This is a genomic window from Phytopseudomonas punonensis (assembly GCF_900142655.1).
Lineage (GTDB): Bacteria > Pseudomonadota > Gammaproteobacteria > Pseudomonadales > Pseudomonadaceae > Aquipseudomonas > Aquipseudomonas punonensis.
This window is the reverse complement of the sequence record NZ_FRBQ01000003.1, coordinates 1-223,955: the sequence shown is the minus strand read 5'-3', so window position 1 is coordinate 223,955 and position 223,955 is coordinate 1. Positions and strand designations below refer to the sequence as shown.

The following is a 223,955-nucleotide window of genomic DNA, read 5'->3' as shown; positions in this document are numbered from 1 at the left end:
CAGCGGCTCGGTGGTCAGCACCTGGGTGCCGCAGGGCATCGACTTGGCCGCCAGTTCCGGCATCAAACCGCCCAGATAGGCGTTACCCGCCACCACCACGAACTTGGCCTTCACCTGCCCATTCGGCGTGTGCACCACAGGCTGCGGGCCACGGTCGATACGCGTCGCCGGGCTCTGCTCGTAAATCGAGCCACCCAGCGAGGTGACCGCTGCGGCTTCGCCGAGGGCCAGGTTGAGCGGATGGATATGCCCACCGCTCATGTCCAGCATGCCGCCGACATAGCGCTCGGTGCCGACCACTTCACGGATGCGGCGCTCGTCCATCAGCTCTAGCTGGGTATGGCCGTAGCGCTCCCACAGCTTCTTCTGAGCCTCGAGATGGCCCATCTGCTTGCCCGTGATGGCAGCGAATACACCGCCATCTTTCAGGTCGCACTGAATGTTGTACTTGGCAATGCGCTCACGAATGATGCGCCCGCCTTCGAAGGCCATCTCGCCGAGCAACTGTGCCTGACGCGCGCCGACCTGCTTTTCGATGACATCGATATCGCGGCTGTAGCTGTTGACGATCTGCCCGCCGTTACGGCCCGAGGCGCCGAAACCGACTTTGGCGGCTTCCAGCACGGTGACGCGAAAACCGTTTTCCAGCAGGAACAGCGCGGTGGAAAGGCCGGTGTAACCGGCGCCGATGACGCACACATCCGTCTCGACGACTTCGTTGAGCGCTGGGTAATCGACCCGCGGGTTACGCGAGGCGGCGTAGTAACTGTCGACGTGTTGAGTCATGTGAAACTCCTTAACTCCAATGCTCCGCCTTGGGGCAAATCCATCCGAGACCAAGCGAGGTCGTTTTTTAACCTCAAAGTTTGATCCAGGTCGCCTTGAGTTCGGTGTACTTGTCAAAGGCATGCAGCGACTTGTCGCGGCCATTGCCCGATTGCTTGAAGCCACCAAACGGCGCGGTCATGTCGCCGCCGTCGTACTGGTTGACCCACACGCTGCCAGCACGCAGCGCACGAGCGGTGCGGTGGGCTCGGGAGATGTCGCGTGTCCATACGGCAGCTGCCAGGCCATAGGGCGTGTCGTTGGCGATGCGGATGGCTTCTTCGTCGCTGTCGAAGGTGATCACCGACAGCACCGGCCCGAAGATCTCTTCGCGAGCGATGCGCATGGCGTTGTTCACACCCGCGAAGATGGTCGGCTGCACGTAGCTGCCACCGGTCTCCTGCAGGGCGCGCTCACCACCGGTGAGAATCTCTGCGCCCTCCTCGCGCCCGGACTCGATGAAACCGAGCACGGTAGCCAGGTGGCCGTCATCGACCAGTGCCCCGACACGGGTGTCCGGCTCCAGGGCATGACCGGGCTTCCACTTCTGCAGCGCCTCGACCACCATCGGCAGGAAGCGCTCCTTGATCGAGCTTTCCACCAGCAGGCGCGAGCCGGCGACGCAGACTTCGCCCTGGTTGAAGGCGATGGCGGTAGCGGCTGCATCGGCTGCGGCCTGCAGATCCGGTGCATCGGCGAAGACGATGTTCGGACTCTTGCCGCCGGCCTCCAGCCACACGCGCTTCATGTTCGACTCACCGGAATAGATCATCAGTTGCTTGGCGATCTTGGTGGAGCCGGTGAACACGATGGTGTCGACGTCCATGTGCAGGGCCAGGGCCTTGCCCACGGTGTGGCCGTAACCCGGCAGCACGTTGAACACGCCGGCTGGAATACCGGCTTCCAACGCCAGCTGGGCGACGCGGATGGCGGTCAGCGGCGACTTCTCGGAAGGCTTTAGGATCACCGAGTTGCCGCAAGCCAGGGCCGGGCCGAGCTTCCAGCTGGACATAAGCAGCGGGAAGTTCCACGGCACGATAGCTGCCACCACACCGACCGCTTCACGGGTCACCAGGCCAAGCTGGTCGTGAGGCGTAGGCGCGACTTCGTCATACAGCTTGTCGATGGCCTCGGCGCTCCAGCGGATAGCATTGGCTGCGCCGGGTACGTCGATGCTCAGCGAATCACCGATCGGCTTGCCCATGTCGAGGGTTTCCAGCAGCGCCAGCTCCTCGGCATTGGCCAGCAGCTTATCGGCAAAGGCGATCAGCACACGCTTGCGTTGCGCCGGGGCAAGTTTTGCCCAGTCACCACGCTCGAAAACCTCGCGAGCGGCCTTGACGGCAAGCTCGGCGTCTTCGGCCATGCAGCTGGCCACAGTGGCCAGCTGACGACCGTCCACCGGGCTGATGCTGTCGAAAGTCGCACCGCCTAAGGCATCGCGATACGTGCCATCGATGAAGGCACGACCTTCGATACGCAGGCTCTGGTAACGCTGCTCCCAATCCTGGCGAGTCATGGTTGTCATGTTCTTCACTCCATCAGACGGTATGCAGGTACCAGTTGTATTCGAGGTCGGAAATGGTGGTCTCGAACTCATGCATTTCCGCTTCCTTACAGGCGACGAAGATGTCGATGTATTCGGGGCGGATGTACTTGTTCATCACTTCGCTTTCGTCCAGCTGACGTAGGGCGTCACGCAGGTTGTTCGGCAGGCTCTGCTCGAGCTGCTCGTACGAGTTGCCCTCGATGGGCGCGCACGGTTCCAGCTTGTTGGTCAGACCGTGGTGAATACCGGCGAGGATCGAAGCCATCATCAGGTACGGGTTGGCGTCGGCACCGGCTACGCGGTGTTCGATGCGGATCGCGTCGCTGCTGCCAGTCGGTACACGTACCGCCACAGTGCGGTTGTCCATCCCCCAGCTTGGCGCGTTCGGCACGTAGAACTGTGCGCCGAAGCGGCGGTAGGAGTTGACGTTCGGGCACAGGAAGGCCATCGACGCTGGCATGGTGTCGAGAATCCCGGCAATGGCATTGCGCAGCGGCGCATGGTGCTCAGGATCGTCGGTGGCGAAGATGTTCTGGCCGGTTTTCTTGTCGAGCAGCGAGATGTGCACGTGCAGACCGTTACCCGCCTGGCCAGGATAAGGCTTGGCCATAAAGGTCGAGTCCATCTCGTGGTCGTAGGCGATATTCTTGATCAGGCGCTTGAGCAGCACGGCATAGTCGCAGGCCTTGATGGCGTCCTCGACGTGGTGCAGGTTGACCTCGAACTGAGCCGGGGCACTTTCCTTGACGATGGCGTCGGCCGGCAGGTCTTGTTCCTTGGCGGCTTCGAGCATGTCCTGCAGGCAGTCGACATACTCGTCGAGATCGTCGATCAGGTAGACCTGAGTGGAGATCGGGCGCTTACCGGAAATCGGCGAACGCGGCGGCTGCGGACGGCCGTTCACGTTCTCCTGGTCGATCAGGTAGAACTCCAGCTCGAAAGCGGCGCAGATGGTCAGGCCCAGCTCGTCGAACTTCTCAACTATCTGGCGCAGCACTTCACGGGGGTCGGCGAAGAACGGCGCGCCGTCCAGCTCGTGCATGGTCATCAGCAGTTGCGCTGTTGGGCGCTTCTGCCACGGCTCTTTGCACAGGGTGTCGGGGATCGGATAGCAGATCCGGTCAGAGTCGCCGATATCCAGGCCCAGGCCGGTGCTTTCCACCGTGGAACCGTTGATGTCCAGAGCGAACAGCGAAGCCGGCAGGTTGATGCCTTTTTCATAGACCTTGTGCAGGCTAGCGCGCTCGACGCGCTTGCCACGCACGATGCCGTTCATGTCGGTGATCAGCAGGTCGACGTACTGAATCTCCGGGTGATCCTTGAGGAAAGTGTTCGCTTCGTTGAGCTGAACGACACGTGGGGAAACCGAAGTCATGGGAAATACATCCTTTCGCATCGGCGCGCCCGCGGAAGACATCTCACGAGCCTTTGCGCCTCATTATTCTGGGTATCCGCTAGCGGATTTGATTCTAGGCAACGCCTTGAGTATAAGTGGGCGCACACGCAACCGATACTAGCAGCAGAGCAATTTATGATTGCATCCACGCAATATCAGGTCAGCCACGTCGATCTTGCTCTGGTGCTCGCCCTGGTGCGCGGACGCTCTCTAGCGCGGGCCGCAGAGCAATTGCAGGTGGATGTATCGACAGTCTTTCGTGCTATCCGCAAGCTGGAAGCCAGCCTCGGCATCGCGCTGTTCGAGAAAAGCCGCCGCGGCTACATGCCAACCCAGAGTGCCCAGGCACTGGCCGAGCAGGCCGAGCGCGCCGAACAGGCACTGGAAGCGGCGCGTATCGCCCTGCAGCACGGCGAAAAGGTCATCAGCGGCACTGTACGCCTGACCTGCACCGACGCCGTGCTGCAGAACCTACTGCTGCCCAGCCTGGCGGAGCTAATGCCGCGCTACCCGGCGCTATCCCTGGAGCTGGCGACCACCAACACCTTCGCCAACCTCAGCCGCCGCGATGCCGATATCGCCCTGCGCCTGTCCAACGCGCCGCCCGAACACCTGGTAGGCCGGCAGCTCGGCCATACCGCCTATTACATCTTCGGCCGCCCGGAGCATCGTGAGGCATTCCAGCAGTCGCCTACATCGGTACCCTGGATCGCGCCCGACGACTCGATGCCCGACCACATCACCGTGGCCTGGCGCCAGCAGGTACACCCCAGCCTGGTGCCGCGCCACCGCTGCAACAGCATGTCTGCCGTCGCCACGCTGGTGCAGGCCGGCATGGGTGTCGCCGCCCTGCCCGACTTCATGGCCCGTAGCCTCGATGACGTGGAGCGCCTGAGCGACGCCCTGCTCGCCTGCGACACCGATCTTTGGTTGCTGACCCGACCGGACTGCCTGGCACTGCGCTCGGTACAGACGCTGTTCGACGAGCTGACCCCGCGGCTGCGCGCACGCATCAACAGCCGGTAGCCTCTGCAGAACCAGATCGCTCATACAGCGCGTGATTCACCTGCACATATGCATGCGCGGGAACCATCTAGCGGGCGGTACTTTCTTAACAGGCCACGGAGGATCAGGACAGACAGCGACAGGATTGTGCAATCCACCCGACCCGGGCCTGCACTACGCTTATCCACTGCCGCGGCCACAAGCCGCTGATTCACAACAGACAGGAATTGCCCATGACCACCATTCTCGGCTATGCCGCTCAGGACTCCAGCAAACCTCTCGCGCCCCATCGCTTTCAGCGCCGCGCCGTCGGTACCCACGACGTGCAGATCGATATCCTCTACTGCGGCGTTTGCCACTCCGACCTGCACACCGCGCGCAACGAGTGGAAGAACACCCTCTACCCGTCGGTACCGGGCCACGAGATCGTCGGCAAGGTCACCGCAGTGGGCAGCGCGGTAACGACCTTCAAGGTCGGTGATCTGGCCGGCGTCGGCTGCATGGTCGACAGCTGCCAGAGCTGTTCGTCCTGCTCCGAAGGGCTGGAGCAGTATTGCGAGAACGGCTTCACCGGCACCTACAACGGCCCGGTATTCGGTGGCGAGAACACCTTTGGCGGTTACTCCGACGCTATCGTCGTCGACCAGAAATTCGTCCTGCGCATCAGCCACACCGACAACCTGGCCGCCGTTGCCCCGCTGCTGTGCGCCGGTATTACCACCTACTCACCGCTGCGCCAGTGGAACGTCAAGCCGGGCGACAAGGTGGGTATCGTCGGCCTCGGTGGCCTCGGCCACATGGGCGTGAAGATCGCTGCCGCCATGGGCGCTCATGTGGTGCTGTTCACCACCTCGCCGAACAAGCGTGAAGACGCCCTGCGCCTCGGCGCGGCCGAAGTCGTGGTATCGAAGAACGCCGACGAGATGGCCGCCCACGCCAACAGCTTCGATTTCATCCTCAACACCGTCGCCGCGCCGCACAACCTGGATGCCTTCCTCGGGCTGCTCAAGCGCGATGCCACCATGACCCTGGTCGGCGCACCGGACTCGCCGCACCCGTCGCCGGAAGTCTTCGGGCTGATCTTCAAGCGCCGCCGCCTGGCCGGCTCGTTGATCGGCGGCATCGCCGAGACCCAGGAGATGCTGGATTTCTGCGCCGAACACGGCATCGTTTCGGAAATCGAGATGATCGATATCCAGAACATCAACGAAGCCTACGAGCGCATGCTCAAGAGTGATGTGAAGTACCGCTTCGTGATCGACATGGCCTCCCTGGCCAAGGATCAGAACGCCGCGTAACGTCGGCGCCTGATGGCACACCGGCCCGGTCTCGCTCGCGCGAACCGGGCCGGTGGCGTTTCTGGCTCAGCGAAACTCGAACGGATCGGCATCTTGATGCGCCGGGAAACGCTCGCGGTAGGCGGCCAGGGCGGCGGCGTCGAGGCGCTGGCGGAATACGCCTGCCCTATCGCCGGCATCGAGCAGGCTGTCGCCCTGGAAATCCAGTACCTGGGAATCGCCGCTGTAGGGATGGCCCTTGCCGTCCACGCCGATGCGATTGACCGCTGCCACGTAGCAAAGGTTTTCGATGGCACGCGCCGGTAGCAGGCGGTTCCAGTGCAGGCGGCGCGCTGCCGGCCAGTTGGCGGTGTAGAGCAGCAGGTCGGTGCCTTCGGCATCGCGGCTCCATACCGGGAAGCGCAGGTCGTAGCAGATCAGCGGGCGCACCCGCCAACCCTTGACCTCGAACACAGCCTGGCGCTCGCCGGCGGCATAGTGCTGGTGTTCACCGGCCATGCGAAACAGGTGGCGCTTGTCGTAGTGGGCCAGCGAACCATCCGGCCGCGCCCACAGCAGGCGATTGCGGTAGCTGCCATCGGCGGCCTGGATGATCAGGCTACCGGTGATCACCGCATTGAAACGCTGCGCCTGCTCGCTGAGCCACTGGCTGGTGGGCCCGCCTTCCGGCTCGGCCAGCTCGGCGGACTGCATGGAAAAGCCGGTGCTGAACATCTCCGGCAGGATCACCAGGTCGGCGCCCGCAGCCTGCTGCAGCTGCGTCTCGAAGTGGCTGCGGTTGGCCGCCGGGTCGTGCCAGGCCAGGTCACTCTGGATCAGCGCCAGTTCGAGGTGGTCTTGCTTGCTCATCGATAGCCCTCCCATGAGGCTAGGTGGTGGACAACGCTTCGCGGTTGCCCACCCTACACGGCTATATCGCGCTGAGTTTTTCAGCTGCCTGGCGCAGGGTGTCTTCACGCTTGGCGAAGCAGAAGCGCACCAGACGCTGTGCGGGGTCCGGCCGCTCACTGAACACCGACACCGGGATCGCCGCCACGCCATGCTCACGGGTCAGCCATTGGGCCATGGCCACGTCGTCCAGATCCGGGCGAATCGCCGAGTAGTCGGCCAACTGAAAATAGGTGCCCGGCGTACGCGTGAAGGTAAAGCGCGAACCGGCCAGCAGGTCGCAGAACAGGTCGCGCTTGGCCTGGTAGAACGCCGGCAGCTCGGCCAAATGTTCCGGGCATGCGGCCATGAAGTCGGCCAATGCGTACTGCAGCGGCGTCACCCCGCAGAAGCTGACGTACTGGTGCACCTTGCGCAACTCGGCGCTCAACGCCGGCGGCGCCACCACGTAGCCGGTCTTCCAGCCAGTCACGTGGTAGGTCTTGCCGAACGAGCTGACCACGAAGGCCCGGGCATACAGCTCGTCATGGGCCAGTACGCTGGCGTGCTGACGGCCGTCGAACACCAGGTGTTCGTAGACTTCGTCGCTGACGATATGGATGTCGCGGTCGCGGATCAGCGCGGCCAGGCGGTCCAGCTCGTCGCGGCCTATCAGCGCGCCGCTGGGGTTGTGCGGCGTGTTGAGGATGATCAACCGGGTACGCGGGCTCAGCGCTGCTTCCAGGCGCTGCCAGTCGATGGCGAAATTACCCGCGGCAAGCGGCACATGAACGCAGTGCCCGCCGGCCAGCGTCACGCTGGGGTCGTAGCTGTCGTAACAGGGGTCGAAGACGATCGCCTCGTCACCCGGATGAATCAGCGCCTGAATCGCGCAGAAGATCGCCTGGGTGGCGCCCGGCGTGACGGTCACCTCGCTGTCCGCACTGACCTTGCGACCGTACAGCCGCTCGATCTTCAGGGCGATCTGCTCGCGCAACGCCGGCAGGCCGGTCATCGGTGCGTACTGGTTGTGCCCGGCCGCCACGTGCCGGGCCAGTGCCTCGCGTAGCGCTTCGGGGCCATCGAAATCCGGGAAGCCCTGGGACAGGTTGATGGCGCCGGTCTGGGCCGCCAGCTGGGACATGGTAGTGAAGATGGTGGTGCCGACAGCGGGCAACTTGCTGGTGAACATCGGGGGCGACCTAGGCAGTTGAGGCAGACGCCGAGGATAGCCGATGGCGCGAAGCCCACGCACCCGGTAATAATCGCAGGCCAACCGATGAGAAGCCCATGAACGTCGAAGATCTGCGCCTGTTCGTCACCACTCTGGACGCCGGCAGCTTCACCGCTGCCGCCGACACCCTCGGGGTGACCAAGCAGTACGTCAGCCGCCGTGTCGCCGCCCTCGAAGCGCTGCTCGGCGTGCGCCTGCTCAACCGCACCACGCGCCGCCTGCAGGCCACCGAACTGGGCCTGCTGCTGTACGACAAGGCCACGACAATTCTCGCCGACCTGCGCGATGCCCAGGAGCTGGTCTCGGCACAGGGCGCTTCCCTGCGCGGCACCTTGCGGGTCAGCGCGCCGATGACCTTCGCCACCCTGCACCTGAGCCAGGTGCTGCCGCTGTTCATGCAGCAGCACCCGCACATCAACCTGGAGATCGACCTCAACGACCGCGCCGTCGACCTGCTCGCCGATGGCTACGACATGTCGATCCGTATCGGCACCCTGGAAGACTCCAGCCTGATCGCCAAGCGCCTGACCGACATGCAGACCATCCTCTGCGCCAGCCCCGATTACCTCAAGAAACACGGCACGCCGGCCAACCTCGATGAACTGCAGCAGCATGCCTGCCTGCTCTACGGCCACAGCCGCCACGTGGAATGGCGCCTGCGCGAGGCCGGCAAACCCCGGAACCTGAGCATGCGCGGCCAGTTGCGCGCCAACAACGGCGAGCTGATCCGCGATGCGGCCGTGGAGGGCATGGGCATCGCCTACCTGCCCACTTTTATTGTCGGCCAGGCCCTGGAGAGCGGCGCGTTACTGCCAATACTCGAAGCGCACTGGCCAGCGCCCGCCGCGGTGTATGCGGTGTACCCGCAGCACCGACAATCCGCCCGCGCCGTGCAGGTGTTCTCGGATTTCATCAAGCAGCAGATCGAGCATCTGAGCGCCTGACTCCGTCAACCTGAATAGGACAATAAGTCCAATTTCAGCCAGTTAATCAATCCAACGATAGTCAGTACTATCTCCTCCATGCCGCCGATAAAGGTAGCGACCCTCAACAGGAGAATCATCATGCTGGCTATCCGTAAATCGACCGATCGTGGCCACGCCAACCATGGCTGGCTCAACTCCTTCCACACCTTCTCGTTCGCCAGTTACAACAACCCGAAAGAGCGTGGCTTCTCGGACCTGCTGGTGATCAACGACGACACCGTCAGCGCCGGCCAGGGCTTCGGCGAGCATCCGCACCGCAACATGGAGATCTTCTCCTACGTGCTGCAAGGCGCTCTGGAACACAAGGACAGCCTGGGCACCGGCTCGGTGATCCGCCCTGGCGACGTACAGTTGATGAGCGCCGGTACCGGCGTGTCGCACAGCGAATTCAACCACTCGCGCAGCGAGCCGGTGCACTTTCTGCAGATCTGGATCGTGCCGAGCGAGCGTCAGGCCGAACCGCGCTACCAGCAGGAGCACTTCAGCGAGGCGCAAAAACGCGGCCGCCTGCAGCTGATCATCTCGCCGGACGGCGCCGATGGCTCGCTGAGCGTGCGCCAGAACGCGCGGGTGTATGCCGGGCTGTTCGACGGTGAGGAGCAGGCTCACCTGCAACTGGATGAAAACCGCTACGCCTACGTTCACGTGGCCCGCGGCAGCGTTCAGCTCAACGGCGAGCAGCTACAGGCCGGTGATGGCGTAAGGCTGCGCGACGTGCGCGACCTGCGCCTGAGCAATGGCCAGCAGGCCGAGGTACTGGTGTTCGACCTGCGCCCCAACGAGCTGCCGTCGTTGTACTGACAGCCACGCCGTAACCTGGCGCGCAACGCAGCGATACCTGGGATTGACCTCAGGTGTCGCTGCTGCTTTTCGTAGCCTGTCGCTGAACGAAGCGATGCGCGGGGAACGATGTTCAGCCTTGCTGGCTCGGCACAGCGGAAACGTTTTCCTGGGTTTCGCTACGCTCTACGTCAGGATACCCAGGCAATTCGATGAGCCCCTAGGCGCTTATATTCGCCTGCCTTAGAATGAGCCTCCGCCGCCCGCCGGCCATCTGCTCAGTCGAAAATCCCATGCGCTGGTTGCTCGCCTTTACCCTATTCTCGCTGGCCCTGGCCGGCCAAGCCGCCACCGCACCCGTCTCCCCTGTAACGACCGTCGACAAGATTCTGGTGGAGAAATCCCAGCGTCGGCTGCAGCTGATCAGCCAGGGCAAAACGCTGAAGTCGTACCGGATTTCTTTGGGCAAACAGCCGGTCGGCGCCAAGCTGCGCGAGGGCGATCTGCGCACGCCGGAAGGTTTTTACTGGATCGACTGGCGGCGCAAGAGTGAGAAGTACAATCTGTCCATGCACATCTCCTACCCTAACGCGCGCGACCAGGCGCAGGCGAAAGCCGCGGGCGTAAAACCGGGCAGCATGATCATGATCCACGGCACGCCGCTAGACGATGAATACCCGGAATGGTTCTTCCACACCCTGGACTGGACCGAAGGCTGCATCGCTATGAAAAACGCCGACATGCGCGAAGTATGGACGCTGGTGAAAGACGGCACGCTGATCGAGATTCGCCCCTGACGATTTACCCAGGAGCGATGTGCCGGCGAGAAGCAGTCGTCAGAACTGCATGTCGGACAAGCGCCATACTTCAAAAGCTGGCACTTCGTAGGGATGGGCTTTGCGCATCGCCTTGACGGCGTTGTGAATCAGCTCGTCAGCGACGACCAGCTCGACTTTCCACTCGGCAACCGTTGCCAGCTCGCCACTTTTGCCAATAAACGGCTTGCTGCCTTCCAGTGGACGAAATTGACCACGCCCCTGGGTTTGCCAGCAGCAGTGTTCGTAGCCGGCAGCGCGCCCTGCACCCTCTGCGAATACGGCCATTTTCACACTTTCCAGATGGCTCTCTGGAACGTAGAAACAAAATTTGTACATCAACTACTCCACTGCAAGTCGCTGAAAACAATGCGCTAATCATGCCATAGGATGATGGCACATTGCCTAGCAAGATTCGTGATACAGCCAACATTGCTGAAATATTCAGACTTATCTGAGAGGTCGCCGTTTCGGAGCGTCTCCTGCTGTGCGAGTCGCCGGCTAATACCTGCAGACTAGCCGGTGTGATTCAAAAACCCAGGCGCCGCGTCTCAAAACCGACGATCTGAAGCAACACTGACTCAACGGCCTCCCAAATAAAAACGCCAGGCAATGCCTGGCGTTTTTGGTGCTGCGAGTAGATCGATCAGTCGACCCAAACACGTGCGTTGCGGAACATGCGCATCCAGCCGCCGTCTTCCTGCCACTCATCCGGGCGCCAGGAGTTCTGCACGGCGCGGAACACGCGCTCCGGGTGCGGCATCATGATGGTCACGCGGCCGTCGCGGCTGGTCAGACCGGTGATCCCGCGCGGCGAGCCGTTGGGGTTGGCCGGGTAGGCTTCGGTGACCTTGCCGTGGTTGTCGATGAAACGCAGCGCCACAGTGCCGGACAGGTCGGCTTCGAGCAGAGCTTCTTCACTTTCGAACTCGGCATGGCCTTCACCGTGAGCGATGGCGATCGGCATGCGCGAACCAGCCATGCCACGCAGGAAGATCGAAGCCGATTCCTGCACCTGGACCATGGCCACGCGCGCTTCGAACTGCTCGGAGCGGTTGCGCACGAAGTGCGGCCAGAACTCGGTGCCCGGGATCAGCTCACTTAGGTTGGAGAGCATCTGGCAACCGTTGCACACGCCAAGGGTGAAGCTGTCCTTGCGCTCGAAGAAACCCTGGAAGGCATCGCGGGCACGGGCGTTGAACAAGGCCGACTTGGCCCAGCCTTCACCGGCGCCAAGCACGTCACCGTAGGAGAAGCCGCCGCAGGCAACCAGGCCCTTGAAGTCGTTGAGGTCAACACGACCGGCGAGGATATCGCTCATGTGCACGTCCAGCGCGGCGAAGCCGGCGCGGTCGAAGGCCGCGGCCATTTCCACCTGACCGTTGACGCCCTGCTCACGCAGCACGGCGATCTGCGGGCGCACACCTTTCTTGATGTACGGCGCTGCGATGTTGTCGTTGACGTCGAAGCCCAGCTTGATCGACAGGCCAGGGTTGTCTTCCTCCAGCAGCGCGTCGAACTCCTGATCCGCGCAGTCGGCGTTGTCACGCAGACGCTGAATGCGGTGGCTGGTTTCCGACCACTGACGCTGCAGCAGACGACGCTGGCCAGTGAACACCGGCTGGTCGTTGAAGCTGATCGCCACGTCGCCGTTGTTGACCGGCTTGCCGATCACCGCGACGCAGTCGTCCAGGCCAGCGGCGCTGAACTGGGCGAGTACGTCCGGGGTGGCGTCCTGGCGAACCTGAATCACCGCACCCAGCTCTTCGTTGAACAGGAAGGCCGCGAGTTCTTCACGGCTCTCGACCAGGCCGTCAAGTTGCAGGCTGAGGCCACAATGACCGGCGAAGGCCATTTCCAGCACGCTGACCAGCAGGCCACCGTCGGAGCGGTCGTGGTAAGCCAGCAGGTGACCGTCGGCGTTGAGGCCCTGGATCACCGCGAAGAAGGCTTTGAGGTCTTCGGCATCATCGACGTCCGGCGCCTGGCGGCCGAGCTTGCTGTACACCTGGGCGAGGATCGAGGCGCCCATGCGGTTCTGGCCACGGCCCAGATCGATCAGGATCAGATCGGTCTCGCCCTTGTCCATGCGCAGCTCGGGGGTCAGGGTCTTGCGCACGTCGGCGACTGGCGCGAAACCGGTGACGATCAGCGACAGCGGCGAGGTGACGCTCTTCTCGGTACCCTCCTCGCTCCACTTGGTCTTCATCGACATGGAATCCTTGCCGACCGGAATGGTCAGGCCCAGCTCGGGGCACAGCTCCATGCCGACGGCTTTGACGGTGTCGTACAGGCGGGCGTCTTCACCTGGGTGACCGGCAGCGGACATCCAGTTGGCCGACAGTTTGATGTCGGAGAGTTTCTCGATGTGCGACGCGGCGATGTTGGTGATGGTTTCACCAATCGCCATACGCCCGGAAGCCGGCGCGTCGAGCAGCGCCAGCGGGGTGCGCTCGCCCATCGCCATGGCTTCACCGGTGTACACGTCGAAGCTGGTGGCGGTGACGGCAACGTCGGCCACCGGCACCTGCCACGGGCCGACCATCTGATCACGGGCAACCAGGCCGGTGATGGTGCGGTCGCCGATGGTGATAAGGAAGCTCTTGCTGGCCACGGCCGGGTGGCGCAGAACGCGCTCGGCGGCTTCGCGGATGTCCAGGGTGCTGGGGTCGAAATCATCGCCCAGTTCGGCTTCACGGGTGACCGAACGGTGCATGCGCGGCGGCTTGCCGAGCAGCACTTCGAGCGGCATGTCCACCGGGGTGTTGCCGAAATGGCTGTCGGTCACGGTCAGGTGCGGCTCTTCGGTGGCTTCACCCACCACCGCGAACGGGCAACGCTCGCGCTCGCAGATGGCCTGGAAGCGCTCGAAGTCCTCCGCGCTGACGGCCAGCACGTAACGCTCCTGGGACTCGTTGCTCCAGATCTCGTGCGGGGCCATGCCCGGCTCGTCGTTCGGCACGTTGCGCAGCTCGAAGCGGCCACCGCGGCCACCGTCGTTGACCAGTTCCGGGAAGGCGTTGGAGATACCACCGGCGCCGACGTCATGGATAAAGGCGATCGGGTTGGCGTCGCCCAGCTGCCAGCAACGGTCGATGACCTCCTGGCAGCGGCGTTCCATTTCCGGGTTCTCGCGCTGCACCGAAGCGAAATCCAGGTCCGCCGAGCTGGCACCGGTCGCCACCGACGAAGCGGCGCCGCCGCCCAGGCCGATCAGCATCGCCGGGCCGCCGAGCACGATCAGCTTGGCGCCGACGGTGATCTCGGCCTTCTGCACGTGGTCTTCACGGATGTTGCCCATACCGCCGGCGAGCATGATCGGCTTGTGGTAGCCGCGCACTTCGTCGCCATGGGGGGTGCTGATCGATTGCTCGAAGGTACGGAAGTAGCCGGTCAGCGCCGGCCGGCCGAATTCGTTGTTGAACGCGGCGCCGCCCAGCGGGCCTTCGATCATGATGTCCAGCGGCGTGACGATCCGCTCGGGCTTGCCGTAGGCCTGCTCCCAGGGCTGTTCGAAGCCGGGGATGTTCAGGTTGGAAACGGTGAACCCAGTCAGGCCAGCTTTAGGCTTGGCACCGCGACCGGTGGCGCCTTCGTCGCGAATCTCGCCGCCGGAGCCGGTGGAAGCACCGGAGAACGGCGAGATGGCAGTCGGGTGGTTGTGGGTCTCCACCTTCATCAGGATGTGCACCGGCTCCTGCACCGCGCCGTACTGGCGGGTTTCGGGATTGGGGAAGAAGCGCCCGGCGGTATGGCCGACGATCACCGAGGCGTTGTCCTTATAAGCGGACAGCACGTTCTCGCTGTGCATCTGGTAGGTGTTCTTGATCATGCCGAACAGCGATTTTTCCTGGCTCTCGCCGTCGATGTCCCAGCTGGCATTGAAGATCTTGTGGCGGCAGTGCTCGGAGTTGGCCTGGGCGAACATCATCAGTTCGATGTCGTGCGGGTTGCGCTTCAAGCCCTGGAAGGCATTGACCAGGTAATCGATCTCGTCTTCGGCCAGGGCCAGGCCCAGCTCGACGTTGGCCTTCTCCAGCGCGGCGCGACCGCCGCCGAGGATGTCCACGGCGGTCAGCGGCTTGGGCTCGGCATGGCTGAACAGCTTGGCAGCGTCCTGCAGGTTGCTCAGCACTAGCTGGGTCATGCGGTCATGCAGTAATGCGGCGACTTGCTGCACCTCGGCGTCGCTCAGCTCACCGGATACGTAGTAGGCAATGCCCCGCTCCAGGCGGCGAATCTTTTCCAGACCGCAGTTGCGGGCGATGTCGCTGGCCTTGCTCGACCACGGCGAGATGGTGCCGAAGCGCGGGATGGTCAGTAGCAGGCGACCGCTGGGCTCCTGCACTGGCACACTCGGGCCGTACTTGAGCAGACGGGCCAGTACCTGCTCTTCGTCGGCACTCAGGGCACCGTCGACGTCGGCAAAGTGGGCGAACTCGGCATACAGGCCGGTCACAGCAGGCACTTTACTGGTCAGTTGCTCGAGCAATTTACCGTGGCGAAAAGCGGAAAGGGCGGGAGCGCCGCGCAGGATCAGCATCAGGGGACAGCCTCTGGGAAGGGGGTGTGCTTTGAGGGCGCATATTCTAGCCTAAAGCGGCGAGCGCGGCACGCCCGCTCATGCCCTGTTCGCCCATGGCCGCTGTCTTACGGTCGCAGCCAACCACTGCTGGCAAAAGCTTTTTTGCCTAGCAGAGCGCAGTTGCGCTGTCCAGATATGGAACGGCACGGCGTTGGCGTATACTGCGCCGATGCCCTCTCCTTACCTGATTGGCAAGCGTTACGCCGGCTGGCTGTCGGCGATCGGATTACTCCTTATGCTCAGCGGCTGCGCGGAACCTCCGAGCAGCCTGGAGCGGATCAAGGAGGAAGGCGTGCTGCGCGTGATAACGCGAAACAGCCCGGCCACCTACTTTCAGGACCGCAACGGCGAGACCGGCTTCGAATACGAGCTGGTCAAACGTTTCGCCGATGACCTCGACGTAAAACTGGAAATCCAGACTGCCGACAACCTCGACGACCTGTTCGCCCGCCTCGGCCAGCCTAACGGCCCGGTATTGGCAGCCGCCGGCCTGGTAGAAAGTGCAGGCCGTCAGCAGAGCGCACGCTTCTCCATTCCTTATCTGGAAGTGACGCCGCAGATCGTTTACCGCAACGGTCAGCGCCGCCCTAGCCGCCTAGCGGATCTGATCGGCAAGCGGATTCTGGTGCTCAAGGGCAGCAGCCATGCCGAACAACTCGCCGCGCTGAAAGCCGAAGAGCCTGACCTGCAATATGAAGAGTCGGCCGATGTCGAGGTAGTCGACCTGCTGCGTATGGTCGACGAAGGCGAAATCGACCTGACCCTGGTCGACTCCAACGAGCTGGCGATGAACCAGGTGTATTTCCCCAACGTGCGCGTTGGCTTCGACCTTGGCGATTCGCGTAATCTGGGCTGGGCCGTAGCTCCGGGCGAAGACAACAGCCTGCTCGAACAGGTCGACGGTTTCCTGCGACGCTCCCAGGACAACGGCAGCCTGCAGCGCCTCAAGGAACGTTATTACGGCCACGTCGACGTACTCGGTTACGTCGGCGCCTACACCTTTGCCCAGCACCTGCAGCAACGTTTGCCGCGCTACGAAAAACACTTCCGCAAGGCCGCCAAGGAAAACGATCTGGACTGGCGCCTGCTCGCCGCCGTCGGCTATCAGGAGTCGCTCTGGCAACCGGGCGCCACCTCCAAGACCGGCGTGCGTGGCCTGATGATGCTGACCCTGCGTACCGCCCAGGCGATGGGCGTAGCCGACCGCCTCAATCCGCAGCAAAGCATTCAGGGTGGCGCCAAGTACCTGGTTCATGTGAAGGAACAGCTGCCGGACAGCATTCAGGAGCCGGATCGCACCTGGTTTGCCCTCGCCTCCTACAACATCGGCGGCGGTCACCTGGAAGATGCCCGCAAGTTGGCAGAAGCCGACGGCCTCGACCCCAACAAGTGGCTCGATGTGCAGAAAACCCTGCCACGCCTGTCGCAAAAGCAGTGGTACAGCAAAACCCGTTACGGTTACGCCCGCGGCGGTGAGCCTGTGCACTTCGTGCGCAACATCCGTCGTTACTACGACATCCTCACCTGGGTAACCCAACCACAGCTCGAAGGTAGCCAGGTTGCCGAGAGCGGCCTGCACGTTCCCGGCGTTGGCAAGGACCATCCAGAGCAGCAGGAAAAAGCGCCGCTCTAAGCCCTTGCCAACGCCGGGAACGCGTGGCTACCAAACGTCTTTCATCACCTCGATAAAAGCGCGCAACGAGGCCGATCAGGCCCCCATAAACTGGGCCAAAGCTACTCAGCGAGTAACGGTCTGATTACCCATGGCGCAGAAACTTTGCGCCTGCTTCTTGGCCGGCAACGCCCGCAGTTGGCTTGAGCACTGCGCCTGGCTTGAAGAACGGCTGACACTCAGCACCGAGTCATCATCAATGCTGACCAGATAAGGCTGGTTGTAGCGCGGGCCGTCGTACCAGCCACTAATCTGCAGGTCACTGTAGGTGCAGCGATAACGCATATGCCCGGTGAAGCCCTTGAATTTATCGCTCCGGAAAATATGGTGATACTGCTGCCAATCGCGCTCACGTTGCCCCTTGCGCACGGCATCGAGGCAGCCCTGCAACTCGGTGATTTCCGGCTCGTTCAGGAAAATGCTCTGGGCCAGATTTGAGCCATCCAGATGCACGGTGGCCACCAGATAAACCTGCCGCTCCTCCGCCTGGGCAGACGCGCCCAACAGCACTGCTGCCAGCGCAAACATCCCTGCTTTGATCAATATTAATGCTCCTGAAGTATTGTCATAGGCGTGTAGGACGCTCTGGCCCCATAGCACCATGTCGTTAAACAGACTATCCGCGCCGCGCCTTGAAAAACGCCTTCAACACCGCCCCGCACTCCTCCGCTAGCACCCCGCCCTCGACCAGCACACGGTGGTTGAGGAAAGCCTGATCGAAGAACTGGCCGCGGCTCACTGCCATGCCTGCACGCGGCTCGCTGGCGCCGAAGACTATACGCTGTACCCGCGAGTGAACGATAAGCCCCGCGCACATGGCACAGGGCTCCAAGGTCACGTAGAGGGTGCTGCCCGGCAGGCGGTAGTTGGCGACGGCCTGGGCGGCGGCGCGTATGGCGACCATTTCGGCATGGGCACTGGGATCTGAGGTTGAAATCGGGCAGTTGAAGCCGCGGCCGATCACTTCGCCGTCCTGCACCAGCACGGCGCCGACCGGCACTTCGCCGCGTAGAGCCCCTTCGGCAGCCAGCTCCAGCGCTTCGCGCATAAAGCGCTCGTCGCGACTGCGGTCGATGATCAGCGGGGCTCTCAATTTAACGCTCTCAAAACAGGGCACTCAAATCAGGCGATCTCGATGGCGGCCATCAGGCCGGTTTCCATATGGTCGATGACGTGGCAGTGGAACATCCACACGCCGGGGTTATCGGCCACGAAGGCGATGCGCGCAGTCTCGTTCTTGCCGAGCAGGAAGGTGTCGGTGTAGTACGGCTCGATCTTGCGGCGGTTGGAGTCCAGCACCTTGAAGATCAACCCGTGCAGGTGGATCGGGTGCTGGTACTGGGCCATGTTGCGCAGTACGAAGATGTAGTGGCCGTCCTTTTTCAGCTTGGCGATAGGCCGGTCGGCGCAGGTCTTGTCGTTAATGTCCCAGGCCTGGCCGTTGATCTGCCAATACTTGTAGCGGCCGGCCGCCTCATCGGCAGGCGACGCAAGGGACGCCGCCCATTCGAAGTTGAAGCGCAGGGTTTCGGCTCGTTCCACATCCGGCTCGGCTACCGGGTTTGGTGGCAGCGCGGGCGGCCACTCGGCGGAGGGTTCGCTACTGGCGACGGGCTTGATGGTGGCCAGGCGCAGCGGCCCGTTACGCAGCGACAGCTCTTCGCTGCCAGCCGCCGGCACCTTGAGCGCCAGGTCAATACGCATGCCCGGGCCCAGCCAGTACTCCTTGCCCAGCGGGCGCGGCTGGATCGGGTTACCGTCCAGGGCGTAGATCCGCGCCTCGCCGCCGGAGAGGTTGAGGCGATAGGTGATGGTGCTGTCGACGTTGATCAGGCGCAGGCGTACCACCTGACCGGTGGGCAGCTCCAGGGTTGGTAGCGATACACCGTTGATGGTCGACAAGCGTCCACGGGTGCCTTCACGGGCAGCCTCACGGGGTACGCTGAACGCAGTGAAGGCGCCCTCTTCGTCCACGTGCCAGCTCTTCAGGCACAGCGTGCGATCGTGCTGGAAACCGGTCGGGTCACGCTCTTCGATGATCAGCGGGCCAACCAGACCGCGGCCCAGTTGTTTCGCGCTGGATTCATGGGGGTGATACCAGTAGCTGCCGGCGTCCGGGGTAACGAAGCGGTAATCGAAGAACTCACCCGGCAATACCGGCGCCTGGGACACATAGGGCACACCGTCCATCTCCAGTGGCAGGCGGATGCCATGCCAATGGATGGTGGTGGGCTCGGGCAGGTGATTGATGAAGCGCACGCGCAGCTCGTCGCCTTGCCGGCAACGCAGCTCCACACCCGGTGCCTGGCCGCCAAAGGTCCAGGCGGGCGTGACATGGCCAGGCACCAGTTCGATATCGTGGGGCGCGGCGATCAGCTCGTAGTCGTGGGTCTTGCGGTCGAACGGCCGCCCCAGCCAATAACGCGCGCCGCCAGCGCCAAGGCCAACGACACCAAGGCCGACCAGACCGCCCAAAACCTGTCTACGGGTGAAACTCATGGAGCCTGCTCCTGAAGCGGGACTGCGGTAACGCTAATCAGGTAATTTCGGGGCGCCTCTGCGGGCGCTGGAGAGCTGCGAACGATACACCTTGAGCGCCGGGGCGTTAAGCCGCGACACCGTGACATCGCGCCTCGCCCATGCTCAGGAACGCCGGTAAGCGCGGGTGGTCAGTAAATAAACCGGCAGGCCCGAGACCAGCACGATCAGCGCGGCATAAGGCGCAGCGCCGGCGTATTCGAGGTTGCCGGTGTGCGACCAGACCTTGGTAGCCAGTGTTTCCAGGCCGGTCGGGCCGAGAATCAACGTGGCAGTCAGCTCTTTCATGCAGTCGAGAAATACCAGCACGAAGCCGGCACCAATGGCCGGCGAGATGATCGGCAAGGTCACCCGCAGAAAGGTGGCAATCGGCGTGTGCCCCAGCGTGCGTGCAGCCTCTTCCAGCTGCGGCGAGGCCTTTTCAAGCGCCACGCGAATCGGCCCCTGGGCCATCGGCATGAACAGCAGCGCATAGGCCAGCAGCAGCAGGATGCTCGTCTGGTACAGCGCCGGTACGTAGCCGAGGGCGAAGAACACCAGCGACAAGGCGATCACCAAACCCGGCAAGGCGTGCAGCAGATACGGCAGGCGATCGGCGAGCGTTGCCATACGCCCGTAATAGCGCACTACCACCAGACACACCGGCAACGCCAGCAGGCAACTGAACAAGGCGCCGCCAAAGGAATAGGTCAGCGACGACCACAGCGTCTCGGCGATTTCCACCACCGGGAAGCTGGCCGAGCTGCCTTCGACGATCCAGAACCCCAGCATCACCAGCGGCACGCCGCAGCCGATGGCCACCAGCGCCAGCAGCATCAACTGAGCGGGTACGCTCCAGCGGCCCAGGCGAACCCTCGCTGCGCTGCGCGCTACACCCTGGCCGGTACGCGCAAAGCCACGCCCGCGCAGGCGGAACTCGCCCCACAAGAGCAACATGCACAGCCCCAGCAGCAGCGCCGACAGCATTGCCGCGTTGCTGCCGCTGAACTCAAGCTCGAACTGCTGGTAAATGGCGGTGGTGAAGGTCTGATAGCGCATGATGGATGGCGCGCCGAACTCGACCAGCATATGCACCGCCACCAGCAAACTGGTGGCCATCAGCACCGGGCGCAGCAGTGGCAGCGTGACCCGCCAAAACACCTGGCGGCGACTGCAGCCAAGCATCCGCGCCGACTCTTCCATGGCCGGGTCAAGGTTGCGCAGCACTGCCACCACCGGCAGGTAGATCAGCGGGTACTTGGACAGGATCATCACCAGCACGGTGCCGCCCAGGCCCTCGAACAGCGGGCTGATCGACACCCAGGTAAAGCCGCTGACGAACGAGGGAATGGCGAACGGCAGGCACAGCAGCACGTTCCAGTGCCGGCGCCAGCGCAGGTCACTGCGTTCCACCAGCCAGGCCAGGGCGAGGCCAAGCAGCGCACAGCCCAGAGTCACCAGCACCATCAGTTTCAGGGTGTTAGCCAACAGGCCGAACACGAATGGTCGCCACAGCAGCGCGAAGGCTTCATGGGGCCCGACCTGGGCCGCCCGCACCACCACGAAGAACAGCGGCAGCGCGGCGAGCAGCAGCAGCGCCAGCACGGGAAGCTGCAGCCAGATCGGTGGTGCCTTGCGACGACGCGTGCTGACGGTAACCGCAGGCAGCGGCAATTCTGGCGTAACCGCCTGAGGCTGCATGATCAGTTCATACCCACTTCGCGTTGCAACTCCAGAGCATCCTCGGCCAGGCCGATCTGCGCAGCGGTGATGGCCGGCGGCTTGAGCTGGTCATAGGGTTTGAGCAGCGGATCGGCCGCCACCTTGGGGTTGACCGGGTATTCGGCGGACTGGGTGAGCACGGCCTTCTGGCCCTCCTCGCTGATCATGAAGGCAAGAAGCTGCTGCGCCTCTTTCGGGTGCTTGCTGGCCTTGACCACTGCGGCACCAGACACACTCGACAGACCGCCGGCATCACCATCGGCGAAGTAATGCAGCTTGGACTTCAGCTCGCCCTTCTCTTTCTTCAGCGCCGTCCAGTAATAACTGTTGACCAGCGCAGCGCCGACCTCGCCGTTCTCCACCGCCTTCATGGCGATCACGTTATTGGTGTAGGTGCTACCGAAGGCCTTGAGGCCGGTCAGCCATTCTTCGGCGGCTTCGCGGCCGTTGAGGCGGATGACCGCGGCGGTCTGGCCGAGGAACTCACCGCTGCTCGGCACGAAGGCGATCTTGCCAGCCCACTCGGGGTCAGCCACTTCCAGCACGCTCTTCGGCAACTCGGCCTCGGTGACCAGATCCGGGTTGTAGGCCAGCACGCGCACGCGCGAAGTGATGCCGATCCAGTTGCCGTTGTCGTCGGAGAACTTGGCATCGATCTGCTTGAGGGTGCTGTCATCGACTTTGGCCAACAGGCCCTGGCTGCCGAGCTTGATCAGCGGCGGTGCTTCTTCGGTGTAGATGATGTCGGCCGGCGAGCGCTCGCCTTCCTCGGCGATCTGGTTGGCCAGTTGGCCGCCACCACCCTTGCGAATAAGCACCTTGATGCCGGTCTTCTTCTCGAACGCTGCTGCCACGGCCTTGCCGGTGGCTTCGTGCTGGCCGTTGTACAGCGTCAGGGTTACCGCGTCATCAGCCTGCACACCGGTGGCGAACAGCAGGGAAGACAACACACCCGCGGCGATCGCCCGCGCCAGACCCATTACTCGATGAGCAGACATTGACCCTTTCCTCAAACGAAAAATTGCCGGGAGCGACTCTGACATCGCCCGTGATAGCCCGCAGGCTTTCCACCATTAGAAGGCCGACACAAAAAGTTACCCGCGATTATACGGGCCAACTGCGGCTGATTCTCAAGAAAATCCACCGCGACGAGCACCTGCAATCAGGGTGCGTTTTTTCAAGCGACTTGACGATGCTGCTGGGCGAGCCCACCGGTAAGGGCTCACTGCGCGAGCAATCCATGGGCCTGGAAGAGAACGCAAGCGCCAGGCGCTCGAGGGGCGGCCGACAGGGTATACGCCTGGCTAGAGGTTTGCGGCTAGACTCGGGCCCAAATCGCCTGCACCCAGAGCCCTTTCATGCCCCGTATCAGCAAGACCCCATCCGCTCCCCTCTCCTCGACTTCGCTGGAGGGAAGAATCAAGGCGCGCTACGAAGCGATGTCCGCGGTGGAGCAGAAGCTCTCCGACGTCATCCTGGCCTCTCCGGGCCAGTTGGCCATGCAGACGGCTACCGAACTGGCCGGCCATGCGGGTGTATCGAAGGCCACCACCACGCGTTTTTTCCGCACGCTGGGCTACACCTCCTATGACGAAGCACGTCGCGAGGCACGTGAGTCGCGCGGTAGTGGTTCGCCGCTCTATCTGCAGGACCGAGGGCGCAGCGAGAGCAGCTCTGACGATCTCATCCAGCATCATCTGGATCAGGAGATTGCCAATATCTATGAGACCTACCAGTCGCTGAATCGCAAAGAACTCCTCGATGCGGCCCAAGCCATCGCCGGCGCCAGACGTGTCGTCATCATCGGTTTCCGGCATAGCCAAACCATCGCCCACATGTTTCGCAGCAACCTGATCCAGGTACGCGGCGACATCATGCTGCTGCCTTCCCCTGGAGACAGCCTCGCCGAATACCTCGCATCGCTTGGCAAGGATGACCTGGCCATCTGCATCGGCCTGCGCCGACGCATGCCGGCGCTGGAAGCGAGCATGGTGGCGATGTCCGAGCTTGGCGTTCGCATGCTCTACCTGGCAGATGTGCTGGCCGGCAGCCCTGCCCGCCTGGCCACCTGGATCGTTCGCTGCCATACCGAAAGTACGCTGATGTTCGACAGTAACGCCGGTGTCGCCGCCATTACCAACCTGCTTTGCTCCCTGGTGGGCAAGGAGCTGAGTGGCAGCAAGGCATCGCACCTGGAAAGAACGGAGCTACTTCACCAACGACTCGATGAACTGGAAAGCGGCCGATAGCGCACCAACAAAGAGCGCGCCATCCCAAATCAGGGCGATTGACGCCATGCCGCACCCAAAAAAGAAACATGAATTTCATAAATTAATAAACTGAAACCACTGTTCCATAAGGTTAAATCCAAGCCTCCTCCTGCCTTTTGAAATCCTGGCACACTTCCTGCGATAGCCCCTTGGCCCCCACGACCCAAGGCGCTCATCATGAAGACGTTCACTTCCCGTTTTGCCCTGACATTCGCCGCCCTGACCCTGGGCTTCGGCATCGCCTGCTCCGCCAGCGCTGACACCCTCGATGAGGTGAAGGCCAAGGGCAAATTGGTGGTCGCCATCGACCCCACCTTCGCGCCTTACGAATACACCGACGACGCTGGCAACATCGTTGGCTACGCCCCCGAGATCATGAAGCACGTGGCGGCCAGGCTGGGCGTCCAGCTCGAGTATCAGAAGATGGCCTTCAGCGGCATCATCCCGGCACTCATCGCCGGCTCGGTGGATGCAGAAGGCTCTTCGCTCAACGTCACCGCCGAGCGCGCCGACAAGGTGCTGTTCACTGTGCCGTTCGGCAAGAGCGTGAATGCCGTACTGGTCCGTGCCGACGAGCAGCGCATCGCGGCCAAGCCGCTGACGGTCGAGTCACTCGCCGGCCTGACGGCCGCCGTCAAGACCACGACCGCTCCAGAGCAGCTACTCAAGCAATTCAACACCGAACTGAAGGCCAAGGGGCTGGAAACGATCAAGATCGTCAGCGTGGACAGTGTCGACCAGACGCTGGCGACACTGATGACACGCCGCGCCGATTTCGTGTTCGACGACATCACCGTGCTCGGCGGCCTTGCGCAAAAGCTGCCGGGCAAGTTGAAACAGGTTGGCGAGCTCGGAGACAGCCAATGGATCAGCTGGGCGACCCGAAAGGATGACGAACGCCTGAACCAACTCATCAGCGACGAAATTCTTGCCCTCAAGGCGTCTGGAGAACTGCAGAAGCTGCAACAGCAATACCTCGGCGTGACGTTTGAACTGCCGTCCACCGACTTCATCCCAACCAAGTGAGCCCTCCCATGCCTTGCCAACATAACCACGTGCACGTCCCCGCCGGCCATGGCCGTACTTTTGAGGTACGAGCAGGCCAGTACATCCAGGTGGTTGATTCCGAGGGGCAGCAGGCCGCTGACTTCGTCGCAGTCGTCCATGAAAACACGGCCGAGTACCTGTCTCCCGTTCACACCCGGCGGCGGCTTGGCTCACTGTTCTTCAAGGTGGGCCACTGCCTCTACTCCAATAACGACGAGCCATTGCTTGAAGTGCTGGCAGATACCGTCGGCGTACATGACGCCAACGTGCCGGCCTGTGACGCCACTCGCTTCAGCGTCGATTTCGGCGTGGAGGGCCACCGCAACTGCCTCGACAACATGCACGAGGGCCTGGTCGATTATGGCGTGCTGGCGGTGAACGTTCCGGAGCCCTTCAACCTGTTTCAAAACGGCCCGGTGACCGCCGACGGCCGCATGCAGGTCACCGATCCGATCAGCCGCCCGAACGATTATGTCGTCTTCAAGGCGTTGAAGAACCTGGTCTGCGCGGTCTCCTCCTGCCCTCAGGACATCATCCCGGGCAATGGCCTGCAAGTGACCCCCATCGACATTCGCATCACTGACGACGTGCCCGCTCACGCCGCCCGAGGATAAGAACATGCTCATCATGAAAGAACACATCCTGGATCGGGCGCCGTTACCCATGTGCCGGGTCGACGTGGCTGCGGGATGCGCTGGCGCCATCGCGGTGAAACGCGGCCAGCTGCTGCGCATCGAAGCGCTGGACGACGGTGCCGTGGCCAGCCTGTTCGGCTTCAGCGAAGCCGATCCCATGGTGCACCTTTCGGTTCACCACACCCGCGTATTCAGCAACTCCTACGTGCTCGGCTCGGGCATGCGTCTGGTCAACAATCGCCGCCGTCCCGTCATGGTGCTGGGCAAGGACAGCATCGGTAAACATGACCTGCTGCTGCCCGCCTCGACGACCGCGTTCCTTCGCAGCCGGGGCTACGCCGGGACCGGCTGCGTCGAGTCGCTGCAGGCTGAACTCGCTCGCCTGGGCCGCGCACAACCGAAACTGCCGGACCCGATCAACCTGTTCATGCACGTGGCGCTGGAACGAGACGGCAGCATTCATCCGAAACCCAGCACCGTCAAAGCAGGCGACAAGATCACCTGCCGCGTCGTTCAGGACATGCTGTTCGTGGTATCGACCTGCTGCACCGGTATTGCGGGTAACGACCAGCCCGGCGCGGTCGCGATGTCGGTGGCCGAAAACCTGAGCGACTTCCCGGAGTAACCCGTGTTTGCACAGATGTCGAAGGCCGTTCCAGAGTTGGCCACCGGGCTGATGGCCACGCTGGAGCTGACGATCACCGCGGCGATCATCAGCTTTCTGTTCGGCCATGTGATCTGGTGGCTGCGCGAGCAGCGTTTTCTGCTGCTGCGCAGTGCGGCCAGACTGTACGTCAGCCTGATGCGCGGTACGCCCTCCATCGTGCAACTGTTTCTGGTGTTCTTCTCACTGCCGCTGATCGGCCTGGGCGGCAAGCCATTGCTCGCCGCCATCCTGGCGATCGGGCTCAATAGCGCGGCCTACACTGCCGAGATACTGCGCGCCAATTACGCAGCCGTGCCGCGCGGCCAGCGCGAGGCCGCCAGAGTGTCGGGGCTGACACGTTTTCAGTGCTGGCGCTATGTGCTGGCACCGCAGGCACTGCGCGGTAGCCTGCCGGCGCTGGTCAACGAGTTCACCCTGATCGTCAAGACCACACCGTTGGCCTCGGTTATTGCCGTGACCGAATTGACCTACGCCGGGCAATTGATCATTGCCAGAACTTACGAAGCGACGCCCGTGATGTTGCCCATCGTGCTTGGCTACCTGCTGATCTGCTGGCCGATTCTTTTGCTGGCCCGTCGCCTGCAAACACGGCTCGACAGGGCGAGGGCCAACTGATGGATTTCACCGTTATCGGGCAATACGCCGCACCGCTGCTGAATGGCCTGCTCTACAGCCTGGTGCTGTCGCTGATCGCCGCGCTGATGGCGCTCGGCTTTGCCGCATTGCTGACCTGGACCGAGCTGCGCAGCTCCAGCCGTGCCTTGAAGACAGCGGGCCGCCTTTACTGCGACTTCATCCTCGGCCTGCCGCTGCTGGTGCTGATCTACGTGCTGTTCTTCATCCTGCCTGAATACGGCATCACGCTGTCATCGCCTGCAGTTGGAGTAACCGCCCTGAGCCTTTACTACGGGCCTTACCTGGCACAGGTGCTGGGGGCCGCTTTCGCGTCCATCCCGCGCGGGCAGTTCGAGGCCTGCCGCGTGCTGGGGCTGTCACGCTGGAGCACCTTACGAGACGTGGCCCTGCAGCAAGCGTTGCCCGTCGCCATCCCTCCGGCTACCGGACTGCTCATCGGCCTGGTTAAAGACTCGGCGCTGCTGTCCATCGTCTCCGTGGAGGAGTTCATGTACGCCGCCAAGCAGGCCATTTCGCAAAGTTACGCCCCCCTGGAAATCTACCTGGCCGTAGCGCTGTGCTACTGGCTGGTCACACTGGCGATCGACGCAGCGGCGGGCTCGGTTGAGCGCCGCCTGACACGTCACCGCCCCGCCTAACTATTTAGCGAGCCATCAGCATGACTACTTCATCCACCATCATTCCCGCCGGTCACGGCAAGGCTGTACGCCTGCGCGCCGGCCAGTCGGTACAGGTCATCAACACTTACGGTACGCAGGTTGTCGACTGCTGGGCATGGAATGCCTACGACCTCGACGAATGCATGTGCATGGAAGCGACGCGCGTCTACAACCAGCACCTCAATCCGGTGGTCGGCGACAGCTTCGTCACCAGCGAGCGCCACCCGATTCTCACCCTGGTCGAGGACACCTCGCCGGGCGTTCACGACACCTTCATGGCAGCCTGCGACCGGCGCCGCTATGAGCTGCTGGGCTGCACGCACTATCACCGCAACTGTGCGGACAACCTGTTCGAAGGCATGCTGGAACTGGGCGTCACCCCGCCGCGCCGCAATCTCGCCTCGTTCAACATCTTCATGAACATCCGCGTACAGCCGGACAACATCCATCTGCAGACCCTGCCAACCGTTACCCGCCCTGGCGACTCCATCACCCTGCGCGCGGAGATGGACTGCTTCGTCGCCTTCTCAGCCTGCCCGCAAGACATCGTCAGCATTCAAGGTGCGGGCGACAACACGCCGAAGGATGCCGAACTGCGTGTTCTGGACACCCCGTTTCCCGATATCCCCGTACGCGGCCCCTGGGTTCCAGCACACCTCTGAGTCGGGCGCTTATTTGCGTACCTTCGCGCAGGCAACGCGCCATTATCCGGCATGCAGAACGAGCAGTTAACAAGTCAGGCTCGAAAACCTACCAAAAGTAAGTTACCAGTAGTAGGTAATCCCTACTGGAGGTAATGCCCATGCACGCCCTGATCGTTTTCACCCATCCGACCCCATACTCGCTCACCCACGCCGTTGCTGCGCAGCTTGCCGATGGCGTGCGCAGCTCGGCGCCTACACACTCGGTGGCGCTCGCCGACCTGACGGCCGAGGGCTTCGACCCGACTTATGGCGAGGCAGACATCGCCCTGTTCCAGAAACGCGGCCCGGTGCCGGCCGATGTCGCCGCCGAGCACGCCCGTCTCGAACGGGCTGACGCGCTGGTGCTGGTCTACCCGATCTACTGGTGGTCCTTCCCGGGCCAGCTCAAGGGCTGGATCGACCGCGTGTTCACCAGCGGCTGGGCCTATGAGGAGGCCGAGAACGGCAAGCTGGTAAAGAAGCTGCAGCGCCTCCCCGTCCACCTGGTGGCCATTGGTGGTGCGGACGCCGGCACCTTCACACGCCACGCTTACGGGCAGGCGATGAAGACGCAGATCGAGCACGGAATCTTCGATTACTGCGGCGCCCCGGTGGCTTCATCGCACCTTCTGCTGGCATCGGACCCGGGCTATCCCGAGGCGCATCTGGAGACGGCACGGGCGATAGGCCGTAAGCTGTTCGCCGAGCCATCCTGAACCACCCGGAGTATCGATGAGTCCGCAGCACAACCAATCGCCACGTCGCCGCCTGCCACGAGAGGAGCGCACGCGCCAGCTCCTCGAAGTGGCGTGGCAGTTGATCGGCAACGAGGGTACGGACGCCCTGACGCTGGGCAGGCTGGCCGAGGCCGCGGGCGTGACCAAGCCGGTGGTGTATGACCATTTCGGTACCCGCAATGGGCTGTTGGCGGCGCTGTACCAGGATTACGACGAGCGCCAGACGCAACTCTTCGACGCAGCCATCGAAGCTGCTGCCGCAAACCTGCAGGACAAGAGCCGCGTCATCGCCGCCAGCTACGTCAATTGCGTGCTGACCCAGGGGCGGGAAATATCCGATGTCGTGGCAGCCCTCAACGGCTCCCCCGAACTGGCAGCCGTGAAAAAGCAGTACCAGCATGCCTTCATCGAAAAATGCGCCACGATTCTGGCCCCCTTCTGCACGCCCAGCGGTATATCAGCCGCCAGCCTGTGGGCCATGCTCGGCGCCGCCGACTCGCTCAGCGACGCCGCGGTGGCCGGCGATATCAGTGAAGCGCAGGCACGGGATGAACTGCAGGCGATCATTCTCGGGATGGTTGAGCGCAGCCAGTGACACCCGCAAGGCTCGGCTAGAGGACATTGATCGACGCTGAACCCTGCCGATTTGCAGCTTGCCAAAACAGCACTGCAGCAGTTTCCTACGAGGACGACTAAACCTTGGCCAATTGAGAGACCGTGGATGATCGATTTCAATAACAAAAGCTTTTTCAAACTCAAGCAGAACGACGAATATGCCCAACGCGTCAGCGCCCTGCTGCTTGAAAACGAACAGGTCATCGACTCCTACAAATCCCTGCGCGACGGCGTGGTATTCACCAACAAGCGCATCATCGCCGTGAACGTGCAGGGCCTTACCGGCAGCAAGAAGGACTTCACCTCCCTGCCCTACAAGAACATCGTCGCCTACTCGATCGAAACCTCCGGCACCTTCGATCTGGACGCTGAACTGGAGATCCATTTCTCCTCGCTCGGCAAAGTGAAATTCGAGTTCACCGGCAAGACGGCAATCGTGGAAATTTCCAAGCTCATCTCGGCGCATGTCTTCGGCTGACGCTGACGCCTAACGACGAGCCGGATAGCAACGAATAAATGAAAAAGGCGCGAATCGACTAACGATTCGCGCCTTTTTCATGGGTGATGCATTTAGAAACGGCCCCGCCTCGCAGGACGATAGCAGCCCTGAACACCACCCGAACGCTAAAAAACGCTCAGGCGACGCTGCACCCACTTACCAGTTGTAACTCACCTTGGCGGTGATTTCGCGGCCAGAGTTGTAGTAGTTCGCACTACCGCGACCGACCACGTGCTGCTCGTCGAAGAGGTTGTTGAGGTTGATGGCCAGGTCTGTGCCCTTGGCGATCTGGTAGTTGAACGCGGCATCAAATACCGTGGTGCCTTTGCTCTCGCCGTTGTCGTTGAGATCGTTGAAGTAATAGGACCCTACATAACGGGCGCCCAGACCGACACTGACGTCCGTTCCCGGCACGCTGTAGTAACTCCAGAGCGAGGCCGAATGTTTCGGAGCGGTAACCAACCTGTTGCCCTTGATCGATACGACATCATAGGCCGCGCCGTTCCATACCTGCAGCGCACCGCGCAGCACCTCGGTGTCCATGTAGGTGTAGCCACCCACCAGGCTCAGGTTATCGGTCAACTCGGCCTTGGCCTCCAGCTCGAGGCCACGCACACGCTGCTCACCCACGGTCTGCTGGTCGATAACACCGTTCTGTTGCACGTCCGCTGTGGCGACATCTTCCTGAGTCAGCTCATAGACTGCGGCAGAGAACAGCGCATTGATCGCTGTCGGCGAATACTTCACTCCGACCTCATATTGCGTGCCGCGCTCTGGAGTAGTGCCCACCTCAGGAGGAGCGACGGACTCGACCATGCTGATGTAGGTGGAGACTTCGTCAGTGACGATATAGGTCAATGCACCACGGAGGGAGTTTTCCGAGTAGTGATCAGACGCCTTGCTTGCAGCTAGGTGGTCGGTTTCCGAAACGTCCATGGAGTCGTTGCGCATACCGAACGTGACAATGAAACGCTCGTAGAACGACAGATTCTGCTGCAGGAATACGGACTTGACCTTGTTGTCTCGGTCCTTGTTCTCATAAATGATCGGTGCAGAAACGCCGGTATACCGCGGATTGGCTACATCAATTGGATCTGCCGAACCATATACGGAAACTCCCTTGCTCGAGGCGTCGAGATACTCGACACCCACGATGCTGCTGCTATCGATGTTCTCGAAGCGCGCATCATATTGCAGGATGACGTTGCCATTGAACTGTTTGGCTTCACTGTCATAACCCAGGTAGCCGCGGTCAACTACCGTTCCGGTATGCCCGGCCGCATCACTGATATAGGCGTAGCCGTACTCATCGGACAAATCGCTATAGCGCAGGTTACTGCTCAACGTGAAGCCATTGTCAAAGTTGTGGCTGAAGCTGCCACTGATGTTCGTGCGCTCGACATCATGGAAGTTGTAGGTCGGCTCGCCAAAGAACTCGTCGCGATCATACTCCCTGTCCATCGGGTAACCGCCGCTGTTCGGCGTGCTGTCCTGGCGCAGGTGATCCACCACCAGGGTGGCCGAGGTAAAAGCCGTCGGCGCCCAGGTCAGTCCCCCCATGACGAAGTTGTTATCGTCTTGTGAGTGGTCATATTCCCGATCGCTGTCCTGAAACTTACCGGTGAATCGATACGCGAGCGTCTGATCCGCATTCAGCGAATCACCGACGTCGATACCGGTCTCCTTGTGATTGAAGGAACCGTAGCTCGCATAGACTTGCCCGAACTTGTCGAAACGCGGCTTCTTGGTCACGAAGTTCACCGAGCCACCTGGATCGGCCGGGCCAAACAACGTCGAGTTGGCCCCACGCAATACTTCGACACGCTCGTAGGCGAACGAATCCTCACGCACGCCGCGCATCGAGCCCAGGGTCAGACCGTCGCGGTAAGTCGTGGCATTGAAACCCCTAATCTGGAAGTAGTCGTTGCGATCGTCGGTGCTGTAGTAGTCGGCAATAACGCCCGGCGTGTACTTCAACACTTCTTCAGTCGTACTGGCACCGCGCTGCTCGATTTCCTTCTGCGTGATAACGGAAACCGACGCTGGCGTATTGAAGGACGTTGGTCGCCACCTTGCCACCCACCCAAAGCTCCTGAGCGACTACCGAAGTGCTGTCGTCGCTGGCTGCCGCCTGCGAGTTGACGATGATCGGCGCGAGGCGATAGGCCTCCTCTTCACTGATGGTGGTGGCCTCCTGAGCACTCACACTCAGGGGCACGCCAACCAGAGGAGCGCAGAACAGAGCGGCCGTAGCAGTCCGCTGCCAGGACACGGTTGCGGGAATGGCCCTGGGTTTGCAATGAGTCATGCTCAAGATCCTTGATTGTTGGAAGGCCCCTGCCGTTAGCATCATTCCGCGCCGCCGCAAAAAGCCAGTAGAGGTCATACAACAATCATATTCGAAAATCTTTATCACAACGATAGTCATTACTAACAAAGTTCCCGACTGTTACATAAAAGATTTGAACGGCTGATCCAGAGCGGAGGGGGCCATCTGGAGAGGCCATATCGTCGCGACACTGCCGACAACGTCGCCTGCCCATTTCGGGCTTGGGATGCAAAAAGCCCGCGACCAAGCAGGCTTCATGTTCGCGCCCCTAAGCCTTAGGGTCAGTACAGAGCCTAGGCGCAGGCCCGCCGAGCGCCCCGAATCAACCGCCTGATTCGCGTTGAGTCTGCCTCGCGCGCCCTGTCGCGACCGGATGATGGAACGAAATCAAAATGCCACCAGTCGTAGAGATTGCAGAAACCTGAAGATCGGCCGACACGATCCCATGAGAGCAGCGTTTAGCCCTGCTCTGTCCAGGCTGGAAAGGATGATCCGCTCGGTTATTTATCTGGTCTATTTTCAGAGCGTCGCCTGATGAACAAAACACTGCTCGCCGTGCGGGCGTTAATGTCCGTGCCCAAGGACAACCCTGGCCTGGTCAAGGCGCAATACATTGCGCTGGCTCGCCAATTGCCGATGATGTATTTCATCCTGCTGGTCAACACCCTGATGCTGGCGGGCACCCACTTTGCGGTCGCACCGCGCTGGCTGGTGGTCTATTGCCCGTTGATCATGACGTTGTTCGGCGTGATCCGTGCTGTGGAATGGGTACGCACACGCGGGCAGGCGCGCAGCCCGGCGCAGATGCTGAAAGAGCTGAAACGCACCAATATGCTCGCGCCCTTCGTAGCCGTGGCGTTCACCGCCTGGTCGCTGGCGCTGTTCCCCTATGGCGACGGCTACACCCAGGCGCATGTCGCCTTTTATATGGCGATCACCGTCATCGGCTGCATTTTCTGCATGATGCACCTGCTGCCAGCCGCCCTGGCCACCACGGCGGTGGTCAACACGGCCTTCGTGGTGTTCTTCGCGTCCACCAACATCATGACCTTCGTGGCCACAGCGATCGACGTGCTGCTGGTGTCCATCGCCATGCTGATCATCCTCAAGGCGCAATACGCCGACTTCACCCGGCTGGTGAACATGCAGGCGCAAACGGCAAAACTCAGCGAGGAAAACCTGCACCTGGCCAACCAGGACAGCCTGACCGGACTGGCTAACCGACGGCAGTTTTTTTCGCGCCTCGACACGCAGCTGTCCCGCGCCAGCAAGCAGCAGACTCGCCTGGCCGTGGGGCTGATCGACCTGGATGGCTTCAAGCCGGTCAACGATCTCTATGGCCATAGCGTGGGCGACAGGCTGCTCTATCAGGTCGGCCAGCGCCTGACGGGGCTGCTCGACGAAGGTGTTCACCTGGCCCGGCTGGGCGGCGACGAGTTTGCCCTGATCATCACGCAGGCCATGAGCGACGATCAGTTACGGGCGTTTGGCGAGAAAATCTGCGCCAGCCTGCGCGAGCCGTTCCTGCTGGTGGACATCCCGATTCAGATCAGTGGGTCACTGGGCATCGCAACCTTCCCGGATCAGGCATCCAGCGCCATGCAGGTTTATGAATACGCCGACTATGCCCTGTATCAGAGCAAGCGCCAGCGCCCTGGAACGGTCTGCCTGTTCAGCGCCGACCATCGCCAGCAGCTCAATCGCGAAGGCTTGACCGAACAGGCACTGCGCAGGGCCGATCTGGATCGTGAGTTTCACGTGGTGTTCCAGCCCATCGTGGATATTCAGACTGAGCAAACCGTCGCCTTCGAGGCACTGGCACGTTGGGAAAGCCCCGAACTGGGTAACGTGTCGCCCTGTGAATTCATCCCGATTGCCGAGCGCGCTGGCCTGGTCAATCGCCTCACGCTGCCGTTGCTGAGCAAGGCGCTGGAGGCCGCTACGAGCTGGCCTGCGGGCATGCGCCTGTCCTTCAACCTGTCCGCCCATGACTGTGGCTCGGAAGACGCCGCCCAGCAGATCGTCGAGCTGATCAGAAGCAGCCGCTTCCCCCCGGCCTGCCTCGATCTGGAAATCACCGAAACCGCGGCCATCCAGGACCTGCCGCAGACTCAGCGGACCATCAGCCGGTTGCGCGAACTGGACTGCGGTATTTCCCTCGACGACTTCGGCACCGGCTATTCCAGCCTGAGCCACATCCACGCGCTGTCGCTAACCAAACTCAAGGTTGACCGAACCTTCGTCACCGACATCCACCTCGACCCGGCCAGCTTCAAGATCGTCAAGTCGCTGGTTGCCTTGTGCCAAGACATGCAGTTGGAATGCATCGTCGAAGGCGTGGAGACCGCAGCAGAACTCGCCGCCCTGAAAAACCTCGGCTGCACCTGGGCCCAGGGCTATCTGTTCGCCAAACCCATGCCTGCCAGCGAAATCGGCGCCTGGCTGGAAGGCGAGCAGTTGGCCAAGGCGCAGGCGGTTTGATGCGCTGGTAGGGCGAGGCGCAACGCATGCCCACGTTCTGAGAACCGTGTGTACGCGAACTGAATGTGCAAAACCCAAAAACCCCAAAAGCCCGCATTACGCGGGCTTTTGGTTTTCTGACCACTTACTACCGGCCTAGGCCGGACGTGGGATCACTCCCACTCAATGGTCGCTGGCGGCTTGCTCGACACGTCGTAGGTGACGCGGGAGATACCGTCGATTTCGTTGATGATCCGGCCGCTTACGGTCTCCAGCAGCTCATAGGGCAGGTGCGCCCAGCGTGCGGTCATGAAGTCCACGGTTTCCACGGCGCGCAGGGCGACGACCCAGGCGTAGCGACGGCCGTCACCGACCACGCCAACCGATTTGACCGGCTGGAAAACTACGAAAGCCTGGCTGGTCTTGTGGTACCAGTCGGCCTTGCGCAGCTCTTCGATGAAGATGTGGTCGGCGCGACGCAGGATGTCCGCGTATTCCTTCTTCACTTCACCGAGGATGCGCACGCCCAGGCCCGGGCCCGGGAAGGGGTGGCGGTAGACCATGTCGTACGGCAGGCCCAGTTCGAGGCCGATCTTGCGCACTTCGTCCTTGAACAGTTCGCGCAGCGGCTCGACCAGCTTGAGGTTCATTTCCTCAGGCAAGCCACCGACGTTGTGGTGCGACTTGATCACGTGGGCCTTACCGCTCTTGGCGCCAGCCGACTCGATCACGTCCGGGTAGATGGTGCCCTGGGCGAGGAACTGGATGTTGTCCAGTTTGCTGGCTTCGGCATCGAACACATCGATGAAGGTGCGGCCGATGATCTTGCGCTTCTTCTCCGGGTCGGCTTCGCCGGCCAGGTTGTCGAGGAATTGCTTCTCGGCGTCGGCGCGGATCACTTTGACGCCCATGTTCTCCTTGAACATGGCCATCACCTGGTCGCCTTCGTGCAGGCGCAGCAGGCCGTTGTCGACGAACACACAGGTCAGCTGGTCACCGATTGCACGATGCAGTAGCGCAGCAACCACGGAGCTGTCGACGCCGCCGGACAGGCCCAGCAGCACGTTGGCCGAACCGACTTGCTCACGCACCTGGGCGATGGCGTCTTCAACGATGTTGGAGGGCGTCCACAGGGCTTCGCAGCCGCAGATATCCTGCACGAAGCGAGTGAGGATGCGACCGCCCTGCTTTGTGTGAGTCACTTCCGGGTGGAACTGCACGCCGTAGTAACCACGCGCGTCATCGAACATGCCGGCAATCGGGCAGCTCGGGGTGCTGGCCAGGACGTTGAACTGGGCAGGCATCTGGATGACTTTGTCACCGTGGCTCATCCACACGTCCAGGCCCAGCACGCCGTCGGCGTCGACATGGTCTTCGATGCCGTCAAGCAGGCGGCTCTTGCCGACTACATCGACGCGGGCGTAACCGAACTCGCGCAGGTCCGAGCCGGCAACCTTGCCGCCCAGTTGCTCGGCCATGGTCTGCATGCCGTAGCAGATGCCCAGCAATGGTACGCCGAGTTCGAAAACCGCCTGTGGCGCGCGTGGGCTGTTGGCTTCGTGAACCGACTCGGGGCCACCGGCGAGAATGATGCCACGTGGGGCGAAGGCACGGATGTCCTCTTCGGACATGTCCCAGGGGTGCAGTTCGCAGAACACGCCGATCTCGCGCACACGGCGGGCAATCAGCTGGGTGTACTGGGAACCGAAGTCGAGGATCAGGATACGGTGAGCGTGAATGTCGAGGGCCATGACTCTGTTCTCGTCAGGTGGAAGCAGAAACAACGCGGGGCTGTCGATACAGCCCCGTTGAAGATGATGCTGGGAATCAACCTACCCGGTAGTTCGGGGCCTCTTTAGTGATCTGCACGTCGTGGACGTGAGATTCGGCCATGCCGGCACCGGTGATACGCACGAACTCAGGCTTGGTGCGCATCTCTTCGATGGTCGCGCAACCGGTGTAACCCATGGAGGCACGCAGGCCGCCCATCAGCTGATGGACGATGGAGCCCATGGCGCCCTTGTAGGCCACACGGCCTTCGATGCCTTCCGGTACCAGTTTCTCGGCACCGGCCGAGGAGTCCTGGAAGTAGCGATCCGAAGAACCCTGAGCCTGGGACATGGCGCCCAGCGAACCCATGCCGCGGTAGGCCTTGTAGGATCGGCCTTGGAACAGCTCGATCTCGCCCGGCGCTTCTTCGGTACCGGCCAGCATGGAGCCGATCATCACGGCAGAGGCGCCAGCGACGATGGCCTTGGACAGATCACCAGAGAAGCGGATACCACCGTCGGCGATCAGCGGGATACCAGTGCCTTCCAACGCAGCAGCGACATTGGCCACAGCGGAGATTTGCGGTACGCCGACACCAGCGACAATACGGGTGGTGCAGATCGAGCCTGGGCCGATACCGACTTTCACAGCGTCAGCACCTGCTTCGGCCAGGGCCAGAGCAGCAGCGCCGGTGGCGATGTTGCCGCCGATCACCTGGATATCCGGGAAGTTCTGTTTGACCCAACGTACGCGCTCGATCACGCCTTTGGAGTGACCGTGGGCGGTATCTACGATGATCACGTCGACGCCAGCATGGGCCAGCGCGGCAACGCGGTCGCCGGTATCGGCACCGGTGCCAACAGCCGCACCAACGCGCAGACGACCTTGGTCGTCCTTGCTGGCCAGCGGGTAGGCTTTGGCTTTCTCGATGTCCTTGACGGTCATCATGCCTTTAAGCGTGAAGGCGTCGTCGACGATCAGCACTTTCTCGATGCGGTGCTTGTGCAGCACTTCGCGAACGGCTTCCTTGGCGGCGCCTTCCTTGACAGTGACGAGGCGCTCTTTAGGCGTCATCACTTCGCGGACGGTAGCGTCCAGGCGGGTCTCGAAACGTACGTCACGGGAGGTGACGATACCGACGAGGTCGCCGTTGCTGAGCACAGGGACGCCGGAGATGTTGTTCTGGCGAGTCAGCTCGAACAAATCACGCACAGTGGCATCAGCCTCGATGGTGATCGGGTCCTTGACCACACCCGACTCGAACTTCTTGACCTTGCGCACTTCAGCAGCCTGCTGATCGATGGTCATGTTCTTGTGGATGATGCCGATGCCACCTTCCTGCGCCATGGCGATGGCCAGGCGGGCTTCGGTGACAGTATCCATGGCTGCGGAAAGCAGCGGGATATTCAGCTCGATGCCGCGGGTTAGGCGAGTCTTGAGGCTTACGTCCTTCGGCAGAACGTCGGAAAAACCGGGAATAAGAAGAACGTCGTCGAAGGTAAGGGCTTCTTGACTGATACGCAGCATGGCGGGGGCTCCCAGGCGGGAAAATTGGAAGCGCGCCATTATACCGAGTCAGCCCCTGTCACTCAATGTAAAGAATAGGGATAGACCATTCGGCATTTAACATCAGTGATTCTCAACGCCAGGGGAACCGATGCGCGTTTGTGCAGCCTGAACTATCTCAGGCTCAAGGAAGAGCTCCCCCTTCTCCACCGATCTCACTACTTCAGGTGAGGCTCGGCGCTTCGCTCAAGCCTCTACCACGGCCACCGGGTAGCCTAGGCGCTCGGCGAACTCTTCAAGAAAACTCGAGGTGAAGCGCGCCTGCGCCCAGCCATTGAAGATGAAGCCCAGATTGGAAAACCCGCAGGGTTGCAGGAATAGAAAACCGTTGATGTCATCTTCATGCCCACACAGCGGGCAGGTGAAGTTATCGGTTTCGCCGGGCATCCATTCGTCCAGGCTCTCAAACAACGCTTCGCCAACTTCCTGCCGACACTCCGAGCAACCGGCTTCCTCGAGAAAACCTTCAGTTGGCGTGTAGATGCAACGCCGGTAGATCACTTCCAGGCCGTTGATCGGCTGACCGAACGGAAGCCACTCGGCAGCTTCCACCACCCTGCTCGCCCCACGCGCGATGGCGTACGCCATACCACTGCGCCCGCAGGTGGTGGGAAGTGCTTCGACAATATCGCGCTTGGCCAGCCAGCGCAGGATCTGCTGCGCCTTACGCTCGTGGCCAGGAAAACTGGAAATGCGCGGAACGATGATGCTTTGCGTGGGCATAGCGACTCTTCGAGTGCCTGAAAACCGCGCAGCTTAGAGGCAGCCGCCAGCCGGCCACAAGTCGGCCGGGACTGACGATTCTATGCCTTCGCGGCTCAGGAGCACGCCAGGGTGCGAGCCTCGCGGCGATCGACATAGCGCTCACGCAGCTTGTCGTAGGCCAGGTTGTAGCCCAGGGTGTACGGCAGGAAGAACAGGATCAGGCCGATGTCCAGGAAGAACGCTGCGACCAGGCTGATCGACAGCCACCACGCCGCCAGCGGTACCAGCACCAGGATCAGGCCGGCCTCGAACAACAGCGCATGGCTGATCCGTGCCCACAGGCCACGCTCGAACCCCATGCGCCGTTGCGCGGCATCGAACAGGATGTTGAAGACCATGTTCCAGAGCATGGCGATGGCCGAGAACATCAGGGTCAGCGCGCCCATATGCGCCAGCGACTTGCCCATCGCCCAGGCCAGCAGCGGCGCGCACACCACCACGGCGATCAGTTCGAACAAGGTGGCGTGCAACACGCGTTCCTTCATGGAACGCCGGGCAACTGTGTTTGACTGCTTCATATCAGGCTCGCTAGATGATCTCGAATGGCGCTATTCTCATCGGCAAAACTGCCAGATAGAAATTAACAGCCATCGGCTAAACCGATATGAACCTCTCACCCGAATCCCTCCAGGCCTTTGCCCAGGCCGCCGCCACCGGCTCATTCAGCGCCGCAGCCAGGCGCCTGGGCAAAAGCCAGTCGACGATTAGCGAGGCGATTTCGCGTCTGGAAGTCGACCTTGACGTCATCCTGTTCGTGCGCGGCGCTCGGCAACTGACCCTGACCGAAGCCGGCAGCAGCCTGCTTAGCCGCGTGCAGGACGTACTGGCCGCCTCGGATCGCCTCCTGCGCCAGGCCAGCCAGTTGGCGGCGGGCCTGGAGCCCAAGCTGACCCTGGTGCTTTCCGATGCCTACCAGGCCAGCCAGTACCAGGCGCGCCTGAGCGAGCTGGACGAGCGCTACCCGGATCTGGAGTTCGAGTGTTTCTTCGCCGAACACGCCGATGTGCTGGATCTGGTCGGCCAGGGCCGCGCCCACCTGGGCCTGCTTGCCGCCCAGGCCAGCTACCCGCCCGAGCTGGCCCATGCGAGCCTGGCCGACGCGGCAGACTTCGCCCTGTTCGTCGCCAAGGGCCACCCGCTCGGCCAACTGCCTCGCGTCACCCTGGAAGACCTGGTGCACTGGCGCGTGCTGCGCCTGAGCAGCGTGGCAGACCATCCTGGCGAACTGGACGATCTGCCTGGCAGCGGCGGGCGCTGCTGGTCGGCACCGGACTACCTGTTGCTACTGGAAATGGCGGGACTGGGTTTCGGCTGGGCGGCCCTGCCCCGCCAGCTGGTGCAGAGCCACGGCGGTGATAGCCTGTATGAGCTGAAGGTCAATGGCTGGCCTAAACAGGTGCCTGTGGACGTCGTCTGGTCTCGCGCACGGCCCCTGGGCCCGGCAGCGGCCTGGTTACTGGACCGGCTGTTGAATACCTGAGCTGCGGCCACAGGGCACTGAAACCCTGGGTCATTTCAGGACGGCATTGACTGCCGGCAACAGCCCGAGCAGCCAAATGATGGCGTGATCTTCATCATCCAGCGGCAAGGTTTCTCCGTTGACGCGCAGCCTATGATCGGCACCAAAACTCAGTTCGCTTTCCAGGGTCTCCTGCTCCTGCCAAACGACCCCGGCAGCCAAAGGAGACTCGATCCAGTGCCGAATCAACTCATTTCTCATGAGCGTTTTATCAGCAGGAGCAGCGAGAGCGCCTCTTGGGCTCGCCTGTACGACCGCTTCAGCCGCTTCGAGCAAGGCTGCCTTGGAGAATGACAGCTGCGCCGAAAACACCGGCACCAGAGTGAAATTCACGGATTTTTCTCGGACTGTGGCCGGCGAATCGCTCTGGCGGCTGGGCATGAGGCCTAGCGAGGCACCACCACCACTATTGCCTGCCAGCGTTCGCCAAGAAAAGCGCTGCAACGCCAGCGACGGCTGCTCTTCGACTACTCGCACCAGAGAATCTGCAAATTGCTGACGCGTGGCAGGATCACGCTCTTGCCCGGCGGGCTCACCAGGCTGCAGATAGATCTCCAGCACTTGCCGTATTTCGTTGACGCGCAGGCGCTCAGCAGAAAGCTGTGCGGAGATCAGGCCGATCGAGTTCTGGCCGATTTTCAGCGACTCGCCAGAGTCGACTTCAAGCGACACGTCCAGAGACGGTGCCTGTTCACTGGTGCGCAGGGTGAATTGCGCCTGTCGTGCCGTCAGGGGAACCGGGCCGAACGGGGAATCCAGTAGCTGGCGCAGCTCGCCAACTTTGATGCGCACCTCGCCCAGCGGCCAGCCCAGCTCACCTTTGCGCAACGCTGCATCGAGGGTGACATTCTTGGTGGCCAGTGCGACCTCACCCTGTGGATTGACGATACGCAGCGACTCGAGTTGTGCCTGCAAGGGAAAATCGCTCGCGCCCGGCTGCTGGGTGCCACTGATGGAAATGGTTGAGGCTTCCAGGCGCTGGCCAGACGGCAGCGAACCATTTAGCGCAGGCAACTCAACTCGATAATCAAGCGAGCCATCGAAGTTCAACACTGCTGCCCCACCAATAGCGGCAGCTGGGTCACTCAAAGGTAACTGCGCGAGCAAGCCGGTGCTATGAGGCAGATCGACCTCACCGGCAGCCAGCACAGGTTCTAACTGGCCGGCAGCCAGGCGCTGCCAGGGAAACGGGCCGTGCCCGAAATGCCCCTCGACTTCCACGGGAGGCTGACCCGCTGCACCAGGCAATCCGGAAACCTGCAGGCTAAAGCGGCTGCTGAACAATGAGCGGTTGTAGTCCTTGAGCACGACCGTGGTACCAGTACCGGTATTGGCACGTGCCATCGCTTGCTGCATCGCGCTCTGCAGGCGTTCGCCAGCATTCCACGCGGCGAACGTCCAGGCGCCAACCAAAAACACACTGGTGGCCGCGAGAAAAACTATTTTTTTCTTCATGCGTATGAGTCCTGATGCATGAGGCAACTGCCTACAAAGCAGCAACCGAGGCTGGATCCGACCTGCCGTCATTGAGGCCAACAGCGCACGGTGATTTCCACCCTGTCTGCACACGCACCTGAGCCGCGGCTTTGCTAGAGTGGGCGCCCCGTCAAGGAGAAGAGCATGATCACCTGTTATTTGCGCTACATCATCGACCCGTACCAACTGACCGAGTTCGAGCACTACGCAAAATTGTGGATACCGCTGGTGGAGAAGTTCGGCGGCCAGCATCACGGTTACTTCCTGCCATCCGAGGGCGCCAACAACGTTGCGTTGGCGCTGTTCAGCTTTCCCAGCCTGACGGCCTACGAGGAGTACCGCGAGCGCTCGATGCAGGATGAGGAATGCCAGGCCGCCTTCGCCTACGCCCAGCAGAACCGCTGCATCCTCAGCTACGAGCGCAGCTTTATGCGCCCCGTTGGCGTAGAGCCCCGTTAACGATCATTGGGTTTCTGGAAACTTGTATCCGCTGAACCGACTGCAGTAAGGCCAAAAGCAGACATTCAGCGATACTGTGAGAACGGCTTTAGCCGCGAGATTTTTCGCGGGCATGGCCCGCTCCCACAGGTGGGGGACCTTACGACCGCTTTCGCCAGTTACAGGCATTACATGCGGAATTACGGTGAATGCCCGTAAATAGATTCTAAGCCCTACAGCTCACCGGCGTAACACACCGGCGAGCTGCTGGCGCCCTGCCGCTCCAGTTCATCCTCGAGAAAATCCTGCAGCACTTTGGCATTGTTGTGCTGCCTGTCGCGAGCGGCATACAGCAGCGTCAGCGTGCCGGCTGCGGCGCGGGAAAGCAGGCTTTGCCAGTGTTCGGGATGGGCAGCCAGCTCACGGCGATAGCCCTCGCGAAAGGTGTCAAAGGCCTCGGCGCGGTGTGCGAACTGGCGGCGCAGCTCGGCAGATGGCGCCGCCTCGCGCAGCCATTGGTCATGGTGCAATTGATCCTTGGGCAGGCCCCGTGGCCATAGCCGGTCGACCAGCACCCGGTAGCCATCACTCTCCTCATGCGGCTCGTACACCCGCTTGCAGCAAATCATCGCTGGCCTCCTTGAGATTGCCCTACGGCATCGGTAACGTGGCCGCTCGCCAGACGGAGAGCCCCATGCCCATCAGCCGCAAATTCTTAGTGTTCACCCTGTTGCCGCTGTTCGCCAGTTGCGCGGTGTATACGGGAAAAACCGTGCCCCCCGAGAAAGCCGAGACTCGCCTACAAGGCGAGTTGACCCGCGAGAACGGCCAGCTGTGGCTCAAGCCCTGTCAGGATCCGCGTCGCTTTGCAGTCATGGAGGGCAATACGACCATCACTCAGGACGCCAGCGAGCTGCTCGGAACCGGCCACTCCGCACTGTTCGCCGATCTGCGTGGCGCCATGGGTTCGACCCAAGTCAGCGGCGCCGACGGCGCGATGCAGGTTAGCCGCGTGTACCGCCTGCAGCCCGAAGGCCATGGTTGCGACGACCCCAATTTCAAACGCACGGTGCTGCGCGCCAGCGGCCAGGAGCCGCTCTGGAGTGTGAACGTAAGCAATAAGGGAATGGTGCTCAGCGGCCCGGATCGTGAGCCACTGGCGCTGCCCTATATGGAAGAGCAGTTGCCTGAGGGAAGGATCAACCTGACCAGCGAAGCCAATGGCGAGCGCGTTGAGCTATGGCTCGCACCGCAACGCTGCGTGGACAGCATGAGTGGCGCGGTGCAGCACATGAGCGCCCAGCTGCGCCTCAATGGCAAACTGATGCGCGGCTGCGCTTCGTTCGGCGGTGCGCGCAACGACTAGCGAATAAGGCGTGCCGGCAGGTGCATCCGTTACAGCAGGATGCCCTTGTCGCGGGCCCGCTCATGGCAAAACTGCAGCACCTGGCGGCGCTCGTCATTTTCCATGCGGCCCCAGCGGGTGATCTCGTCGACATTGCGCTGGCAACCGATGCAGATGTCTTCTTCGTCCAGCGCACATACATGCACGCAGGGCGAGGCGACTGGGCGTTCTAGGGTTTGCATCAGTCGTCCTGCTCGGCCAGTTCGGCGGCGTAGCGCTTGGCGTTGTGCACGTAATGGGCGGCGCCGGCTTCGAGCATCTTCTTCTGCGGCTCGGTGAGCTCGCGTACCACCTTGCCGGGCGAGCCGACCACCAACGAGCCGTCTGGAATTTCCTTGCCCTCGGCGATCAGCGCATTGGCGCCGATGATGCAATGCTTGCCGATACGCGCGCCATTGAGCACCACGGCATTGATGCCGACCAGGCTGTAATCGCCCACCGTACAGCCGTGCAGCATGGCGTTATGGCCAACGGTCACGCCGGTGCCCAGGGTCAGCGGCGAGCCCGGATCGGTGTGCATTACCGCACCGTCCTGCACGTTGCTGTTCTCGCCGATATGGATCAGCTCGTTGTCACCGCGCAACACCGCGCCGAACCAGACGCTGGCGCCTTCATCCAGGCGCACGTTACCAATCACCGTGGCGCTGGGGGCGATCCAGCTTTGCGGGTGCTGTTCGACGCGGGCGTTGCCCAGGCGATATTTCATGGCAGAAGTCTCGGAGCGCGGCTCACTTGAGGTGAATGTAGTGCTCGGGCGGACGGCGCATGTCGATACCGGCGTCGTAAACCAGGTTGACCAGCTCAACCAGCATGATCGCCGTCAGCCCCCAGATCTTGTACTCGCCATAGCGATAGCTAGGCACGTACCAGCTGTGCCCGAGGTAATCGATACGGTGGGTGACCTCGCGAGGATCATCGCGAAAGAACGCCAGCGGCACATTGAACACGGCGGCGATCTCGGCATCGTTGGCCTGGTAATCGACGAAATCCGGCACCACACCGACATAGGGCGTGACCTGAATGCCATGCCGGGACACCAGCGTGCCGAGCGGGCCGACGATCTCGACCAGGCCAGGCGGCAGGCCGATTTCTTCCTCGGCCTCACGCAGGGCGGTTTCGATCAGGTCGTTATCTTCAGGGTCGCGGCGGCCGCCGGGAAAGGCGACTTCGCCGCCATGGGTGGACAAGCCGCTAGCGCGCAGCGTGAGCACCACTTCGGGCTCATCGCTACGGGTGATGGGCACCAGCACCGCGGCTTCGGGAAAACCCTCCTGGGTTTCCATGATGCGTGGGCTGTAACCACGAACGCGTTGGAGTAACTCGTCCAGCATGACCATTCTCGGAATTCTTCTGCGCCGGATAATGGCATGAAAGCGCGGCGCTGCCCAACCCCACGCTGCCTGAGTCAGCGCAGGGCCATTGCATCAGCTCTTGAGGCGATAACCCGTTTTGAAAATCCACCCAACGGTGAGAATACAAGCGAGCAGAAACCCCAGAATCATGCCCAAACTGACCATCACATTGACGTCTGACACGCCGTAGAAGCTCCAGCGAAACGCGCTGATCAGGTACACCACCGGGTTGAACAGGGTCACCGTCTGCCACACCGGCGGCAGCATGCTGATCGAGTAGAAGCTGCCGCCGAGAAAGGTCAGCGGCGTGACGATCAGCGCCGGGACGATCTGCAGCTTTTCCCAGCCATCGGCCCACACCCCGATGATGAAGCCGAACAGGCTGAAGGTCAGCGCCGTGAGTACCAGAAAGGCCAGCATCCAGACAGGATGAAGAATCTCGAAATCGACGAACAGCCGTGCCGTGGCGAGGATGATCAGACCGAGCACGATGGACTTGGTGGCCGCCGCCCCGACGTAACCGACGAGAATCTCCAGGTAGGAAATCGGCGCCGACAGCACCTCGTAGATGGTGCCCGAATACTTGGGCATATAGATGCCGAACGAGGCGTTGGAAATGCTCTCGGTGAGCAGCGCCAGCATGATCAGGCCGGGGATGATGAAGGCGCCGTAGCTGACGCCATGTACCTGGGTCATGCTCGAACCGATGGCCGAGCCGAACACCACGAAGTACAGCGAGGTGGTGATCACCGGGGTGGCGATGCTCTGCAGCAGGGTGCGCCAGGTGCGCGCCAGCTCGAACAGGTAGATGGCGCGGATCGCGTAGAAATTCATGGCTGCTCCTTCACCAGGCTGACGAAAATATCTTCCAGCGAGCTCTCGCTGGACTGCAGATCCTTGAAGGCGATGCCATGCTGGGCCAGGGCCTGCAGCAGCTCGGCAATACCGGTGTCCTCCTGCTGGCCGTCGAAGCTGTAGACCAGCTCATAGCCGTCGTCGCGCAGTTGCAGATCGTCGCGTTGCAACGCAGACGGCAGTTCGCTCAGCGGCTGCTGCAGGTGCAGGGTCAGCTGCTTCTTGCCGAGCTGACGCATAAGGGTGTCCTTGTCCTGCACCAGGATGATCTCGCCCTTGCGGATCACGCCGATGCGGTCGGCCATCTCCTCCGCCTCTTCGATGTAATGGGTGGTGAGAATGATGGTCACGCCACGCTCGCGCAGCTTGCGAACCATTTCCCACATGTTGCGGCGCAACTCGACGTCGACGCCTGCGGTCGGCTCGTCGAGAAACAGAATCTCCGGCTCATGGGACAACGCCTTGGCGATCATCACCCGACGCTTCATGCCGCCGGACAATTCAAAAATCCGCGCGTCCTTCTTTTCCCACAGCGACAAATCGCGCAGCAGTTGTTCGATGTATGCGTTATCCGGCGCCTTGCCAAACAGGCCACGGCTGAAACGCACCGCGGCCCACACGCTCTCGAAGCCTTCGTTGAACAGCTCCTGGGGCACCAGGCCGATCTTCGAGCGTGCCGCGCGGTAGTCACGCAGAATGTCATGACCGGCGACTGTCACCGAGCCGCTGCCGGGATTGACGATGCCGCAGATGATGCTGATCAGCGTGGTCTTGCCGGCGCCATTGGGGCCCAGTAGTGCGAAAATCTCGCCCTTGCGGATATCCAGATCGATGGATTTGAGCGCCGGGTGGCCGGACGCGTAGGTCTTGTTCAACTGCTGAATGGAAATGACCGGTTGCACGATACGCCTCGATCCTGAAAACAGCGGGCCATTGTAAAGAATTGTTGCCTTGCCCGCTCAACCGCCTGACTTCGGTGAGCATGCCGATACGAGATCGGGCGCCGCCTGCACGCGCCACAAGCACCGACCGCGCGCGTGGAGGGTCAGGCTACTATTCGCCAAATTCGGAACACGGGCACGACAACCGAGTCCGATACACGGCACACTCATGCACCTCACCGCGAACCCTTCACACACAAGGATCATGCAATGGCTTTCAAACACCTGATTGGCGGCGCCGCTCTGCTCGCCCTGCTCGCCGGCTGCAGTTCGACCGACACGGCACCCACCCAGGCCTCGAAACCCGCCAACAGCAACGGCAAATGCAGTGCCGAAGCCGCACAGAACTTCCTTGGCCAGGTCGCCAGCGCCGAAATCGTCGAACAGGCCCGCGCGCAATCCGGCGCACGCACCGCCCGCGTGCTGTCGCCTGGCGATATGGTCACCCTGGACTACGACTCCCAGCGCCTGAACATCGACATCACCGAAGCCGAAGTCATCGAGCGCATCGCCTGCGGCTGATTCGCCACAGCACCTTTCATCTGCGGCACAATCGGGCCACTTCCATCTCACCAAGGATTGGATCTGGCCCATGCAGATCGATGAGGAACTGACGCTCAAGAAGCTGGAAATATTCCTGGCGTTCATGCGCAGCGGCAACTTGGCCCGTGCAGCCAGCGAACTCGACACCAGTAACGTCAGCGTGCACCGCGCCATCCACTCGCTGGAAAACGCGCTGCGTTGCCCGCTGTTCAAGCACCAGGGGCGCAACCTGATTCCGCTGGAAAGCGCCTACGTGCTGGAAGAAAAAGCCCAGAAGCTGATTCAGGACGCCCAGGAAATGGTGCGCCTGGCCCGCGAAGCTGCAGGTTTCGGGGCCGAACGCTTCAAGCTCGGCGCGCTTTACTCGCTGACGGTGAAAACCGTGCCGCAACTGATCATGGGCCTCAAGCTACGACGCAGCGAGCTCAATATCGACCTGATCCTCGGCTCCAATGTCGACCTGATGTACAAGCTCAAGAACATGGAGCTGGACGCCATTCTGGTCGCCCTCGATGACATCAACCCGCACTCCGACTGCGAGCAATTGCAGCTGTTTTCCGATGACATTTTCCTGGCCGTACCGGTGGACTCTCCGTTCGCCGAGCAAGCGGAAGTGGATCTGGCCGACCTGCGCGAATCGACATTCATCACGCTGACCCAGGGCTTCGCCACCCATCAGGATGGTGTGCGCGTGTTCGAGCAGGCGGGCTTCGAACCCAACGTGGCGATGCAAGTGAACGACATCTTCACGCTGCTCAGCATGGTCAGCTCGGGGGTTGGCTACGCCTTGCTGCCGGGGCGCATCGCGGCGGTGTACGAGAACCGCGTGAAGCTGATTCCCTTGCAGGCCAAGTATCATCTGCAGCAGCACATTGGGGTGGTGTTTCTCAAGGCCAGGGAGCGTGACCCGAACCTGTTGGCACTGCTCGCCGAATGCCGGATGTACAGCCGCCAGGGTTGAAATCGCCGGTTCGGCGCCCTGGCCACAGCATCGACCTGAATGAAAAAAGCCCGCCATAACGGCGGGCAAACAGCATTAACCCATCAAACCACGCATCAGGAAGTACAACAGAGACGGCCCAAGCAGGCAGCCCAGCGCAGTGTAGAAGGCCGCGGTCAGGCAACCGTAAGGCACAAGTTTCGGATCGGTGGCAGCCAAGCCGCCGGCTACGCCGCTGGAGGTGCCCATCAGGCCGCCGAAGATCACCGCGCTACGCGGGTTGTTCAGGCCGATATAGGGAGCGATGAAGGGCGTGGCCACCATCACCAGAATCGCCTTGATCAGGCCAGCGGCAATGGACAGCGCCATCACGTCGGAGCTGGCGCCAATCGCTGCCCCGGTCACCGGGCCGACGATATAGGTGACCGCCCCAGTACCGATGGTGGTCAGGCTGACCACGTCGGTATAACCGAAGGCCATGGCCACTGCCACGCCAGCAATGAAGGACGTGAACACCCCGACGAACAGCGCCAGCACCCCGGCGACACCGGCACGCTTGAGCTCCTCGACACTGACACCGAAGCCGGTGGCGACGATGGCGAAGTCGCGCAGCATGGCGCCGCCTAGCAGGCCGATACCGGCGAACAGCGGAATGTCTACCAGGCCTTTCTGGCCGCCGGTGTAGGCGCCACCGATATAGGACAGCAGCAGCCCGAGCAGAATGGCGATGGCCGAGCCGTGCAGGCGACCCTTGGTGAATTTGTTGGAAATCCAGTACGACACCCACATGGTGATGCCGATGATGGCGAAGCCGCTGAGCAGGCTGTACCCGGTAATGACCTTCATCAAAGATTCGTACATGGCAGTCACCGGGGCGCTTTGGTCAGGGAAGAAGCTGCGTCTGCCTCAGGCTTCTTTTGCCCGATGCGACTCAATGCAGGAACCAGTGCGAAGCCGATAGCGACGGCGGCGGTACCGGCAAGAATCGCCATTGGCCCACCTTTGAGGGCACCGTAGACGTTCTGCTGGGCGGCCATGGCGACCACAATGGGAATGTAGATTGCGCTCCAGAACTCGACGCCCTGCTCCGATTTGCCGGTGAACAGGCCGCGCTTGTTCAGGTAACTGCCCAGGAAGATCAGCAGCATCATGGCGATGCCGACACCGCCGACGTTGGCGGGTACGCCGATGAGTTTGCCCAGCAGCTCTCCGATGAAGATGCCTGCCAGGGTGCAGAACGCCAGAAAGGCGACACCGTAGATGATCATTGTTGTTGTCCTCGTTTTACGTTCGAAGTTGTTGTTTTTGTGCTTCGGTAAACGCTACGGCTCAGCGGTCGCGGCTCACCTCCTGACGCAACATGGCGTCGAGTGTATCCAGGCGCGCGCCGGTAAAGGCGACTGCCTGCCCAGATTCGAATACGCGGCGGGCAAGGCCGGTCAGCACGCTGCCTGGAGGCAGTTCCAGGTGCAGCCGTATGCCGCGCTCATAGGCGGTGACGAGCGTGGCCTGCCAGTCGACGACGCGGCTCATGTTCAGCGCCAGGTCATCGCGCAGGGTTTCGGCATCACGGATCAGGCGCGCCGTGCTGCCGCTCAGATAGCGCACCTGAGGCGCGCTCAGCTCGACCTTGGCGAATGCGCCAGCCAACTCCCGAGCCGGAGCATCGAGCAGTTCACAGTGCGACGGCACGCTCATGGCTAGGCGTTTCGCAGCGCCGGCACCGAGGGCGCTAGCACGTTCGGCGACCTTTGCCATGGCGGTATCGCTACCGGCGATCACCAGTTGGGTTTCGGCATTGATATTGGCCAGGTACACCGGGACTTCGGCGTCGGCCAGCAGGCGTTCGATACTGCTCTGGTCGAGGCCGAGGATAGCGGTCATACCGTAGCCATCGGGGTAAGCGCGCTGCATCAGTTCGCCACGCAGGGCGACCAGACGCACCGCGTCGGCAAAGTCCAGCGCGCCAGCCACCACGGCGGCGGCATAGGCGCCGATGGAAAGTCCGGCGACCATATCGGGCTGATGGCCTCGCTCGTTCAGCAAGCGCGCGGCCGCTACGCCGGCAATCAGCAGGCACAACTGCACGGCGCGAGTGTTTTGCAAGGCTTCGGCCGAATCCAGCAGGCGCACGTCTTCGCCCAGCGCAGCGCTCGCCTGCTCGATGCAGGCCTGCACCACAGGCACATCAGGCAAGGCATGCAGCATGCCGGGCTGCTGCGCACCTTGGCCCGGAAAGGCCCACAGCGTACTCATGCCGCCACCTGTTGCAACTGCCACGGATCGCTGACCAGCAGCGGACCGCCCTGGGTTTTCAGCAGGACGCACGGCGTCTCGCCGGCCCACTCGCGCAGCGCCACGGCGCCATAGGGTGTTTCCAGCTGCAGGTCGATACGACCCGGTGCTTCGTCCAACAGGCGGCACATGGACCGCGCCCAGGCGCGCGGCAGGTGCTGGGGTGCACGCAGCGACAGATCGAGATCACTCTCTGGATGCGCGGCGGCGATGCCGCTGGCCAGTTCGAACCCCAGGCTGCCGGTCACCCCCCAGGCCAGGCCCAGGGCATCGAGGCGCGGCGCCAGTTGGCTCAGTGCCCGCAGCGCCGGCCAATGAGGCTGTGCATGACTGCGCCAGCGCCCTGCCCTGGCGATCGCCTGGGGGCTGACCAGACGGCTGATGTCGCTCAGGCGCATCCAGGCGGCATAGCGTTGTTCACGCGCAGCACCACGGATACCCATCGCGACCCAGCCGGGCTCGGCCGGCGCACGGCGCACCACCACCGGCACATGCCCGCCCAGGGCGGCGCGAGCCCAGGCCGGCGCCTCCTGCGGCAGGTGCTCAGGAAGCAAGCCCCAGAGCAGGTCATGTGGACGGGGTGTGGAGTGCATCGGTATTTCCTCTGTAGGGCGGGTGCAACCCACCATTTCACGTCATTGAGAGTTGCCGGGTTTCACCCGCCCTACGTTTCACCACTGCGCGCGCAAAGCCTCGCGCACCTGGCTAGAAGCCGCGCGATTGGCGGCACCCAGGCGGTTGCGTAGATCACGCGGGCTGGCAGCGATATCGGCCAGGGCGCGACCCAGCGCGTCCTTCACATGCGCGAGATCGGCCTCTGTCGGCTGCGCGGCCTGCTCTACATCGAGCACATCGGCGAGCAGCCCAAGCGAGGCATAGTTGTCCAGATCGTAGGCCATCGGAGGTACCGTGGCGGCCAGAGCCTCCAGCTCATCGACGCTGCGCAGGGTGATGCGCGCGGCGGCGGCCTTGCCCATGGCATGCACCATCACCCCGGCGTCACGCAGGGCGATCAGGCGGTTGGCCTGGTAGCCGTGGGCGAGAAAGGCGCCGGACATGGCCTTGCCCACCAGCAAGGCGATCAGCACATGGCCGGCCAGGCGGGCACGGGCATAGGCGTCCACCGCGCCGGCCAGCGCCTGATGGATGCCGTAGGCTTCCTCGCGACGGCCATAGGCCTGGCTCGGTACGTCGACGATGGCGATCAGCGCGCGCTTGTGCGCCTTGTCGCGATCCGCCTCGATGGCTTCATCCACGGCCTTGGCCAGGCCCCAGCCTTCGAGCAGGCCAACCTCGCCGTTGCGGGCGCGGGGGAATGGGTTGTTGGCATCGGCGATCACCGCCAGATAGCGCACCGCCTGGCCGGCCAGTTCGCCATCGGCAATACGCAGAGAGGCAGGCAAACCCTGTTGCGGCTGAGCATCGCCAGCCAGGGCCTGGAACCAGTGCAGGCCGCGTTGTTCCTGTGCAGTTGTCATGTTCATGCTCCCTGGTAGGCGTTGCGCACGGCAGCGGCATCGGCCTGGACAGTGGTGTCGACGGCGCGCAGACGCTCAAGGAACCACGCGTGACGACGGCTACGCTCCTGGGTCGGCTTGCCCTTGGCGAACAGCCCATGCAGCTGCCTGCGAATGGCCTCGACGTCATCGGCTACATAGCCATCCACCAGACCGCTGGCGTGGCGCTGCTCGCCGCCGGTGAGGCTCCAGATAAAGGGACGGTCGCGCGAGTCGTATTCGTCCAGCCCGGCTTCCTGCTCGATCACCTGCGGGCCGTTGAGACCCAGCCGCGCCTCGCGGGTCACCAGCAGGTAGCTGCACAGCCCAGCGGCAATGGACATGCCGCCAAAGCAGCCGACCGGGCCGGCGACCAGACCGATCACCGGCTGGTATTGGCGCAGCTCGACGATGGCGGCCTGGATCTCGGCGATGGCCGCCAGGCCCAGGTTGGCTTCCTGCAGGCGTACGCCGCCGGTTTCCAACAGCAGCACGGCGCGGGTCGGCGTGCCATTGCGGTTGTCTTCAGCGGCCAACTCCAGAGCGCCGGCGATCTTCGCCCCGCCCACCTCCCCCAGGCTGCCGCCCTGGAATGCGCCTTCGATGGCGATCACCACCGCAGGTTGGCCATCGATCAGCCCCTTGGCCACCACCACGCCGTCATCGGCCTGGGGGACGATGCCCTGCTTGGGCAGCCAGGGCGACATAAGCCGGGCGAAAGGATCGAGCAACTCGCGGAAGCTGCCGGCATCGAGCAGGGCGCGAGCGCGCTCACGGGCACCGAGTTCGGTAAAGCTGCGTTGCGCCAGCAGGCGCGCAATGTTCTGCTCAACCATGGTTGAGTTCCTCCAGGCCTTGTTCCAGGCGCAGCCGTACTACGCCGGGCGTGGCGCCGAAATCGTGGATGGCGATGTTCAGCGCCGGTACTGGTTGCTCAGCGAACATGCGCTCGAACAAGAGCTGCCAGCGCGATGCGCTGCCGTTGACCGAGGTCACCACCTGGATCGCCAGGGTGCCGACCTGGCCGGGTTCGAGCAGCACTTCCAGGTCGCCGGAGCCAACGCAGCCCACCAGCGCGCGGCCCTTGGCCGGTTGCCCCGCAGGAAATTGAAAAGACAGGGTTTCCATTTCACAGACTCCCAAGCTGCGCCGGCAGGCCATGCTGCAGGCGGTCGAGGAACAAGGTGGCAGCGAGCAGATCGGCAGCGCCGCCAGGCGAGGCGCGCAGGCGCAGCATGTCGCGTTCAAGATCACGCAGCAGACGGCGACCGTCGAGGCTGGCGCAACCGCCAGCGGCGAGCACCGCACGGGCGCCGCTCTGCATGCAGGTCAGCCCGGCCATGCCGGCGCGGTAGAGTACGCAGGTGTCGGCCAGTTGGGTCATGATCGCGAGCAGCGCATCCAGACGAGCGTTCTGCTCCCCTGCCCCGGCGGCGCGGCTGCGCGCCAGTTGCGGCAGCGCCTGCTGGATCACTGCGGGGAAACCTAGCTGCGCTTCCTCGCGTGCGCCGTGCACGCCGTACAGGCGGCAGACCTGGGCGCCATGGCTATCGCCAGTGACAGGCGCGGCGCGGTCGTTGAGCAAAGCCAAGCGCGCGGCGCGCAGCGCAACTTGGGGTGGCGCCAGAGTGCTGGTATCAAGCGCAGCAGCGGCGCTGAGCAGCCCCAGTGCCCAGATTGCTCCGCGATGGGTGTTGACGCCGCTGGTGACGCGCAGCATCTCCTGCTCACCTTCGCGACCGATGCGGCCGACGTCCTCACGCAGTGCCTGGTCGATGGCGCCGCGTTGCTGCGCGGCCTCGGCCATGGCCTTGAAGCTTGGCCACAGGGCCAGCGCCGAAGCGTGCATCAGGCCCAGGTGCAGATCGGTGTGCGCGCCTTTACCACGACGGTCGACCAGGCCCGGCTTGGGCGACAGATCGGCCTCGTCGATCAGTGCGTCGACTGCCAGGTCGGCCAGCCAATCCCCTAATGAAAGCTGGGGCTGAATTGCAGTGAGTGCATTCATCACCAGCTCCTGAACTTGGCGGGCGGGTTGTACAGGCCGCCCGACCACTCGACCAGCTCGGCGATGCTCTTGGCCGCCAGCAGTTCGCGGCTGGCGTCGGCGCGACGGATGCCGAGGTCTTCGGGCAGGGCGATGAGGCCTTCGCGGCGCATGCGTGCGGTGTCTTTCGGGTCGTGGCGCAGGCCGATGGCGGTGACGCCAGCGACCGCAGCGATCATCGCCTGGCGCTCTTTCAGCGAGCGCGCCTTGTACAGGTAGGCGATGCCCTCCTCGGTGAGCAGGTGGGTGACGTCGTCGCCGTAGATCATGATCGGCGCCAGCGGCATGCCGGCCTTCTTCGCCACGTCGACGGCATCGAGCTGCTCGACGAAGGTGGGTTTGCCGCCTTCCTGGAAGGTTTCGACCATCTGCACCACCAGCTTCTTACCGCGCTCGAGCATGGTCACCGGGGCTTCACCACCGGGCATGGCCATGTCCAGCCAGGCCGGGGTCGGATGCCGCCGCCCGCGCGGGTCGTGGCCCATGTTCGGTGCGCCGCCAAACCCGGCCAGGCGGCCACGGGTAACAGTCGAGGAATGACCATCGCCGTCCACCTGCAAGGTGGCGCCGATAAACAGGTCGACCGCGTACTGCCCAGCCAACTGGCACATCATGCGGTTGGAGCGCATCGAGCCGTCGCGGCCGGTGAAGAAAACGTCCGGGCGCTGAGCGATATAGCCTTCCATGCCCAGCTCGGTGCCGAAGCAGTGCACGCTTTCCACCCAGCCGGTCTCGATGGCCGGGATCAGCGTCGGGTGCGGGTTGAGCGTCCAGTTGCGGCAGATCTTGCCCTTCAGGCCCAGCGATTCGCCGTAAGTTGGCAGGATCAGCTCGATGGCGGCGGTGTTGAAACCGATGCCGTGGTTAAGGGACTGGACGTTGTGTTTCTCGTAGATGCCGCGGATCGCCATCATTGCCATCAGCACGTGCACCGACGTGATGTGGCGTGGGTCGCGGGTGAACAGCGGCTCGATGTAGAACGGCTTGTCCGCCACCACCACGAAATCGACCCAGGAAGCGGGGATGTCCACGCGCGGCAGCTCGTCGACGATCTCGTTGACCTGGAAGATCACGATGCCGTCAGAGAAGGCCGTGGGCTCGACCAGCGCCGGGGTGTCCTCGGTGCTCGGGCCGGTGTAGATGTTGCCATGGCGGTCGGCCTGGAAGCCGGCGACCAGCGCGACATTGGGGATCAGATCCACCAGCAGGCGCGAGTACAGCTCGATGTAGGTATGGATGGCGCCGACTTCCATCTGCCCGTCTTCGAGCAGTTGGCCGATACGCAGGCTCTGCGGCCCGGCGAAGGAGAAGTCGAGCTTACGCGCGATGCCGCGTTCGAACAGATCGAGATGCTCGGCGCGGCTGACGCTGGGCATGATCATGTGCAGGTCGTGCAGACGGCCAGGGTCGGCCTTGGCCAGCGAGCGGGAGAGGAAGTCCGCCTGCTTCTGGTTGTTGCCTTCGAGCACCACGCGATCGCCGGGGGCGATTAGCGCTTCGAGCGCGGCGACTATCTGGTCGCTGGGCAACACCACGCCATCGGCGAGATTGCGCACCTGATCGAGTCGCCGGGCTTTTTCAGCGCGACGACGCGACCACTGCGGCGGTGGGGATATTGTTGTTGTCATTAAAGACTCCACGAGTTCCGCTGTCGTGGAGCTACAGTAGGAGTGCAGGTCAAGCCCATCAATCAAGCGCGGCGTCACATCATTACGCTCAGGTTAACGATGCTCGCCGGTTAACGCCGACTGGCAGACCGGGCATACTGCGCCACTGTTCTTATGCAGCCCGGCTCACCATGCGTATTCACGTCTCTTTCATCGATCGCGTTGGCATCACCCAGGAGGTGCTCGCGCTGCTCGGTGGCCGCAATCTCAACCTCGATGCTGTCGAGATGGTGCCGCCCAACGTCTATATCGATGCGCCGACGCTCAGCGCGGCGGTGCTGGATGAGCTGCGCGAGGCGCTGTTCAAGGTCCGCGGCGTGCAGGCGGTGACTGTGGTGGACATCCTGCCGGGGCAACGCCGACGCCTACAGCTCGATGCTCTGCTGGCGGCGATGAGTGACCCGGTTTTGGCCGTCGACGGGCACGGCCGTGTTTTGCTGGCCAACCCGGCGCTGATCGCTTTGTGCGGCCGCGAGCCGGAGGGTGAGACGCTTGGCGAGCTATTCGCCGAACCGGGCTTGCATCAAGCGCTGCTCGATCAGCATTTCCGTCTGCCATTGCGCGAAGTGAAACTGAACGGCCAGGCGTTATTGCTCGACGCGGCGCCCATCAGTGAAACAGCCGATAGCGGGCAACTAGCTGGCGCACTGCTGACGCTGTACGAGCCCAGCCGTATCGGTGCCCGCCTGGCGGCGCTGCATCATGATCATGCTGAAGGCTTCGATTCGCTGCTTGGCGACTCGACACCGATCCGCACGCTGAAAGCACGCGCGCAGAGAGTGGCGACGCTGGATGCGCCGCTACTGATTCATGGCGAAACCGGCACCGGTAAAGAACTGGTAGCGCGCGCCTGTCATGCCTTGAGCCCGCGCCATAGCGCGCCCTTTCTTGCCTTGAACTGCGCCGCGCTGCCGGAAAGCCTGGCCGAGAGCGAGCTGTTCGGTTACGCGCCCGGCGCCTTCACCGGTGCGCAGCGTGGTGGCAAGCCTGGTTTGTTGGAGCTGGCCAATCAAGGCACGGTGTTTCTCGATGAAATTGGCGAGATGTCGCCCTATCTGCAGGCCAAGTTGTTGCGTTTTCTTAGCGATGGCACTTTCCGCCGCGTCGGCGGTGACCGCGAGGAGCGCGTCAATGTGCGCATCATCAGCGCCACGCACCGTGACCTGGAGCGGATGGTGGCCGAAGGTGAGTTTCGCGAGGACCTGTTCTACCGGCTGAACGTGCTGAACCTAGAGGTGCCGCCGCTTCGCGAGCGCGGTCAGGACATCGTGCTGCTGGCTCGGCATTTTATGCAGCAAGCCTGTGCACAGATTCAACGAACTCAATGTCGACTGACGCCCGAGACCTACCCTGCTCTGCTCGGCAATCGCTGGCCGGGCAACGTGCGCCAGCTGCAGAACGTGATCTTTCGTGCGGCAGCGATCTGCGAAAGCAACTTGGTGCAGATCGATGATCTGGACATCGCTAGCACTGCAGTCGCGCAGCAGACGGGAGGGGAAGTTGGCAGCCTGGAGGCGGCTGTGTCGACATTCGAAAAGGGCTTGCTGGAAAAACTCTACGCCAGTCATCCCTCGACTCGGCAACTGGCGGCACGCTTGCAAACCTCGCATAGCGCCATTGCCACGCGCCTGCGTAAATACGGAATCAAGGGTAATCGTTAGTTGAGTGGGCGGGTGCTCCCGGCCTAAGCCAGAAACACCCACACCAGCGTCATTGATGCTTATTGCGCAGCGCCACCGCCGGCACCACCCGCGCCGCCAGCACCGCTACCTGCACCGCCGCCATCACCAGCCCCGGTGCCCGCACCGCCAGTGCCGCCGCCATTGGTGCCAGTGCCTGTACCGCCTGGCATTGGGTCGGAGCCTGCGCCGGTTCCATTGCCTGTACCAGTTCCGGTACCTGGCGTAGTTGTGCCGTTATTGGTTCCTGGATTTGTGGTTCCACCCGGAAGCGTGTTGCCGTCATCAGTGCCCAGACCTGGATCATCTGTCGGCACTGCGGGAGCGGATGGGGTGGCAGGGCCAGTAGGCGCTGGGGCAGTCGAATCCGCGACCGCATGCAGAACGGCACCGGCCAGCAGGCCACTGAATACGAGGGCAGAAATTTTCATCTTGTTCATTGTCGTCACCTTTCTCCAGTTGGTGTGGAAGCTCTCTCGTTTTCATCGATGAAAACGAACGCTCCCTACACCCGACTGGCCACGGCTCAACAATGTTCGTCCATCAGGATGGACGGTCGCTTTCCTGCAACATTCCGACAAATTCGGCGATCCAGGGCTCTGCATCGCTCTCGGGAGTGACACTTTCGCTGGCGTCGATACGCAGCATCGGCAGCACCTCACGAACACCCAATTCGCCATACAGCTCACGGGCCTGTTCACCACCGGCGCAATACGTATCGCCATAACTCGAATCGCCCAACGCAATCACACCACCAGGCAAGTCACTCCAGGCTGGCAACTGGTCGCGGATGCTGTGATAAAGCGGCTGCAGGTTGTCCGGCAGCTCGCCCATGCCGGTGGTCGAAGTCACGACCAGAAAAGCATCGGGCGCGAATGCCTTCACCTCATCGAGGGTTGCACGCGGGTTGTGCCACGCGTCGAGCCCAGCCTGTCTGAACAGCAACTCGGCGTGCCGGGCTACCTCTTCAGCTGTGCCATAAACCGAACCTGAAAGAATCGCGACTTTCATGGAAACTCCGTCAATTACTAATGCGCGCCATTATGCCGCATCGCAGCAGGAGCTGCCCCACACAGCCTTGAGGCACGGCTAACGAAGCGCCTCTGATAGACTGAGGAAAATCGACGGGGACGCATGTGATGATCAATGCCAACTTGCTGCAGCTGGTGGTTGAAGCCTCGAACGACGGCATCGTGGTCGCGGAACAGGAAGGCGAGGACCATATTCTCATTTACGCCAACCCGGCGTTCGAAGCCCTCACCGGTTACAGCAGTGAAGAAATCCTCTATCAGGACTGCCGTTTCCTGCAAGGCGAAGAACGCAGCCAGCTCGCGGCAGCGCTGCTGCGCAAGGCCATCCACAGCCGACAGCCATGCCGCGAAGTGATCCGCAACTATCGCAAGGACGGCACCACGTTCTGGAACGAGTTGTCGATCACCCCCGTATTCAATGAAACCGATCAACTGACCTACTTCATCGGCATTCAGAAAAACGTCAGCGAGCACGTGGCCAATCAGGAGCGTGTCAAAGCCCTGGAAAGCGAGGTGCAAACCTTGCGCGCCGAGCTGGCAGAGTTGAAAAAGCGCGGGTAGCGGTAACTAAATACCTGTCGAGTTGTCACAAGGGTGCCCCACCACCTTGCGCAGAAGGCGCTATGCAAGACTCCTCGCTGTTAACGCCCCTCGAAATGGAGTTCATCCAGCAGCTCATGGACAGCAACCCCGCCCCGGCAGACCCCGATAAAGGTTTGCAGGTCGATGTCGCACGCCAAACTGCCGAGCTGCTTGCCAGCTGCGCCGCTAAAGACCAACTGACTATCGAGGCGCACATCGCCAATCAGCGTTTGTCGTTCACACCTCATCTGGTGACCGATGCGCAGAACACGCCGCATCTGGAACTGGGCATCCCGCAGATATTCGAGGAAGGCTCCTTCCACCGCGCCTGGCGTTTGCCGTTGGACCCGCCGCAGCCATTGCTGCGACGAGATGGTCAGCCGAGCAGCTTGGTTGTCCATGAACTATCGCTGACCGGCCTGCGTGTCGAGCAAACCGTCCAGGCCTCGCCACCGGAACGCTTCAGTCTCGGCCTGGATATCGACGACATCGAGCCAGTCACTCTGCAGGGCAGCCTGGTGCGAGTCACTGATGACGGCCTGCTCGCCTACGAGTTGACGCTGGACGAAGACACCAGCGAGCGCCTGCAAAACCACCTGTATCAACAACACCGCAAGCTATTTCCCCAGGCTCACAGCCTCTGACAGAAGCGGCTTCAGGTATCCAGTCGCCCCGCCAGAAATTGCCGCAAACGACGGCGTATCAGGCGCCCCTCACTGCCCAGGCACGCGATAGGCGAACCCCGGAAACTGTCTTCGAGCAGATCAGCGCCCTCACCCACCACTGCCACCGGGCATTCAAGGCTTAGGGACAGGCGTTCAAGTATCTGCGGGGTATCGGCGCCTGGCGCCTGATTGGAGAACACCACCACGGCAACGGGCTGCATCTTGGCGCACACCTGTGGCAGCTCTTCCAGCGTCTGGCCGATGCCAAGCACATGCACGGCAGCATCAACCGGATTGACCAGCAAGCCGGTGACCAACAACTCCAGTTCACGGCAGCGCCCTGGCAAGGCAACTAGCAGCAGACGGCTGCCTGGCTGGTCGCGCAGGTTGTGCAGGCGCTGCATGACGCGCCCACGCAGAAAGGTATCGAAGAACAGCCACTCGCTGCCGTAACCAGGCCGCCCGTAGCGCAGCAGCAAACGCTGCCAGAGCGGCATGATGATGTCCTGGAAGGTCACCGAAAGCGGGTAGCTGGAAAACACCTGGCCGTAAACCCGATCCACCTCGGCCTCATCGAATGCCTGCACGGCGGCCAGCAATCGACTTTGCCATTGCGCCCATTCACCCGAGGTCGCCGACTCATAGGTCGGCGTCACGCTTACCTGGCTGCTTTCGTTGCGCGCAAGAATCCGCCCAACCTTACTGACTGGCACGCCGCGCTCGATCCACGCCAGAACGCTGCGCACCGTATCGACATCTGCCGGTGAATAGAGCCGGTGGCCACTTTCAGTGCGCACTGGCTGAATGAGGCCATAACGCCGCTCCCAGGCACGCAGCGTCACAGGGTTCACACCCGTCAACCGCGCAACCTCACGGATCGGGAACAGGTCCTCTTCCTTGAAGGCGTTGACGTTGAAAGGTGCGGAACCAACCAGATCGGACATAGAAAAAACCGTTGCAGAGGTCAGGATTTCACAAGTCTACTCCAGCTCGGGCTACCATTGACTTTACTTGTACAAGCCCTGTACAGACGTTAAGAGCCCGGCTTTCTTGCTCCTTAACGCATCCTGACTGTCAGGTGAGGTGCAAAGTTGAGGTGAAAATCCTTTCATCAGGCCATGCACAGGCTTCTTGCCGACGAACGGCAGCTAGCGCCCTGCCGGCGTAGATGGCGGCACCTAGCCACTTTCATCGGTATTGCGCTGAACATATCTAGCTAATTTGCAAGAAATAGGAATAATCCTTGCTGCAACCACGACGCGGCTCACCACCCCGAGCTGCGTCTTTCGCCTGGCCTTACCCTGGCCATGTGTTCAGCAGGAGATACACGATGTCTACCGAACCGGTCACCCTGATGGTGGCGCGCCGCGTTGCCAGCGAGCGCTATAACGATTTCATGATCTGGCTGCGTGAAGGCGAGCTACTGGCTACCGACTTTCCCGGCTACCTCGGCTCCGGCGTGCTGGCTCCTCCGCCAGGCGACGATGAGTTTCAGATGATCTTCCGCTTTACCGACGAGCACACTATGGCCGCGTGGGAGCACTCTGCTTCGCGCCGCGCCTGGCTGGAGCGCGGTAAAGGTCTGTTCGCACAACCCCATGAACACCGCGCCCTGGGTATCGACGCCTGGTTTGGCAGTGGCCTGCGCCAGCCGCCGCGATGGAAGCAGACAGTCGCCATCTGGCTGGCGTTCTTTCCGGTTTCGCTGTGCTTCAACCTAGTATTTGGCACCTTGCTGGCGGACATCCCGCTGGTGACCCGCGTACTGCTCAGCACCCTGGCGCTGACGCCGCTGATGACGTATCTGTTCATTCCGCTGGTTACCCGCCTGCTCGCCCCGTGGCTGCAAGGCACCCGCAGCGCTGCACTGCCGCGCAGAGCGAGCCCGTCCACCAGCAGCTGAACATCGGCGCTGTCACCAACGAAGGTGATGGCGCGGCTATTTCCCGCAAAGTTCGAAGGGTTGTACAGGTTGTACAGCTGCTATAAGGTTGTACAACTTGGCTGACCGGCGTTTAAAGCGGCGCCTCCTCCGTTAACTTGCGGTCGACTTCCATGAGCGTCAGCAACGCCCCGATCCTGATCACCGGCGCCAGCCAGCGCGTCGGCCTGCATTGCGCCGAGCGCCTGCTCGACGACGGCCATTCTGTGATCGTGACCTTTCGCGGCGAGAAGCCTGCCCTGCAGCGCCTGCGTGATCGTGGCGTGCTGACCCTGCAAGCCGACTTTAGCGATGAAGCCAGCATCATGGCGTTTATCGACGTATTGAAAAGCCATACCGACAGCCTGCGCGCGATCGTGCACAACGCCTCGGCCTGGTTCGCCGAAGCGCCTGGCGAAGAAGCTGCTGCCTTTCAACAGCTGTTCACCGTGCACATGCTTGCTCCCTATCTGATCAACCTGCACTGCGCCGAGCTGCTGCAGCGCAGCGAGAGGGCTGACATCATCCATATCAGCGATGACGTGGTACGCAAGGGCAGCGGCAACCGGCCCGCCTACTGTGCCAGTAAAGCCGGCCTGGATAGCCTGACCCTGTCGTTCGCCGCACGCTTCGCGCCTGGCATCAAGGTCAACGGCATCGCCCCGGCGCTGCTGATGTTCAATGACGATGACGACGCCGAATACCGAACCAAGGCCCTGAACAAATCCGCGCTGGGCTTCGAGCCCGGCCCAGGCGTGATCTACCAGAGCCTGCGCTACCTGCTGGACACGCCCTATATCACTGGCACCACCCTGACCGTGAACGGCGGCCGCCACCTCAAGTGAAGCGCCGCGAGGATAATGACGATGAACCCATTACTGCCCAACCATTACCGTGAAATCCTCCTCGGCCTCGGTGAAGACCCCGAGCGCGAAGGCCTGCTGGATACCCCGAAGCGCGCTGCCAAAGCCATGCAGTACCTGTGCAATGGCTACGAGAAGAGCCTGGAAGAAGTCGTCAACGGCGCGCTGTTCAGCTCCGACAACGACGAGATGGTGATCGTCAAGGACGTCGAGCTTTACTCGCTCTGCGAACACCACCTACTGCCGTTCATTGGCAAGGCGCACGTCGCCTACATCCCCACCGGCAAGGTGCTGGGGCTGTCGAAGATCGCCCGCATTGTCGACATGTACGCACGTCGCCTGCAGATTCAGGAAAACCTCACCCGGCAGATCGCCAACGCCATCGAGCAAGTGACCAAGGCCGCCGGCGTGGCCGTGGTGATCGAGGCCCAGCACATGTGCATGATGATGCGCGGCGTTGAGAAGCAGAATTCGGTGATGAGTACCTCGGTGATGCTCGGCGCCTTCCGCGAGTCCTACAATACTCGCCATGAATTCCTGCAACTGATCGGACGGAGCAAGTAAGCATGCCCAGACTGGAACCCGGCATGGCGCGCATCCGCGTCAAGGATCTGCGCCTGCGCACCTTCATCGGTATCAAAGAAGAGGAAATCAACAACAAGCAGGACGTGTTGATCAACCTGACCATCCTCTACCCGGCCGTCGACGCGGTGCGTGACAACGACATCGACCACGCGCTCAACTACCGCACCATCACCAAGGCCATCATCGGCCACGTGGAGGGCAATCGCTTTGCCCTCCTCGAGCGCCTGACCCAGGAAATCCTTGACTTAGTGATGGTCAACGAGGCCGTGCGCTACGCCGAAGTAGAAGTCGATAAACCCCACGCCCTGCGCTTCGCCGAATCAGTGTCGATCACCCTCGCAGGCCACCGCTGATCCGCACTCTTAGACAGGCAGCCCGTTGCCGAGCTGCCTGCCGGCTTCTATCATCGCGCCATCCCTCCCGGAGAGAAACGCCATGAACGATCAACAACGTCTCGAACTGGAAGCTGCCGCCTACCGCCGCTTGGTGCAGCATCTGCGCGAACGCCCGGATGTGCAGAACATCGACCTGATGAACCTGGCCGGCTTCTGCCGCAACTGCCTGTCCAAGTGGTACAAGGCCGCTGCCGACGACCTGGATATCGCCATCACCCCGGATCAAGCCCGTGAAGACGTCTACGGCATGCCTTACGCCGAGTGGAAGGCCAAGTACCAGACCGAAGCCAGCGCCGAACAGAAGGCTGCCTTCAACGCCAAGAACCCGAAAGGATCCGCATGAGCCACCTGAACGACTTCCGCGCCCGCCTGAGCGGTGAACACTTCGCCTTCGCCGAAACCCTGGCGTACATCGCCGAGCACTACGACTATCAGCCCTGTACCTTTCGCAACGGCGACGTGGAAAACGCAGCTGGCCAAAACGAAGGATCGTGCAAGACCCTCGGCCTTGCCCTGCTCGAAAGCCTGAGCGATGAGGAAGCCTTGCAGTGCTTCGGCGAACACTACCGCAGCGTACTGGCCACTCCCGAAGGCAGTGACCACGGCAATATCCGCGCGCTGATAAAAACCGGCCTGGCTGGCGTCACGTTCGAACAGCAACCGCTGACCCGCAAGGCCTAAGCTTTCGCGAATCCTGGCTGGGCATTCGCCCGGCCAGCTCCGCCGCTCTGCCTGGCAGATCGGCGGCAGCCTCGACAATCATCACGCCCACACAAAAACCGCCCTGAAGCGAGATTGCCAAAGGCAGTCGGTTGATAGGTCGTGGGTGATGTTTGCAGAGAAATCACACGCCGCAGCCCTGGCGAATGCAGGGCTGCGGCGTGGATTGGAACCGCTAGCCGTTACAGCAGCTTGCGATCCTTGCCAGCAGCGATGCGCAAGCGCAGGGCATTGAGTTTGATGAAGCCCGCCGCGTCGGCCTGGTTGTAGGCGCCGCCGTCTTCTTCGAAGGTGGCGATGTTGGCATCGAACAGTGAGTCATCGGACTTGCGGCCGGTGACGATGACATTGCCTTTGTACAGCTTCAGGCGAACCACGCCATTCACGCTGGCCTGGGAGGCGTCGATCATCTGTTGCAGCATCAGACGCTCAGGGCTCCACCAGAAACCGTTGTAGATCAGGCTGGCGTACTTGGGCATCAGCTCGTCTTTCAGGTGAGCGACTTCGCGGTCAAGGGTGATCGACTCGATGGCGCGGTGCGCCTTGAGCATGATGGTGCCGCCCGGTGTTTCGTAGCAACCGCGGGACTTCATGCCCACGTAACGGTTCTCGACGATGTCCAGACGACCGATGCCGTTCTCGCCACCAATGCGGTTCAGTTCGGCCAGCACGGTAGCCGGGCTCATTTCCTTGCCGTCGATGGCAACGATGTCACCAGCCTTGTAGGTCAGCTCGATGTAGGTCGGGGTATCCGGCGCCGCTTCCGGCGACTTGGTCCAACGCCACATGTCTTCTTCGTGCTCGGTCCAGGTGTCTTCCAGCACGCCGCCTTCATAGGAGATGTGCAGCAGGTTGGCATCCATGGAGTATGGCGACTTCTTCTTGCCGTGACGCTCAATCGGGATCGCGTGCTTCTCGGCGTAATCCATCAGCTTCTCGCGCGACAGCAAGTCCCACTCGCGCCATGGAGCGATGACTTTCACGCCTGGCTTGAGTGCATAGGCGCCCAGCTCGAAACGAACTTGGTCGTTGCCCTTGCCGGTAGCGCCGTGGGAGATGGCGTCAGCGCCAGTCTCGTTGGCGATTTCGATCAGGCGCTTGGCGATCAGCGGACGAGCGATGGAAGTACCCAGCAGGTACTCGCCTTCGTAAACGGTGTTGGCGCGGAACATCGGGTACACGAAATCGCGAACGAACTCTTCGCGCAGGTCATCGATGTAGATTTCCTTGACGCCCATGGCCTTGGCCTTGGCGCGGGCCGGCTCGACCTCTTCGCCCTGACCGAGATCGGCGGTGAAGGTCACCACTTCACAGTTATAGGTATCTTGCAGCCATTTGAGGATCACCGAGGTGTCCAGGCCACCGGAATAGGCCAGAACTACCTTTTTGACGTCCGCCATGCCATCCACTCCACGGGTTGTTCGAAAAGCCCGTGATTCTACTGCCCATGGGCGGCAATTTACAGGGGTGCGACAGGCCGTGGCGTCAAGGCGACAGGATCAGGACGTGGCGGCCGGCGTGGAAGGCACTGGCGGCGGCGCTTGTTCGGCAGGCTGCGCTGAAGCTTCGGGCACTTTGTCCAAGCGCACGGATACCCGGCGATTCTTGTCGCGATTGGCTGCCGTGTTGTTGGGTGCAAGCGGATAACGCTCGCCGTGGAAGCGCATGATGATGCGCTCATCGGGCACGCCGTTGGCCTTGAGATAGTCCATCACCGCGAGCGCACGGCGGCGCGACAGGTCGCGATTGGTCAGGCGATTACCGCTGTTGTCAGAGTGCCCATCGAGTTCGATGCGGTTGACCGTGGGATCGGCCCTCATGAAATCGAGAATGATCTCCAGCTTGGCCTTGGCCATCGCATCGAGCTCGGTGCCGCCGCCGGGAAAGCCGATATTGGATTGGCGCACCTGATCAAAATTGACCGGCAGCAACTTGGCGGTGCAATTGAGGTAATCATCGTACGCCTTGCGAAAGCGCACGGGCAGCAACCGCACTTCCAGGCTCTCGCCACCCACCGAAGTACGGTGGCGCACCAGCGGGCTGCGCCCTTCGAGCAAACCGGTAAGCAAGCGCCCGGCCTGTTCCTGGCTACTGTTGAACGGCACTTCACCGTTGGCGACATTGACGACGCCAAGGTTGATGTCGCCGCGCCCCGGCTGCCAGGGCGCCGCAGCAGCCAACAAAATGGCCGAGCCATTGCCCAACCAGCGCTCGCGCGCCTGCAAGCGGAAAGTGGCCTGCTCACCCGCGCGGCGCACGAACTCGCCGGAACCAAAGTCGGTCACGGGCTGACTCAGGCGACACTCGAACTTATCGCCGGCCACCTGCCATTCGACCTTCTCCAGGCGAGTCTGGAAGCTGATCGCGGCCGCAGACAGGCTCACGCCCGCGCTGACGATCAATCCGATGAGAAGGAAAAGAGGCTGTCGCACAGCAAGCTCCGGGTAAATACAACGTACCCTTCTGGTATCGGTGGCCGCCGGGAAAACTTGAGCGAACCGTCGGCCTATCTGCGACGTGCCCCCGTCAGCCTTTTCCGGTAGCATTCCGGGCATGTTTCGCCCCGCCTGGAAGCCTCAATGACCGACCGCATCACCCTGCTGCGTCCTGACGACTGGCACATCCACTTGCGCGACGGTGCAGTATTGCCGCACACCGTCGCCGATGTTGCCCGCACCTTCGCCCGCGCGATCATCATGCCCAACCTGGTCCCCCCGGTGCGCAATGCCGCCGAGGCGCAAGGCTATCGCCAGCGCATCCTCGACGCGCGGCCAGCCGGCAGCAGGTTCGAACCGCTGATGGTGCTGTACCTCACCGATCGCACCACCGCTGAAGATATCCGTGCGGCCAAGGCCAGTGGCGTCGTCTATGCAGCGAAGATGTACCCGGCAGGTGCGACCACCAACTCCGATTCGGGCGTCACCAGCCTGGACAACATCACCGGCGCGCTGGAAGCCCTCGCTGAAACGGGCCTGCCGCTGCTGGTGCACGGTGAAGTGACCCGTTCGGAAATCGACGTATTCGATCGCGAAAAGGCCTTCATCGACGAGCACATGCGTCGTGTTGTCGAGCGTTTCCCGACTTTGAAAGTGGTGTTCGAACACATCACCACCGCCGATGCCGCGCAGTTCGTCAAGGAAGCACCGGCCAACGTCGGGGCGACCATCACCGCCCAGCATCTGCTGTATAACCGCAACCACATGTTGGTTGGCGGCATTCGCCCGCACTTCTATTGCCTGCCGATTCTCAAGCGCAATACCCATCAGCAAGCACTTCTCGATGCCGCCACCAGCGGCAACCCGAAATTCTTCCTCGGTACCGACTCGGCGCCACACGCCAAGCACGCCAAGGAAAATGCCTGCGGCTGCGCCGGTTGCTATACCGCTTACGCCGCCATCGAGCTGTACGCCGAAGCCTTCGAAGACCGTGGCGCGCTGGACAAGCTGGAAGGCTTTGCCAGCAAATTCGGCGCTGACTTCTATGGCCTGCCACGCAATACCGACACCATTACCCTGGTGCGCGAAGCCTGGGTCGCTCCGGCGAGTCTACCGTTTGGCGAGCAGACGGTAATTCCCCTGCGCGCAGGTGAAAGCCTGCGCTGGCGCTTGCTGGAGGCGGGTCAATGAGCGAAGAACTGTACGAAGACGATCAGGAACAACAGAGCAGCGGCGGCCCGCGCCATCCCATGGCAGCACGTTTTCGCGGCTACCTGCCGGTGGTTGTGGATGTCGAGACCGGCGGTTTCAACAGCGCCACTGACGCCCTGCTGGAAATCGCCGCGACCACCATCGGCATGGACGAAGGCGGCTTCCTGTATCCCGATCACACGCATTTCTTCCGGGTCGAGCCGTTCGAGGGCGCCAATATCGAACAGGCGGCGCTGGATTTTACCGGCATCAAGCTCGACCATCCGCTGCGCATGGCGGTAAGCGAGGAGCATGCGCTGACCGAAATATTCCGTGGCCTGCGCAAATCCCTGAAGGCCAACGGCTGCAAGCGCGCCATTCTGGTCGGCCACAACAGCAGCTTCGACCTGGGCTTTCTCAACGCCGCGGTCGCCCGCTGTGACCTCAAGCGCAATCCTTTCCACCCCTTCTCCAGCTTCGACACCGCCAGCCTCGCCGGCCTCGCCTATGGGCAGACCGTGTTGGCCAAGGCGTGCCAGGCCGCCGGCATCGAGTTCGACGGCCGTGAAGCCCACTCCGCCCGCTACGACACCGAGAAGACTGCCGAGCTGTTCTGCGGCATCGTCAATCGCTGGAAGGAAATGGGCGGCTGGGAAGACTTCGACGAGTGAATGCCATGAAAAAATATCAGATCTTCATCGATGGGCAGGCTGGCACCACCGGCCTGCAGATTCGTCAGCGCCTGGCAGACCACCCGCAGATCGAAGTGGTCACCATCGACCACGACAAACGTCGCGATGTTGAGGCCAAGCTCGAACTGATGCGCTCGGTCGACGTGACCGTGTTGTGCCTGCCCGACGACGCCGCCAAGGAAACCGCTGCCCAGGCCCGTGAAGTTGGCTCCCGCGTGCTGGACGCCAGCTCCGCGCACCGTACCGCCAGCGACTGGGTATTCGGCATGGCTGAACTGGCCAAGGGCCAACGCGAGGCCATCGCCAAGGCCGCTGCGGTGAGTAACCCGGGCTGCTACGCCACAGGCGCCATCCTGCTGCTGCGTCCGCTGATCGATGCCGGCCTGTTGGCCGCGGATCGCGAGCTGTGCATCAATGCCGTGTCCGGCTACACCGGTGGCGGCACCAAGATGGTCGAACGCTACGAGGGCGAAGGCGCGCCGGTCTACGCCGCCTACGGTCTGGGCTTCGATCACAAGCACATCCCGGAAATCCAGCATTGGACCGGCTTGAACGCTCGCCCGATCTTCCAGCCGGCGGTTGGTAGCTACGACCAAGGCATGCTGGTGATGATCCCGCTGCAAGGCAGCAACGGCGCCGAGCTGCACAAAGCCCTGAGCGCCTATTACCAGGGTGAGCAGTTCGTCCAGGTGCTACCGTACAACGAAATCCCCGCCGACTCGGCGCCGTTCATTACCCCGCACGGGTTGAACGGCAGCAACCGCGCCGAGCTGCAGGTATTCGGCGCAGGCAGCGGCAACCAGGCGCTGCTGGTGGCCAAGCTCGATAACCTCGGCAAGGGCGCATCAGGCGCTGCAGTGCAGAACCTGAACATCATGCTCGGCCTGGAAGAAGGGCTCTGCACGCAAATTGTGTGAGCACTGCCCCACCCATAAAAAACCGGCTCATAAGCCGGTTTTTTATGGGCCATCGTTTGGCACACATAAACGCTAGACGAACCGATGGATGCACCCGAAACGCCGCTCATCGAAAGTTGAGAAATTGTGCCAATCAAGAGCCGGTTTATCTTTGACACGCATTCTCATTAACATTAGTATCCTTCGCTATCAGTCTCAGCCAAACGACGGGCCAAGCCTATGTACGTCTGCCTCTGCGAAGGTGTCACCGACGGTCAGATCCGCGAAGCAATCTACGAAGGTTGCTGCAGCTACCGTGAAGTCCGTGAAACGTTGGGCGTTGCCAGTCAGTGCGGCAAATGTGCCTGCCTCGCCAAGCAGGTGGTGCGCGAAACACTGGGTGAAGTGCAGCAAAGTCAGGTTGCGATGGCGTACCCAGCAAATTTTATCGCTGCCTGAATTAACCGATTTCAGAGAACCGGATCTAGCATCCGGTTTTTTTATGCCCAAAATTCAATGAGTTAGCGCCAAGACGCACAACTTAAACACTCTCATTTATATTTATTTTCACTTATATTTCAATAACTTACGTTTGACAGCTGTATCTTGCAAGCCCAGAATTCGCCATCGGTTACTTAATTCCAGGCAGGACGGGCATCATCATGAAAGGCGATAAGACAGTAATTCAGCACTTGAACAAGATCCTCGGCAACGAGCTGGTCGCGATCAACCAGTACTTTCTGCACGCCCGCATGTATGAAGACTGGGGCCTGACCAAGCTGGGCAAGCATGAGTACCACGAGTCCATCGACGAGATGAAACACGCGGACAAGCTCATCAAGCGCATCCTGTTCCTCGAAGGCCTGCCGAACCTGCAGGATCTGGGCAAGATCCTGATCGGCGAGAACACCCAGGAAATGCTCGAGTGCGACCTGAAGATCGAGCACAAGGCGCACATCGATCTGAAAGCAGCCATCGCCTACTGCGAAAGCGTCGGAGACTACGCCAGCCGCGAACTGCTCGAAGACATCCTCGAATCCGAGGAAGAACACATCGACTGGCTGGAAACCCAACTGAGCCTGATCAAGGCAGTTGGTCTGCAGAACTACCTGCAGTCGCAGATGGACGAATAATCGTCGGCTGCAACGAAAAACGGGAGCCAAGGCTCCCGTTTTTTTATGCTTGTACTTGTGCTCAGGGCATTAAAAAAAACCGGATCGCCTAAAGGCGCTCCGGATTTTTGAGCGCGGATTCAAGGAGCTTGCGAGCTAGAGCCATGCAAGGCGAAAGTAAGCGAAAAAGCGGAATGTACTCTTGTACATGAGCATTTTGAGCTTTCTTTCAACGCAGCAGGGCCGACGCGCAGCTGCTCACCCGATCACTTCTCGACGAAGGCGCGCTCGATCAGATAGTCACCCGGCTCGCGCATACGCGGCGAAATCTTCAGGCCGAAGCTGTCGAGCACTTCGCTGGTTTCGTCGAGCATGCTTGGGCTGCCGCAGATCATCGCGCGGTCGTCCTGCGGGTTGATCGGCGGCAGGCCGATGTCAGCGAACAGTTTGCCGCTGCGCATCAGGTCGGTCAGGCGGCCCTGATTCTCGAACGGCTCGCGAGTCACGGTCGGGTAATAGATCAGTTTTTCTTTCAGCGCGTCGCCGAAGAACTCGTTCTGCGGCAGGTGCTCGGTGATGAACTCGCGGTAAGCCACTTCGTTGACGTAGCGAACACCGTGAACCAGGATCACCTTCTCGAAACGCTCGTAGGTTTCCGGGTCCTGAATCACGCTCATGAACGGCGCCAGGCCAGTGCCAGTGCTGAGCAGGTACAGGTGTTTGCCGGGGTTGAGGTCATCAAGCACCAGCGTGCCGGTGGGCTTCTTGCTGATGATGACTTCGTCACCTTCTTTCAGGTGCTGCAGCTGCGAGGTCAGCGGACCATCGGGCACCTTGATGCTGAAGAACTCCAGGTGCTCTTCCCAGTTCGGGCTGGCAATGGAATAGGCACGCATGAGCGGACGGCCATTTTCCTGCTGCAAGCCGATCATCACGAACTGGCCATTCTCGAAGCGCAGGCCCGGATCGCGGGTGCACTTGAAGCTGAACAGCGTGTCATTCCAGTGGTGAACACTGAGAACGCGTTCGTGGTTCATGTTGCTCATGTATGGGCTCCTGAAAACTTCCGGCACGCTGGTTCGTAAGCGCAATTGCGCGGCATTCTAATCGCGGCCAGAATATCTGTTAAATGAATTATCAAGATATAGGTTATCGGTTATATAGATATGCGATTTACTCTACGTCAACTTCAAGTATTCGTCGCCGTCGCCCAGCAGGAGAGCGTGTCAAAGGCCGCTACCCTCCTCTCCCTGTCGCAATCTGCCGCCAGCACATCGATCAGCGAACTGGAGCGACAATCGAGCTGCCAGTTGTTTGATCGCGCTGGCAAACGCCTGAGCCTCAACGCCTTGGGCCGCCAGTTACTGCCACAAGCGGTCGCGCTACTCGACCAAGCCAAGGAAATCGAAGACCTTCTGAACGGTAAATCTGGATTCGGTTCGCTCGCCGTCGGCGCGACGCTGACCATCGGCAACTACCTAGCGACGCTGCTGATCGGCGGCTTCATGAAAGTGCACCCGGAAAGCCAGGTGAAACTGCACGTGCAAAACACCGCGCATATCGTGCAGCAGGTGGCTCACTATGAAATTGACCTGGGTCTAATCGAGGGCGACTGCAACCACCCGGATATCGAAGTGCAGAGCTGGGTCGAGGACGAGCTGGTGGTGTTCTGCGCGCCGCAACATCCCTTGGCGCAGCGTGGCCATGCCGGTATCCGAGAGTTGAGCGGCGAAGACTGGATTCTTCGCGAACAAGGCTCGGGCACGCGCCTGACTTTCGACCAGGCCATGCGGCATCACTCCGACGCCCTTAATGTGCGCCTCGAACTGGAACATACGGAAGCGATCAAACGCGCCGTGGAGTCCGGCCTGGGTATCAGCTGCATCTCACGACTGGCACTACGCGATGCATTTCGCCGTGGCAGCCTGGTGCCGGTGGAAACGCCGGATCTGGACCTGCGCCGCCAGTTCTACTTCATCTGGCACAGGCAGAAGTACCAGACAGCGGCGATGCGCGAGTTCCTCGACATGTGCCGGGCGCTGACCGCCGGCATCCGCCGTAGCGATGAGATAGTGCTACCCGAAGTGCGCTAGGGTCTGCTGACCCTAGCCAAGCAGGATAATCGCCCAGACGCTGGCGATCAGCGTCAGCGACACCAGTTGCGCGGCACTGCCCATGTCCTTGGCGGTTTTGGACAGCGGATGCAGGTCGAGGGAGATACGGTCGATAGCGGCTTCGACTGCCGAGTTGAGCAGCTCGACGATCAGAGCCAGCAGGCACGCAGCGATCATCAGCGCCCGCTCGCCACGGCTCACATCGAGCAACAGCGCAACAGGAATCAGCACCACATTGAGCAGCACCAACTGGCGGAATGCCGCTTCACCGGTAAAGGCGGCGCGCAGGCCGTCGAGCGAATAGCTCGCAGCATTGAAGATACGTTTTAAACCGGTTTGTCCTTTGAAAGGCGACATGGGCAGTGAACCGCGATTGGAAAGGCCAGCAGGGTACGCGAGAGCATCGTGAAAATCTCGTGAAACCCGCGGCCAAAAGCAGCGATTGCCTCAGGCAGCCGGTACGGACTCGAGCTGCTGCAGCAGCAATGCTGCCTGGGTGCGGGTGCGCACGCCCAGCTTGCGGAAGATAGCCGTCACGTGGGCCTTCACCGTCGCCTCGGAAACGCTCAGCTCATAGGCGATCTGCTTGTTCAGCAGGCCTTCGCAGACCATGGTCAGTACGCGGAACTGCTGGGGCGTCAGGCTGGCCAGACCGGCGCTGGCGGCTTTGGCCTCGCTGGACAGACTAGCTGCTTCCTCGCTCTGCGGCGGCCACCAGACCTCGCCTTCCAGCACTTGGCGAACGGCCTGCTGAATCACTTCCAGCGAGCTCGACTTTGGAATGAAACCGCTGGCGCCAAATTCGCGAGAGCGCAGCACTACGGCAGCCTCTTCCTGAGCAGAGATCATCACCACCGGAATTTGCGGGTACTGACCACGCAGCAGTACCAGGCCCGAAAAGCCGTAGGCACCTGGCATGTTGAGGTCGAGCAGCACCAGATCCCAGTCGGTTTTCTCGGCCAGCCGGGCTTCGAGCTCGGCGATGCTGGCCACCTCGACCAGCCGCACGCCCGCACCAAGGCCCATCGTCAGGGCTTGCTGTAGCGCACTGCGAAACAGGGGGTGATCATCAGCTATCAGGATTTCGTAAGCGGCCATGGCAGATCCTGTTCTTTTTATAGGCATACCGCGCTGCAAGCCCCATCTGCCTGACAGCGTAACGTACGGCGCCGACAAGCATGCCCAGCGCAGGCGGGGTGGTCAAGCGCAGCGCTTTGCGGCAAAGTCTGCGCCCTTTTGCAGGGAGCTCATAACCATGCCCAATCACGCACTGCGCGCCGATCTGCTAATGCTGCTGACAGCGATGATCTGGGGCTCGTCCTTCGTCGCCCAGCGGCTGGGCATGGACGCAATCGGCCCGTTCCTTTACAGCGGCCTGCGTTTCGCCCTAGCGGTGATCGTCCTGCTGCCCGTGGTCATGCTGCTGCGCCGCAGCGCGCGCCCGGCATCGCCCATCAGTAAACCCGTATTGTTTGGCGGCTGCGTGATGGGCGCGGTATTGGCCCTTGGCATCAATCTGCAGCAGGTCGGCCTGTTGTTCACCAGCGTAACCAACTCAGGCTTCATCACCGGCCTGTACGTGATCGTGGTGCCGCTACTTGGGCTGTTACTGGGCCACAAGACCGGCCTCGGTATCTGGCTGGGTGCCTCCCTGGCAGTAGTCGGCATGTTCCTACTCAGCGTGGGCGACGGTTTCCGTATCGCCTCCGGTGACTTGCTGCAGTTGGCCGGCGCATTCGTATGGGGCATCCACGTGCTGCTGGTGAGCTTTTTCGCTGGCCGTCATGACGCCCTGATACTGGCTCTGGTGCAGTTCGTCACCTGCGCGCTGATCAGCCTGGCCTTGGCACTGATATTCGAACCGCTTCCCGGCACAGAGATTACGCAGGCGCTGCCAGCGATTCTGTATGGCGGGATTCTTGGCGTTGGGGTGGGTTTCACCTTGCAGGTCATCGCCCAGAAACACGCCATCGCTTCCCACGCGGCGATCATTCTTTCCCTGGAGGCCGTGTTCGCGGCGATCGCCGGTGCGCTGCTGCTCAGTGAGTCACTCTCGGGACGTGGCTACGTTGGTTGCGCGCTGATGTTCGCCGGCATGCTGCTGGCGCAGCTGTGGCCAAAACCGGCAGCTGTTACAGAAAGGCCTTGAGGCGTTCATGCAACTCGTTCGACAGGTCCACCGCGCGGGGCGCCTTGGAAGTCAGGTAGTGCTCGCTGAACACATCGAGATAGGCATTCAGCGCATCGGCTGCACGCTCATCGCCAGCCAGCTCCAGGCACATTGCCGCAACCTCGGCAGTGCATAGGTGATCATCGCGCTTCGAGCGCCTTAGCCGGTATCGCGACAGCGTCTCCGGCTGCAAGCTGAGCACCGGCAGGCTATCGAGATAGGGGCTCTTGCGAAACATCTTGCGCGCCTGCGTCCAGGTGGCATCGAGCAGTACGAAAAGCGGGCGCTTGCCCTGCGGCACATCGACTTCAGTCACCACACGCTCTGGCTCGGCATACTCGCCAGGGAATACCAGGTACGGTTGCCATTGCTCCTCAGCAAGCAACGCAGGTAACGCGGCATCGACTTCGGTGCGCGACCAGCCAAAGGCCGAGGTATCGGCAACCACATCGGCGATCAACCAACCGGTGTTGCTCGGTTTCAGCGCCTCGACGTCATGCATCACCAGGCACACGCCTGAGTTGGCCGAAACCTTAGGTTTCCACGCGCACAGGCAATGGCTAGCAGCCAGACGACAGTCCGGGCAACGTGCGGCCCGCGAGCCGCGAGCCAGAAACGGTTTGACGCTACGGGCCAGGCGCGCAGCGCGCAACGCGTGAACGGCATGGCTCATGGGCGCACGCCCGTGCGGGTGAACATCACGCAATCGAAAACAGAGACAAACATATCTGGCCGCAGTTGCACCGGAATAAGGGCGCGTAGTCTAGCAAGTACCGCGCGCCCAGATGCCGTTCAATGCGCTCTGCGAGTGGGCGGCAAGCTTGATAAGATCCGTCATCGCCTGTCGACTTCATTCACCAGAACGAACATAAACGGACGAGCCCGGTCTATTACCGCTCACTGCCCTCAGGAGTCTGCCAATGCAGCGCATCGCCCTTTCCGTTCTCCTCGCCAGCCTGCTCCTGCCAGCCGCCCACGCCGCCTCGCTCAAAGGCTACGAGCTCACCCAAACCCTGGAAAAAGTGGCCAAGGAAAGCAGCGCCGGCACGCCGCGCGCCATCAATGAAGACATTCTTGACCGTGGCTACACCGTGGAAGGCAACGAGCTGATCAATCACCTCAGCGTTCGCCCTGCCCACGCCACGCAGATGCGCAGCAACCCCGATACCGTCCGCGCGCAACTGGCCAACAGCGTGTGCAGCAACCCAGGCTTTCGCAAGCTCTTGGTCAGCGGCGCAGTACTGCGCTACGAGTTCAGCGAAATCCAGAGCAACCGCCCGATTACCACCGAGCGCTTCGGCAAGGCCGATTGCCGCCTGTAAGCATGTTCGGTACGTAACGCCAGGCTGCATTGACGCATAGAAGGAGTAGCGCAATGGATGACCACGTAAACGGCAAACTCGCTACCACAGAGCATGACGGTGACACGACACTGGCTGCCGAGCTGGACGCCCTGGCTGCCCGGATAACGCCAGCAGGCAGCGCCAATGTTGCGTTGTACCGGGAAATGCTCGCCACCATCGCACGCATGGCCCAAGCGGATCGCAACCGCTGGGACGCCAAGATCATGTTGCAGACCGTTCGCGAACTCGAGCGGGCGTTCGCCATGCTCGATCGCTTCCGCCATCGTCGCAAGGTCACCGTGTTCGGCTCGGCGCGCACCCAGCCTGGCCATCCGGTCTACACACTGGCTCGCGAACTTGGCAGCACCCTGGCCCGCCACGAGCTGATGGTAATCACCGGAGCCGGCGGCGGCATCATGGCGGCCGCCCACGAAGGCGCGGGTCGCGACAACAGTCTGGGGTTCAATATCACCCTGCCCTTCGAGCAATCGGCCAACGCGGTCATGAAAGGCAGCGACAACTTGCTGTCCTTCCATTTCTTCTTTCTGCGCAAACTGTTCTTTGTCAAGGAAGCCGACGCGCTGGTGCTCTGCCCCGGCGGTTTTGGCACCCTGGATGAGGCCTTGGAAGTCATCACCCTGATCCAGACCGGCAAGAGTCCGCTGGTACCCGTGGTTCTGCTCGACGAGCCGGGCGGTACCTTCTGGCTGGGCCTGCTCGATTACATCCAGCAGAATCTGGACAGCAACGGCTACATCCTTTCCAGTGACATGAACCTGATGCGCCTGGTGCACGACGCCGAATCAGCAGCCCAGGAAATTGATCGTTTCTACGCCAATTACCATTCCAGCCGCTGGCTGAAAGAACTGTTCGTGGTGCGCATGCGTCATGCGCTTACTGACGACGCCGTCTCCCAGTTGAACCTGCAGTTCAGTGACCTGTGTAAAAACGGCGATATCGAACAGCTTCAAAGCGGCGACGAGTACACGGACGGCCCCGAACTGCACAAATTGCCACGCTTGGTTTTCGCATTCAGTGGTCGTAACGCTGGGCGGCTACGTGAGTTGCTCGATGTGATCAATCAGCCGGAACACTGGCTGAGTTGAAGATCGCGCTCACTGGCAAGCTGCGCTAGAAGGTTTCAGCGAGCTGTGTTTGAAATAGCGGCGTTTGAGAGAGCCGTAAAGAAAGGCAAGCCTTGCACATGAATGCACAGGGTTTACAGACTCAGTCATCGAAGCCGCCGCGTAACAGCTGCCCGACCAGATCCATCGGATAACCGCGATAAACCAGAAAACGCATCTGCTTGGCCCGTTCACGGGCATCGGCAGGTAGCTGCCCGGCAAACTTGCGTTGCCAGGTTTGCTGCAAACCATCACGCCAATCAATACCGCTGTCGCGCAGCGCCTGGTCAATATCCGCTCTGGCAAGGCCACGCTGAGACAGGTCATCACGAATACGCTGCGGGCCGAAGCCCGAGCGTGCGCGATAGCTGATGAAGCTTTCCAGATAACGCGCTTCGGATAACAACCCCTCCTCGCTCAAGCGATCAAGGGCTGCTTCGATATGCTCATCGCTGGCTCCGCGTTGACGCAGCTTGCGCGCCAGCTCGACACGACCATGCTCACGGCGCGCCAGCAAATCCATGGCGGCATGGCGAACCGCTTGCAGGTTATCCAGGATCAAGGCCACAAACTGGAATCAAAGGTCGATTTCAGCGTCAACTTCAGCGCCAGAATTAGCCTTGACCGTCGGGCTGACAACCAGCAGTTTCTCGCGGATCTGACCTTCGATCTCACGGGCCACTTCGACGTTGTCTTCCAAGAACTTGGCGGCATTGGCCTTGCCCTGACCGATCTTGTTGCCCTTGTAGCTGTACCAGGCACCGGACTTCTCCACCAGGCCCTGCTGCACGCCGAGGTCGATGATTTCGCCGTTGCGGTAGATACCCTTGCCGTAAAGAATCTGGAACTCGGCCTGACGGAAAGGCGGCGCAACCTTGTTCTTGACCACTTTCACGCGGGTTTCGCTGCCGACCACTTCGTCGCCTTCCTTCACCGCGCCGGTGCGGCGGATGTCGAGGCGAACCGAGGCGTAGAATTTCAGGGCGTTACCACCGGTGGTGGTTTCCGGGCTGCCGAACATCACGCCGATCTTCATACGAATCTGGTTGATGAAGATCACCAGGCAATTGGCGTTCTTGATGTTACCGGTGATCTTGCGCAACGCCTGGGACATCAGACGGGCTTGCAGGCCGACGTGCATGTCGCCCATCTCGCCTTCGATTTCGGCCTTCGGTACCAGAGCAGCCACGGAGTCGACGATGATCACGTCGATGGCGTTAGAGCGCACCAGCATGTCGGTGATTTCCAGCGCCTGTTCACCGGTATCCGGCTGCGAAACCAGCAGGTCGTCGACATTGACGCCCAGCTTACCGGCGTAATCCGGATCGAGTGCGTGCTCGGCGTCGACGAACGCACAAGTAGCACCTGCCTTTTGGGCTTCGGCGATGACCTGCAGGGTCAGCGTGGTTTTACCCGAGGATTCCGGGCCGTAGATTTCGACGATACGGCCTTTTGGCAGGCCGCCAATGCCCAGCGCGATGTCCAGGCCCAGGGAACCGGTGGAGATGGCCGGAATGGCCTGGCGATCATGATCGCCCATGCGCATGACCGCGCCCTTGCCGAACTGTTTCTCGATCTGGCCCAGGGCAGCCGCCAACGCGCGCTTCTTGTTCTCGTCCATTGTATTCCTCACGTGATCAGAAGGGCCTGACGGCCAATAACTGTATAAGTAGACAGTATTATTCCACAGGGTTCGGCACTCGCCTACCCCGCAGCAGGATTTTCTTCTACCAGTAGTCGCAATAGCCCCTGCAGTGCGGCTTCCACGGTTTGCCGACGCACCGCATCGCGGTCACCGGCGAACTGGAAGCGCCGGCTGTACAGCCTGTCGCCATCGCCCCAGGCGATCCATACGGTGCCCACCGGTTTGGCCTCACTACCACCGCCTGGCCCTGCCACACCGCTGACAGCCGTGGCATAGCGAGAACCGCTTTGTGCCTGCGCGCCACGCACCATCGCCTCGACCACCTCACGACTGACCGCGCCTACCGTGCCGAAGTGCGCTTCGGGCACGCCCAGCTGGCGGGTTTTCTGGGTATTGGAATAGGTCACGAAGCCAGCCTCGAACCAGGCCGAACTGCCTGCAACACGGGTAATGGCCTCGGCGATGCCCCCACCGGTGCAGGACTCGGCAGTGGTGACCTGGGCGCCCTTGGCCAGCAGCGCCTGGCCGAGACGGGCGGCGAGCCTGGTGATGGACCGTTCATCGATATTCATCTGCGCTCCGGGGTTAAAGCGGGAGGGGTCGATACCGTACACTACGCGCTTTTGCGATTCAGCCGGACACTCGACACGATGAGCCAAAGCGACCTCAGTTCTCACACCCCGATGATGCAGCAGTACTGGAGGCTGAAGAATCAGCACCCGGATCAGCTGATGTTCTATCGCATGGGTGACTTCTACGAGATTTTCTACGAGGACGCGAAGAAAGCCGCCAAGTTGCTGGACATCACCCTGACCGCCCGTGGCCAGTCTGCCGGCCAGGCAATTCCGATGTGCGGCATTCCTTACCACGCAGCCGAAGGTTACCTGGCCAAGCTGGTCAAGCTGGGTGAGTCGGTAGTCATCTGCGAGCAGATTGGCGACCCGGCCACCAGCAAAGGCCCGGTTGAACGCCAGGTGGTGCGCATCATCACGCCCGGAACCGTCAGCGATGAAGCGCTGCTCGACGAACACCGCGACAACCTGCTGGCGGCCGTGCTCGGCGATGAACGCCTGTTCGGCCTTGCCGTGCTGGATATCACCAGCGGCCGTTTCAGCGTGATGGAAATCAATGGTTGGGAAAACCTGCTGGCGGAGCTCGAGCGCCTCAACCCGGCCGAGCTGCTGATTCCCGATGACTGGCCGCAAGGCTTGCCGGCCGAGAAACGCCGTGGCTCGCGTCGCCGCGCGCCCTGGGACTTCGAGCGAGATACTGCGCAGAAGAGCCTGTGCCAGCAGTTCGGCACCCAAGACCTGAAAGGCTTCGGTTGCGAAAGCCTGACCCTGGCCATCGGTGCCGCCGGTTGTCTCTTGGCCTACGCCAAGGAAACCCAGCGCACTGCCCTGCCCCACCTGCGCAGCCTGCGTCACGAACGCATTGATGACACGGTGATCCTCGACGGTGCCAGCCGCCGTAATCTCGAGTTGGACGTCAACCTGGCCGGCGGTCGCGACAACACCCTGCAATCGGTGGTCGATCGCTGTCAGACCGCCATGGGCAGCCGCCTGCTCGGCCGCTGGCTAAATCGTCCACTGCGCGACCGCGCTGTGCTCGAAGCGCGCCAGGAATCGATCGCCTGCCTGCTGGATCGCTATCGCTTCGAGACCTTGCAGCCGCAGCTCAAGGAAATCGGCGACCTTGAGCGCATCCTCGCCCGTATCGGCCTGCGTAATGCCCGCCCACGCGACCTTGCCCGCTTGCGCGATGCGTTGGGCGCGCTGCCACAGCTGCAGCAAGCCATGGCGCAGCTCGAATGTGCGCATCTGGTGTCACTGGCAGCGACCATCAGCACCTACCCGGAGCTGGCAGAGCTGCTGTCGCGGGCGATCATCGATAACCCGCCAGCGGTAATCCGCGATGGCGGCGTGCTGAAAACCGGCTACGACGCCGAGCTGGACGAGCTGCAGTCGCTGAGCGAGAACGCCGGCCAGTACCTGATGGATCTGGAAACCCGCGAGAAAGCCCGCACTGGCCTGGCCAACCTCAAGGTCGGCTACAACCGCGTGCATGGCTATTTTATCGAACTGCCAAGCAAACAGGCCGAGTCGGCACCAGCGGATTACATTCGCCGGCAGACGCTTAAAGGTGCCGAACGCTTTATCACCCCTGAACTCAAGGAGTTCGAGGACAAGGCGCTGTCGGCCAAGAGCCGCTCCCTGGCGCGTGAAAAGCAGCTGTATGAAGAATTGCTCGAGCGGCTGATCGGCCACCTCGGCCCGTTGCAGGACAGCGCCGGCGCCCTGGCCGAGCTGGACGTGCTGAGCAACCTGGCCGAACGCGCCCTAAATCTGGACCTCAACCGCCCGCGCTTCGTCGACGAGCCGTGCATGCTCATCGAGCAAGGCCGCCACCCGGTGGTCGAGCAGGTGCTGACCACGCCGTTCGTGGCCAACGATCTGAAGCTCGACAACGCCACGCGAATGCTGATCATCACCGGCCCGAACATGGGCGGTAAGTCCACCTATATGCGCCAGACCGCCTTGATCGTGCTGCTCGCCCATATCGGCAGCTTCGTTCCGGCGGCGCGCTGCGAGCTGTCGATGGTAGACCGCATCTTCACGCGTATCGGCTCCAGCGATGACCTGGCCGGCGGCCGCTCGACCTTTATGGTCGAGATGAGCGAAACGGCCAACATCCTGCACAACGCCAGCGACCGCAGTCTGGTGCTGATGGATGAAGTGGGTCGCGGTACCAGTACCTTCGACGGCCTGTCCCTGGCCTGGGCCGCGGCCGAACAACTCGCTAACCTGCGCGCCTACACGCTGTTCGCCACGCATTATTTCGAGCTGACCGTGCTGCCGGAAAGCCAGCCGGAGGTCGCCAACGTGCACCTCAACGCCACCGAGCACAACGAACGCATCGTGTTCCTGCACCACGTGCTGCCAGGCCCGGCGAGCCAGAGTTATGGCCTGGCGGTAGCACAGCTGGCGGGCGTACCCAATGCGGTGATTCTGCGTGCGCGCGAGCATCTGGCACGCCTGGAAACCACCAGCCTGCCCCACGACCTGCCACCGCAAGGAGTGGGACAATCGGCCGCGCCCATGCAGAGCGATCTGTTCGCGAGCCTGCCGCACCCTGTGCTGGAAGAGCTGCAGAAGGTCAATCCGGACGACCTCAGCCCGCGCAAAGCACTCGAACTGTTATATGCATGGAAGGCGCGGGTCTAACGCCAGCGCCAACTAGCTGATAGAATCCCGCGCGCTCCGGGAGCGCTGCGGCTTTTAGCCTGGCCTGCCAGCCCAATTCCAGAGCCTGAGAGCGGCTGAATCAAGAACCGCTCGCTGCCGTAGCCCGAGGAGAAAACTAGAAATGACCTTCGTCGTCACCGACAACTGCATCAAGTGCAAGTACACCGACTGCGTGGAAGTCTGTCCGGTGGACTGCTTCTACGAGGGCCCGAACTTCCTGGTGATCCACCCGGACGAGTGCATCGACTGTGCACTGTGCGAGCCCGAGTGCCCGGCGCAAGCGATCTTCTCCGAAGACGAGATTCCCGATGGCATGCAGGAATACATCGAGCTCAACGCCGACCTGGCTGAAATCTGGCCAAACATCACCGAGCGCAAAGAAGCACTGCCCGATGCTGAAGAGTGGGATGGCGTGAAAGACAAGCTGCAGCACCTAGAGCGCTAAGCCTGGGCCAGACGGTGCAGACCGTCGCTAGAGATGCCGTCACCTGAAAGGGTCACGGCATTTTTTATGGCCGGCAGTCAGCGGCTAAAGAAGATGACCGCGAGCTGCGGCATCGGTATATCGGGAAAACTGGGGGACTGGCACTTTTCTCCAGACAAAAAAAAGGGGCGGTTTAACCCGCCCACTCTTTTGTCCCTATTCCCTTAAACTCCCAACTCATCATCCTGATGAATCGCATCCCGCGATGTCCTGGTCATTATCCTTAACGACCTGTGCTTGTCCCTGAGCACGGTTCAGATATTAGCGCTTTGAGGATTACCTACAACGGCACTACTGAGCCTGAAGAACATCGCAACAGCGTTATCTTTTTTAAATAAAAACTTAAAATTCATACACTTAAAATAAATAAAAGTAGATAAGTCAGTATCCAAGCGCCGAAGCGACACCATTGCTTACAGCAGTTGTAAGCAATGGCTTACAAAAGCGATGAAGAAAAGTAGCTGAACGACAGCAGCGCCTAGGAAATCGGAGTGCGCTGCACAGACAAGGCGGGGTTTATACGGCGGCGGCCAGCGGATGGAAGCTGAAGTAATAGCGCAGCGCCTCGACCATTTCGACGTAATCGGCGGGCGGCGTCTCCAAAGCGAAGCCGGAGTCAAAACTGCCTGGCGTGACATCTTCCTGGCACCACAGGCAAGTTGCGCTGAAATCGATATGCCGGATGCCGTCGCAGCCTGGAATTTTCAGGCGCATGTCGAAGCAGCCGCCGACCAGCACCGGCAACTGGCTGATCAGCATCAGGCCGTCCGCCGACACATTGCCCAAATAACCGATCGGCTTGTCGGTAAAGGCATTGAAGACGTTCAAGTAGTACGGCAACTGATGCCGCTCGATATGGCGATTAGCGTTCATAGTGGCAGATGGCTATGCATGTGTGTCGAGTATGCAGCCTGCCTGAGGAACTAACCAGCGCTCAATGACAGCGGCCTGACAACCGGCTATTGAGCTGAGCGCGTGCAGCGTCCAGCTCCTCGTCGCTGTAGTAATGCCGCTCGCCATTGCTACCTGGCTGATAATAACGCCGCCCCTCGGGCATTTCGGCAAGTGCGGTACGCAGCTGCGCACACTCTTTGTTCAACTGCGCCCGCTGCTGCCGACGCGCCTCGGCAGCCTGGGCCTGTTCGTCGCGGCGGGCCTGATAGTAACGTTCGGCATCCTGTGCCCGCTGCTGGGCAGCCGCGTCAGGTGCCGCGGCCGGAGGGCGTACCTCGACAGCCTGTGCATTTGGTGCCTGTGGCTGCTGGGCGTAATGCACCCGCCCCTGCTCATCGACCCAGCGGTAAACCTGGCCAAAGGCCAGGCACGGCAGTAATAGCAGCCCCAGCCATGCGCGCATCAACTTAATCTCTACCGGAGCGCGCGGTCAGAGCCGACCGGCAGGCGAGACCTTGGCAGGTTCGGCAACACTCTGGTGGCCAAGCAGGCGCAGGGTTTCCAGGCGCGCGCGCGCACGGAACGCATACTCGCTGGTCGGGTAGCGGCCGATGATGAACTGGTAGGTCTGCGCCGCATCGAGGTACAGATTCTGGCGCTCCAGACACTGGCCACGCAGCAGCGAGATTTCCGGCTGTATATAGCTACGCGAACGGCTCACCCGCTCGGCCTGCGACAGGTAGAGCAAGGCGTCTTCACAGTCGCCCCGATCATAGGCCTGATACGCCTTGTTCAAATGGTGATCGAGTGACATGCGAGTACACCCGCCCATCACCAGTACGCAGCACAACAGCAACAGAATACGCATGGGTTTCTCCTCCAATGAGCAGCGTATCGGCGCGGCCCGCAAAAACTGAACACTCGCAACATGCTGCATTGCGTTCGGTGGCGAACGAAGCGGCGGTGATCCTCTAGGCTGATACAGGTCAACGCAGATCATCTGGCGATGGGCTGCAATGCAGGCTACTTACCCAGCGAGGTCGACCCCATGAAACTCGAAAAACTACTGGTCGTGATCGACGCCAGCCAACCCAGCCACCCTGCCCTGGAACGCGCCGCCTGGCTGGTACGCAGAACCCAGGCACAGCTACACGTGGTGCTGGTCGAGTATAGCGCCGCCCTGGACGGCAGCATGCTGGAAAACAGCCTACAAAACAGAGCCAGAGATGCGCTGCTTGAGCAACGCGGCAATTGGCTACAAGAGTTGCTGGCACCGCTGCAAACCGAAGGCCTGCACGTGCAGCAGGATGTTCGCTGGGGTAAACGCCTGCATGAAACCGTGCTCGAGGTAGCTGAGCAGTTGAAGCCGGACCTGGTGCTCAAATCCGCCGCTCACAACAATCTGCTGCGTCGCCTGCTGCTGACCGACAGCTGCTGGCAGTTGATGCGCCATTGCCCGTTCCCACTGTGGCTGGTGCATCACGCCGAGTGGCGCGGCAACAACATCTGCACCGCGGTCGATCCGCTACACAAAGACGACAAACCTGCCGCCCTCGACCATCACCTGATAAGCACCAGCCAAGCTCTCTCCACGGCCCTAGGCATGCATGCCGATATAGTGCACTGCCATGCGCCGCTGCCGCGCACCCTGCTCAACAACACCGAGTTGCTGGCCACCTATCAGCAGTACGTCAATGACGATGCCCAGCAGCATCACCAGGCCTTCGACAAATTGGTTCGCGACCACCAAATCGCCCCGGACGCCGCCCATTTGCTTGAAGGCGCACCGGAAAACATGCTGCCGCGCTTCGTGCGCAAGCACGAGATCGATCTGCTGGTAATGGGCGCCATCGCGCGCGGCCGGCTGGATACCATTCTGATTGGTCATACGGCCGAGCGACTGCTCGAGTCGGTGGACTGCGACCTGCTAGTGGTCAAGCTGCCGGCTGAAAAGTAGTGCAGCGGAACAATGACTACAGCGCAGCGGCGTAGTAGCCTCGCGGTCTGCTTCAATCAAGGAGTCCGCGCATGACCGTTCGCCGCACCAAAATCGTTGCCACCCTTGGCCCTGCCAGCAATTCCCCGGAAATGCTGGAACAGTTGATCCTCGCTGGGCTGGATGTCGCCCGTCTGAACTTCTCCCACGGCTCGCCAGAAGATCACAAGGCTCGCGCCAAGCTGGTTCGCGATATCGCTGCCAAGCACGGCCGCCACGTGGCACTGCTGGGCGACCTGCAAGGCCCGAAGATCCGTATCGCCAAGTTCGCCAACAAGCGTATCGAGCTGAAAGTCGGTGACCGTTTCACCTTCTCCACCAGCCATCCGCTGACCGAAGGCAACCAGGACGTGGTTGGCATCGACTACCCGGATCTGGTCAAAGATTGTGGTGTTGGTGACGAACTGCTGCTCGACGATGGCCGTGTGGTCATGCGTGTCGAAAGCACCACTGCCGACACCCTCAATTGCGTCGTACTGATCGGCGGCCCGCTGTCCGATCACAAAGGCATCAACCGCCGCGGCGGTGGTCTGACGGCGCCAGCCCTGACCGAGAAAGACAAGGCTGACATCAAGCTCGCTGCTGAAATGGATCTGGACTACCTGGCCGTTTCCTTCCCGCGCGACGCTGCCGACATGGAATACGCCCGCCAACTGCGTGACGAGTCCGGCGGCAAAGCCTGGCTGGTCGCCAAGATCGAACGCGCCGAAGCGGTCGCTGACGATGAAACCCTCGACGGCCTGATCAAGGCCAGCGACGTGGTGATGGTGGCCCGTGGTGACCTGGGTGTGGAAATCGGCGACGCCGAACTGGTGGGCATTCAGAAGAAGATCATCCTGCACGCACGCCGCCACAACAAGGCGGTGATCGTTGCGACCCAGATGATGGAGTCGATGATCCAGAACCCGATGCCGACCCGCGCTGAAGTCTCCGACGTAGCCAACGCCGTGCTCGACTACACCGATGCCGTCATGCTCTCGGCTGAAAGCGCCGCCGGTGCTTATCCTCTGGAAGCCGTGCAAGCCATGGCGCGCATCTGCGTCGGCGCCGAGCGTCATCCTACCGGCAAGAGCTCCAGCCACCGCATCGGCAAGACCTTCGAGCGTTGCGACGAGAGCATCGCCCTAGCCGCCATGTACACGGCCAACCACTTCCCGGGCGTGAAGGCGATCATCGCCCTGACCGAGAGCGGTTACACGCCGCTTATCATGTCGCGCATCCGCTCCTCAGTGCCGATCTACTCGTTCTCCCCGCACCGCGATACTCAGGCGCGCTCGGCGATGTTCCGTGGCGTTTACACCATCCCGTTCGACCCAGCGGCACTGCCACCAGGCGAAGTCAGCCAGGCAGCGGTAGACGAGCTACTCAAGCGCGGGCTCGTCGAGCAAGGCGATTGGGTCATCCTGACGAAGGGCGACAGCTACCACACCATCGGTGGCACCAACGGCATGAAGATTCTGCACGTCGGTGATGCGTTGGTCTAACGACTGACCGCTGCAAACGAAAGGCCCGCGTATAACGCGGGCCTTTTTGTTTACGCGGCGATATTCATGCCCGTGGCAGAAACAGATCGGTAAGCACTTGGCGGCGAGGCAGGCCAGCGAGATAAAGCCGCCGCGAAATAGCCTCCACCGCATCGGGCCGTCCACAGAGCAAAGCCACTGTCTGCCGTGAGGTAGGCCGCAGGGTTGCCAGAAAATCGCTCAACGCAGCGCCTTCTATCAGCTCAATATGCAGCTGCGGGTGGCGCTCGGCCAGCTCACGCAGCGGGCCTGCCAGATAATGTTCCTGGCTGGAACTGGCCACATGCACCAGGCGGATCGGCCCCAGGTGCTCCTGGCGCAGCGCCTCACGCAAGACAGCGTACAACGGCGCTAAACCGGTTCCGGCGCCGAGCAGCCAGAGCGGCTTTTCCTGCCAGTCGGGATCGTAGTGGAGCGCGCCGCCACTGAGCGCGCCCAAGCGCAGACTATCGCCAACCTGCAGAAGCCGAGCCGCATCACAGAATGCGCCGGGCCGACTGCAATCGACGTGAAACTCCAGGCTGGCGTCTTCGCCCGGCAGGCTGGCGAATGAATAAGGTCGGGCGATGCCATCTGCCGTCCACAACAGCAGATGCTGGCCGGCACGGTAGCGCAGCGGCTGTTGCGGCAGCAGCCTCAGGCGCAGCACGCGCTCGCTCAACAGGTCGCAAGCCTGCACCTGCGCGGGTAGCGCATCTTTGCGCGGATCGAAAACTTCCAGCTGTAGCGGTCCGCTCACGCGGCATTGGCACGCCAGGCGCCAGCCTTGTTCGCGGCGCGTGGCGTCGAGCGCATCGGGCTTGGCATCCTCGGGCTCCCCCGCTACGCAGCGCACCAGGCAGGCCTGACAACTGCCGGCGCGACAACTGTGTGGCACGGCCACGCCAGCGGCGAGCAAGGCGTCGAGCAGATTGCTGGCAGCGGCGACGTCCCAGTGACGCTCACCGACCTGCAATTCAGGCATCAGCCAGTTCCCAGGTCGATGCGCTGCGGTTACGGCCGCTGCGTTTGGCCTGGTAGAGCGCCTGGTCGGCACGGTGTAGGGCTTCGTCGAGATCGTCGTACATGGACACCAGGGTCATTCCTACGGAAAGGCTGAGGTTGGGCACCTTAACATTAACCGGCTGACACTCACTGAACGCCACGCGCAGGCGCTCGCAGCAGGCCTGGAACGATACGGCATCGGTATCGGGGATCAGCAGCACGAACTCCTCGCCGCCATAGCGAGCGATCACGTCACCGTCACGCAGGCAGGCGCTGGCGACACCGGCGAATGCCTGCAGTACACGGTCGCCCGCAGCGTGGCCGTAACGGTCATTGATACTTTTGAAGTGGTCGAGATCAATCAGTGCAAGCCCATGCTGGCGCGCCGGCGTCAGCGCTTCCAGCGCCTGGGCAGCCATGCGCAGGAAGTGGCGGCGGTTGAACAAGCCGGTGAGTTCGTCGGTGGCCACCATGTCTTCGAGCTGGCGCATCATGCCGCGCAGTGTGTCTTGATGCGCCTGCAGTGCAAATCGGCGCTTGCGCATGCGCTGACGCATCTGCTGCATGTACCAAGCAAACAGGTTAAGCCAAGCGAGTACCAGACCGAGGACACAGGTCTGCAGCACGACAAGGCCGACATCACGCGTGGTGCCCGCCTGAAACTCATAGAAATTGATGGCCAGAAAACCGAGGAAGCCCAGGCAGGCGCACCGAAAGAACACCCTGGTTTGCAGCTGGAACAGCCCGAACAGCATCGACATCGGATAGACCACCAGCAGGCTGCCACGACCCTTGTCTAGCATGGCGACCAACACCGTGGTCAGGCCAAGGGCGACCAGCACTTGCGCCTCGGTCAGGCTTGGATCGCTTAGACGCTGATTACGGCCACTGAGGAACATGCCGAGAAACAGTAGCTGGCTGGCAACCATGGCGCCCAGCAGCATCGCTACCGAGCTACCGGCGACTTGAAATAGATCGCAAAAACTCGCGACCACAACGATTGAAGAGATCGCCAGATAAGTGCCCACGGCCATGCTGAAGCGCTTGAGCAACAGGCGCTGCAGAGTCTTTTGGTTCAGTGAGTTGTTGCTGGAAGTCATGGGCTCCCTCCCATACTGGCAACTGGCCTCCACTCTAACCGTGGCCAATAAAAAAGCCTAGTGATTATGTGGAGTTATCGCGACTGCCCAACGGGTGTCCCAGGTCCCGCCCCCGCGGTATACTGCCGCGCCTTTTAGAACCTGTAGATGATCGAACGGCACGGCAGAAAGCCGGCGCCAGATCAGCATGATGTGCTGCATGCATGGCGCCCGATGGCACCCTTGCAGCAGGATTATGCGGTAGATCATCGACAGGCTCTTTTGAACGAGCCGGCTATGATCCGGCATTTAAAGTTCCTGCCCTACAAGGGAGCGCCCCGCATGACCGTGATCAAGCAAGACGATCTGATCCAGAGCGTCGCCGACGCCCTGCAGTTCATTTCCTATTACCACCCCGTCGACTTCATCCAGGCGATGCACGAAGCCTATCTGAAGGAAGAGTCGCCGGCCGCGCGCGACTCCATGGCGCAGATCCTCATCAACTCGCGCATGTGCGCCACCGGCCACCGCCCGATCTGCCAGGATACCGGCATCGTTACCGTGTTCGTCAAAGTCGGTATGGACGTGCGCTGGGACGGCGCCACCATGAGCCTGGACGACATGATCAACGAAGGCGTACGCCGCGCCTACAACCTGCCGGAAAACGTCCTACGCGCCTCGATCCTGGCCGACCCGGCCGGTGCCCGCAAGAACACCAAGGACAACACCCCGGCCGTTATCCACTACTCCATCGTCCCTGGCGACAAGGTGGAAGTGGACGTTGCAGCCAAGGGCGGCGGCTCCGAGAACAAGTCGAAAATGGCCATGCTCAACCCGTCCGACTCGATCGTCGACTGGGTGCTCAAGACTGTACCGACCATGGGTGCTGGTTGGTGCCCGCCCGGCATGCTCGGCATCGGCATCGGCGGTACTGCCGAAAAGGCCGCGGTGATGGCCAAGGAAGTGCTCATGGAGCACATCGACATTCATGAGCTGCAGGCTCGCGGCCCGCAGAACAAGATCGAAGAAATGCGTCTGGAGCTGTTCGAGAAGGTCAACCAGCTGGGCATCGGCGCCCAGGGCCTGGGCGGCCTGACCACCGTGCTCGACGTGAAGATCATGGATTACCCGACCCACGCTGCCTCCCTGCCGGTGTGCATGATCCCCAACTGCGCCGCCACCCGTCACGCCCATTTCGTGCTCGATGGCAGCGGCCCGGCCGAGCTGGAAGCGCCGCCCCTGGACGCCTACCCGGAAATCGTCTGGGAAGCCGGCCCGTCGGCTCGCCGTGTCGACCTCGACAGCCTGACCCCGGAAGACGTGCAAAGCTGGAAGCCGGGCGAAACCATCCTGCTTAACGGCAAGATGCTCACCGGTCGCGACGCCGCGCACAAGCGCATGGTCGAGATGCTCAACAAAGGTGAACAGCTGCCTGTCGACCTGAAAGGCCGCTTCATCTATTACGTTGGCCCGGTCGACCCGATCGGCGACGAAGTGGTAGGCCCAGCCGGCCCGACCACCGCTACGCGGATGGACAAGTTCACCCGGCAGATCCTCGAGCAGACCGGCCTGTTGGGCATGATCGGCAAATCCGAGCGCGGCCCGACCGCCATCGAAGCGATCAAGGACAACAAGGCCGTCTACCTGATGGCCGTCGGCGGCGCCGCCTACCTGGTGGCCCAGGCGATCAAGAAGTCCAAAGTGCTGGCGTTCGCCGAACTGGGCATGGAAGCGATCTACGAGTTCGAGGTCAAGGACATGCCGGTTACCGTGGCGGTCGACAGTAACGGCGAGTCGGTACACATCACCGGCCCGGCGATCTGGAACAAGAAGATCGCCGAAAGCCTGGCGGTGGAAGTGCAATAAGCATCTCCCTGCAGTAAACAAAAGCCCGGCCTAGCGCCGGGCTTTTGCGTTCTGGGGAGGGCGAGGTTTCGGTCGTCCCCTGAGTGGGCTCAACCATCCCCGGGTATCGCTGCGCTCGACCCGGGCTACGACAGCCGTCAGAACTCCAGGGTGCTGGAGAGCTGCACCTGGCGCGGCTCGCCGACGGAGACGTTGAGGGTGTTCACCGACGAGCTGTAGTAGGTCTTGTCGAATAGGTTCTTCACGTTGAGCTGCAGCTTGAGCTTGTTGTCGCCCAGACGGGTGTCGTAGCTGGTGAACGCGTCGGCCACGGTGTAGGACGGCAGGGTGAAATTGTTGGCCGCATCGCCCTCCCGATCACTTACGTAACGAGCCCCCACACCGGCGCGCACGCGGTCGCCGCCAAATAGCTGGCCGAAGTCATACACGCCGTACAGGGATGCAGTGTGTCGGGCCACGTTATGCAGGCCGTTGCCCTTGAGCTCTGGGTCCTTGGTGACTTCGGCATCGGTAAAGGCATAGGTGCCAATCAGGCTGAGGTCGTCGGTCAATTGGCCGGTCACGTCCAGTTCGAGACCGCGGGAGCGCACTTCGCCAGCACCGGTGGCGAAGGTTTCGGAAACGCCATTGACCTGTACGGTCTGGGTTACCAGCACGTTCTCTTTGACGATATCGAACAAAGCCAGGGTACCGGTGATACGCCCAGGCCTATCCAGTTTGGCGCCGATTTCCCAGCTCTTGCCCTCCTCCGGCTGCACACCGTTGATGGACGCGCCGCCAGTCAATGGCGCGATGGTCGAGTTGGGTTTGAATGACTCGGTGTAACCGCCGTACAGCGACAGCTCATCGTTAAGCTTGTACACCAGCCCGACCCGCGGCACCCAGACCTGGCCGTCGATATCGGTGTTCTTGTTGAAAGGGCGACCACGACCAGCAAGCTGGTCGTAGAGCTGGTAACGGGCACCGGCAATGAAGATCCACTGATCGTTGAGGTGCACCGAGTCCTGGAAGAACGCGGACTGGGTGACCACACGATCAGTCTGGTCGCTGTCCCTGGCGTCTACGGTCGTGGGCACCGGGTCGAGCCCATAAATTGGCGCGTTGTAGTCGAGGCGGCGCGTGGTCGTCTGGCGAATCAGGTCTTCACGGTAGAACTTGCGGTACTCATGATCCACACCCATCAATAAATCATGCTGCATACCGCCAAGCATCACCTTGCCGTCCAGATCGAAGGTGGCGAAGTGCGAGGTGCTAACGGCCCCGCGGGTACCGTCCAGGCGTCGGCCAACAGTCCCGTTGGCGGTATTTACGCTGGTGACCCGCGCCTGGTAATCGTCATAGGTGTCGCGGTTGTAGCTGTAGGCGAAGTGCGCTTTCCAATCTTCGTTGAGCTGGTGAGAAAGGTCGAAGATGCTCAGGTTGGAACGACCTTCGGTGACGTTATAGGGCTCGTCCAGACGACGTTCGCTGGGAATGTCGAGCGGCTTGCCATTGACGAACACCGTCCCGCGATCAAACGGCACCGAATACTCACGATACTCGTGGCTGAGGGTCACCGTGGTGTCCTCGCCGTACCAGGCCAGCGAGGGCGCGAAGGTCTTGTCGCGGTTGTGGCCAAAGTCGCGCCAGTAATCGGCATCGTCATAATCGGCGACCAGCCGGTAGGCCAGCCCGCTTTCGCCCAGCGGGCCGGTCACGTCCAGGGTGCCACCGCTGCCGTTCTTGCCGTGGCCGTAGGTCGAGGCGCGACCGGTGATGGCGCGGTAGCTCTCTAGCTGCGGCTTCTTGCTCACCACATTGATCACGCCGCCCGGATCGAGAATGCCATAGAGCATCGACGACGGCCCCTTGAGCACTTCGACGCGCTCGGCGGTGGCGGTGAAATTGCGACCCTGGATGGTGCGCATGCCGTCACGCAGGATCGAGCCGTCGCGGTTGTCGCCGAAGCCGCGCTTCATCACCGCATCCAGGGTGCTGCCCAAGGTATTGGCCTGGGTGATGCCGCTGACATTGACCAACGCATCATCGAGGTTCTGCGGTTGCTGATCCTGCAGCGCCTGCGCCGGCACCACGGCAACGGCCTGGGGGATCTCCAGCAGTGGCGTGTCGCTGCGCGTCAGCGAGGTGGTTTCCGGCGGCTGGTAGCTGTAGCTTGGCGTGCGCTGCGACTGGATATTCACCGCGCCCAGATTCACCGCGCCGTCAGCGGGCAGCGCCTGCAAGGTCACGGTGTCGGCGCCTGCTCGGCCGAAGGTGAAACCGGAGCCGGCCAGCAAGCGACTTAGCGCCTGCTCGGCACTCATGCGTCCCTGCACGGCCGGGGCTTGCACGGCGTAAGGGGCTTCGTCGGTGTACACCACATTGAGGCCAGTGGTGCGGCTAAAGGCGTCAAGCGCTTGCGGAAGCGGCTGAGCGGCGATGGCGAAGTCGTAGGTCGCGGCCTGATCGCCAGCAGCCTGAGCCATAACGACTGGCGCGAGGGGCAACAGCGACGTGCCCAGCAGCCAGGTGGCCAGGCCGAGGTGTTTAAGGGAGGCATCCTGCCGGCGCTTGATGCGGTGGTTCATGATTTTCTTCATCCTGGGCTGGCTATCAGTGCGAAAAAGTCGCATTCACAGCACTACACGAATGCCGCGCGGCCATACCTCACCCCGGAATGAAAATATTTTTCAGCGCAGGATGATCAAGCGGCCCAGCAGCTTGTGCTGCTCGAAGCCGACCACGCCCTGCAATGCATCGAGAATCGCCTGGGGGTCCTGGCTGGCGAAGCTGCCGCTGACCCTGCGCTCGCGCAATTCATCGTTGAGCAGCACGATGCGCCCCGGGTGGTAACGGCGCAGTTCATCGAGCACCTCGCCGAGCGGTGCGCGGTAGAAGCTCAGGCGCCCATCGCGCCAGGCCACGAGCGCCTCGGCATCTACCGCATGCAGCTGGCCGCTGACACCATCGGCAAAACTCAGCTGCTGATTGGCAGTAAGCACTCGCGGTGCATCGAGTGGGCCACCGCGTACAGCCACCCTACCCTGCTGCACCGAAACCCGCGCGCCCTCGCCCAGGCGCCGCACCTCGAAACGCGTGCCGAGCACCCGCGCCTCGCCACCGGCAGCGGCAACGGTAAAGGGAATCTCGCCCGGCACCACGCTGAAGTAAGCCGCCCCACGGCGCAGTTCGACGTGCCGCTCACCCGCGCTGTAGCGCACGGCGATGGCGCTGTCGGCGTCCAGCAACACGCTCGATCCGTCGCTTAGCGTCACCGTGCGCACCTCACCCGGCGCCGAGACCATATCCGCGCCCAAGTCATCGACCCAACGCAGCGGCTGCCAGCCGCCGGCCCACACCACCAGCAGCAGGCAGGCGGCCATTGCCAGCGCCGAGGCCCAGTAAGGGCGCTTGCTTGCAGGGGGACGCAGGTACTGCTGCAGCACGGAGGCTTCTTCATCGGCCAATTGCTGAGCCGCCGGGCGGCTCAGGTGCCAGAGCGCCTGCATGCGCACGAAGGTGTCGACATGCTCGGGGGTGGCAGCCAGCCAACCCTCGAAAGCCATCTGCACGGCATCGCCCGGCTGCCCTTGCAAACGGCCGAGCCACAGCCAGGCGTCCTGCTCGACGCGCGACAGCGACTCTTCGTGCTCAAAGGTGGGCTGGCTCATGACACGTCACTTCCGTGTGAAGGGGCGGCCGGCGCTTCACCGACGCTGGCCTTGCAGACTTGCAGGGCGCGCATCATATGTTTTTCCACGGCACTCTGCGAAAGCCCCATGCTGCGAGCGATCTGCCCGTAGGTCTGGCCGTGAATGCGGTTGAGCAGAAAAATATGCCGCGTGCGCTCCGGCAACGCCCGCAAGGCGGTCTCGACACGCCGCAGATCGCTGCCCGCCTCTAATGCCGCATCCAGTGAAATGCTCGAATCGCCCCGCTGCTCAGGCAACAGGCCCGCCTCGTTACGGGTGCGTGCGCCCTCGCTGCGCAAATGGTCGATGGCCAGGTTGTGGGCGCTACGGATCAGGTAGCTGCCCATATCTTCGAGTGGCGCGCTGGGCCGGCGCCAGAAGCGCAGAAACAGCTCCTGCACCAGATCCGCCGCAGTCGCCCGACAGCCGACACGCCGGCGCAATACCGCCTCCATCTGTTCGCGACGGGCGAGAAAGGTGCGCAGAAACGCATCACGTTGCACCGGCTCCGTAAAGGACGAGTCGGGCTGGAGAGGTTCGGGCGTGGACGGGAGGTCGACCATGTAAACGGGCTGCTCGTGGCGATACGGACAGAAGCGAGGCGGCGAGACGGTGAATGATAATGCTTATCAACAAATACTGATAGCCGTACGACAGGCGGAACGATCAAGCACGGCATGCAGCCTAAGCCACACGCGCCCACAGGAGTTGCCCATGACCTTTTCCATCGTTGCCCGCTGCCCGCACACTGGCCAATTCGGCGTTGCCGCTGCCACCGCCATGCCCGCCGTGGGCAAACTGCTCAGCCACGCCGCTGCTGGCGCAGGTGCTGTGGCGACCCAGGCCCAGGTCAACCCGTACCTGGGGCTCGACGGCCTGGCGCTGCTGCGCGCTGAGCATTCGGCATCCGCCGCCCTGAAGAGGCTGATGGAAACCGACCCGTGCATGCAGCTGCGCCAGCTGGCGCTGATCGACCGTAACGGCGACAGCGTGTGCTGGACGGGTAGCGAGTGCATTCCATGGGCAGGCTCGCTGTCTGGCGAGCAGTTTTCCGTGCAGGGCAATCGCCTGGCCGGCCCGCAGGTGCTCAATGCCGTCGCTGATGCCTTTCGCCGCGGCGAGGACCGCCCTCTGGTCGAGCGCCTGATCGACGCCCTGGAAGCCGGCGATGACCGCGGGGGGGATCGTGAAGGCGAATCCTCGGCGGTCATCTATATCGTCGACCGCGAGGAATATCCGTTGTGGGACATCCGCGTCGACCATCACCGCGACCCGGTTGCCGAACTGTGGCGCCTGCACGCCGTGTTCGCCCGCGAGGTGCTGCCGGAAATTCTCGCCATGCCGACCCGCGAAAACCCCGCTGGCAAGGCCGCCGAAGATTCGGTCTGAGAACCAGCCATTAGTAGCCCGGGCGAGCGCAGCACCACCCGGGCACCTTCCTCCTGCACCTCCCGATTTATCGGCGGGCAGGTTAATGTGTGGGACGTCCATCATCACGGAAACCATCATGAGCAAGCGCGCACTGATCCTGATCGACATCCAGCACGACTACTTCGCTGACGGCAAATGGCCGCTGCATGGCATGGGCACAGCCGCAGGCAATGCTGCACTCATTCTGGCTGCCGCCCGCGCTGCAGGTGACACGGTAGTGCATGTACACCACGAGTTCGAAAGCGCCGATGCGCCATTCTTTGCTCCTGGCTCACCGGGTGCGCAGATCCACGGCGAAGTGAAGCCGCTGGCTGGCGAGACGGTAGTGCTCAAGCACAATGTCAATGCGTTTCTCGGCACCGACCTCAAGGCGCTGCTGGACAAAGCCGGCGTTGAAAACGTCACCCTGGTCGGCGCCATGAGCCATATGTGCATCGACGCTGCCGCCCGCGCCAGCGCGGACTTCGGCTACGCCACCACGGTGATTCACGATGCCTGCGCGACCCGCGATCAGGAGTTCGAAGGCAAACAGGTGCCCGCCGCACAGGTGCAGGCCGCCTATATGGCCGCCCTGGCGTTCGCCTATGCGACCGTGGTGTCGACCGAGAAGTACCTGGCGGGCTGAATAGCTCCTCGACCAAGCCCGAGATGCCAGTCTGTAGGATGGGTCGGGCCGCGTAGGTGCCAACCCATCGGCAAATTGATGGGTTGCCACCCATCCTACGTGCTTAGCCTGCACTTGAGCGCAGCGATACCCAGGGCAATCGCTCCCGGGTATCGCTGTGCTCAACGCCGGGCTACCGACGGCAAAGAGCGCAAAAGCGCGCGTCGCCTTAGGCCAGTTCTTTGCGCAACTGGCGCGCCGCCGCGACCATATTGACCAGCGCCGCCTCGGTCTCCGGCCAGCCGCGCGTTTTCAGACCGCAGTCCGGGTTCACCCATAGCCGCTCGGCCGGGATGCGCTGCACCGCTTTGCGCATCAGCTTGACCATCTCGGCGGTGTCCGGCACCCGCGGTGAGTGAATGTCGTAGACGCCCGGGCCGATCTCGTTGGGGTACTCGAAGGCCTCGAACGCCTGCAGCAGCTCCATGTCCGAGCGCGAGGTCTCGATGGTAATCACGTCCGCATCCATGGCGGCGATGGACTCGATCACGTCATTGAATTCGCTGTAGCACATGTGGGTATGGATCTGGGTTTCGTCGCGCACGCCGCTGGCACACAGGCGGAACGATTCGGTCGCCCAGTCCAGGTAGTGCTGCCACTCGGCCTGGCGCAGCGGCAGGCCCTCGCGGAATGCGGCCTCGTCGATCTGGATGACCTTGATACCGGCCGCTTCCAGGTCCACCACCTCGTCACGCAATGCCAGGGCCAGCTGGCGGGCCTGCACTTCGCGGCTGACGTCCTCGCGGGGGAACGACCACATCAACATGGTCACCGGGCCGGTCAGCATTCCCTTCATCACCTTGCCGGTGAGGCTCTGGGCATAGCGGATCCACTCCACGGTCATGGCTTTCGGGCGGCTCAGGTCGCCGTAGATGATCGCCGGTTTGACGCAACGCGAGCCGTAGCTCTGCACCCAGCCGAAGCGGGTGAACAGGTAGCCGTCGAGCTGCTCGGCGAAGTACTCGACCATATCGTTGCGCTCGGCCTCGCCATGCACCAGCACGTCGAGTCCCAGACGCTCCTGAATTTCTACCGCATGGCGGATCTCGCTGTGCATGGCATCGGTGTAATCACCGGGCGACAGTTTGCCCTGCTTGAACGCCTGGCGGGCCAGGCGGATCGCCGAGGTTTGCGGAAAGGAGCCAATGGTGGTGGTCGGAAATGGCGGCAGGGCCAGGCCAATGCGCTGCCTGGCGATACGCTGGGCGAAGGGCGAGCGCCGCTGGCTGTCGCTGGCTTTCACCGCGGCCAGGCGTGCCTGCACCTGAGGCTTGTGGATGCGTGGCGACGCCGCCCGGCTGGCCTGCACGGCGCGGCTCTCGGCCAATGCCTTGCGCACTTCGGGGGCGTCGGGCTGATTGACGGCCCGCGCCAGCAGCGCCACTTCGGCGCACTTCTGGGTGGCGAAGGCCAGCCAGCCTTTAAGCTCGGCATCCAGCCCCTCTTCACGCTCCAGGTCGACCGGGCTGTGCAGCAGCGAGCAGGACGGCGCCACCCACAGGCGTTCGCCAAGGCGGCTGTGGGCATGACCGATAACCGCCAGGGCCTTTTCCAGATCGCAGCGCCACACGTTGCGGCCATTGACCATGCCCAGGGACAGCACCTTGTAGGCCGGCAGGCGATCGAGAATGGTCGGGTACTGCTCTGGCGCGCGCACCAGGTCGATATGCAGGCCGTCCACCGGCAGGTTGGCGGCCAGACCGAGGTTCTCTTCCAGGCCACCGAAGTAGGTGGCGATCAGCTTCTTCAGCGGCTCACGCTGCAGGCTGTTGTAAGCGCGCTCGAAGGCGTTCTTCCAATCCTGAGGCAAGTCGAGCACCAGAATCGGCTCGTCGATCTGCACCCACTCCACCCCCTGCTCGACAAGGCGCTGGAAGATCTGCCCGTAGAGCGGCAGCAGGCGCTCGAGCAAGTCCAGTTTGTCGAAGCCCTGGGCATCGCCCTTGAGCTTGCCCAGCCATAGGTAGGTCAACGGGCCGATCACCACCGGCTTGACGGTATGGCCGAGGGCATGGGCTTCGGCCACTTCCTCGAACAGCTGCTCCCAGCTCAAGGCGAACTGCTGGTCAGGGGTGAACTCGGGCACCAGGTAGTGGTAGTTGGTATCGAACCACTTCGTCATCTCCTGCGCATGGGCACCGCCGCAGCAAGTATCACCACTAACGCCACGGGCCATGGCGAACAACGTCTCCAGGGTCGGCTTGCCGCTGGCCGGGCGGAAGCGCTCGGGAATCACCCCGAAGGTCAGGGAATGGGCCAGCACCCCGTCATACCAGGCGAAGTCGCCGACCGGCAGCAGGTCGATGCCGGCATCCTTCTGCACCTGCCAGTGGCGGGCACGCAACTCCCGGCCCACGGCGCGCAAGCCGGTCTCGTCCAGCTCACCTTTCCAGAAGGCCTCCTGGGCTTTCTTCAGTTCACGGTCACGTCCGATTCGGGGGAATCCGAGGCTGTGTGCCAAGGCCATGGCGATCTCTCCAATGCATAAATGATGGCGTGCATTGTCGAGGCGCCTTTCGAGTGAAACAAACTCAATCGACTAACATTAAAAACAAATTTTACTCACGTTGGTACCGCGCGGCTCATCCTGGCCATCCACTTGAGACCTCAGCCGGAGTCGGGCAAGCTGGCCTCTGCGCCTTGGATCCAACCGGCATGCCTGAGCTTCCCGACGACCCCGCCCAGACCGAACGCACCCGCGAAACCGTGCTGCGCTATCACTACAGCTGGAAGTACCGCGACCTCGACGCGGTGATGGCACTCTATCATCCCGAGATCGAGTACCACGATTTCTTCCTCAACCGCAGCATGGGCCTGGCCGAGCTACGCGACTACGTGCTCGGCACCATGCCACGCCACCCGGACGAGGCGCTGGAACACACCGACCGCATCCGCATCGACGGCCACACCGCGTTCATCCAGTACCGCACCACGCTGCATGGCGGCGAGGGGCTGGTGTCGTTTCGCACTGCCGAAGCGATCACCGTGCGCGACGGGCTGATCTGGCGGGTCAACGAATATGCTTCGCTGGTGCACGAAGGCCCCGATGCTCGGGCGCCGACCCAGCGCAGCGCGGCGATCAGCAAGCTGGGCCTGTCGACCCGGCAATTGGGCTTCATGGCCCAGGACCTGCAAGACTATTTCCAGCGCCGCCAACCCTTTCTCGACCCGGCCCTGAGCCTGCAACAGGTGGCCACTGCCACCGGCTACAGCCGCAACCAGATTTCCTACCTGCTCAACCAGGTGCTCGGCCAAAGCTTCTACCGCTACGTCAACCAGGCCCGCCTGCAGCACCTGCTCGAACACTTGCAGGCCGGCAGCGATCTGCGGCGTATGGACGAACTGGCCTTCGAGGCCGGCTTCAACTCCCTGACCGCCTTCTACAGCACCTTTCGCCGCCACACCGGCCTTTCGCCCAAGGCTTATTTGAAAGACATGTACGCGCGGGCACGCGCGCAAGACAACGCCTGATCAGGCTTCTAGTCTTGCCCCATACATCTTGTGTGGAAGCGGTGCATGAACGACTGGCGCAACATCAGCCTTTGGATGGATCAGCTGGATGAGCCGCTGACGCCGCGCCCATCGCTGCAAGGCGATATTCAGGCCGACGTGGCGATCATCGGCGCCGGCTACACCGGGCTGTGGACGGCCTACTACCTCAAGCGCCAGGCGCCCGAGCTACGCATTGTCATCGTCGAGGCGAAGATCGCCGGCTTCGGCGCTTCCGGTCGCAACGGCGGCTGGCTGATGGGCAACCTGCTAGGTGAGGATCGCCTGCTCGCCGGCCTCACCCCGCAGGCACGGCGGGAATCCTACGACCTGCTGCACGGCATTCCCGACGAGGTCGGCCAGGTGCTGGAGCGCGAAGGCATCGACTGCGACTACCGCAAGGGCGGCGTGCTGTACTGCGCGGCCCGCTACCCGGAGCAGGAACTGCGCCTGCGCGAGTACCTGCGCGGCTACCGCGAAGAGGGGCTGAACGAGGACGATTACCGCTGGCTGCCCGCCGAAGAGCTGGCCCAGCAACTACGCATTCCCGGTGCCTATGGCGCGATTCACACGCCGCATTGCGCGACCATCCAGCCGGCCCGTTTGGTACGCGGCTTGGCACGCTGCGTCGAAGCCATGGGCGTCAGCATTTTTGAAGGCACCCCTGCCCTGAGCTGGCAGGCCGGCACCGTACGATGCGAATCAGGTGAAGTGCGCGCCGACTGGATCGTGCCTGCTGTGGAGGGTTACGCAGCCAACCTGCCGCCGCTCGGCCGCCACCAGATTCCGGTGCAGAGCCTGATAGTCGCCACCGAACCGCTGCCTGCCTCGACCTGGGCGGAAATCGGCCTGGAGCGCGGCCAGGCGTTCAGCGAAGCCAGCCGCCAGGTTACCTACGGCCAGCGCAGCCGCGACGACCGGCTGATCTTTGGCGCCCGCGGCGGTTATCGCTTCGGTAGCAAGCTGCGGGGCGACTTCAACCTTAACGATGAAGAACGTGGCCTGCGCCGCTACCTGTTCAGCGAGCTGTTCCCGCAGTTGCGTAACGTGCGCATCACCCACGCCTGGGGCGGCAACCTGGGCATGGGGCGGCGCTTTCATCCGCACATGCTTTGCGACCGCGGCAACGGCATCGCCCTGTCCGGCGGCTACGGCGGCGAAGGCGTCGGCGCCAGCAACCTCGGTGGGCGCACCCTGGCCGACCTGATTCTCGGCCACAGCACCGCGCTCACCCGCCAGCCCTGGGTGCGCCACGATACACGGGTGCAGGACCTGCCGCGCTGGGAGCCTGAGCCGTGCCGCTGGCTGGGTTACAACGCGATCATCCGCAGCTTCGTGCGCGAAGACAAATTGCTCGCCGACCCATCCAGCCGGCCCTGGCAGCGCTATATGGCGCAGCGCATCGCCAGCCTGATGGAAGGCTTCATGAAGTGAACGTTGTCTCCCACATTATTTAAGGTTTGAAGTCATGAACATCACCCACTTCCGCGACACCGCCAGCGCCTCCCTCGAGGAACACAACCCGGTCGCCGTACCGCTCAGCGAGCCCGCCGCCGTCACCTCGGTGACCTGCGTGGAGCGCGACGATGGTGTGGAAACCGGCATCTGGGAATGCACGCCCGGGCGCTGGCGCCGGCAGATCGTGCAGCAGGAGTTCTGTCACTTCATCGCAGGGCGCTGCACCTTTATTCCCGACGTGGGCGAGCCCATCGAGATCAAAGCCGGCGACGCCATCCTGTTTCCGGCCAACACCACAGGCGTGTGGGACATACAAGAAACGCTGCGCAAGACCTATGTACTGATTTTCTGACTGCTGCCTCCACAACATCGACAACAACAGTTGAGGTCTCCCATGCTGAAAACGCTTATCCCGCTGATGCTCGTCGCCTCGGTCAGCCAGGCGGCGCAGGACGTGCGCATCTACAACTGGACCGACTACATCGCTCCCGACACGCTGAAGAGCTTTCAGCAGGCCAGCGGCGTGACGCCCCACTACGACGTCTACGACAGCAACGAAACCCTCGACGCCAAGCTGATGGCCGGCCGCTCCGGCTATGACGTGGTGTTCCCCTCCAACCACTTCATGGCCCGGCAGATCCAGGGCGGCGCGCTCAATGAACTGGACAAGAGCCAGTTACCGGGCTGGAAGAATCTCAACCCGACACTGCTCAAGGCCCTGGAAGGCAACGATCCGGGCAACAAGCATGGTTTCCCCTACCTGTGGGGCAGCACCGGCATCGGCTACAACGTCGAGAAGGTCAAGGCGGTGCTCGGCAGCGACGTGCCGCTGGACTCCTGGGACCTGATCTTCAAGCCCGAGCTGATGGCCAAGCTGAGCAAATGCGGCGTGGCGATTCTCGACAATGGCCCGGAGATGCTGCCCATCGCCCTGCACTACCTGGGCCTGCCACACCACAGCCAGAAGCCCGAGGACTACAAGAAGGCCGAAGCGCTGCTGATGGAGATGCGAGAGAACGTCGCCTACTTCCATTCCTCCAAGTACGTCGGTGAGCTGGCCAATGGCGACGTGTGCATGGCGGTCGGCTTCTCCGGCGACATCATGCAGGCCAGCGCCCGCGCCAAGGCGGCTGGCAACGGCGTGAACATTGCCTACGTGATTCCCAAGGAAGGCGCGCCGATGTGGTTCGACATGGTCGCCATGCCCAAGGACGCGCCCAATGAAAAAGCCGCCTACGCCTTCATGAACTACCTGCTCGAGCCAGAGGTGATCGCCGGCATCAGCGATTACGTGCACTACGCCAACGGCAACAGCCAGGCCGACGGTCTGGTAGACCCGGCGCTCAAGGCCGATACCACCGTCTATCCGCCCGACGACGTGATGGAAAAGCTCTACGCCCTGGAAGCCATGCCGCTGAACATCGACCGCATCCGCACGCGGATCTGGACGAAAGTGAAGAGCGGCACCTGACGCAGCTGCGAAGGGCTGGCGCCCGCGATGGGCGCCAGCCCGGCAGTCAGATCCACAGATCGTTGACCGCCGTGCGCTCCCCGCCTTCGGCCCCGGTATTCAGCACGCCGCGCGGCTCGATCAGCAGCAACTTCACCTCGGCTTCGGCATACGGCTTGTGCTCCACGCCCCTGGGCACCACGTACAGCTCACCAGTGCCCAGGGTTACCGAGCCGTCACGAAAATCCAGGCGCAACTGGCCGTCGAGAACCAGAAAGGCTTCGTCGGTTTCGGCATGGGCATGCCAGATGAAATCGCCCTGCAGGCGCGCCACCTTGAACTGGTAGTCGTTCATTTCCGCGACCACGCGAGGCGACCATTGCTCGGCGATCAGGTCGAGCTTGCGGATCAGGTTGATGGATTGTCTGGCAGACGAAACTGGCTGGTTCATGGAGCGCTCCTCGGTTGGTTTTCACCACTCTAGCGAGGGGCCCAGGCGCGATCTTGTACGATCCTGCAACTTCACCATGCTCAGCCAGCGGGCCGGGGACAGGCCGAAGCCGGCCACGAAATGCCGGGTCATATGGCTCTGGTCGAAGAACCCGGCGATCAGCGCCGCATCGGCCAGGCCGATGCCCGACAAGGCCAGTTCACGGCAGCGCGCCAGGCGGCGCATTGGCACGTAGCGGTAGGGACTGGTGCCGAACAGCGCGCGAAAGTCCCGCGACAGGCTCCAGCGATCCCGCCCGCTGACATGCTCCAGCTCGTCCAGGGTAATGCTCGCGCCGTTGCGACTGTGGATGTACTCGCGCGCCCGCTGCGTGGCGGGGTAATCGAAGGCGCGGCGACCGCGGGGCTTGCCGGCAACCGCCTGCAGGGCGTGGGCCAGGTCGTAGATGGCATCGTCTTCTTCCAGCGACTCCAGCGGGTTGTCCATCGCCTGCATGAACGACTCGGTAGCGCTGCGCAGGCGCGGGTCATCGCTCAAGCCGCCAACCACGAAGGGCAGCGGCTTGCCGCCAAGTACCTGCTGGATCAGCACCGGGTCGATGTACAACATGCGGTAATGAAAGCCGGCCTCGGTGCCGGCCATGCCGTCGTGCAGCTCATCCGGGTGTAGCACTAAGGTGCCGCCGGGCAGGCTGTGGCGCATGGCGCGCCGATAACGAAAGCTCTGTACGCCGGCCAAGGTGCGGCCGATGGCGTAGGAGTCATGGCGATGCAGGTCGTAGCCGTGGCCGCTGAAATACGCCTCGATGCGCTCGACTCGCCCCGGCGCATGGCTACGCAGCACCCAGTCGCTGCGGCTTGTCGATTTGCCCATATCGTCGTTCTCCGTGCGGCCGCCAAGCAGGCGACACGGTAAACCGTCGTGCGTAAAAAAGCCCGCTCAACAAGCCCTCTGCAGCTAATTGGGTTAGCTCACCGCGACCACTGCGGGTCCGTAGTAAAGGCGATGGTCAGCCAACGGTTGGGACCTTCGTCGCCGATGGCCTGGCCGATGACGTCGCGCATGGAGTCCCACTCGTCGAGGGTTTGTGCCGGCCAGTCGAGCGGCACGATGAAGTACAGCTCGATCTGCCGGGCACGGCCGACTCGCGCAACATAGGCCTGGTGGCTGATGAAACCGTACTGCTCGACGATGCCCTGGGCAACGTCATCCACGTGCTGCTTGAGCGCAGGCGGGGTGACCAGCAGGATATCCGCCAGCGCCTGGCGGATGGTCGCCAGCGGCATGGGCAGGATCACCAGGCAGATCAACGCCAGCACCGCCGGGTCGATGTACGGGCCGAGCCAGGCGTAGCGCGTCTGCTCGATCAAGTAGCCGACGACGAAGGCAATCAGCAGGGCCAGGGAAATGCACCCGGACATCACCCAGCCTTTGGCGTCGAGGGCGAGGAAATCCGAGCGGATGCGCCGGTTGGCGCGAAACTCGTAGCTGGCGAACGCGAAGCAGATCAGCGTTGAGATACCGGCGTACAGCGCCGCCAGGCCGAACGCCAGCGGCGTGCCGCCGGACAGCAGATTGGCCACGGCGTTGATCAGCGCGTAGGCCACCACCCCACACAGCAGCGTGCCGTTGAGGGCCAGCGCCATCGGTTCCAGGTGCCAAAAGCCCTTGTTGAAACGCTCGGCCAGCCGGCGGCTGGCTTCGCTTTGCGAGGTATGCCGACGAATCAGCGTGGAGACCACCAGCGCCAGGCCGCTCATGCTGGCGTCGGCCAGAGAGTAAACACCGTCGAAGACGATGGAGAACGACCCGGACAGCAGGCCGATGACGATCCCGAAGCCCGCTACTAAAAGCGTCATGGCAATCGAGCCGCGCAGGATGCCCTGCTCCGTATTCATGGCCATCTGCGCCCTCCTCGGCGGGCAAAGCTGCAAGGGTACTGCTACACGGCAGCCCTTGCAGCCGCCTTACTCATACCAACGTGTTGAGCGGCTTATGCAGGTTACGGCGCCCGAAGGTCAGCATGATCATCACCAGCGCACAGCCGATCAGGATCGCGCCCGAGGACAAGACGAAGATACTGAAGCGGTCGTTGCCTTCGATGAACAGGCTCAGCAAGGTCGGTGCTGCCGCGGCCGACGCTACCTGCACCATGCCAACGATCTTGGTCAGGCGCCCAGTTGGGTCGTGGGTCACCACCGACGACATGTAGTACGACAGTGCCAGGTTCCAGCCGAAATTCATCAGGAACACGGCGATCGCCATGTCCGAAGCCGTGTGGATGCGCGTGGCAAACATGTAGATCGCACCGAGTACCGCCAGCGAGCCGAGCAAGATCATCGGCATGCGGCCCAGGTGGCGACCCGCAATGCTCGGCAACGCTGCACCTGGCAGGCCGCCAAGCAAACCGATGCTGATCGCCCAGCCAATGTCCACAGGCGCAATACCGGCTTCACTGGCGATGCCTTCGACGAAGCCCCACAGCGAGTAGATCGACAGCTGCAGGAACAGCATGCCGAGCAGCGAGCAGACGCCGATCAGGGTAAGGCCTGACAGCAGCGGTTCACTGGAGACGATCTTGTCTTCCTCACTCTGTTTGGTCGGCAGGCAGAAGCACACCAGGCAGAGCAGCACGAACCAGGCTACCAGGTAGTAGATCGCCCCCGAGAAACCCTTCCACTCGGCGACTATCGGCAGAACCACCGCGCTGCTGGAGAACAGTGCGGTCTGCACGAACAGCAGGATGCCAAAGGAGCGATCTGGCCCGTTCATGCGGCCCAGGCAATAGATGGCGTAGGAGTACAGGATGCCTGAGCAGATACCGGAGATGCAGCGCAGCGCCAGCAGCATGTCGAACGCTGTGACACTGGCGGTGGCGGCGTTGGCGAACAGCAGCACGAGGGCCGTGCTCAGAGCGATGGTGCGTGGCCCGAGAAAGCGCAGCATCGGCACGTACAACAAAGTGCCGACAAGGGAGCCGCACATCTCGGCGGACATGGTCCAGCTCTGCTGGACCAGGGTCATGCTCATACGCTCGGTCAGCAGGCCGATGAAGATCGGCTGCACGCCGATGACGATGATCGAAGCCGCGGCAATGAAGATGCACGCGGCGCGAATTATGTTTTGGTTGCTGGTGTTCATGGTCGTTACCTGCTGGCTAGGCCACCAAGTGACCTGCCGCTTCAGTGAAAATCGGAAATGGCGAAAAGGGAAGCCGATCAAGCGATTCGGTAGCAGTGAATGGCGACTTGGTCAGCGGCGGGATAAACCACCTTGCCGATCAGCGCGCTGCGGGTCAGCCAGTCCAGCCGCCCACTCGCCACCTGAAAGCGCGGCGAACAGGTGCACTGGTATTCGTGCTCATCGACCGGCCAGATGCCCTGCGCGTCCAGCTCACGGGCCTTATCGCTGAGCACGATCACACCGATGTTGTGGATGTTGATCAGCTCGCCGCGGTCGCTGAGCAGGCTGTAGCGGGCATCCAGCTCACCCACGCCATCGCTGCGCTGCAGGTAGAAGTCGGCGCCGCCGGCGAGTACTTCGCCGCGTACGTCCAAGCCTTCGAAATGCCCGCCAAGGATCCGAAAGTTGCTGCGCTGGCCATCCGTGCAGGCACCTAGTGCATCCCCCGCGGCAATCACCACGTAGAGGCTCATTACCCATTCCAGAGTCGGCACGCCGAGCCCGGTTTGCGCTGTGGTCTTCATCACGCACTCCTGTGCCCCGAGGGGCGTCTATGGCTCGGTTTCAGTAGCGGTAGGTGAAATACAGTTCGAGGGCGCTGAACTGATCGTCATCGCCAAACGCCTGCTTGGCTGCCGACTTGGCCTGTACCCAGTTGTACGAGAGCGAGCTGTAGAAACGCTCGTTGGGCGTCCAGTCGAGGTACACCACGGTCTCGTCAGCGAAGCGCCGGTCGTCCACCGCGGCCCCGCGGAAGTTCTTTTCGTCGAGCCAGAACTGGTAGTGGATGGCGCCAAGCGTGAGGGTGTCGGTCAGGCGGTTCTTGATGGAGAACTGCTGCACCCGTTCGTTGCTGTTGAACAGCAGGTAGTTGCCCACCACGTCGCCGACCAGCCAGCTGCTCCAATCCACGAAGCCCTTGCTGAGCGGATCCCAGGCTTTCTGGGTGTTGTCAGTCAGGTCGTCGTCACCGGAGAACACCGCGTAGCGATAGCCGAGTGTCGGGGTCAAAGGCAGATCCTGGAACTGGTAGTCGGCTTGCGCGTACCAGGCATCAGCGTCGAATTTCTGCTTGGAGTCGCCACCGCGCTGTACGGCGTACTCGCCATTGAGAGTAAGGTTCGGTAAGCCCGGCAGATGGCCGCGCAAGGCGCGAACGTTGAAGACCTCCATGCCGTCGCGGCGCACCGCGTTGCTGCTCTTGCTGGCTTCGGTATCGACTTTCATGGCCATCGCGCCAACGGTCACTTGGCCGTCGAGGTCGTAGTCCAGGTTGGCGCCGGTCATGCGGTAGTCACCGTAGTGATCGTCGGTGCGCAAGGTGAACGCCTGGGCCTTCACCGGGCCGTGGCTCCAGTCAAGGATCGCCGAATCCTTGAAGGCGCTGCGCGGGCCAAGCCAGTAGGCGCCGTCGTCGAACAGGTCAAGGTTACCGTCCATGACGATGAATCCGCTGCCGATGATGTAGTTCTGCCGGCCGGCGGTGAACTTCCAGTCGCCCGCTCGCACGCCGGCGTAGAGTTCTTCGGTGGCAACTCGGCCGTCGGAGCTGCGCGAGGTGCCGCCGGCATCGCCGTCGCCAAAGGTGCTGGCGCCAATTACCGAACCACCCGCTAGCAGGCTGACGGTGTCGCTGAGCGAGTAATCGAGGGTAATGCCGGGTTTGAGGTAGAACTCCTGCCAGCCAATCTTGGTGCCGTCGTTCTCGCCGCTGCGGGCGTCGACGCGACCGGCGCCGAAGTTGACACCGCGGGTGGTGACGGAGGCGCCGCCAACCGTCAGGTTGAGTTCACCTTTGAGGTTCTCGTGCTCGAACTGATAACCCGCCAGGGCCGATTGGCTGGCCAGCGGAAAGCCGAGTGCGAGCAGCACGCAGGGAAAGCGCTTGGACGTGTACATATGAAGCTCCTGTGTATTTTTTTTGTATTACAGGGCAGCGAGAGGTGGCCAAATCGACCACCGATTACCTGACGCAGCAGGCAGGAGCACCGGCTAACCAGCGCTCTTGGATCTTGTACTTATTGAATCCGCGTTGAATCAGCCGCGCAGGTGGGCGGTGATGGTTCGCAGCATTTGCACGGTGTCGATATCCAGCTCGGTGACCGCATCGGGCAGCGACGACTGCTTGACGATTACCACTTCGGAGTCGAAGTCGACGAACAGGTACTGGCCATGGATACCGCTGGCCATGATGGCCGGGCTGTGGTCGTTGAAGACGTACCACTGGCTGCGGTAGGAGGCGCCGGGCGTCCAGTCGGAGAAGTCCTTGTGCACGCCGTAGATGGCCGGGTCCGAGCCCTTGGCGATGGCCTCGATCACTGCGTTGTCGATGACCTGCTTGCCGTCGACCTTGCCGCCATTGCCGAGCATCAGGCCGAAGCGGCCCATGTCGCGCAGGGTGGCGTTGAAGCCGGCACCGGCGACGCTGCGGCCCCATGGGTCAGCCATGAAGTAGGCATCGCGCTCGCAACCCAGCTGTTGCCATACCGCCTGCAGCTGCTCGGCGCAGGCCACACCGCTGGCACGTTCCATCACCCAGGCCAGCACTTCGGTGGTGGCGGTCACGTAGTGGAACAGGCCGCCATGCTCACAGCGCTTACGCAGTGACGGCAGGTACTGGTACAGCGACTCGTACCCGGCGTACTCGGGTAGCGCCGGCTTGAAGCCGCAGGCGTAGCCGTACTGGGAGCTTTCCGAAGCTGGATCGTCATACATCTCGGTGTAGTGAACGCCAACGGCCATATCGAACAGGTGGCGCACGGTGGCGTCGCCAAAAGCGCTGCCGGCGAGCTCAGGGACGTAGTGCTCGGTCAGTGCCTCGGTATTGAGCACGCCGTCGTGGATCAGTTGCTCGCCGAGCACGCCGATCAGCGATTTGGTGACCGAGAACATGATGTGGCGGTCGCTGGCGACCTGGCCATTGAAGTAGTTCTCGTAAACCACCCGGCCCTTGTGCAGCACCAGGAAGCCGTCGGTTTTGCTGGCACGCAGGTTGTCGAGCACGCTGACGGTGCGCCCGCAGGTGCTTTCAAAACTCAGACCTTCGAGCTCGACCGGGGCATGGGCCAGCACCGAGCTCGGCCGCGAACCGGCGGCGACATCGATGGTCGGGCGCAGGCGCGCCAAGTTGCGAAAGCCCCAACGGTTGAAAGGCGGCGACATCCAGTTGGCCCAGGTCACGCGCTTTTCCGGCTCGGCAGGAAAACCCTGCATCAGTACGGGCTCTTGTTGTTTTTGGTCGTACATCTCGCTGACTTCCATATTTCGGGAAATCAGGGAGCGGTCGAGAATCTGGTTCATCTGAATAATCCTGGAAATGGCCCTGCGTGCGGCAGGTACGGGAAAATAATTAATCCTATTAATTTATTTAGTCAATAAAATATTTTCCCAAGAAAACCTAGCCAGCTATCATTGCCACACCTCATAAATGCCCAGGAGCGACGGTGAGCGGATTACGCGAACGTCAGAAGGAATTACGCCGCACGGCAATCTCGGCAGCGGCCGTGGCGCTTTTTCAACGCCAGGGCTTCCGCGAGACCACGGTCGAGCAGATCGCCCGGGATGCCGGCGTCTCGGCACCCACGGTGTTCAAGTATTTCGGCAGCAAGCACGAGATCATCCTGGAGATGATCAAGGAGTCTGATCGCCGCGCTCTGGTGGATGTGCGCAAGCGCATCCGCGAGTTCGACGACCCCGTCGATGCGCTCTGCCATCTCGAACACCTGCTGGTCGGCTACGCCCTGGAGGTGCTGCCTGCCGCACTCTGGCGCGAGCTGCTACCGCTGGTGCTGGTGGGCGGCAACAGCGGCCTGCCCGAGGCCTACCGACAGATGAACCGTGGCCTGCAGGGCGAGATCGCCAATGTGCTGCGCGAGTTACAGGAGGCCGGCAAGCTGCGCGCCGACCTGGACGTGGAGCTGGCCGCGTTTCTGCTCAACGACTATTCCCACCTGCAACTGCTGCGCCTGACCGCCAATGACCAGATGGACCGCCAGAGCCACATGGCCAACGTGCGCAACACCACGCGCCTGATCTTCGAGGGCATGCGCGCGTAGCCGTGATGGCCTTCAGACTTCATTAAGGTTCGGCCCCGATAGTGTCTCCAACGCCTAGCCGCTGGAGCGCTGTCGATGATCGATACCCAATGGAACCTTGCCCTGCCGCTGCACATTGGCCCGTATGCCGGGCGCGATCTGTCGCTGTCGCTGGTGCCGCAACAACACGCTGATCGTGAATCGCTGGAGTGGTTCGTGCGCGAGTGCTTCGCCACTGTGCACCACGCCGACATCCGCCATTTCATGCCTACCCTGATGGCCCTGCGCGATTCGCACGGGACCTTCTGCGCTGCCGCCGGCGTGCGCACCGCCGACAGCGGCGCGCTGTTTCTCGAGCAGTACCTGCAGCAGCCGATCGAGCGCGTGGTGTCGCGGCTCGCAGGTGCCCCGGTGGAGCGCCAGCACATCGTCGAGGTCGGCAATCTGGCCGCGCGCAGTGGCGGCAGCGCGCGGCTGATCATCGTGGTGATGACCTGGCTGCTGGCCCATCGCAAGCTCGACTGGGTGGTCTTTACCGGTGCCGCTTCGCTGATCAACAGCTTCCAGCGTCTGGGCCTTAACCCGCTGTTGCTCGGTGATGCCGACCCGCAGCGCCTGGGTAGCGAACAGCACAGTTGGGGCAGTTACTACGCCCGGCGCCCGCAGGTGTTCGCCGGCAGCATCCGCGCTGGTCTCGCCCATCTGCAGGTCAGCGGCATGGCCGCGCGCCTGGGTTTGCCGGCCTGCCTGGAGCACAGCCATGCAGCCTGAGCTGAGTGACTTCAAGGCGCTGTTGCTGCTTCACGCCCATTGCCAACCGTCGCGTCCGGCGTTGCGCGATGACACCGAGAGCATCGACTACGCGCAGCTGTGGAGCGAGATCGAAACGCGCAAGGCGCTGCTGCTCGCCCAACCGGGCAAGACCTTCGCACTGATCATGGATAACAGCCCACAGATGGCGCTCTGGGACCTGGCGGCACTGTTCGCCGGCATCCCCTGCGTGACCCTGCCGCCATTCTTCACCTGGGCGCAGACAGCCCACTGCCTAGCGCAGAGTGGCGTCGACCTGCTGCTCACCGACGCCCCGCTGACTGACCAACTGATCGAAGCGGGCTTTCGCCAGGCCGGCGGCTTCTGGTCCCGGGAACTGCCTGGCCGTGAGCGGCTGCCGAGCGGCACCGCAAAAGTCACCTACACCTCGGGTACCACCGGCACGCCGAAGGGCGTTTGCCTGAGCGCCGAGGCCTTGCTGCGCGTCGCCTATGAGCTGCACGCCGCCAGCCGCCCGGCGGCGCCAAAACAGTATTTGGCGGTGTTGCCGCTGGCGGTGCTGCTGGAAAACCTTGGCGTGTACGCGGCTCTGCTGGCCGGCGCCAGCGTCACCCTATTGCCCCAGCAGAGCCTGGGCATCGAGGGCGCAACGCGAGTCGACTGGCCGCGCCTGCTCGGCCAGCTGGTACGCCAGCAGACCCAGAGCCTGATCCTGGTACCGCAGCTGCTGCTCGGCCTGATCATCGCCCTCGAACATGGGCAGCTGGAAGCCAGCCAATTTCATTTCGTGGCGGTCGGTGGCGCGCGGGTCAGCGACGAGTTGCTCGAGCGCGCGGCACAGCTGAACCTGCCGCTCTACCAGGGCTACGGGCTGTCCGAATGCGCCTCGGTGGTGTGCCTCAACACCCCGGCTTACAACCGCATCGGCAGCGTTGGCCGCCCGCTGCCCCACGTCGAGGTACGCATCGCCGAAGACGGTGAAGTGTGGGTGCGCGGCTCGGCGCTGCTGGGTTATCTGGGTGAAGCGCCATTCACTGGCGACTGGCTGCCCACCGGCGATATCGGCGTGCTCGATGCCGACGGTTACCTGTTTCTCAAAGGCCGCAAGAAGCATCAGTTCACCACCAGTTTCGGCCGCAACGTCAATCCTGACTGGGTCGAGGCAGAGCTCACTCAACGCGGGGTGATCGCCCAAGCATTCGTGCACGGCGAGGCCATGGATCACAACATCGCCCTGCTCTGGCCCGTCGATCCGGATTGCAGCGACGAGGCCCTGGAGCACAGTGTCGCCTGGGCCAACATCGAGCTGCCCGACTACGCCCGAGTGCACCAATGGCAGCGCCTGTCCGAACCCTTCACTCCTGCGAATGGCCTGCTCACCAGCAACGGCCGACTACGCCGCGAGGCCATCCTGGCCCGCCATGCCTACCGCTTTTCAACCCCCGTTGCCCCAAAGGAGCAGCCATGAGTTTCTTCGACGAACTGCAGCAAGCGACCGCCGTAGAGCGCCAGGCGCTATTCACTACACCGGTGATCCGCGATGCGATGGCCGGCCAGGTCAGCCTGCAGGCCTACCGCGCCTTCCTGACCCAGGCTTACTACCACGTGCGCCACACCGTGCCGCTGATGATGGCCTGCGGTGCCCGCCTGCCCTCGCGTCTGGAATGGCTACGTGCTGCAGTGTGCGAATACATCGAGGAGGAATACGGCCACGAACAGTGGATCCTCAACGACATCCGCGCCTGCGGCGGTGATGCCGAGCAGGTGCGTGACGGCCAGCCGTCATTACCCATCGAGCTGATGGTGAGTTTTCTCTATGACCTGATCGCCCGCGGCAACCCCGTTGGCCTGTTCGGCATGGTCAACGTCCTCGAAGGCACCAGTATCGCCTTGGCAACCCAGGCCGCCGAGGCGATACGTGAAGGCCTGCAGTTGCCACCTAGCGCGTTCAGCTACCTGGCCTCCCACGGCTCGCTCGACATCGGCCATATGGATACCTACCGCGGCCTGATGGACCGCCTCGACGACCCTGCCGACCAGGCAGCGGTGATTCACGCCAGCAAGGTGGTGTACCAGCTCTACACCGACATGTTCCGCGGCCTGCCGCGCCTGGAAACGGAACAGCGCCGGGAGTTCAGCCATGCAGCTGTCTGATTGCCGTGTAGTGCTGACCGGCGCCAGCGGCGGCATCGGCCAGGCGCTGGCCGAACAACTGTGCGCCGAAGGTGCCCAGGTGATTGCGGTAACCCGCCAGCCGCACGCACTGGAAGCCCTGCAGCGCCTCTACCCGCAGCGCATCCACAGCGTGCAGGCCGACCTGCGCAGCAGTACCGGGCGCCAAGCCGTGCTCGATGCGGCGCGGCGCCTGGGCGGCATCAACTTGCTGCTCAACGCCGCCGGCGTAAACCAGTTCGCGCTGTTCGAGCAGGTCGATGATGAGCAGATCGACGACCTTCTGGCACTCAACCTAGTGGCCACCCTGCAACTGACCCGCGCCCTGCTGCCGACCCTGCGCAACCAGCCCCACGCGCTGATCGTCAACGTCGGCTCCACCTTCGGCTCCATCGGCTATCCGGGTTACGCGGTGTACTGCGCCAGCAAATTCGCCCTGCGCGGCTTCTCCGAAGCGTTGCGCCGCGAGCTCGCCGACACCGAAGTCGATGTGCTCTACGTGGCGCCGCGGGCCACCCGCACCGGCATGAACAGTACAGCCGCCATGGCCCTCAACGAGGCGCTCAACAGCAAGGTCGACGAGCCCCAGCGGGTGGCCTGGCAGGTAACGAGCGCCATCGAGCGCAACCTTGCCGAGCTGTACCTGGGCTGGCCGGAAAAACTACTGGTACGCCTCAACGGCCTGCTGCCAGGCCTGGTCGACCGGGCGATCCGCAAACAACTGCCGACCATTCGTCGTTTCACCCATTCCTCCGAGACGCCCCCACAATGAAAAGAACCCTGACTCACCTCGCCATTGTCCTCGCAGCCCTGAGCATCCACACCGGCGCCTGGGCGCTGGATGCCGCCGGCACTCAGCAGTTGCAGGCCATCCAGCAACGCTGGGCGCAGATCCAGTACGACACCCCGCAAGAGCGCAAGGTGGCCGAGTTCGAGAAGCTGGCCGAGCAGGCCGAGGCGTTCACCGCGGCCGAGCCGAAAGCTGCCGAGGCGTGGATCTGGAAAGGCATCGTCACCAGCAGCTGGGCCGGCGCCCAGGGCGGCCTCGGGGCCTTGAGCAAGGCCAAGCAGTCGCGCACTGACCTGGAAAAAGCCCTGCAACTCGACCCCGACGCCCTGCAAGGCTCGGCCTACACCAGCCTGGCCGCCCTGTATGATCGCGTGCCCGGCTGGCCCATCGGTTTCGGCGACGCACAAAAGGCCGATGAGTTGCTCAGGCAGGCGCTGCTGATCAACCCGGACGGCATCGACAGCCTGTATTTCTGGGGCGATCATCTGGCCCGTGAAGGCAAGTATGTCGAAGCCAAGGCAGCACTGCTCAAAGCTCAGCAAGCCGCGCCGCGCCCCGGTCGCGAGCTGGCCGACAAGGGCCGTCAGCGCGAAATCGCTGCTTTACTGGAGGAGGTCGAGCACAAGCTCGACTGATCGCAACCGCCTGACCGAGGACACCCATGCGACTGCTTCTGGTGGAAGACGATCTGCCGCTCGGCGAGGGCCTGCGTGCCGGGCTGCAGGCCGAGGGCTACACCGTCGACTGGCTGCATGACGGTACCAGCGCCGTACACGCGCTGCTCAGCGAAACCTTCGACCTGGTGGTCCTCGACCTCGGCCTGCCGCGCCTGAGCGGCATCGAGGTGCTGCAGCAACTGCGCAAGAGCGGCTCGCACCTGCCGGTGCTGATTCTCACCGCTCGGGACGAAACCCGCGACCGCATCGCCGGTCTGGATGCCGGCGCCGACGACTACCTCGCCAAGCCTTTCGACCTCAACGAACTCAAGGCGCGCATCCGTGCCCTGCTACGCCGCAGTGCCGGCCGTGGTCAGGCGCTGGTCGAGCACGCCGGCATCAGCCTCAACCCGGCGAATCAACAGGTGCATTTTCAGGGCAACCCGGTAGCGCTGACGCCCAAGGAATACCTTCTGCTTCACGAGCTGCTTGCTCATCCGGGTAAGGTGTTCACCCGCGAGCGCCTGGTGCAGCTGCTCTACGGCTGGGACGAAGAAGCGGAAAGCAACACCCTGGAAGTGCACATCTCGCACTTGCGCAAGAAACTGTTCAGCGAGCTGATCAGAACCGTGCGCGGCATCGGCTATCTGGTGGAGACCTGAGATGACTTCGTTGCGTCGCCGCACCCTGGTGCTGGTTCTCGGCCTGTTGCTGCTCGGCACCCTGACCATCAGCCTCTACAACTTTCACGACAGCCGCCACGAAATCGGCGAGATCTACGATGCACAGCTGGCGCAGAGCGCGCGGCTGCTGCAGGGCGCCATCCATGCCCAACTGCCCGACGAGCAGCGCCAGGCGCTTTACAAAGCCTTCAACGCCGCCCTGAGCCAGGCTGGCAGCCACCGCCTCGGCCACCCCTACGAGGGCAAGATGGCCTTTCAGGTGTGGGACAAAGAAGGCCGCAGCCTGATCCGCTCCTCCAGTGCACCGGCATTCGAGCGGCCGGTCACTACGCCCGGTTTTTCCGACCAGACCCTCTACGAGGTCAACTGGCACGGCTTCCTGCTGCCCGATGACCGCCATGGCCTGCTGATCTGGGTGGGCGAACGCGAAGACGTGCGCCAAGACCTGGTCAACCGCATAGTGCGCCACACCCTGATTCCCAACCTGATCGGCGTCGTGGTGCTCTCCGTGCTGATCTGGTTGGCGATTGGCTGGGGCCTGCGGCCCTTGCAGAACATGGCGCAGATCATCCGCAAACGTCACGGCGGCTCTCTTGAACCGCTGCAACTGACGCCCCTGCCCCGTGAGTTGGAGCCCATGCAGGCGGCGCTCAATCGGCTGCTGTCGCAGATCGAGCAGTTGCTGCAGCGCGAACGGCGCTTTATCGGTGATGCCGCCCACGAAATGCGCACGCCCCTGGCGACCTTGCGCATCCACGCGCAGAACGCGCTGCAGGCCGACGAGAACGAGCCACGGGACAAGGCCCTGAACCATCTGGTTGGCGGCGTTGACCGCCTGACCCGGGTGGTCAACCAATTGCTGACCCTTGCCCGAGTCGAGCCGGAAATCGCCCGCCAGGCCTGGCAACCCGTCGACCTGGAAAGCACCGCTCGCGAGACGCTGGTAGAGCTCACCCCGTGGATGCTCGGCAGGGGCCTGGAGCTGGCCCTGGACGTGAAGCCCGGCAGCTACCTGATTCACGGCAATGCGCAGTTGGTCGCAATTGCCCTGCAGAATCTGGTCACCAACGCCGCCAACTTCTCGCCGCAAGGCGCCGAGGTGGAGGTAACCCTCGCGGCCGACGACGAACAGCAGATCAGCCTCAGCGTGCGAGATCACGGCCCGGGCATCGACGAACAGAAAATGGAGCGCCTGTTCGAGCGCTTCTACAGCCGTGATAACCCTGGCGGCGCGGGCCTGGGCCTGTCCATCGTGGAAATGATCGCCAGTCATTTGGGCGGCAGCATCACCCTCAGCAACCACACGGACGGCGGCCTGCTCGCCACGCTGGCTCTGCCACGTGCGCCACTGGCAACCGACAGCGACACCGTCATACCACCCCATAACCACGGCCAGGCAAGGTTGCCAGGCCAATAGCCCATAGAGGTCAGCATGAGCAGTACAAGCAACAACGACGCAGCACAGGCGACATCGCCCCGCTACAGCGCCACCAGTCGCCACTTGCACTGGCTGATGGCCGCGCTGGTGGTACTGGCTTACGTGCTAATCACCAGCCGAGGCCTGTTCGAGAAAGGCAGCGACCCGCGGCTGTTCGTGGTGCAGGGCCACTTCTGGGTCGGCATCGCGGTATTCGCCTTGGTGCTGCCGCGCCTGCTCGCCCGCTTCGCCAACCCGACGCCGGCAATCGTACCCGCGCTCAATCCGCTGACCCGGCTGGCCTCCAAGGTCACCCATATCGCCCTGTACACCTTCCTGTTGCTGCAACCGCTGATGGGCATGCTGGTGGTGTTTCTCGAACGCGGCGGCATTCCCCTCGGCGGGCTGGTGCTGCCCTCGCCCTTCGAGATGAACCAGCACCTGGCCCATCGCATCGAAGACCTGCACATCACGGTCGGCACCGCGTTCTATTACGTGATCGCCCTGCATATCGCCGCCGTGCTCTGGCACCATTTCGCGCGCCGCGACAATGTGCTCAAACGCATGCTGTAGCGGACAATCGGGCACATAGCAAAGCGCCAGCTTTACCTGGTCAAATCAAAAAATACGCATTCTTTATGCGCCACTAGTTGTGTCCGAAGCGATTTTCGAGGTAAATCGCCTCCAGATTTTTCGGGTGACGCAATTGAGGGCTGTTCCGCTGGCTAAAAAACATACAACCAAGGGCTGACTCAGCCTTGGTTTGCCAGCTGCTCCGCCGTCCATGACAAGCGTTATCGACCACAACTGCACGCTGCCGGGAAGCCCGGCGGCGTGCCTTGGCATTTGAACGGGTTGAGAGCATGGCAGGCATCACACACCGCTTTAGCACTCACCCCACGATTGCCGGCTGTATCGCAGGCTGCTCGGTATCGTTCGTCGGGCCGACAGCTACCATGCAACGCACTGATCAACACTTGCACGCGTTGCCTGGAATAACCCACCTCTCCCCATGAGCCAGACGTAACCCTCCATGTTCGAATTATTCAGCGGGCTTGATGCCTGGTTGGCGCTGAGCCTGGCACTTGCCCTGCTCTTCGTCCTTACCTTCGAATTCATCAACGGTTTCCATGACACGGCCAACGCCGTGGCCACCGTCATCTATACCAAGGCCATGCCACCAAACCTGGCGGTGGTCATGTCGGGTATTTTCAACTTCCTCGGTGTGCTGCTTGGCGGCGTCGGTGTGGCCTATGCCATCGTCCACCTGCTGCCGGTGGAGCTGTTGATCAACGTCAACACCAGCCGCGGCCTGATCATGGTGTTCTCGCTGCTGGCCGCGGCCATCACCTGGAACCTGGGCACCTGGTATTTCGGCATCCCGGCGTCCAGCTCGCACACCCTGATCGGCTCGATCCTCGGCGTCGGCCTGGCCAACGCGCTGCTCACCGACATTCCTCTGGGTGACGGCGTGAACTGGCAGAAGGCGATCGATATCGGCCTGTCGCTGGTGTTCTCGCCGGTCGCCGGTTTCGTGGTCGCCGCCCTGCTGTTCCTGGCGCTCAAGTACTGGATGCCGACACCCAAGGTGCACAGCACGCCGGTGGTACGCAAGGAAACCAAGGGCAAGAACAAGCCGCCGTTCTGGAACCGCCTGGTGCTGATCGTTTCGGCCATGGCGGTGAGCTTCGTGCATGGTTCCAACGACGGTCAGAAAGGCATCGGCCTGATCATGCTGGTACTGATTGGTATCGTGCCGGCCAAGTTCGTGCTCGACCTGAACAGCACCACCTACCAGATTTCCCGGACCCGCGATGCGGCCGTTCACCTGGGCGAGTTCTACCAGCGTAACGCGCCGACCCTCAGCGAGTACCTGGCCCTGGGGCAGGCCGCCAACACCGAGCTGCCCAAGCAGTTCCGCTGTGATCCCAAGCTCACCGAGCCGACCATCAACGGCCTGCTGCGCACCCTCGATGGCGTCAACGACTACCGCGACCTCGACGAACAAGCGCGAATCGACATCCGCCGCTACCTGCTGTGCCTCGACGACTCGGCCAAGAAGGTCGGCAAGCTGCCGGACCTGCCGGCCCGTGAGAAGGCCGACCTCGACAAGCTGCGCAAGGACCTGACCGCCACCACCGAGTACGCGCCCTTTTGGGTGATCCTTGCCGTGGCCCTGGCCCTGGGTATCGGCACCATGGTCGGCTGGAAGCGCGTGGTGAAAACCGTCGGCGAAAAGATTGGCAAGCAGGGCATGACCTATGCCCAGGGCATGAGCGCGCAGATCACCGCGGCCTGCGCCATCGGCCTGGCCAACGTCTACAGCCTGCCGGTATCGACCACCCACGTGTTGTCATCGGGCGTGGCCGGCACCATGGTCGCCAACCGCAGCGGCCTGCAGGGCAGCACCATCAGCAACATCCTCTTGGCCTGGGTGCTCACCCTGCCCACCTCGATGGCCCTGGCCGCCGGCCTGTTCTACGTCTCGACGCTGATCTTCGGCTGATCGAATAGCAAGGCACCCGTCCCGGGTGCCTCGTTCCTTCTCCAATCGTTACTTGCAGCTCCAGCGCATGCTCTGCGCCAAGATATGCGGGTGGCTGTCGATCGGTTCCCACTCGTCCAGAAACACAAAATCGTGCCGCTGGTAGAACTGCACGGCGCGGGCGTTCTCGGGGGCGACTTCGAGAAACAGCGCCTCCAGGCCCAGCTCCACCGCGTGTGCCTTCACGGCCGCCACCAGCCCGTCCGCCGCGCCTGAACTGCGAGCCGCCGGCTCGATCCACATGGCGATCAGCTCATAACGAGCAGGGTCACGAAAGCCCGCGCCCACCAGGCCGACCGGCCGTCCCTCGTCGAATGCCAGCCAGAACCGCGTCCTCTCGCCCGCCGCTCGCGCCTGCCATAGGGCGTCGCTGTCGGCCGCCGCCGTCTGGTAACTCACGCCAAAGGCGGTCGGCGTGTCCAGAAGTGCGGCGAGGCGGATCTGTTTCAGTAGCTTCCAGTCGTCCTTGTGGGTGGCGCGGATATCCATGGGTCTTCCGATTCTTCCTGATTGAAATTCCGATTAGCCAGGCGCTTCACATCGGGCAACCTGCTGGCAGACCTACAATGCCGTACCGACGGGCATCACTGCCAGCAAAAGGTACCAACCGACGCAGCCTTAGGGAACGGGGAATTCTATGAAGCACAGCCTCAAACAACTGGCGATTGCGCTGGCCGTCATCCTCGCGGCGTTGGGTGCCTTGTTCGTCGCCATTGCGTACTGGGCCGTGCCGACCGCCCAGGTGCGCAACGAGTCGGCCGAGGCCGTGCAGGTAGTAGCGCAGTGGCGAGATCAAAGCCGCGATCTGGGCTCGATCCGACCTGAGCAAACCGTGGCGTTCAAGGTGCCTGGCGAGGGCGGCATCAGGTTCCATGTCACTTATGCCAATGGCCGCCAGGTGACCAGCCGGGAGATGTATTACACCCTGACCACCACCGTACTGGCGGTGGTCAGCGAGCAGGCCGTCAGCGTCGATAGCGAGCTGGGCCTGGCGAGCGCTGACCAGGATCCACGCGAGGCGCCTAGCCAGAAATGGTAACGCACAGCCCGGCGATACTCAGCCCAGCGAGTCCAGCCCCAGCTCACGCGCACACTCGGCCAGCGAGCGGCATTGGGTCTCGGCGTACAGCGCCAGTTCGTCGTGCACCGTGGCGCCAAGGGCGGCGTGGAAAGCCTGCTGGTTGGAGGTGGCGTCGTAGCTGACCTGGGCATCGTCGCCGAGGTTGGACTGGAAGATGCCCGCAGCGCTGACCGGCAGGAAATCCTCGTAGACCAGCGGCTCGAAATGCACGTGGCCGGCATCGATCAGTGCGTCCAGGCTGCGCGGCCTGGCCTGATCCTGGCGCGCGACCTTGCCGGCCTCGGTGACGAAGTAGCGGAAGTAGGCCAGGCCCTCGCGGCGCATCGCCGGGTAGCTGTCCGGGAAGGCTTCGAAGCGTTGTTCGAGCAGATCGGCGTAGCGCTGGGCATTGGCTTCGTTGGGGAATTCGCCCAGATCCTCGCGTGCATCGTTGAGCAGCCTGTCGTACAGCGCACGGCCGCTGGGCGTCAGCGCTGCACCGCGCTGCTCGATCTCGCCAAAGCGCGCGGTATGGCTGCCGGTCGCATCGGACTGGCCAACGAAGGCCACGCGTTCCTGCAGGGCCTTGAAGCTGGTCTGGCGTAGCAGGATCGGGCACTGGCGTCGGGGCGGCCCCTCGACCACTGCCTTGGGCGTGATGCCGCGCTTGGGCATGGCCGCCTGCACTTCATCGATGTCCAGCGTGCGCGGCGTCAGGTGGTTGATATGCGGCCCCTTGAAGGCCACCACGTCGGCGATCAGGCGGTGCTGGCCGTGCAGCCGGTCGTACTCGGCGGCGGTGACGGTGGCCTGGGTGTGCCAGCGGAAGGTCTCCAGCGCCTCTTTGACGAACTCATCGGCGTCGGCGGCATTCAGGCCGCCCTGGGCCTCGCACTGCTCGATCAGCGCCCGGGCGCGTGGGGTGAAGATGTCACGCTTGGCGAGAATCTCGGCGGCCAGGGTACGCAGCGCTTGGTCCTCGATCAGCTCCAGGCGCAGCAGCGAGGTGAACACGCGAAACGGGCTGACCTGCAGCTCGGCCTCATGCACGGCGCGAAAGGCGGTGGAATGCACCGGCACGCCGGCCGAGCTGAGGTCGTAGTAGCCGACCGGCTGCATGCCCATGGCCGCGAACAGGCGGCGGATGGTCGACAGCTCCGCGGCGGTGCCGACGCGGATCGCGCCATGACGCTCCATGGCCAGGCGCTCGATTTCCCCAGTCCATTCCAGCTGCTGCTTCAGTGCGGCAGAGCCTGCCAGGGCCTGGGCGTTGGTGTCTGCCACCAGGTCGAGAAGGTCGCCATACAGTGGCACTTCGGCGCGGTACATGGCGGACATGGCGCTGGAAAACTGCGCACGGATTTGCGAGGGGTCGACGAATCCTGAAGCGTTCATAGCAGGCGAATCTCCTGTCGCACTTGTTAGTTGGCCATGGCGGTAATCGCCGGCCTGAAAGTAGGCGAATACACTCAGCCGAGGTTGGCCAGGCAGTCTTCGATAATATCCAGGCCCTGTTCGAACAGCGCCGGCTCGATGGTCAGCGGTGCCAGCAGGCGCACGATATGGCGATTCTTGCCGCTGGGCATCAGCAACAGCCCCTTGGCCCGGGCGGCCTCCAGTAGTTCGGCCAGTTGCGCGCTGCCGGGCTGGCCGTCACGGGTGACCAGCTCGATACCGCGCATCGCGCCCACCCCGGTGAGGCGGCCCAGATACGGCGACAGGCCCTTGGCGCGCCACTGCTCGTAGCGGCGCAGCAGCGCCTGTTCCTGGGCTTCGCCCCAGGTGGCCAGGTTGGCGTCGGTCATCTGCCGCAGGCTGGCCAGGGCCGCTGCACAGGCGATGGGGTTGCCCGAGTAGGTGCCGCCCAGGCCGCCCTTGGGCAGCGCGCCCATCAGTTCGGGGCGGCCGACCACCGCGCCCAGCGGCAGGCCGCCGGCGATGCTCTTGCCGAGCAGCAGCAGGTCGGGCTCGATGCCCAGGCGGGTGAAGGCGAAGCGCTGCCCGGTACGGCCGAAGCCGGACTGGATTTCATCGAGCATCAGCAGCACGCCGTGCTCGTCGCACCAGCGGCGCAGGCGTTTGGCGAACTCCGCATCCAGGGCCAGAAAACCGCCCTCGCCCTGCACCGGCTCGATGATGAAACAGGCGACATCGTTGACGTCCACCTCGACGTTGAACAGCCGCTCGATGGCCTTGAAGGCCTCGTCCGCACTCACCCCGGTATCCTCGCTCGGGTACGGCACGTGATAGACCGGACCGGGCAGCACGCCGACCTTCTGCTTGTAGGGCGCCACCTTGCCGTTGAGGTTGAGGGTGGCCAGGGTGCGGCCGTGGAAGCCGCCGTCGAAGGCGATAACCACCGTTCGGCCGGTGGCCGCGCGCACCACCTTCAGGGCGTTTTCGGCAGCCTCGGCGCCGCTGTTGGTGAGCATGCCCGCCAGCGGATAGCTGACCGGCACGAAGGCCGCGAGGGCGTCCATCAGCTGGCAATAGCCCTGATGCGGCACGGCGTTGAAGGTCGAATGGGTCAGCCGCCCGGCCTGCTCGGTGATGGCGCTGACCACCTGCGGGTTGCAGTGCCCGAGGTTGAGCACGCCGATACCACCGACGAAGTCGATGTACGAGCGGCCCTCGGTGTCCCACACCTGGGCGTTCAGGCCATGGGACAACGTGATGGGATGCACCACGGAAAGGGACGAGCTGATGGGCGACGCACTCATGGATTACCTACTTGGGCCGCCGTCACCGCGGCGCGATGACAGGCGGCAGTGCCTGGAAACGAGATGCGCCTATCAAAGCGAGTCAGGCGGGCCGGCCACAAGCGAAATAAAGTGCTGCCGTCATTCCTTAAATTCAGGAACTGGCTGAGCGCCGCCCGTGCCGGCCCTGGCCTTTTCCAGAATCCAGCCGATCAGCGCCCTGACCTTGGGCACCTCGGCGGACTGCTCGGCGAAGGCGATGAAGTGCGCACCCTGACTGGGTTTGTAATGCTGCCAGGGGATCACCAGCTTGCCTTCCTGCAGCTCGTCCAGCACCAGAAAGCGTGGCACCAGGGCCACGCCACAGCCGGACTCGGCGGCGCGGATGCACATGTAGAAGGTGTCGAAGCGCGGCCCGTGGTAGCTGTTCTCGGTGCTGATGCCCTGCTCCTCGAACCACTCGTGCCAGGCGCCGGGCCGCGAGGTGCACTGCAGCAGCACCAGGCTGGTCAGGTCGCCGGCATCGAGCAGCGGCTCCTCGGGCAACAGGTCCGGCGCGCACACCGGAATCACGTCTTCGCCGAACAGCTCGATGCACGTGGCGCCCGGCCAGGAGCCGGTGCCATAGAAGAACGCCACGTCGGCCTTGGCCTGCACCAGGTCGAAGGGCTCCAGCTCGTTCTTGATGTCCAGGTGGATATTCGGGTGGCGCTTCGAGAAACCCTTGAGGTTGGGCACCAGCCAGCGCGCCCCGAAGGTCGGCTGGGTGGCGACCTTGAGCACCTCGGTCTCGCCGCCGTAGGAGAGGATGTAGCGACTGGAGATGTCCACCTGGGTGAGGATCTTGTTCACCTCGGCCAAGTACAGCTCGCCGGCCGGCGCCAGTTGCAAACGGCGGCGCACCCGATGGAACAGCGGATGCTGGAGCATGTCCTCGAGCTGCGCCACCTGCTTGCTCACCGCGCTCTGGGTCAGGTGCAGCTCCTGGGCGGCGCGGGTGAAGCTCAGGTGCCTGGCCGCGGCCTCGAAACATTGCAGGGCGGTCATGGTCGGCAGCAGGCGTTTGGACATGGGCTTCTCGGGGTCAGACGGGGCGACTTGATTCCATGACGGAATGATATGGTGCGTAAACGTCGTTTGTTGAGTACAGGTTCGGGATTAATACTGATCCTTATCCCGGATTTCAACTTCACGACTCAGGAGATCGCCATGGTCAACCAGCTACTCGAACGTCTCGGTGTCAGCGCCAGCGCCTACCAGAACGGCAGTCATGCGGTTTACACCCCGATCGACGGCAGCCAGATCGGCAGCCTGAACCTTGAGGGCGCCGACGCCGTACGGGCCAAGATCACCGCTGGCCACGACGCCTTCCTGGCCTGGCGCAAGATGCCGGCACCGCGCCGCGGCGAGCTGGTGCGCCTGTTCGGCGAAGTGCTGCGCGAACACAAGGCCGACCTCGGCGAGCTGGTGTCCATCGAAGCCGGCAAGATCACCCAGGAAGGCCTGGGCGAAGTGCAGGAAATGATCGACATCTGCGACTTTGCCGTCGGTCTGTCGCGCCAGCTCTACGGCCTGACCATCGCCTCCGAGCGGCCCGGCCACCATATGCGTGAAACCTGGCACCCGCTGGGCGTGGTCGGCGTGATCAGCGCCTTCAACTTCCCGGTCGCGGTGTGGGCGTGGAACACCACCCTGGCCCTGGTGGCCGGCAACGCGGTGATCTGGAAGCCCTCGGAAAAGACCCCGCTGACCGCCCTCGCCTCCCAGGCGCTGCTGGACAAGGCCCTCGCCCGCTTCGGCAACGACGCCCCGCAAGGCCTGGCGCAGCTGGTGATCGGTGATCGTGAAGCCGGCGAAGTGCTGGTCGACGACCCGCGCGTGCCGCTGATCAGCGCCACCGGCAGCACCCGCATGGGCCGCGAAGTCGCCCCGCGCGTCGCCGCCCGCTTCGGCCGCAGCATTCTGGAACTGGGCGGCAACAACGCCATGATCCTCACACCCAGCGCCGACCTCGATTTGGCCGTGCGCGGCATCCTGTTCAGCGCCGTTGGCACCGCCGGCCAGCGCTGCACCACCCTGCGCCGCCTGATCGTCCATCGCTCGATCAAGGACGAGGTGGTCGCCCGCGCCAAAGCCGCCTACGCCAAGGTGCGCATCGGCGACCCGCGCCAGGGCAACCTGGTCGGCCCGCTGATCGACAAGCAGGCCTTCAGCGCCATGCAGGACGCCCTGGCCAAGGCCCGCGACGAAGGCGGCCAGGTGTTCGGTGGCGAACGCCAGCTGGCCGACACCTTCCCCAACGGCTACTACGTGAGCCCTGCCATCGTCGAGATGCCGGGCCAGACCGCAGTGGTGCGCCATGAGACCTTCGCGCCGATCCTCTACGTGCTCGCCTACGACGACTTCGAAGAAGCGCTGCGCCTGAACAATGAAGTGCCTCAGGGCCTGTCCTCGTGCATCTTCACCACCGACGTGCGCGAGGCCGAAGCCTTCCAAGGCGCGGCCGGCAGCGACTGCGGCATCGCCAACGTCAACATCGGCACCAGCGGTGCGGAGATCGGCGGAGCCTTCGGCGGCGAGAAGGAAACCGGTGGCGGTCGCGAGTCCGGCTCCGATGCCTGGAAGGCCTACATGCGCCGCCAGACCAATACCGTCAACTACTCCCGCGAACTGCCGCTGGCCCAGGGCATCGTGTTCGACTGATTGGCGAGCATTACCCGACACTGTGAGAGTGGGCAGGGAGGCCTAGTCCATGCCCATGATTTCGCGGGCATGGCCCGCTCCCACAGGACTCGCGTCGATCCGCAATTGCGATACACCAACCTGAACGTTTTATGGATAGGCTCCAGCCCGCGCACGGAGCCATAGGGCAGACCGGTGTCGCACCCGCCACCGATATCTGGAGAGGAACGCGTGATGAGTGGCTTCCAGCAACAGTGTCTCTGGGAAGTGGCGACGCCGGCACCGATTGACGCCGGCGCTCTGGCTGGTGAGGTAAAGGTCGATGTCTGCGTGATCGGCGGCGGAATCACCGGGCTGTCGGCGGCGCTGCAGTTGCTCGAAGCGGGCAAGCGCGTGTGCGTGCTGGAGGCCTTCGAGGTCGGCCATGGCGGTTCGGGGCGCAACGTCGGGCTGGTCAACGCCGGCACCTGGATCAAGCCCGACGATGTGGAAGCGACGCTGGGCGAAAAGGTCGGCGGCCGCCTCAACAAGGTGCTGGGTGAGGCGCCGGCCAAGGTATTCGAGGCCATCGAGCGTTACCAGATCGACTGCCAGGCACGCCATGAAGGCACCCTGCACATGGCCCACAACGCCGCCGGCCTGGAAGACCTCAAGGCCCGCGAGTCGCAGTGGCGCCGCCGTGGCGCCGATGTCGAGCTGCTGACCGGCGCGACCTGTGTGGAGCATTGCGGCACCGAAAAGATCACCGGCGCTCTGCTGGACCGTCGCGCCGGCACCATCAACCCCATGGGCTACACCAAGGGCCTCGCCGCCGCTGTGTTGCGCCTGGGCGGCACCCTGCATCAGCAATCGCCGGTCACCGAGTTGCACAGGCAGGCCGATGGCTGGCTGGTGCGCACCGCCCTGGGCACGGTCACAGCCGAGAAGGTGGTGATTTCCACCGGCGCCTACACCGAGGGCGACTGGACCGAGGTGCAGCGCAACTTCTTCCGCGGCTATTACTACCAGGTCGCCTCGAAGCCGTTGAGCGGCGCGGCGGCCGACGCCGTGCTGCCCCACGGCCAGGGTTCGTGGGACACCCGCACGGTGCTCAGCAGCATCCGTCGTGATGATCAGGGCCGCCTGCTGCTGGGCAGCATGGGCAAGTCGAACAACAAGCCGGACTGGTTCGTGCGCAGCTGGGCAGACCGCATCCAGGGGCATTACTTCCCGCAGCTCGGCAAGGTCGACTGGGAAATGCACTGGACCGGTTGCATCGACTTCACCCCGGATCACCTGATGAAGCTGTTCGAGCCGGCGCCTGGCGTGGTCGCGGTGACCGGCTATAACGGCCGCGGCAACACCACCGGCACCGTAGTCGGCCACGCCCTGGCCGACTACCTGCTCAAGAGCGACACGGGCGTGCTGCCCATTCCGCTGTCGCGGATGAAAGCGTTGCGCAGCGCCGGGCTACGCGCTTGCTACTACGAAGCGGGCTTCTCGCTGTACCACGCCGGCCAGTGCCTGCGCGTGATCCTTTAACCGGAGCCGACAATACTGCCGATCCCGAACGTGTTTCGGCACTAGTTACTCGATGGCGGCATTTGATTACCTCAACGCAAAGGGCCGCAGCGCATGCTTGCGGCCCTTTGGATCAACCTGAAATCAACACAGCCTGCGCCTCAAGGTCGGCCAGAATAGCCTGGTGATCCAAACATGCGTGCCGCGACTCGATTATCCAGAGTGGATTGGTCGCCATGCACTGAGGCAGACAGTTTTACCTACGTGCCTCTGAAGCCTGTTACCGGGCGGATTTGCGGACTCAACCGCTTCCGAACCGAAGTACCCAACCTCTCCAGGCTTTTTTTCAGTATCTTCGCCTGATCAAGTTGCAGCCTCTTATCCTCCCCAGAGCCCTCGCATGTGCCTAAATCTCGTCTGATTTCCTCTGGAGGCGGCTTCTGCCTCGCCGTGTTGCTCGGCCTGCTGATGGTGTTTCTGCTCGATCCACTGCCGGTACAGAAAGTCCGCAATGCGGTTTTCGACCAGTATCAGCGCTGGCAGCCTCGTGATTACCAACAGGCGCCGGTGCGGATCGTCGATCTGGATGAGGAAAGCCTCAGGCGTATCGGCCAATGGCCCTGGTCTCGTACCCAAGTCGCGACCATGGTGGATAAGCTCGAGCAAGCTGGCGCTGCGGCAATCGTGTTCGACGTACTGTTCGCTGAGCCTGATCGCACATCACCCGCGCAACTGCTGCGCAACAACAGCCTGCCAGCCGACCTGGCCGCCGGGTTAGCCGCCCTGCCAGACCATGACACGCAGTTCGCTGAGGTACTCAAGCGCAGCAACACCGTGCTCGGCTTTGCCGCTGAGCGCAGCGCTACAGCAGGCGGGCCACCGCTGAGCCGCTTCGGCATGGTGCTGCAAGGCGATTCGCCGCTGCCATTCGTACCCGCGTTCAGAGGCGCCAGCCGCCCCTTAACGGAGCTGGAAAAAGCCGCTCGCGGTATTGGCGCCATGACCTTCAAACCGGATGCCGACGGCGTGGTTCGCCGCGTACCGCTGTTCGTGTCAGTGGCGGATGAGTTGCGCCCATCGCTGGTGGCCGAAGCCCTGCGCGTTTCCCAGCGCACAGGACGCTACCGAATCATCAGCAGCCAGGCCGGTGTACAGCGCGTAGATATCGGCCAGCTACAGATTCCGACGGCAATCAGCGGCGAACTCTGGGTGTATTTCTCTCGCCCGCAACAGAGCCGCAGCATTCCGGCCTGGCAGGTGCTGGACGGTTCGGCGCCGCCTCTGGCGGGCAGCATCATCATGATCGGCACCTCCGCCCAGGGCTTGCAGGACCTGCGCTTCAGCCCGTTGGGCGGGATCATTCCCGGGGTCGAGGTTCATGCCCAGGCGCTGGAGCAGGTGCTCACCGACACCTTGTTGAATCGGACGAATTGGGCGCTGGCAGTGGAGGTGCTCACCCTGCTGCTCTGCGGCCTCCTGTTGGGAGTGCTGGCGTTGAAGCTGCCGGCCCTGCCGTCGGCTGTGCTTATGGTGCTGCTGGTTACGCTGCTCAATGCCGGCGCTTGGTATGGCTTCGTGGCGCATCGGCTGCTGCTGGATCTGTTCACGCCGTCGATCGGCCTGCTACTCGTCTACGGCGCTGCCAGTATCGTGCGGCATATGGCGGCCGAGCGTGAGCAGCGCTGGGTGCATGCAGCGTTCTCGCGCTATGTCTCCCCCAACCTGGTCAGCCATCTGGTAGCGCACCCGGAACGGCTGACGCTCGGTGGGCAACGGCAAATGTGCAGCTTCGTGTTCACCGATATCACCGGGTTCACCTCGATGATGGAGCGCCGCACGCCCGAGGCGGCGGTCAGCCTGCTCAATGATTACCTGGAGCAGGTCATCGGTATCGCGTTCCGGCATGAGGGCACGCTGGATCGAATCGTTGGCGATGCTGTGGCGATCATGTTTTCCGCGCCCATCCCGCAGGCCGATCATCAGCAACGCGCGCTGTCCTGCGCACTGGAAATCAATCGCTTCGCGCAGTCTTATGTCGCTTCTTTGCATGAACAAGGCATCGAGTTCGGCCACACGCGCATCGGCGTGCACAGCGGCGACGTGGTGGTGGGTAACTTTGGCGGCTCGACGATCTTCGATTACCGCGCGCTCGGCGACCCGGTGAACACCACCTCGCGCCTGGAGAGTTTGAACCGGCAGATCGGCACACTGCTGTGCGTATCAGAGGCGATTCGCGAGAGCTGTCCGCAGGTAGAAATGCGCCCCGTTGGCGAGGTGCTGCTCAAGGGCAAGGCCGAGGCCGTGCAGGTGTTCGAGCCACTGGAGGCGATGGTGATGCCCGTCGCTGGCCGCGACGAGCCTTATGAGGCCGCCTACCGTCTGCTGGAAGCCGGTGATCTGGAAGCGTTGGCAGCGTTCGAGCACCTCAGCGCACAGCGCCCGTGGGATGGGCTGGCCGCCTTCCACGCCAAGCGCCTGCTGGCGGGCGAGAATGGCGCTCGCTTTGTGATGACGCAAAAGTAAAAACGCTGAAACAGCTAGCGTATGGTGACTTCGACCCGGCGGTTGGCAGGCTCCGGCGTGTTGTCCGGGGTTTTCACCAAGAGGTTGCCTTCACCATGGGAGGTGACCACCAGCTCCAGCGCCTGCAAGCCGTTTTCATGCAACTGCCGGGCAATGGCGCGGGCGCGCAGCAGCCCTAGATCTTCGTTGTCTATCTTGCTACCGACGGTATCGGTATGGCCGATCACTGAAACCGCAGACGGCCCGCGGTCGCGAACGGTTTGCAGCACTTCGGTAATTTCCGCCTGAGACTTCGCCGTCAGCTTGGCGCCGCCGGTTCTGAAATACAGCAGGTAGCTTTTCGGCAACGCCGGTTGAGCAGCGCGTGCAGCGGAGAAATCCTTCTCGAGCCTGGGCTGATCCACCTGGAACGGCATGGCGCTGCTGCCATCGAGATTGACCGCATGGTCTTTCTGGTCGACGCGGGTCAGGCCCTTGTTGGTTCGTACCTCGATGGCGCCGGTCGTGCCATCAGGGCTTTCGACCAGCACCACGTAGGATTTCGAGGCACATCCGCTACCCAGCAGGGCGAACAGAAGAAGCGCGATAGCGTGCGTAAATTTTGAGGACATGCCGTATCCGAACTCAGTCAACCTTGACGAGGAAATGGGTGCCACGCACGCCAATGGTGCCGGTCGGGGTGTTAATCTGCACGGCCTCGGGCTTGAGCTTGGCGATGGTGCCGGAGATGTAATCGAGCGTGCCGTGGGTGATCTTGGCAGTGAGCTTCAGGTCGTCCTGGGCAGGGTCAAACAGGAACTCGTCGAGGGTCAATTCGCTGTTGGGGCCGAACGACATAACCGTGTTGTCCTTCAGGGTCACGCCCATTGAGCCTGCCGGACCAGTTTTTACAACGCTTCCGACGTACAATGGCGTACCGATCGTCGCTGATTGCGTTGTGCCAGCTATGCTGACAGTAGCCTCACCCTGTACCTTCATCACGTAACCTATTGATGTGGCTGGTTCGAGAGCGAGCGCCGCCGAGGTTACCAATGCGCAGGCGAGTGGCCAAATCGTGAAACGAGCACGAGCAAACACAGTAATCCCCTTTTTCATTCTTTTCCCCGAGATGAAGTGAACGCCGCTCATTCAGGCTGCAGCACCGCTGCTTAGCTGGATGGGTGAGTTGTACTCGGTGGAATCCTAGCGCAGGTTGCAGCATGTCATCCGGGCAAATCAAGCCACGATTCAGACTACGGTTCAGAAGCAGAAGCCTGGTGCTCGGCACCTTCCTGCTTTTGCAACTGGTGCCGCTGCTCGCCATGACCCTGGGCGCCCCGCCGCTCGTGGTTCTTTGCCTGTTCATCGGCATTTTGCTGTGCACAATGCCGCTGATCCTGGGCGGTATGGAAAGCCTCGACCGCACCATCAAGGCGCTGGTTCGGGACACCCAAAAAATCCGCCAGATGGATTTCTCCGGCGAACTGCCGCCGACCTCGCTGTTCGCCGAGATCGAAATACTCAATCGCAACCACATCGAGATGAAAGCTGCCCTGCAAAGCCAGACCCAGGCGCTGCAGGCCTCTCAGCTCAAACTCGCCAGCTTGGTCGAGAATGGCTTGCTGCTTTCGTCCGAGCGCGACCGTGATGCGCTGCTGCGCCATATCCTGTTGCAGGGCAAGCGCATCTGTAATGCCCAGGCCGCCACCATGTACCTCAAAACGGAGCACAACACCCTACGCTTCGCGCTGCGCTCCATGGACGATGAGCTGCCGACCTTCGAAATCCCCCTTTACGACCCGCAAACAGGCCTACCCAACGAACGGCATGTGTCGACCTACACCGCGCTGCACAACGAAACCGTGGTGATCGACGATGTGTATGGTGAAAGCCGTTTCGACCTTAGCGGTACGCGCGCTTTCGATAGCGAATCGGGCTTTCACACCGTCTCCATGCTGACCGTGCCGCTGGCGCCACGCGGCGGCGAAGTGATCGGCGTGCTGCAGTTCATGAACGCCCTGGATGTCGAGACCGGCGAGGTGATCGCCTTCTCACCGCAAGTGATGTCGTTCATTGCCGCACTGGCTTCGCAGGCAGCCGTTGCCCTCGAAAACCACAACCTGATGGATTCGCAGCGTGCGTTGATCGACGGCATGATCGAAATTCTCGCTGGCGCGATTGACGCCAAGAGCCCGTACACCGGGGCGCACTGCGAACGCGTGCCGGAGCTGGCAATGATGCTTGCCGAAGCGGCCAGCAACGTGAGCGAAGGGCCGCTGGCGAACTTCTGCTTCAGCACCCCGGACGAATGGCGTGAGTTTCGTATCGGCGCCTGGCTGCATGACTGCGGCAAGATCACCACGCCTGAACACGTCGTCGACAAAGCCACCAAGCTGGAAACCATCTACAACCGCATCCACGAAGTGCGCATGCGCTTCGAGGTGCTGCTGCGCGATGGGCAGATCACGCGCCTACAGCAGGTGATTGACGGGCGCGACCGCGCACAAGCCGATGCCGAATACCAAGCCCTCGCCAGGGCACTGCACGATGAGTTTGCGTTCATTGCCGGCTGCAACATTGGCGCCGAACTGATGAACCCCGAGCATGTGGGCGCTCTGCACTCCGCGGGAGAGCGAACCTGGCTGCGCCATTTCGATGATCGCCTGGGACTGTCTCAAGCCGAACTGATGCGCGTTGCCGAACTGCCCGTGGCGCAACTCCCAGCACTTGAGCGGCTGCTGGCGGACAAACCGCAGCACATCTTTCCGCGCCCCGAGACCAAGGAATTCGACCCCAAGTACGGCTTCCAGATCAGCGTGCCGGAACACCTCTACAACCATGGCGAGCTCTACAACCTGAGCATCAGCCGAGGCACGCTGACTCCCGAAGAGCGCTTCAAGATCAACGAGCACATCATCCAGACCATCGTCATGCTGGAAAACCTGCCGCTGCCCTCGAACCTCAAGCGCGTGCCGGAATATGCCGGCACCCACCACGAAACCCTGCTCGGCACCGGCTACCCGCGCAAGCTCGACAAGAGCCAGCTGTCCATCCCGGCGCGCATCATGGCCATCGCCGATATCTTCGAAGCGCTGACCGCCTCAGACCGCCCGTACAAGCAGGCCAAGACCTTGTCGGAATCCATCGAGATCCTCGCCGGCCTGCGCGACAAAGGGCATATCGATGCTGACCTGTTCGCTCTGTTCCTGCGCAGCGAACTACCGATGCGCTACGCCGAACGCCACCTGCACCCCGACCAGATCGACGCCATCGACATCGATCGTTTCGTGCCGGGAATCCGGTCGGCGGGGCAACAGGCTGCTGGCACGCTAGCCGATTGAAGTTCTGGCTTCAATCAATTGCTCCACCGTCCTCAAAACGTGACACGGCGACCAGCAGCGCCTGGATCGACGCGATGACGATATTCGCGTGGCTACCGGCACCGAAGCGCGAGCCGGCCACACCCGGCCAGGCCACCTCGACCAGCGCCATAGCCTGGGCTCCAGCGCCGCCACCCAAGCTGCGCTCTTCGTAGCTGTCGACGCGGATCGGCAAGCCGAGTGCGGCCACCGCGGCATCGATGGGGCCGTTGCCGATACCTCCCAGTCTCTGTTGCTGGCCGTTGGGCAGCTCAACCTGCAGCACGATGCCCTGACCTGCGCTGTCCTCGAACAACTGGTGACCGATATAGACCAGGCAGCCACCGGCACGCGCCGCTGCCAGGTAGCTGCGCTGGAACAGCTCCCAGAGTTCGGTGCAGGTCAATGCGGTCTCGCTGCTGTCCGCCATCTTTTGCACGATGGCGCTGAATTCCACCTGCATCCGTCTCAGTATCGTCACGCCAAGGTCGCGCTGCAGCAAGTAAGCGATCCCGCCTTTGCCCGACTGGCTGTTGACCCGCACGATGCTGTCGTAGGTACGGCCCAGATCCTTCGGATCGATCGGCAGGTAAGGCGTCCGAAGACCGGCTAGCAGGCCGCCTATTTATATGTGAATATCCGCATATTCGTTTTTCCAAATTAAAGCAAACAACCATGCTAACCCCTCCCGAAGCTTTCAAATGCCTGGCAGACGATACTCGTGCTCGGGCCACTCTTCTCATCGCTGAGCAGGGAGAACTCTGCGTATGCGAACTGATGTGCGCCTTGCAAGACAATCAGTCCAAGATCAGCCGTCATTTGGCGCAACTACGAACAGCAGGCCTGCTACTTGATCGCCGACAGGGACAATGGGTGTACTACCGTCTCAACCCCGGCCTCCCAGCATGGTTCAACGAGGTGCTTCGCATTACGTCTGAAGGCAACACTGCCTGGCTGAGCGACTGCACGGCTCGTCTGGGCAAGATGGCTGGGCGCCCCGAGCGTGCCGCCAGTTGCTGCTAATTCTTGCCGGGAGCCTTTGAAATGGTCGTCGCAGCTGCTGTATTCGTCTTCACCCTTATTCTGGTCATCTGGCAACCCCGCGGCCTGGGCGTCGGCTGGAGCGCAACGATTGGCGCCGCCCTGGCCCTGGCGGTTGGTGCGGTATCGTTTCAGGACATCCCGACTGTCTGGGCAGTGGTATGGAACGCGACCGCAACATTCATCGCGATCATCATCATTAGCCTGTTGTTGGATGAGGCCGGTTTCTTCGAGTGGGCGGCATTGCACGTAGCCCGCTGGGCAAATGGCAATGGCCGACGACTGTTCGCCTTCACCGTGTTACTGGGAGCCGCCGTTTCGGCACTTTTCGCTAATGACGGTGCCGCACTGATCCTCACCCCGATCGTTATTTCGCTTTTGGTGGCGCTGCGCTTCTCGGCCGGCGCCACATTGGCCTTTGTCATGGCCGCGGGCTTCATTGCAGACACCGCGAGTTTGCCGCTGGTGGTCTCCAACTTGGTCAATATCGTTTCTGCAGACTTCTTCAAGCTGGGCTTTGCCGAATATGCCTCCGTCATGGTGCCGGTCACCGTGGCCAGCGTAGCGTCGACGTTACTCGTACTGCTCCTGTACTTCCGCCGTGATGTGCCAGCCTCCTATTCGCTGGCCGATCTGAAAGATCCTCGATCCGCAGTGCGGGATCGCAGCACCTTCATCTGTGGCTGGTGGGTGCTCGGTCTTCTGCTGCTCGGCCTATTTGCGCTGGAGCCTATGGGCGTACCGATCAGCGCCGTCGCCGCTGTATGTGCAGCGATCCTGTTTGCGGTTGCATCCAGAGGGCATGTGATCTCCACTCGCGGGGTATTGCGCGAGGCGCCTTGGCAGATCGTGATCTTCTCATTAGGCATGTACCTGGTCGTTTACGGGCTGAGTAATGCAGGTCTCACGAGCCACCTCACAGCCGTGCTGAACCGCCTTGGCGAACACGGGATCTGGGCTGCGGCGATTGGCACCGGACTGCTGTCGGCCCTGCTGTCATCGGTCATGAACAACATGCCCAGCGTTCTGATCGGCGCGCTGTCCATCGATGCGAGTACCAGCGCCGGCTTAGTACGCGAGGCGATGATCTACGCCAACGTGATCGGCTGCGATCTCGGCCCGAAGATCACGCCCATTGGTAGCTTGGCCACCTTGCTGTGGCTGCATGTCCTCCAGCGTAAAGGTATCCGCATCACCTGGGGTTACTACTTCAAGGTTGGCGCCTTGCTCACTTTCCCCGTTCTGTTCATCACCCTTTCTGCGCTCGCCTTGCGGTTGAGCTTTTGAGCCCACCAATGACGATAGGAGTTAGCATGCGAGTTCTATTCATGTGCACGGCCAACAGTTGCCGGAGCATCCTCTCTGAAGCGATGTTCAACCACATCGCGCCCCAGGGATTCGAGGCTGTGAGTGCCGGTAGTTTCCCCAAGGGGCAAGTGTTGCCCCGCAGCCTGCAAACGCTGCAAGAGGCGGGCATCTCTACCGCTGGCTTGAGTAGCAAGGGTAACGACGCGTTCGAGGCGAACCCGCCCGATATCGTCATCACCGTCTGCGATAAGGCAGCTGGTGAGGCATGCCCGGTGTACTTCGGCCCAGCGCTCAAATCGCATTGGGGACTGGAAGATCCTTCCGATGTGCAGGGTGAGGAAACCGAGATTTCAGCTGCCTTCAATGCGACGCTCGCGCAAATCGAACGACGTTGCCGCGCCTTCCTGGAACTGCCTTTCGCCGAATTGAGCCGTGACGAACTGAAGCGCGAGCTGGATCGTATTGGCCAACTCTGAGGGTTCCATCCATGACCGCTGAACTCCCCAACGTCGAACACGACCTGATCGGCCAATTCTCCAAACGAATCGAAGCCAGCCAGCACAAGCCGCGAATCCTGTTGCTCCATGGGTCCACCCGTGAGCGCAGTTTCAGCCGGCTGTTGAGCGAAGAAGCTGCGCGGCTGCTTCAGCACTTTGGCGCAGAGACTCGCATCTTCGATCCATCGGGCCTTCCACTGCCTGATGACGCGCCGGTTGAGCATCCCAAGGTGCAGGAACTACGTGATCTTGTGATGTGGTCCGAGGGGCAGGTCTGGTGCTCACCGGAGCGACACGGCGCCATGTCAGCGGTATTCAAGGCTCAGATCGACTGGATTCCGCTAGCGCTGGGTGCGGTCAGGCCCAGCCAGGGCAAGACACTCGCCGTTATGCAGGTATGTGGTGGCTCGCAGTCGTTCAACGTGGTCAACCAACTGCGCGTCCTGGGTCGGTGGATGAGGATGTTCACCATCCCCAATCAGTCCTCGATACCAAAGGCGTTCATGGAGTTCGACGCTGATGATCGAATGAAACCGTCTGCCTACTACGACCGCGTGGTCGACGTGATGGAGGAGCTGATGAGGTTCACTCTGCTGCTGCGTGATCAGAAAGACTTCCTTGTGGATCGCTATTCCGAGCGCAAAGAATCGGCTGAACAGCTATCTGCCCGCGTTAACCAACGTTCAATCTGAGGTGCGGGATCATGATCAATGTGAGGGTGGCATCCGCAGCGGATGCTGAAACAATCCAGGCAATCTATGCACCTGTGGTGCTCGGCAGCGCTATCTCGTTCGAAGAGGTGCCCCCTTCAGTAGAGGACATGCGGGGGCGGATACTGGCGACCCTTGAGACTTATCCTTATTTGGTGGCCGAGCAAGAAGGCACTGTGATCGGCTATGCCTACGCAAGCCAGCACCGTGCCCGAGCAGCGTACCGCTGGGCCGTCGATGTGACGGTGTACATCGCCGAAAACGCGCGCCGTAAGGGTGTGGGACGGCGGCTGTACGAAACCCTGTTACCGATGCTCAAAGGGATGGGATACCGCTCCATCTATGCGGGGATTGCCCTGCCAAACGAAGGCAGCGTCGGCCTTCATGAGCGGCTTGGTTTCCGGCATATCGGCACGTTTCCCCAGGTGGGCTACAAGCACGGAGCTTGGCACGACGTGGGTTACTGGCTTCTCGAACAGGGCGACCGCTCAGTATCGCCTCAGGAGCCCACCGGCTTTACTGACTACCTGCCGGAACGTGAGCGGCGCTTCACTTTGTGAGACCAGGCAGCGGCCCATTACTGGCAAAGCCAGGGCTAGCAGCTGCGGACCGATATCGACCGGCATTCGCTTATCCGCTCGGGTAACGAGAACGCCTGACCGAACGAGCGGTACCGGCCAAGGAACAGCGCCTATCGCTGCCCGAAGCGCTCGCGGTAAAACGACGGCGCCAGGCCAACCACCTTGCGAAACGCTACGCGAAAGCTTTCCACCGACGCGAACCCACAACGCTCGGCAATCTGTTCGCTGTTCAGGCCCGTGCTTTCCAAGAGCGAACGAGCCTGGGCCATGCGCGCATGCTGCAACCAGCTCTTGGGCGTCATGCCGGTCGCGTCGCTGAAGCGCCGTAGAAACGTGCGCTCGCTCATCAAGGCCCTGGCCGCCAGTTGGCTCACCGTCAGGGGTTCGCCCAGGTGCTGTCGCGCCCATTCAAGCACCGCGGCCAGATTCTCCCTTGGCGCCTGCGCAACCGGAGCGGGGATGAACTGGGCCTGCCCGCCGGAACGCTGCGGGGCCATTACCAGGCGGCGCGCCACGCTATTGGCAATATGGGCGCCGAAGTCTCGCTCCACCAGATGCAGGCAAGCGTCGATGCCGGCTGCGCTACCGGCCGAGGTGATGACCTGGCCGCTGTCGACGTAGAGCACCGCAGGGTCGACATCGATATCGGGAAAGCGGGCTGCCAGTTCATCGGTATAGCGCCAATGCGTCGTGGCTCGCTGGCCATCGAGTAGCCCGGTAGCCGCCAGCACGAACACGCCCGAACAGATCGACAGCAGCCGCGCGCCTCTGCTGTGAGCCATGCGCAGCGCATCAATCAGCGGCTGAGGCGGTTGCTCGTTACGATCACGCCACCCCGGGACGATGATCGTACGCGCCTCGCCTAGTGCTTCAAGACCAGCATCGGCGGTTACCTGAATACCGCCCAGCGCGCGCATCGGCCCCGGGTCCACGGCGACGATGCGATGCCGATACCAGGTGAAATCGAACTCCGGCCGCGACAAGCCAAAGATCTCCACGGCAATGCCGAATTCGAAGGTGCATAGGCCGTCGTAGGCGAGCACGGCCACCAGACCTGGGTCGCTATTCATTTGGCGAAAAATTACCAGTCAATGTCGAATCAGCCACTGTAGCGCGCCCGGTGCGGTAACTAAAGTGGGCACTCGATTACCCAGGAGCTACCACCATGACAAGCCTGATCAGCGAAATCCCCGCCGCCTCCTGTGCCGAAGCACAGGCGCACTTCGGCAATCGACTGCGTTTCGAAACCGACTGTTCGGATGTCCATCGCAGCCAGCAAAGCGGTGATGTCGACTACGTGCTGGTGGATGTGCGCGGCCCCGAGGCCTATGCCGTCGGCCATGTTCCGGGCGCCATCAATCTCCCCACGCGAACCATGACGGCCGAGCGACTGGCAGCCTTCAGCCCTTCGACGCTATTTGTCGTCTACTGCGCCGGCCCACACTGCAACGGCGTCCACCGCGCGGCCCTGCGTCTGGCAAGCCTTGGTTACGCGGTAAAGGAAATGCTCGGCGGCGTGACCGGCTGGCTAGACGAGGGTTTGGCTCTGGTTGGCGATGACGCCACGCAATTTGCGCCCGCCTCCGCCATCTCCTGCGCATGCTGAGCCCTGCCGAGGCGGTTCGAGCGGCCGAACCGAGGGACGTGCCCGCGCTGCTCGAATTGATGCGCGAACTGGCCGAGTTCGAGGATTACCTCGATGACTTCAAGATCGATGAGCAGGCACTACTTAGCCGCGCTTTCGGCCCGCACGCGCAGTGCGAGGTACTGGTCGCTGACCTCGATGGCAACGTGGCGGGCTATGCCGTGGTGCTGGAAATCCCCTTCACCTTCGATCTGCGCCCCACTCTGCTACTCAAGGAGTTGTATATTCGCGAGCGGCATCGCCGCACAGGGTTGGGCCAGGCACTGATGCAGCGCGTCGCCATGCTGGCGCAACGCAAAGGTGCGAGACGGCTCAAATGGGATGTGCTGCGGGGAAACGAGCGAGCGCAAGCGTTCTATGGCCGACTGGGCGGCAAGCCGGACAGTAAATGGGTGGCCTACAGGATGGACAGGCAGGCCATCGAACGACTGGTCGACGCTGCACAGAGCGTCAGCCCAAGCCGTCATTGAAAACTGACAGCCCGCACCTGACTTGCTCAGCGCGCGGGCTGCCTCATACGCCCATGCGTCCGGTGAAGCGTCGAGCGATGTACGCCGAGCTTACTGGCGGCATCGCTGACCGAGCAGCCCTGTTCGATCATCTGGCGGGCGAGACGTATCTGCTCGTCAGTCAGGCAGGGCTTGGCGTCGAACTGCATGCCCCGCGCCGTTGCCACTAACCCAGGGCTCGGTGATCTCCAGCAGATCCCGCGTGCTACGCGCCAGGCGGTCGAGCCGGGTGACCATCAGCGTGTCGCCGGGCTGGATGGCGTCCAGCAGGCTGGTATCGAGAATGATCAGGTGCGGCGACTGGATCGCTGCCACAGGCCCCTGGCGCCTGTGGCGGCTTCCAGCACGGTGAACGACTGGGTAGCGAGATTGCTCCGCAGCAGCTTGCGAACCGGTTTTTCGTCGTCAATCAGCAGAATGCGCGGCGACTCAATCATCGGCGCCTCCCGCCATGTCGACGCGGCAGGCCAGTGACAGAGGCTGGGGGATGGCATGGAGATGATTCATCGCTCGCTCCTCGGATAGAAAATCCCGAGGTGTGAAAAGTCGTTGGGAAGTGAGCGAATTATCGAGGGCGAAAAACCATCAGGCGCGTAAAAAACCGTATTTTTCTTAGTTTTGCAACGAGCTAGCAGGCGCACCAATTGCGAGTGTGAAAGCGTTTTTGCGGCGGAGAAGCCAGCTTGGTGCGGCGGTTATCTGCCTGCTGACAGGCACGTTTGGGCCCTTCGTTCAGACAGACAGCAGCTGCGCGCACGGGTCAGCCCCGTGCGCTTTCGGCAGTGCTTTATGACGCTGTTGATCCTGCTCGGCGTCGAGCTGGCCTCGCGGCCATTCTTCTGAGGCGCTTATTGGCGAACTACCTCAGCGCCTTTCAGGGTGTCAGCGATGCCCCGTACGATCGCTTCAACGTCCGCCGAGCCCACGATCAGGGGCGGCAAAAGCCGGATGGTCTTGCCGCGTGTCACATTGATAAGCAGCCCGTGATCGCGGGCTGCCAGTGCTACCAAATCGGGGATCGGCTTCTGTAGCTCGATGCCGATCATCAGGCCCAGGCCGCGAACGGCCACGACCTCCGGATGGCCGTTCAGCACCTCACGCAACCGCTCGAGCAGGTGCTGCCCCTGTTCACGTGCGTTCTGCACCAGGCCTTGCTGTACGATGATGTCCACCACCGTACAGGCTGCGCGACAGGCCAGTGGGTTGCCGCCAAAGGTGCTGCCGTGGCTGCCGGGCGTAAACAGGTCGGCAGCGCTGGCCTTTGCCAGGCAGGCACCGATGGGCACGCCGTTGCCCAGGCCTTTGGCCAGCGTGATGACGTCCGGCACGATGCCTTCGTGCTGAAAGGCGAACCATTGCCCGGTGCGGCCCATGCCGGTCTGGATTTCATCGAGCATCAACAACCAGTTGCGCCGCGTGCAATGCTCGCGCAGCGCTTGCAGATAACCCTTCGGCGCCACCTGTACACCGCCCTCGCCCTGCACCGGCTCGACCAGCACGGCAGCGATGCGATGGCCATGCTGTGTACAGATGCGTTCGAAGGCTGGCAGATCGCCGAATGGAACCTTGACGAAATCCCCTGGCAAGGCGCCGTACGCCAGGCGCACGGCAGGGCCATCACTAGCGGCCAAGGTCCCCAGCGTGCGCCCGTGAAAGGCGTTTTCCATCACCACTACCAGCGGCTGCTCAATGCCTTTGCGCCAGCCATGCAGCCGCGCCAGCTTGAGGGCCGTCTCGTTGGCTTCCGCCCCGGAGTTGTTGAAAAACGCCCGGTCCAGGCCTGACAGGCGGGTGAGCTTTTGCGCAAGGCGTTGCTGCCAGTCGATGCTGTACAGATTGGAGGTATGCAACAGCAGGCCCGCCTGCTCACTGATAGCGGCGACCAGCAAAGGGTGGGAGTGGCCGACGTTGGTTACCGCAACGCCAGCCACGGCATCCAGATACTCACGACCGGCCTGATCCCAGAGTCGCGCGCCCAGGCCACGGACGAAACTAAGGGCCAGGGGCTTGTAGGTGGACATCAGGCAGTCGGGGGTCATGACGTAACGCTCCAGAAGTCATCAGGTGGTTTTTGCAGTATCGTTAGCCACCCATACTGGATAAACACCGTAATCCTTCAATCATTTTTAACCAGGACTTGATAATGGACTTGTTCCAGGCGATGTCGGTGTACGTCAAAGTCGTGGAAACCGGCAGCATGACCGCCGCCGCTCAGGAATGTGAGATTTCCACCACCATGGTCGGGAACCACCTGCGGGCGCTGGAGCAACGTCTGGGCGTGAGCTTGCTCAAGCGCACCACCAGGCGCCAACGGCTGACGGAGTTCGGTACGGCCTATTATCAGCGCTGCCTGGAAGTGTTGGGCCTGGTGGCCGCTTCCGAACGCCTGGCCGAACAGGCCCAGGACGAACCTTCAGGAACCTTGCGCATCACCGCGCCGCTGACCTTCGGCTCGGAAGTGCTGGCACCGGCGCTGTGCGAGTTCTCGCTGCAGTATCCCAAGGTCAAGTTGGACCTGGTGCTCAGCAACCTGCGGGTGGACCTGCTCGACAGCGGTTTCGATGCGGCCATCCGCATGGGCAACATGCAGGACAACGCCCGCCTGATCGCAAGGCCCCTGCAGGACTACACCATGACCCTCTGCGCCTCGCCGGAGTACCTGGCACGCCGTGGCGTACCCCTGACGCCGCAAGACCTACAAGCGCACAATTGCCTAACCTTCGCCTACCCCGCCGGCGATGACTGGAGTGGCGTAGACAAGCACTGGCGGCTGATGGGGCCGGAAGGTGAAGTCACGGTGGAGATAAGCGGCACGATGGTGATGAACAGCTCGGCAGCGCTGTACCGAAGCGCCACGGTGGGCGGCGGCATCGTCATGCTGCCCGATGCCTATGCCGAACAAGATTTGCGTGATGGCCGGATGGTTGCCCTGCTGCCGGAGTACCAGCTACCCAGCAGACCGATGCACCTGATCTACTCGCCCGATCGCTATCAGTTGCCCAAGCTGCGCCGCTTTGTCGACTTTGCGATGGCACGCTGGGGAGCATTGGAGCTGCCTGGCCAGCTCGGCCCATCCGCGCTTCGAGTCTCAAAAAGTACTGGCACGCCCTAGCGTGTCGACTTCACATTGCCGTGGCGAATTTCCTTAGACGGCGAGTTGCCGAAGTACGCCGTGTAGCACTTGCTGAAATGACTCGGCGAAACGAAGCCACAAGCGACGCTGACGTCCAGCACCGGCAGGTCCGAGTGCTGCAGCAACCGGCGGCCTTCGGTGATACGCAGCTCCAGGTAATAACGGGCGGGCGTGGTGCCCAGCTGCTGCTGGAAAAGCCGCTCCAGCTGGCGGCGTGAGCGGCCGGAATAACTGGCCAACTGATCGGTGCTCAGCGGCTCTTCGATGTTCGCGCTCATCAGGTTGATTACCGTGCGCAGCGGCTCGCTCATCTTCGCGTGCAGGGTCGGCTTGACCCTTTTGTAGCGCGACTCTTCGAACGCCAGGATGCCGACGATGCCTTCGGCCAACGCGCTGCCATGTAGCGTGCTGATCCATTCAAGCACCATATGAAAGGCCCCGGTCGGGCTCGCCGCAGTTAGCCGATTGCGGTCGACCATAAAGCTCTCCGAGGTCACTTGGCTGTGCCGGGCAATCTCCGCCAGTGCAGCGCGGTGTTCGGGGTGAATCGCAGATTTGTAGCCATCGAGCAGTCCCGCATGCCCAAGAAACCAGGCGCCGCTCCACAGCCCGGCCAGGGCCACCTGTTTGTCATCTGCGCTGCGCAGCAATTGCTTGAGCGCAGCATTCGGGCGCAGCGGCGTGCGCAAGCCGGCGCACACCACCAGCAAATCAAGCTCGGCGAGGTCCTTGCCGGTCAACTCGGCATCCGGGCAGATGACGATTCCCAGATCACTGGTCACCGCCTGGCCATCCAGACTGAAGGTGCGCGTGACGAACAGGCCAGCACTGATCAGGTTGGCCGTGACCAGAACATCCAGCGCCTGCGTGAACGCTGGTAGAGAGAAGTGCTCGTGCAACAGGAAGCCCACGCGGGTCTGGCGTAACGCACCGCCCTTGGGCGCCACGAATCGTAGATTCTGCCCCTGCAATGCCTCGCTAAAACTTCGTCTATCTGCCAATTTGCGCACCTGTCAGCCAGTTACGTTGCGGCTCAGCGACCGAAGCTCGGATTGTGTCAGCTAGCGGCGAACTTGGGGCTGCCATTTGGCTCTGAAACACTTCAGAAATTTGATTAGCCAGCGAGGGCATCGCCTGTGAGCAATCGGAATGTTCGAATCGTAGGGCAGCATCTGCTTTCGGATAATTGGTACGTACTGAAGAAGATCGATTTCGAGCTGCAGCGCCGCGACGGCACCTGGCAGCCGCAGACCCGCGAAGTGTATGACCGCGGCAACGGCGCAACCATCGGCCTCTACAACCTGGCCAAACGCACGGTAATCCTGACCCGTCAATTTCGCATCCCGGCATTCGTCAACGAGCATGACGGCTACCTGATCGAGGCGGCAGCAGGCCTGCTGGACAACGCCAGCCCCGAAGAACGCATCCGCGCCGAAGCCGAAGAAGAAACCGGCTACCGCGTTAAATCGGTGCGCAAGATCTACGACGCCTTCATGAGCCCGGGCTCGGTCACCGAGCGCCTGCATTTTTTCGTCGGTGAATATCAGCCCGAAGATCGCGTCAACGATGGCGGTGGCCTGGCTGAGGAAGGCGAAGATATCGAAGTGCTGGAGCTACCCTTCACCGAAGCCCTGGCGATGATCGAAGACGGCCGCATCATGGATGGCAAAACGATCATTCTGCTGCAGTACCTGAAGGCGCTGATGCCAGTCGCGCCCCTGATGATCCTGATCGCCGGCGCCGATGACGAAGTACAGACCAGCGCGGCCAGGCTGCTGCAGGCCGGACACCTGCCGGTTATGGAAAACTGGCCGGCGCAGGACGATTCAACGGTGGATACCGAGCGCTACCGGCAACTGCTGCTCAGCCGCTGCGATGCACTGCTGCGTGTGGCGGGGCCGTCCAGCAAAGCGGATCGGCTGGTGGCGTTGGCTGAGGAGAAAGGGCTTGTGGTTTACCACAACCTGGATGTGATACCGGGCATGCAAGCGGTCCATTTTTAACTCGCTTGATACTTAGCCAGGGCTGGTCGCAGGCTGGCGAGGCGGACAAGCGAGAGGTGGGCTAAGAGCCTGTTCACGATCTTTATGCGCATGAAGCGGCAGCTACAAAGCAGCCTTTCGTAGGGTGGACGACGCTTCACCCGTCCACCGCTCCGCAATCGCAATGGTGGATGAAAAGAGCGTCATCCACCCTACATAGCTGGTCGAAGCGGCCGCCGGCCTGCTCGACAACGCCAGACCGTAGGATGGGTGAAACCCATCCTACGGTCTGTTCATTATCTTTCAGCCCAGGTTCGTCGATTTTGGCAGCTAAGTGGTAGTAGCGGCCTTTCGTAGGGTGGACGACGCTTCATCCGTCCACCGCTCCGCAATCGCAATGGTGGATGAAAAGAGCGTCATCCACCCTACATAGCTATTCATGATCTTTATGCACATGAAGTGGCAACTACAAGGCAGAAGCGGGCATCGATGCAGTACCTGTGGGAGCGGGCCATGCCCGCGAATTCAAGGGCATGGCCCGTTCCCACACGATTGAGTAATGGCTGAGTTCGCGGATTCACTTTCAAACTCAGTGAAATTCAACCATTAGACCGTGAACAGGTTCTACGCAAAGCGCCGTGATCGATAAGGGCCGTGGGGCCTCCCTTCCCCGTGAACAAATCGCCGATCAGGTTTCCACGCTGTCATTGGGGAAGGTGCGCGGCTTTTCCTGCTCGGGCTTCTCCTGCTGTTCGCTCTCCTCCTTGGCACCCTCCTCCGGCTTGCCGAGCATTTCGTTGGTGGATTTCTGCACCTCGTCGATCTGCTCGTTGAAGGCGTTGACGGTATCGCTGACCGCTTCGCGGGCGATTTCCTGCACGGCCTGCTCGGCCTTCTCGGTGAGTTTCTGTGCCGACTCTTCGGCCATTTCGCAGCCGGCCAGGGTCAGGCCGATCACTGCAACCAGTGCCAGTGCAGAGAGGGGTGATGGGTTCATGGCGTATCTCCAGTGAAAAGCCCCGGCGGCGCCGGGGCGTCTGACGTCAGTGAGGGGTCTTTTCAGCGTCGAGAGCCGGCGGGTCGTTGCGGGTTTTCCACAGCGACAGCAGCACGCCACCGATCAGCAGGCCGAGCGTCACGCTCAGGGAAATTACCGGCGGCGTCTTGCCGATAATGCCGACCAGGAAGATCTTCGCGCCGATGAACACCAGCACCAGAGCCAGGGCGTACTTGAGGTACGCGAAGCGGTGGATCATCGCCGCCAGGGCGAAGTACAGCGCGCGCAGGCCCAGGATCGCGAAGATGTTCGAGGTGTAGACGATGAACGGGTCCTGGGTGATGGCGAAGATCGCCGGCACGCTGTCGATAGCGAACACCAGGTCAGCACACTCGATCAGCACCAGCGCCAGGAACAGCGGCGTAGCCCAGCGCACCATGTTGCCGTCCGCATCCGGCTGGCGCACGAAGAAGCGGCCTTCGTGCAAACGGTCGGTAACCCGCATGTGTTTGCGCAGGAACTTGACCATGCCGTTTTCGGCGAGGTCGGGGTGGTCGTCGACCTTGCTGAATAGCATCTTCACGCCGCTCAGCAGCAGGAACGCGCCGAACACGTAGAGAATCCAGCTGAACTGAGCGATCAGCGCAGCGCCCAGGCCGATCATCAACGCACGCAGCACGATGACCCCGAGGATGCCCCAGAACAGCACTTCATGCTGGTACTTACGCGGGATGGCCAGGAAGCTGAAGATCATCGCCATCAGGAACACGTTGTCCATCGACAGCGACTTCTCGATCAGGAAGCCGGTGTAGAAGTCCATGCCGGCGGTGTCACCTTTGACGTTCCACACCCACAGGCCGAACAGCAGGCCTGCGGTGATGTAGCCGGCGGACAACAACAGGCTTTCCTTGACGCCGATTTCGCGATGCTCACGGTGAAGCACCCCGAGGTCGAAGACCAGCAGGCTGATGACGATGGTGATGAAGACGAGCCACAACCAGGTGGCGGTGCCGAGGAAGTCGGCCATTAAGAACGGTACTAGGGTGCTCATGAGCCCCTCCTAAGTCAGAGTTGTACAAACTGCAACTCCGACATGGCAGCCTGTTAGCTGTCAGAGGGGCCCGGCGTCGCAGCGCCAATCTAGCAGGCGCCGCTAGGTTCTCAAGTGCCGACTCGTTGCAAATTATAACGAGCCAAAAACCTGGAAAATCAGTTGAAAGTTCGCAGAAAAGTTCCGCTCATGACGATAAAAACTGCCTCGCGCATTAGCCGCAACAGCGTTCGATTGCTACGCCGGCGCCCAGGCACTACCGCGCAGCCGGCTGGCATCCTTGGCCGGTGGCAGGCCGAAAAAGCGTGCGTAATCACGGCTGAACTGCGACGGGCTTTCGTAGCCCACTCGATAGCCAGCACCGGCTGCATCGAGCGCCTCGGCGACCATCAGGCGACGGGCTTCCTGCAAACGCAGGTGGGTACGAAATTCCAACGGGCTCGTGCCCGTGACGGCCTTGAAGTGGGCGTGAAAGGTGGAGCGACTCATGCCGGCGATATCGGCTAGATCATCGATTCGGCAGGCTTCTCTGTAGTGGCTGCGTAACCAGACGATGGCCTTGGCGATCTGGCTCAGGCGGCTATCGGCCCTGGCCACCTGCCGCACCATGGCGCTGCTGCTACCGGTCAGCAGCCGGTAGAGAATCTCGCGCACGGTTAACGGCGCCAATTCAGCCGCGTCATCTGGAGCGTCAAGCAGCCCTACGAGCCTGGCGGCGGCGTCGAGCAGCGCTGGTGTGGTTTCGCCGAGCTGAATACCGGCAGCGGGCGCCCGGTCTTTGTCATCAGCGGGATAGCGCAGAGCGAGATCGCTCAGCGTCGGCATGTCCAGATCCACCACCAGGCACAGGTAGGGCATCTCCTCACTCGCCTCGATCACCGCGCCCATCACCGGAATGTCCACGGAGGCGACCAGGTAATTGGCCGCATCGTAGATGTAGGTCGTGGCGCCCGCCGTCACCCGCTTGCGACCCTGGACGATCAGGCAAAGCGTTGGCTCATACACCACCGGCATCGGCACAGTTGGCGTGCACGAGCGAACCAGACTGACGCCGGGGATTGGCGTCGGGTGAATGCCGTCCATAGGCGTATGGCGGCCGATGATCTGTACCAGCTTCTGCAGCGAATCCATGGCTATTTCCCGGCTAATCGAGGTTTTACAAAGCATTTCAGGGGATGATCGGATAAGTATCCAGGACGATCCTGCTATGACCGCGGGCTGAGGCAAGGGCAGACTGATTCACGTCGGATCGGCAATCGCGTCAGTGGAGCGCCATCATGCCCCACTCTTGCAACCGCCGACCACTACCAGTCACTCAGACGATCAGGCACTCGAGCGTAAGCAGTGATAACGCCCGCCGATCATCCAGAAAGAGGATTTCACCCATGCGTACTGCAACCTTGCGCGCTACCCGCGCCGCTACCCTGAGCTGCGCGTTACTGCTCAGCACTCTGCTGCCAAGCCTGGTACAGGCCAACACAGAGAGAGACTTAGAAGCTCGCAACAAACAGACGGTCAGCGAAGCCTTCGACCGCTGGGCAGCCGGCGGCAGCAGCTTTTTCAGCGACATGCTGACCCCGGATGTGGTCTGGACAATCAAGGGTTCAGGCCCCAGTGCCGGCGTGTATCGCGGCGTGGATCAGTTTGTCGATCAGGCGGTGCGGCCGTTCGTGTCGCGCCTATCCACACCGATTCGCCCGGTCAGCAAACAAGTCTGGGCCGATGGCGACCACGTGATAATCCAGTGGGATGGCACCGGCGTGGCGCGCGACGGCCAGCCTTACAGCAACAGCTACGCATGGATATTCCGCATGCGTGAAGACAAGGCCTACGAGGTGACCGCTTACCTCGACCTGACGCCGTACGACGACGTGCTACAGCGCATTCCGGCTCCAGCCCAATGACGGTCGCCGCGCGAAAAAAAACCATCACCTGCAGCGCGGGCGCCCTGCTGCTGGGCGCACTGCAACTGCTGACGCCGACCACAGCGCTCGCTTCGAGCCAGGCGGCCACCAGCAGCAAAACTCAACAGGAGGAACGCCAGATGACTGTGCATCCCTACGTGGGCATGTGGGTCACCGACGACGGGCAGATCCGCCACGAACTGTTGCCCGACAACCGCTACGACGAAGCGCGTGGCACGAGGGAAAGTGCCTATCAGGGTCGTTACGAGGTTAACGGTACGCATATCGATTACTGGGACGACACCGGTTTCACCGCCGACGGCGAGTTCGTCGACCGCAATACGCTGCACCACGGTGGCATGATCTTCCGCCGTCGTTAGCGCGATGCGGGCCGCCTCGGCATCGGGGCGACCCGCGCCGTTCAGCCGGCGCTGTCGATCAGCAACTCGGGCTCGTGGCTGACCGGGAAATTCATCGAGCGGGCGATAAAGCACATTTCATGGGCCTGGTGATGCAGCGCGCGGGCCTTTTCCAGATCGCTACCGGCGGCCAGGGTCACCCTGGGCCGCAGTACCACCGAGGTGAACTGCCCGGCACCATCGGCCTGTTCGAGCATCGCGCCCTGGGCGTTGTCCTCGTAGGCGGTCACCACTATGCCAGCCCCGGCGCACAGCCCCAGATACCAGAGCTTGTGGCAGGCGGAAAGAGAAGCAACCAGCAACTCTTCCGGATTCCAGCGTGCTGGATCACCGCGAAAACTCGGATCGGAGGAACCGTCTATAGGCGCCTTGCCCTGCGCCTCGATGCTATGCGCTCGGCTGTAGCCGCGATGGGACGCGGTGCCGCTGCCCTCGTTGCCCGTCCAGGTCACGCGCACGTCGTAGTGATGCTGCTTTTCCGCCATTTGATGTCCCTCGAATGATCGCAATCTGCTCGGCGAGCGTAGCGTTTTCGCGCGCCCACCGGTTGTACGTTTCGCTGATTTTCGGCAGCGCAAGGCGCTCTGTTTGCTCTTCGATCAAGGGGGAATGCATGACGACAAAAGCACTGACATTGCATCAGTACGGAGCTTGCACGATGGAGCAGTTAGCGGGCGCCGGCTTGGATGATCAGCGCCCGATAACCGCAGCGTCTCGGGGCGGACAAGCGCCCCGAGACGTCTGCATCACTGGTCGCGCGTCACACGCCAGATGGTGTTGGACAGGTCATCGGCGATGATCAGCGCACCTTTCGGGTCGACCGTCACGCCCACCGGGCGGCCGCGGGTCTTGCCATCGTCGCCACGGAAACCGGTGGCGAAGTCGATGGGCTCACCGGCTGGGCGGCCATCGGCGAACGGCACGAAGATCACCTTGTAGCCCACCGGGTTGTCGCGGTTCCAGCTGCCGTGCTCACCGACGAACACGCCGTTGGCGAACTGCTCGCCCATCTCTGGGATGGAGAAGTCGACGCCCAGCGCGGCCACGTGGGAGCCGAGGGCGTAGTCCGGCTTGATGGTGATGTCGACCATTTCCGGCTTGTGCGGCTGCACGCGGGTGTCGGCATTCGGGCCCCAGTAGGCGTACGGCCAGCCGTAGAACTTGCCCTCCTGCACCGAGGTCAGGTAATCCGGCACCAGATCCGGGCCCAGCTCGTCACGCTCATTGACCACCGCCCACAGCTGCCCGGTTTCCGGCTGAATGGTCAGTGCGGTCGGGTTGCGCAGGCCGGTCGCATAGGACTTGTGCATGCCGCTCGCGGCGTCGATCTGCCAGACCAGCGCGCGGTCGGCCTCGACCTCCATGCCGCGCTCGCCGATGTTGCTGTTCGAGCCGATGCCGACGTACAGGTAACGGCCATCGGGGCTGATGGTCATCGCCTTGGTCCAGTGGTGGTTGATCGCTGATGGCAGGTCGATGACCTTGGTCGGCGCGCCGCTGGCCTGGGTCTGGCCGTCCTGGTAGTCGAAGCGCACCACGGCGTCCTGGTTGGCCACGTACAGGTTGCCCTCGTGGAAGGCCAGGCCGTATGGAGCGTTGAGGTTCTCGGCGAATACCGACTGAGTTTCGTAAGTGCCGTCACCGTCGGCGTCGCGCAACAGGGTCAGGCGATTGCCACCTTTGACCTTGGTGTTGCCCTGGGCCTTGATGTAGCTGGCGATCACATCCTTGGGTTTGAGTTTGGCGGCGTTACCACCACGGCCTTCGGCGACGAGAATGTCGCCGTTGGGCAGTACCAGCGTCTGGCGCGGAATCTTCAGGTCTGTGGCGATTGCCGTCACGCTGAAACCGTCCGGTACGGTAGGCACCTTATCGCCCCATTCGGCCGGTTCGGCGATCTTCATGCTCGGCAACAGGCCGCGTTGCGGCTCGGGCAGTTTCGGGTTCGGGCCGCGCTCGATGGTGGTCTCCGCTTCGCCGCCGCATGCACTCAGCAGCAGCGCCATGCTCAAGGTGGTCAGTGCGCCTGCAGTTTTCATCGGGCACCTCCCGAACGCAGGTTACTCAGCCCCAACCAGGCGGTGATCACCGCCAGCACGCTGACGATTACCGACAGTACCAAGCCGGACGGCATGACTGCCCAGGCGTCCTTGGCGTGCTCGAAGGCGTTAACCAACCCGAGCACCCAGGTGACGAGCAGCAGCACGAGATACATCACCGGACGCCCGGCCTTGCGGTCGGCGCGGATCAGGTTTGCCAGGGCGAACAGCAAGGCCAGGCCGGCGAACAACAACCCGCCAGCGATCAGCCAGGCCGCGAAGTTGGTCCACTGAATCTGGAAGCTGTTGTAGTAGGCGATATCACTCAGCAACGCGCCGAGAAACAGGGGGACGGTTCCGGCCAGCAAGATCGCGTGTAGCGGGCTTGGTGTGCAGCGGTAGTCGGGTTGGGTGGTAACGGTCACGGCGGCTCCTTATCGTTCAGCGACCCAGGACTGGCGCTCGATGCGGATGCACCGGCCCATCTGGCTCGCGCTGACTGCGCCTAGGGAAGATTGCCCTGCCGGAACGTTAGTTCACTTCCATTTCCAGACGGAAATATCTTGAAAGATCCGCTGTGCTCGGCACCGCCAAGCCAACGAGCGCCATAAATGGCTGCCAGTACTGTTGGATCATCGGGGTGCAGCAGGAACGCTCCCGCAAAGCGCCACCGCGAGAACGCGGATGGCGCCTTACAGGCGGATCAACCAAGCAGTCCTTTGAAGAACCGCGAGGCGTTTTCGTCGAGGGTGGCGATGTCGTAACCGCCCTCCTGCACCACCACACACGGCAGGCCGAGGGCGCGGATGCGCCGGCCCAGTTCCTCGAAGCCGGCGTGGCTGACCGCGACCTTGGACTGCGGGTCGTTCTCGTAGATATCGAAGCCCAGCGACAGCACCAGCACCTGCGGCGCGAAGGCGCTGATCGCATGTTCGGCCTGGCCCAGACAGGCGAAGAAGTCCGCCTCGGAAGCGCCATGAGCCATCGGCAGGTTGAGGTTATAACCCTTGCCGGCCCCTGCGCCCTGCTCGTCCTCGAAGCCAGCCACCACCGGGTAGAAATTGGTCGGGTCGCCATGGATGGAGACGTATTGCACGTCATCGCGCTCGTAGAAGATTTCCTGGATGCCCTGGCCATGGTGCATGTCGGTGTCGAGGATGGTGACCCGCTCGAAACTGGCGTGCAGCACCTGGGCAGCGATGGCGGCATTGTTGAGAAAGCAGAAGCCCCCGGCCGCCTCGGCCCGCGCATGGTGACCCGGCGGGCGACACAGCGCATAGGCCTGGGGCTCGCCATCACGTACCGCCAGGGCGGCGGCGATGGCGGCTTGGGCCGACCAGTAAGCGGCCGTCCAGGTGTGCTCGCCGATCGGGCAGCTGCCGTCGGCCAGGTAGCGCGCGGTCTTGCCGAGAATGCCGCGCAGCGGGTTGTTCTCGCGGATGAAGATGTTCGACATCACCTCGTCGCCCCAGTCCTCGTCGACCTCGTGCCACTGGGCGTAGGCGCTTTGCAGGTAGTCCAGGTAGGCATCGCTGTGCACCGCGCGCAGCGGCGCCAGGCCGTGATCAGCCGGCTCGATGATCGCGAAGCCAAGCTGGCGGGCCATGGCCAGCAACGGGTCGATACGGGCCGGAATTTCCTGAGGCTCGCGCATCTGCCCACGGGACAGGTAGCTGCGCGGGTGATGCAAGCGTTGCTGAGGGTGGAAGAAGGTTTTCATGGCGATTATCCGTAGTCGTGGCTGAAGGGCGCTCGCCCGCCAGCGATTCAGTAACCCAGTCCGGGATCGACTTGATGATTCAGGGGCAGGCCAGCGTGCAGGCGCTGCAGGTTGTCGGCGATCTGCCGGGCGATGCAGGCATCGGATGCAGCAGACGCCATATGCGGGGTGACCCACACGCCGGGCGTCTGCCAGAGCGGCGAGTCGCGGTGCAGCGGCTCGCTGGCGAACACGTCCAGCAAGGCACCGCGCAGCTGGCCGCTGGCCAATGCATCGAGCAGATCGGCCTCGACCAGGTGCTCGCCGCGGCCGCAGTTGATCAGCGCCGCGCCCGGGGCCATATGGGCGAACAGTTCATGATTGAGTAGGCCGCGCGTGGTGGCTGTCAGCGGCAAGAGGTTGACGAGCAGGTCCAGGCCCTCGAGAAAGCCGGGCAACGCCTCGGCGCCAGCAAAGGTGGCGATGCCCTGCAGTTCGCGCGATGTGCGCGCCCAGCCGCGCACCCCATAGCCGGCCTCGGCCAGCCGCGCGGCCACCGGCGTGCCAATGGCGCCCAGGCCCATGACCCCGACATTAAAATCTCGTGCAGCGCACTGCACCGGCCGCTGCCATTGCCGGCTCGCGCGACCGTTGAGCACCTGGTCGAAACCGCGGTGAAAATGCAGCACGCCCCAGTGCACGTACTCGGCCATGCCCTGCGAGTGATCGGGATCGACCACCCGACACACGGGAAGCCCGGCAGGCCTGGAGTGGTCGTGTTCCAGGTGGTCGACGCCCGAGCCGATCGAGTGGATCAACCGCAAGGCCGGCAAGCGACCCAGGCTGCCTTCGGCGGGGTACCAGCAGGCCGCGACCTGTGCCCGTTCGGCACCCGGCTCATCGGGGCGCAGCACCCTGAGTTCGGGGGCATGGCGGGCGAACACCTCGGCAAGCCAGTCTTCGAGTGGCCGCTCACGGCACAGCAATACGACACTGGGCAGGGTTTCAGCGGCACCAGTCATCGCGCTGCTCCTCGATCAGGCTCACGGCGGCTTGCCAGGCCAGATCGATGATGCCGTCGATGCCATCGCGGGCGAACTGAGCCGCGGTATGCCGACAGACTTCCTCACTGGGGATATTCAGCGCCACGCCTGCCGACATCGCCTGGACCTGCGCCTGGCAGGCGCGCTCCAGGAAATAGATCTCGTGAAAGGCATGCGCCACGCTCTGCCCTCCGGCCAGCAGGCCGTGGTTACGCAGGATCATCGCCTTGTGGCTGCCCAGGTCCGCCACCAGACGCACGCGTTCTTCCAGCGACAGGGCGATGCCTTCGTAGGTGTGATACGCCAGGTTGCCGTAGAACTTCAGCGCATGTTGAGTCAGCGGCAGCAGGCCGTCGCGCTGGGCCGCCACGGCCATGCCGGCAGCGGTGTGGGTGTGCACGATGCAGCACATGTCCGGGCGGGCTTCGTGAATCGCCGAATGAATGACGAAACCGGCAGCATTCACCCGCCGCTCGCCGCTCAGGCGATCCACGACATTGCCCTGCAGGTCGATCAGCACCAGATCGCTGGCGCGCATCTTCTCGAATGCCACGCCATAGCGATTGATCAGGAAGTGATGCTCCGGCCCCGGCACCCGCAGGGTAATGTGAGTGTCGATCAGGTCGGTCATGCGGTAGTAGGCGACCAGCCGGTACAGGGCGGCCAGGTCGCAACGCGCCTGCCATTCGGCATCGCTGATGATCTCGGGCTTGCTCATGGGGTCACGACCTCCGGGTTGGACAGGCTAGGGTTGCGGCGCTCCTCGGCACGCAGGCGCGACAGGCCGACCACACCGACCAGCGACATCAGGGCGAGCACGCTGAAGAACAGCGCCAGCGGCAGCCACTGCCCGGCGAACTGCCCGGCCAGGTAGGTGCCAATCAGCGGCGTGAGGCCACCGGTCAGGCCGCTGCCCAGTTGATAGGCGATGGAAATACCCGAGTAACGCACCTGGGCGGCAAAGGCCTCGGCCATGTAACCGGCGATCGCCGAATACAGCGCCGCCAGCAGCAGCACGGCCAGGGCGATACCGGCGGTCATGTAGACCAGGTTGCCGGTCTGCACGAGCAGGAACATCGGGTACGGCACCAGCATGCACAGTGCCGCCACCCACTTCAGGAAGCGCCCCTCACCGAAGCGTTCTGCCAGCAGTGCCGAGCACGGCTGGGAAAGGAACTGCAGGATGGTTACCAGGAACAGGCAGTCGAGAATGGTCGACTTGGAGATGCCCTGGTACTGGGTCACGTAGGTGATCATGAAGGTATTGGTGAAGAAGAAGCCGCCCGAGCCGATGGTCACCGCCGCTGCGGCGAACAGGATCTGCCGCCAGTTATGACGCAGCACGTCCTTCACCGGGCTCTTGGAGGTCTGCTTCTGCTCTTTGACCTTGGTGAACTCCGGCGACTCAGGCACACCGAATCGAATCACCAGGCCCACCAGCATCAGCACGCCACTGAGCAGAAACGGCACCCGCCAGCCCCAGCTCATCAGCGCTTCGGGCTCCATCTCGCTGATCGCGCGAAAGGCGATCAGCGCCAGCAGCAGACCCGCCGGGCTACCCAGCTGGGCGAAAGACGCAAAGAATACCTTGCGGCCCTTGGGAGCGTGCTCGCTGGCCATCAGCACCGCGCCGCCCCACTCGCCGCCGACCGAAATACCCTGCAGGAAACGCAGCGCTACCAGGCCGATTGGCCCCCAGATGCCGGCCTGGGCGTAGGTTGGCAGCAGGCCGATACAGGTGGTGGCCACGCCCATCAATACCATGGTGAACAACAGCATCTTCTTGCGGCCCAGGCGGTCACCCAGGTGGCCGAAGACCATGCCGGCGAAAGGCCGGGCGATGAAACCCACGGCAAAGGTGGCGAAGGCCGCCATGGTGCTCAGCATCGCGTTGTCGCTGGGAAAGAACAGCTGCCCAAGCACCAGCGCAGCGGCGAAAGCGTAGATGTAGAAATCGTAGAATTCGATGGTGGTGCCGATGAAGGCGGCGGCCGCGGCACGACGCGGCGTGGATGTAGGGGTGGTCATCGCAAGCTCCCGGATTCGTTTTTATAGGCAGGAGAAAAAGCACATCCCGGTAGGGATCGGTCGCACTCTGGCGGTGCATTGTCAGATCATGCCCCCGACCCTATGCTAAGCAAAGCTTCTAATTTCAATACTCAAGTATAAGTAAAACGGATACTTAAACGCCTATGAATGCTGGCTACCGCCACGCCGAAGCACGCCGTTTTCTCAACGACCGACTGGACTGGAACCTGCTACGCACCTTTCTGGTGATCGGCCAGGAAGGCAGCATCAGCCGCGCCGCTGCGCGCCTGCATCTGAGCCAGCCGGCCGTCAGCCAGGCGCTCAAGCGTCTTGAGGAGCAGCTGGAAAGCGCCCTGGTAATTCGCAGCGGGCCACGAATCGCGCTGTCCAAAGCTGGCGAGGAAGTCATGCAGATCGCCGCCGAGTTGTACGGTACGGTGTCGCGCTTGGGCCCGGCGCTCGACGCACCGGAGGAAACCGTCGCCGGCAAGATCCGCATCCTGATGATCAGCCGCATCGAGTCGCGCTTCTACGACGACTTCCTGGCGAATTTCCACGTCGATTACCCGCGGGTCGAATTCGAGTTCGACGTGTTGCGCAGCTCCGACGTGGTCAGCGCGCTACTGCAGAAGACCGCCTCGTTCGGGCTCAGCCTGTGCCGCACGCCGCAGCCGCGCTTGGAACAACGGGTGCTGCTCAAGCAGCGCTACGCGTTCTTCTGCGGCAAGCGCCATGCCTTGTTCGGCCGCAAACACCTGAAGCTGGCCGACCTGAAAAGCGAAAATTTCGTGAGCTTCACCAGCGATCAGATAGGCGGCAACCTGTCGCCGCTGACCATCTTCCGCGACCAGCAGGGCTTTACCGGGCGTATTGTGGCCTCCTCGTCGAGCCTCGACGAGATCCGCCGCCTGGTCGCTGCTGGCTACGGCATCGGCTGCCTGCCGGAACACATCGTCACCAAGGACGTGCAGGCCGGCGAGGTATGGCGCCTGCCGCCGGCCGAGGGCGTTATCGACGTGGACGTGTACCTGCTGTGGAATCGCGACCAGAAACGCACCCATGCCGAGGCGGTGTTTCTAGAGCGCTTCGAGCAGGCGCTGCTGGCCACCGACGTGCGCAACAGGTTCTGAGAGCCTGTTCATGATCTTTCAGTCCAGGTTCGCTGATTTCGGCAACAACGTGGCGCAAGAGGCCGTTCGCGAACTCGTGGGAGGGGCTTTAGCCCCGAGCTCTTTACGCCTAGCTAGGCACAATCGAGGCTAACGCCTCTCCCACAAAAGCTTCGCCCACCGGCCGCTTTTGCCTTGTACCTGCCGCTTCAGGCACATAAAGATCGTGAAGAGGTTGTGAGGCGAGCGGCGCTAGGGCCGCCCGCGAGGGATTCAGTCCGCTGACGGCTCGCCGTAGCGCCAGCGAATGAAGTTGTGCAGGGCCAACAGGCCGCAGATGATCACAAACGGAATCAGCAGCACGCCGGCGACAATCGAGCCCCACCAGGCCACGCCGCTCTGCCAGGTCTGGCCCTTGCCGGCCGCCACGAAGGCCAGGCGGGTATCCACTTCGCCAAAGCGTGCATCCGGGTTGAGCACCTGCACCTGCAGCTGGTAATCACCGGGCTGCATGGGAATGCGCGCCACCGCGCGGGTGATCTGGTCGCTGCCGTAGCTGGTCAGTTCCTCGCCCAGCGAACCCTGCCCTTCGGACACCAGTTCGCCGGCCGGGGTGAGCAGCTTCCAGGCCAGGGTCAGCGGCGCCGGCGGGTACTCGACCCACTGCTCGTTCTCCCAGATCGGCCCGCCAGACAGCTTGCGCACAGTGAACAGTGGCAACTCGGCGGTGGAGAACACCACGGCCAGGGTGTCGAATTCCAGGGTACGGGTCTCTACCGGCAGCTCGACGGTTTCGCCCTGGTCGAGACGCACCGGGGCGTCCAGCGGCAACGTGGTCGCCCAGACGAAGAACAGCCGGAACGCGACGACCAGCACCAACAGACTTAGACCCAGCCCACCCCAGAGAAAGGTTTTGCTCTTGTGACTCAATGCTCGACTCCTACCGACCGCAGCGAAAACAGAAGCGCAAGGCTACTCGATAAGCCTGTGTGGATTCACCTGCGCCAATGCGTCGCACCTCGCCACGTCACGGCAAATGGGCCAGGCCACAAAAAAGCTTCTTGAATAGTGCCCGCTGATGTTAACTGCCGCTCTTCACCGGACAACGCAACGGACGCCACAAGGGAAAGCCATGTTCAAACGGAGCGCGCGCTATCTGCTGCTGGTTGGTCTGTATGCGCTAGCGAGCGTTTTTCTTTATCTGGACAGCCGTTCGGCCTTCTACCTGAAAGACGAAGAGCTGATTTACCTGGTGCTGCTGATCATCGGCACGTTTGTCGTGGTTCTGCCGGCCCTGCTGCTGTTGCTGATTGGCATGGTTCGCCGCGAACCGCGGCCAACCTGGATGGCGCGTAAGTACCGGCTCGTCGGCCTGCTGGCGTGCCTGGGCCTGGTGGTGCAGGCGATTCCCACACTGAAGCACAGCTACTACAAGCACCACTATGGCCTCAGCGAGCAATGGCTCTGGTCCGAAGGCAGTGAAAATTTCAACGTGCTGGCCATGCGCGGCAGAACGTTCTGCCAACTGAGCACCAACACGAACGTACGCTTCGCCGACGTAAATGCCGACGGTTTCGCCGATATGGTGCTCGGTGGCGCCCCCGACATGCTCTACAACCCGCCAGCAGACATATTCGAGAACTGCCCCAGCCTCGGCGGCTAGGCCTTGCCCTGGCAATCGCTCATTGCGGCAAGCAGTGACGAATGGCCTCGATGGCCGCCTCGACATCTTCGAGCTTGGTATAGCGCCCCAGGCTCAGGCGGATGCTGCGATACGCTTGGCTAGCGTCCAGCCCCAGCGCCAGCAGCACGTGCGATGGCGCGCTGCTGGCCGAATTGCACGCCGACGTCGACGAGAACGCCAGGCTGCGGCTCAGGTTCTCGACATTGAACCAGGGATGATCGATGCACAGGTTCAGCGTGTGTGGCACTCGTTGCCTGGCACACCCGTTGAGGCGCACGCCCGGCAGGCTCAGCAGGCCCTCGCGAAGCTGCGCGCCGAGCCCGGCGATACGACGGTTTTCCTCTTCCATCAGCTCGCCGGCCAGGGCGAACGCGCTGCCCATGCCGACGATCTGGTGGGTAGCCAGGGTGCCGGAGCGCAGACCCTGCTCATGACCGCCACCATGAATCTGCGCCTGAATCAGCCCGCGCGCGCGTTCACCCACGTAGAGCGCGCCGATGCCTTTGGGGCCGTAGCTCTTGTGCGCCGAGAACGACATCAGGTCCACCGCCAGGCTGGCCAGGTCGATCGCCACCTTGCCGGTGGCCTGGGCGGCATCCACATGAAACAGCGCACCGCGCTGACGCACCCGTTCGCCAATCGTGGCGATATCGGTGAGGGTGCCCAGTTCGTTGTTGACGCACATCAGCGACACCAGCAGGGTATCTTCACGCAGTGCAGCCGCGACGGCCTCGGGTTGAATCAAACCGTCTGCATCTGGCTGCAGCCAGGTCACCTCGAAGCCTTCGCTTTCCAGTTGCCGGGCGGTATCCAGCACGGCCTTGTGTTCCAGGTTGCTGGTCACGATATGCCGGCGACCCTGCGCCGCAGCTGCCACACCCTTGAGCGCCAGGTTATTGGACTCGGTCGCGCCGGATGTCCACACCAGATTGTCGGCATTGGCGCCGACCAGTTCGGCAACTTGCCGGCGCGCCTTTTCCACGGCATGGCGCGCGCGCTGGCCGTACGAATGCGACGCCGACGCCGGGTTGCCAAAGGTGCTATCGCGCCCCATGTGGGCCAGCATGTCCTGGATTACGCCATCGTCGATAGGCGTGGTGGCGGCATAGTCGAAATAGCGCTCGGTCATGGGATAACGGCCATTGTGGATCGAAAGAAGTGCCGCCTGCGACGGCGGATCAGAGCGAATATGCTAAGAGAACGGCCAGGGAAATAGCTTGATATTTGGCGGCCTGAGGCCATCAAATAAGCAACTAATTTCCGGAAAAAAGCTTATTACTGGAAAATATTTCCAAGATTATCCGCTTACGTGCTTTGCTTATTCCCCAATCATCTTAACGAGCCAGATCATGGACAAGTTCGATCACGCCATCCTCGGTCTTTTGCAGCACGACTGCACCCTTGCGCTGGGTGAACTGGCCGAGCGTGTAGGCCTGAGCAACACGGCCTGCTGGCGACGCATCCAGAAACTTGAAGAGACCAAAGTGATCCGTGCCCGAGTGGCGCTGCTCGACCCACGCCAGATCGGCGTGCCGGTCACGGTATTCGCCTTCGTACGTACCAACCAGCACAACGCCGACTGGCTCAAGCAGTTCCACCACAAGGTGGCGGCTATCGACGAGGTGGTGGATTTCTACCGGCTGGCCGGCGTAACCGACTACCTACTGCGCGTGGTGGTGCCGGATATCGAAGGCTACGACGCCGTTTACAAGCGGCTGATCGAGATTCCCGGCATCGCCGACATCAGCTCCAGCTTCGCCATGGAGCGCATCAAGTCCACCACTGCCCTGCCCTTACCCGCCGGCTTCTAGCGCTGGTGAAAAGCACGCCAATGGTTTCTGCTGAGTTACCTATGTAAGGCGGCCTGCTTTTAAAGCAGGCCGCCTCCAGGCTATGAAGTCGCTGCCCCTGACAGCGGTGGCGTGCGCGGCGGGATCTGCCGTTTGTTGCCGGTCGCCTCATACGCCGAGGCCAATTGCAGCAGCACGTTGTCGTCGTAGGCGCGGCCGGCGAAGGTCAAGCCGACTGGCATGCCGATATCGGCCATCACGCCCATCGGCACGGTGACGGTGGGAACGCCCTGGTGGCGGATGGCGAGGTTGCCGTTGGCGACCCAGATGCCGTTGCTCCAGGCGATATCGGCGGATACCGGATTGACGTCCGCGTCCGCCGGGCCGACATCGGCCACCGCCGGGAAGATCACCGCGTCGAGCTGCAGGCTGTCCATCCAGTCTTCCAGATCCAGCTTGCGGGTCCGCTCCAGCGCGCGCATGCCGTCCGGCATACTGGCGACTTCGTTCCACGGCGTGATGCCGCGCTGGGCCACGCGCACGTACTCGTCCATACCGACGGCCAGATCATCTTCACGGTTAGGCAGCGTGCCTGGGTCGTGGGGGAAAATCTGTGGGCCATCGACGTCGGCCAGGCGATTGAGTTTCGGGTCGCCATTGGCGCGCAGAAAATCATCGAAAGCCCAGGCCGTCAGCTCACCCAGTTCATCGAGCAGAAACTGGTGCGGCACCCTGCCACGGTTGTAAACGGTCGGCGCGCCAGGGCGGTCGCCCTCGCAGTTGGAAATCAGCGGGAAGTCCACTTCGATCACCGTCGCGCCTGCGCTTTCCAGCGCGGCGCGGGCCAGCTCCCACAGCGCGATCACCGAAGCACGGGTGTGGATGCGCTGCCCGGTGGGGCCACCAATGCCAGGCTTTTCGCTAGAGCCGGCCAACTCGTCTTTGTTGATGTACATGCGTGGCACGCCCAGGCGTTTGCCTTTCAAGGCATCCGGCTTGGCGGCCAGTTCCAGATAGGACGCCGGGCGCACCTCGGACGGCTTGGGCAACGGCACCCACGGCTGCAGGCGCCACAGATCGCCACGGGTATCGGCGTCATCGGCGACGACTACGTCCAGCACTTCGAGCAGGTCGGTCATGCTGCGGGCGTAGGGCACCACCACGTCCATGGTCGGCGTCAGTGGCCAGTTGCCGCGCACCGAGATCACCCCGCGCGATGGCGTGTAGGCGCACAGGCCGTTGTTCGAGGCAGGGCCACGACCGCTCGACCAGGTTTCCTCGGCCAGGCCGAACGCGGAAAAACTCGCCGCCGTCGCGGTGCCGGCGCCGTTGGAAGAACCCGAGGCGAACGGAGCGGTGAGGTAGTTGGCGTTGTACGGGCTTTCCGCACGGCCATAAACACCGCGCTGCATGCCGCCATTGGCCATCGGCGGCATATTGGTCTTGCCCAGGCAGATGGCGCCGGCAGCACGCAGGCGCTCGATGGTGAAGGCGTCGCGCTGGGCAACCAGGTCCTTGAAGGCCGGGCTGCCGGAAGCAGCAGTCAAGCCCTTGACCAGGTAGCTGTCCTTGGCGGTGTAGGGAATGCCGTCCAGCGGGCTCAGCAGTTCGCCACGGGCGCGCCGCGCATCGGAGGCCTCTGCTTCCTTCAGTGCATCTGGGTTGCGCACCACCACGGCGTTGAGCGCCGTGGCAGTGCCCACGCCATCGTAAGCGTCGATGCGCGCCAAGTAGGCCTTCACCAGCTCGACCGCCGTGGTGCGGCCGGCCTCGAGCGCGGCACGCAGCTCGGCGATGGAGACTTCGGTTACTTCGATCATGTCATCCCCCATTCCACTCAGGCGTGGTTCAGATACCAGCGCCAGTCCTGCTCGCCGACCTCGGCCATGAACTGACGGTACTCGGTTTTCTTGATCGCCAGGAACACCTTGAAAAACTCCTCGCCCAGAGCTTCGCGAGCCCAGGTCGACCCTTCCAGAGCGCGCAGCGCAGTGAGCCAGTCGGTGGGCAGGAACTCGGTGGCCTGCTCGTAGCCGTTGCCGACGATGGCAGCACCCGGGTCGATCTGCTCACGGATGCCGTGGTGGATGCCGGCGAGAATCGCCGCGGCGGCCAGATACGGGTTGGCGTCGGCGCCGCAAATGCGGTGCTCGATATGACGGCTGACCGCCGGGCCGCCCGGCACGCGGAACGACACGGTGCGGTTGTTCACGCCCCAGCTCTTGGCCAATGGCGCGTAGCTGTTGGCCTGGAAGCGACGGAACGAGTTGGCGTTAGGGCAGAAGATCGCCAGGGAATCGAGCAGTGTGACCATCATGCCGCCGATGGAGTGGCGCAGCAGCGGCGTGCCCTGCGGGTCTTCACTGGCGTACAGGTTGTTGCCCTGCTCGTCGGCCAGGCTGACGTGCATGTGCATGCCGCTGCCGGCCAGGTCGCCGAACGGCTTGGCCATGAAGCAGGCCTGCAAGCCGTGCTTGTTGGCCACACCTTTGACCAGGCGCTTGTAGCGAATGCCCTCGTCGACGGCCTGCAGCGCGTCGAAGCGGTGCTCCAGGGTCAGCTCGAGCTGGCCCGGTGCGTACTCGGAAATCGCCGTGCGCACCGGCAGCCCTTGCGCTTCGCAAGCCGCGTAGAGATCGTCGAGGAACGGCTGTACCTGCTCCAGCTCGTACACGCCGTACACCTGCGGCGCTTCCGGGCGCACGCCATTCATCTGCACTGCCGGTTGCGGGCGGCCGTTGGCATCGCGCTGCTTGTCGAGCAGGTAGAACTCCAGCTCCACGGCCATCACGGGGTGGAAGCCGTCGGCCTTGAGGCGGTCGATCACCCGCACCAGGGCATGGCGCGGGTCGGCGGGCGCTGCAGGCAACCCCTGGGTCGGGTGCATGCTCACCTGCAACTGTCCGGTGGGCGTGCTGCGCCAGGGCTGCAAGGTCAGGCTGCCGGGCAGCGGGTAGGTCCAGCAATCGGCGTCGGCGACTTCCCAGACCAGGCCGGTGGCTTCGACGTCTTCACCCTGAACGGTCAGGGCCAGGATCGAGCTGGGCAGCGGGCGACCGTTCTGGTAGATCGCCAGCAGCTCTTCACGGTGCAGCAGCTTGCCGCGCGGAATGCCGTTGGCGTCGATCAGCATCAGCTCGATGCTGCGCACCTCGGGGTGGGCGGCGAGGAAATCGCGGGCTTCCTGAATGTCGGCGAATTGCATGATCAGTACTCGAAAAGGATGACGGAAACACCGGCGCGATCATCGTGATCGCACCGGTCTACGGAGTTAGGCACGGGCACCGGGAATCACCAGCAGCTCGCTCAGCCCTGCATCGAGGGTGGTGATCAGCTTGTCGACGTCGGCGGCGGTGGTTTCCGGGGTGCAAAGGGTCATGTTATGAAACGGCGTGATAAGAATGCCGCGGTTGATCAGGTACAGGTGCAGGGCCATCTGCAGGCTGTCGTGGAAAGCAGCTTCGGCCTCAGCACCGGTTTTCGGCGAGGTGGCGCAGAACTGGAATTCGCAGCGCGCGCCCAGCTCGGTGACCGACCAGTTCAGGCCATGCTTGCTGACCAGCCCACGCAGGCCGTCAGCCAGGCGTGCGGCCAACGGCAGCATGTGCTCGTAAGCCGCCTGCGTCATCACCTCTTCGAGGTTCACGCGCATGCAGTGCATCGCTAGGGCATTGGCCGACAGCGTGGTGCCCATGCCGCTGTGGCCATGGCCACTGCTGGTTTCACTGGCGTGCTGCTGGGCCAGGCGCATGGCCTGGGCCATTTCGTGGCTGCAACCATACACCGAGCAGGGTACGCCGCCGGCAATCGGCTTGCCGAGGGTGATGAAGTCCGGCTTGAGGTTCCAGGCGCGGGTGCAGCCGCCAGGGCCGGTGGAGATGGTGTGGGTTTCGTCGATGATCAGCAGGCTGCCGTATTTCTTGCTCAGCTCGCGGACCTTGTCCATGAAGCCCGGCTCAGGCAGCACCATGCCGATGTTGGTCATCGCCGGCTCGCAGAGAATCGCCGCCACGTCGCCCTTGGCAAGGGCTGTTTCCAGTGCGACGACATCGTTGAACGGCACGGCGCGGCTGGTCTTGGCCAGATTGCGGGCCTGGCCGATCAGGCCGCCACGGTGCACGGTACGGCCTTCCTTGCAGCGCACCATCACGTCGTCGACGGTGCCGTGGTAGCAGCCGTCGAACACCAGCAATACCTTGCGGTTGGTGATGGCACGGGCCCAACGAATCACGAAACGGTTGGCGTCGGTGGCAGTGGTCGCCATCTGCCAGAACGGCAGGCCGAAGCGCTCGGCGAGCAGTTCACCGGCGATGATCGCGTCTTCGCCCGGCAGCATGGTGGTCAGGCCGTTGGCGCCCTGCTCCGCGAGAGCCTTGGCGATGGGGTCCGGCGAGTGCCCGAACATGCTGCCGGTGTCGCCGAGACAGAAGTCGATGTACTCGTGGCCGTCGACGTCATAGAAGCGCGCCCCCTTGGCACGGCTGACGAACAGCGAGCTGGGCATCGACCAGTCGTTCATCCAGTGCATCGGCACGCCGCCGAACAGCGACTTGCGCGCGCGCTTGGCCAGCTCGATGGATTTCGGGTTGCGCTGCAGGAAAACCTCGCGCTCACGGGCTGCGAAGGTTTCGACGGCTTTATCATTGATGCCACTCTGGAACATGGTAAGGCTCCTAATTGTTCTCAATTGGGTCGGCGCAACAATCAGTTGCCGGCCGACACACCACAGTCGATGGCCAGGTCCGCGCCGGTGATCGAGCGGGTGCTGCTCTGGCAGAGGAAGAACACCAGATCGGCCACTTCGCCGGGCTGGATGAAACGGGCGGCTTCGCCTTGCGGGTACTTGGCGAGCAGGTCCTGGTAGTAGGCGCTCATGTCGCCATTGCCGTAGCGCTCGGCCTGGAACTTGAGCATCGGGGTTTCCACATCCCCCGGTGACACGCTGTTGCAGCGCACGCCATCGGGGGCCAGATCCAACGCCAGCGCCTTGGTCATGACCGTTACCGCGCCTTTGCTCGCGCAGTACGCGGCGGCGTTGCGGTTGCCCTGGCGACCGGCGTCGCTGGAGATGTTGACGATGGCGCCCTTGCTCTCACGCAGCGCCGGGATGCTGGCCGAGCACATGAAGAAGGTGGCCTTGAGGTTCACGTCCAGCACGATGTCGAAGTCTTCTTCGCTGAACGACTCCACCGGGCCTTCGCGCCACACACCAGCGCAGTTGACCAGGGCGTCCAGGCGGCCGGTGCTGGCGAGCAGCGCGGCAACCACTTCGCGGCAGGCGCCAGGCTTGCGGATGTCGGCGGCATGCGCACCGACCACTTTGCCGGCGGCCTGCAGGCCGGCCAGGCCAGTGGCGTCCAGGTCGGTACCGAACACCCGCCAGCCGCTGGCGCTGAAACGCTCACACATGGCCTGGCCAATTCCGCCAAGAGCACCGGTAATCAGTACGACAGGTTGCATCAGGTTCACTCCTCGGCTCTGCAAGCCGCCTAGTAATCGGTTGAAAGGTTGCGCGTTCAGGGCGCCTTGTTCTCGATCAGGGCGTTGCCACCGTCGATGGTCAGCGTCTCGCCGGTGATGTAGCTGGCCTCCGGTGAAGCCAGGAAAGCTACTGCGGCAGCGACTTCTTCGGGATGCCCCGCGCGGCCCACCGGCACGTAGGCGGCGGCGCGTTGTTCTTCCGGCTGGCTGGCGCCGGTGGCGATCCAGCCCGGTGCCACGCAGTTGACGGTGATGCCCTGCCCGGCTACTTCCAGCGCCAGCGACAGGTTGAGGCCGACCATGCCGGCCTTGGCCGCGCTGTAACCGGCCTCACCGGGGTTGCCGACACGGGTGCCGGTCACCGAACTGACATGCACCACGCGGCCATAACCGCGCTGCTGCATGCCCGGCAGCACGGCGCGGGTAAGCAGGAAGGCGGTGGTCAGATTTCGCGAGATCGACAGGTTCCAGATGTCGAGGCTCATCTTCGAGACTTCGACGAAGGGCTCGGGGCTGCCCTGCATGGCCATGCCGGCGTTATTGACGAGGATGTCGATCTGGCCCCAGCAAGCCTCGGCCCAATCGGCGAACGCTTGCACCTGGGCTTCGTCAGTCAGGTCGACCGCACGGCCTTCGGCTTCGAAGCCAGCGGCGCGCAACTCGGCCACCCGCTCGGCGATGCGCGCACTGCTGGCGGTAACGATCAGTTTCACACCAGCCGCGCCGAGCCGGCGCGCGATAGCCATGCCGATGCCGCTTTCGCTGCCTGCACCGCTGACCAACGCGACCTGGCCTGCCATTGCCTTGAACATATCCACCTCAAGAAACATGCTTCGATGAGCTGGATGCTAAGCGCATAAATCTGATACAAAAAGACAACTGTTATCAGGAAATCTGACAACCATGGTTTTCACCAGCGAATCGCTTCGGGTCTTTCTTGCCGTCATCGACCAGGGTTCTTTTTCCGCCGCAGCCCGCATGCTGGGCCGCGTGCCTTCGGCCGTGAACATGGCGATTTCGCAGCTGGAGGCCGAGGTCGATCTGGAGCTGTTCGACCGATCAACCCGCAAGGCGCTGCCCACGGCGGCCGCCCGCGCCCTAGAGCCCCAGGCCCGGCAAGTGGTTAGCCAGCTGAACCTGCTCGACGCCCACGCCCTGCAACTGCACAAGGGCCTGGAGAGGCGGCTGGTGATCGCCATGGCACCGGAGCTGCAGACTGGCGCCTGGAGTCGACCGCTGACCACCCTGGCGCGGGAATTTCCGACCTTGGAAGTCGAGATCCGCTCGGCCGCGCAAACCGACGCAGTGCGCATGATTCATGACGGCAGCGCGCACGTGGCGCTGATGTTCGAGCGCCCCGGCATCGACGAGCGCGAAGCCTTCGCCGAGGCCGGCAGCCAACTGCTCACGGCGGTGGCGGCACCGGGCTATCCGTTCAACAGTGAAGGCACGCGGCTGGACGCCGGGCAGATGGCCGACACCCGACAGATAGTGGTAGCCAGTGACGACCCCAAAGCCTCGGAGCCGCAGATCGTGCTATCCCACCGGGTGTGGCTGACCGACAGCTACATGGCCACCCTTGATCTGGTGCAGGCCGGCATGGGCTGGGCCTATCTGCCCCATCCGCTGGTGCAGCCGATGATCGACTCGGGCGTGTTGGCCGCGGTGAAGTTCGACAACATGGCCAGCCAGATCCGCCTGTGGGTCGATGTGATCTGGTACAAGAGCCGCCCGCTGGGCCTGGGAGCGCGTCGCTACCTGCAACTGCTGCGCGAGCAGGTCGAGGCTGGGCCGGCGCGTTCATAAGGGTGTGACGGGCAACAGATCGGCAAATTAAAGCGCGGCCAGTACCACGCGATTGCGGCCCTGGCCCTTGGCGGCGTAGAGCGCACGGTCGGCGGCCGCGACCATCTCATCGACCGTGGCGAAGTCATCGCCCGGAATGCCTGCGACTACGCCAATACTCACGGTGACCTGATCATAAGCGGACTGGCGGTGCTCGATGCCCAGGCGCTGCACCGCCGCACGCACCTGCTCGGCCATCGCCACTGCCGGCTGGGCTTCCAGTTGCGGCATAACGATGGCCATCTCCTCGCCGCCATAGCGGGCCACTAGGTCGCCCTCACGGCGCATCAGGGCACGCATGGCTCTGCTGACTTCGATCAGCGCCTGGTCACCGCGCTGGTGGCCGTAGGCGTCGTTGTAGCCCTTGAAGAAATCCACATCGACCAATGCGAAAGCCAGCGGCGTACCATCGCTGCGGGCCCGCTGGAACACGCTGGCCAGATAACCATCGAGGTGTCGTCGGTTGGCCAGGCCGGTCAGGCCGTCTTCGGTGGCAAGGGTCTTCAGTGTGCTGTTGGCAGTGGCCAGTGACTGATGTGCGGCATGTAGCTCGACCGCCATGGCCGACTGCCGGCCCAGCGCGCGCAGCACCAGCAAGCCCATGATGCCGACGCCCAGCACAGCGGCCAAAGCAAAACCCCACATCGCCCAGGCGCGCTGTTTCCAGGCGGCCAGCGCTGCCTCTTCGGGCATCGCCACCGCCACTAGCACCGGGTACTTGGGGCTGGCGTCGAAACCATAGATGCGCCGCACGCCGTCGACGATGGCGGTCAGCGTCACCGAGCCCTTGTCGATGCCCTGGTTGATCGCCTTGAGCATCGGGCTCTGGGAAATATTGGTCAGATACGTCTGCGCGTCGCTCTCGGAACGAGCGAGGATGGTGCCATCGCGCTTGGCGAGCACCACGATGCCCTGCTCGCCGAGCGGCAGAGAACGATACAGGGTACGGAACCGCTCGACACTGAGCGTGGCCAGGGCGACGCCCAGAAAGGTGCCGTCATCGTCATAGATGCCCTTCGACAAGGTGATGACCCACTGCCCGGTAGTTTTGCCCTTCACCGGCTGACCGATATACAGCTCGTTGCCAGAGCCCTGCTGGTGGTGCTGAAAATAGACGCGATCGGCGTTGTTGTACGACTGGGTTTCGCCATTGGTGGCCAGAAAGTACTGACCGCTGGCGTCGGACATATACAGGCCGTCCAGCTCACCCAGTTCACTTATCTGGGCTCTGGCCACCTGGTTCAGCTCGCGAATGTTGGCCTCGCCATGCCCACCGGAGTGGTGCATGGAGATCAGCGCGGTCAGCACGGTATCGGCAACGCGAAAGGTCGACTCAGCCTGGCTGTTCAGCGCAGCCGCCAGGGTCTGCATGGCCTCCGTGCTCTTGGCCATGGCCTGGGCCTTGTCCCAGCGCACGTGCAGGGCGGTCGACAGCAACAGTACGCTGCACACGAAAATCACTGCGGCAATCAGCAGGCCACGTGGGTTACCGGCTCCCGAAGGCAGGTCGAACTGTCGCCGACCGGAATCATGCACGTCTGGTTCTCCCCGCTCGCTGCCGCGCCATCACATCGCCTCTGCTGCCCTGAAGGTCGTCGCGGCCCTGCCTTTCGATGCATGGCCGGGCGCGCACAGCGTACGCACAGATGAGCGCGGCGCCCAGCCCCCTGCGCGGGTATTGTCGACCTCGATCATGTTTGGCCCGAATTGGCTTCACGCCCACGGTTTTCGAACCAGTCGGCATAAAAGCTGTTAGCGACCAGATGGTGGTTGTGGTGCGGTGCGCCATCGCGCCACCACACCGGGCCACGCTCACCCAGGGCGACCTTGGCTGCCTGCACCTGGGCGCGTGCACGCTTTAGCGCTGCGGTATCGTCTGCCGCCTTGACGAGGCGCCGAGCCTCCATGAGCTCATTGACCAGGGCCTGGCGCCGCGACTCGCTCAACGCGGGATTGGACAGGCGCACAGTCGGCCCCTGACGAGCAGATAGCGGCCGTCGGGCGTGGTCAGCGCTGCAGCGCCGTGGCGACTCATCTGGCGGATCCGCCGCGGCCTGAACTCACCCGCGCGGTGCTGTTATGGTCGTACATGGGCCCTCGCCGTTGATCGCTGTCTGTCCCGAAATCGACCTTTAGAGGCGGCGCGGAAGTTTAGCCCGCTGCCGAATCAGGCGAGACAGGCGCGGCCTGCAGCCGTAAGCTTGGCGCCCTGTCCCGCTACCTGGCCGGGCGCCCCCGCATGCCAGCAGCCACTCGAAGCCTTGCGTATGAAAACCACCACCGATCTCGCCTCCCCCGAATCCGCTGTCAACGACGTTGCATCGCCCGTCCAGGCCCATGGCTTTTTGCTGCCGATCGTCGGCGCCGCTGCCTTCTCGCATCTGCTCAACGACATGATCCAGGCGGTGATGCCGGCGGTTTACCCGATGCTCAAGACCCAGTTCTCGCTGAGCTTCGCGCAGATCGGCTGGATCGGCCTGGTGTACCAGATCACCGCCTCGCTGCTGCAGCCGTGGATCGGCATGTACACCGACAAGCACCCCAAACCCTACCTGTTGCCCTCGGGCATGGTGATGACCTTTATCGGCATCGCCCTGCTCGCCTTTGCCAGCAGCTACGAGATGCTGTTGCTATCGGCGGCAGTAGTCGGCGTCGGCTCGGCAACCTTCCACCCTGAAGCTTCGCGTATCGCGCGAATGGCCTCCGGCGGGCGTTTCGGCACCGCGCAATCGACCTTCCAGGTCGGCGGCAACTCGGGCTCGGCCTTGGGGCCTCTGTTAGCAGCCGCCATCGTCATCCCCTACGGCCAGCATGCCATCGCCTGGTTCATGCTCGCCGCCGCCCTGGCGATCTTCGTGCTTTGCCGCCTGACGATCTGGAGCGTGCATCATGGCCAGGCGAAACTGAAAAACCTGGCCAGCAAGCAAACGGCCGGTCTGAACCGCGCCCAGGTGATCCAGGCCATCGCGGTGATCTGCGTGCTGATGTTCGCCAAGTTCGTGTACATCGCGGCGTTCACCAATTTCTTCACCTTCTACCTGATCGAGCGCTTCGCCATGAGCGTTCAGCAGAGCCAGATCTACCTGTTCATATTCCTCGCCGCGGTGGCGTTCGGCACCTTCGCCGGCGGCCCGGTGGGCGACCGTATCGGCCGCAAGGCAGTGATCTGGATTTCCTTCATGGGTGTGGCGCCCTTCGCCCTTGCCCTGCCCTACGTCGGCGCTACGGCAACAGCGGTGCTGGCGATCCTGATCGGCCTGGTGATGTCCTCAGCCTTCGCCGCCCTGGTGGTCTATGCCCAGGAAGCGGTGCCGGGGCGCGTGGGCATGGTCTCCGGATTGATGTTCGGCCTGATGTTCGGCATTGGCGGCATCGGTGCTGCGGTACTCGGCGAGCTGGCCGACGTGCACGGCATCGTTTGGGTTTATCACTTGGTGTCGTTCCTGCCACTGCTGGGCCTGGCCACCGCGCTGCTGCCGCGCACCGGGCAGCTCAAACCGCAGGCTCCAGTAGCGACTCCAACAGGTCGCTAAACCGACGTCTGCGGCTCAACACTGCCTTTCCTAGTGCAGGTAGCCGCGCGCATTCACTCCGACCTCGACGAATCCGGCGCGCTCGTAGAGCAGCCAGGCGGGGTTGTCACCTCGCACATGCAGGCTCAGCGTCTCGAAGCCTGCCTGCCGCGCCGCCTCGATGTAGGCCTCGACCAGCATCTGGCCAATCTTTTGTAAGCCTTATCTAGGACGGGACACCGCCCACAAAAAAGCCAGTCGTATGACTGGCTTTTTTGCATCAGGCAAGCGCGTTACTCGGGCTGGTCAGCGCCTTCATCGTATTGCGATCCGTCTTGCGAATCGTAAGCCGATGGGTCGTCACCCAGGCCACCGCCCATGCCGCCGGTCTTGGACATCACCAGGGTGACGAACTCCTCGACGGTCATGTCCTGACCGTTGAAGGTCACCTTGTTGTCGGCGTAATGCAGCGAGGATTGCAAGGTATCGCCTTCCAGGGTCAGCAGGCCGGTGCCAAGCGCCATGCCGCTGCCCATCTCGGTCATCATTGTCGCCTGCTCTTCGATGGCCTTGGCATCGGTAACGCCTTCAAGTGCGGCCTGGATGCGCACGCCATCGCCGATCACCGCCTTGGCAACCGAAAGCTTGGCCTCGAGTTTCGCGATGGTCTGCCTGGCCAGTTCGTCAGGCGCCAGCTCGAAGGACTCCGGTTTGTCCAGATCCAGCACCACACGCAGCGAAGCCTGGCCATGGACCGTGGTGAGGGTGAGGTTGTCCAGCGCCAACTGTGGCTTGCCGGCGAGCAGCTTCTCAAGATCGGCCTTCATGCGCGTTTCTTCATCGGCAGAGAAGTCGAGTTCTGGCGCTTCCTCACCCAAGGCCTGGGCCTGCTGAATCGGGGTCAGCTTGTCCTGATAAAGCTTGATCAGCGACTGTAACGCAGCGCTGTCGAAGTTCTTGATCGCCCACAACGTGCGCAGGCTACCGATGTCCTTGCCATCATAGCTGACCATGCCGATGTCATAGCCAATCTGCCCGTTGAGCGAGGTACCGCTCTCCTGCAGGCTGCCGACCTGGGCGAGGTCCTTGATCAGTACAGCAGGCTTGTCGCCCACTTTGATCTGCGCGGTGGCCAGCTTGATGCTGCTGTCACCCACATAGAAATCACCGCTGCCCAGGTGCTGCTCGCTGCTCACGGTCAGATTGCGCAGGTCGACCTGCATGGGCGTGTCATCGGTAGTGTTGAGCAGCAGGCTGTCCATGCCGCCACTGACCTGTACCTGCTTGGCATTCTTGCTGGCTTCGATATCCAGGGTCATGCCGGAAAACTTGACTGTGGAGGTTGGCGACGGCGCGAAATCCAGCGGTGTGAGCACCATAGTGCCCTGGGTCGAGCCGTCGTAACCCAGAACGCCTGTACCGGTTAGAGGCGCAGCGCCCTTGGCGGCATCGAACCACCTCTGGGTCAGTTCGTTGGGCTCCAGCTGGTAGCTGCTGGCTGCCATGACCGGCCACAGGTTCAGGCGCATGAGCCGCGAGGCCGGCAGCGGGCCGTGCTCGATGTTATCCACCAGCAGAATCTCGATATGCCGTGGCTCGCCGTCTTTAGCCGGTGCGTCCAGGGAGAAGCGGTAGTGCGCAGTACTGCTGAACAAGCGAGTTTCCAGTGACACCAGTTCGAACTTGGTGGAAACGCCCGTACCCAGCAGCGCGTCGGCACCCTGCTTGTTGGCCTCATCGATAAGGTTGTTCAGCACACCGGGCAACTGGGTGCCGGTGTACCAGGCGCCTGCTGTGCTGAGGGCGCCAACGGCAACCAGGCTTACTGCTACTGCTGCTAATTTGTTCATCGTCTGCTCAATGCATATCCATGATGGGAATGTTCGGCCTTCCTGGCCTGGCGCAAGGCGCGCGGTGCTGCGAAAGGCGGCGGCAATCTTAGCACCGCAGCGCTTGTGGCTCTGTGCGATTGCTCGCTATTTCTCACTGGATCAGCCCGTCGCGGACGTTAAAAATAGGCAGACATGTCACTCATCGGCAGGACGGTGATTACCAACAACTTGTGCTGAATCCTTCTGCCTGGCGTGCAGTCATATCTCACCAGTAGGGCGCGGAATCATCTGCGCTCAATGCCGGCCGGCTACTGGCCATGACCGAGGTGCGCAAATGGCTACACAAAGTGAAATGGTGCTGGAGCAGGCCATATTGGCCATGTTGGGCGCCTGCATCGACCTGGGTTACGACGTCGACAAACTGGCAAAGAAGGCCCAGGTGCTGGTTATGGACAACAGCAAGTACAACTACGTCGAGCAGCCGCTGCCCTCGACACCTCACGAAGCCATCGAGCGCGCGCTGTCGACGGTGAAAAGCGCACCTCGGATCTGAGGTGAGAACCTGCTCACGATCTTTATGTGCATGAAGCGGCAGCTATAAGGCAGAAGCGGACATCGGGCGCTGCTGCTTTTGTAGGAGGGGCTTTAGCCCGAGCTCTATTAGGATGCAAAGAGCTCGCGGCTAAAGCCGCTCCCACGGATCGCAGAAAGTCCGCTTTTGCCTTGTAGCAGCCTCTTTCATAACGCCTAAAAAGATCGTGAACCGATCCTAAAAGTATCCGCCATCAAGGATCGATCTTACGCCGCCCCCACGAGAACGGCGCCAGCACCCAGAACACTGCGTAGGCCAGCAGGCGCGTGCATACCCGCACCACCAGCGGCGCCGGCCGCCAATTCGGTTCGGCAACGAAAGCGCCCTCCGGGCGAAAGTGCGCCAATGGCCGGGTCAGAAAAGCTTGCCATAGACCATGCCGCGCAATCGCCACGCTCAGGTTTTCGGGGAGAAAGAACCCCGAATGACCGTAAGTCGCGGCACGCACATTGAGCGTGGATTTCGCCAGATACCCCACCTTCCCGCCCGGCCCGGCGCCGGGAATGACGTACTGGGCGAAGGGCACGGCGCGATCCTGACCGCCAACATGATTGAGCACCGCCTCCACTCGACCGTCAGCGATCAACCGATCCCAGTCGAAATCAGGGCGCACGATGCTCGCCGCGGTGATGATGCGGCCGAACTTAAGGTCGGCGAACCCGGGGTTTTCCAGCACGCGGGACAACAGCAGCGTGCCGAAACTGTGGGCTATGATGTCCGGCCTATCGGGCAGCCGGCTCTTTTGCGCTTCTTCGATGGCGATGCGCATGCGCTCACCCAGGCGCCTGGCGAGGCGTTCGTGCAGCCAGCGGGCGAATACGTCGATGGTCGCCCAGCCGTATTTGTAGATCAGCACCGGCGCTGAATAGCTGAGGCGATTGGCGATCTCCCAACTGAAAGCCTCCTGCCACTTGGCACGGCTGTTCATGCCGTGGATGACGATCACCCAGCGAATATCGCGACTGACCTCACCGACCAGCCGGTAATAAAGCACGCTGATCGGCTCACAGCCCTCGGCCTGGTAATCCGTCTGGCAGTACGGGCACGCATCAAGGATCGCGCCGAGTGGCAACAGCCGCTCACAATCGCCCATGGGGCAACGGTAGGCGTTGATCCGCTGTGCACCGCCGCTGGCAATCAGCGCCTCGAAGTGGCGCTGCAGAGCCGGATCCTCGGCGTCAGCGCCTACAGCCTGAGCGAATTGCACCAGAGAGAATTCGAGTTCGACGCCCTGCTCCAGGCGCCTTTCTATCTCGGCCTGCCAGTGGCCCGTGGCTAGATGATTCATGGCGCGCCGTTGTACGCCCAGAGTAGCTCGACGATACGTACGATGTCCTCGCGTTTGCACTGCGCCCAGATGCGGAGCCGCCCTTCACGGCCATACACCTGCACCGCGATACGTCGGCTAGTGCCGTGTTCCTCGGCGGCGAAATGCAGCATGCCCTGGGCACGGTCGAACTGACCAGTGTCCACTGCCTGCAGCACCATGCGAACCGGCTCCACGGCTTCGATGCCGCCCTCGGCCAGGGTCGAGGCCATCTCCACATAGCCACCGTCGAGTTCGAAACGGGTCGAATGCACGCCCTTGCCTTTGCTCGCCGCGACTTTTACCGCTTGGTTGAGGGGAATCTGTTGCAGGTGCGCGTCCGGGCAACCAATCGCCGTCAGGGTCAGGCGCACATCCTGAAAGACCGCCTTATGATCGATCTCCGGGTTACGGTGAATCAGCACTGCACAATAAGCATCAACGAAGCGCCATTCGAAGCGCACCACGCTGCGGTCGAGGCGCTGCCGGTAAGCGTCGAAGCGATAATGCTCCAACCCTTCTTCGAGAGAGAAATCCTTGGGTTTGAAACGATTCCAGCCGGCTTTGCCTTGATGCCAGACCATCGACAGGCCCGCGTCGGTCAGCGCGATGTGCTTGAGTTCAAGTGCTTGTGGAAAGTCCAGGCTGGCGCTGGCGTTCAGCACGCTGGCGTGGACGCTCGCCGCAATACCGCCGGCGAGTACCGCCGGCTCAATCAGCGGCGGCTCGATCAGGTAAAGATGCTGATCGCCCCAACCTTCGACTTCCGCCAGCCAGGCTTCGAGCTTTTCCTGAGTCAGCTCGTCGGCATCGATGGCGGCGTCCAGATTGGCGGCAAAGTCTTCCTTGGTCGCGCCAATCTTGACGTTGGTGCCGCGCAACAGCTCCCTGATGAAGGCATTGCCCTGGGAAACGATGACGCGGCGCACCAATTCCTTGAGTTGCGGTTTGCTTAGCAGATCCGTGCCCATGCCCTCTCCTGATGATGCAACGCGTCACGCCGGTCGGTTGGCACCCAACACAACATAGCTATACGCCATCATACTGCGTGGAGAGGATTTTGGCGCTGCGCCCGTGCTACGCGATCACCTGCCTGCCCGCCAGCACCGCTCTGGCGGGCGTCGCCTCACCAAGCGCGCTCACCACATCGAGCCGTTCGAGCTGCTCGGCCGAGAGACTGATCGCCAGCGCACCGAGGTTATCGGTGGCCTGCGCCAGAGAACGCGGGCCGATCATCGGCACCGAGCCGTGGCTGCCGGCCCAGGCGATGGCGACCTCGCCCGGCGTGGCGCCCAGCTCCTCGGCGATGGCCAGCACCGTATCGAGAATCTGCGTGCGCTGCGGCGAGTTCTCGGCCTGAAATACCCGCCCGCCTAGGCCCTCGGCCCGGCCCTTCTCGCCCTGCCGATATTTGCCGGTGAGCATGCCGCCACCCAGTGGCGACCAGGTGAGCATACCCAAACCCAGCGCGCGGCAGGCCTGGAACAAATCCGCCTCGGGCTCACGATGCACCAGGCTGTGCTCGAACTGCGCAGCGGCGATGGGCAGCGAGCGCGTCAGCTCCGCCAGCGTAGCGATATGGGCCAGGCGCCAGGCCGGGAAGTTGGACAGCCCGGCGTAGAGGATCTTGCCGGCGCGAGCCAGGTCGTCGAGCCCGCGAATCAGCTCCTCGGCCGGCGTCACGCCATCAGGATGGTGCACCCAGTAAAGGTCGATGCGGTCGGTCTTCAGGCGCTTCAGGCTGGCCTCGACGGAAGCGACCATCGCCTTGCGGCTGTTACCAGTCACCAGGCGGTTGGCGTTGGGCACTGCGCCGCTGGTGTACTTGCTGGCGAGCAGGAAATCCTCGCGGCGCCCTTGCAGCAGCGTGCCGAGCAGCGCTTCGGACTGGCCGAACTGATAAACGTCCGCGGTATCGATGAAATTGCCGCCGGCTTCGGCGTAGGCATTGAAAATACTCGTGCAGGTATCCGGGTCGGCGCCATGGCCCCACCCCGTGCCGAAGTTGCCCGTACCCAGTGCCAATTGGGAAACCTGCAAGCCCGTATTGCCGAACGCTGCGTATTTCATGGTCTGCTCCATTGTCGTCATCGCCGCCAGGCGGCACTGTTCGAGGTCGGTTGTGTTTAGTGCTCAGGGCGCCGTTGCACCACCAGGCTGCCCACGGAAATCTGCACGGCCTGATCATTCTGGTTCAGGGTGGTGGTGCGCAGTTTGACCAGTCCCTGGGAGGGCCTGGATTTGGAAGGCCGTACTTCCAGGACTTCGAGTTCGACTCGCAGCTCATCGCCGGGCCTCACCGGCAGCGGCCAGCGCAGTTCATCGAAGCCGGCACCGATAATGCCGCCCGCGAGCTTCAACTCGCAGTCCACGAGCAGGCGCATGGTCATCGAGGCGGTGTGCCAGCCGCTGGCAGCCAGCGATCCGAAAAGCGACTCGCGCGCGGCCTCGTTATCGAGGTGAAAGGGCTGAGGATCGAACTCGCTGGCAAACGCCTTGATAGCATTTTCTTCTACCCGCGCTCGGGTGTTGCCCTTGAAGCATTGCCCTGGTGCGAGGTCGTCGAGGTAGTGAATGGTCATTGCAGCCTCCGTTTCAGCCCGCCGCCGCAGCGACATTGGATGGTGGTGAGATCAGCCTTGCTCATCCGCAGCGACAGCAAGAAGCTGCGCGCGGCACACGTTGATGATTTCATCGGCCAGCGCGGAGTCGTCCGGGCAGGCTCGCGACAACACAATCGCGCCAACCGCCTGAGCCAACTGACCGATCAGCGTGGCGCGCTGCTCCTGGCTCGCATCGCCATCCGTTCCACTTTCGTTACGCGCCAGCGTTGCCAGCAAGCTGTCGATGCCGTCGGCGAAGATCGACTTGAGGTTCTCCGCCTGGCGCGCCGCATCGCCGCCAAGAGCGGCAAGCGTACAACCGGCATCGCGAGAATCACGGTGCTTGCGCGACACGTAAAAATCGAAGAACTGCGCGGCATCTGCCGCCTGGGTGAGTTCGAGCGTTTTCGAGATACCGCAAGCCGCCGACTCCGCCACCAAATCGGCCTTGGAGCCAAAGTGCTTGTAGAAACCACCATGGGTAAAGCCAGCGGCGGCCATCAGATCGGCCACGCCAACGCCGTCATAACCGCGCTCACGAAACAGGTGCGAAGCCGTTTCCACGATCAATGCCCGGTTCGCCTGCGCCTGGGCTTTGCTCACTCGCATAGCGGGATGCCTCCTGAAGTCGTGTCGGTTAACTGACCGCCACTATACATAGATGCCGATCATAATCAAAAGGCATTGACAGGAAAGATTACGATCATCATCTTAATGGCACGCCGACGCCACCGCTTTTAACAGCCGCCGACGCCCACTCCCACTATCGAGCAGATCACCATGACCCAACTCTCTACCGTACTCATCACCGGCGCCTCGTCCGGAATCGGCGCCGTTTACGCAGAACGCTTCGCCCAGCGCGGCCATGACCTGGTGCTGGTCGCTCGCGACGGGGCGCGCCTGGAATCACTGGCCAGCCGCCTGCGTACCGAGCATGGGGTTGCCGTGGATATCCTCCGTGCCGACCTGACCCAGGCCGATGACATCAGGCTCGTCGAAGCGCGGCTGCGTGACGATGCCAGCATCGGTGTGCTCATCAACAACGCAGGCATCGCGCAATCAGGCAGCTTCGTCGAGCAGACTGGGGACGCAATCGAGCGGCTGATCACCCTCAACACCACCGCGCTGGCACGCCTTGCCAACGCCATCGCGCCGCGCCTGGCGCAAGCGGGTGAAGGCAGCATCGTCAATATCGGCTCGGTGGTCGGCCTGGCGCCGGAACTGGGTATGACGGTATATGGCGCGAGCAAGGCGTTCGTGCTGTTTCTGTCCCAGGGGCTGAGCCTGGAGCTGAACCCCAAAGGCGTCTATGTGCAGGCGGTATTGCCGGCCGCGACGCGCACCGAGATCTGGGAGCGTGCGGGCATCGACACCAACGCCATCCCGGAAATGATGGACGTCAACGAGTTGGTCGATGCAGCGCTGGGCGGCTTCGACAAGCGTGAGCCCGTGACCATCCCGCCTCTGCACGATGACTCCGCCTGGGGCACACTCCAGGCCGCGCGGCAAGCGCTGCTCGGCGGCATCAAGCAATCCCACGCGGCCGAGCGCTACCGCTCGGTCGGCGCGCACTGAGGCTGACGCCATGCCGTCGAATAGAGGCACCTGGGTGCTTATCACCGGCGCGTCGAGCGGCCTCGGCGAGGAATTCGCCAGGCAATACGCGGCGCTTGGCCATAACCTGATACTCGTTGCCAGGCGGTTGGAGCGGCTTGAGGTGCTGGCGGATTCATTGCGCCAGCAGCACCGCATTGACGCGCTGGTCGAGCAGGTAGACCTCACCGACATCGCAGCCGTGGGCCGCTTGCATCAACGTTTGACTGAAGAGCGCGGCATCGAGGTCGATGTACTGATCAACAACGCAGGCCATGGTTTGCAGGGGCCGTTTCTGGACAGTCAGCCTGAGGCGGCTCTGTCGATGATCCAGTTGGACATTGCCAGCCTCACCGCCATGACCCACCTCTTCGGCCAGGACATGCGCCGCCGCAAACGCGGCAAGATCCTGCAGGTCGCCAGCATTCTCGCTTACCAGGGCGTCGAGAGCTTCGCGGTCTACTCGGCGGCCAAAGCCTACGTGCTGCGCTTTAGCGAGGCATTGCACCGGGAGTTCAAACGCGACGGCGTGACCGTCACGGCGCTGTGCCCGGGCCTGACCGACACCGGCTTCGCCAGTACCGCTCAGCAGCGCATCACGCCCATGCTGAGGGCCGTGATGATGGAGACGCCGCCAGTGGTGCGCGCTGGTATTCGCGCCATGAATAATGGCCGTATCAGCACAGTGCCTGGTGTTGCCAACAAGCTGAATGTCGTGTTCATGTGGGCAACCCCGCGCTGGCTTCATCAGGCCGTTCTGGCCCGAATAATGACTGCGTAATCGAGTTGTTGGCTGTGTTCGCTAGCCAGATATCGCCATAACCCCAGCTTCACCCAATTTGCAGAGCCGCTGATGACCCAGCGGCCACTCAACCCCTGATGGAGTGATTTATGTCCGACGACGTTCTGTTCAGCCCCTTCAAGCTCAAGGGCCTGGAACTTGCCAACCGTATCGTCATGGCGCCGATGACCCGCGCCATGGCCCCGGAAGGCATTCCCGGTCCGCAACATGCCGAGTATTACCGCCGCCGCGCTGCCGGTGGTGTCGGCCTGATTCTCACCGAGGGCACGGTGATTGATCGCCCTGCCTCGCGCAACATGTCGGGTATTCCGTTCTTCCACGGCGCCGCAGCGTTGGCCGGCTGGGCTGAAGTCGCCAAGGCTGTTCACGCCGCTGGCGGGCTTATCGGGCCGCAGGTCTGGCACACCGGTTCGACACGCGGCCAGGGCGGTTGGGAGCCTGAAGCGCCGGTCGAAAGCCCATCGGGGCTGGTTGGCCCGGATGATAAACGCGGCGTGGCGATGAGCCTGGAAGATATCGCCGACACCGTAGCCGCCTTTGCCAGCGCCGCAGCCGACGCCAAGCGTCTGGGCTTCGATACCGTGGAGCTGCATGGCGCCCACGGTTACCTGATCGACCAGTTCTTCTGGCCTGGCACCAATACCCGTACTGACGCCTTTGGCGGTGCGACCATCGCCGAGCGCTCGCGCTTCGCTGCCGAAGCGGTACGCGCCGTGCGTGCAGCAGTCGGTGCAGACTTCCCGCTGATCCTGCGGGTCAGCCAGTGGAAGCAGCAGGACTACGCCGCGCGCCTGGCCACCTCGCCAGAGCAGATGACCGAATGGCTAGCGCCGCTGGTGGATGCTGGCGTGGACATTCTGCATTGCTCGCAGCGCCGTTTCTGGGAGCCGGAATTCCCGGAAATCGACGGCACCGAAGGCCTGAACTTCGCCGGCTGGGCGAAAAAACTGACCGGCGCAGCGACCATCAGTGTCGGCTCGGTCGGCCTGGATGGCGACTTCTTCGGCGCCTTCGGCGGCAAGGGCTCTGGGGCCGCGGTGCTGGACAACCTGCATCAGCGCATGGAGCGTGAAGAGTTCGACCTGATCGCTGTGGGCCGCGTACTGATCTCCGACGCCGAGTGGGCCAACAAGGCCCGCAACGGTGAGCCGCTGCCAGGCTTCGACGCTGCCGATCTCGCCACATTGGCGTGATGATTTGCGCACAGCTGTGCGCATGAAACAGGGCGGGCGTGGGGATCAACTCTCCGCGCCCTGCCCGCCTCTGCCCATGCGGCAATTGACCACGCCAAGCATCCGCGCCAAACCTTACCGTGGTGGTAAAGTTCGGCCCCATGAAATTCGTACGCGCTGAACGGTCATTGATTGCATGGATGCTGTACGCCAGCGTTCTGTTCAGTCTGTTCGTCTGCGGTATTCATCACGGGCAAATGAGTGGCCTGGCCCTCAGCGGCCTGAACAGTGGCTACTGCGCCTTTGGCAGCGATCACGCCCAGATCTACGACGACAGCAACTCCAGCCAGTCTCAGCAAATGAGCGCGCAGTTCAGCTGCCCACTGTGCTCCTCCACGTCCCTGGCCATTGCCCTCAACACCGCCTCGTGGAACATCGGCTACCTTCAGTCGGCCACACCGTCGCCGATTCTCGAACACAGCCTGGCGCAACCGCCACCGCGCTACCTGCGGCCCTCCCTGAATCCTCGCGCCTCCCCTTCCCGCTTCCTCGCCGTGTGACCCAATCAGCCTGACTCCGTCGGTCTGCGCGTTCGTGCAGCCGCGAATCAGCGTCACTTATTTGCGTGGAAACACCTCCATGAAAACCACACACATCGCTCTGCTGCCAGCAGTGCGCCGCTCGGCGCCTCACGTAATGCTGTCCTGCCTGTTCACCGCCGCGCCACTGACCTTGGCCATCGCCGATACCCGCAGTGCTGGCGACTCCATCGTCACGCTGGGCGCAGTCAGCGTGGTCGGTGAGCAAACCGGTCCGCTGGCCAGCCGCAACATACTCAGTTCGGTTGACGTACTGGGCGCCGACATCCTCGAAAAGCAGCCCGTGCAATATAGCTGGGAGCTGTTCAGCCGCGCACCCGGCGTGATGCTCACGCAGTTCAACCAGGGCACCACCTCCGGCAAGCTGTCGTTTCGCGGCTTTAATGGCGAAGGTGAAGTAAACGCGGTCAAACTGCTGGTCGACGGCATTCCCAGCAACACCAACGACGGCAACATGCCCTTTATCGATATGGTGTTCCCGCTGGAGATCGACAGCATCGAAGTGGTACGCGGCACCAATGATCCACGCTACGGGCTGCACAACATTGCCGGCAACGCCAGCATCAACACCCGCCAGGGCGGCAACGACGGCAAGCTGCGCCTGCGCTATGGCAGCTTCGATACCCGCGAGCTGCAGCTGGTCAAAGGCGTCGAGGATGGCAACTGGAGCCAGAACTATTCGTTCAGCTATCAGGGCAGCGGCGGTTACCGGGATCACGCCGACGCCGAGCGCATGAGTTTCTCGGGCAAGTGGTTCTACACCGCCGACAACGATGCCTGGCGCGCCGGTTTGATCGCCCGGCACTACAAGGCCGATGCCGACGAGGCCGGCTACCTGAGCCGCGCCGACTCACGAAACCGGCCGCGCCAGTCGTACGCCAACAACGCCACCGATACTGGCGAGCGCGAGATGAACCAGCTCAGCCTGCACCTCGATGCCACCCTCTCTGACACCTTGAGCCTGGCCACCAAGGCTTATGTGAACACGTTCGAGGATCGCCGTTGGACGCAGTACTGGCGCACCTCATCGCAACAGGAACGCTACGCCGACGAAACCCAGTACGGCGCGCTGAGCAGCCTGACCTGGCGGCCGGAGGTGGAGCACCTGCATGCTTTCGCGCTCGAGAGCGGCGCCGAGGTACAGCGCCAGGAGAACGAAAGCCTGCGCTATCGAACTCAGCAACGCAGTCGCGTAACGCAGACCCGCGATCAGCAATTCGACCTGAATGTTTACGGCGCCTACCTGCAGGCGGTGATCGAGCCGACCGACACGCTGAAGATCATCCCGGCGTATCGCGTCGACAAGCTCTACGGCGACTACCGCAACGAGCTGACCGGCGAACAGGCCGACGTCAACGACTATGGCTTGATCAAACAGCCGAAGATCAGCGTCGTCTATTCGCCGTGGCAACAGGCGAGCTTCTACGCCAATTGGGGGCGCAGCTACCAGGTCGGTGTTGGCTCGGCGGCCTATCGCCTGGCCAGCCAGAGCGACGACCTGAAACCGTCGATCAACGATGGCTGGGAAACCGGCATCAAGTTCAGGCCGACCGCGTGGTTGGATGGACGCATCGCTTATTGGGAACAGGAGGCCTCGGACGAGGTGCAGCGCAAGCTCAACGATGCGGTGGGCGACGCCGAGAACGTCGGGCAGACCCTGCGCAAGGGCTGGGATTTGCAGGTCAACCTGTACCCGACCGAGGCCAGCAGTATCTGGCTGTCCTACTCGCGGCAATTCTCCGAGATTCTAAAACCCAACCCCAATCTGCCGGCCAGCAAGGGCAAGGAGATGGATCACGTCCCTCATCACCTGTATGCCGCAGGCACCACCTATCAGCTGACGCCCGCACTGCAGCTATCGGCCTGGGCCAATGCGCAAAGCGACTACTACCTGGAGCGCACCAACAGCACGGGTAAATACGGTGACTATGTGCTGCTCAACCTGGGTGCGGTTTATCAGGTCACGCCGACGCTAAGTGTCGACCTGCAAGCCAAGAACATCACCGACCGTTACTACGAATACGCCTGGTATGACGACAGCGCTGGTGTACAGCAATCATTGCATGCCGCGGGCGATGGTCGGGCGCTGTATGCGGGGCTGACGCTGGACTTCTGATAGATAAGCGGAACCACGATGTCACCGCTATACCCTAGGGCGTGGCGGTGAGATTACTGTTCCTCGTCGCGCAACTGGCTGCTCAGCCTGTCGCAACTGGCGGACCACTGCGTCAACCAATCCGGCAGCGCTGGCGATTGCTCCGGCAAGCCCAGCTCCAGGGCGAACTCTCCCGGCGCCACATTGCCTTTGCGGCCGCGAAAAAGCCCACGCATGATCACCACGCCGACCACGCGGCCATCTTTGACGAAGCGGTGTTCGACGAAACTCCACTTCTCATCCCAACCCAGCATGCGGGTGTGGATTTCGAAGGCTTCGAACAGCTTCAGCTCACGGCGAAACTTGCCCCATACATCGCCGACGATGGGCAGTGCCTTGTGCCGCAAGGCCACCCGAAACGCGCCGCTGCGCAGCACATAATCCATACGACCGACATCGGAAAGCGTGAAGTAACGGCCATTGGTGACATGCCGGTTGAAGTCCAGATCCAGCGGCCACACGCGCATGCGCACCACCGTGGTGTCGAACGCGGAGACCGGTTTGCGCCAGGGGCGGCGAAGAAGCATCAGAAGGAGACGAAACCAGAGATTCACGGAAGCGGCCTGTATCAGCGAAAAGGTTCCACTTTATACAGGGCGCGACAAACTCAGGTAGCTGCTAAACAACCTTTTGCGAGGGGATTTACGCACTGTGAGCGTGCCAGTGATGATGTAAACAGTTCAGCTGCCGGGCGAGCTTTGCGAATCATCCCGAGAGTTTTCCCGTAATGGATCGGTAGGTTTCGAAACGCTCTGCCTCCCAGGCTCCAGTCGCCGCTTCACTTGGGCGATGAAGTCGAGCATCACCGCCTGCACGAGTACGCTATTTCCCAGCTGCGCGGTACTCAAGTGCCGTTGCCCTAGGCACTGCCCGTCACTGGCCAGCGCCTTGAAGCATATTCCGGTCGGGCCTCTTTCGAGTTCGAGCTGGCAGCCGGTTTCCGTCATGAATCTGCTGATGTATTTGTCCATATCCTTGTGAGACGGATACATGCAGAACAGTTCGTATAGTCTTCCGACCACTCGTCAGGGTGGCCCGAAAGGCGCTGCGGCGGGCTATCCCGCCACATTGGCTTGCTGCGTCAGCCTACGCCAGTCGGCCCGTCGATGACCTGGCGCACCTTGCGCGCCAGCTCGTTGGGCACGTAGGGCTTGGAGATCACGTCGAACTCACTGCCACCCGCGTCGGTGCGCTCAAGCGAGTTTTCCGCATAGCCGGTGGTCAGCAGCACCTTGAGCCCCGGTTTGCGACGCCGCGCCTCGCGCGCCAGCATCACGCCATTCATACCGCCCGGCATGATCAGGTCGGTGAACAGCAGATCGTATTCGGCCACATCCAGCCTGAGCAGCGCTTCGCGGGCGTTAAGGGCGATCTCGGCGACATAGCCGTAATCCTCCAGCACCATGCGGGCGAGGTCGGCAACGTCCGGGCGATCTTCCACCACCAGCACGCGCTCGGTGCCGTTACGCTCGTTGGTGCGTTCCTTCGCCGGGCTGTGGACCACCTGACTGTCATCGGCCGGGAAGTACAGGCGCAGCGTGGTGCCCACGCCCTCCTCTGAATAGATGCGCACGGCGCCACCGGATTGCTTGACGAAGCCATAGACCATCGACAGGCCAAGCCCGGAACCCTTGCCTTCATCCTTGGTGGTGAAGAACGGGTCCATCACGCGGCTGCTCACGCTATCGGACATGCCCATGCCGTTATCGGTGATCGCCACGCTGACGTAACGGCCGGGCATCAAGCCGTCATAGGACATGCTCGCTAGCTCTTCGACAGTGACGTTCTTGGTTTCGATATGCACCACGGGCTGTTCGCGACCTTCCAGTGCGTCGCGGGCGTTGATCAGGATATTGAGAAACGCCACCTCGGCCTGAGTCGGGTCGATCCGGCAGTTCCACAGCGCTTTATCCAGCGTCAGGCGCAGATTTGCGTGCCCCAGGGTGCGCTCGCCGAGCTCCTGGAAGCCATGGATCATGCCATTGAGGTTGACTACCCGGCCTTCGAGCTTCTGCTTACGCGAGAACGCCAGCAATTGCTGAGTAAGCGTGGCCGCACGGTCCGCCGCATTGCGGGCATTGTTCACGCAACGCAGGATGCGGTTCTGGTCGTATTCGGGCTTGCTGGCGGTGCGCTCAAGCACTTCCAGGTAACCGATCATCACCTGCAGCAGGTTGTTGAAATCGTGGGCGATGCCGCCGGTGAGCTGGCCGAGCGCTTCCATCTTCTGCGCCTGGCGCAGCCCTTCCTCGGCATCGCGGCGGCGGCTGATATCGAGCTGCGAGGCGAAGAAATAGATCAGCTCGCCGGCATCGTTATAAACCGGCGAGACGAACAGCGCGTTCCAGAAGGTCGAACCATCCTTGCGGTAGTTGATCAGCTCGACCGATATGTCGCGGCGCGCGGCAATCGCTTCACGCACCTGAGTGACAACCGAGCGATCGGTTTCCGGCCCCTGCAGAAAGCGGCAGTTGCTACCGACGATTTCCTCGGCCTCATAACCGGTCATTTCCAGAAAGGCGTTATTGGCAAAGATGATCGGGTTGTCGTCACGGTTAGGGTCAGTGACGATCATCGGCATGCGGGTAGTTTCCACCGCGGCGAAGAAGATGTTCTTGCCCGAGCCCGAAATATCCCCTGACGAGGAATTATCGACCCGGAAGTTCTGCTTGCCACCTGTTGGCATCGGCTCACCTATAGAGCTGCGGGCGGGGCCGCATGAGCTGGCCCCTGTGCAATATTCGAGCAGCGAAGCGGCGAGAAGTTCTACAAGCGATTGAGGCTGTACAACTACAATCAAAAAGATCGCAGCTGATCCCTGCCGGAACCGAATAGGATCAGCGCAAATTTGCGCAAATGTTTTCTGGGTCTGCCGTGCCCACTGATGGCACACTTGCCACCTCACTCGCATCGCCAGCGCAAGGTCTCCCCGTGTCATTCATCCTCGACGATTTCGACTGGGCCACGACCGCGCTCGGCGCTCAGCAAAGCTGGCCGGTCGAACTGCGCACCACCTGGGCGATCATGCGCACCAGCAGTTTCGCCATGTGCGCGACCTGGGGGCCTGAGCGAACGCTGATCTACAACGATGCCTACATCGCATTGCTCGGTGAACGCCACCCCGGTGCGATAGGACGTCCCATCGAAGAAGTCTGGCTCGACGTCTGGCCAACCGTCGGCCCGATGGTCGACCAGGTATTAGCGGGCAACCCCGTGCACCAGCAGAACATGCACCTGCTGACCACCCGCAATGGCTACCCCGAAGACACCTACTGGACCTTCTCTTACAGCCCGCTGACCGACGCCAGCGGGGCGGTCGCCGGCTTCCTCAACGTGGCCATCGAAACCACCCAGCTGGTCACCATTCAGCAGCCGGCCATCGCCAACGCCGAACGGGTGCAACTGGCGCTGGCGGCAGGCGCGATCATCGGTACCTGGTTTTGGGACCTACCGACCAACCGCTTCACGGTCGATGAAGCCTTCGCCCGCAACTTCGGCCTCGACCCAGCCCTGGGCCGCGAAGGCCTCAGCCTGCAACAAGTGGTGGCGACGGTTCACCCCGAAGATATCGACAGCCTGCACGCGGCCATCAACGATGTGATCTCCCGTGGTGGCCCGTATGCGCACCAGTACCGCGTGCGCCGTGCCGATGGCCGCTACTACTGGCTGGAGGCCAACGGCCGCGTCGAACTGGCAGCCGATGGCACTGGCCTGAGCTTTCCTGGCGTGCTGATCAACGTCGAAGACCGCCGCGCCATCGAAGGTGAACGCGACCGTGCCATCGCGCGGGTCATGGCGCTCAATGCCGAACTCGAACAGAAGGTCATCGCCCAGACCTTCGAGCGCGGGCGCACCTGGCAGATCACTCCGGACCTGCTCGGCGTGCTCAACCACGAGGGTTACTTCGAATCGACCAATCCGGCCTGGCAGGTGACCCTTGGCTGGTCCGAGGAAGAGCTGGCCAACACTCACTTTCTCGACTTCGTGCACCCCAAGGACAAAGCCGGTACCCACAACGTGTGGCAGAACTTCAAGCAGGCCGGCGAACCGGCGCTGGGGCTGGAACATCGCTTTCGCTGCAAGAACGGCGAATGGCGCTGGCTGTCCTGGGTAGCCGTGCCCGATGGCCGCAAGACCTACTGCTCGGCGCGCGATATCACCCGCGAAAAGCTCAACCGCGCCGAACTACGCAAGCGCACCGCCGAGCGCGACCGCCTGTGGGAAAGCACCAACGACCTGATGGGCTCAGCCGGTATCGACGGTTACTTCAAGACCATCAACCCGGCCTGGACGCAGCTGCTGGGCTGGGATAGCGAGCACTTGCTGAAAACCCCGTTCCTCGATCTGGTGGTCGAAGATGACTGGGCCGATGTACTGGGCCTCATGGAGCGCCTCGCCAAGGGCGAAAAAGTCAGTGGCTTCACCAGCCGCTTGCGCAGCAAGAGCGGTGAAACGCGCTCGTTCCTGTGGAACGCCGCACCGGACTCGGCAGGCCGGGTGTTCCACTTCGTCGGCCGCGACGTCACCGCCCAGCACATGGCCGAAGAATCCCTGCGCCAGTCACAGAAGATGGAAGCCATCGGCCAGCTCACCGGCGGCCTGGCCCATGACTTCAATAACCTGCTCGCCGGCATCTCCGGCTCCCTGGAGTTGATGCACCTGCGCATCGAGCAGGGGCGCTTCCACGAACTGAGCAAGTACATGAGTTCCGCGGAAACCGCAGCCCGCCGCGCCGCATCGCTGACCCATCGCTTGCTGGCCTTCTCGCGCCGACAGACGCTGCTGCCCAAGCCCACCGACGCCAACGGGCTGATCGCCGGCATGCTGGAAATGATCCAGCGCACCGTCGGCCCTGGCATCCGCCTGGAAAGCGACCTGCAGGCCAACCTGTGGACGGCGCTGGTGGATGCCTCGCAGCTTGAAAACACCCTACTCAACCTGTGCATCAACGCCCGTGACGCCATGCCAGGCGGCGGCGTGATCAAGGCCTGCACCCAGAACCTGTGGATCGATGCCGCCCGTGGTATGACGCTCAACCTGCCCGAAGGCGAGTACCTGAGCCTGGCGGTAAGCGACGATGGCGTCGGCATGCCGCCGCAGATCGTCGCACGCGCGGTGGAGCCCTTCTTCACCACCAAGCCGATTGGCGAAGGCACCGGCCTGGGGCTGTCGATGGCTTATGGCTTCGCCAAGCAGTCGGGCGGGCAGATGCGCATCGTCTCGGTGGTCGGTGAAGGCACGACGGTGACGCTGTACCTGCCCCGCCACGCGGGCGTGCCGGAAGCCGATACCGCACCAGGCGCTGCAACAGGCCTGGAGCCCGTGCCCCAACGACAAGGCAAGACGGTGCTGGTGGTCGACGACGAGCCGACCATTCGCCTGCTGGTCACCGATGTTCTGGAGGAGCTTGGCTTGAATGTCATCGAGGCCAGTGACAGTGCTGCTGGCCTCGCGCTGTTGCAGTCGGATGTCACCATAGACCTGCTGATCAGCGATGTCGGTCTGCCCGGCGGCATGAACGGCCGCCAGATGGCCGACGCCGGGCTGTTGGTCAGGAGGGCTATGCCGGTACTGCTGATCACCGGTTACGCAGAAAACTCGCTGCTCACCGACGGCCAACTGGCGCCCGGCATCGCGGTGCTGACCAAACCCTTTGGCCTCGATGCTCTGGCATCAAGGGTGCGCGAACTGCTCGCCGACTGACCCGCCACACAACGCGGCGGGTCGGTAGGATCACGCCAGGGCTTCTTCGTAATCCTTGACGTACTGGCTGGCGAGGCTGGTCTTCTGCTGGTCGGTGAGCATCTTGCCGGCCTGCTGGAAGAAGGTGTGTTCCTCATCCTCAAGGTGGTGGAATATCTTGTCCTTGAGCTTGCGAGCCGTGGCGATCCACGACGGGCTGGAAGGGTCGGTTTCTTCCAGGGTTTCCAGCAATTCGTCCATCTCGTGATGCTCGGCCACACCATGGCGAGACAAGTCGACGCCGGCATCGTGCTTCATCAGCGGCGAGTAGAAAAACCGCTCCTCGGCCCGCGCATGAGCCAGCAACTCGTCCTTCAGTTCCTGGTAATACTGGGCACGCTCGGGCGAATCGCCGGTGGTGGCGACCAGCGCCTCGGCCATCGCCCGCTGACGATCATGGCTTTCTCGCAACGCTTCAAAAATCTGCATGGGGTTTCCTCATCGGCTAACGCTATTCGCGGCCTTGCAAGGCCATCTGCAGGTTGTGACCGAGGCGGAGAAAAGCTGGTTCAACCATTTACCGAGCCGCCCGTGCCGTTACAAAACGGTCGGACTGCGCTTACCAAACGGCCTTGCCTCCCATAAGTGCGCAGCGCATCATGCCGCCACTCCTTCTGCGGTACCTCCTGATGCCCCATCGCCCTGCTCCGTTTCCTGACGACGAAGAAGAGCGCGTGCTCTCGCTCGAACACCTCGACATTCTCGACTCAGCTCCCGAGCAGGGTTTCGATGATGTCGTGCTGTTGGCGACCACCCTGTGCGATACGCCGATTGCGCTGGTTTCGCTGGTCGATCGGGAACGGCAATGGTTCAAGGCGTGTGTCGGCCTGGATGTTCGCGAAACCCATCGCGACCTGGCGTTCTGCGCCCATGCGATTCTCGAGCCCGACGACATACTGGTGGTCGAGAATGCCCTCGAGGATCCGCGCTTTCAGCACAGCGTCCTGGTGCTCGGCGAGCCGCACATCCGCTTTTATGCCGGCGCCCCGATTCGCACTGACTCGGGTCACCCGCTGGGCACCGTGTGCGTGATCGACACGCGCCCACGGGCTCTCGCCGAGCCGCAACGCCAGGCGTTGCAGGCGCTGGCCAGGCAGACGGCGGCGCTGCTGCAACTGCGCCTGCTGGAGTTGCAGCGCGAGCGCCACGCCAGTGAGCTGCTCGATGAGCTGGAGCAGGCCCAGGCGCGCCACCGCGAGGCCGAAGAATCACTGCGCCATGCCCGCCGCGTGTCATCGCTGGGCATGCTGACCGCGAGCATCGCCCACGACGTCAACAACCTGCTGCAGGTGCTTAGCAGCAGCCTGCAAATGGCTCAGCTGCGCTCACGCAGGCCAGCCGACGTGAAGCGTTTCGCGCAGACCGGTCTGCAGGCCGTGGAGCAAGGCGGCAAGCTGATTCGCCAGCTGCTCGCCAACGTCCGCCAGGACGGCCCAGAACTGGCGTGCATCGACATCAGTGAGCGTCTCGATGGAGCCCGCGAGCTGCTGGCCGGCACCTTGGGTAGCGACATCAACCTGAGCTTCGACCTTGCGGCCCGAGACGTGGGCGTGATGTGCGACGAAGTGCAGCTGCAGGCCGTGGTGCTCAATCTGCTCAGCAACGCCCGTGACGCCATGCAGGGCCGTGGCCAGGTGCTGATCAGCACGCACCTGGAACAGCTCGCTGGTGACGCGCAGTTGAGTGACGGCAACTACCTGGTGCTAAGCGTCAAGGACGATGGCCCGGGCATGTCTGCGGAGCTCGCGACCAAGGTATTCGATCCGTTTTTCACCACCAAGCAAGCCGGCAAAGGCACCGGGCTCGGCCTGGCCCAGGCCCGCGAGTTCGCCAACCACACTGGCGGTGACGTACGGGTGGAAACGGCGCCAGGCGTTGGCACCACCATGCGCCTGTACCTGCGCGTGCTGGGGCGGATCAGCGTCGTCGATCGAGCAGATTGACGATCAGGCGATCGGCCCAGCCCCATACGCGCTGACGCACGCGCATCCAGAACGGCCGCGCCTGCCACATCTGCAAATCCACCTCGCGGCTCTGCGCGAAATCGGTCTCGAAGCTCTGCTGCACGGCCGCGGTGAAGGCTGCGTCCAGCGTCTCGACGTTGGCATCGAGGTTGAAGCGCAGGTTCCAGTGGTCGAAGTTGCAGGAACCGACGCTGGTCCAGTCATCGACCAGCACCATCTTCAGGTGCAGAAAACGCGGGCGGAATTCGAAGATGCGCACGCCGGCCTTGAGCAGCCGCGGGTAGTAACGCTGCCCGGCAAAGCGCACCGGCGGGTTGTCGGTATGCCGACCGCTGAGTAGCAGGCGCACGTCGACGCCACGCCCGGCCGCCTTGCGCAAGGCGCGGCGCACCCGCCAGGTGGGCAGAAAATACGGTGTGGCCAGCCACACTCGATGCTGAGCGCCATTGAGCGCACGCACCAGCGACTGCAGGATGTCGCGGTGCTGGCGGGCATCGGCATAGGCCACCCGGCCCCAGCCTGGCCCTTCTTTTGGCAAGTGTGGCAACGGCTGACGATGCGGGGTCAGATACGGACGCCAGGCGAAGCGCGAATTGTTGGCCTGCCATTGGCGGTCGAACAGTTGCAACCAGTCGTCCACCAGCGGCCCTGCAATTTCCACCATCACTTCATGCCAGGCGCTTTCGGGCTCGCCAGGCGTCCAGAAATCATCGGTAGAACCTGTGCCGCCGACAAAGGCGACCTCGCTGTCGACCACCAGCAATTTGCGGTGATCGCGGTACAGGTTGCGCACCCCGCGCCGCCAGCGCAATGGGTTGTACCAGCGCAGTTGCACGCCGGCATCGAGCATACGCTGCCGATCGGTTGCGCTGAGCGCCTGGCAACCAAAGGCATCGAACAGGCAGCGCACCTCCACGCCACGCTCGGCCGCCTCGCACAGCGCGCGCAGCAACGCGTCGGTGCAGGCGCTGCTGCACACCAGATACTGTTCGAGTTCGACGGTTTCACGGGCGGCGTCGATACAGGCGATCATCCGCGGGAAAAACGCCGGGCCGTCGTTTAGCAAGGTGAACTGATTACCCTGGCGCCAGGGATAGACCTGACCAGGCATCAGTCGCTCACACACAAAAGATGGGAAAAACGGCGCATGGCGGCTCGTCGACAACGGGGATGCGCCAAGATAGCCGGCGCCGTGCGCCTTGCAAAGAGCGGCACCTGTCAGGAGTTAGCGCGGCAGCTGATAGTCCTCGGGGCCGAGCAGATCGAGCCCGCATTCCAGGTTCTCGATCCAGTACAGAAATGCGCTGATGATTTCCCGCCCCACGAATGGCCGGCCATGCTGCGGCACGATCATCTCCACGTCCATGTCGCGCACCATGCCTGCCCACAGCCGGCAGGCCTTGTTGCTGGCCATGTAGCGACGATGAAACCCGAGCATGCTCGGCACGTGGGCGGCGAAATCCTCGACGGGGCCGGCGTCATCGAGCATCGAGGCGCCCATATCGCCGGAAAAGAGGATCTTGCTCAGCGGGTCATAGAGCTGGAAATTGCCCACCGAATGCAGGAAGTGCGCGGGCACGGCCTTGAGGGTGCAACGCCCGAGGGCGAACGACTGGCCGCGGTCAGGCAGCGCTATGATGCGGTCATAGGTGTTGATGCCGCGGCTCAGGGCCAGGTAGTTGGCGGTCAGGTGCGGCAGAAAGCGCGCCCACAGCTTGGAACAGATGACCTGCGCTTTGGTGTGCAGCAGCCACTTGTCCAGCGAGGCGATGATGTCCGGGTCCTGATGCGAGGCGAAGATATAGGTCAGCTCCTGCAGCGGAATGTGCTTGGACAGCTCCATCGACAAAGGCATGTAGGTCAGGTCGCCGCCGGGGTCGAGCAGCAGGTACTGATCGTGGTCGATGATCAGGAACTGGTTGGACTGCACGCCCTCGCCGCTGACCAGGTCGTCGAACATCATGCAGGTGTGGGTGCCGTTGTCGAACAGCAAGATGGGGTCGCGGCGCATACCGGCACACTCGTCAGCCAAAGTGGCAGAGCTTAGAGAGCGGGCAGCTGGCGCGAGCTGATGTGGATCAGGGAAAGCGCGGTCAGTCGTAATGCCCGCACATGCGGCACCGCCGCCGCACCATCACCCCAGTGCAACTCGGGCAACCGCCGTTCAACGTGCCGCGCCGCCACTGCCAGATCTGCACCAGGCGCCTTGCCGCCAAAGCCGCCCCGAAGGCCGGCAGCAGGATCATCCAGGGCGAGATAGCCTTCGCCCAGACCGTGGCCGCGCCGCCCTGCTGCGAGAGCAGCACCAGCCCAAACATGGCCACCATACCGCCAACGATAAGAATGAAAGGCAAGCCGAGGTTTCTGATGAAGAACATAGGGTGCGCGCGCTCGAAAAGCTGAGAGGCGCACATGGTAAGAGAGGCGCCTGCACGCTGCATCCCTGGATTGATGTGCTGTTGCCACCTGATATGGCTGTCACACAAGCATCACCGAACCTTCACAGGCGTGACACCCGCTCTGCCTAGCCTGAGCCTGTTTCCTGAGTTTGCTCAGGTCTGCAGGCTAATTCCGGTTCGTGCGCAGCAAGGCTGCCCGACCCGCAACGGAGGTAAGGCATGACCCAGAACGCCATGGCACCCGAGCGCAGCAGCACTCCCCGTCGCCTGCAGGCCGAGCGCCTGACCACCGCGCGCGCCCTGCGCGAGGCACAGGCCCTGCGCTTTCGCGTATTCAGCGCCGAATTCGATGCCAAGCTCCAAGGCGCCGAGCTGGGCCTGGACATGGATGACTACGACATGCACTGCCAGCACATCGGCGTGCGTGACCTGAACAGCGGCGCGCTGGTCGCCACCACACGCCTGCTCGATCACCAGGCCGCTGCTGGTCTCGGGCGCTTCTACAGCGAAGAGGAATTCGCCCTGCATGGCCTGCGCCACCTGCAAGGCCCGGTACTGGAGATCGGCCGCACCTGCGTCGATGCCGCCTACCGCAACGGCGGCACCATCGCCGTGCTGTGGGCCGAACTGGCCGAAGTGCTCAACGAGGGCGGCTACCGCTACCTGATGGGCTGCGCCAGCATTCCCATGCAGGACGGCGGCATCCAGGCCCAGGCGATCATGCAGCGCCTACGCGAACGTCATCTATGCACCGAAAACCTGCGCGCCGAACCGAAAACACCGCTGCCTGCGCTGGAGATTTCCGCCAACGTGATCGCCGAGATGCCGCCGCTGCTCAAGGCCTATATGCGCCTGGGCGCCAAGGTGTGCGGCGAGCCGTGTTGGGACAAGGATTTCCAGGTCGCCGACGTGTTCATCCTGCTCAAGCGCGACGAGCTGTGCCCGCGCTACGCCAAGCATTTCAAAGCGGCAGTCTGATCGGCCGCTTGCCCACTGCTCCCCGGCGCGGTAGAAATGCCTCGCCGGGCGCTGCCCGTTTCAGCGCCCTATCCTCTTATGTCCAGGCCGAAAAACCCATGAATAAACTGCGTCTGTACCTGCGCCTGACCCGCCTCGTGGCAGTGCTCGGCGTCGGTGCGCTGCTGGCAGCTTTTCTGGTACCGGTCGAACGCCTGACTCGCCGCGACTTGCTGGGCCTACGCCAGCGCCTGACTCGCTGGTTTCTTGCTCGCCTCGGCAATGCGCTGCCCTTTCGCGTCAGCGTGCATGGGCAGGTACCGCAAAAGCCGATGCTGTGGCTGAGCAATCACATCTCCTGGACGGACATTCCGCTGATCGGCATGCTCGCGCCGCTGTCGTTCCTGTCCAAGGCTGAAGTGCGCACCTGGCCGCTGGCCGGCTGGCTGGCACACAAGGCGGGCACCCTGTTCATCCGCCGCGGCGCTGGTGACGGCGGCCTGCTCAATCAGCAACTGGGCCGCCACCTCAACGGCGGCCGCCACCTACTGATCTTCCCCGAAGGCACCACCTGCGACGGCGCCGCGCTGCGCACCTTCCATGGCCGCCTGCTGAGCAGCGCCATCGAAAGCGGCATCGACCTGCAGCCTGTCGCCATTCGCTATCTGCGCGATGGCCAGCGCTGCAACGTGGCGCCCTTTATTGGCGACGACGACATGCTTTCGCACCTGTTGCGGCTGATGAACAGCGATGTGGCCGAAGTGGAAATCCAACTGCTCGAACCGATTGCCAGCAACTCGGGCAACCGCAACGAACTGGCCCGCCGTGCGCAGGCGGCGGTTAGCGAAGCGTTGTATGGGGCGCAGCAGCAGGAAACTCAGGCTGCGGCTTAGGGCCGGCTCAAGATCTTTTGGGAACTCATTTTCCGCGGCGCAAGGGCGACAAGACAAAAGCGCAATCCCAGCGACCGCGTGGGAGCGGCTTTAGCCGCGAGATCTTTGTTTGTCTTGATAAACAGCTCGTGGCTAAAGCCACTCCTACAAAATTATTCCGCTCACCAGCGGCTTCGGCCACCGCCCCATGGAATTACGGCGAGACCGCTCAAGCCCGCCGCAACTGCGGACTATCCGTCTGCAACCAACGCCGGAAGATCGGCTCGGCCAGGAACAGCACCAGAAACAACCGCACCACCTGCATCGCCGTCACCAGCGGTACAGCCAGCTGCAGGGTCTCGGCCGTCAGGCTCATCTCGGCAATACCACCGGGCATCATGCCCAGGGTCAGGGACTGAATATCCAGCCCGCTTGCCCAGCCAATCGACACTGCACCGACGAACGCCACCAACATCATCACCAAGGTGGTGATCAGGGTACGGGCCAGAAATGACGGGGCATAACGGAAGAACGCGCGGTTGAAAAAGCAGCCCAGGGCGCTGCCGATCATCAACTGGCCGACCTGGCTGGCGCCGGCTGGCAGCGTGCTGCTCAGGTCGAAGCCAATGCTGGCGGCGGCGCTGACCAGCAGCGGCCCGAATAGCCATGGGTTGGGCTGGCGGTAGCGCTGCAGCAACCAGCCAGCTGCCGCGGCTACCGGCATGATCAGCGCCAGCCACGGCCAATCGGCATGCGCGCTGTGCAGGTGAACCTCACCATCGCCGAGCAGAAACTTGAACACCGCCGGCACCAGCAGCACCACGGCCACCACCCGTAGGCTTTGCGCTGCCGCAACGCGAGTCAGTTCGGCGCCGTTGCGGGCACCGAGGTTGACCATTTCACTCGAGCCACCCGGCATGCTGGAAAAATACGCTGTGGCCATGCTTTCGCCGGTACGGCGCATAAACCACACGCCAGCGATGCTGCTGAGCACGGTGATCAGCGCGCCAATGATGATCGGCAGCATGTGCCCGGCGATTTGCGCGACCAACGCCGGTGTGAAGTGCAGGCCGATGCCGATACCGATGATCCACTGGCCGAACTTGCGCCCGCCCGGCAACGGCTGCAACTGCAAGGTCGTGGCGCAGCGCACGATGATCACCGCGACCAGCGAGCCGATCATCCAAGGCAGTGGCCAGCCGATAAATGTGGCGATCACTGCGCCGAGCACGCCGATCAGGGGCGTTGCCAGATGGTTGGTCCAGTGGGTCTTGAACATTGCGTCCCCTTCGGTACGTGCACCAGCAGCGTGGTGATTGATCCAGATCGAGGTGGTCGCGGAAAACGAGAGCATTCTTGTGCGGTGTTTTTTATCGCTACGTTGTTCACAGCCTGTCGAGCGCAGCGGCATGAATCGAGAAAACTTGCCGCCGGCCTCGTGGTTCGACGGCACCATTATTGATCTTTGAGGTAATAAAAAACAATCCAAAATTGAAAACCCACGGCCACAGACATCTTTCCGTGGCGCGGATTACGTAGCAGAATGCAGCGCCTGCCGAGAGGTTCGGCAGGCGCATTACCCCGCACAGGAATCGACGCTCACTGCCATGGCCCAGGACAACACCCCTTCGGCGGTACTCACTGCCCTGCAGAAGCGCGTCGCCCGCGAGGTGATCGCCTACGTGCGCCGTGAGCGGCTGCCCATTGGCCACCACCTAGTCGAATCGCATTTGGCGCAAACGCTGAACACCTCGCGCACCCCGGTAAAGTTCGTGCTCAACCACCTCGCCGAGCGCGGCATGCTCAAGCACGACCGCAACCGCGGCTTCTTCCTCGCCCAGGCCGCCGACGAGCTCAATGAGCTGGTGCAGGAAATCGCCGAGGCCGAGGAGGACTCTGTCTATCGCCGCTTCGTCGCCCTGCGCCTGTCGCGGCAGTTGCCCGAGCAGTTCACCGAGATCGAGCTGATGCGTCAGTTCGACGTGTCACGAGCCGAGTTGCGCGCCGCCCTACTGCGCATGCAGCAAGAAGGCTGGGCCGAGCAGCGCAGCGGCCAGGGCTGGAAGATGCTGCCGGTGATCGACTCGATCGAGGCCTACGAAGAAAGCTTCGCCTTTCGCTCGATTATCGAGCCTGCCGGGCTGCTGTCACCGACCTTCCAGATCGACCGCGAACTATTGGCGGACTGCCGCAAGCAGCAGACATTTATCGCCGAGGGTGGCTACCTGAGCATGACTATCGAGGAGCTCTACGAAGCTAACTCGCGCTTCCACGAGATCATCGCAGGGTTTTCCGGCAACCGTTTTCTGTTGCAGTCGCTCAAGCGCCTGGACCGCCTGCGGCGCCTGGTCGAATACCGAGTCGATGTGTCCCGCGAGCATCGCCGCGCTCAGGTCGAGCAACACCTGGAGATTCTCGACCTGATCGAACAGGGCGACCGCCTCGCCGCCGCCGACCGCATGCGCGCGCACCTGGAAGGCGCGCGACGCAAGAAGGTCGATGCGGCGCTGTTCGAGAGATTGCAGAACGCGTCAGAGCAGCACTGAAGTTCTGCGGGCAGCTCGCGAAGTGAGAACGATGCAGCGGCGCTATCCGCCGCGCTGCTCCCGGGCGAAGGCCATCAGCTCGGGATAGAAGGCGCTGAAATCCTCGCTCAGCGGCTCGTAGAGACGGCGCAGCTCGTCGAGCCCGCCGTCCAGCAACCCTGGCCGTGACAGGCGCCGCGACATACCGGCGATCACCTGCCCCAGCACCTCGAATTCCTCGTAACTGCCCAACCAGTCCTGCGCCGCCATGCGTGGCGCGATGTGCTGCAGGCTGCCGGGCAATTGCGGCTCGGCGGCCAGCACACGATAAACGCGGTCGGTGAACCGCTGCAGCGGCTGGTCGCTGTAGCGCTGCCAGTCGCGGGCCAGGCAATGATCGAAGAACAGGTCGAGAAAGATCCCGGCCACACGCCGACGCTCGGCGGGAAAGCGTGCCCGCGCCCGGGCCTGCAGCGGGTGGCTGTCGGTGAAGGCATCGATGCGCCGGTGCAGGGAAATGCCCGCCTCAATGGCGGCCGGCCACTGCCCAGCCAGCGGCCCTTTGACGAAATCGCCGTACAGGCTGCCAAGCAGTTCGGCGGGCGCATCGCCGCCCAGGTGAAGGTGTGCGAGGTAATTCATGACACTCAGCTTAAAGCCTTGATTGGCTGGCCGCGAGTGGCGCGCCATCACGCCGCTCGATATGCACTATCTGCTTGAACGATCTGTATATCGCCAAGTCTCGATATAAAGTTCGCCCCATCGCGATATGCCGTTGCAGCTACACAGGAGAGCCGATGAACCCCGAAGAGATGGACCTGGACGAAGTGATCAAGGCGCTGGCCCACCCGGTGCGCCGCGACATCCTGCGCTGGCTGAAAGAGCCTGAAGCACACTTCGTGCAGCCCGATCACTCGTTCGACATCGGCGTGTGCGCCGGCAAGTTCGACCAAACCACCGGGCTCTCGCAATCCACGGTTTCGGCGCATCTGGCCACGCTGCTGCGCGCTGGCCTGGTGACCAGCCGCAAGGTCGGCCAATGGAATTTCTTCAAGCGCAACGATGCGGCCATCGCGGCCTTTATCGAGCGGATTACCCGCGATCTCTGACCTGGCGCGATCGCTACGCGAACCTGTTAACCCGTCCATCAACCTGTACCGAGCGAATGTTTCGAGGATCTAGGCAATGACCACACTGTTCGACCCCATCAAGATCGGCGATCTGGAACTCGCCAACCGCGTCATCATGGCGCCGCTGACCCGTTGCCGCGCCGACGAAGGCCGCGTACCGAATGCCCTGATGGCCGAGTACTACGTACAGCGCGCCTCGGCTGGCCTGATCATCAGCGAAGCCACCTCGGTCACGCCCATGGGCGTGGGCTACCCGAACACCCCCGGCATCTGGTCCGACGACCAGGTGCGTGGCTGGAGCAACGTCACCAAGGCCGTGCACGCCAACGGCGGCAAGATCGTTCTGCAACTTTGGCACGTCGGCCGTATTTCCGACCCGGTCTACCTGGACGGTGAACTGCCGGTAGCACCGAGCGCCATCAAACCAGCTGGCCACGTCAGCCTGATTCGCCCGATGAAGGACTTCGTGACCCCACGCGCTCTGGAAAGCGAAGAAATCGCCGACGTCGTCGAGGCTTATCGTCAGGGCGCCGAGAACGCCAAGGCTGCCGGATTCGACGGCGTGGAAATCCACTCGGCCAACGGTTACCTGCTCGACCAGTTCCTGCAGGACAGCACCAACAAGCGCACCGACAACTACGGTGGCAGCCTGGAAAACCGTGCGCGTCTGCTGCTGGAAGTCACCGATGCGGTGCTGAGCGTGTGGGAGCCGGGCCGCGTCGGCGTGCACCTGGCGCCGCGTGCCGACAGCCACGATATGGGCGACTCCAACCGCGCCGAAACCTTCACCTTTGTTGCTCGTGAGCTGGGCAAGCGCAACATCGCCTTCCTCTGTGCCCGTGAGCACGAAGCCGACGACAGCCTGTCGCCAAGCCTGAAAGAAGCATTCGGCGGCGTATTCATCGCCAACGAAGGCTTCACCAAGGATCAGGCAAACGCCTGGCTGGCCAGCGGCAAGGCCGACGCCGTCGCATTTGGCGTGCCTTTCATCGCGAACCCGGACCTACCCGAGCGCCTGCGCCAGAACGCACCGCTCAACGAGCCGAACAAGGAAACCTTCTACGGCTCCGGCCCAGTCGGCTACATCGACTATCCGCGCCTGTAACGTTCCTTAGCGCCAACAAAAAGCCCGCGTAACCGCGGGCTTTTTCGTATCGATGGATTGGGCTGATCAACGAGCGTCGATCTGCTGTTGCAGGTTCTGAATCTGCGCCTGCAGGGTGTTGACGCTACGGGTGGTCTGCGCGCGGAAGGCATCGAACTCGGCGGTGCTGCTGCCGCTGTTGCTGGCCGCCGGGCGATTGTCCAACTCGCTTTTGAGCACCAGCATGTCCTGCTCCAGGCGCTCGACGGCGGCATTGGAGTTGCCGGTTTTCTTCAGTGCGTCGATTTCGCCGGACAGGGTCTTGACCTGAGCTGCCAGCTTGCCAGCATCGCCCTGGCTGCTTTTCAGCGAAGCCAGCTCGGTTTTCAGGGTCGCCAGTTCGCTTTTCAGCGAGTCCTGGCTGCTGCCAATGGTCTTCAGGCTGTCGCCATATTTACCAGCATCGCCCTGTTGGGCCTTGAGGTCGGCGACCAGTTGCTCGATGCGTTTGTCCTGCCCGCTTTGCTGGCCACCTGCGGCCTGCTGCTGCTTGGTCAGTTCGGCAACCTTGCTCTCCAGCTGACGCACTTGCAGTTTCAGCGCCTCGCTGCCGCTGGTGGAGCTGGACTCGGCCGCCACCACCTTGCCGGTAATGTCCTGAATGCGCCCGGCCGCTTCTTCGCTGATGCGCGCGAAGCTTTCCTGGGTCGCCACCAGCTGCTGCTCCATCAGGCTGATCTGCTGGAAGCTCCACCAACCGAGGCCGGCCAGAGCGATGCTCAGCGCACCGACCAGCGCCCACAGCGGCCCGGTGCTCGCCGCGCGCGGTGCCTTGGCGGCACGCGGCGCAGCACCTGCGCGGGCGTAAGGCTGCGGCTCGGGCCCGAATTCGTCGTCATCGCGGCGGTCCGGGGTCAGGCTGGGTACGTCATCGAATTCGTCGTGGGCATCGTTACGCATGTAGAGAACCTTGGGGAAACCACGGTGGAGGCAAAGTGCCGCGCAGTATACCGATTCGCAGGTGGCACTTGGGTGTCGTAGTGCCCGCAATCGACGAGTGATCGACGCGGCGTATTGCGCACACAGACCCGGCGCAGGGCGCTCAGGTTCCCTACTGGCCAGCGGTGTGGGTCAGGCTCACCGCAATTTAGCTCTGCGCCTTCCACCAGCGGCAGAACTCATCCAGAGCCGGCCAAAGGCTATGGCCCGCTTCGTAGTCCAGGTGCTGGCGCGCCTGGCTGATATCGAGGGAAAAGTCGCGGCTCATCACATCCACCGCCAGACGAGTCAACGCCGGCTCGGGGCGACCGGGCAACAGGCTGCATACGCCCTCGCTGACGCTGGCCAGGCTGCGCGCCAGGCCGACCGGAACATGCCGGGTGACCTGCGGCAACTCCAACTGGCGCAGCACGTAGTTGACCACGTCCCACAGCGGTAGCGGTGCGCCATCGCTGATGTTGTAGGCCTTGCCGAGCGCCGGGGCGCCGGCCAGCAAGGCGCCGAACAGCGCGTCGTTGAGGTTGTGCACGCTGGTGAAGTCGACCTTGTTCAGGCCGTTACCGATGATCGACAGGCGTTTTTTGCGCTGCATGGCGATCATCCGCGGGAAGATGCTCACATCTCCAGCTCCGGTAACGAAGCGCGGCCGCAGCGCCAGCACTTCCAGGCCGAATTCCTGGGCGCCGAACAGGCGCTGCTCGGCGAGAAACTTGGTGCGCGCGTAATGGCTGGAGAAGCGCTTGGGCACCTGCTCTTCGCGCAGGCCGAGGTGATCGCGGCCATCGAAATAGATCGACGGCGAGGACAGATGCACAAGGCGGCGCACGCCACGCTTGAGGCAGGCCTCGATAACGTTCTCGGTAAGCACCACGTTGCCCTGGTGAAAGTACTCGTAGCGTCCCCATACGCCGACGGCTCCGGCGCAGTGCACCACGGCCTCGACGTCGCTGCACAGGGCGAGCGCCAGCTCGGGATCGCTGAGGTCGCCGGGCATGAACTGTGCGCCCCGGCGGATCAGGTGCTCGAACGCCTCCTCACGGCGGCCGGTAACGCGCACGTCCAGGCCCTGCTCAAGGGCGAACCGGGCAAACCGCCCGCCAATGAAACCGCTTGCTCCGGTGACCAGAATCTTCATCGCGCCCTCCGCTCGCTGCTGGGCGCACTATAAGTGCGTCTTGCAGCTGGCGACAGCTGTGCTCATGCCGGTGCCACCAGATAATTGCCGGCATGCCGCTGTAGGTGCCGGGTCAGCTGATCGAGCAGGTCGCCGCCGTTACGCCAGTGATGCCAGTACAACTGCACATCGATGGGCCGCTCCGGGAGCAGCTCGACCAACTCGCCGCGTGCCATCGCCTCGACCATCTGCGGCTCAGGCACCATGCCCCAACCCAGGCCTTCAGCAGTCAGGCGCAGGAAGCCTTCGGACGATGGACACAGGTGATGCAGAAAACTGCCCGACAGCCCGAGCTCGCTGAGGTAACGGTGCTGCAGTTGGTCATCCGGGCCGAACACGATGGCTGGCACCTGAGCGATACGCTCGACATTCACCCCGCCTGGAAAATGCCGGGCGATAAATGCCGGGCTGGCCATGGCCCGGTAACGCATGGCGCCTAGCGCCAAGCTGCGCGCGCCGGACACCGGCCGCTCCGCAGCACATACGCAGGCGGCCACGTCGCCAGCACGCATGCGCTTGAGACCCACTTCCTGATCCTCGACCACCAGCTCCAACAGCACCCGATGGCTGGCGCAGAACTCCGCCACCGCCCTGGCCCACCAGGTTGCCAGGCTGTCAGCGTTCACCGCGATTCGCAGGCGCTGGGTTTCACCGTCAGCCTCCAAGCTTGGCACCTGCTGCTGCAGATCGCGCTCGAGCAAACGCACCTGCTGCACATGATTGAGCAGCCGCCGCCCGACATCGGTCGGCGTCGGCGGCATCGCCCGCAGCAGCACCGGCTGACCGATGCGCGCCTCGAGCAATTTGATGCGCTGGGACACTGCCGACTGTGACAAGCCCAGCACCTGGGCGCCGCGCTCGAAGCCCGCCTGTTCGACCACCGCCGCAAGAGCGGCCAGCAACTTGTAATCCAGCAATCGATTTTCCTAATGAGCGATCAGCAATATTGCTTTTTCTTATACAAGCATTCGCCGCAGACTGATAGATATCCCACCCCCTTCTGAACCTCGATCTCGCAAGGAAAACCGCCATGTGGCAGAGCTACACCAATGGCCTGGCAATCACCGCCGGGCTGATCGTCGCCCTTGGCGCCCAGAATGCCTTCGTGCTCGCGCAAAGCCTGCGGCGCGAACACCACCTGCCGGTTGCGCTGCTGTGCATCGTCTGTGACGCGTTGCTGATCAGCGCCGGTGTGTTCGGCCTGGCGACTCTGCTGCTGCAAAGCGAACTGCTGCTCGGCATCGCGCGCTGGGGCGGTGCGGCGTTTCTATTCTGGTATGGCGCTCAGGCGCTACTGCGGGCCTGCCGGCCGGCTGGATTGCAGGTCGAAGGTGGTGCACCGCGTTCATTGCGTGCGGTCATGCTGGCAACCCTGGCGGTCACCCTGCTCAACCCCCACGTTTACCTGGACACCGTGCTGCTGATCGGCTCGCTCGGTGCTCAGCAAGCCGTGCCGCCGGCCTATGCTGCTGGTGCCGCCAGCGCCTCGATGGCGTGGTTCCTGTGCCTGGCCCTCGGCGCGGCATGGCTCGCGCCCTGGCTGGCTCGCCCGCTGACCTGGCGGATCATCGACCTGGTGGTGGCAACGATGATGTTCGCCATTGCCTGGCAACTGGTCGCCAACCCGCTGTAACGCCCGGATGCCCATGCGCTAGGTGCTATGCTGGCGCGTTCCAGACAATGAACGGAGCGGCAGTGGAAACAGGCGTCTTTCTCATGGTCATCGCCGCCGCGGCTCTGCACGCCGGCTGGAACGCGCTGCTCAAAATCGGTCTGGATCGCTTTCTTACCGCCTCGCTGATCCAGATTGGCGCCGGTATCGTCGCCCTCTTCGCCCTGCCCTTCGTAGCCCTGCCGGAAGTAGCAGCCTGGCCGTGGATTATCCTCTCGGCGCTGCTGCACATCGGCTACAACCTGTTCTTGAGCCGCGCCTACCAGCATGGCGATCTTGGCCAGGTGTATCCGATTTCTCGCGGCAGCTCGCCGCTGCTGGTCGCTGCGCTGTCGGTGCTGCTGCTCGGTGAGGTGCTGCCGGCCGGACAATGGCTGGGGCTTGGCGTGCTGGTCGGCGGCATCTGGCTGATGGCGCTACGCGGCGGTACCGGCAAGACAGGCAGCGACCTGCTGATCAACGCCCTGCTGACCGCACTGTTCATCGCCGCCTATACGCTCGCCGACGCCAGCGGCGCCCGCGCCAATGGCGATCCGCTGTCGTATTCAGCGTGGCTGTTCGCCGTCAACGGCTTGGTGATGGCGCTGGTGATCCTCGGGCAGCGCGGCCCACGCGTTGTATCGATGCTCGGCCCTTACTGGCGCGCCGGCCTGCTCGGCGGCGCGATGTCGATGCTGGCCTACAGCATCGCTATCTGGGCCATGACCCAGGCGCCGGTGGCGCTGGTTTCGGCGCTGCGCGAAACCAGCGTGGTATTCGCGTTGCTGATCGGCCGCCTGTTGCTGAAAGAAAGCCTGCCACCGCTGCGCGCCCTGGCCTGCCTGATCATCGTCGCGGGTGTCGCCTTGATGAAGCTGGCCTGAAGTTGTGACGGTTGAAAACAGCGCAACAGCTCTGGCAACCCTATCCCGCACAGTTGCTGCGTGGTTATGCCGTAGCCCCGGTGCTATGATCCCAGCCCTGCGTCGCAAAGGATAAAAATCCGCCGACGCTTGTTTGGCCGCCCGTGATCGGCCTTGCGCTCATCGCAACAGACCTGATTAGGAGAATAGACATGGCTTTCGAATTGCCGCCGCTGCCTTATGCACACGATGCCCTGCAGCCGCACATCTCCAAGGAAACCCTGGAGTACCACCACGACAAGCACCACAACACCTATGTCGTGAACCTGAACAACCTGGTGCCTGGCACCGAGTTCGAAGGCAAGAGCCTGGAAGAAATCGTCAAGGCCTCCTCCGGCGGCATCTTCAACAACGCCGCTCAAGTATGGAACCACACCTTCTACTGGAACTGCCTGAGCCCTAACGGTGGAGGTCAACCGACTGGCGAGCTGGCTGCGGCCATCGACAAAGCCTTCGGTTCCTTCGACAAGTTCAAGGAAGAGTTCAGCAAGGTCACCATCGGCACCTTCGGTTCCGGCTGGGGCTGGCTGGTGAAGAAAGCTGACGGTTCCCTGGCCCTGGCCAGCACCATCGGCGCCGGCTGCCCGCTGACCAGCGGCGACACCCCGCTGCTGACCTGCGACGTCTGGGAGCACGCTTACTACATCGACTACCGCAACGTACGTCCGAAGTATGTCGAGGCGTTCTGGAACCTGGTCAACTGGGACTTCGTAGCGAAGAACTTCGCTGCCTGAGCCCTGCGCCAGCGAATAAAGATGCCCTCCTGATGCGAATCAGGGGGGCATTTTTTTATCCGTCGTAATGTGACGACAGCGACGAGCGGCGCTCAAGACTTGGTGGTTTTTTCCGAAACAGAGCAGGTATTGCTATCTCAGGTGCGACAAGATTGGGCGCCGCACGCATGCGGCCTTTGACTGCCAACGCGACTTTGCCAATACTCAACTCCAATCCGGCGCCGGGTATCGCACAAGGAACTGCCATTTGAAGCTGGAACTCAAGCACAGCTTGTCCGTGAAACTGCTGCGCGTGGTGCTGTTGTCCGCGCTTGCCGTGGGCGTGGTGCTCAGCGTCGGTCAGATCGTGTTCGACATGTACAAGACCCGGCACTCCATCACCAGTGACTCGCAGCGCATTCTCGGTATGTTCCGCGACCCCTCCACCCAGGCGGTCTACAGCCTGGACCGCGAAATGGGCATGCAGGTGGTCGAAGGCCTGTTCCGACACGATTCGGTACGCCAGGCCTCCATCGGCCATCCAGGCGAACAGATGCTCGCAGAGAAAAGCCGCCCACTCGCTGACCTGCCGATGCGCTGGCTGACCGACCCGATTCTTGGCGAAGAGCAGCACTTCAGCACCCGCCTGGTTGGCCGCGAGCCGTATAACGAATACTACGGCGACCTGAACATCACCCTGGACACAGCGCTGTACGGGGAAAGCTTTATCACCAACTCGGTGATCATCTTCATCTCCGGCGTGCTGCGCGCGCTGGCCATGGGCCTGGTGCTGTACCTGGTTTATTACTGGCTGCTGACCAAGCCGCTGGGCATGATCATCCAGCACCTGAGCAGCATCAACCCGGATCGGCCCAGCGAGCACAAACTGCCGATGCTCGCCGGCAATGAAAAGAACGAGCTCGGCCTGTGGATCAATACGGCCAACGGGCTGCTCGCCTCGATCGAACGCAATACTCACTTGCGCCGCGAGGCGGAAAACAGCCTGCAGCGCATGTCGCAGTACGACTTCCTCACCAGCCTCCCCAACCGCCTGCAACTGCAGCAGCAACTCGAGCAGATTCTCGACGACTCCGGCCGCATGCAGCGGCGCGTGGCCGTGCTGTGCGTCGGCCTAGATGACTTCAAGGGCATCAACGAACAGTTCAGCTACCAGACTGGCGACCAACTGCTGCTGGCACTGTCTGACCGCCTACGCAGCCACAGTGGCCGCCTTGGCGCCCTAGCCCGCCTCGGCGGCGATCAGTTTGCTCTGGTGCAGGCTGATATCGAACAACCTTACGAAGCCGCCGAACTGGCGCAGAGCGTGCTCGATGACCTCGAGACGCCCTTCACCCTTGACGATCATCAGGTGCAGCTACGCGCCACCATCGGCATCACCCTGTTCCCGGAAGATGGCGACAGCCCCGAGAAGCTGCTGCAGAAAGCCGAACAGACCATGACACTGGCCAAGAGCCGCTCGCGCAACCGCTACCAGTTCTATATCGCCAGCGTGGACAGCGAAATGCGCCGCCGCCGCGAACTGGAAAAAGACCTGCGTGACGCGCTGGCACTGAACCAACTGCACGTGGTTTACCAACCGCAGATCAGCTACCGCGACCACAGCGTGGTCGGTGTCGAAGCGCTGCTACGCTGGCAGCATCCGACCCACGGTTTCGTCGGCCCGGATCTATTCATTCCACTGGCCGAGCAGAACGGCAGCATCATCGCCATCGGCGAATGGGTGCTGGATCAGACCTGCCGCCAGCTGCGCGAATGGCACGATCAGGGCTATGGCGACCTGCGCATGGCGGTGAACCTTTCGACCGTGCAGCTGCACCACGCCGAGCTGCCGCGGGTGGTCAACAACCTGATGCAGATGTACCGCCTGCCCGCACGCAGCCTGGAGCTGGAAGTTACCGAAACCGGCCTGATGGAAGACATCACCACCGCGGCCCAGCACCTGCTGAGCCTGCGCCGCTCGGGCGCGCTGATCGCCATCGATGATTTCGGCACCGGCTACTCCTCGCTCAGCTACCTGAAGAGTTTGCCGCTGGACAAGATCAAGATCGACAAGAGCTTCGTGCAAGACCTGCTCGAAGATGAAGACGATGCCACCATCGTTCGCGCCATCATCCAGCTAGGCAAAAGCCTGGGCATGCAGGTCATCGCCGAAGGCGTGGAAACCGCCGAGCAGGAAGCTTACATCATCGCCCAGGGCTGCCACGAAGGTCAGGGCTACTACTACAGCCGGCCCATTCCGGCGCGTGAGCTGACCCAGTACCTCAAGCAGGCCAGTCGCTCGCAGCGGCTGAGCAACCCCGCCACGCTGTAATCCCCTCTGACCCAATCACGCGAAACCGCGCGATTGGGTGCTGGCACATCGACCCTTTGCTTAAAATGCAAATCTTTCGCATTATGTTGCAGCTCGCGTGGAGCACCACGCGCACTCCCCATAAACACGCAAAGGATTTCGTCATGATTCGTATGCCCCTGGCCTCTGCCAGCCTGCTGACCATCGCCATAGCCCTGGCGGGCTGCGGTGAAGACAAGGCGCCTGCCAACCAAGCCGCCGCTCCGGCTGCGCAAGCGACCAACAGCAGTGCACCAGCAGCAGCCGGCGCCTTCGACGAAGCCGCTGCACAGGCCGTGGTCAAGCACTACGCCGACATCGCCTCGGCGGTTTTCGATGACGCTGCCAGCACTGCCAAGAAGCTGCAGAGCGCCGTTGACGCCCTGATCGCCAACCCGAACGACGCGACTCTGAAAGCCGCCCGTGAAGCCTGGTTGGCTGCACGTGTGCCTTACATGCAGAGCGAAGTGTTCCGCTTCGGCAACACTATCGTCGACGACTGGGAGGGCCAGGTTAACGCATGGCCCCTGGACGAAGGCCTGATCGACTACGTCGACGCCGACTACCAGCACGCCCTGGGCAACCCGGGCGCCAGCGCCAACATCATCGCCCACACCGAAATTCAGGTCGGCGAAGACAAGGTCGACGTCACCGAAATCACTCCGGACCTGCTCGCCAGCCTGAACGAGCTGGGCGGCTCCGAAGCCAACGTCGCCACCGGCTACCACGCCATCGAATTCCTGCTCTGGGGCCAGGATCTGCACGGCACCGGCCCAGGTGCTGGCGAGCGCCCGGCCACCGATTACGTGCTCGGTGAAGGCGCCACTGGCGGCCACAACGAGCGTCGTCGTGCCTACCTGAAAGCCGCCACCGACCTGCTGGTCGCTGACCTCGACGAAATGGCTGGCCAGTGGAAAGCCGGCGTGGCCGACAACTACCGCGCTACCCTGGAAGGCGAGTCCGCCGAAAACGGCCTGCGCAAGATGCTCTTCGGCATGGGCAGCCTGTCCCTCGGCGAACTGGCTGGTGAGCGCATGAAGGTCGCCCTGGAAGCCAACTCCACCGAAGACGAGCATGACTGCTTCAGCGACAACACCCACAATTCGCACTTCTACAACGGCAAAGGCATTCGCAACGTCTACTTGGGCGAATACAAGAAGGTCGACGGCACCACCATGACCGGCCCAAGCCTGTCTTCGCTGGTGGCCAAGGCCGACGCCGCGACCGACAGCACCGTAAAGGCTGATCTGGAAGCCACCGAAGCCAAGCTGCAGGCACTGGTTGACAGCGCCGAGAAGAAAAACGTGCACTTCGACCAGCTGATCGCTGCCGACAACGCCGAAGGCCAGCAACTGGTGCGCGACGCCATCGCCGCCCTGGTCAAGCAGACCGGTGCCATCGAGCAAGCCGCCGGCAAACTGGGCATCAATGACCTGAACCCGGACACCGCTGATCACGAGTTCTGATCGACGCGCTGACCGAGCAACGAACGAGCCGGTGCGAATTTCGCACCGGCTTTTTTGTACCTGGCGAAGTACCACGTCGCAAGCACAGGAGGTGTTCATGAACCCCACACCCTACCTAGTCGTCACTGCCCACCGAAGCGAATACCCAGACCCCATCAGCTTCGAAGCCGGTGCACTGCTCCAGCTCGGCGAACGCTACGAAGGTCCCGAAGACTGGCAGGACTGGTATTTCTGCCGCACCGACGCCCACCCCGGCGGCTGGATGCCGCTGACGATTCTGAAACCACTCGGTGCTGGCAGCGCACGCGCGCTGGAGGGTTACACAGCAAGGGAGCTGGATACCGAGGTGAACGAGCAGCTCATCGCCAGTCGCCGCCTCAATGGCTGGCTATGGTGCCGACGCGAGAGCAGCGGTGAAACCGGCTGGGTGCCTGAGCAAACCCTGGCCGCGCCTGTTGATTGAACGCAAATCCATCTTATTTAAACTCGCGCAGACTGCTAAGATTCACGCCCTCGATTTCTGCCCTCCGGGATCCACCCATGTCCGCGTCACCCGGTCGCTTGCTGCCGCTGTTGCTTCTGGCTCTGGGTCTGAGCGCCTGCGATAAGTCGCCCACTTTCACTGCAGCCGAGCCTGGCGAAGCACTCTCCGGCGGCGCTGCAACGGTCACCCGCAGTGATCGCGTCGCGTTTTCGCTGCCGTCCCCCAACCTTGCAGCCGAGCGGCGCCTGAACTTCAGCGTGGGCAACAGCTTCTTTCGCAACCCCTGGGTGATCGCGCCTTCCACTACTACGGCGCGCGATGGCCTCGGCCCGTTGTTCAACACCAACGCCTGCCAGAACTGCCACATCCGCGATGGCCGTGGCCACCCGCCCGAGCCAGGCAGCATCAATGCCGTGTCGATGCTGGTGCGCCTGTCGATTCCTGCCGGTAGCGCCGACCAGGCCACGCTAGAACGCCAGGGTGTACTGCCCGAGCCCAACTACGGCGGCCAACTGCAAGACATGGCCAACCCCGGCGTGGCGCCTGAAGGCAAGGTGCGCGTCGAGTACAGCACCGAGCAGGTGCAATTCGCCGATGGCTACAGCATCGAGTTGCGCAAACCGCAGTTGAACATTACCCAGCTCGGTTACGGCCCGATGCACCCGGATACCTTGTTCTCGGCGCGCGTCGCTCCGCCAATGATCGGCCTCGGGCTGCTCGAAGCGATCCCCGAAGTGGCGATCCTCGCCAACGCCGACCCCCATGATCGCAACGGCGATGGCATCAAGGGCAAGCCCAACCGAGTATGGGACGACGCACGTCAGCAAACCGTACTTGGTCGCTTCGGCTGGAAGGCCGGGCAGCCGACGCTCAATCAGCAGAATGCCCACGCCTTTCTGCAAGATATGGGGCTGACCAGCAACCTGCTACCCACCGACGGCTGCACCGAGGCGCAGACCGCCTGCCGCCAGGCGCCCCACGGCGGCCAGCCGGAAGTCAGCGACAACATCATGGACATGGTGCTGTTCTACACCCGCAACCTGGCCGTGCCGGCGCGCCGCAATGTCGACGACGCCCAGGTGCTGGCCGGCAAGACGCTGTTCCACCGCGCCGGCTGCCAGGGCTGCCACACGCCGAGTTTCGTCACCGCCGCCGACGCCGCCGAACCGGAACTGGCAAACCAGACCATTCGCCCTTATACCGACCTGCTGCTGCACGATATGGGCGATGGCCTGGCCGATGACCGCGACGAGTTTCTTGCTAACGGTCGCCAATGGCGCACCGCGCCGCTGTGGGGCATCGGCCTGACCGAGACGGTCAGCGGCCACACCCAGTTTCTGCATGATGGCCGGGCGCGCAATCTGCTCGAAGCCATCGCCTGGCATGGCGGTGAAGCCGAAGCGGCTAAACAGCAGGTACTGCAATTTTCCAGCGAGGAGCGCACCGCGCTTCTGGCCTTTCTGAACTCACTGTAATGGAGCTGCGCATGATCCGTTCTCCGCTGACCATCGCCCTGTTGGGCCTGACTCTGGCTGCGTGCTCCCCGGCCGACCCGCAGGCCACCACCAGCTCGGCGCTGGCCGAAGGTGTGCTGCTGCCAGCCCACACCACCTGGAAAGAGGCGGATGTCGCCCTGGCAGGCAGCGCCAAGGCGTTCTGCGCCGGCCAGGAAGATCTGCCTACAGCCCGCCAGGCGTTCCTGACTGCGCAAAGCGCCTGGGCCAGCCTGCAGCCTCTGGCGGTTGGGCCGCTGGCCGAAGGCAACCGCGCCTGGCAGGTGCAGTTCTGGCCGGACAAAAAGAACTTGGTAGCCCGCCAGGTCGAGGCGCTGGTCAAGGCCAAGCCGCAGCTCGGTGCAGCCGACCTGGAAAAGGCCAGCGTCGTTGTGCAGGGGCTTACCGCGTATGAGTACCTGATGTTCGACCCCGAGATCGACCTGCAGAACACCGAGCAGAAAGCTCGCTACTGCCCATTACTGGTCGCCGTCGGTGTACATCAGCAAACACTGGCCACCACCGTGCTGGAGCAGTGGCAAGGCGAGAATGGTGCACTCGCGCTGTTTCGCACCTTCCCCAACGAACGTTACGCCGAAGCAGGTGAAGCGATCTCCGATCTGCTGCGCACGCAAGTCAGCGCCATCGATGGTTTGAAGAAGAAGCTCGGTGCACCGCTGGGCCGGCAGAGCAAAGGCGTGCCGCAGCCTTACCAGGCCGAAGCGTGGCGCAGTCAGGCCAGCCTGAGCAACCTGGGCGCCACACTGAGCGGCGCCGAACAGCTATGGCATGGCGCCAAAAATGACGGCCTGCAAACTCTGCTCGGCAGCGATCAGGACGATCTCAAGAAACGTATCGACGCCGCCTACGCCGAAAGCCGCAAACAACTCGCCGGCCTGAAACGCCCGCTCGGCGAACTGCTCGCCGATGACGCCGGCCGCCAGACCCTGAACGCCTTCTACGACAGCCTCAACGTGCTGCACCGCCTGCACGAAGGCGAGCTGGCGCGGGCGCTGGGCATCCAGCTGGGTTTCAACGCCCACGACGGAGACTGACCGATGAGCATGAAACGCCGGGCGTTTCTCGGCCTGAGCGCCACGTTGCTGGCGGCTGGTGCCGTTGGTGGCTGGAAGCTGACCCACACCGGCCACCAGCCGCTGCTGCTGTCGGCACGCAACGATGAAGGCGGCAAGCATTACGCGGTTGGCTACCACCTCGATGGCGAGCGCGCTTTCACCACCCTGGTCAATGAGCGCTGCCACGATGTGGTTCCCCATCCCAGCCTGCCGATGGCGCTGTTCGTGGGTCGCAGGCCGAGCACCGAAAGCTACCTGATCGATACCCGCAGCGGCAGATTGCTGCAGACGCTACACAGCGAGAAGGATCGGCATTTCTACGGCCACGCGGTGTTTCACAAGGATGGTGAATGGCTGTACGCCACTGAGAACGACACCCGCGATCCTGGCCGTGGCGTGATTGGCGCCTATCGCCTGGAAGGCGAAAGCCTGGTGCACCGCGATGAGCTCTCCAGCCACGGCCTGGGCCCACACCAGTTGCTGTGGATGCCCAACGGCGAAACCCTGGTAGTCGCCAACGGCGGCATCCGCACCGAGGCGGAAAGCCGGGTGGAAATGAACCTCAATGCCATGGAAGCCAGCCTGGTGCTGATGGGCCGCGACGGCACCCTGCACAGCAAGGAACAGCTGCCCGAACCGATGAACAGCGTGCGCCACCTGGCCGTGGCGAGCGACGGCACCATCGTCAGCGGCCAGCAGTACATGGGCGACCCCATGGACGCGGTACCGTTGGTGGCGATCAAGCGCCCGGGCCAGCCGTTCCAGCACTTCCCGATGGCCGATGCGCAGCGCCAGATGATGAGCCAGTACACCGCCAGCGTGGCGGTGCACAGCGATTTGCGCTTGCTGGCGATGACCGCGCCACGTGGCAATCGGCTGTTCATCTGGGATCTGGACAGCGGCGCCGTACGCCTGGACGCCGCCCTGCCCGACTGCGCCGGCGTTGGTGCGGTGGAAAATGGCTTCGTGGTCAGCGCCGGCATCGGCCGCTGTCGCCTCTACGACTGCCGTAGTGAACGCATCGCCATGCAGCCCCTGGAGCTACCGGCCGGCTTCTGGGACAACCACCTGCGCCTGGCCTGACGGGCAGGAAGGTGGCGGAAGCGGCCGTTAACGACCTCGTGGGAGGGGCTTTAGCCGCGAGCTCTTTACGCCTAGTTAGGCAAAATCGAGGCTAAAGCCTCTCCCACAAAATCCCTACTCACCGTCCGCTATCGCCTTAAAGCAACCCCAACTGCTCGGCCCTCGGCTCGCTATCGGTGTACGGCGGCAGCGGTGGCAAGCCGGGCAGGCGCTCGCTCAACAGTTCGTGAAAACGTAGCGCCTGGGCGGCGGCAAGGTGGTTGTCCGGCGTATGCAGGAATACGTAGGGCGTCAGCCCCTGCTCGACCCAGGCAGCGACCTTTTCTACCCACGGCTCGAGAAACGGCTGATTGGCCGCCAGATCCGGCCCGCCGATAAACCGCAATTGTGGGCTGTCACTGAACGCCGCCGGGCGAATCGGCAGACGCGGCTTTTTCGACTGCGCGTGCAGCACCGCGGGGTCTCGGGAGGTGCAGTTGAACAGCGCACGGGAATCCAGGCAGATGCGCTCGACACCGCGCTCGTGCAGCAGTCGGTTAAGCGCACGCTCATCCTCGCCCTTGTCGAAGAACGCCGCGTGGCGCACTTCAACGGCCAGCCGCCGGTGGGCGAATTCGTCTAGCCACACCGCCAGCTCACCCAGACGCGACGGCCCGAACATCGCCGGCAACTGCAGCCACAAAGGCGCTACACGCTCACCAAGCGGCGCCAACAGATCGAGAAATGCCCGGGTGCTATCGAGCTGATCGCGCAGGTCGCCTTCGTGACTAATGTCCTTGTGGACTTTGGCACAAAAGCGGAAATGCTCCGGCATCCGCGTTACCCAGCGGCTGAGCTTTTCCTCGTTCGGCCGGGCGTAGAAGGTGGTATTGCCCTCCACCGCATTGAACACACGGCAGTAGTGCTCAACGCTGTCGCTCATGTTCAGGTCGGCGGGATAGAAGCTACCGCGCCAGGACGCATCGTTCCAGGATGGACAACCGAGAAAATAGGGAAGCATCACGAACCGCTGATCATTGAAAGGCGACTATTGTGCCTTGTGCGCGGCGAGAGAGGCAGACCGGAAGTCGCTCAGAGCCTGTTCAAAGGCTCGCGAGCTAGAGCAATGCAAGGCGAAAACAGGCGAGGACGCGGAATTTACGAGCTGTAAATGAGCAGTCCGAGCCTGTTTTCAACGCCGCAGTGCCGACGCGCAGCAGACTTTGAACAGGTTCTTAGGCGTACAGATCGAGGCCCAAGACCTGTTGGGCATCCACATCACGGGCAAACGCCGCGGTGGTGCTGTAGCTGGCGATTGCCTGAGCAGCGCGATTGCTCATGGCGGGCTGGTAGGTGGTGTCGAGCGCTTGTACAGGATAGCTGTCGGTGCTTGCACTGCTTTGCTGCACACGGCGAATTTGCGGAGTCTGCTCGAAGCCTTGGGTAGCTGCAGTAGGTGCCGGCTGCTCGCGCTTTACTTCCGTTTCCCGGTTCGCCTCACGATAGGGCGTGACCGCAGTCCCCGAGCGGGGGCCACGATCTGACGAATAGGGCGCGATGTTACCGTCGATACGCATCAATGAAGGCTCGGCAGGAAGGCGTGCGGAAGTACTGGCAATTTAGCTGCGCAGTGAGGCATTAGCAATCGATGCCGAGAAGTTGACGACAAAAGGACGTCCCTTTCATCGCCATCAATCAGAAACCTGCCGGCGGCGGCATTTTCGGCGTCGCGACCTGATCTCGCAGATAGATCGGCTGAGCCTGATCGGCCAACACAGCTTCACCACGCGCCCAGGCGAAACGCGCCAGGCTCAGCAGATCTTCTGCATGGGGCAACATGCTGCCCTCCTGCGCGCTGACCGGCCCGGCTATACGCGCCGCGAAGGTGCCCCAGCCCGTGCCGGCGCCGAACCATTCACCACTCGCATCTTCCGGCAGTTGCGCCAGCTCTGGAGCCAGCACCGCTTCACGACTGACCAGGCGCATTTCGCCTGCCTCGGCGCGATAGCAACCCCAATAAACTTCATCCATCCGCGCATCTATGGCCGCCGCGACTTGACTGGCGCCGTGTTCGCGCTGCGCGCGCTGCGCCAGCACTGCCAGGTTGGAAACCGGCAGCACCGGGCGATCCAGTGCAAACGCCAGCCCCTGCACCACGCCGATGGCGATGCGCACGCCAGTGAATGCACCTGGGCCACGACCAAAGGCGATAGCGTCCAGCGCCGACAGCGCAACGCCCCGCTCTTCGAGCAGCGCCTTGATCATCGGCAGCAGCTTCTGGGCGTGCAGACGCGGGATGACCTCGTAATGGCTGGTCACGCGGCCGTCATTCAGTAAGGCAACGGAACAGGCTTCGGTGGCGGTATCGAGGGCCAGCAGAGTGGTCATGGCGATCTGAGAGGTGGCTGAGCGGGCGGGCATTAAAACGGTTTGGGCCATTTTTTTCCAGCACAGCGGGTCGAGCGCAGACGAGGATTAAAAGCCGACGCCAGGACAGACGCCGGCAAGTCAGCGGATCATCGATCCACTGATGGGCTTACCACTTCTCGATAACCTCCTTGGCATCCCAGGCCTTAAGCGGCTCTTTCGACCAACTGCCATAACCGGCGTTGGGGAACACGATCCACTCGGTGCCCCACTTTGCCGATTCGGCTTCGGCAGTGGCGCGCTGCTCAGCCACCGGAGTCTTGCGGAAGCGCGCATCGAAGTCGTGCAGGGTATCGCCGAGCAACATCACGATACGGTAGTCCTTGGCGACCAGCGCACGACGCTCGACCTTGGGCGGCCCGAGCAGCAGCACGCTTTCTGCGCTGACCTGTGGCAGCTCGAGCTTCTTCAGGGCTTTGACGGTGTAGTCCTTCTGCTCCTCGGAACGGTCGGAGACGTAGCGGATGACCACACCGAGCTTGTCGGCATGTTCGAGGAATTTCTTGGCACCCGGAATCAGTACCGGGTTACCGTCGCGCTCCCATGGCAGCCAGGTGTCCCAGCCGTCATAGTTGTGGCAATTGGCGAGGTCGCGGGCCAGCAGCGCGGAGTTGTCGATCACCGTTTCATCCACATCGGTGACGATGGCCAGCTTGGAGGGATCCTTTGCAGCAGCTACGGCTGCATCGAGCTTCTCAGTGGCGATGTTGTAGGCCTGCATCTGCAAGGCGCGAACTTCCGCAGATTGCTGCTGATAACGCAGCGCCATGGTGAACTGGTCAACCGAGCATTCGCCCTTCTTTTCGGGGGCGCCGTCGGCCAATGCGACGGATGCAGTCAGTGCCGATACCAGGGCGATGGGCAAGCAGGCAAATCTTCTGTTCTGGGTCATGGAATTCACTCTGATGGAGGGTGGTTGTAGCCGCCTTTCTCGAAGTTCTTCGTGACGGTCGATCAAACCAGCAGGCGCAACGGCGCACCAGCTGGAATTCGGGGCATGCCAGATAGCGATAAAGAAGCCCGATAGTAACCAAACGGCCGCGGTCGTAGCTGCCTGCCAGCGACCGGAACCTAGCTCGCGAACGCTCTGGCATGCCCAGAAACGACAACGGCCCGCAAGCGGGCCGTTGTGTGGGAAGGTCAGATCAGCTCAGCGCTGCCAGTACCTTGGCGGTGATCTGCTCGACCGAGCCGACGCCAGCAATGGCGCTGTACTTCGGCGTGCCTTCAGCGGCCGACAACTTCTGGTAGAAATCCACCAGAGGCTTGGTCTGCGAATGGTAGACCGACAGACGATGGCGCACGGTGGCTTCCTTGTCGTCATCGCGCTGGATCAGGTCTTCACCGGTTTCGTCGTCCTTGCCGGCGACTTTCGGTGGGTTGTGCTCGGTGTGGTACACGCGACCGGAGTTCGGGTGTACGCGGCGACCGGCGATACGGCCGACGATCTCTTCGTCGTCGACGGCGATTTCCACCACGTGGTCGATCTGCACGCCAGCATCCTTCAGAGCCTGGGCCTGCGGAATGGTGCGCGGGAAACCGTCGAACAGGAAGCCGTTGGCACAATCAGGCTGCGCGATGCGCTCTTTGACGAGGTTGATGATCAGCTCATCGGAAACCAGACCGCCGGCGTCCATCACGCTTTTTGCTGCCACGCCGAGCTCGGTGCCGGCCTTGACGGCTGCACGCAGCATGTCGCCCGTGGAGATTTGGGGAATCGAGAATTTCTTGGTGATGAAACCTGCCTGAGTACCTTTGCCGGCACCGGGCGCCCCCAACAGAATCACGCGCATCGATGTGCTCCTCAAGTTCTTAGTAGTGATGGTGGACTCGCCTTGCGGGGCCAATCTCAACGGGTTTCGGCAGCCCGGCCAGGTGCCGAACTGTCAGAAGGTCGATCAAGATACACAGCGCTCCAATGCCGCACAAGCCGTCGAAAGCCGCAGCAGCAGGCGATCAACCGCTGATTTGCCGTTACGCTGTCACAGCTTGCGCGCTGTGGTGACGAGGGCGCTATCCAACCAAAGTCGAAAGCGCCCTTACAACTAACAGATAACTGATATATCGCTATTTTTAAGCGCTTTTAGCCACACAATCGCTTACTCATTCATTCACCCGGCGATATCTGTCAGCCAGTGTTGCGAAGCCCTGCGGCAATCCCCGCGACGCTGACCAGCAGTGCCTGCTCCAGAGCGCTTCCCGCCTCGTGCTCACGCTGCCTGGAACGGGCCAGCAACTCGGCCTGCAAGAGGTGCAACGGGTCCAGGTAGGTGTTACGCACGGTAATAAATTCCAGCGTTTCCGGGCTGTGCGCGAGCAGCTTCGATTGCCCGGTTAGGCCGAGTACGACGTCACTCGCCTGCGACAATAGGTCGCGTAAATGCGCACCCAGAGAATGCAGCTCACTCACCACCAAACGCTCGTCATACAGCCTGGCAATCGACTCATCAGCTTTGGCCAGCACCATCTCAAGCATGTCGATCCGGGTGCGGAAAAACGGCCATTGCTCGCGCATCTCGCGCAGCAAATCACCTTCACCGCGCTCCAGCGCATTACGCAAGGCTGCTTCCCAGCCGAGCCAAGCGGGCAGCATCAGGCGCGTCTGCGTCCAGGCGAAAATCCACGGGATCGCCCGCAGGCTTTCTACCCCACCCTCGCGGCGCTTGGCCGGTCGGCTACCCAACGGCAACCGACCAAGCTCCTGCTCGGGCGTGGCCTGGCGGAAGTACTCGACGAATTGCGGATGCTCGCGCACCACGCTGCGGTAGGTCGCCACACCATCTGCAGCCAGCTTATCCATCTGCTCGCGCCAGGCCGGCTGCGGTACCGGCGGCGGCAGCAAGGTGGCTTCCAATACGGCAGCCAGATAGAGATTGAGGTTTTGCTCGGCGATGTCCGGCATGCCGAACTTGAAGCGAATCATCTCGCCCTGTTCGGTGGTGCGCAAGCGCCCGTTCACCGAACCGGGCGGCTGCGACAGAATGGCCTCGTGAGCCGGGCCGCCGCCGCGCCCCACGGTACCGCCACGGCCGTGGAACAGTAGCAGCTCGACCTGATGCTCCCGGCAGATCTGCACCAGGCTCTCCTGGGCTCGATACTGCGCCCAGGCGGCCGCGGTGGTGCCGGCATCCTTGGCGGAATCCGAGTAGCCGATCATCACTTCCTGCGGCCCGTGCAGGCCGGCGCGGTAGCCCGGTAGGCCGAGCAGTCGTTCGATGGCGATGGCGGCGTTATCCAAGTCCGCCAGGGTTTCGAACAACGGCACCACACGCATCGGCCGGCGCAACCCGGCTTCCTTGAGCAGCAACTGCACCGCGAGCACATCCGAGGCGGCGCCAGCCATGGAGATCACGTAGGAGCCCAGAGAAGCGGCTGGCGCGGCGGCGACTTCACGACAGGTATCCAGCACTTCGGCCGTCTCGCCAGAGGGGCGGAAGTCGGCCGGCAACAACGGCCGACGGCTGCTCAATTCGGCCTGCAGAAACTCCAGGCGCTGCTCTTCATCCCAGGTGTCGTAGCGGCCAAGACCGAGGTAATCGGTGATTTCCCCCATCGCCGACGCATGCCGGGTGGAATCCTGGCGCACATCGAGGCGCACCAGAAACAAGCCAAAAGTGCTGACCCGGCGCAGGAAATCGAGCAACGGGCCATCAGCGATCACACCCATGCCGCAGTCGTGCAGCGAGCGATAGCAGAGCTGCAGTGGCCCGCGCAGATCGGCATTGTCGTGCAGCACCTGAGCCGGCGCGCTGACCGGGCCGGCAAGCGATTCATGGGCCCAGGTGCGGGTGGCACGCAACCGCTCGCGCAACTGTTTGAGCACCGCGCGATATGGCTCGGCGCTGTCACCCGTGCGAGCACGCAACTCATCGTTGGCCTGCTGCATGGAGAGTTCGGCAGCCAGGCTGTCGATGTCGCGCAGGTACAAATCGGCTGCCATCCAACGCGCCAGCAGCAGCACCTCGCGCGTGACCTTGGCGGTGACATTGGGATTGCCGTCGCGGTCGCCGCCCATCCACGAGGCGAAGCGAATCGGCGCCGCATCCAGCGGCAGGCGCAGACCGGTCTCCCGCTGCAGGGCCTGATCAGCCTTGCGCATCACCGACGGCAACGCGTACCACAGGGAATTCTCGATTACCGCGAAGCCCCACTTGGCCTCGTCAACAGGAGTGGGCCGCACACGACGGATTTCCTCGGTGTGCCAGGCCTCGGCGATCAGCCGCTGCAGCCGGCTGGTAATGGAGTCGCGCTCGGCAACCGACAGGTCACGGTGATCCTGCTCGGCCAGCTCTGCAGAGATGGCGTCGTACTTCTGAATCAGCGTACGCCGCGCGACCTCCGTGGGATGTGCGGTGAGCACCAGTTCGATATCCAGCCGGCCAACCTGGCGGGCCAGCGCCTCGCGGTCGTGGCCGTTGGCACGCAAACGCTGCAGCAGCTCATCGAACACGCGATCCTCGAACGGTTGCGCCTCGCCCACATCGCGGCGGCGCACGCGGTGATATTGCTCGGCGATATTGGCCAGGTTGAGAAACTGGTTGAAGGCGCGGGCCACCGGCAGCAGCTCGTCATCGTGCAGCCCGTCGAGGGTATCGCTGAGCTGCCGGGCGCCATCTGCAGAGCCCTGGCGCGCGGCCTTGGCACCCTTGCGGATACGCTCGATCTTGTCGAGAAACGCCTCGCCGTATTGGTCGCGGATGGTACCGCCGAGCAGCTCACCAAGCTGGTGAACGTCCTCGCGTAGACGTGCATCGATTTGCGTCATACCAGTCTCCCTGCGCCTCTGCGTGAACATCCAGATTGCCCAGCCGCGAGGCCGCTGACAAGCCGGCATGTGACTAAAGCAGCAGGTGCACAGCCGCCGGAACGCCGCAGGCCGGCGCCTGTCTCTAGGAAACACTCCCGTTTTCGAGGTACCTATGAAGATCCGCCAGCTCGTCCAGCAATGGGAACAGAACGCCACCGGCCGCCTGAGCAGCACGCCCTATCAGGTGCATCTGGATCTCGACGCCGCCGCGCGCCTGGCAGCGCTGAACCATATGTACCCCAAGCGCCGCCCCGAGGAATTGCTGGCCGAATTGCTGGCCGCCGCGCTGGAAGATCTCGAAGCCAGCCTGCCCTACGTGCAGGGCACTCAGGTGGTAGCCACCGATGAAGAAGGCAACCCGGTTTACGAGGATGTCGAGCCCGCAATAGGAAAAGCTGAAAATCTATTTAAAGCTGCATAGCAAATAGCCTTGCGGCCATTTCACCGAACCGTCGAGCCATAGAGACAGTCACAGTCTACGAATACATTTAGCCAAGCAGGAGATGCCTTATGGAAACTTTCAGGGAAATGCTCAACCGATGGGAATCCAAGGCAAAGGAAGCCAGTGAGAGGGTTGAATACACTCTGACTCTGGGCAAACAAGATTTAATTAAAATCAAAGCCTTTGCGGAAGCGTACGGACTTGATGAGGCCACTATTACCGAAAGCCTGTTGCAATCCGCCATTAAAGAAGCAGAGCAGGCAATTCCTTATGTGAAGGGCTCACAGATTATCAGGATTGAAGAAGGTGAAAATGTTTATGAAGATGCCGGCAAGACACCTGCATACGTAGAAGCTGAGCAGAAATTATCCAAATCCATTTGATATGCGGACGAGCCTCAGCTGAGGCTCTGAACCCAAAGTTACTGAGAGCCGTACTCGGTTAGTATTTAACTTGGGCTATCAGCCCCTCAAATGTTAAGACTCTTAGAGTCGACTAGATCTGTTTTGTAGTTCCGGCCCGCATTGGCCCACTTAATCTGACTTTGCGGCTTCGGCCTTAGCATCTGTCATCGCTTCAATTTTCCTTAACTCCCGTAGATATAACGACTCATACGATTTGAATTTCCTCATTCGAAGCTTATTCAAAGGGGTAGTTCCTGACAACCTATTCAACGCTGCAAATGCTTTCACAAAAATACCCCCATAAACCAAAGCATCATCTTGATTTGGAAAAGAAGTATTACCAAGCCTAAGCACTAGTCTTGCATGAAAACTAAAATCCGGATCATTTAGGCTCGCAAAATAATGATAAAAATCATCTTCACCTTGATCAGCGAGCCCCTTAATAATTTCAAAACTCTTACTAGGATTATCAAAAGCAGCCTGTATAAATTCGGCAACCCCTCCCTTAAGCACCAAGCCTTCAAAGAACACATCTAAACATTGTCGTACGTAAGAGTTATTCGGCCATTGAAATATCTCATCCTTATCACTCACCCCATATCTTGGATAAATCTCAGAGAAGAATTTATCTATGACCCCCTTTATTTCGACTTCACGCCCAAGACCACAATAGAGAAAGGCAACCGAATCTAAATCTTCTAACGAAAACTTATCGAGCCCCACAGCGATAGCATGCTCGAAAGCCTGCATAACTTCTACTTCATTATCTAAAAAAGATGAATTATAAATCTTCCACGCATCACGAAGAAGAGCCACGTCATTGTCATGAAGAATCTTCTTCTCAATTTCTTCGACAACTTCTCTCAACAAATCTTCGTCAGCATAACCTTTCTTAACAAGATTTATGATCGCCAAATCAAACTCACTACACCTTATAAACCCATACTCTTGCAAAAACGAAGTTTTTTCAGCCTCTATTTGAGCGGCTTCAGTATCTTCACTTCCAGGCTCCGAGCCCAGTATGTGCGAAGTTCGCGAATTCCCGTGGGAGAGGATAAAGTCCAAGCTTACCTTTGATCTTCGCTCACCGTAGATGGCTAAAACTGCTAAAGGCAATATCCTACACGCCTGCTCAACCACGAGATCTTGGCTGCCTTTCAAATTCTCGCTGAGCAAACTTGCAAATAACTCAATTTTCTTGAGCAAGCGAATATTATTTATATTAAGAAACTCGCAATTTTGGCTAATCATTTTAAGCAAAGGAGTACTTGCACCAAAAATCAGACCAACCGAATCTTTAGTTGACGGACTATACAAAACCTCGTAATCAAAAACTTTTTCGCTGAAGTGAATCGCCCCGGCTTTCCTAGACACTTTCCAAGCTCTGGAAATAGCGCTTTTCAAAATCCACTGGCGATAGCTGCATAGCGCTGCTGTGCCGGCGTTTAGGGTTATAAAACATCTCGATGTAATCGAACACATCAGCGCGTGCTTCTTCACGGGTGCCGTAGGTTTTCCGTCTGATGCGTTCTCGCTTCAGCAATTGGAAAAAGCTTTCTGCCACGGCGTTGTCGTGACAGTTACCGCGTCGGCTCATGCTGCTAATCAGGTTGTTGGCCTTGAGGAAACTTTGCCAGTCCAGGCTACTGAACTGACTGCCCTGGTCTGAGTGGATCATCACTTCCT

223 protein-coding genes and 1 pseudogene (1 of these 224 running past the window's edge) are annotated in these 223,955 nt (G+C 62.4%); 106 read left to right on the top strand and 118 right to left on the bottom strand.

From position 1 onward, the window contains the following. The 3 genes from BUC40_RS11080 to BUC40_RS11070 form a co-directional block, all read right to left on the bottom strand. Positions 1–786, bottom strand: partial view of an NAD(P)/FAD-dependent oxidoreductase gene (locus BUC40_RS11080; RefSeq protein WP_073265593.1) — the 5' portion only. Its footprint begins 492 nt before the window's first position; only the first 786 of its 1,278 coding nucleotides appear in the window; its start codon is at positions 784–786; its stop codon lies off the left edge, out of view. Between the two features lie 73 nt (positions 787–859). Further along, positions 860–2,353: an aldehyde dehydrogenase gene (locus tag BUC40_RS11075; protein WP_073265592.1), complete on the bottom strand. Its 1,494-nt coding sequence runs from the start codon at positions 2,351–2,353 to the stop codon at positions 860–862. Between the two features lie 13 nt (positions 2,354–2,366). After that, positions 2,367–3,749 (bottom strand): glutamine synthetase family protein, encoded by a 1,383-nt coding sequence (locus tag BUC40_RS11070; RefSeq protein ID WP_073265590.1) that lies wholly within the window; start codon positions 3,747–3,749, stop codon positions 2,367–2,369. Positions 3,750–3,905: 156 nt separating this feature from the next. Here BUC40_RS11070 and BUC40_RS11065 point away from each other — a divergent pair, with 156 nt between their 5' ends. Both BUC40_RS11065 and BUC40_RS11060 read left to right on the top strand, forming a co-directional pair. Next, the gene (locus BUC40_RS11065; RefSeq protein ID WP_073265588.1) at positions 3,906–4,796 is read left to right on the top strand and encodes a LysR family transcriptional regulator; all 891 of its coding nucleotides are present in this window, start codon (positions 3,906–3,908) and stop codon (positions 4,794–4,796) included. Between the two features lie 212 nt (positions 4,797–5,008). Continuing rightward, positions 5,009–6,073 (top strand): NAD(P)-dependent alcohol dehydrogenase, encoded by a 1,065-nt coding sequence (locus BUC40_RS11060; protein ID WP_073265586.1) that lies wholly within the window; start codon positions 5,009–5,011, stop codon positions 6,071–6,073. 66 nt (positions 6,074–6,139) lie between these two features. Here the strand turns inward: BUC40_RS11060 and BUC40_RS11055 are convergent, their stop codons facing one another. Continuing rightward, a complete protein-coding gene (locus BUC40_RS11055; RefSeq protein ID WP_073265584.1) occupies positions 6,140–6,922 on the bottom strand; it encodes an amidohydrolase in 783 nt (260 codons plus the stop codon). 61 nt (positions 6,923–6,983) lie between these two features. Continuing rightward, entirely contained in the window at positions 6,984–8,132 is a 1,149-nt protein-coding gene (locus BUC40_RS11050; protein ID WP_073265582.1) for a pyridoxal phosphate-dependent aminotransferase, read from the bottom strand. A 98-nt stretch (positions 8,133–8,230) separates the two neighbouring features. Here BUC40_RS11050 and BUC40_RS11045 point away from each other — a divergent pair, with 98 nt between their 5' ends. The 3 genes from BUC40_RS11045 to BUC40_RS11035 all read left to right on the top strand — a co-directional run bounded on the left by BUC40_RS11045 (position 8,231) and on the right by BUC40_RS11035 (position 10,737). After that, on the top strand, positions 8,231–9,118 hold the full coding sequence (locus BUC40_RS11045) for a LysR family transcriptional regulator (protein WP_073265580.1): 888 nt from the start codon (positions 8,231–8,233) through the stop codon (positions 9,116–9,118). Positions 9,119–9,238: 120 nt separating this feature from the next. Beyond that, complete coding sequence (locus BUC40_RS11040; protein WP_073265578.1) at positions 9,239–9,961, top strand: pirin family protein; 723 nt, start codon at positions 9,239–9,241, stop codon at positions 9,959–9,961. Between the two features lie 272 nt (positions 9,962–10,233). Next, positions 10,234–10,737, top strand: a complete 504-nt coding sequence (locus BUC40_RS11035; RefSeq protein WP_073266212.1) for a L,D-transpeptidase family protein — start codon at positions 10,234–10,236, stop codon at positions 10,735–10,737. A 39-nt stretch (positions 10,738–10,776) separates the two neighbouring features. Here BUC40_RS11035 and BUC40_RS11030 read toward each other — a convergent pair whose 3' ends face one another. Further along, positions 10,777–11,094 carry a YqfO family protein gene (locus BUC40_RS11030; RefSeq protein ID WP_073265576.1) on the bottom strand — a complete coding sequence of 106 codons (318 nt, stop codon included), beginning with the start codon at positions 11,092–11,094 and terminating at the stop codon, positions 10,777–10,779. 307 nt (positions 11,095–11,401) lie between these two features. Next, entirely contained in the window at positions 11,402–15,298 is a 3,897-nt protein-coding gene (gene purL / locus BUC40_RS11025) for a phosphoribosylformylglycinamidine synthase (protein ID WP_073265574.1), read from the bottom strand. A gap of 211 nt (positions 15,299–15,509) precedes the next feature. On the opposite strand from purL, the gene mltF reads away from it, so the two are divergent. Next, positions 15,510–16,973, top strand: a complete 1,464-nt coding sequence (mltF, locus tag BUC40_RS11020) for a membrane-bound lytic murein transglycosylase MltF (RefSeq protein ID WP_073265572.1) — start codon at positions 15,510–15,512, stop codon at positions 16,971–16,973. Between the two features lie 105 nt (positions 16,974–17,078). Here mltF and BUC40_RS11015 read toward each other — a convergent pair whose 3' ends face one another. From BUC40_RS11015 to BUC40_RS10995, 5 genes are all read right to left on the bottom strand, one after another. Then, positions 17,079–17,540, bottom strand: coding sequence for a hypothetical protein (locus tag BUC40_RS11015; RefSeq protein WP_073265571.1), 462 nt, complete (start codon positions 17,538–17,540; stop codon positions 17,079–17,081). An 88-nt stretch (positions 17,541–17,628) separates the two neighbouring features. Then, positions 17,629–18,105, bottom strand: coding sequence for a tRNA adenosine(34) deaminase TadA (gene tadA, locus BUC40_RS11010; RefSeq protein ID WP_073265569.1), 477 nt, complete (start codon positions 18,103–18,105; stop codon positions 17,629–17,631). A 29-nt stretch (positions 18,106–18,134) separates the two neighbouring features. Next, positions 18,135–19,511: a multicopper oxidase family protein gene (locus BUC40_RS11005; RefSeq protein ID WP_073265567.1), complete on the bottom strand. Its 1,377-nt coding sequence runs from the start codon at positions 19,509–19,511 to the stop codon at positions 18,135–18,137. Positions 19,512–19,655: 144 nt separating this feature from the next. After that, positions 19,656–21,230 (bottom strand): ABC transporter permease, encoded by a 1,575-nt coding sequence (locus BUC40_RS11000; protein WP_073265565.1) that lies wholly within the window; start codon positions 21,228–21,230, stop codon positions 19,656–19,658. 2 nt (positions 21,231–21,232) lie between these two features. Further along, positions 21,233–22,249 (bottom strand): extracellular solute-binding protein, encoded by a 1,017-nt coding sequence (locus BUC40_RS10995; RefSeq protein ID WP_073265564.1) that lies wholly within the window; start codon positions 22,247–22,249, stop codon positions 21,233–21,235. Positions 22,250–22,609: 360 nt separating this feature from the next. On the opposite strand from BUC40_RS10995, the gene BUC40_RS10990 reads away from it, so the two are divergent. From BUC40_RS10990 to BUC40_RS10945, 10 genes are all read left to right on the top strand, one after another. Then, positions 22,610–23,500 carry a MurR/RpiR family transcriptional regulator gene (locus BUC40_RS10990; protein WP_073265562.1) on the top strand — a complete coding sequence of 297 codons (891 nt, stop codon included), beginning with the start codon at positions 22,610–22,612 and terminating at the stop codon, positions 23,498–23,500. Positions 23,501–23,698: 198 nt separating this feature from the next. Next, on the top strand, positions 23,699–24,547 hold the full coding sequence (locus BUC40_RS10985; RefSeq protein WP_073265560.1) for a transporter substrate-binding domain-containing protein: 849 nt from the start codon (positions 23,699–23,701) through the stop codon (positions 24,545–24,547). An 8-nt stretch (positions 24,548–24,555) separates the two neighbouring features. Further along, a complete protein-coding gene (locus BUC40_RS10980; protein WP_073265558.1) occupies positions 24,556–25,182 on the top strand; it encodes a DUF1989 domain-containing protein in 627 nt (208 codons plus the stop codon). Positions 25,183–25,186: 4 nt separating this feature from the next. Continuing rightward, positions 25,187–25,828, top strand: a complete 642-nt coding sequence (locus BUC40_RS10975) for an urea carboxylase-associated family protein (protein ID WP_073265556.1) — start codon at positions 25,187–25,189, stop codon at positions 25,826–25,828. Between the two features lie 3 nt (positions 25,829–25,831). Then, positions 25,832–26,485, top strand: coding sequence for an amino acid ABC transporter permease (locus tag BUC40_RS10970; RefSeq protein WP_208605767.1), 654 nt, complete (start codon positions 25,832–25,834; stop codon positions 26,483–26,485). Further along, entirely contained in the window at positions 26,485–27,144 is a 660-nt protein-coding gene (locus BUC40_RS10965; RefSeq protein ID WP_073265555.1) for an amino acid ABC transporter permease, read from the top strand. The genes BUC40_RS10970 and BUC40_RS10965 overlap by 1 nt, the downstream gene beginning before the upstream one ends. Positions 27,145–27,164: 20 nt before the next feature. Further along, positions 27,165–27,827, top strand: a complete 663-nt coding sequence (locus BUC40_RS10960; protein WP_073265553.1) for a DUF1989 domain-containing protein — start codon at positions 27,165–27,167, stop codon at positions 27,825–27,827. 140 nt (positions 27,828–27,967) lie between these two features. Beyond that, positions 27,968–28,564, top strand: a complete 597-nt coding sequence (locus BUC40_RS10955) for an NAD(P)H-dependent oxidoreductase (protein WP_073265551.1) — start codon at positions 27,968–27,970, stop codon at positions 28,562–28,564. A 16-nt stretch (positions 28,565–28,580) separates the two neighbouring features. After that, positions 28,581–29,180: a TetR/AcrR family transcriptional regulator gene (locus tag BUC40_RS10950; RefSeq protein ID WP_073265549.1), complete on the top strand. Its 600-nt coding sequence runs from the start codon at positions 28,581–28,583 to the stop codon at positions 29,178–29,180. 126 nt (positions 29,181–29,306) lie between these two features. Then, complete coding sequence (locus BUC40_RS10945) at positions 29,307–29,678, top strand: PH domain-containing protein (RefSeq protein WP_073265547.1); 372 nt, start codon at positions 29,307–29,309, stop codon at positions 29,676–29,678. 177 nt (positions 29,679–29,855) lie between these two features. Here the strand turns inward: BUC40_RS10945 and BUC40_RS10940 are convergent. Further along, positions 29,856–32,007: pseudogene (locus BUC40_RS10940) on the bottom strand (TonB-dependent siderophore receptor). Positions 32,008–32,562: 555 nt separating this feature from the next. Between BUC40_RS10940 and BUC40_RS10935 the strand changes: the two are divergent. Next, positions 32,563–34,509 (top strand): putative bifunctional diguanylate cyclase/phosphodiesterase, encoded by a 1,947-nt coding sequence (locus tag BUC40_RS10935; protein ID WP_073265545.1) that lies wholly within the window; start codon positions 32,563–32,565, stop codon positions 34,507–34,509. A gap of 152 nt (positions 34,510–34,661) precedes the next feature. Here BUC40_RS10935 and guaA read toward each other — a convergent pair whose 3' ends face one another. The 4 genes from guaA to BUC40_RS10915 form a co-directional block, all read right to left on the bottom strand. Then, on the bottom strand, positions 34,662–36,239 hold the full coding sequence (guaA, locus tag BUC40_RS10930) for a glutamine-hydrolyzing GMP synthase (RefSeq protein WP_073265543.1): 1,578 nt from the start codon (positions 36,237–36,239) through the stop codon (positions 34,662–34,664). A gap of 76 nt (positions 36,240–36,315) precedes the next feature. After that, complete coding sequence (gene guaB / locus BUC40_RS10925; RefSeq protein WP_073265541.1) at positions 36,316–37,785, bottom strand: IMP dehydrogenase; 1,470 nt, start codon at positions 37,783–37,785, stop codon at positions 36,316–36,318. 225 nt (positions 37,786–38,010) lie between these two features. After that, entirely contained in the window at positions 38,011–38,547 is a 537-nt protein-coding gene (locus BUC40_RS10920) for a sugar ABC transporter ATPase (protein WP_073265539.1), read from the bottom strand. Between the two features lie 95 nt (positions 38,548–38,642). Then, positions 38,643–39,107 (bottom strand): multidrug/biocide efflux PACE transporter, encoded by a 465-nt coding sequence (locus BUC40_RS10915; RefSeq protein ID WP_073265537.1) that lies wholly within the window; start codon positions 39,105–39,107, stop codon positions 38,643–38,645. 86 nt (positions 39,108–39,193) lie between these two features. Between BUC40_RS10915 and BUC40_RS10910 the strand changes: the two genes are divergently transcribed. After that, a complete protein-coding gene (locus tag BUC40_RS10910) occupies positions 39,194–40,069 on the top strand; it encodes a LysR family transcriptional regulator (RefSeq protein ID WP_073265535.1) in 876 nt (291 codons plus the stop codon). A 30-nt stretch (positions 40,070–40,099) separates the two neighbouring features. Here the strand turns inward: BUC40_RS10910 and BUC40_RS10905 are convergent, their stop codons facing one another. Next, the gene (locus tag BUC40_RS10905; protein WP_167369151.1) at positions 40,100–41,788 is read right to left on the bottom strand and encodes a DUF945 family protein; all 1,689 of its coding nucleotides are present in this window, start codon (positions 41,786–41,788) and stop codon (positions 40,100–40,102) included. On the opposite strand from BUC40_RS10905, the gene BUC40_RS10900 reads away from it, so the two are divergent. Further along, on the top strand, positions 41,729–42,043 hold the full coding sequence (locus BUC40_RS10900) for an NIPSNAP family protein (RefSeq protein ID WP_073265532.1): 315 nt from the start codon (positions 41,729–41,731) through the stop codon (positions 42,041–42,043). The genes BUC40_RS10905 and BUC40_RS10900 overlap by 60 nt on opposite strands. Positions 42,044–42,255: 212 nt before the next feature. On the opposite strand, the gene BUC40_RS10895 is transcribed toward BUC40_RS10900, so the two are convergent. Further along, a complete protein-coding gene (locus tag BUC40_RS10895; protein ID WP_073265530.1) occupies positions 42,256–42,651 on the bottom strand; it encodes a DUF488 domain-containing protein in 396 nt (131 codons plus the stop codon). Between the two features lie 65 nt (positions 42,652–42,716). Here BUC40_RS10895 and BUC40_RS10890 point away from each other — a divergent pair, with 65 nt between their 5' ends. Next, on the top strand, positions 42,717–43,388 hold the full coding sequence (locus BUC40_RS10890) for a COG3650 family protein (RefSeq protein ID WP_073265528.1): 672 nt from the start codon (positions 42,717–42,719) through the stop codon (positions 43,386–43,388). A gap of 29 nt (positions 43,389–43,417) precedes the next feature. Here the strand turns inward: BUC40_RS10890 and BUC40_RS10885 are convergent, their stop codons facing one another. The 5 genes from BUC40_RS10885 to BUC40_RS10865 all read right to left on the bottom strand — a co-directional run bounded on the left by BUC40_RS10885 (position 43,418) and on the right by BUC40_RS10865 (position 46,536). Then, positions 43,418–43,609 (bottom strand): DUF1289 domain-containing protein, encoded by a 192-nt coding sequence (locus BUC40_RS10885; RefSeq protein WP_073265526.1) that lies wholly within the window; start codon positions 43,607–43,609, stop codon positions 43,418–43,420. After that, complete coding sequence (locus tag BUC40_RS10880) at positions 43,609–44,133, bottom strand: gamma carbonic anhydrase family protein (RefSeq protein ID WP_073265524.1); 525 nt, start codon at positions 44,131–44,133, stop codon at positions 43,609–43,611. Before BUC40_RS10880 ends, BUC40_RS10885 begins: the two co-directional genes overlap by 1 nt. 22 nt (positions 44,134–44,155) lie before the next feature. After that, positions 44,156–44,758, bottom strand: a complete 603-nt coding sequence (locus BUC40_RS10875; RefSeq protein WP_073266209.1) for a CoA pyrophosphatase — start codon at positions 44,756–44,758, stop codon at positions 44,156–44,158. A gap of 93 nt (positions 44,759–44,851) precedes the next feature. Further along, the gene (locus BUC40_RS10870) at positions 44,852–45,613 is read right to left on the bottom strand and encodes an ABC transporter permease (protein ID WP_013790475.1); all 762 of its coding nucleotides are present in this window, start codon (positions 45,611–45,613) and stop codon (positions 44,852–44,854) included. Then, positions 45,610–46,536 carry an ABC transporter ATP-binding protein gene (locus BUC40_RS10865; protein WP_073265522.1) on the bottom strand — a complete coding sequence of 309 codons (927 nt, stop codon included), beginning with the start codon at positions 46,534–46,536 and terminating at the stop codon, positions 45,610–45,612. Before BUC40_RS10865 ends, BUC40_RS10870 begins: the two co-directional genes overlap by 4 nt. Before the next feature lie 249 nt (positions 46,537–46,785). Here BUC40_RS10865 and BUC40_RS10860 point away from each other — a divergent pair, with 249 nt between their 5' ends. Both BUC40_RS10860 and BUC40_RS10855 read left to right on the top strand, forming a co-directional pair. Next, positions 46,786–47,097 (top strand): I78 family peptidase inhibitor, encoded by a 312-nt coding sequence (locus BUC40_RS10860; protein ID WP_073265520.1) that lies wholly within the window; start codon positions 46,786–46,788, stop codon positions 47,095–47,097. 70 nt (positions 47,098–47,167) lie between these two features. Continuing rightward, on the top strand, positions 47,168–48,079 hold the full coding sequence (locus BUC40_RS10855; protein WP_073265518.1) for a LysR family transcriptional regulator: 912 nt from the start codon (positions 47,168–47,170) through the stop codon (positions 48,077–48,079). Positions 48,080–48,154: 75 nt separating this feature from the next. Here BUC40_RS10855 and madM read toward each other — a convergent pair whose 3' ends face one another. The 9 genes from madM to mdcA form a co-directional block, all read right to left on the bottom strand. Then, complete coding sequence (madM, locus tag BUC40_RS10850; RefSeq protein WP_073265516.1) at positions 48,155–48,919, bottom strand: malonate transporter subunit MadM; 765 nt, start codon at positions 48,917–48,919, stop codon at positions 48,155–48,157. Between the two features lie 5 nt (positions 48,920–48,924). Beyond that, positions 48,925–49,326: a malonate transporter subunit MadL gene (gene madL / locus BUC40_RS10845; RefSeq protein ID WP_073265514.1), complete on the bottom strand. Its 402-nt coding sequence runs from the start codon at positions 49,324–49,326 to the stop codon at positions 48,925–48,927. Between the two features lie 61 nt (positions 49,327–49,387). Next, positions 49,388–50,314 (bottom strand): malonate decarboxylase subunit epsilon, encoded by a 927-nt coding sequence (gene mdcH, locus BUC40_RS10840; RefSeq protein ID WP_073265512.1) that lies wholly within the window; start codon positions 50,312–50,314, stop codon positions 49,388–49,390. After that, complete coding sequence (locus BUC40_RS10835) at positions 50,311–50,946, bottom strand: malonate decarboxylase holo-ACP synthase (protein ID WP_073265510.1); 636 nt, start codon at positions 50,944–50,946, stop codon at positions 50,311–50,313. The genes mdcH and BUC40_RS10835 overlap by 4 nt, the downstream gene beginning before the upstream one ends. Positions 50,947–51,024: 78 nt before the next feature. Then, entirely contained in the window at positions 51,025–51,831 is an 807-nt protein-coding gene (gene mdcE / locus BUC40_RS10830; protein WP_073265508.1) for a biotin-independent malonate decarboxylase subunit gamma, read from the bottom strand. Positions 51,832–51,833: 2 nt separating this feature from the next. Next, the gene (locus tag BUC40_RS10825; RefSeq protein ID WP_073265506.1) at positions 51,834–52,685 is read right to left on the bottom strand and encodes a biotin-independent malonate decarboxylase subunit beta; all 852 of its coding nucleotides are present in this window, start codon (positions 52,683–52,685) and stop codon (positions 51,834–51,836) included. Further along, the gene (locus BUC40_RS10820; RefSeq protein ID WP_073265504.1) at positions 52,678–52,977 is read right to left on the bottom strand and encodes a malonate decarboxylase subunit delta; all 300 of its coding nucleotides are present in this window, start codon (positions 52,975–52,977) and stop codon (positions 52,678–52,680) included. The genes BUC40_RS10825 and BUC40_RS10820 overlap by 8 nt, the downstream gene beginning before the upstream one ends. A gap of 1 nt (position 52,978) precedes the next feature. Further along, positions 52,979–53,857, bottom strand: coding sequence for a triphosphoribosyl-dephospho-CoA synthase (locus BUC40_RS10815; protein ID WP_073265502.1), 879 nt, complete (start codon positions 53,855–53,857; stop codon positions 52,979–52,981). Further along, positions 53,857–55,524 (bottom strand): malonate decarboxylase subunit alpha, encoded by a 1,668-nt coding sequence (gene mdcA, locus BUC40_RS10810; RefSeq protein ID WP_073265500.1) that lies wholly within the window; start codon positions 55,522–55,524, stop codon positions 53,857–53,859. Before mdcA ends, BUC40_RS10815 begins: the two co-directional genes overlap by 1 nt. 170 nt (positions 55,525–55,694) lie before the next feature. Between mdcA and BUC40_RS10805 the strand changes: the two genes are divergently transcribed. Then, positions 55,695–57,224 carry a sigma-54-dependent transcriptional regulator gene (locus BUC40_RS10805; protein ID WP_073265498.1) on the top strand — a complete coding sequence of 510 codons (1,530 nt, stop codon included), beginning with the start codon at positions 55,695–55,697 and terminating at the stop codon, positions 57,222–57,224. Between the two features lie 49 nt (positions 57,225–57,273). Here the strand turns inward: BUC40_RS10805 and BUC40_RS23010 are convergent, their stop codons facing one another. Next, positions 57,274–57,549 (bottom strand): hypothetical protein, encoded by a 276-nt coding sequence (locus BUC40_RS23010; RefSeq protein ID WP_208605766.1) that lies wholly within the window; start codon positions 57,547–57,549, stop codon positions 57,274–57,276. Between the two features lie 236 nt (positions 57,550–57,785). Beyond that, on the bottom strand, positions 57,786–58,253 hold the full coding sequence (locus tag BUC40_RS10800; RefSeq protein ID WP_073265496.1) for a flavodoxin: 468 nt from the start codon (positions 58,251–58,253) through the stop codon (positions 57,786–57,788). 128 nt (positions 58,254–58,381) lie between these two features. Between BUC40_RS10800 and BUC40_RS10795 the strand changes: the two genes are divergently transcribed. Further along, the gene (locus BUC40_RS10795; RefSeq protein ID WP_073265494.1) at positions 58,382–58,834 is read left to right on the top strand and encodes a PAS domain-containing protein; all 453 of its coding nucleotides are present in this window, start codon (positions 58,382–58,384) and stop codon (positions 58,832–58,834) included. A 62-nt stretch (positions 58,835–58,896) separates the two neighbouring features. Then, positions 58,897–59,499 carry a PilZ domain-containing protein gene (locus BUC40_RS10790; protein ID WP_073265493.1) on the top strand — a complete coding sequence of 201 codons (603 nt, stop codon included), beginning with the start codon at positions 58,897–58,899 and terminating at the stop codon, positions 59,497–59,499. Positions 59,500–59,510: 11 nt separating this feature from the next. Here the strand turns inward: BUC40_RS10790 and BUC40_RS10785 are convergent, their stop codons facing one another. Continuing rightward, complete coding sequence (locus BUC40_RS10785; RefSeq protein ID WP_073265491.1) at positions 59,511–60,464, bottom strand: MerR family transcriptional regulator; 954 nt, start codon at positions 60,462–60,464, stop codon at positions 59,511–59,513. 386 nt (positions 60,465–60,850) lie between these two features. Between BUC40_RS10785 and BUC40_RS10780 the strand changes: the two genes are divergently transcribed. The 6 genes from BUC40_RS10780 (at position 60,851) to BUC40_RS10755 (ending at position 63,965) form a co-directional block, all read left to right on the top strand. Further along, complete coding sequence (locus BUC40_RS10780) at positions 60,851–61,423, top strand: putative antibiotic biosynthesis monooxygenase (protein ID WP_073265489.1); 573 nt, start codon at positions 60,851–60,853, stop codon at positions 61,421–61,423. Positions 61,424–61,575: 152 nt separating this feature from the next. Then, positions 61,576–62,286: a dihydromonapterin reductase gene (folM, locus tag BUC40_RS10775; protein WP_073265487.1), complete on the top strand. Its 711-nt coding sequence runs from the start codon at positions 61,576–61,578 to the stop codon at positions 62,284–62,286. 21 nt (positions 62,287–62,307) lie between these two features. Next, positions 62,308–62,868 carry a GTP cyclohydrolase I FolE gene (gene folE, locus BUC40_RS10770; RefSeq protein ID WP_139272162.1) on the top strand — a complete coding sequence of 187 codons (561 nt, stop codon included), beginning with the start codon at positions 62,308–62,310 and terminating at the stop codon, positions 62,866–62,868. Positions 62,869–62,870: 2 nt separating this feature from the next. Continuing rightward, the gene (folX, locus tag BUC40_RS10765) at positions 62,871–63,242 is read left to right on the top strand and encodes a dihydroneopterin triphosphate 2'-epimerase (protein WP_073265483.1); all 372 of its coding nucleotides are present in this window, start codon (positions 62,871–62,873) and stop codon (positions 63,240–63,242) included. Between the two features lie 82 nt (positions 63,243–63,324). Next, complete coding sequence (locus BUC40_RS10760; RefSeq protein ID WP_073265481.1) at positions 63,325–63,627, top strand: DUF1244 domain-containing protein; 303 nt, start codon at positions 63,325–63,327, stop codon at positions 63,625–63,627. After that, positions 63,624–63,965, top strand: coding sequence for a HopJ type III effector protein (locus tag BUC40_RS10755; RefSeq protein ID WP_073265479.1), 342 nt, complete (start codon positions 63,624–63,626; stop codon positions 63,963–63,965). The genes BUC40_RS10760 and BUC40_RS10755 overlap by 4 nt, the downstream gene beginning before the upstream one ends. A 221-nt stretch (positions 63,966–64,186) precedes the next feature. On the opposite strand, the gene BUC40_RS10750 is transcribed toward BUC40_RS10755, so the two are convergent. Then, positions 64,187–65,404, bottom strand: a complete 1,218-nt coding sequence (locus tag BUC40_RS10750; protein ID WP_073265477.1) for an argininosuccinate synthase — start codon at positions 65,402–65,404, stop codon at positions 64,187–64,189. Between the two features lie 99 nt (positions 65,405–65,503). Then, positions 65,504–66,436 (bottom strand): flagellar protein MotY, encoded by a 933-nt coding sequence (locus BUC40_RS10745; protein ID WP_073265475.1) that lies wholly within the window; start codon positions 66,434–66,436, stop codon positions 65,504–65,506. Positions 66,437–66,583: 147 nt separating this feature from the next. On the opposite strand from BUC40_RS10745, the gene pyrC reads away from it, so the two are divergent. The 5 genes from pyrC to bfr all read left to right on the top strand — a co-directional run bounded on the left by pyrC (position 66,584) and on the right by bfr (position 70,351). Beyond that, a complete protein-coding gene (gene pyrC, locus BUC40_RS10740) occupies positions 66,584–67,630 on the top strand; it encodes a dihydroorotase (RefSeq protein WP_073265473.1) in 1,047 nt (348 codons plus the stop codon). Then, a complete protein-coding gene (gene rnt, locus BUC40_RS10735; protein ID WP_073265471.1) occupies positions 67,627–68,301 on the top strand; it encodes a ribonuclease T in 675 nt (224 codons plus the stop codon). The genes pyrC and rnt overlap by 4 nt, the downstream gene beginning before the upstream one ends. A gap of 5 nt (positions 68,302–68,306) precedes the next feature. Further along, positions 68,307–69,239: an N-acetyl-gamma-glutamyl-phosphate reductase gene (gene argC, locus BUC40_RS10730; RefSeq protein ID WP_073266207.1), complete on the top strand. Its 933-nt coding sequence runs from the start codon at positions 68,307–68,309 to the stop codon at positions 69,237–69,239. Between the two features lie 219 nt (positions 69,240–69,458). Further along, complete coding sequence (locus BUC40_RS10725) at positions 69,459–69,677, top strand: bacterioferritin-associated ferredoxin (RefSeq protein ID WP_073265469.1); 219 nt, start codon at positions 69,459–69,461, stop codon at positions 69,675–69,677. A gap of 203 nt (positions 69,678–69,880) precedes the next feature. Further along, positions 69,881–70,351 (top strand): bacterioferritin, encoded by a 471-nt coding sequence (bfr, locus tag BUC40_RS10720; protein WP_073265468.1) that lies wholly within the window; start codon positions 69,881–69,883, stop codon positions 70,349–70,351. Between the two features lie 245 nt (positions 70,352–70,596). On the opposite strand, the gene fpr is transcribed toward bfr, so the two are convergent. After that, a complete protein-coding gene (gene fpr / locus BUC40_RS10715; protein WP_070885588.1) occupies positions 70,597–71,376 on the bottom strand; it encodes a ferredoxin-NADP reductase in 780 nt (259 codons plus the stop codon). 120 nt (positions 71,377–71,496) lie between these two features. Between fpr and BUC40_RS10710 the strand changes: the two genes are divergently transcribed. After that, on the top strand, positions 71,497–72,423 hold the full coding sequence (locus BUC40_RS10710; protein ID WP_073265466.1) for a LysR family transcriptional regulator: 927 nt from the start codon (positions 71,497–71,499) through the stop codon (positions 72,421–72,423). A gap of 12 nt (positions 72,424–72,435) precedes the next feature. Here the strand turns inward: BUC40_RS10710 and BUC40_RS10705 are convergent, their stop codons facing one another. Together BUC40_RS10705 and erdR are read right to left on the bottom strand one after the other, a co-directional pair. Then, complete coding sequence (locus BUC40_RS10705; RefSeq protein ID WP_073265465.1) at positions 72,436–72,801, bottom strand: diacylglycerol kinase; 366 nt, start codon at positions 72,799–72,801, stop codon at positions 72,436–72,438. Between the two features lie 90 nt (positions 72,802–72,891). After that, entirely contained in the window at positions 72,892–73,542 is a 651-nt protein-coding gene (gene erdR / locus BUC40_RS10700; RefSeq protein WP_073265463.1) for a response regulator transcription factor ErdR, read from the bottom strand. 157 nt (positions 73,543–73,699) lie between these two features. Between erdR and BUC40_RS10695 the strand changes: the two genes are divergently transcribed. Beyond that, the gene (locus BUC40_RS10695; protein WP_073265461.1) at positions 73,700–74,593 is read left to right on the top strand and encodes a DMT family transporter; all 894 of its coding nucleotides are present in this window, start codon (positions 73,700–73,702) and stop codon (positions 74,591–74,593) included. Here BUC40_RS10695 and BUC40_RS10690 read toward each other — a convergent pair. Next, positions 74,577–75,287: a tRNA-uridine aminocarboxypropyltransferase gene (locus BUC40_RS10690; RefSeq protein WP_073265459.1), complete on the bottom strand. Its 711-nt coding sequence runs from the start codon at positions 75,285–75,287 to the stop codon at positions 74,577–74,579. The two genes, BUC40_RS10695 and BUC40_RS10690, sit on opposite strands and share 17 nt — an antisense overlap. Before the next feature lie 247 nt (positions 75,288–75,534). Between BUC40_RS10690 and BUC40_RS10685 the strand changes: the two genes are divergently transcribed. Both BUC40_RS10685 and BUC40_RS10680 read left to right on the top strand, forming a co-directional pair. Beyond that, entirely contained in the window at positions 75,535–75,936 is a 402-nt protein-coding gene (locus BUC40_RS10685; protein ID WP_073265456.1) for a quorum-sensing-regulated virulence factor family protein, read from the top strand. A gap of 53 nt (positions 75,937–75,989) precedes the next feature. After that, positions 75,990–77,063: an LOG family protein gene (locus BUC40_RS10680; protein ID WP_073265453.1), complete on the top strand. Its 1,074-nt coding sequence runs from the start codon at positions 75,990–75,992 to the stop codon at positions 77,061–77,063. Positions 77,064–77,184: 121 nt separating this feature from the next. Here BUC40_RS10680 and recX read toward each other — a convergent pair whose 3' ends face one another. The 3 genes from recX to BUC40_RS10665 all read right to left on the bottom strand — a co-directional run bounded on the left by recX (position 77,185) and on the right by BUC40_RS10665 (position 79,298). Next, a complete protein-coding gene (gene recX, locus BUC40_RS10675; protein ID WP_073265451.1) occupies positions 77,185–77,649 on the bottom strand; it encodes a recombination regulator RecX in 465 nt (154 codons plus the stop codon). Positions 77,650–77,658: 9 nt separating this feature from the next. Further along, positions 77,659–78,702, bottom strand: coding sequence for a recombinase RecA (gene recA / locus BUC40_RS10670; protein ID WP_073265449.1), 1,044 nt, complete (start codon positions 78,700–78,702; stop codon positions 77,659–77,661). An 83-nt stretch (positions 78,703–78,785) separates the two neighbouring features. After that, positions 78,786–79,298, bottom strand: coding sequence for a CinA family protein (locus BUC40_RS10665; RefSeq protein ID WP_073265447.1), 513 nt, complete (start codon positions 79,296–79,298; stop codon positions 78,786–78,788). A gap of 78 nt (positions 79,299–79,376) precedes the next feature. On the opposite strand from BUC40_RS10665, the gene mutS reads away from it, so the two are divergent. Continuing rightward, positions 79,377–81,950: a DNA mismatch repair protein MutS gene (mutS, locus tag BUC40_RS10660; RefSeq protein WP_073265445.1), complete on the top strand. Its 2,574-nt coding sequence runs from the start codon at positions 79,377–79,379 to the stop codon at positions 81,948–81,950. A gap of 142 nt (positions 81,951–82,092) precedes the next feature. Continuing rightward, positions 82,093–82,416 carry a ferredoxin FdxA gene (gene fdxA, locus BUC40_RS10655; RefSeq protein ID WP_073265444.1) on the top strand — a complete coding sequence of 108 codons (324 nt, stop codon included), beginning with the start codon at positions 82,093–82,095 and terminating at the stop codon, positions 82,414–82,416. Positions 82,417–82,971: 555 nt separating this feature from the next. Here the strand turns inward: fdxA and BUC40_RS10650 are convergent. The 3 genes from BUC40_RS10650 to BUC40_RS10640 all read right to left on the bottom strand — a co-directional run bounded on the left by BUC40_RS10650 (position 82,972) and on the right by BUC40_RS10640 (position 84,217). Next, positions 82,972–83,328, bottom strand: a complete 357-nt coding sequence (locus BUC40_RS10650; protein WP_073265442.1) for a PilZ domain-containing protein — start codon at positions 83,326–83,328, stop codon at positions 82,972–82,974. A gap of 61 nt (positions 83,329–83,389) precedes the next feature. Then, the gene (locus BUC40_RS10645; protein WP_073265440.1) at positions 83,390–83,812 is read right to left on the bottom strand and encodes a DUF4124 domain-containing protein; all 423 of its coding nucleotides are present in this window, start codon (positions 83,810–83,812) and stop codon (positions 83,390–83,392) included. A 27-nt stretch (positions 83,813–83,839) separates the two neighbouring features. Next, positions 83,840–84,217 carry a tetratricopeptide repeat protein gene (locus BUC40_RS10640; protein ID WP_073265438.1) on the bottom strand — a complete coding sequence of 126 codons (378 nt, stop codon included), beginning with the start codon at positions 84,215–84,217 and terminating at the stop codon, positions 83,840–83,842. Between the two features lie 180 nt (positions 84,218–84,397). Here BUC40_RS10640 and BUC40_RS10635 point away from each other — a divergent pair, with 180 nt between their 5' ends. After that, positions 84,398–85,306 (top strand): universal stress protein, encoded by a 909-nt coding sequence (locus tag BUC40_RS10635; RefSeq protein ID WP_073266205.1) that lies wholly within the window; start codon positions 84,398–84,400, stop codon positions 85,304–85,306. Positions 85,307–85,377: 71 nt separating this feature from the next. Then, positions 85,378–86,829, top strand: a complete 1,452-nt coding sequence (pyk, locus tag BUC40_RS10630) for a pyruvate kinase (protein WP_073265436.1) — start codon at positions 85,378–85,380, stop codon at positions 86,827–86,829. Between the two features lie 64 nt (positions 86,830–86,893). On the opposite strand, the gene BUC40_RS10625 is transcribed toward pyk, so the two are convergent. Both BUC40_RS10625 and BUC40_RS10620 read right to left on the bottom strand, forming a co-directional pair. After that, complete coding sequence (locus BUC40_RS10625; protein WP_073265434.1) at positions 86,894–87,832, bottom strand: iron-sulfur-binding ferredoxin reductase; 939 nt, start codon at positions 87,830–87,832, stop codon at positions 86,894–86,896. Continuing rightward, complete coding sequence (locus BUC40_RS10620) at positions 87,825–88,952, bottom strand: GGDEF domain-containing protein (RefSeq protein ID WP_073265432.1); 1,128 nt, start codon at positions 88,950–88,952, stop codon at positions 87,825–87,827. Before BUC40_RS10620 ends, BUC40_RS10625 begins: the two co-directional genes overlap by 8 nt. A gap of 321 nt (positions 88,953–89,273) precedes the next feature. On the opposite strand from BUC40_RS10620, the gene BUC40_RS10610 reads away from it, so the two are divergent. Next, entirely contained in the window at positions 89,274–90,797 is a 1,524-nt protein-coding gene (locus BUC40_RS10610) for a fumarate hydratase (RefSeq protein ID WP_073265428.1), read from the top strand. A gap of 137 nt (positions 90,798–90,934) precedes the next feature. Here the strand turns inward: BUC40_RS10610 and BUC40_RS10605 are convergent, their stop codons facing one another. From BUC40_RS10605 to BUC40_RS10595, 3 genes are all read right to left on the bottom strand, one after another. Then, entirely contained in the window at positions 90,935–93,262 is a 2,328-nt protein-coding gene (locus tag BUC40_RS10605) for a TonB-dependent siderophore receptor (protein WP_244160642.1), read from the bottom strand. Positions 93,263–93,466: 204 nt separating this feature from the next. Further along, complete coding sequence (locus BUC40_RS10600; RefSeq protein WP_073265426.1) at positions 93,467–94,447, bottom strand: FecR family protein; 981 nt, start codon at positions 94,445–94,447, stop codon at positions 93,467–93,469. Continuing rightward, positions 94,444–95,031 (bottom strand): RNA polymerase sigma factor, encoded by a 588-nt coding sequence (locus BUC40_RS10595; RefSeq protein ID WP_073265424.1) that lies wholly within the window; start codon positions 95,029–95,031, stop codon positions 94,444–94,446. Before BUC40_RS10595 ends, BUC40_RS10600 begins: the two co-directional genes overlap by 4 nt. Positions 95,032–95,182: 151 nt before the next feature. Between BUC40_RS10595 and BUC40_RS10590 the strand changes: the two genes are divergently transcribed. Continuing rightward, on the top strand, positions 95,183–95,857 hold the full coding sequence (locus BUC40_RS10590) for a DUF1028 domain-containing protein (protein WP_073265422.1): 675 nt from the start codon (positions 95,183–95,185) through the stop codon (positions 95,855–95,857). A gap of 118 nt (positions 95,858–95,975) precedes the next feature. Then, entirely contained in the window at positions 95,976–96,524 is a 549-nt protein-coding gene (locus tag BUC40_RS10585) for a cysteine hydrolase family protein (RefSeq protein ID WP_073265421.1), read from the top strand. A 208-nt stretch (positions 96,525–96,732) separates the two neighbouring features. Here the strand turns inward: BUC40_RS10585 and metE are convergent, their stop codons facing one another. Continuing rightward, entirely contained in the window at positions 96,733–99,030 is a 2,298-nt protein-coding gene (gene metE / locus BUC40_RS10580) for a 5-methyltetrahydropteroyltriglutamate--homocysteine S-methyltransferase (RefSeq protein ID WP_073265419.1), read from the bottom strand. A gap of 188 nt (positions 99,031–99,218) precedes the next feature. Between metE and BUC40_RS10575 the strand changes: the two genes are divergently transcribed. The 4 genes from BUC40_RS10575 to BUC40_RS10560 are packed head-to-tail and all read left to right on the top strand — an operon-like array spanning position 99,219 to position 102,981. Then, positions 99,219–100,034: an AraC family transcriptional regulator gene (locus BUC40_RS10575; protein ID WP_073265417.1), complete on the top strand. Its 816-nt coding sequence runs from the start codon at positions 99,219–99,221 to the stop codon at positions 100,032–100,034. Between the two features lie 45 nt (positions 100,035–100,079). Beyond that, entirely contained in the window at positions 100,080–101,486 is a 1,407-nt protein-coding gene (locus BUC40_RS10570; RefSeq protein ID WP_073265416.1) for an NAD(P)/FAD-dependent oxidoreductase, read from the top strand. Positions 101,487–101,520: 34 nt separating this feature from the next. Beyond that, positions 101,521–101,862 carry a cupin domain-containing protein gene (locus BUC40_RS10565; RefSeq protein WP_073265414.1) on the top strand — a complete coding sequence of 114 codons (342 nt, stop codon included), beginning with the start codon at positions 101,521–101,523 and terminating at the stop codon, positions 101,860–101,862. 42 nt (positions 101,863–101,904) lie between these two features. Beyond that, positions 101,905–102,981 (top strand): polyamine ABC transporter substrate-binding protein, encoded by a 1,077-nt coding sequence (locus BUC40_RS10560; protein WP_139272161.1) that lies wholly within the window; start codon positions 101,905–101,907, stop codon positions 102,979–102,981. A 46-nt stretch (positions 102,982–103,027) separates the two neighbouring features. On the opposite strand, the gene BUC40_RS10555 is transcribed toward BUC40_RS10560, so the two are convergent. The 7 genes from BUC40_RS10555 to BUC40_RS10525 all read right to left on the bottom strand — a co-directional run bounded on the left by BUC40_RS10555 (position 103,028) and on the right by BUC40_RS10525 (position 109,894). Further along, positions 103,028–103,411, bottom strand: coding sequence for a cupin domain-containing protein (locus tag BUC40_RS10555; protein WP_073265412.1), 384 nt, complete (start codon positions 103,409–103,411; stop codon positions 103,028–103,030). 21 nt (positions 103,412–103,432) lie between these two features. Next, a complete protein-coding gene (locus BUC40_RS10550; protein ID WP_073265410.1) occupies positions 103,433–104,284 on the bottom strand; it encodes an AraC family transcriptional regulator in 852 nt (283 codons plus the stop codon). Between the two features lie 98 nt (positions 104,285–104,382). Next, entirely contained in the window at positions 104,383–105,309 is a 927-nt protein-coding gene (locus BUC40_RS10545; RefSeq protein ID WP_073266199.1) for a cation diffusion facilitator family transporter, read from the bottom strand. A 73-nt stretch (positions 105,310–105,382) separates the two neighbouring features. Beyond that, the gene (locus BUC40_RS10540; RefSeq protein ID WP_073265408.1) at positions 105,383–106,552 is read right to left on the bottom strand and encodes an MFS transporter; all 1,170 of its coding nucleotides are present in this window, start codon (positions 106,550–106,552) and stop codon (positions 105,383–105,385) included. Between the two features lie 77 nt (positions 106,553–106,629). Then, positions 106,630–107,118 (bottom strand): DUF3237 domain-containing protein, encoded by a 489-nt coding sequence (locus BUC40_RS10535; RefSeq protein WP_073265406.1) that lies wholly within the window; start codon positions 107,116–107,118, stop codon positions 106,630–106,632. 40 nt (positions 107,119–107,158) lie between these two features. Next, positions 107,159–108,493 carry an alginate export family protein gene (locus tag BUC40_RS10530; RefSeq protein WP_073265404.1) on the bottom strand — a complete coding sequence of 445 codons (1,335 nt, stop codon included), beginning with the start codon at positions 108,491–108,493 and terminating at the stop codon, positions 107,159–107,161. Positions 108,494–108,631: 138 nt separating this feature from the next. After that, the gene (locus BUC40_RS10525) at positions 108,632–109,894 is read right to left on the bottom strand and encodes a serine hydrolase domain-containing protein (protein ID WP_073265402.1); all 1,263 of its coding nucleotides are present in this window, start codon (positions 109,892–109,894) and stop codon (positions 108,632–108,634) included. 143 nt (positions 109,895–110,037) lie between these two features. Here BUC40_RS10525 and BUC40_RS10520 point away from each other — a divergent pair, with 143 nt between their 5' ends. From BUC40_RS10520 to BUC40_RS10475, 10 genes are all read left to right on the top strand, one after another. Then, on the top strand, positions 110,038–110,649 hold the full coding sequence (locus tag BUC40_RS10520) for a TetR/AcrR family transcriptional regulator (protein WP_073265400.1): 612 nt from the start codon (positions 110,038–110,040) through the stop codon (positions 110,647–110,649). A gap of 75 nt (positions 110,650–110,724) precedes the next feature. Continuing rightward, complete coding sequence (locus tag BUC40_RS10515; RefSeq protein ID WP_073265398.1) at positions 110,725–111,399, top strand: thermostable hemolysin; 675 nt, start codon at positions 110,725–110,727, stop codon at positions 111,397–111,399. Beyond that, a complete protein-coding gene (locus tag BUC40_RS10510; protein ID WP_073265396.1) occupies positions 111,389–112,867 on the top strand; it encodes an AMP-binding protein in 1,479 nt (492 codons plus the stop codon). The genes BUC40_RS10515 and BUC40_RS10510 overlap by 11 nt, the downstream gene beginning before the upstream one ends. Beyond that, positions 112,864–113,553 carry an iron-containing redox enzyme family protein gene (locus BUC40_RS10505; protein WP_073265394.1) on the top strand — a complete coding sequence of 230 codons (690 nt, stop codon included), beginning with the start codon at positions 112,864–112,866 and terminating at the stop codon, positions 113,551–113,553. Before BUC40_RS10510 ends, BUC40_RS10505 begins: the two co-directional genes overlap by 4 nt. Further along, on the top strand, positions 113,540–114,343 hold the full coding sequence (locus BUC40_RS10500) for an SDR family oxidoreductase (protein ID WP_073265392.1): 804 nt from the start codon (positions 113,540–113,542) through the stop codon (positions 114,341–114,343). The genes BUC40_RS10505 and BUC40_RS10500 overlap by 14 nt, the downstream gene beginning before the upstream one ends. Next, on the top strand, positions 114,340–114,996 hold the full coding sequence (locus BUC40_RS10495; protein ID WP_073265390.1) for a tetratricopeptide repeat protein: 657 nt from the start codon (positions 114,340–114,342) through the stop codon (positions 114,994–114,996). The genes BUC40_RS10500 and BUC40_RS10495 overlap by 4 nt, the downstream gene beginning before the upstream one ends. 26 nt (positions 114,997–115,022) lie before the next feature. After that, the gene (locus BUC40_RS10490; RefSeq protein ID WP_073265388.1) at positions 115,023–115,679 is read left to right on the top strand and encodes a response regulator; all 657 of its coding nucleotides are present in this window, start codon (positions 115,023–115,025) and stop codon (positions 115,677–115,679) included. A gap of 1 nt (position 115,680) precedes the next feature. Next, on the top strand, positions 115,681–117,117 hold the full coding sequence (locus tag BUC40_RS10485) for an ATP-binding protein (protein ID WP_073265386.1): 1,437 nt from the start codon (positions 115,681–115,683) through the stop codon (positions 117,115–117,117). A 15-nt stretch (positions 117,118–117,132) separates the two neighbouring features. Next, positions 117,133–117,690: a cytochrome b gene (locus BUC40_RS10480; RefSeq protein ID WP_073265384.1), complete on the top strand. Its 558-nt coding sequence runs from the start codon at positions 117,133–117,135 to the stop codon at positions 117,688–117,690. 460 nt (positions 117,691–118,150) lie between these two features. After that, on the top strand, positions 118,151–119,623 hold the full coding sequence (locus BUC40_RS10475) for an inorganic phosphate transporter (RefSeq protein ID WP_073265382.1): 1,473 nt from the start codon (positions 118,151–118,153) through the stop codon (positions 119,621–119,623). Between the two features lie 48 nt (positions 119,624–119,671). Here BUC40_RS10475 and BUC40_RS10470 read toward each other — a convergent pair whose 3' ends face one another. Continuing rightward, positions 119,672–120,151 (bottom strand): GNAT family N-acetyltransferase, encoded by a 480-nt coding sequence (locus BUC40_RS10470; protein ID WP_073265381.1) that lies wholly within the window; start codon positions 120,149–120,151, stop codon positions 119,672–119,674. Between the two features lie 148 nt (positions 120,152–120,299). On the opposite strand from BUC40_RS10470, the gene BUC40_RS10465 reads away from it, so the two are divergent. Then, positions 120,300–120,701: a hypothetical protein gene (locus BUC40_RS10465; RefSeq protein ID WP_073265379.1), complete on the top strand. Its 402-nt coding sequence runs from the start codon at positions 120,300–120,302 to the stop codon at positions 120,699–120,701. Between the two features lie 18 nt (positions 120,702–120,719). Here the strand turns inward: BUC40_RS10465 and hglS are convergent, their stop codons facing one another. The 3 genes from hglS to BUC40_RS10450 all read right to left on the bottom strand — a co-directional run bounded on the left by hglS (position 120,720) and on the right by BUC40_RS10450 (position 124,492). After that, on the bottom strand, positions 120,720–122,117 hold the full coding sequence (hglS, locus tag BUC40_RS10460; RefSeq protein WP_073265377.1) for a 2-oxoadipate dioxygenase/decarboxylase HglS: 1,398 nt from the start codon (positions 122,115–122,117) through the stop codon (positions 120,720–120,722). 74 nt (positions 122,118–122,191) lie between these two features. Beyond that, positions 122,192–123,442 (bottom strand): 2-aminoadipate transaminase, encoded by a 1,251-nt coding sequence (locus tag BUC40_RS10455; RefSeq protein ID WP_073265375.1) that lies wholly within the window; start codon positions 123,440–123,442, stop codon positions 122,192–122,194. 120 nt (positions 123,443–123,562) lie between these two features. Continuing rightward, complete coding sequence (locus BUC40_RS10450) at positions 123,563–124,492, bottom strand: LysR substrate-binding domain-containing protein (RefSeq protein ID WP_073265373.1); 930 nt, start codon at positions 124,490–124,492, stop codon at positions 123,563–123,565. A 138-nt stretch (positions 124,493–124,630) separates the two neighbouring features. Here BUC40_RS10450 and amaB point away from each other — a divergent pair, with 138 nt between their 5' ends. The 3 genes from amaB (at position 124,631) to BUC40_RS10435 (ending at position 130,126) form a co-directional block, all read left to right on the top strand. Continuing rightward, on the top strand, positions 124,631–126,124 hold the full coding sequence (gene amaB, locus BUC40_RS10445) for an L-piperidine-6-carboxylate dehydrogenase (RefSeq protein WP_073265371.1): 1,494 nt from the start codon (positions 124,631–124,633) through the stop codon (positions 126,122–126,124). A gap of 213 nt (positions 126,125–126,337) precedes the next feature. Further along, positions 126,338–127,624: an L-pipecolate oxidase gene (gene amaA / locus BUC40_RS10440; protein WP_073265369.1), complete on the top strand. Its 1,287-nt coding sequence runs from the start codon at positions 126,338–126,340 to the stop codon at positions 127,622–127,624. Between the two features lie 381 nt (positions 127,625–128,005). After that, complete coding sequence (locus BUC40_RS10435; protein ID WP_073265367.1) at positions 128,006–130,126, top strand: CHASE2 domain-containing protein; 2,121 nt, start codon at positions 128,006–128,008, stop codon at positions 130,124–130,126. 14 nt (positions 130,127–130,140) lie between these two features. Here the strand turns inward: BUC40_RS10435 and BUC40_RS10430 are convergent, their stop codons facing one another. Continuing rightward, positions 130,141–130,737: an OmpA family protein gene (locus tag BUC40_RS10430; protein WP_073265365.1), complete on the bottom strand. Its 597-nt coding sequence runs from the start codon at positions 130,735–130,737 to the stop codon at positions 130,141–130,143. Between the two features lie 13 nt (positions 130,738–130,750). Then, positions 130,751–131,104 carry a FecR family protein gene (locus BUC40_RS23140; RefSeq protein ID WP_279627147.1) on the bottom strand — a complete coding sequence of 118 codons (354 nt, stop codon included), beginning with the start codon at positions 131,102–131,104 and terminating at the stop codon, positions 130,751–130,753. A 278-nt stretch (positions 131,105–131,382) separates the two neighbouring features. On the opposite strand from BUC40_RS23140, the gene BUC40_RS10420 reads away from it, so the two are divergent. Further along, complete coding sequence (locus tag BUC40_RS10420) at positions 131,383–133,446, top strand: HD domain-containing phosphohydrolase (RefSeq protein ID WP_244160631.1); 2,064 nt, start codon at positions 131,383–131,385, stop codon at positions 133,444–133,446. 10 nt (positions 133,447–133,456) lie between these two features. Here the strand turns inward: BUC40_RS10420 and BUC40_RS10415 are convergent, their stop codons facing one another. After that, positions 133,457–134,053 carry an alpha-isopropylmalate synthase regulatory domain-containing protein gene (locus BUC40_RS10415; RefSeq protein ID WP_425272932.1) on the bottom strand — a complete coding sequence of 199 codons (597 nt, stop codon included), beginning with the start codon at positions 134,051–134,053 and terminating at the stop codon, positions 133,457–133,459. A gap of 86 nt (positions 134,054–134,139) precedes the next feature. Between BUC40_RS10415 and BUC40_RS10410 the strand changes: the two genes are divergently transcribed. Genes BUC40_RS10410 through BUC40_RS10390 form a run of 5 tightly spaced genes read left to right on the top strand, consistent with a single transcriptional unit; the run spans position 134,140 to position 137,580 of the window. Then, positions 134,140–134,487, top strand: a complete 348-nt coding sequence (locus BUC40_RS10410) for a metalloregulator ArsR/SmtB family transcription factor (protein WP_073265361.1) — start codon at positions 134,140–134,142, stop codon at positions 134,485–134,487. Between the two features lie 21 nt (positions 134,488–134,508). After that, entirely contained in the window at positions 134,509–135,792 is a 1,284-nt protein-coding gene (locus tag BUC40_RS10405; protein ID WP_073265359.1) for an arsenic transporter, read from the top strand. Positions 135,793–135,818: 26 nt separating this feature from the next. Then, complete coding sequence (locus BUC40_RS10400; RefSeq protein ID WP_073265357.1) at positions 135,819–136,289, top strand: arsenate reductase ArsC; 471 nt, start codon at positions 135,819–135,821, stop codon at positions 136,287–136,289. An 11-nt stretch (positions 136,290–136,300) separates the two neighbouring features. Further along, positions 136,301–137,002: an arsenical resistance protein ArsH gene (arsH, locus tag BUC40_RS10395; protein WP_073265355.1), complete on the top strand. Its 702-nt coding sequence runs from the start codon at positions 136,301–136,303 to the stop codon at positions 137,000–137,002. Positions 137,003–137,013: 11 nt separating this feature from the next. Beyond that, positions 137,014–137,580, top strand: a complete 567-nt coding sequence (locus BUC40_RS10390) for an arsinothricin resistance N-acetyltransferase ArsN1 family B (protein ID WP_073265353.1) — start codon at positions 137,014–137,016, stop codon at positions 137,578–137,580. Between the two features lie 131 nt (positions 137,581–137,711). On the opposite strand, the gene ftrA is transcribed toward BUC40_RS10390, so the two are convergent. Next, positions 137,712–138,671: a transcriptional regulator FtrA gene (gene ftrA, locus BUC40_RS10385; RefSeq protein WP_073265351.1), complete on the bottom strand. Its 960-nt coding sequence runs from the start codon at positions 138,669–138,671 to the stop codon at positions 137,712–137,714. A gap of 95 nt (positions 138,672–138,766) precedes the next feature. Between ftrA and BUC40_RS10380 the strand changes: the two genes are divergently transcribed. Next, positions 138,767–139,207, top strand: coding sequence for a rhodanese-like domain-containing protein (locus BUC40_RS10380; RefSeq protein ID WP_073265349.1), 441 nt, complete (start codon positions 138,767–138,769; stop codon positions 139,205–139,207). Between the two features lie 38 nt (positions 139,208–139,245). After that, on the top strand, positions 139,246–139,716 hold the full coding sequence (locus BUC40_RS10375) for a GNAT family N-acetyltransferase (RefSeq protein WP_244160629.1): 471 nt from the start codon (positions 139,246–139,248) through the stop codon (positions 139,714–139,716). Between the two features lie 156 nt (positions 139,717–139,872). On the opposite strand, the gene BUC40_RS23135 is transcribed toward BUC40_RS10375, so the two are convergent. The 3 genes from BUC40_RS23135 to BUC40_RS10360 form a co-directional block, all read right to left on the bottom strand. Continuing rightward, positions 139,873–140,070 carry a recombinase family protein gene (locus tag BUC40_RS23135; RefSeq protein WP_073265345.1) on the bottom strand — a complete coding sequence of 66 codons (198 nt, stop codon included), beginning with the start codon at positions 140,068–140,070 and terminating at the stop codon, positions 139,873–139,875. Then, positions 140,043–140,192 (bottom strand): response regulator, encoded by a 150-nt coding sequence (locus tag BUC40_RS22680; RefSeq protein WP_139272160.1) that lies wholly within the window; start codon positions 140,190–140,192, stop codon positions 140,043–140,045. Before BUC40_RS22680 ends, BUC40_RS23135 begins: the two co-directional genes overlap by 28 nt. A 411-nt stretch (positions 140,193–140,603) precedes the next feature. After that, entirely contained in the window at positions 140,604–141,794 is a 1,191-nt protein-coding gene (locus BUC40_RS10360; protein WP_073265341.1) for an aspartate aminotransferase family protein, read from the bottom strand. Positions 141,795–141,898: 104 nt separating this feature from the next. On the opposite strand from BUC40_RS10360, the gene BUC40_RS10355 reads away from it, so the two are divergent. After that, a complete protein-coding gene (locus BUC40_RS10355) occupies positions 141,899–142,867 on the top strand; it encodes a LysR family transcriptional regulator (RefSeq protein WP_244160628.1) in 969 nt (322 codons plus the stop codon). On the opposite strand, the gene BUC40_RS10350 is transcribed toward BUC40_RS10355, so the two are convergent. Further along, the gene (locus BUC40_RS10350; RefSeq protein ID WP_073266195.1) at positions 142,864–143,889 is read right to left on the bottom strand and encodes a GlxA family transcriptional regulator; all 1,026 of its coding nucleotides are present in this window, start codon (positions 143,887–143,889) and stop codon (positions 142,864–142,866) included. The two genes, BUC40_RS10355 and BUC40_RS10350, sit on opposite strands and share 4 nt — an antisense overlap. Before the next feature lie 135 nt (positions 143,890–144,024). On the opposite strand from BUC40_RS10350, the gene BUC40_RS10345 reads away from it, so the two are divergent. After that, the gene (locus BUC40_RS10345; protein ID WP_073265339.1) at positions 144,025–144,891 is read left to right on the top strand and encodes an NUDIX hydrolase; all 867 of its coding nucleotides are present in this window, start codon (positions 144,025–144,027) and stop codon (positions 144,889–144,891) included. Between the two features lie 667 nt (positions 144,892–145,558). Here the strand turns inward: BUC40_RS10345 and BUC40_RS10340 are convergent. The 3 genes from BUC40_RS10340 to BUC40_RS10330 all read right to left on the bottom strand — a co-directional run bounded on the left by BUC40_RS10340 (position 145,559) and on the right by BUC40_RS10330 (position 148,049). Continuing rightward, complete coding sequence (locus tag BUC40_RS10340) at positions 145,559–145,867, bottom strand: hypothetical protein (protein WP_073265337.1); 309 nt, start codon at positions 145,865–145,867, stop codon at positions 145,559–145,561. Positions 145,868–145,913: 46 nt separating this feature from the next. Then, positions 145,914–146,918, bottom strand: a complete 1,005-nt coding sequence (locus BUC40_RS10335) for a TerC family protein (RefSeq protein ID WP_073265335.1) — start codon at positions 146,916–146,918, stop codon at positions 145,914–145,916. 237 nt (positions 146,919–147,155) lie between these two features. Beyond that, positions 147,156–148,049, bottom strand: coding sequence for an AraC family transcriptional regulator (locus BUC40_RS10330; RefSeq protein WP_073265333.1), 894 nt, complete (start codon positions 148,047–148,049; stop codon positions 147,156–147,158). Between the two features lie 254 nt (positions 148,050–148,303). Between BUC40_RS10330 and BUC40_RS10325 the strand changes: the two genes are divergently transcribed. Beyond that, positions 148,304–148,822 carry a nuclear transport factor 2 family protein gene (locus tag BUC40_RS10325; protein ID WP_073265331.1) on the top strand — a complete coding sequence of 173 codons (519 nt, stop codon included), beginning with the start codon at positions 148,304–148,306 and terminating at the stop codon, positions 148,820–148,822. A 140-nt stretch (positions 148,823–148,962) separates the two neighbouring features. Beyond that, positions 148,963–149,202 (top strand): Atu4866 domain-containing protein, encoded by a 240-nt coding sequence (locus BUC40_RS22670; protein ID WP_073266193.1) that lies wholly within the window; start codon positions 148,963–148,965, stop codon positions 149,200–149,202. 41 nt (positions 149,203–149,243) lie between these two features. On the opposite strand, the gene BUC40_RS10315 is transcribed toward BUC40_RS22670, so the two are convergent. From BUC40_RS10315 to BUC40_RS10285, 7 genes are all read right to left on the bottom strand, one after another. After that, on the bottom strand, positions 149,244–149,726 hold the full coding sequence (locus BUC40_RS10315) for an OsmC family protein (RefSeq protein WP_073265329.1): 483 nt from the start codon (positions 149,724–149,726) through the stop codon (positions 149,244–149,246). 261 nt (positions 149,727–149,987) lie between these two features. Beyond that, a complete protein-coding gene (locus tag BUC40_RS10310) occupies positions 149,988–151,280 on the bottom strand; it encodes a PQQ-dependent sugar dehydrogenase (RefSeq protein WP_073265327.1) in 1,293 nt (430 codons plus the stop codon). After that, positions 151,277–151,705, bottom strand: coding sequence for a DUF2231 domain-containing protein (locus tag BUC40_RS10305; protein WP_073265325.1), 429 nt, complete (start codon positions 151,703–151,705; stop codon positions 151,277–151,279). Before BUC40_RS10305 ends, BUC40_RS10310 begins: the two co-directional genes overlap by 4 nt. 278 nt (positions 151,706–151,983) lie before the next feature. Next, positions 151,984–153,000: a histone deacetylase family protein gene (locus tag BUC40_RS10300; RefSeq protein ID WP_073265324.1), complete on the bottom strand. Its 1,017-nt coding sequence runs from the start codon at positions 152,998–153,000 to the stop codon at positions 151,984–151,986. Between the two features lie 47 nt (positions 153,001–153,047). Then, a complete protein-coding gene (locus tag BUC40_RS10295) occupies positions 153,048–154,001 on the bottom strand; it encodes a 2-hydroxyacid dehydrogenase (protein WP_073265322.1) in 954 nt (317 codons plus the stop codon). After that, positions 153,985–154,740, bottom strand: coding sequence for a class II aldolase/adducin family protein (locus tag BUC40_RS10290; RefSeq protein WP_073265320.1), 756 nt, complete (start codon positions 154,738–154,740; stop codon positions 153,985–153,987). Before BUC40_RS10290 ends, BUC40_RS10295 begins: the two co-directional genes overlap by 17 nt. Further along, entirely contained in the window at positions 154,737–156,050 is a 1,314-nt protein-coding gene (locus BUC40_RS10285) for an MFS transporter (protein WP_073265318.1), read from the bottom strand. The genes BUC40_RS10290 and BUC40_RS10285 overlap by 4 nt, the downstream gene beginning before the upstream one ends. A gap of 164 nt (positions 156,051–156,214) precedes the next feature. Between BUC40_RS10285 and BUC40_RS10280 the strand changes: the two genes are divergently transcribed. Continuing rightward, on the top strand, positions 156,215–157,180 hold the full coding sequence (locus BUC40_RS10280; RefSeq protein WP_073265316.1) for a LysR family transcriptional regulator: 966 nt from the start codon (positions 156,215–156,217) through the stop codon (positions 157,178–157,180). A 252-nt stretch (positions 157,181–157,432) separates the two neighbouring features. Here the strand turns inward: BUC40_RS10280 and BUC40_RS10275 are convergent, their stop codons facing one another. Next, on the bottom strand, positions 157,433–158,089 hold the full coding sequence (locus tag BUC40_RS10275) for a hypothetical protein (RefSeq protein WP_073265315.1): 657 nt from the start codon (positions 158,087–158,089) through the stop codon (positions 157,433–157,435). Positions 158,090–158,291: 202 nt separating this feature from the next. On the opposite strand from BUC40_RS10275, the gene BUC40_RS10270 reads away from it, so the two are divergent. Further along, entirely contained in the window at positions 158,292–158,822 is a 531-nt protein-coding gene (locus tag BUC40_RS10270; protein WP_073265313.1) for a hypothetical protein, read from the top strand. A gap of 19 nt (positions 158,823–158,841) precedes the next feature. On the opposite strand, the gene BUC40_RS10265 is transcribed toward BUC40_RS10270, so the two are convergent. Next, on the bottom strand, positions 158,842–159,972 hold the full coding sequence (locus BUC40_RS10265; RefSeq protein WP_073265311.1) for a cysteine desulfurase family protein: 1,131 nt from the start codon (positions 159,970–159,972) through the stop codon (positions 158,842–158,844). A 220-nt stretch (positions 159,973–160,192) separates the two neighbouring features. Between BUC40_RS10265 and BUC40_RS10260 the strand changes: the two genes are divergently transcribed. Then, positions 160,193–160,654: an Lrp/AsnC family transcriptional regulator gene (locus BUC40_RS10260; protein ID WP_073265309.1), complete on the top strand. Its 462-nt coding sequence runs from the start codon at positions 160,193–160,195 to the stop codon at positions 160,652–160,654. Between the two features lie 80 nt (positions 160,655–160,734). Here the strand turns inward: BUC40_RS10260 and BUC40_RS10255 are convergent, their stop codons facing one another. From BUC40_RS10255 to BUC40_RS10235, 5 genes are all read right to left on the bottom strand, one after another. Beyond that, the gene (locus BUC40_RS10255) at positions 160,735–162,453 is read right to left on the bottom strand and encodes an amidase (RefSeq protein ID WP_073265307.1); all 1,719 of its coding nucleotides are present in this window, start codon (positions 162,451–162,453) and stop codon (positions 160,735–160,737) included. 17 nt (positions 162,454–162,470) lie between these two features. After that, on the bottom strand, positions 162,471–163,838 hold the full coding sequence (locus BUC40_RS10250) for a glutamine synthetase family protein (RefSeq protein WP_073265305.1): 1,368 nt from the start codon (positions 163,836–163,838) through the stop codon (positions 162,471–162,473). 66 nt (positions 163,839–163,904) lie between these two features. Next, positions 163,905–165,296, bottom strand: coding sequence for an aspartate aminotransferase family protein (locus tag BUC40_RS10245; protein WP_073265303.1), 1,392 nt, complete (start codon positions 165,294–165,296; stop codon positions 163,905–163,907). Positions 165,297–165,337: 41 nt separating this feature from the next. Further along, positions 165,338–166,093 (bottom strand): SDR family NAD(P)-dependent oxidoreductase, encoded by a 756-nt coding sequence (locus BUC40_RS10240; protein ID WP_073265301.1) that lies wholly within the window; start codon positions 166,091–166,093, stop codon positions 165,338–165,340. A 56-nt stretch (positions 166,094–166,149) separates the two neighbouring features. Beyond that, positions 166,150–166,926 (bottom strand): SDR family NAD(P)-dependent oxidoreductase, encoded by a 777-nt coding sequence (locus BUC40_RS10235; RefSeq protein WP_073265299.1) that lies wholly within the window; start codon positions 166,924–166,926, stop codon positions 166,150–166,152. 91 nt (positions 166,927–167,017) lie between these two features. Between BUC40_RS10235 and BUC40_RS10230 the strand changes: the two genes are divergently transcribed. Next, positions 167,018–167,920, top strand: coding sequence for a LysR family transcriptional regulator (locus BUC40_RS10230; RefSeq protein ID WP_073265298.1), 903 nt, complete (start codon positions 167,018–167,020; stop codon positions 167,918–167,920). A gap of 27 nt (positions 167,921–167,947) precedes the next feature. Here the strand turns inward: BUC40_RS10230 and BUC40_RS10225 are convergent, their stop codons facing one another. Together BUC40_RS10225 and BUC40_RS10220 are read right to left on the bottom strand one after the other, a co-directional pair. Continuing rightward, positions 167,948–169,495: a GGDEF domain-containing protein gene (locus BUC40_RS10225; protein WP_073265296.1), complete on the bottom strand. Its 1,548-nt coding sequence runs from the start codon at positions 169,493–169,495 to the stop codon at positions 167,948–167,950. Positions 169,496–169,650: 155 nt separating this feature from the next. Next, positions 169,651–169,926 (bottom strand): hypothetical protein, encoded by a 276-nt coding sequence (locus tag BUC40_RS10220; RefSeq protein WP_341864608.1) that lies wholly within the window; start codon positions 169,924–169,926, stop codon positions 169,651–169,653. A gap of 300 nt (positions 169,927–170,226) precedes the next feature. Here BUC40_RS10220 and BUC40_RS10215 point away from each other — a divergent pair, with 300 nt between their 5' ends. Then, entirely contained in the window at positions 170,227–171,492 is a 1,266-nt protein-coding gene (locus BUC40_RS10215) for an MFS transporter (protein ID WP_073265294.1), read from the top strand. A 30-nt stretch (positions 171,493–171,522) separates the two neighbouring features. On the opposite strand, the gene BUC40_RS10210 is transcribed toward BUC40_RS10215, so the two are convergent. Then, positions 171,523–171,681: a GNAT family N-acetyltransferase gene (locus BUC40_RS10210; protein WP_279627146.1), complete on the bottom strand. Its 159-nt coding sequence runs from the start codon at positions 171,679–171,681 to the stop codon at positions 171,523–171,525. 83 nt (positions 171,682–171,764) lie between these two features. Then, complete coding sequence (locus BUC40_RS10205; protein WP_073265292.1) at positions 171,765–173,321, bottom strand: YdgA family protein; 1,557 nt, start codon at positions 173,319–173,321, stop codon at positions 171,765–171,767. A gap of 316 nt (positions 173,322–173,637) precedes the next feature. Here BUC40_RS10205 and BUC40_RS10200 point away from each other — a divergent pair, with 316 nt between their 5' ends. Beyond that, positions 173,638–173,856, top strand: coding sequence for a hypothetical protein (locus tag BUC40_RS10200; RefSeq protein ID WP_139272159.1), 219 nt, complete (start codon positions 173,638–173,640; stop codon positions 173,854–173,856). A gap of 232 nt (positions 173,857–174,088) precedes the next feature. On the opposite strand, the gene BUC40_RS10195 is transcribed toward BUC40_RS10200, so the two are convergent. The 5 genes from BUC40_RS10195 to BUC40_RS10175 all read right to left on the bottom strand — a co-directional run bounded on the left by BUC40_RS10195 (position 174,089) and on the right by BUC40_RS10175 (position 178,413). Next, a complete protein-coding gene (locus BUC40_RS10195; RefSeq protein ID WP_073265289.1) occupies positions 174,089–175,183 on the bottom strand; it encodes a lipase family protein in 1,095 nt (364 codons plus the stop codon). After that, the gene (locus BUC40_RS10190; RefSeq protein WP_073265287.1) at positions 175,180–176,172 is read right to left on the bottom strand and encodes a hypothetical protein; all 993 of its coding nucleotides are present in this window, start codon (positions 176,170–176,172) and stop codon (positions 175,180–175,182) included. Before BUC40_RS10190 ends, BUC40_RS10195 begins: the two co-directional genes overlap by 4 nt. A gap of 106 nt (positions 176,173–176,278) precedes the next feature. Then, entirely contained in the window at positions 176,279–177,271 is a 993-nt protein-coding gene (locus tag BUC40_RS10185) for an aldo/keto reductase (RefSeq protein ID WP_073265285.1), read from the bottom strand. Positions 177,272–177,327: 56 nt separating this feature from the next. Next, the gene (locus BUC40_RS10180; protein ID WP_341864607.1) at positions 177,328–177,819 is read right to left on the bottom strand and encodes a MaoC family dehydratase; all 492 of its coding nucleotides are present in this window, start codon (positions 177,817–177,819) and stop codon (positions 177,328–177,330) included. A gap of 15 nt (positions 177,820–177,834) precedes the next feature. Then, positions 177,835–178,413 carry a TetR/AcrR family transcriptional regulator gene (locus BUC40_RS10175; protein WP_073265281.1) on the bottom strand — a complete coding sequence of 193 codons (579 nt, stop codon included), beginning with the start codon at positions 178,411–178,413 and terminating at the stop codon, positions 177,835–177,837. 171 nt (positions 178,414–178,584) lie between these two features. Here BUC40_RS10175 and BUC40_RS10170 point away from each other — a divergent pair, with 171 nt between their 5' ends. From BUC40_RS10170 to BUC40_RS10150, 5 genes are all read left to right on the top strand, one after another. Then, positions 178,585–179,379 carry an SDR family NAD(P)-dependent oxidoreductase gene (locus BUC40_RS10170; protein WP_073265279.1) on the top strand — a complete coding sequence of 265 codons (795 nt, stop codon included), beginning with the start codon at positions 178,585–178,587 and terminating at the stop codon, positions 179,377–179,379. Positions 179,380–179,389: 10 nt separating this feature from the next. Continuing rightward, positions 179,390–180,178, top strand: a complete 789-nt coding sequence (locus BUC40_RS10165) for an SDR family NAD(P)-dependent oxidoreductase (RefSeq protein WP_073265277.1) — start codon at positions 179,390–179,392, stop codon at positions 180,176–180,178. 110 nt (positions 180,179–180,288) lie between these two features. Beyond that, a complete protein-coding gene (locus BUC40_RS10160) occupies positions 180,289–181,392 on the top strand; it encodes an NADH:flavin oxidoreductase (protein ID WP_073265275.1) in 1,104 nt (367 codons plus the stop codon). Between the two features lie 140 nt (positions 181,393–181,532). Continuing rightward, positions 181,533–181,931 carry a DUF2946 family protein gene (locus BUC40_RS10155; protein ID WP_073265273.1) on the top strand — a complete coding sequence of 133 codons (399 nt, stop codon included), beginning with the start codon at positions 181,533–181,535 and terminating at the stop codon, positions 181,929–181,931. Positions 181,932–182,067: 136 nt separating this feature from the next. Continuing rightward, positions 182,068–184,086 carry a TonB-dependent receptor gene (locus tag BUC40_RS10150; protein ID WP_083593505.1) on the top strand — a complete coding sequence of 673 codons (2,019 nt, stop codon included), beginning with the start codon at positions 182,068–182,070 and terminating at the stop codon, positions 184,084–184,086. Between the two features lie 53 nt (positions 184,087–184,139). Here the strand turns inward: BUC40_RS10150 and BUC40_RS10145 are convergent, their stop codons facing one another. Together BUC40_RS10145 and BUC40_RS10135 are read right to left on the bottom strand one after the other, a co-directional pair. Then, a complete protein-coding gene (locus BUC40_RS10145; RefSeq protein WP_073265271.1) occupies positions 184,140–184,679 on the bottom strand; it encodes a thioesterase family protein in 540 nt (179 codons plus the stop codon). 527 nt (positions 184,680–185,206) lie between these two features. Beyond that, a complete protein-coding gene (locus BUC40_RS10135; protein WP_073265267.1) occupies positions 185,207–186,811 on the bottom strand; it encodes a histidine kinase famiy protein in 1,605 nt (534 codons plus the stop codon). A gap of 245 nt (positions 186,812–187,056) precedes the next feature. On the opposite strand from BUC40_RS10135, the gene BUC40_RS10130 reads away from it, so the two are divergent. Beyond that, positions 187,057–189,828, top strand: coding sequence for a hybrid sensor histidine kinase/response regulator (locus BUC40_RS10130; RefSeq protein ID WP_073265265.1), 2,772 nt, complete (start codon positions 187,057–187,059; stop codon positions 189,826–189,828). A gap of 30 nt (positions 189,829–189,858) precedes the next feature. Here BUC40_RS10130 and BUC40_RS10125 read toward each other — a convergent pair whose 3' ends face one another. Further along, a complete protein-coding gene (locus BUC40_RS10125; protein ID WP_073265263.1) occupies positions 189,859–190,296 on the bottom strand; it encodes a hemerythrin domain-containing protein in 438 nt (145 codons plus the stop codon). Positions 190,297–190,496: 200 nt separating this feature from the next. On the opposite strand from BUC40_RS10125, the gene BUC40_RS10120 reads away from it, so the two are divergent. Then, positions 190,497–191,810 carry a sensor histidine kinase gene (locus BUC40_RS10120; protein WP_073266190.1) on the top strand — a complete coding sequence of 438 codons (1,314 nt, stop codon included), beginning with the start codon at positions 190,497–190,499 and terminating at the stop codon, positions 191,808–191,810. Here BUC40_RS10120 and BUC40_RS10115 read toward each other — a convergent pair. The 3 genes from BUC40_RS10115 to BUC40_RS10105 all read right to left on the bottom strand — a co-directional run bounded on the left by BUC40_RS10115 (position 191,785) and on the right by BUC40_RS10105 (position 194,245). Beyond that, positions 191,785–192,942 (bottom strand): phospholipase D-like domain-containing protein, encoded by a 1,158-nt coding sequence (locus tag BUC40_RS10115; RefSeq protein ID WP_073265261.1) that lies wholly within the window; start codon positions 192,940–192,942, stop codon positions 191,785–191,787. The genes BUC40_RS10120 and BUC40_RS10115 overlap by 26 nt on opposite strands. Before the next feature lie 114 nt (positions 192,943–193,056). After that, positions 193,057–193,842, bottom strand: coding sequence for an oxygen-binding di-iron domain-containing protein (locus BUC40_RS10110; RefSeq protein ID WP_073265259.1), 786 nt, complete (start codon positions 193,840–193,842; stop codon positions 193,057–193,059). Positions 193,843–193,924: 82 nt separating this feature from the next. Next, on the bottom strand, positions 193,925–194,245 hold the full coding sequence (locus BUC40_RS10105) for a hypothetical protein (protein WP_139272157.1): 321 nt from the start codon (positions 194,243–194,245) through the stop codon (positions 193,925–193,927). 204 nt (positions 194,246–194,449) lie between these two features. On the opposite strand from BUC40_RS10105, the gene olsB reads away from it, so the two are divergent. Continuing rightward, complete coding sequence (olsB, locus tag BUC40_RS10100) at positions 194,450–195,208, top strand: L-ornithine N(alpha)-acyltransferase (RefSeq protein ID WP_073265255.1); 759 nt, start codon at positions 194,450–194,452, stop codon at positions 195,206–195,208. Positions 195,209–195,306: 98 nt separating this feature from the next. Further along, positions 195,307–196,080 (top strand): lysophospholipid acyltransferase family protein, encoded by a 774-nt coding sequence (locus BUC40_RS10095; RefSeq protein WP_073265253.1) that lies wholly within the window; start codon positions 195,307–195,309, stop codon positions 196,078–196,080. 208 nt (positions 196,081–196,288) lie between these two features. Here BUC40_RS10095 and BUC40_RS10090 read toward each other — a convergent pair whose 3' ends face one another. Continuing rightward, positions 196,289–197,338 carry an AbrB family transcriptional regulator gene (locus tag BUC40_RS10090; protein WP_073266188.1) on the bottom strand — a complete coding sequence of 350 codons (1,050 nt, stop codon included), beginning with the start codon at positions 197,336–197,338 and terminating at the stop codon, positions 196,289–196,291. Between the two features lie 328 nt (positions 197,339–197,666). On the opposite strand from BUC40_RS10090, the gene BUC40_RS10085 reads away from it, so the two are divergent. Next, entirely contained in the window at positions 197,667–198,605 is a 939-nt protein-coding gene (locus BUC40_RS10085) for a GntR family transcriptional regulator (RefSeq protein ID WP_073265251.1), read from the top strand. Positions 198,606–198,647: 42 nt separating this feature from the next. Here the strand turns inward: BUC40_RS10085 and BUC40_RS10080 are convergent, their stop codons facing one another. Continuing rightward, the gene (locus tag BUC40_RS10080) at positions 198,648–199,226 is read right to left on the bottom strand and encodes an acyl carrier protein phosphodiesterase (protein ID WP_073266186.1); all 579 of its coding nucleotides are present in this window, start codon (positions 199,224–199,226) and stop codon (positions 198,648–198,650) included. 155 nt (positions 199,227–199,381) lie between these two features. Here BUC40_RS10080 and BUC40_RS10075 point away from each other — a divergent pair, with 155 nt between their 5' ends. After that, positions 199,382–199,693, top strand: a complete 312-nt coding sequence (locus tag BUC40_RS10075) for an ArsR/SmtB family transcription factor (RefSeq protein WP_073265249.1) — start codon at positions 199,382–199,384, stop codon at positions 199,691–199,693. A 76-nt stretch (positions 199,694–199,769) separates the two neighbouring features. Beyond that, positions 199,770–200,819 carry an alkene reductase gene (locus BUC40_RS10070; RefSeq protein ID WP_073265247.1) on the top strand — a complete coding sequence of 350 codons (1,050 nt, stop codon included), beginning with the start codon at positions 199,770–199,772 and terminating at the stop codon, positions 200,817–200,819. A gap of 66 nt (positions 200,820–200,885) precedes the next feature. Here the strand turns inward: BUC40_RS10070 and BUC40_RS10065 are convergent, their stop codons facing one another. From BUC40_RS10065 to BUC40_RS10055, 3 genes are all read right to left on the bottom strand, one after another. Continuing rightward, positions 200,886–201,758, bottom strand: a complete 873-nt coding sequence (locus BUC40_RS10065) for an ATPase (RefSeq protein ID WP_073265246.1) — start codon at positions 201,756–201,758, stop codon at positions 200,886–200,888. 187 nt (positions 201,759–201,945) lie between these two features. Further along, the gene (locus BUC40_RS10060) at positions 201,946–202,932 is read right to left on the bottom strand and encodes an NAD-dependent epimerase/dehydratase family protein (RefSeq protein WP_073265244.1); all 987 of its coding nucleotides are present in this window, start codon (positions 202,930–202,932) and stop codon (positions 201,946–201,948) included. 62 nt (positions 202,933–202,994) lie between these two features. Further along, positions 202,995–203,888, bottom strand: a complete 894-nt coding sequence (locus BUC40_RS10055) for a LysR family transcriptional regulator ArgP (protein WP_073265242.1) — start codon at positions 203,886–203,888, stop codon at positions 202,995–202,997. Between the two features lie 113 nt (positions 203,889–204,001). Between BUC40_RS10055 and BUC40_RS10050 the strand changes: the two genes are divergently transcribed. The 9 genes from BUC40_RS10050 (at position 204,002) to BUC40_RS10010 (ending at position 214,210) form a co-directional block, all read left to right on the top strand. After that, the gene (locus BUC40_RS10050; RefSeq protein WP_073265240.1) at positions 204,002–204,604 is read left to right on the top strand and encodes a LysE/ArgO family amino acid transporter; all 603 of its coding nucleotides are present in this window, start codon (positions 204,002–204,004) and stop codon (positions 204,602–204,604) included. A 62-nt stretch (positions 204,605–204,666) separates the two neighbouring features. Next, complete coding sequence (locus BUC40_RS10045) at positions 204,667–205,506, top strand: EamA family transporter (protein WP_073265238.1); 840 nt, start codon at positions 204,667–204,669, stop codon at positions 205,504–205,506. 191 nt (positions 205,507–205,697) lie between these two features. Further along, positions 205,698–206,279 (top strand): superoxide dismutase [Fe], encoded by a 582-nt coding sequence (sodB, locus tag BUC40_RS10040; RefSeq protein WP_073265236.1) that lies wholly within the window; start codon positions 205,698–205,700, stop codon positions 206,277–206,279. Between the two features lie 247 nt (positions 206,280–206,526). Continuing rightward, positions 206,527–208,590 (top strand): putative bifunctional diguanylate cyclase/phosphodiesterase, encoded by a 2,064-nt coding sequence (locus BUC40_RS10035; protein ID WP_073265234.1) that lies wholly within the window; start codon positions 206,527–206,529, stop codon positions 208,588–208,590. 143 nt (positions 208,591–208,733) lie between these two features. After that, a complete protein-coding gene (locus tag BUC40_RS10030; protein ID WP_073265232.1) occupies positions 208,734–210,074 on the top strand; it encodes an imelysin family protein in 1,341 nt (446 codons plus the stop codon). Between the two features lie 97 nt (positions 210,075–210,171). Beyond that, entirely contained in the window at positions 210,172–210,537 is a 366-nt protein-coding gene (locus BUC40_RS10025; protein WP_073265230.1) for a ligand-binding protein SH3, read from the top strand. Between the two features lie 77 nt (positions 210,538–210,614). Beyond that, complete coding sequence (locus BUC40_RS10020) at positions 210,615–212,033, top strand: di-heme oxidoreductase family protein (protein WP_073265228.1); 1,419 nt, start codon at positions 210,615–210,617, stop codon at positions 212,031–212,033. A gap of 11 nt (positions 212,034–212,044) precedes the next feature. After that, positions 212,045–213,106, top strand: coding sequence for an imelysin family protein (locus BUC40_RS10015; protein ID WP_073265226.1), 1,062 nt, complete (start codon positions 212,045–212,047; stop codon positions 213,104–213,106). A gap of 9 nt (positions 213,107–213,115) precedes the next feature. Further along, positions 213,116–214,210 carry a DUF1513 domain-containing protein gene (locus BUC40_RS10010; RefSeq protein WP_073266184.1) on the top strand — a complete coding sequence of 365 codons (1,095 nt, stop codon included), beginning with the start codon at positions 213,116–213,118 and terminating at the stop codon, positions 214,208–214,210. Positions 214,211–214,346: 136 nt separating this feature from the next. Here BUC40_RS10010 and BUC40_RS10005 read toward each other — a convergent pair whose 3' ends face one another. The 6 genes from BUC40_RS10005 to ppc all read right to left on the bottom strand — a co-directional run bounded on the left by BUC40_RS10005 (position 214,347) and on the right by ppc (position 221,381). Next, positions 214,347–215,210 carry a DUF72 domain-containing protein gene (locus BUC40_RS10005; protein WP_073265224.1) on the bottom strand — a complete coding sequence of 288 codons (864 nt, stop codon included), beginning with the start codon at positions 215,208–215,210 and terminating at the stop codon, positions 214,347–214,349. A 214-nt stretch (positions 215,211–215,424) separates the two neighbouring features. Beyond that, on the bottom strand, positions 215,425–215,766 hold the full coding sequence (locus BUC40_RS10000) for a hypothetical protein (RefSeq protein WP_073265222.1): 342 nt from the start codon (positions 215,764–215,766) through the stop codon (positions 215,425–215,427). Between the two features lie 118 nt (positions 215,767–215,884). After that, positions 215,885–216,577 carry a tRNA (adenosine(37)-N6)-threonylcarbamoyltransferase complex dimerization subunit type 1 TsaB gene (gene tsaB / locus BUC40_RS09995; RefSeq protein WP_073266182.1) on the bottom strand — a complete coding sequence of 231 codons (693 nt, stop codon included), beginning with the start codon at positions 216,575–216,577 and terminating at the stop codon, positions 215,885–215,887. Between the two features lie 148 nt (positions 216,578–216,725). Beyond that, entirely contained in the window at positions 216,726–217,508 is a 783-nt protein-coding gene (locus BUC40_RS09990; protein WP_073265220.1) for a 5'-nucleotidase, lipoprotein e(P4) family, read from the bottom strand. A gap of 253 nt (positions 217,509–217,761) precedes the next feature. Beyond that, positions 217,762–218,409, bottom strand: a complete 648-nt coding sequence (gene adk, locus BUC40_RS09985; RefSeq protein WP_073265218.1) for an adenylate kinase — start codon at positions 218,407–218,409, stop codon at positions 217,762–217,764. A 335-nt stretch (positions 218,410–218,744) separates the two neighbouring features. Next, on the bottom strand, positions 218,745–221,381 hold the full coding sequence (ppc, locus tag BUC40_RS09980; protein ID WP_073265216.1) for a phosphoenolpyruvate carboxylase: 2,637 nt from the start codon (positions 221,379–221,381) through the stop codon (positions 218,745–218,747). Positions 221,382–221,535: 154 nt separating this feature from the next. On the opposite strand from ppc, the gene BUC40_RS09975 reads away from it, so the two are divergent. Both BUC40_RS09975 and BUC40_RS09970 read left to right on the top strand, forming a co-directional pair. Further along, complete coding sequence (locus tag BUC40_RS09975; protein ID WP_073265214.1) at positions 221,536–221,844, top strand: pilin assembly protein; 309 nt, start codon at positions 221,536–221,538, stop codon at positions 221,842–221,844. Between the two features lie 89 nt (positions 221,845–221,933). Beyond that, the gene (locus BUC40_RS09970) at positions 221,934–222,248 is read left to right on the top strand and encodes a hypothetical protein (protein ID WP_073265212.1); all 315 of its coding nucleotides are present in this window, start codon (positions 221,934–221,936) and stop codon (positions 222,246–222,248) included. 150 nt (positions 222,249–222,398) lie between these two features. On the opposite strand, the gene BUC40_RS09965 is transcribed toward BUC40_RS09970, so the two are convergent. Together BUC40_RS09965 and BUC40_RS09960 are read right to left on the bottom strand one after the other, a co-directional pair. After that, entirely contained in the window at positions 222,399–223,643 is a 1,245-nt protein-coding gene (locus BUC40_RS09965) for a hypothetical protein (protein ID WP_073265210.1), read from the bottom strand. Then, positions 223,636–223,955: IS3 family transposase (locus BUC40_RS09960; RefSeq protein WP_139272156.1), on the bottom strand; the 320-nt coding region annotated here is incomplete at its 5' end. The genes BUC40_RS09965 and BUC40_RS09960, both read right to left, overlap by 8 nt.

Coding starts and splice junctions, on each gene's coding strand:
- BUC40_RS11075 (WP_073265592.1), bottom strand. CDS start 2,353: ATGACAACCATGACTCGCCAGGATTGGGAGCAGCGTTACCAGAGCCTG.
- BUC40_RS11070 (WP_073265590.1), bottom strand. CDS start 3,749: ATGACTTCGGTTTCCCCACGTGTCGTTCAGCTCAACGAAGCGAACACT.
- BUC40_RS11065 (WP_073265588.1), top strand. CDS start 3,906: ATGATTGCATCCACGCAATATCAGGTCAGCCACGTCGATCTTGCTCTG.
- BUC40_RS11060 (WP_073265586.1), top strand. CDS start 5,009: ATGACCACCATTCTCGGCTATGCCGCTCAGGACTCCAGCAAACCTCTC.
- BUC40_RS11055 (WP_073265584.1), bottom strand. CDS start 6,922: ATGAGCAAGCAAGACCACCTCGAACTGGCGCTGATCCAGAGTGACCTG.
- BUC40_RS11050 (WP_073265582.1), bottom strand. CDS start 8,132: ATGTTCACCAGCAAGTTGCCCGCTGTCGGCACCACCATCTTCACTACC.
- BUC40_RS11045 (WP_073265580.1), top strand. CDS start 8,231: ATGAACGTCGAAGATCTGCGCCTGTTCGTCACCACTCTGGACGCCGGC.
- BUC40_RS11040 (WP_073265578.1), top strand. CDS start 9,239: ATGCTGGCTATCCGTAAATCGACCGATCGTGGCCACGCCAACCATGGC.
- BUC40_RS11035 (WP_073266212.1), top strand. CDS start 10,234: ATGCGCTGGTTGCTCGCCTTTACCCTATTCTCGCTGGCCCTGGCCGGC.
- BUC40_RS11030 (WP_073265576.1), bottom strand. CDS start 11,094: ATGTACAAATTTTGTTTCTACGTTCCAGAGAGCCATCTGGAAAGTGTG.
- purL (WP_073265574.1), bottom strand. CDS start 15,298: ATGCTGATCCTGCGCGGCGCTCCCGCCCTTTCCGCTTTTCGCCACGGT.
- mltF (WP_073265572.1), top strand. CDS start 15,510: ATGCCCTCTCCTTACCTGATTGGCAAGCGTTACGCCGGCTGGCTGTCG.
- BUC40_RS11015 (WP_073265571.1), bottom strand. CDS start 17,540: ATGTTTGCGCTGGCAGCAGTGCTGTTGGGCGCGTCTGCCCAGGCGGAG.
- BUC40_RS11005 (WP_073265567.1), bottom strand. CDS start 19,511: ATGAGTTTCACCCGTAGACAGGTTTTGGGCGGTCTGGTCGGCCTTGGT.
- BUC40_RS11000 (WP_073265565.1), bottom strand. CDS start 21,230: ATGCAGCCTCAGGCGGTTACGCCAGAATTGCCGCTGCCTGCGGTTACC.
- BUC40_RS10995 (WP_073265564.1), bottom strand. CDS start 22,249: ATGTCTGCTCATCGAGTAATGGGTCTGGCGCGGGCGATCGCCGCGGGT.
- BUC40_RS10990 (WP_073265562.1), top strand. CDS start 22,610: ATGCCCCGTATCAGCAAGACCCCATCCGCTCCCCTCTCCTCGACTTCG.
- BUC40_RS10985 (WP_073265560.1), top strand. CDS start 23,699: ATGAAGACGTTCACTTCCCGTTTTGCCCTGACATTCGCCGCCCTGACC.
- BUC40_RS10980 (WP_073265558.1), top strand. CDS start 24,556: ATGCCTTGCCAACATAACCACGTGCACGTCCCCGCCGGCCATGGCCGT.
- BUC40_RS10975 (WP_073265556.1), top strand. CDS start 25,187: ATGCTCATCATGAAAGAACACATCCTGGATCGGGCGCCGTTACCCATG.
- BUC40_RS10965 (WP_073265555.1), top strand. CDS start 26,485: ATGGATTTCACCGTTATCGGGCAATACGCCGCACCGCTGCTGAATGGC.
- BUC40_RS10960 (WP_073265553.1), top strand. CDS start 27,165: ATGACTACTTCATCCACCATCATTCCCGCCGGTCACGGCAAGGCTGTA.
- BUC40_RS10955 (WP_073265551.1), top strand. CDS start 27,968: ATGCACGCCCTGATCGTTTTCACCCATCCGACCCCATACTCGCTCACC.
- BUC40_RS10950 (WP_073265549.1), top strand. CDS start 28,581: ATGAGTCCGCAGCACAACCAATCGCCACGTCGCCGCCTGCCACGAGAG.
- BUC40_RS10945 (WP_073265547.1), top strand. CDS start 29,307: ATGATCGATTTCAATAACAAAAGCTTTTTCAAACTCAAGCAGAACGAC.
- BUC40_RS10935 (WP_073265545.1), top strand. CDS start 32,563: ATGAACAAAACACTGCTCGCCGTGCGGGCGTTAATGTCCGTGCCCAAG.
- guaA (WP_073265543.1), bottom strand. CDS start 36,239: ATGGCCCTCGACATTCACGCTCACCGTATCCTGATCCTCGACTTCGGT.
- guaB (WP_073265541.1), bottom strand. CDS start 37,785: ATGCTGCGTATCAGTCAAGAAGCCCTTACCTTCGACGACGTTCTTCTT.
- BUC40_RS10920 (WP_073265539.1), bottom strand. CDS start 38,547: ATGCCCACGCAAAGCATCATCGTTCCGCGCATTTCCAGTTTTCCTGGC.
- BUC40_RS10915 (WP_073265537.1), bottom strand. CDS start 39,107: ATGAAGCAGTCAAACACAGTTGCCCGGCGTTCCATGAAGGAACGCGTG.
- BUC40_RS10910 (WP_073265535.1), top strand. CDS start 39,194: ATGAACCTCTCACCCGAATCCCTCCAGGCCTTTGCCCAGGCCGCCGCC.
- BUC40_RS10900 (WP_073265532.1), top strand. CDS start 41,729: ATGATCACCTGTTATTTGCGCTACATCATCGACCCGTACCAACTGACC.
- BUC40_RS10895 (WP_073265530.1), bottom strand. CDS start 42,651: ATGATTTGCTGCAAGCGGGTGTACGAGCCGCATGAGGAGAGTGATGGC.
- BUC40_RS10890 (WP_073265528.1), top strand. CDS start 42,717: ATGCCCATCAGCCGCAAATTCTTAGTGTTCACCCTGTTGCCGCTGTTC.
- BUC40_RS10885 (WP_073265526.1), bottom strand. CDS start 43,609: ATGCAAACCCTAGAACGCCCAGTCGCCTCGCCCTGCGTGCATGTATGT.
- BUC40_RS10880 (WP_073265524.1), bottom strand. CDS start 44,133: ATGAAATATCGCCTGGGCAACGCCCGCGTCGAACAGCACCCGCAAAGC.
- BUC40_RS10875 (WP_073266209.1), bottom strand. CDS start 44,758: ATGCTGGACGAGTTACTCCAACGCGTTCGTGGTTACAGCCCACGCATC.
- BUC40_RS10870 (WP_013790475.1), bottom strand. CDS start 45,613: ATGAATTTCTACGCGATCCGCGCCATCTACCTGTTCGAGCTGGCGCGC.
- BUC40_RS10860 (WP_073265520.1), top strand. CDS start 46,786: ATGGCTTTCAAACACCTGATTGGCGGCGCCGCTCTGCTCGCCCTGCTC.
- BUC40_RS10855 (WP_073265518.1), top strand. CDS start 47,168: ATGCAGATCGATGAGGAACTGACGCTCAAGAAGCTGGAAATATTCCTG.
- madM (WP_073265516.1), bottom strand. CDS start 48,919: ATGTACGAATCTTTGATGAAGGTCATTACCGGGTACAGCCTGCTCAGC.
- madL (WP_073265514.1), bottom strand. CDS start 49,326: ATGATCATCTACGGTGTCGCCTTTCTGGCGTTCTGCACCCTGGCAGGC.
- mdcH (WP_073265512.1), bottom strand. CDS start 50,314: ATGAGTACGCTGTGGGCCTTTCCGGGCCAAGGTGCGCAGCAGCCCGGC.
- BUC40_RS10835 (WP_073265510.1), bottom strand. CDS start 50,946: ATGCACTCCACACCCCGTCCACATGACCTGCTCTGGGGCTTGCTTCCT.
- mdcE (WP_073265508.1), bottom strand. CDS start 51,831: ATGACAACTGCACAGGAACAACGCGGCCTGCACTGGTTCCAGGCCCTG.
- BUC40_RS10825 (WP_073265506.1), bottom strand. CDS start 52,685: ATGGTTGAGCAGAACATTGCGCGCCTGCTGGCGCAACGCAGCTTTACC.
- BUC40_RS10820 (WP_073265504.1), bottom strand. CDS start 52,977: ATGGAAACCCTGTCTTTTCAATTTCCTGCGGGGCAACCGGCCAAGGGC.
- BUC40_RS10815 (WP_073265502.1), bottom strand. CDS start 53,857: ATGAATGCACTCACTGCAATTCAGCCCCAGCTTTCATTAGGGGATTGG.
- mdcA (WP_073265500.1), bottom strand. CDS start 55,524: ATGACAACAACAATATCCCCACCGCCGCAGTGGTCGCGTCGTCGCGCT.
- BUC40_RS10805 (WP_073265498.1), top strand. CDS start 55,695: ATGCGTATTCACGTCTCTTTCATCGATCGCGTTGGCATCACCCAGGAG.
- BUC40_RS23010 (WP_208605766.1), bottom strand. CDS start 57,549: ATGATCCAGGTCTGGGCACTGATGACGGCAACACGCTTCCGGGTGGAA.
- BUC40_RS10800 (WP_073265496.1), bottom strand. CDS start 58,253: ATGAAAGTCGCGATTCTTTCAGGTTCGGTTTATGGCACAGCTGAAGAG.
- BUC40_RS10795 (WP_073265494.1), top strand. CDS start 58,382: ATGATCAATGCCAACTTGCTGCAGCTGGTGGTTGAAGCCTCGAACGAC.
- BUC40_RS10790 (WP_073265493.1), top strand. CDS start 58,897: ATGCAAGACTCCTCGCTGTTAACGCCCCTCGAAATGGAGTTCATCCAG.
- BUC40_RS10785 (WP_073265491.1), bottom strand. CDS start 60,464: ATGTCCGATCTGGTTGGTTCCGCACCTTTCAACGTCAACGCCTTCAAG.
- BUC40_RS10780 (WP_073265489.1), top strand. CDS start 60,851: ATGTCTACCGAACCGGTCACCCTGATGGTGGCGCGCCGCGTTGCCAGC.
- folM (WP_073265487.1), top strand. CDS start 61,576: ATGAGCGTCAGCAACGCCCCGATCCTGATCACCGGCGCCAGCCAGCGC.
- folE (WP_139272162.1), top strand. CDS start 62,308: ATGAACCCATTACTGCCCAACCATTACCGTGAAATCCTCCTCGGCCTC.
- folX (WP_073265483.1), top strand. CDS start 62,871: ATGCCCAGACTGGAACCCGGCATGGCGCGCATCCGCGTCAAGGATCTG.
- BUC40_RS10760 (WP_073265481.1), top strand. CDS start 63,325: ATGAACGATCAACAACGTCTCGAACTGGAAGCTGCCGCCTACCGCCGC.
- BUC40_RS10755 (WP_073265479.1), top strand. CDS start 63,624: ATGAGCCACCTGAACGACTTCCGCGCCCGCCTGAGCGGTGAACACTTC.
- BUC40_RS10750 (WP_073265477.1), bottom strand. CDS start 65,404: ATGGCGGACGTCAAAAAGGTAGTTCTGGCCTATTCCGGTGGCCTGGAC.
- pyrC (WP_073265473.1), top strand. CDS start 66,584: ATGACCGACCGCATCACCCTGCTGCGTCCTGACGACTGGCACATCCAC.
- rnt (WP_073265471.1), top strand. CDS start 67,627: ATGAGCGAAGAACTGTACGAAGACGATCAGGAACAACAGAGCAGCGGC.
- argC (WP_073266207.1), top strand. CDS start 68,307: ATGAAAAAATATCAGATCTTCATCGATGGGCAGGCTGGCACCACCGGC.
- BUC40_RS10725 (WP_073265469.1), top strand. CDS start 69,459: ATGTACGTCTGCCTCTGCGAAGGTGTCACCGACGGTCAGATCCGCGAA.
- bfr (WP_073265468.1), top strand. CDS start 69,881: ATGAAAGGCGATAAGACAGTAATTCAGCACTTGAACAAGATCCTCGGC.
- fpr (WP_070885588.1), bottom strand. CDS start 71,376: ATGAGCAACATGAACCACGAACGCGTTCTCAGTGTTCACCACTGGAAT.
- BUC40_RS10710 (WP_073265466.1), top strand. CDS start 71,497: ATGCGATTTACTCTACGTCAACTTCAAGTATTCGTCGCCGTCGCCCAG.
- BUC40_RS10705 (WP_073265465.1), bottom strand. CDS start 72,801: ATGTCGCCTTTCAAAGGACAAACCGGTTTAAAACGTATCTTCAATGCT.
- erdR (WP_073265463.1), bottom strand. CDS start 73,542: ATGGCCGCTTACGAAATCCTGATAGCTGATGATCACCCCCTGTTTCGC.
- BUC40_RS10695 (WP_073265461.1), top strand. CDS start 73,700: ATGCCCAATCACGCACTGCGCGCCGATCTGCTAATGCTGCTGACAGCG.
- BUC40_RS10690 (WP_073265459.1), bottom strand. CDS start 75,287: ATGAGCCATGCCGTTCACGCGTTGCGCGCTGCGCGCCTGGCCCGTAGC.
- BUC40_RS10685 (WP_073265456.1), top strand. CDS start 75,535: ATGCAGCGCATCGCCCTTTCCGTTCTCCTCGCCAGCCTGCTCCTGCCA.
- BUC40_RS10680 (WP_073265453.1), top strand. CDS start 75,990: ATGGATGACCACGTAAACGGCAAACTCGCTACCACAGAGCATGACGGT.
- recA (WP_073265449.1), bottom strand. CDS start 78,702: ATGGACGAGAACAAGAAGCGCGCGTTGGCGGCTGCCCTGGGCCAGATC.
- BUC40_RS10665 (WP_073265447.1), bottom strand. CDS start 79,298: ATGAATATCGATGAACGGTCCATCACCAGGCTCGCCGCCCGTCTCGGC.
- mutS (WP_073265445.1), top strand. CDS start 79,377: ATGAGCCAAAGCGACCTCAGTTCTCACACCCCGATGATGCAGCAGTAC.
- fdxA (WP_073265444.1), top strand. CDS start 82,093: ATGACCTTCGTCGTCACCGACAACTGCATCAAGTGCAAGTACACCGAC.
- BUC40_RS10650 (WP_073265442.1), bottom strand. CDS start 83,328: ATGAACGCTAATCGCCATATCGAGCGGCATCAGTTGCCGTACTACTTG.
- BUC40_RS10645 (WP_073265440.1), bottom strand. CDS start 83,812: ATGCGCGCATGGCTGGGGCTGCTATTACTGCCGTGCCTGGCCTTTGGC.
- BUC40_RS10640 (WP_073265438.1), bottom strand. CDS start 84,217: ATGCGTATTCTGTTGCTGTTGTGCTGCGTACTGGTGATGGGCGGGTGT.
- BUC40_RS10635 (WP_073266205.1), top strand. CDS start 84,398: ATGAAACTCGAAAAACTACTGGTCGTGATCGACGCCAGCCAACCCAGC.
- pyk (WP_073265436.1), top strand. CDS start 85,378: ATGACCGTTCGCCGCACCAAAATCGTTGCCACCCTTGGCCCTGCCAGC.
- BUC40_RS10625 (WP_073265434.1), bottom strand. CDS start 87,832: ATGCCTGAATTGCAGGTCGGTGAGCGTCACTGGGACGTCGCCGCTGCC.
- BUC40_RS10620 (WP_073265432.1), bottom strand. CDS start 88,952: ATGACTTCCAGCAACAACTCACTGAACCAAAAGACTCTGCAGCGCCTG.
- BUC40_RS10610 (WP_073265428.1), top strand. CDS start 89,274: ATGACCGTGATCAAGCAAGACGATCTGATCCAGAGCGTCGCCGACGCC.
- BUC40_RS10605 (WP_244160642.1), bottom strand. CDS start 93,262: ATGGCTCAGGCTGCTGGCGATCAGGCCGCGACCTACGACTTCGCCATC.
- BUC40_RS10600 (WP_073265426.1), bottom strand. CDS start 94,447: ATGAGCCAGCCCACCTTTGAGCACGAAGAGTCGCTGTCGCGCGTCGAG.
- BUC40_RS10595 (WP_073265424.1), bottom strand. CDS start 95,031: ATGGTCGACCTCCCGTCCACGCCCGAACCTCTCCAGCCCGACTCGTCC.
- BUC40_RS10590 (WP_073265422.1), top strand. CDS start 95,183: ATGACCTTTTCCATCGTTGCCCGCTGCCCGCACACTGGCCAATTCGGC.
- BUC40_RS10585 (WP_073265421.1), top strand. CDS start 95,976: ATGAGCAAGCGCGCACTGATCCTGATCGACATCCAGCACGACTACTTC.
- metE (WP_073265419.1), bottom strand. CDS start 99,030: ATGGCCTTGGCACACAGCCTCGGATTCCCCCGAATCGGACGTGACCGT.
- BUC40_RS10575 (WP_073265417.1), top strand. CDS start 99,219: ATGCCTGAGCTTCCCGACGACCCCGCCCAGACCGAACGCACCCGCGAA.
- BUC40_RS10570 (WP_073265416.1), top strand. CDS start 100,080: ATGAACGACTGGCGCAACATCAGCCTTTGGATGGATCAGCTGGATGAG.
- BUC40_RS10565 (WP_073265414.1), top strand. CDS start 101,521: ATGAACATCACCCACTTCCGCGACACCGCCAGCGCCTCCCTCGAGGAA.
- BUC40_RS10560 (WP_139272161.1), top strand. CDS start 101,905: ATGCTGAAAACGCTTATCCCGCTGATGCTCGTCGCCTCGGTCAGCCAG.
- BUC40_RS10555 (WP_073265412.1), bottom strand. CDS start 103,411: ATGAACCAGCCAGTTTCGTCTGCCAGACAATCCATCAACCTGATCCGC.
- BUC40_RS10550 (WP_073265410.1), bottom strand. CDS start 104,284: ATGGGCAAATCGACAAGCCGCAGCGACTGGGTGCTGCGTAGCCATGCG.
- BUC40_RS10545 (WP_073266199.1), bottom strand. CDS start 105,309: ATGAATACGGAGCAGGGCATCCTGCGCGGCTCGATTGCCATGACGCTT.
- BUC40_RS10540 (WP_073265408.1), bottom strand. CDS start 106,552: ATGAACACCAGCAACCAAAACATAATTCGCGCCGCGTGCATCTTCATT.
- BUC40_RS10535 (WP_073265406.1), bottom strand. CDS start 107,118: ATGAAGACCACAGCGCAAACCGGGCTCGGCGTGCCGACTCTGGAATGG.
- BUC40_RS10530 (WP_073265404.1), bottom strand. CDS start 108,493: ATGTACACGTCCAAGCGCTTTCCCTGCGTGCTGCTCGCACTCGGCTTT.
- BUC40_RS10525 (WP_073265402.1), bottom strand. CDS start 109,894: ATGAACCAGATTCTCGACCGCTCCCTGATTTCCCGAAATATGGAAGTC.
- BUC40_RS10515 (WP_073265398.1), top strand. CDS start 110,725: ATGATCGATACCCAATGGAACCTTGCCCTGCCGCTGCACATTGGCCCG.
- BUC40_RS10510 (WP_073265396.1), top strand. CDS start 111,389: ATGCAGCCTGAGCTGAGTGACTTCAAGGCGCTGTTGCTGCTTCACGCC.
- BUC40_RS10505 (WP_073265394.1), top strand. CDS start 112,864: ATGAGTTTCTTCGACGAACTGCAGCAAGCGACCGCCGTAGAGCGCCAG.
- BUC40_RS10500 (WP_073265392.1), top strand. CDS start 113,540: ATGCAGCTGTCTGATTGCCGTGTAGTGCTGACCGGCGCCAGCGGCGGC.
- BUC40_RS10495 (WP_073265390.1), top strand. CDS start 114,340: ATGAAAAGAACCCTGACTCACCTCGCCATTGTCCTCGCAGCCCTGAGC.
- BUC40_RS10490 (WP_073265388.1), top strand. CDS start 115,023: ATGCGACTGCTTCTGGTGGAAGACGATCTGCCGCTCGGCGAGGGCCTG.
- BUC40_RS10485 (WP_073265386.1), top strand. CDS start 115,681: ATGACTTCGTTGCGTCGCCGCACCCTGGTGCTGGTTCTCGGCCTGTTG.
- BUC40_RS10480 (WP_073265384.1), top strand. CDS start 117,133: ATGAGCAGTACAAGCAACAACGACGCAGCACAGGCGACATCGCCCCGC.
- BUC40_RS10475 (WP_073265382.1), top strand. CDS start 118,151: ATGTTCGAATTATTCAGCGGGCTTGATGCCTGGTTGGCGCTGAGCCTG.
- BUC40_RS10470 (WP_073265381.1), bottom strand. CDS start 120,151: ATGGATATCCGCGCCACCCACAAGGACGACTGGAAGCTACTGAAACAG.
- BUC40_RS10465 (WP_073265379.1), top strand. CDS start 120,300: ATGAAGCACAGCCTCAAACAACTGGCGATTGCGCTGGCCGTCATCCTC.
- hglS (WP_073265377.1), bottom strand. CDS start 122,117: ATGAACGCTTCAGGATTCGTCGACCCCTCGCAAATCCGTGCGCAGTTT.
- BUC40_RS10455 (WP_073265375.1), bottom strand. CDS start 123,442: ATGAGTGCGTCGCCCATCAGCTCGTCCCTTTCCGTGGTGCATCCCATC.
- BUC40_RS10450 (WP_073265373.1), bottom strand. CDS start 124,492: ATGTCCAAACGCCTGCTGCCGACCATGACCGCCCTGCAATGTTTCGAG.
- amaB (WP_073265371.1), top strand. CDS start 124,631: ATGGTCAACCAGCTACTCGAACGTCTCGGTGTCAGCGCCAGCGCCTAC.
- amaA (WP_073265369.1), top strand. CDS start 126,338: ATGAGTGGCTTCCAGCAACAGTGTCTCTGGGAAGTGGCGACGCCGGCA.
- BUC40_RS10430 (WP_073265365.1), bottom strand. CDS start 130,737: ATGTCCTCAAAATTTACGCACGCTATCGCGCTTCTTCTGTTCGCCCTG.
- BUC40_RS23140 (WP_279627147.1), bottom strand. CDS start 131,104: ATGAAGGTACAGGGTGAGGCTACTGTCAGCATAGCTGGCACAACGCAA.
- BUC40_RS10410 (WP_073265361.1), top strand. CDS start 134,140: ATGCTAACCCCTCCCGAAGCTTTCAAATGCCTGGCAGACGATACTCGT.
- BUC40_RS10405 (WP_073265359.1), top strand. CDS start 134,509: ATGGTCGTCGCAGCTGCTGTATTCGTCTTCACCCTTATTCTGGTCATC.
- BUC40_RS10400 (WP_073265357.1), top strand. CDS start 135,819: ATGCGAGTTCTATTCATGTGCACGGCCAACAGTTGCCGGAGCATCCTC.
- arsH (WP_073265355.1), top strand. CDS start 136,301: ATGACCGCTGAACTCCCCAACGTCGAACACGACCTGATCGGCCAATTC.
- BUC40_RS10390 (WP_073265353.1), top strand. CDS start 137,014: ATGATCAATGTGAGGGTGGCATCCGCAGCGGATGCTGAAACAATCCAG.
- ftrA (WP_073265351.1), bottom strand. CDS start 138,671: ATGAATAGCGACCCAGGTCTGGTGGCCGTGCTCGCCTACGACGGCCTA.
- BUC40_RS10380 (WP_073265349.1), top strand. CDS start 138,767: ATGACAAGCCTGATCAGCGAAATCCCCGCCGCCTCCTGTGCCGAAGCA.
- BUC40_RS22680 (WP_139272160.1), bottom strand. CDS start 140,192: ATGATTGAGTCGCCGCGCATTCTGCTGATTGACGACGAAAAACCGGTT.
- BUC40_RS10360 (WP_073265341.1), bottom strand. CDS start 141,794: ATGACCCCCGACTGCCTGATGTCCACCTACAAGCCCCTGGCCCTTAGT.
- BUC40_RS10355 (WP_244160628.1), top strand. CDS start 141,899: ATGGACTTGTTCCAGGCGATGTCGGTGTACGTCAAAGTCGTGGAAACC.
- BUC40_RS10340 (WP_073265337.1), bottom strand. CDS start 145,867: ATGAACCCATCACCCCTCTCTGCACTGGCACTGGTTGCAGTGATCGGC.
- BUC40_RS10335 (WP_073265335.1), bottom strand. CDS start 146,918: ATGAGCACCCTAGTACCGTTCTTAATGGCCGACTTCCTCGGCACCGCC.
- BUC40_RS10330 (WP_073265333.1), bottom strand. CDS start 148,049: ATGGATTCGCTGCAGAAGCTGGTACAGATCATCGGCCGCCATACGCCT.
- BUC40_RS10325 (WP_073265331.1), top strand. CDS start 148,304: ATGCGTACTGCAACCTTGCGCGCTACCCGCGCCGCTACCCTGAGCTGC.
- BUC40_RS22670 (WP_073266193.1), top strand. CDS start 148,963: ATGACTGTGCATCCCTACGTGGGCATGTGGGTCACCGACGACGGGCAG.
- BUC40_RS10315 (WP_073265329.1), bottom strand. CDS start 149,726: ATGGCGGAAAAGCAGCATCACTACGACGTGCGCGTGACCTGGACGGGC.
- BUC40_RS10310 (WP_073265327.1), bottom strand. CDS start 151,280: ATGAAAACTGCAGGCGCACTGACCACCTTGAGCATGGCGCTGCTGCTG.
- BUC40_RS10300 (WP_073265324.1), bottom strand. CDS start 153,000: ATGAAAACCTTCTTCCACCCTCAGCAACGCTTGCATCACCCGCGCAGC.
- BUC40_RS10295 (WP_073265322.1), bottom strand. CDS start 154,001: ATGACTGGTGCCGCTGAAACCCTGCCCAGTGTCGTATTGCTGTGCCGT.
- BUC40_RS10290 (WP_073265320.1), bottom strand. CDS start 154,740: ATGAGCAAGCCCGAGATCATCAGCGATGCCGAATGGCAGGCGCGTTGC.
- BUC40_RS10285 (WP_073265318.1), bottom strand. CDS start 156,050: ATGACCACCCCTACATCCACGCCGCGTCGTGCCGCGGCCGCCGCCTTC.
- BUC40_RS10280 (WP_073265316.1), top strand. CDS start 156,215: ATGAATGCTGGCTACCGCCACGCCGAAGCACGCCGTTTTCTCAACGAC.
- BUC40_RS10270 (WP_073265313.1), top strand. CDS start 158,292: ATGTTCAAACGGAGCGCGCGCTATCTGCTGCTGGTTGGTCTGTATGCG.
- BUC40_RS10265 (WP_073265311.1), bottom strand. CDS start 159,972: ATGACCGAGCGCTATTTCGACTATGCCGCCACCACGCCTATCGACGAT.
- BUC40_RS10260 (WP_073265309.1), top strand. CDS start 160,193: ATGGACAAGTTCGATCACGCCATCCTCGGTCTTTTGCAGCACGACTGC.
- BUC40_RS10255 (WP_073265307.1), bottom strand. CDS start 162,453: ATGATCGAAGTAACCGAAGTCTCCATCGCCGAGCTGCGTGCCGCGCTC.
- BUC40_RS10250 (WP_073265305.1), bottom strand. CDS start 163,838: ATGCAATTCGCCGACATTCAGGAAGCCCGCGATTTCCTCGCCGCCCAC.
- BUC40_RS10245 (WP_073265303.1), bottom strand. CDS start 165,296: ATGTTCCAGAGTGGCATCAATGATAAAGCCGTCGAAACCTTCGCAGCC.
- BUC40_RS10240 (WP_073265301.1), bottom strand. CDS start 166,093: ATGCAACCTGTCGTACTGATTACCGGTGCTCTTGGCGGAATTGGCCAG.
- BUC40_RS10235 (WP_073265299.1), bottom strand. CDS start 166,926: ATGTTCAAGGCAATGGCAGGCCAGGTCGCGTTGGTCAGCGGTGCAGGC.
- BUC40_RS10230 (WP_073265298.1), top strand. CDS start 167,018: ATGGTTTTCACCAGCGAATCGCTTCGGGTCTTTCTTGCCGTCATCGAC.
- BUC40_RS10215 (WP_073265294.1), top strand. CDS start 170,227: ATGAAAACCACCACCGATCTCGCCTCCCCCGAATCCGCTGTCAACGAC.
- BUC40_RS10205 (WP_073265292.1), bottom strand. CDS start 173,321: ATGAACAAATTAGCAGCAGTAGCAGTAAGCCTGGTTGCCGTTGGCGCC.
- BUC40_RS10200 (WP_139272159.1), top strand. CDS start 173,638: ATGGCTACACAAAGTGAAATGGTGCTGGAGCAGGCCATATTGGCCATG.
- BUC40_RS10195 (WP_073265289.1), bottom strand. CDS start 175,183: ATGAATCATCTAGCCACGGGCCACTGGCAGGCCGAGATAGAAAGGCGC.
- BUC40_RS10190 (WP_073265287.1), bottom strand. CDS start 176,172: ATGGGCACGGATCTGCTAAGCAAACCGCAACTCAAGGAATTGGTGCGC.
- BUC40_RS10185 (WP_073265285.1), bottom strand. CDS start 177,271: ATGAAATACGCAGCGTTCGGCAATACGGGCTTGCAGGTTTCCCAATTG.
- BUC40_RS10180 (WP_341864607.1), bottom strand. CDS start 177,819: ATGTCGCTGCGGCGGCGGGCTGAAACGGAGGCTGCAATGACCATTCAC.
- BUC40_RS10175 (WP_073265281.1), bottom strand. CDS start 178,413: ATGCGAGTGAGCAAAGCCCAGGCGCAGGCGAACCGGGCATTGATCGTG.
- BUC40_RS10170 (WP_073265279.1), top strand. CDS start 178,585: ATGACCCAACTCTCTACCGTACTCATCACCGGCGCCTCGTCCGGAATC.
- BUC40_RS10165 (WP_073265277.1), top strand. CDS start 179,390: ATGCCGTCGAATAGAGGCACCTGGGTGCTTATCACCGGCGCGTCGAGC.
- BUC40_RS10160 (WP_073265275.1), top strand. CDS start 180,289: ATGTCCGACGACGTTCTGTTCAGCCCCTTCAAGCTCAAGGGCCTGGAA.
- BUC40_RS10155 (WP_073265273.1), top strand. CDS start 181,533: ATGAAATTCGTACGCGCTGAACGGTCATTGATTGCATGGATGCTGTAC.
- BUC40_RS10150 (WP_083593505.1), top strand. CDS start 182,068: ATGCTGTCCTGCCTGTTCACCGCCGCGCCACTGACCTTGGCCATCGCC.
- BUC40_RS10135 (WP_073265267.1), bottom strand. CDS start 186,811: ATGCCAACAGGTGGCAAGCAGAACTTCCGGGTCGATAATTCCTCGTCA.
- BUC40_RS10125 (WP_073265263.1), bottom strand. CDS start 190,296: ATGCAGATTTTTGAAGCGTTGCGAGAAAGCCATGATCGTCAGCGGGCG.
- BUC40_RS10120 (WP_073266190.1), top strand. CDS start 190,497: ATGCCCCATCGCCCTGCTCCGTTTCCTGACGACGAAGAAGAGCGCGTG.
- BUC40_RS10115 (WP_073265261.1), bottom strand. CDS start 192,942: ATGCCTGGTCAGGTCTATCCCTGGCGCCAGGGTAATCAGTTCACCTTG.
- BUC40_RS10110 (WP_073265259.1), bottom strand. CDS start 193,842: ATGCGCCGCGACCCCATCTTGCTGTTCGACAACGGCACCCACACCTGC.
- BUC40_RS10105 (WP_139272157.1), bottom strand. CDS start 194,245: ATGTGCGCCTCTCAGCTTTTCGAGCGCGCGCACCCTATGTTCTTCATC.
- olsB (WP_073265255.1), top strand. CDS start 194,450: ATGACCCAGAACGCCATGGCACCCGAGCGCAGCAGCACTCCCCGTCGC.
- BUC40_RS10095 (WP_073265253.1), top strand. CDS start 195,307: ATGAATAAACTGCGTCTGTACCTGCGCCTGACCCGCCTCGTGGCAGTG.
- BUC40_RS10090 (WP_073266188.1), bottom strand. CDS start 197,338: ATGTTCAAGACCCACTGGACCAACCATCTGGCAACGCCCCTGATCGGC.
- BUC40_RS10085 (WP_073265251.1), top strand. CDS start 197,667: ATGGCCCAGGACAACACCCCTTCGGCGGTACTCACTGCCCTGCAGAAG.
- BUC40_RS10080 (WP_073266186.1), bottom strand. CDS start 199,226: ATGAATTACCTCGCACACCTTCACCTGGGCGGCGATGCGCCCGCCGAA.
- BUC40_RS10075 (WP_073265249.1), top strand. CDS start 199,382: ATGAACCCCGAAGAGATGGACCTGGACGAAGTGATCAAGGCGCTGGCC.
- BUC40_RS10070 (WP_073265247.1), top strand. CDS start 199,770: ATGACCACACTGTTCGACCCCATCAAGATCGGCGATCTGGAACTCGCC.
- BUC40_RS10065 (WP_073265246.1), bottom strand. CDS start 201,758: ATGCGTAACGATGCCCACGACGAATTCGATGACGTACCCAGCCTGACC.
- BUC40_RS10060 (WP_073265244.1), bottom strand. CDS start 202,932: ATGAAGATTCTGGTCACCGGAGCAAGCGGTTTCATTGGCGGGCGGTTT.
- BUC40_RS10050 (WP_073265240.1), top strand. CDS start 204,002: ATGTGGCAGAGCTACACCAATGGCCTGGCAATCACCGCCGGGCTGATC.
- sodB (WP_073265236.1), top strand. CDS start 205,698: ATGGCTTTCGAATTGCCGCCGCTGCCTTATGCACACGATGCCCTGCAG.
- BUC40_RS10030 (WP_073265232.1), top strand. CDS start 208,734: ATGATTCGTATGCCCCTGGCCTCTGCCAGCCTGCTGACCATCGCCATA.
- BUC40_RS10025 (WP_073265230.1), top strand. CDS start 210,172: ATGAACCCCACACCCTACCTAGTCGTCACTGCCCACCGAAGCGAATAC.
- BUC40_RS10020 (WP_073265228.1), top strand. CDS start 210,615: ATGTCCGCGTCACCCGGTCGCTTGCTGCCGCTGTTGCTTCTGGCTCTG.
- BUC40_RS10015 (WP_073265226.1), top strand. CDS start 212,045: ATGATCCGTTCTCCGCTGACCATCGCCCTGTTGGGCCTGACTCTGGCT.
- BUC40_RS10010 (WP_073266184.1), top strand. CDS start 213,116: ATGAAACGCCGGGCGTTTCTCGGCCTGAGCGCCACGTTGCTGGCGGCT.
- BUC40_RS10005 (WP_073265224.1), bottom strand. CDS start 215,210: ATGCTTCCCTATTTTCTCGGTTGTCCATCCTGGAACGATGCGTCCTGG.
- BUC40_RS10000 (WP_073265222.1), bottom strand. CDS start 215,766: ATGCGTATCGACGGTAACATCGCGCCCTATTCGTCAGATCGTGGCCCC.
- tsaB (WP_073266182.1), bottom strand. CDS start 216,577: ATGACCACTCTGCTGGCCCTCGATACCGCCACCGAAGCCTGTTCCGTT.
- BUC40_RS09990 (WP_073265220.1), bottom strand. CDS start 217,508: ATGACCCAGAACAGAAGATTTGCCTGCTTGCCCATCGCCCTGGTATCG.
- adk (WP_073265218.1), bottom strand. CDS start 218,409: ATGCGCGTGATTCTGTTGGGGGCGCCCGGTGCCGGCAAAGGTACTCAG.
- ppc (WP_073265216.1), bottom strand. CDS start 221,381: ATGACGCAAATCGATGCACGTCTACGCGAGGACGTTCACCAGCTTGGT.
- BUC40_RS09975 (WP_073265214.1), top strand. CDS start 221,536: ATGAAGATCCGCCAGCTCGTCCAGCAATGGGAACAGAACGCCACCGGC.
- BUC40_RS09970 (WP_073265212.1), top strand. CDS start 221,934: ATGGAAACTTTCAGGGAAATGCTCAACCGATGGGAATCCAAGGCAAAG.